General features: G+C 61.1%; 151 protein-coding genes, 5 tRNA genes, 1 rRNA gene, 1 other RNA gene and 1 pseudogene. 101 read left to right on the top strand and 58 right to left on the bottom strand.

All coding sequences use genetic code 11. The features are described 5' to 3' along the window. Positions 1-105: ribosomal RNA gene (gene rrf, locus HF682_RS12640) — 5S ribosomal RNA — on the top strand; the annotation flags it as partial. 84 nt (positions 106-189) lie between these two features. On the opposite strand, the gene HF682_RS12635 is transcribed toward rrf, so the two are convergent. Further along, the gene (locus HF682_RS12635; RefSeq protein WP_168877625.1) at positions 190-1,071 is read right to left on the bottom strand and encodes a LysR substrate-binding domain-containing protein; all 882 of its coding nucleotides are present in this window, start codon (positions 1,069-1,071) and stop codon (positions 190-192) included. Positions 1,072-1,172: 101 nt separating this feature from the next. On the opposite strand from HF682_RS12635, the gene HF682_RS12630 reads away from it, so the two are divergent. Continuing rightward, the gene (locus HF682_RS12630) at positions 1,173-2,105 is read left to right on the top strand and encodes an NAD-dependent epimerase/dehydratase family protein (protein WP_168877624.1); all 933 of its coding nucleotides are present in this window, start codon (positions 1,173-1,175) and stop codon (positions 2,103-2,105) included. After that, positions 2,098-2,733, top strand: a complete 636-nt coding sequence (locus HF682_RS12625) for a LysE family translocator (RefSeq protein ID WP_168877623.1) — start codon at positions 2,098-2,100, stop codon at positions 2,731-2,733. The genes HF682_RS12630 and HF682_RS12625 overlap by 8 nt, the downstream gene beginning before the upstream one ends. Here the strand turns inward: HF682_RS12625 and HF682_RS12620 are convergent. The 6 genes and pseudogenes from HF682_RS12620 to HF682_RS12595 all read right to left on the bottom strand — a co-directional run. Continuing rightward, a pseudogene (locus HF682_RS12620) lies at positions 2,730-3,610 on the bottom strand (IS481 family transposase); the annotation flags it as partial. The gene HF682_RS12625 and the pseudogene HF682_RS12620 sit on opposite strands and share 4 nt — an antisense overlap. A 159-nt stretch (positions 3,611-3,769) precedes the next feature. Then, positions 3,770-4,131, bottom strand: a transfer-messenger RNA (tmRNA) gene (ssrA, locus tag HF682_RS12615). Positions 4,132-4,195: 64 nt separating this feature from the next. Next, on the bottom strand, positions 4,196-4,525 hold the full coding sequence (locus HF682_RS12610; RefSeq protein ID WP_168877622.1) for a YegP family protein: 330 nt from the start codon (positions 4,523-4,525) through the stop codon (positions 4,196-4,198). A gap of 102 nt (positions 4,526-4,627) precedes the next feature. Further along, on the bottom strand, positions 4,628-5,287 hold the full coding sequence (locus HF682_RS12605; RefSeq protein WP_168877621.1) for an HAD family hydrolase: 660 nt from the start codon (positions 5,285-5,287) through the stop codon (positions 4,628-4,630). Between the two features lie 4 nt (positions 5,288-5,291). Further along, on the bottom strand, positions 5,292-5,999 hold the full coding sequence (gene ubiG, locus HF682_RS12600) for a bifunctional 2-polyprenyl-6-hydroxyphenol methylase/3-demethylubiquinol 3-O-methyltransferase UbiG (RefSeq protein ID WP_168877620.1): 708 nt from the start codon (positions 5,997-5,999) through the stop codon (positions 5,292-5,294). A gap of 14 nt (positions 6,000-6,013) precedes the next feature. Then, positions 6,014-7,336: a TRZ/ATZ family hydrolase gene (locus tag HF682_RS12595; RefSeq protein WP_168877619.1), complete on the bottom strand. Its 1,323-nt coding sequence runs from the start codon at positions 7,334-7,336 to the stop codon at positions 6,014-6,016. 180 nt (positions 7,337-7,516) lie between these two features. Here HF682_RS12595 and HF682_RS12590 point away from each other — a divergent pair, with 180 nt between their 5' ends. Continuing rightward, complete coding sequence (locus tag HF682_RS12590; protein WP_168877618.1) at positions 7,517-8,308, top strand: hypothetical protein; 792 nt, start codon at positions 7,517-7,519, stop codon at positions 8,306-8,308. 264 nt (positions 8,309-8,572) lie between these two features. After that, positions 8,573-10,579 (top strand): type IV pilus assembly protein FimV, encoded by a 2,007-nt coding sequence (locus HF682_RS12585; protein ID WP_168877617.1) that lies wholly within the window; start codon positions 8,573-8,575, stop codon positions 10,577-10,579. A gap of 57 nt (positions 10,580-10,636) precedes the next feature. Here the strand turns inward: HF682_RS12585 and plsY are convergent, their stop codons facing one another. Beyond that, positions 10,637-11,257 carry a glycerol-3-phosphate 1-O-acyltransferase PlsY gene (gene plsY / locus HF682_RS12580; RefSeq protein WP_168877681.1) on the bottom strand — a complete coding sequence of 207 codons (621 nt, stop codon included), beginning with the start codon at positions 11,255-11,257 and terminating at the stop codon, positions 10,637-10,639. A gap of 212 nt (positions 11,258-11,469) precedes the next feature. On the opposite strand from plsY, the gene HF682_RS12575 reads away from it, so the two are divergent. Next, entirely contained in the window at positions 11,470-12,132 is a 663-nt protein-coding gene (locus HF682_RS12575; protein WP_168877616.1) for a TetR/AcrR family transcriptional regulator, read from the top strand. On the opposite strand, the gene rraA is transcribed toward HF682_RS12575, so the two are convergent. Further along, complete coding sequence (gene rraA / locus HF682_RS12570) at positions 12,123-12,623, bottom strand: ribonuclease E activity regulator RraA (protein WP_168877615.1); 501 nt, start codon at positions 12,621-12,623, stop codon at positions 12,123-12,125. The genes HF682_RS12575 and rraA overlap by 10 nt on opposite strands. A gap of 2 nt (positions 12,624-12,625) precedes the next feature. Beyond that, positions 12,626-13,348 (bottom strand): type 1 glutamine amidotransferase, encoded by a 723-nt coding sequence (locus HF682_RS12565; protein WP_168877614.1) that lies wholly within the window; start codon positions 13,346-13,348, stop codon positions 12,626-12,628. 148 nt (positions 13,349-13,496) lie between these two features. Between HF682_RS12565 and HF682_RS12560 the strand changes: the two genes are divergently transcribed. The 3 genes from HF682_RS12560 to HF682_RS12550 are packed head-to-tail and all read left to right on the top strand — an operon-like array spanning position 13,497 to position 16,823. Further along, complete coding sequence (locus HF682_RS12560; protein ID WP_168877613.1) at positions 13,497-15,299, top strand: vWA domain-containing protein; 1,803 nt, start codon at positions 13,497-13,499, stop codon at positions 15,297-15,299. 53 nt (positions 15,300-15,352) lie between these two features. After that, complete coding sequence (locus HF682_RS12555; protein ID WP_168877612.1) at positions 15,353-15,946, top strand: RNA polymerase sigma factor; 594 nt, start codon at positions 15,353-15,355, stop codon at positions 15,944-15,946. After that, positions 15,939-16,823, top strand: coding sequence for a hypothetical protein (locus tag HF682_RS12550; RefSeq protein WP_168877611.1), 885 nt, complete (start codon positions 15,939-15,941; stop codon positions 16,821-16,823). The genes HF682_RS12555 and HF682_RS12550 overlap by 8 nt, the downstream gene beginning before the upstream one ends. Positions 16,824-16,825: 2 nt before the next feature. On the opposite strand, the gene HF682_RS12545 is transcribed toward HF682_RS12550, so the two are convergent. Together HF682_RS12545 and clpB are read right to left on the bottom strand one after the other, a co-directional pair. Further along, positions 16,826-17,731: an SAM hydrolase/SAM-dependent halogenase family protein gene (locus HF682_RS12545; protein ID WP_205882048.1), complete on the bottom strand. Its 906-nt coding sequence runs from the start codon at positions 17,729-17,731 to the stop codon at positions 16,826-16,828. A gap of 95 nt (positions 17,732-17,826) precedes the next feature. After that, positions 17,827-20,412, bottom strand: coding sequence for an ATP-dependent chaperone ClpB (clpB, locus tag HF682_RS12540; protein ID WP_168877610.1), 2,586 nt, complete (start codon positions 20,410-20,412; stop codon positions 17,827-17,829). A 123-nt stretch (positions 20,413-20,535) separates the two neighbouring features. On the opposite strand from clpB, the gene HF682_RS12535 reads away from it, so the two are divergent. Genes HF682_RS12535 through HF682_RS12525 form a run of 3 tightly spaced genes read left to right on the top strand, consistent with a single transcriptional unit; the run spans position 20,536 to position 22,215 of the window. Continuing rightward, positions 20,536-20,838: a (2Fe-2S) ferredoxin domain-containing protein gene (locus tag HF682_RS12535; RefSeq protein ID WP_168877609.1), complete on the top strand. Its 303-nt coding sequence runs from the start codon at positions 20,536-20,538 to the stop codon at positions 20,836-20,838. Continuing rightward, the gene (gene nadC / locus HF682_RS12530) at positions 20,831-21,682 is read left to right on the top strand and encodes a carboxylating nicotinate-nucleotide diphosphorylase (RefSeq protein ID WP_168877608.1); all 852 of its coding nucleotides are present in this window, start codon (positions 20,831-20,833) and stop codon (positions 21,680-21,682) included. Before HF682_RS12535 ends, nadC begins: the two co-directional genes overlap by 8 nt. Further along, positions 21,679-22,215 (top strand): GNAT family N-acetyltransferase, encoded by a 537-nt coding sequence (locus HF682_RS12525; RefSeq protein WP_168877607.1) that lies wholly within the window; start codon positions 21,679-21,681, stop codon positions 22,213-22,215. Before nadC ends, HF682_RS12525 begins: the two co-directional genes overlap by 4 nt. A 9-nt stretch (positions 22,216-22,224) precedes the next feature. On the opposite strand, the gene HF682_RS12520 is transcribed toward HF682_RS12525, so the two are convergent. Continuing rightward, entirely contained in the window at positions 22,225-22,710 is a 486-nt protein-coding gene (locus HF682_RS12520; RefSeq protein WP_168877606.1) for an FKBP-type peptidyl-prolyl cis-trans isomerase, read from the bottom strand. 188 nt (positions 22,711-22,898) lie between these two features. Between HF682_RS12520 and HF682_RS12515 the strand changes: the two genes are divergently transcribed. The 3 genes from HF682_RS12515 (at position 22,899) to HF682_RS12505 (ending at position 24,887) form a co-directional block, all read left to right on the top strand. Continuing rightward, entirely contained in the window at positions 22,899-24,050 is a 1,152-nt protein-coding gene (locus HF682_RS12515) for a JmjC domain-containing protein (protein ID WP_168877605.1), read from the top strand. After that, on the top strand, positions 24,025-24,528 hold the full coding sequence (locus HF682_RS12510; RefSeq protein WP_168877604.1) for a DUF7931 domain-containing protein: 504 nt from the start codon (positions 24,025-24,027) through the stop codon (positions 24,526-24,528). The genes HF682_RS12515 and HF682_RS12510 overlap by 26 nt, the downstream gene beginning before the upstream one ends. Before the next feature lie 152 nt (positions 24,529-24,680). Then, positions 24,681-24,887: a hypothetical protein gene (locus HF682_RS12505; protein WP_168877603.1), complete on the top strand. Its 207-nt coding sequence runs from the start codon at positions 24,681-24,683 to the stop codon at positions 24,885-24,887. 89 nt (positions 24,888-24,976) lie between these two features. On the opposite strand, the gene ubiD is transcribed toward HF682_RS12505, so the two are convergent. The 4 genes from ubiD to dapA all read right to left on the bottom strand — a co-directional run bounded on the left by ubiD (position 24,977) and on the right by dapA (position 29,366). Further along, a complete protein-coding gene (gene ubiD, locus HF682_RS12500) occupies positions 24,977-26,479 on the bottom strand; it encodes a 4-hydroxy-3-polyprenylbenzoate decarboxylase (RefSeq protein WP_168877679.1) in 1,503 nt (500 codons plus the stop codon). 16 nt (positions 26,480-26,495) lie between these two features. Continuing rightward, the gene (locus HF682_RS12495) at positions 26,496-27,269 is read right to left on the bottom strand and encodes an MBL fold metallo-hydrolase (RefSeq protein ID WP_168877602.1); all 774 of its coding nucleotides are present in this window, start codon (positions 27,267-27,269) and stop codon (positions 26,496-26,498) included. A 73-nt stretch (positions 27,270-27,342) separates the two neighbouring features. Next, positions 27,343-28,458 (bottom strand): NlpB/DapX family lipoprotein, encoded by a 1,116-nt coding sequence (gene bamC / locus HF682_RS12490; RefSeq protein WP_168877601.1) that lies wholly within the window; start codon positions 28,456-28,458, stop codon positions 27,343-27,345. 20 nt (positions 28,459-28,478) lie between these two features. Then, positions 28,479-29,366, bottom strand: coding sequence for a 4-hydroxy-tetrahydrodipicolinate synthase (gene dapA / locus HF682_RS12485; protein WP_168877600.1), 888 nt, complete (start codon positions 29,364-29,366; stop codon positions 28,479-28,481). A 202-nt stretch (positions 29,367-29,568) separates the two neighbouring features. Here dapA and HF682_RS12480 point away from each other — a divergent pair, with 202 nt between their 5' ends. The 3 genes from HF682_RS12480 to HF682_RS12470 all read left to right on the top strand — a co-directional run bounded on the left by HF682_RS12480 (position 29,569) and on the right by HF682_RS12470 (position 34,078). After that, entirely contained in the window at positions 29,569-31,173 is a 1,605-nt protein-coding gene (locus HF682_RS12480; RefSeq protein WP_168877599.1) for an ABC-F family ATPase, read from the top strand. 331 nt (positions 31,174-31,504) lie between these two features. Continuing rightward, positions 31,505-32,245: a 3-oxoacyl-ACP reductase FabG gene (gene fabG, locus HF682_RS12475; RefSeq protein ID WP_168877598.1), complete on the top strand. Its 741-nt coding sequence runs from the start codon at positions 31,505-31,507 to the stop codon at positions 32,243-32,245. 204 nt (positions 32,246-32,449) lie between these two features. After that, complete coding sequence (locus HF682_RS12470) at positions 32,450-34,078, top strand: methyl-accepting chemotaxis protein (protein ID WP_168877597.1); 1,629 nt, start codon at positions 32,450-32,452, stop codon at positions 34,076-34,078. 235 nt (positions 34,079-34,313) lie between these two features. On the opposite strand, the gene hrpA is transcribed toward HF682_RS12470, so the two are convergent. Next, positions 34,314-38,198, bottom strand: coding sequence for an ATP-dependent RNA helicase HrpA (gene hrpA / locus HF682_RS12465; protein ID WP_168877596.1), 3,885 nt, complete (start codon positions 38,196-38,198; stop codon positions 34,314-34,316). Between the two features lie 217 nt (positions 38,199-38,415). Between hrpA and HF682_RS12460 the strand changes: the two genes are divergently transcribed. The 3 genes from HF682_RS12460 (at position 38,416) to HF682_RS12450 (ending at position 41,137) form a co-directional block, all read left to right on the top strand. Next, positions 38,416-39,417 carry an ABC transporter substrate-binding protein gene (locus tag HF682_RS12460; RefSeq protein WP_168877595.1) on the top strand — a complete coding sequence of 334 codons (1,002 nt, stop codon included), beginning with the start codon at positions 38,416-38,418 and terminating at the stop codon, positions 39,415-39,417. A gap of 70 nt (positions 39,418-39,487) precedes the next feature. Further along, positions 39,488-40,537 carry a DNA polymerase IV gene (gene dinB, locus HF682_RS12455; RefSeq protein ID WP_308418732.1) on the top strand — a complete coding sequence of 350 codons (1,050 nt, stop codon included), beginning with the start codon at positions 39,488-39,490 and terminating at the stop codon, positions 40,535-40,537. Between the two features lie 27 nt (positions 40,538-40,564). Next, a complete protein-coding gene (locus HF682_RS12450) occupies positions 40,565-41,137 on the top strand; it encodes a hypothetical protein (RefSeq protein WP_168877594.1) in 573 nt (190 codons plus the stop codon). 1 nt (position 41,138) lies between these two features. Here HF682_RS12450 and HF682_RS12445 read toward each other — a convergent pair whose 3' ends face one another. Further along, positions 41,139-41,735 (bottom strand): adenylate/guanylate cyclase domain-containing protein, encoded by a 597-nt coding sequence (locus HF682_RS12445; RefSeq protein WP_168877593.1) that lies wholly within the window; start codon positions 41,733-41,735, stop codon positions 41,139-41,141. Positions 41,736-41,912: 177 nt separating this feature from the next. Between HF682_RS12445 and HF682_RS12440 the strand changes: the two genes are divergently transcribed. Continuing rightward, on the top strand, positions 41,913-42,239 hold the full coding sequence (locus HF682_RS12440; RefSeq protein ID WP_168877592.1) for a hypothetical protein: 327 nt from the start codon (positions 41,913-41,915) through the stop codon (positions 42,237-42,239). 4 nt (positions 42,240-42,243) lie between these two features. Here the strand turns inward: HF682_RS12440 and HF682_RS12435 are convergent, their stop codons facing one another. After that, the gene (locus HF682_RS12435; protein ID WP_168877591.1) at positions 42,244-42,807 is read right to left on the bottom strand and encodes a helix-turn-helix domain-containing protein; all 564 of its coding nucleotides are present in this window, start codon (positions 42,805-42,807) and stop codon (positions 42,244-42,246) included. A gap of 315 nt (positions 42,808-43,122) precedes the next feature. On the opposite strand from HF682_RS12435, the gene HF682_RS12430 reads away from it, so the two are divergent. The 21 genes from HF682_RS12430 to HF682_RS12330 all read left to right on the top strand — a co-directional run bounded on the left by HF682_RS12430 (position 43,123) and on the right by HF682_RS12330 (position 65,905). Then, on the top strand, positions 43,123-44,349 hold the full coding sequence (locus tag HF682_RS12430) for an aminotransferase class I/II-fold pyridoxal phosphate-dependent enzyme (protein ID WP_168877590.1): 1,227 nt from the start codon (positions 43,123-43,125) through the stop codon (positions 44,347-44,349). Positions 44,350-44,396: 47 nt separating this feature from the next. Then, positions 44,397-45,296 (top strand): hypothetical protein, encoded by a 900-nt coding sequence (locus tag HF682_RS12425; protein ID WP_168877589.1) that lies wholly within the window; start codon positions 44,397-44,399, stop codon positions 45,294-45,296. 79 nt (positions 45,297-45,375) lie between these two features. After that, positions 45,376-46,371, top strand: coding sequence for a fatty acid desaturase family protein (locus HF682_RS12420; protein ID WP_168877588.1), 996 nt, complete (start codon positions 45,376-45,378; stop codon positions 46,369-46,371). Beyond that, entirely contained in the window at positions 46,368-47,723 is a 1,356-nt protein-coding gene (locus tag HF682_RS12415; RefSeq protein WP_168877587.1) for an ATP-grasp domain-containing protein, read from the top strand. Before HF682_RS12420 ends, HF682_RS12415 begins: the two co-directional genes overlap by 4 nt. Further along, positions 47,720-49,096 (top strand): MATE family efflux transporter, encoded by a 1,377-nt coding sequence (locus HF682_RS12410; RefSeq protein WP_168877586.1) that lies wholly within the window; start codon positions 47,720-47,722, stop codon positions 49,094-49,096. The genes HF682_RS12415 and HF682_RS12410 overlap by 4 nt, the downstream gene beginning before the upstream one ends. A gap of 30 nt (positions 49,097-49,126) precedes the next feature. Next, a complete protein-coding gene (locus HF682_RS12405; RefSeq protein WP_168877585.1) occupies positions 49,127-49,633 on the top strand; it encodes a MaoC family dehydratase in 507 nt (168 codons plus the stop codon). A 36-nt stretch (positions 49,634-49,669) separates the two neighbouring features. Then, entirely contained in the window at positions 49,670-50,887 is a 1,218-nt protein-coding gene (locus HF682_RS12400; RefSeq protein ID WP_168877584.1) for a M24 family metallopeptidase, read from the top strand. 37 nt (positions 50,888-50,924) lie between these two features. Then, complete coding sequence (locus HF682_RS12395) at positions 50,925-51,830, top strand: isopenicillin N synthase family dioxygenase (RefSeq protein WP_168877583.1); 906 nt, start codon at positions 50,925-50,927, stop codon at positions 51,828-51,830. Positions 51,831-51,900: 70 nt separating this feature from the next. Then, the gene (locus HF682_RS12390) at positions 51,901-52,731 is read left to right on the top strand and encodes an HpcH/HpaI aldolase/citrate lyase family protein (protein WP_168877582.1); all 831 of its coding nucleotides are present in this window, start codon (positions 51,901-51,903) and stop codon (positions 52,729-52,731) included. A gap of 85 nt (positions 52,732-52,816) precedes the next feature. Then, complete coding sequence (locus HF682_RS12385) at positions 52,817-53,980, top strand: 2-isopropylmalate synthase (RefSeq protein ID WP_168877581.1); 1,164 nt, start codon at positions 52,817-52,819, stop codon at positions 53,978-53,980. Then, positions 53,977-54,960: an alpha/beta hydrolase gene (locus HF682_RS12380; RefSeq protein WP_168877580.1), complete on the top strand. Its 984-nt coding sequence runs from the start codon at positions 53,977-53,979 to the stop codon at positions 54,958-54,960. Before HF682_RS12385 ends, HF682_RS12380 begins: the two co-directional genes overlap by 4 nt. Next, positions 54,948-55,871, top strand: coding sequence for an ornithine cyclodeaminase family protein (locus HF682_RS12375; protein WP_168877579.1), 924 nt, complete (start codon positions 54,948-54,950; stop codon positions 55,869-55,871). The genes HF682_RS12380 and HF682_RS12375 overlap by 13 nt, the downstream gene beginning before the upstream one ends. 52 nt (positions 55,872-55,923) lie before the next feature. After that, positions 55,924-57,381, top strand: coding sequence for a DHA2 family efflux MFS transporter permease subunit (locus HF682_RS12370; protein WP_168877578.1), 1,458 nt, complete (start codon positions 55,924-55,926; stop codon positions 57,379-57,381). 4 nt (positions 57,382-57,385) lie between these two features. After that, positions 57,386-58,249, top strand: coding sequence for an HpcH/HpaI aldolase/citrate lyase family protein (locus tag HF682_RS12365; protein ID WP_168877577.1), 864 nt, complete (start codon positions 57,386-57,388; stop codon positions 58,247-58,249). 121 nt (positions 58,250-58,370) lie between these two features. Then, positions 58,371-60,209 carry a M24 family metallopeptidase gene (locus HF682_RS12360; protein WP_168877576.1) on the top strand — a complete coding sequence of 613 codons (1,839 nt, stop codon included), beginning with the start codon at positions 58,371-58,373 and terminating at the stop codon, positions 60,207-60,209. A 45-nt stretch (positions 60,210-60,254) separates the two neighbouring features. Next, positions 60,255-60,701, top strand: a complete 447-nt coding sequence (locus HF682_RS12355; protein WP_168877575.1) for a GAF domain-containing protein — start codon at positions 60,255-60,257, stop codon at positions 60,699-60,701. A gap of 74 nt (positions 60,702-60,775) precedes the next feature. Further along, positions 60,776-62,338 (top strand): ABC transporter substrate-binding protein, encoded by a 1,563-nt coding sequence (locus HF682_RS12350; RefSeq protein WP_205882047.1) that lies wholly within the window; start codon positions 60,776-60,778, stop codon positions 62,336-62,338. A gap of 22 nt (positions 62,339-62,360) precedes the next feature. Next, complete coding sequence (locus HF682_RS12345) at positions 62,361-63,395, top strand: ABC transporter permease (protein ID WP_205882046.1); 1,035 nt, start codon at positions 62,361-62,363, stop codon at positions 63,393-63,395. Then, positions 63,392-64,285, top strand: coding sequence for an ABC transporter permease (locus tag HF682_RS12340; RefSeq protein WP_168877573.1), 894 nt, complete (start codon positions 63,392-63,394; stop codon positions 64,283-64,285). Before HF682_RS12345 ends, HF682_RS12340 begins: the two co-directional genes overlap by 4 nt. Beyond that, positions 64,278-65,117, top strand: a complete 840-nt coding sequence (locus tag HF682_RS12335) for an ABC transporter ATP-binding protein (RefSeq protein WP_168877572.1) — start codon at positions 64,278-64,280, stop codon at positions 65,115-65,117. Before HF682_RS12340 ends, HF682_RS12335 begins: the two co-directional genes overlap by 8 nt. Next, positions 65,114-65,905, top strand: a complete 792-nt coding sequence (locus HF682_RS12330; protein ID WP_168877571.1) for an ABC transporter ATP-binding protein — start codon at positions 65,114-65,116, stop codon at positions 65,903-65,905. Before HF682_RS12335 ends, HF682_RS12330 begins: the two co-directional genes overlap by 4 nt. A 1-nt stretch (position 65,906) precedes the next feature. Here the strand turns inward: HF682_RS12330 and HF682_RS12325 are convergent, their stop codons facing one another. Next, complete coding sequence (locus tag HF682_RS12325; protein WP_168877570.1) at positions 65,907-66,755, bottom strand: SDR family NAD(P)-dependent oxidoreductase; 849 nt, start codon at positions 66,753-66,755, stop codon at positions 65,907-65,909. 61 nt (positions 66,756-66,816) lie between these two features. Here HF682_RS12325 and HF682_RS12320 point away from each other — a divergent pair, with 61 nt between their 5' ends. The 5 genes from HF682_RS12320 to HF682_RS12300 all read left to right on the top strand — a co-directional run bounded on the left by HF682_RS12320 (position 66,817) and on the right by HF682_RS12300 (position 69,707). Further along, a complete protein-coding gene (locus HF682_RS12320; RefSeq protein WP_168877569.1) occupies positions 66,817-67,791 on the top strand; it encodes a quinone oxidoreductase family protein in 975 nt (324 codons plus the stop codon). Between the two features lie 34 nt (positions 67,792-67,825). Next, positions 67,826-68,227 carry a hypothetical protein gene (locus HF682_RS12315; RefSeq protein WP_168877568.1) on the top strand — a complete coding sequence of 134 codons (402 nt, stop codon included), beginning with the start codon at positions 67,826-67,828 and terminating at the stop codon, positions 68,225-68,227. Between the two features lie 83 nt (positions 68,228-68,310). Further along, positions 68,311-68,688: a glycine zipper domain-containing protein gene (locus tag HF682_RS12310; protein WP_168877567.1), complete on the top strand. Its 378-nt coding sequence runs from the start codon at positions 68,311-68,313 to the stop codon at positions 68,686-68,688. 85 nt (positions 68,689-68,773) lie between these two features. Then, positions 68,774-69,202: a hypothetical protein gene (locus HF682_RS12305; RefSeq protein WP_168877566.1), complete on the top strand. Its 429-nt coding sequence runs from the start codon at positions 68,774-68,776 to the stop codon at positions 69,200-69,202. Between the two features lie 67 nt (positions 69,203-69,269). Further along, entirely contained in the window at positions 69,270-69,707 is a 438-nt protein-coding gene (locus HF682_RS12300; protein WP_168877565.1) for a hypothetical protein, read from the top strand. Between the two features lie 39 nt (positions 69,708-69,746). On the opposite strand, the gene HF682_RS12295 is transcribed toward HF682_RS12300, so the two are convergent. Together HF682_RS12295 and HF682_RS12290 are read right to left on the bottom strand one after the other, a co-directional pair. Continuing rightward, positions 69,747-70,703, bottom strand: coding sequence for a TerC family protein (locus HF682_RS12295; protein WP_168877564.1), 957 nt, complete (start codon positions 70,701-70,703; stop codon positions 69,747-69,749). 32 nt (positions 70,704-70,735) lie between these two features. Then, on the bottom strand, positions 70,736-71,305 hold the full coding sequence (locus HF682_RS12290; RefSeq protein WP_168877563.1) for a hypothetical protein: 570 nt from the start codon (positions 71,303-71,305) through the stop codon (positions 70,736-70,738). A gap of 108 nt (positions 71,306-71,413) precedes the next feature. Here HF682_RS12290 and nhaR point away from each other — a divergent pair, with 108 nt between their 5' ends. The 3 genes from nhaR to HF682_RS12275 are packed head-to-tail and all read left to right on the top strand — an operon-like array spanning position 71,414 to position 73,804. Continuing rightward, a complete protein-coding gene (nhaR, locus tag HF682_RS12285) occupies positions 71,414-72,310 on the top strand; it encodes a transcriptional activator NhaR (RefSeq protein WP_168877562.1) in 897 nt (298 codons plus the stop codon). After that, a complete protein-coding gene (locus tag HF682_RS12280) occupies positions 72,303-73,217 on the top strand; it encodes an RluA family pseudouridine synthase (RefSeq protein WP_168877561.1) in 915 nt (304 codons plus the stop codon). The genes nhaR and HF682_RS12280 overlap by 8 nt, the downstream gene beginning before the upstream one ends. 35 nt (positions 73,218-73,252) lie before the next feature. Further along, complete coding sequence (locus HF682_RS12275) at positions 73,253-73,804, top strand: RNA 2'-phosphotransferase (RefSeq protein ID WP_168877560.1); 552 nt, start codon at positions 73,253-73,255, stop codon at positions 73,802-73,804. A gap of 153 nt (positions 73,805-73,957) precedes the next feature. Here HF682_RS12275 and HF682_RS12270 read toward each other — a convergent pair whose 3' ends face one another. Then, positions 73,958-74,467, bottom strand: coding sequence for a C40 family peptidase (locus tag HF682_RS12270; RefSeq protein WP_168877559.1), 510 nt, complete (start codon positions 74,465-74,467; stop codon positions 73,958-73,960). Between the two features lie 126 nt (positions 74,468-74,593). Here HF682_RS12270 and HF682_RS12265 point away from each other — a divergent pair, with 126 nt between their 5' ends. Further along, positions 74,594-75,316, top strand: a complete 723-nt coding sequence (locus tag HF682_RS12265; protein WP_168877558.1) for a substrate-binding periplasmic protein — start codon at positions 74,594-74,596, stop codon at positions 75,314-75,316. A gap of 9 nt (positions 75,317-75,325) precedes the next feature. Here HF682_RS12265 and HF682_RS12260 read toward each other — a convergent pair whose 3' ends face one another. Next, on the bottom strand, positions 75,326-76,210 hold the full coding sequence (locus tag HF682_RS12260) for a helix-turn-helix transcriptional regulator (protein ID WP_168877557.1): 885 nt from the start codon (positions 76,208-76,210) through the stop codon (positions 75,326-75,328). Between the two features lie 303 nt (positions 76,211-76,513). Between HF682_RS12260 and HF682_RS12255 the strand changes: the two genes are divergently transcribed. From HF682_RS12255 to panD, 10 genes are all read left to right on the top strand, one after another. Beyond that, a complete protein-coding gene (locus HF682_RS12255) occupies positions 76,514-78,511 on the top strand; it encodes a TonB-dependent receptor (protein WP_205882045.1) in 1,998 nt (665 codons plus the stop codon). Positions 78,512-78,519: 8 nt separating this feature from the next. Continuing rightward, entirely contained in the window at positions 78,520-80,289 is a 1,770-nt protein-coding gene (locus HF682_RS12250) for an ABC transporter ATP-binding protein (RefSeq protein WP_168877556.1), read from the top strand. Continuing rightward, positions 80,286-82,022 carry an ABC transporter ATP-binding protein gene (locus tag HF682_RS12245; RefSeq protein WP_168877555.1) on the top strand — a complete coding sequence of 579 codons (1,737 nt, stop codon included), beginning with the start codon at positions 80,286-80,288 and terminating at the stop codon, positions 82,020-82,022. Before HF682_RS12250 ends, HF682_RS12245 begins: the two co-directional genes overlap by 4 nt. Then, complete coding sequence (locus tag HF682_RS12240) at positions 82,019-83,365, top strand: MATE family efflux transporter (RefSeq protein ID WP_168877554.1); 1,347 nt, start codon at positions 82,019-82,021, stop codon at positions 83,363-83,365. The genes HF682_RS12245 and HF682_RS12240 overlap by 4 nt, the downstream gene beginning before the upstream one ends. A gap of 42 nt (positions 83,366-83,407) precedes the next feature. Then, positions 83,408-85,429 (top strand): AMP-binding protein, encoded by a 2,022-nt coding sequence (locus HF682_RS12235; RefSeq protein WP_168877553.1) that lies wholly within the window; start codon positions 83,408-83,410, stop codon positions 85,427-85,429. An 18-nt stretch (positions 85,430-85,447) separates the two neighbouring features. After that, entirely contained in the window at positions 85,448-88,420 is a 2,973-nt protein-coding gene (locus HF682_RS12230) for a type I polyketide synthase (protein ID WP_168877552.1), read from the top strand. Continuing rightward, a complete protein-coding gene (locus tag HF682_RS12225) occupies positions 88,417-94,812 on the top strand; it encodes a non-ribosomal peptide synthetase (protein ID WP_168877551.1) in 6,396 nt (2,131 codons plus the stop codon). The genes HF682_RS12230 and HF682_RS12225 overlap by 4 nt, the downstream gene beginning before the upstream one ends. After that, positions 94,809-96,335, top strand: coding sequence for a pyridoxal phosphate-dependent decarboxylase family protein (locus HF682_RS12220; RefSeq protein WP_168877550.1), 1,527 nt, complete (start codon positions 94,809-94,811; stop codon positions 96,333-96,335). The genes HF682_RS12225 and HF682_RS12220 overlap by 4 nt, the downstream gene beginning before the upstream one ends. Further along, positions 96,316-97,083 carry a thioesterase II family protein gene (locus tag HF682_RS12215; protein ID WP_168877549.1) on the top strand — a complete coding sequence of 256 codons (768 nt, stop codon included), beginning with the start codon at positions 96,316-96,318 and terminating at the stop codon, positions 97,081-97,083. Before HF682_RS12220 ends, HF682_RS12215 begins: the two co-directional genes overlap by 20 nt. Positions 97,084-97,167: 84 nt before the next feature. Then, positions 97,168-97,713, top strand: coding sequence for an aspartate 1-decarboxylase (panD, locus tag HF682_RS12210; protein WP_168877548.1), 546 nt, complete (start codon positions 97,168-97,170; stop codon positions 97,711-97,713). Positions 97,714-97,784: 71 nt separating this feature from the next. Here panD and HF682_RS12205 read toward each other — a convergent pair whose 3' ends face one another. The 3 genes from HF682_RS12205 to HF682_RS12195 are packed head-to-tail and all read right to left on the bottom strand — an operon-like array spanning position 97,785 to position 111,587. Then, positions 97,785-102,137 carry a non-ribosomal peptide synthetase gene (locus tag HF682_RS12205; protein ID WP_168877547.1) on the bottom strand — a complete coding sequence of 1,451 codons (4,353 nt, stop codon included), beginning with the start codon at positions 102,135-102,137 and terminating at the stop codon, positions 97,785-97,787. A 1-nt stretch (position 102,138) separates the two neighbouring features. After that, positions 102,139-105,159 (bottom strand): type I polyketide synthase, encoded by a 3,021-nt coding sequence (locus HF682_RS12200; protein WP_168877546.1) that lies wholly within the window; start codon positions 105,157-105,159, stop codon positions 102,139-102,141. After that, a complete protein-coding gene (locus HF682_RS12195; RefSeq protein ID WP_168877545.1) occupies positions 105,156-111,587 on the bottom strand; it encodes a non-ribosomal peptide synthetase in 6,432 nt (2,143 codons plus the stop codon). The genes HF682_RS12200 and HF682_RS12195 overlap by 4 nt, the downstream gene beginning before the upstream one ends. Positions 111,588-111,880: 293 nt before the next feature. On the opposite strand from HF682_RS12195, the gene gabT reads away from it, so the two are divergent. Continuing rightward, a complete protein-coding gene (gene gabT, locus HF682_RS12190; RefSeq protein ID WP_168877544.1) occupies positions 111,881-113,155 on the top strand; it encodes a 4-aminobutyrate--2-oxoglutarate transaminase in 1,275 nt (424 codons plus the stop codon). A 51-nt stretch (positions 113,156-113,206) separates the two neighbouring features. Next, positions 113,207-114,667, top strand: a complete 1,461-nt coding sequence (gene gabD, locus HF682_RS12185) for an NADP-dependent succinate-semialdehyde dehydrogenase (protein ID WP_168877543.1) — start codon at positions 113,207-113,209, stop codon at positions 114,665-114,667. 57 nt (positions 114,668-114,724) lie between these two features. On the opposite strand, the gene HF682_RS12180 is transcribed toward gabD, so the two are convergent. From HF682_RS12180 to HF682_RS12160, 5 genes are all read right to left on the bottom strand, one after another. Continuing rightward, positions 114,725-115,483: a formyltransferase family protein gene (locus tag HF682_RS12180; RefSeq protein WP_168877542.1), complete on the bottom strand. Its 759-nt coding sequence runs from the start codon at positions 115,481-115,483 to the stop codon at positions 114,725-114,727. Continuing rightward, positions 115,480-116,271, bottom strand: a complete 792-nt coding sequence (locus tag HF682_RS12175) for a class I SAM-dependent methyltransferase (RefSeq protein WP_168877541.1) — start codon at positions 116,269-116,271, stop codon at positions 115,480-115,482. Before HF682_RS12175 ends, HF682_RS12180 begins: the two co-directional genes overlap by 4 nt. 161 nt (positions 116,272-116,432) lie before the next feature. Beyond that, positions 116,433-117,017, bottom strand: a complete 585-nt coding sequence (locus HF682_RS12170; protein WP_168877540.1) for a hypothetical protein — start codon at positions 117,015-117,017, stop codon at positions 116,433-116,435. A 77-nt stretch (positions 117,018-117,094) separates the two neighbouring features. Then, complete coding sequence (locus HF682_RS12165) at positions 117,095-119,074, bottom strand: autotransporter domain-containing protein (RefSeq protein WP_168877539.1); 1,980 nt, start codon at positions 119,072-119,074, stop codon at positions 117,095-117,097. A 200-nt stretch (positions 119,075-119,274) separates the two neighbouring features. Continuing rightward, positions 119,275-119,718, bottom strand: coding sequence for a hypothetical protein (locus HF682_RS12160; protein WP_168877538.1), 444 nt, complete (start codon positions 119,716-119,718; stop codon positions 119,275-119,277). Positions 119,719-120,185: 467 nt separating this feature from the next. Here HF682_RS12160 and HF682_RS12155 point away from each other — a divergent pair, with 467 nt between their 5' ends. After that, complete coding sequence (locus HF682_RS12155) at positions 120,186-120,986, top strand: class II glutamine amidotransferase (protein ID WP_168877537.1); 801 nt, start codon at positions 120,186-120,188, stop codon at positions 120,984-120,986. A gap of 57 nt (positions 120,987-121,043) precedes the next feature. Here HF682_RS12155 and HF682_RS12150 read toward each other — a convergent pair whose 3' ends face one another. The 4 genes from HF682_RS12150 to tyrS all read right to left on the bottom strand — a co-directional run bounded on the left by HF682_RS12150 (position 121,044) and on the right by tyrS (position 124,061). Beyond that, positions 121,044-121,727: a type 1 glutamine amidotransferase domain-containing protein gene (locus tag HF682_RS12150; RefSeq protein WP_168877536.1), complete on the bottom strand. Its 684-nt coding sequence runs from the start codon at positions 121,725-121,727 to the stop codon at positions 121,044-121,046. A gap of 51 nt (positions 121,728-121,778) precedes the next feature. Continuing rightward, positions 121,779-122,111, bottom strand: a complete 333-nt coding sequence (locus HF682_RS12145; protein ID WP_168877535.1) for a TfoX/Sxy family protein — start codon at positions 122,109-122,111, stop codon at positions 121,779-121,781. 3 nt (positions 122,112-122,114) lie between these two features. Then, positions 122,115-122,708: a TetR/AcrR family transcriptional regulator gene (locus HF682_RS12140; RefSeq protein WP_168877534.1), complete on the bottom strand. Its 594-nt coding sequence runs from the start codon at positions 122,706-122,708 to the stop codon at positions 122,115-122,117. A gap of 147 nt (positions 122,709-122,855) precedes the next feature. Further along, on the bottom strand, positions 122,856-124,061 hold the full coding sequence (tyrS, locus tag HF682_RS12135) for a tyrosine--tRNA ligase (RefSeq protein ID WP_240947241.1): 1,206 nt from the start codon (positions 124,059-124,061) through the stop codon (positions 122,856-122,858). 144 nt (positions 124,062-124,205) lie between these two features. Between tyrS and HF682_RS12130 the strand changes: the two genes are divergently transcribed. Both HF682_RS12130 and HF682_RS12125 read left to right on the top strand, forming a co-directional pair. After that, on the top strand, positions 124,206-125,516 hold the full coding sequence (locus HF682_RS12130; RefSeq protein WP_168877533.1) for a M23 family metallopeptidase: 1,311 nt from the start codon (positions 124,206-124,208) through the stop codon (positions 125,514-125,516). A gap of 70 nt (positions 125,517-125,586) precedes the next feature. Then, on the top strand, positions 125,587-126,678 hold the full coding sequence (locus HF682_RS12125) for an anhydro-N-acetylmuramic acid kinase (protein WP_168877532.1): 1,092 nt from the start codon (positions 125,587-125,589) through the stop codon (positions 126,676-126,678). Between the two features lie 47 nt (positions 126,679-126,725). On the opposite strand, the gene erpA is transcribed toward HF682_RS12125, so the two are convergent. The 6 genes from erpA to rplM form a co-directional block, all read right to left on the bottom strand. Then, positions 126,726-127,076, bottom strand: a complete 351-nt coding sequence (erpA, locus tag HF682_RS12120; protein WP_168877531.1) for an iron-sulfur cluster insertion protein ErpA — start codon at positions 127,074-127,076, stop codon at positions 126,726-126,728. A gap of 65 nt (positions 127,077-127,141) precedes the next feature. Further along, positions 127,142-127,561, bottom strand: coding sequence for a bactofilin family protein (locus tag HF682_RS12115; protein ID WP_168877530.1), 420 nt, complete (start codon positions 127,559-127,561; stop codon positions 127,142-127,144). Between the two features lie 13 nt (positions 127,562-127,574). Further along, positions 127,575-128,288, bottom strand: a complete 714-nt coding sequence (locus tag HF682_RS12110; RefSeq protein WP_168877529.1) for a DUF6776 family protein — start codon at positions 128,286-128,288, stop codon at positions 127,575-127,577. A 4-nt stretch (positions 128,289-128,292) separates the two neighbouring features. After that, positions 128,293-129,321: an N-acetyl-gamma-glutamyl-phosphate reductase gene (argC, locus tag HF682_RS12105; protein WP_168877674.1), complete on the bottom strand. Its 1,029-nt coding sequence runs from the start codon at positions 129,319-129,321 to the stop codon at positions 128,293-128,295. Between the two features lie 185 nt (positions 129,322-129,506). Further along, positions 129,507-129,899, bottom strand: a complete 393-nt coding sequence (gene rpsI, locus HF682_RS12100; protein WP_168877528.1) for a 30S ribosomal protein S9 — start codon at positions 129,897-129,899, stop codon at positions 129,507-129,509. Positions 129,900-129,914: 15 nt separating this feature from the next. Continuing rightward, complete coding sequence (rplM, locus tag HF682_RS12095; protein ID WP_168877527.1) at positions 129,915-130,343, bottom strand: 50S ribosomal protein L13; 429 nt, start codon at positions 130,341-130,343, stop codon at positions 129,915-129,917. Positions 130,344-130,663: 320 nt separating this feature from the next. On the opposite strand from rplM, the gene HF682_RS12090 reads away from it, so the two are divergent. Beyond that, complete coding sequence (locus HF682_RS12090; protein ID WP_168877526.1) at positions 130,664-131,083, top strand: OsmC family protein; 420 nt, start codon at positions 130,664-130,666, stop codon at positions 131,081-131,083. Between the two features lie 15 nt (positions 131,084-131,098). Here HF682_RS12090 and coq7 read toward each other — a convergent pair whose 3' ends face one another. From coq7 to HF682_RS12065, 5 genes are all read right to left on the bottom strand, one after another. Further along, entirely contained in the window at positions 131,099-131,728 is a 630-nt protein-coding gene (gene coq7 / locus HF682_RS12085; RefSeq protein ID WP_168877525.1) for a 2-polyprenyl-3-methyl-6-methoxy-1,4-benzoquinone monooxygenase, read from the bottom strand. Between the two features lie 75 nt (positions 131,729-131,803). Beyond that, positions 131,804-132,202 (bottom strand): fosfomycin resistance glutathione transferase, encoded by a 399-nt coding sequence (gene fos, locus HF682_RS12080; RefSeq protein ID WP_168877524.1) that lies wholly within the window; start codon positions 132,200-132,202, stop codon positions 131,804-131,806. Positions 132,203-132,213: 11 nt separating this feature from the next. Further along, a complete protein-coding gene (locus tag HF682_RS12075; RefSeq protein ID WP_205882044.1) occupies positions 132,214-132,534 on the bottom strand; it encodes a hypothetical protein in 321 nt (106 codons plus the stop codon). 63 nt (positions 132,535-132,597) lie between these two features. Beyond that, a complete protein-coding gene (locus HF682_RS12070; protein WP_168877523.1) occupies positions 132,598-133,977 on the bottom strand; it encodes a sensor histidine kinase in 1,380 nt (459 codons plus the stop codon). Next, positions 133,964-134,650: a response regulator gene (locus tag HF682_RS12065; protein WP_168877522.1), complete on the bottom strand. Its 687-nt coding sequence runs from the start codon at positions 134,648-134,650 to the stop codon at positions 133,964-133,966. The genes HF682_RS12070 and HF682_RS12065 overlap by 14 nt, the downstream gene beginning before the upstream one ends. 177 nt (positions 134,651-134,827) lie before the next feature. Between HF682_RS12065 and HF682_RS12060 the strand changes: the two genes are divergently transcribed. From HF682_RS12060 to HF682_RS12050, 3 genes are all read left to right on the top strand, one after another. Next, complete coding sequence (locus HF682_RS12060; protein WP_168877521.1) at positions 134,828-135,925, top strand: ABC transporter substrate-binding protein; 1,098 nt, start codon at positions 134,828-134,830, stop codon at positions 135,923-135,925. Between the two features lie 216 nt (positions 135,926-136,141). Continuing rightward, on the top strand, positions 136,142-137,824 hold the full coding sequence (locus tag HF682_RS12055; RefSeq protein ID WP_168877520.1) for an ABC transporter permease: 1,683 nt from the start codon (positions 136,142-136,144) through the stop codon (positions 137,822-137,824). A 50-nt stretch (positions 137,825-137,874) separates the two neighbouring features. Further along, complete coding sequence (locus HF682_RS12050; RefSeq protein WP_168877519.1) at positions 137,875-138,978, top strand: ABC transporter ATP-binding protein; 1,104 nt, start codon at positions 137,875-137,877, stop codon at positions 138,976-138,978. 117 nt (positions 138,979-139,095) lie between these two features. Here the strand turns inward: HF682_RS12050 and HF682_RS12045 are convergent, their stop codons facing one another. Beyond that, positions 139,096-141,573, bottom strand: coding sequence for a DNA translocase FtsK (locus HF682_RS12045; RefSeq protein ID WP_240947240.1), 2,478 nt, complete (start codon positions 141,571-141,573; stop codon positions 139,096-139,098). Between the two features lie 150 nt (positions 141,574-141,723). Here HF682_RS12045 and gltX point away from each other — a divergent pair, with 150 nt between their 5' ends. From gltX to HF682_RS11980, 13 genes are read left to right on the top strand one after another with little or no spacing between them, the layout of a single operon-like run. Further along, the gene (gene gltX / locus HF682_RS12040) at positions 141,724-143,118 is read left to right on the top strand and encodes a glutamate--tRNA ligase (RefSeq protein WP_168877517.1); all 1,395 of its coding nucleotides are present in this window, start codon (positions 141,724-141,726) and stop codon (positions 143,116-143,118) included. 6 nt (positions 143,119-143,124) lie between these two features. Further along, a complete protein-coding gene (locus tag HF682_RS12035) occupies positions 143,125-144,228 on the top strand; it encodes an acyltransferase family protein (RefSeq protein ID WP_168877516.1) in 1,104 nt (367 codons plus the stop codon). An 8-nt stretch (positions 144,229-144,236) separates the two neighbouring features. After that, positions 144,237-144,806 carry an acyltransferase gene (locus tag HF682_RS12030; RefSeq protein ID WP_168877515.1) on the top strand — a complete coding sequence of 190 codons (570 nt, stop codon included), beginning with the start codon at positions 144,237-144,239 and terminating at the stop codon, positions 144,804-144,806. A 39-nt stretch (positions 144,807-144,845) separates the two neighbouring features. Continuing rightward, positions 144,846-145,937: a DegT/DnrJ/EryC1/StrS family aminotransferase gene (locus tag HF682_RS12025; protein WP_168877514.1), complete on the top strand. Its 1,092-nt coding sequence runs from the start codon at positions 144,846-144,848 to the stop codon at positions 145,935-145,937. 16 nt (positions 145,938-145,953) lie between these two features. Further along, complete coding sequence (locus tag HF682_RS12020; RefSeq protein WP_168877513.1) at positions 145,954-147,228, top strand: lipopolysaccharide biosynthesis protein; 1,275 nt, start codon at positions 145,954-145,956, stop codon at positions 147,226-147,228. Continuing rightward, on the top strand, positions 147,225-147,779 hold the full coding sequence (locus HF682_RS12015; protein WP_205882043.1) for an acyltransferase: 555 nt from the start codon (positions 147,225-147,227) through the stop codon (positions 147,777-147,779). Before HF682_RS12020 ends, HF682_RS12015 begins: the two co-directional genes overlap by 4 nt. Position 147,780: 1 nt before the next feature. Then, positions 147,781-149,007, top strand: a complete 1,227-nt coding sequence (locus HF682_RS12010; protein ID WP_168877512.1) for a DegT/DnrJ/EryC1/StrS family aminotransferase — start codon at positions 147,781-147,783, stop codon at positions 149,005-149,007. Further along, entirely contained in the window at positions 149,004-150,098 is a 1,095-nt protein-coding gene (locus HF682_RS12005) for a glycosyltransferase (protein WP_168877511.1), read from the top strand. The genes HF682_RS12010 and HF682_RS12005 overlap by 4 nt, the downstream gene beginning before the upstream one ends. Then, complete coding sequence (locus HF682_RS12000; protein WP_168877510.1) at positions 150,095-151,204, top strand: glycosyltransferase family 4 protein; 1,110 nt, start codon at positions 150,095-150,097, stop codon at positions 151,202-151,204. Before HF682_RS12005 ends, HF682_RS12000 begins: the two co-directional genes overlap by 4 nt. Next, a complete protein-coding gene (locus HF682_RS11995; RefSeq protein ID WP_168877509.1) occupies positions 151,201-152,454 on the top strand; it encodes a glycosyltransferase family 4 protein in 1,254 nt (417 codons plus the stop codon). Before HF682_RS12000 ends, HF682_RS11995 begins: the two co-directional genes overlap by 4 nt. Beyond that, a complete protein-coding gene (locus tag HF682_RS11990; protein ID WP_168877508.1) occupies positions 152,454-153,641 on the top strand; it encodes a DegT/DnrJ/EryC1/StrS family aminotransferase in 1,188 nt (395 codons plus the stop codon). The genes HF682_RS11995 and HF682_RS11990 overlap by 1 nt, the downstream gene beginning before the upstream one ends. A 1-nt stretch (position 153,642) precedes the next feature. Beyond that, positions 153,643-154,236, top strand: a complete 594-nt coding sequence (locus HF682_RS11985) for a sugar transferase (RefSeq protein ID WP_168877507.1) — start codon at positions 153,643-153,645, stop codon at positions 154,234-154,236. A 26-nt stretch (positions 154,237-154,262) separates the two neighbouring features. Beyond that, entirely contained in the window at positions 154,263-156,101 is a 1,839-nt protein-coding gene (locus HF682_RS11980) for a polysaccharide biosynthesis protein (RefSeq protein WP_205882042.1), read from the top strand. Positions 156,102-156,179: 78 nt separating this feature from the next. Here HF682_RS11980 and HF682_RS11975 read toward each other — a convergent pair whose 3' ends face one another. From HF682_RS11975 to HF682_RS11960, 4 genes are all read right to left on the bottom strand, one after another. Continuing rightward, positions 156,180-158,456 (bottom strand): tetratricopeptide repeat protein, encoded by a 2,277-nt coding sequence (locus HF682_RS11975; RefSeq protein ID WP_168877506.1) that lies wholly within the window; start codon positions 158,454-158,456, stop codon positions 156,180-156,182. Positions 158,457-158,491: 35 nt separating this feature from the next. Next, positions 158,492-160,315, bottom strand: a complete 1,824-nt coding sequence (locus HF682_RS11970; RefSeq protein ID WP_205882041.1) for an ATP-binding protein — start codon at positions 160,313-160,315, stop codon at positions 158,492-158,494. A gap of 198 nt (positions 160,316-160,513) precedes the next feature. Continuing rightward, entirely contained in the window at positions 160,514-161,731 is a 1,218-nt protein-coding gene (locus tag HF682_RS11965) for an aspartate aminotransferase type Ic (RefSeq protein WP_168877505.1), read from the bottom strand. A 49-nt stretch (positions 161,732-161,780) separates the two neighbouring features. Further along, complete coding sequence (locus HF682_RS11960; protein ID WP_168877504.1) at positions 161,781-163,259, bottom strand: aminotransferase-like domain-containing protein; 1,479 nt, start codon at positions 163,257-163,259, stop codon at positions 161,781-161,783. Positions 163,260-163,437: 178 nt separating this feature from the next. Between HF682_RS11960 and HF682_RS11955 the strand changes: the two genes are divergently transcribed. After that, positions 163,438-163,746 (top strand): hypothetical protein, encoded by a 309-nt coding sequence (locus HF682_RS11955; protein ID WP_168877503.1) that lies wholly within the window; start codon positions 163,438-163,440, stop codon positions 163,744-163,746. 88 nt (positions 163,747-163,834) lie between these two features. Next, the gene (locus HF682_RS11950; protein WP_168877502.1) at positions 163,835-164,755 is read left to right on the top strand and encodes a tetratricopeptide repeat protein; all 921 of its coding nucleotides are present in this window, start codon (positions 163,835-163,837) and stop codon (positions 164,753-164,755) included. On the opposite strand, the gene HF682_RS11945 is transcribed toward HF682_RS11950, so the two are convergent. Together HF682_RS11945 and ylqF are read right to left on the bottom strand one after the other, a co-directional pair. Further along, positions 164,741-165,253, bottom strand: coding sequence for a DNA-deoxyinosine glycosylase (locus HF682_RS11945; RefSeq protein WP_240947239.1), 513 nt, complete (start codon positions 165,251-165,253; stop codon positions 164,741-164,743). The genes HF682_RS11950 and HF682_RS11945 overlap by 15 nt on opposite strands. Beyond that, positions 165,228-166,136, bottom strand: a complete 909-nt coding sequence (gene ylqF / locus HF682_RS11940; RefSeq protein WP_168877501.1) for a ribosome biogenesis GTPase YlqF — start codon at positions 166,134-166,136, stop codon at positions 165,228-165,230. Before ylqF ends, HF682_RS11945 begins: the two co-directional genes overlap by 26 nt. A 239-nt stretch (positions 166,137-166,375) precedes the next feature. On the opposite strand from ylqF, the gene HF682_RS11935 reads away from it, so the two are divergent. The 13 genes from HF682_RS11935 (at position 166,376) to HF682_RS11875 (ending at position 178,005) form a co-directional block, all read left to right on the top strand. Then, positions 166,376-167,665, top strand: a complete 1,290-nt coding sequence (locus tag HF682_RS11935) for a nucleotide sugar dehydrogenase (protein ID WP_240947238.1) — start codon at positions 166,376-166,378, stop codon at positions 167,663-167,665. 67 nt (positions 167,666-167,732) lie between these two features. Continuing rightward, complete coding sequence (locus tag HF682_RS11930) at positions 167,733-168,821, top strand: MraY family glycosyltransferase (RefSeq protein WP_168877500.1); 1,089 nt, start codon at positions 167,733-167,735, stop codon at positions 168,819-168,821. Between the two features lie 77 nt (positions 168,822-168,898). Beyond that, positions 168,899-168,983, top strand: a tRNA-Leu gene (locus HF682_RS11925). Positions 168,984-169,052: 69 nt separating this feature from the next. After that, on the top strand, positions 169,053-170,363 hold the full coding sequence (gene tig, locus HF682_RS11920; RefSeq protein WP_168877499.1) for a trigger factor: 1,311 nt from the start codon (positions 169,053-169,055) through the stop codon (positions 170,361-170,363). Next, positions 170,356-171,000: an ATP-dependent Clp endopeptidase proteolytic subunit ClpP gene (gene clpP / locus HF682_RS11915; protein WP_168877498.1), complete on the top strand. Its 645-nt coding sequence runs from the start codon at positions 170,356-170,358 to the stop codon at positions 170,998-171,000. Before tig ends, clpP begins: the two co-directional genes overlap by 8 nt. Positions 171,001-171,135: 135 nt before the next feature. Further along, on the top strand, positions 171,136-172,401 hold the full coding sequence (clpX, locus tag HF682_RS11910; protein WP_168877497.1) for an ATP-dependent Clp protease ATP-binding subunit ClpX: 1,266 nt from the start codon (positions 171,136-171,138) through the stop codon (positions 172,399-172,401). A gap of 172 nt (positions 172,402-172,573) precedes the next feature. Next, positions 172,574-174,994: an endopeptidase La gene (gene lon / locus HF682_RS11905; RefSeq protein ID WP_168877496.1), complete on the top strand. Its 2,421-nt coding sequence runs from the start codon at positions 172,574-172,576 to the stop codon at positions 174,992-174,994. Between the two features lie 231 nt (positions 174,995-175,225). Then, positions 175,226-175,498: an HU family DNA-binding protein gene (locus HF682_RS11900; protein ID WP_168877668.1), complete on the top strand. Its 273-nt coding sequence runs from the start codon at positions 175,226-175,228 to the stop codon at positions 175,496-175,498. 44 nt (positions 175,499-175,542) lie between these two features. Beyond that, positions 175,543-175,618 (top strand) — tRNA-Val (locus HF682_RS11895). Between the two features lie 114 nt (positions 175,619-175,732). Next, positions 175,733-175,809 (top strand) — tRNA-Asp (locus HF682_RS11890). 34 nt (positions 175,810-175,843) lie between these two features. Beyond that, positions 175,844-175,918, top strand: a tRNA-Val gene (locus tag HF682_RS11885). A gap of 57 nt (positions 175,919-175,975) precedes the next feature. Further along, positions 175,976-176,052 (top strand) — tRNA-Asp (locus HF682_RS11880). 120 nt (positions 176,053-176,172) lie between these two features. Beyond that, on the top strand, positions 176,173-178,005 hold the full coding sequence (locus HF682_RS11875) for a SurA N-terminal domain-containing protein (RefSeq protein ID WP_168877495.1): 1,833 nt from the start codon (positions 176,173-176,175) through the stop codon (positions 178,003-178,005). Between the two features lie 67 nt (positions 178,006-178,072). Here the strand turns inward: HF682_RS11875 and fabI are convergent, their stop codons facing one another. Next, positions 178,073-178,858 (bottom strand): enoyl-ACP reductase FabI, encoded by a 786-nt coding sequence (gene fabI / locus HF682_RS11870; protein WP_168877494.1) that lies wholly within the window; start codon positions 178,856-178,858, stop codon positions 178,073-178,075. A gap of 198 nt (positions 178,859-179,056) precedes the next feature. Here fabI and HF682_RS11865 point away from each other — a divergent pair, with 198 nt between their 5' ends. Then, a complete protein-coding gene (locus HF682_RS11865) occupies positions 179,057-181,849 on the top strand; it encodes a putative bifunctional diguanylate cyclase/phosphodiesterase (protein ID WP_168877493.1) in 2,793 nt (930 codons plus the stop codon). A 10-nt stretch (positions 181,850-181,859) separates the two neighbouring features. On the opposite strand, the gene metG is transcribed toward HF682_RS11865, so the two are convergent. Then, positions 181,860-183,944: a methionine--tRNA ligase gene (gene metG / locus HF682_RS11860; RefSeq protein ID WP_168877492.1), complete on the bottom strand. Its 2,085-nt coding sequence runs from the start codon at positions 183,942-183,944 to the stop codon at positions 181,860-181,862. 170 nt (positions 183,945-184,114) lie between these two features. Here metG and apbC point away from each other — a divergent pair, with 170 nt between their 5' ends. Next, a complete protein-coding gene (apbC, locus tag HF682_RS11855) occupies positions 184,115-185,206 on the top strand; it encodes an iron-sulfur cluster carrier protein ApbC (protein ID WP_168877491.1) in 1,092 nt (363 codons plus the stop codon). Positions 185,207-185,224: 18 nt separating this feature from the next. Here apbC and HF682_RS11850 read toward each other — a convergent pair whose 3' ends face one another. Then, the gene (locus HF682_RS11850; RefSeq protein WP_168877490.1) at positions 185,225-185,623 is read right to left on the bottom strand and encodes a hypothetical protein; all 399 of its coding nucleotides are present in this window, start codon (positions 185,621-185,623) and stop codon (positions 185,225-185,227) included. Between the last annotated feature and the right edge of the window lie 57 nt (positions 185,624-185,680).

Below are 185,680 nucleotides of genomic sequence, written 5' to 3'. Positions count from 1 at the left end.
CATAGCGCGTTGGACCCACTCCTTCCCATCCCGAACAGGACAGTGAAACGACGTTGCGCCGATGATAGTGAGCAGATCGCTTGTGAAAGTAGGTCACCGCCAGGCTCCCATTTGAAGCCCCTGCAGATCCCTGCAGGGGCTTCTCGCTTTGGGGCAATCTAATAGCACACCCTTGCATCTGTTTGTGTCTTATGTATCCAAAAGGTCTTGCAAGGCGGTCATTTCCTGATCAAACCATTGTACGAAGCGACTCACTTTAGGCTGCAGTGGCGTACTGGCGTGGATCTGGTAGCCATGGGTGTGTGCTCTTGCAGGGAGGGCAATACGTATCAGCTGTCCACTCTCGAGATCATGGCTGGCCAGGCTGTATGGCAGCAGGGCAATGCCGTGGCCGGCGACGGCTGCCTGAACCAGTAAGCCACTATGGCTAAAGCGATGCGCAAAGTCTGGCTTACTGGCGTTAAGTCCAAGCTCTGCGATGATTTGCTGCCACAAGTCGGTGGTACCTTCATATAGAAGAGGGAAACGTAGCAGCATGTCGATATCGATATGCGAGGCGAGCAACGGACTGTACGCCACAATAAGTTGCTCCGGATAGGTTGCCAAACCAGCCTGACCTGGCATTTGTACATAGCGTATTGCGACATCACAGGCGCCAGGGCCCACTGCAAGCGCAGTATCACTAGACTCTAATCGTAAATCACAGCCCGGAACCTGGTTGGTAAAACGGGCCAGCCTCGGTGCTAACCATTTCAACGAGAAGGAATGGGTACTGGTGATGCGCAATGTGGCCTCGGGATCCTCATCTTGCAGGTGGTCGATCTTGTCGTGCAGGGTTCGTAGTACTTCGCTGACGGTACTGGCGAGTAAACGCCCGCGTTCTGTGAGATGAACGCATTGTGCATGACGGCTAAACAAGGTGAATCCCAATGTTTGTTCGAGTTGGCGGATTTGCTGACTGACGGCGGCTGGAGTTTTGTGTAGTTCGGCGGCCGCTTGCTGAAAACCTCCGCAGCGGGCAGCCGTTTCAAAATCCACCAATCCAGCCAGATTGCGTAACCGTTTGCGCATGATCTAGACCTAGAAATAGTTATGCTAAGAGCTATTAATTGTGGCTTTTACGCATGCCTAAGGCAAGTAAAAATAGGGCTCATCTTACCAAGGAGCAAGGCATGAAAGTGCTGGTAATGGGGGGGACCCGTTTGTTTGGACGGTCATTGGTGTGGCGCTTGCTGCATGCAGGGCATGAAGTGACAGTGGCAACCAGAGGCCAGGCCAAGGATGATTTTGGTCATCTGGTTAGAAGAGTCATTATCGATCGTCGTAATGCACCGGCCATGCATGCAGCCTTCGAGCAGTCAGGTGATTTTGATGTGATTTATGACCAGCTATGTTACTCACCGCTGGATGCAGCGATTGCTTCAGAGGTTTTTGCGGAGCGCACTGGGCGTTATGTCATGACCTCGACCATTGAGGTTTATCAGCCACTACTGGGGCAGGATGACCACCCCTTCACTGAAGCTGAGGCTGATTTAGCTGCTGAGCAGGTGGAGTGGGATTATCCATGGCACAAGGCGGGTGTATCGGACACTAAGTATAGCGCGGGGAAGCGACAAGCTGAGGCCGCATTTTTACAAGATGGGCGATTGCCTGTAGTCATGGCGCGCATGGGGCACGTTCTCGCAGGCCAGGAGGACTTTACCTTACGGACTCAGCAGTATGTGGAACAGGCGGTATCCGGTGGTACCCCCAAGAGTAAGCAATGCCAAATGCCATCGTCGTTTATTCTGAGCGAGATAGCGTCCAGTGCGCTGCACTGGTTGGGGATGAATAGCATGCATCTTGGGGCGCTTAATGTGGCTCAGTTTCAGGCCACCTCTGTTGGCTTACTTAATGAAGCAGCCAAGGTGGCGGGCATCCAAGATAGGAGCCATGCCCTTGAGAGCATGATGTTGCCATTTGATTATGATGCGCCGTTCTGCATGGATCTGGGCTTACTCATACAGCTAGGCTGGGAGATCCCGCCATATGAGGACGATCTGGCGCGTGTGTTCCAGCAACATTTGGTGGCATATCGTCTGCCTGAGGGCGCCAAATATGCTTGAACTCAGTTCACTCCTGACATTTATCCCGGCTGCTGCACTGATCATTCTTTTGCCTGGGCCTGCAACCTTGTTGGTGGCCGGCCTGGCCGGGCGTAGCAGGCGGGCTGCTGTGTCTGCAACTTGGGGGATTGTGGCTGGTGATACACTACTGATCGTGGCTTCAGGTGCGGGGGTTACAACGCTTCTGACACAGTGGCCTGTATTGCTGATGGGTATCCGCATGGCAGGGGCGGTGTATCTGCTCTACCTTGGATGGGGCCTGCTGAGGCAGCAGCCCTCCGTTATGCCTGCAAGCAGCCAAGAATTGGGCGCGCGCTCTCATTTCTGGCAGGGACTATTGTTAACCCTGGGGAACCCCAAGCCCATTCTGTTTTTTGCTGCGTTCTTCCCACTGTTTTTGACCAGACAAAGGGGGAGTGTCTGGTGGAGCTATGCGCAGCTGGGAGCTGTTTTTGAACTGCTGAACGTGTTGTACTTCTTCACATTGATTTTAGCGTGTCATCGGCTGGCGGGATGGGGTGGGCCGAAGCCGCAAGTGACACGCTGGCTGCCAAGACTAAGCGGAGGCTGTTTGATCACGTGCGCGGTGATGGTATTGACGCAGGGGGTGGGAACAGCATCTGGCTAGATGTCAGGTCCCGCATGATTGCGCACCCCTTTCAAAAAGAGAGGCGGATGGGAATGTTGCCATCGCTTGAGCGCCTGCACAGGTGTTTCATGAACCAAGGCCTTCTGTGGCAAGTGCTGGTTATACAGCCATACATAGCGGTGCAGCGTTTGTGCCAGAGTCTCCGCACTGTTGAAGTGATGTGTGCGCAATACCTGCGCCAATCGGCCATTGAAACGCTCCACCATACCGTTGGTTTGCGGTGTTTTCGGCTTGGTCAGCCGGTGCTCAATCCCCAGCGCCAGGCACAATGCATCAAACTCATGTTCTCCGCTAGCCGCTCTGGCACGCTGGCCAAACAGACGGTCTGTGAATTCCTTGCCATTGTCGGTCAGCAGGGTCTGTATCCTGAACGGTGCAGCCTTGGCTACCGCGTTGAGAAACGAGCGGGCTGCGGCAGCCGTCTTGTGCCGTTTGATGGCAATGAAGACCCAGCGGGTGGCACGATCTATTGCCACAAAGACGTAGCGCCGGGTAGTTTCGTCCGCCATCTGCGGCAGGTACTTCACATCAAGGTGCAGATAGCCGGGCTCATAGGCCTTGAATGGCTTGCTGGTATCGCTGGGCTTGTCCGGCACCGGCAAGCGGGAATGGCCGCGTCGACGCAACAGGCGATCCAGCGCTGAGCGACTCATGCCGGGTTCGATGAACTCACGGATGACCGCCAGCAGGCCATTGAGCGGCAGCAACAGCTGTGTACGCAGGTAGATGACCAGCTCTTCCTGTGCAGCGTTAAGGGTGGTTTGCAGGCGGTGTGCGGTGTGACTACCATCCTGTACGTATTGCGCTTGCGCCACTTGCGGATGGTGTCACGGGAGACGTTGAGCTGGCGAGCGAGTTCGTAGTCACAAGGCTTCACGGATGGCGGGGGTGGTGAGGAGTTCACGCCCGATCAGTAGCAGTGACTTGTTTTTTAGCAGATATTCGCTCGAGACCCAACAGCTTGATAACAGCATAAAGTGAAAAAGGGCCCGGAGATGATCCGAGCCCTTCAATGTGGTGGAGGCGGCGGGAATTGAACCCGCGTCCGCAAGCCCTCTACAGCAAGTTCTACATGCTTAGTCTGATTAACTGGATTTAACCGTCAACACGCCAACCGACAGGCTTGTTACCAGCGAGCTGCCTTGGATTTAACCCGGGATCAAGCAGCCCGATCCTGGACGATCTGATGTAAATGACGCTGTTGCGGTTGCCCGCCCGGCCCATCAGAGAACCGGTACAGCGGCCGGCAGTTTTTTAGGCTGCGAGGGCGTAAGTTTCGTCGTTTGCGACTATAGCGTTTCAGTGTTTTACGGGGTGACTGAGATCCCGGCATGCCCTCGTCTGCTTTGCAACCCACGTCGAAACCAGGTCGCCCCCAGATTTGGTACAGCTTGGAGTATACCACGCCTGCCCAAGTTCCGGACAGCCGTGGTGGATACGCCTATGCTTCGACCGTGCTGGCATCCGGTGCGTTGTTCTGCACGGACTGGATGCCGTTCTCCATGGCAGCTGTGCTGGAGTACATTTCGCTGCGGCCGATTTCCTGGCCATTTCCGGCCTTCAGCACGAAGTAGGGCTCGCCGTTTTTGGCTTCCCGTCGCTCAAAGCGGCTGGCATCTGCCGCATTCTTTTTGACGGACTCGATACCGTTCTCTGCGGCGGCGCGGGTGGTGTAGACCTCGCTGGTCAGGATGAACTGGCCATTACCGGCTTTCAGATTAAACATGAAGCCGCCGTTGCTGGTGGATTTGAGTTCAAACTTGCCTGCCATGACATACCCTCCGGGTGTGATCGGGAAATGCTGCAGGCCTGACTATGGACAAACCGGCGTGCAGGCGCAAGCCGGTGTGCTGTCATGAAATGTGAATTAGGGTCAAGCGGTGGAGGTGGGGAGCAGGGGGAGCAGGTCTTGTGGCTGGGCGATGCGCCAGTCGGCTCCCCAGGCTTCGGGTTGGTCATCGTCGGCGATATAGCCGTAGTCGGCGAGGACGGTGGTCATTCCGGCAGCGCGGCCAGCTTCAATGTCGCGCTCGGCGTCGCCCACATACCAGCAGGCCGTGGGGTCAACACCCAGCAGGCTGGCGGCATGGTACATCGGCTTGGGGTCCGGTTTGGGTACGCCGACGGTGTCCCCACTGACAATGGCGCCTGGCGTGGTGGTAAAGCCGAGGGTAGGGACCAGCCGGTCGGTAAAGCGCATGGGTTTGTTGGTGACAATCCCCCAACGCAGGCCGCGAGCCGTCAAGGCTTGCAACATGTCGTTAATGCCGTCGAACAGGCGGGTCTGGTCGCAGAACAGTGCTTCATAGTGGTCGAGGAAGCGCTGTCGCAGGCTATCAAAGCCGGGGTCGGTTTTTTCGATGCCAAAGCCCAGCCGTAGCAGCCCGCGTGCGCCATGGGAGGCGATCGGGCGAATCTGTTGCATGGGCACGGTCGGGCGGCCTTCTTCCGTCAGCAGGCGGTTCAGCGCGCCGCCGAGGTCGAGTGCGGTATCGGCGAGGGTGCCGTCGAGGTCAAACAGGATGGCTTGCATGGGTTCAGGCTTTGCGGCAGGCGAGCAGGTAGTTGACGGAAACATCGTCAGTCAGCTGGTAGCGCTGACCGAAGGGCTGGTAGTCCATGCCTTGCAGCTGCACGATCTGCAGGCCAGCATCCCGTGCCATGCGGGAGAGCTCGGAGGGCTTGAGAAAACGCCCATAGTCATGGGTGCCTCGCGGCAGCAGGCCCAGCACATATTCGGCTGCGAGTACGGCTTTCAGGTAGGACACCGGATTGCGGTTCAGCGTAGAGAAGAACACGTAACCATCCGGCTTGGCCAGAGCAGCGCAGCTACGCACGACACTGGCCGGGTCGGGTACGTGCTCCAGCATTTCCATGCACACCACACTATCGAACTGGCCGGCGGCCTCTTCGGCCATCTGCTCCACGGCAATGCAGTGGTAATCCACTTTCTGCCCGCTCTCCAGCAGGTGCAGGCGGGCAACTTTGAGCGACTTCTCGGCGAGGTCGATGCCGGTGACCGTCGCGCCACGTCGCGCCATGCCTTCGCTGAGGATGCCACCGCCACACCCCACGTCGATCACGCACTGGTCTGCAAGACCAGCGATGCGGTCGATGAAATCCAGCCGCAGCGGGTTGATGTCGTGCAGCGGCTTGAATTCGCTGTTCGGGTCCCACCATTTGTGGGCCAGCTGGCTGAATTTGTCGATCTCTTGCGGGTCGACGTTGAGGGTGGCGGTGCTCATGGTGTGGTTCCTGATCAGCGGGCGGCGATGCGGTCGTGCCAGATGCGGGCTTTCTGTTTCAGCTCGGCTTCATCCAGCGTGGTGAGCTGGCGGTTGTCCAGCAGGCACTGGCCTTGCACCCAGACATGGGTGACGTTTTCACGGCCAGCCACATAGGCCAGTTGTGAGGTTGGATCGAAGCAGGGCTGGCAGACGATGTCGGACAGATCGACCGCAGTCAGGTCAGCCAGCTTGCCGACTTCAATCGAACCTAGGTCATCTTCACGGCCCAGCGCGCGGGCACCACAGATGGTGGCCATTTCCAGGGCACGATGGGCGGGGACCACTTCCGGGTTCTCGGTGGCGACCTTGGCCAGCAGGGCTGCGGCACGAATTTCGGTGAACATGTCCAGCCGGTTGTTGGAAGCGGCGCCATCGGTACCGAGGCCGACATTGATGTTGAAGTCGTGCAGGGTGCTGACCGGGCAGATGCCGGACGCCAGCTTCATGTTGGACGAGGGGTTGTGCGCAATGTGTACGCCATGCTCGGCCAGCTGTGCCATTTCGTCTTCCAGCAGATGCACCATGTGTACGGCAATCAGACGCGGTGACAGCATGCCCAAGCGAGCCAGCCGCTCCAGCGGGCGCACGCCGAATTCCTTGATGCTGCCTTCGATTTCAGCGCGGGTTTCATGGATATGGCAATGAATCTGCATGTCCAGCTGGTCAGCCAGCGTTACCATGCGCTCGAAGGTGCGGTCAGAAATGGTGTAGGGCGCATGCGGGGCCATGGTGAACTGCAGCAGGGCTTCGCCACCATAGCGGTTGTGCGCTTCCAGACCCTTGCTCAGGTAATCTTCAGCATCCGATGCGTACTGGGTGGGGAATTCGATCACGTTGACGCTGACTGCGCCACGCAGCCGGGCATCCAGCAGTGCACGAGCGGTGGGTTGCGGGAAGAAGTACATGTCGTTCAGACAGGTCACCCCGCTCTTGATCGCCTCGGCAGCGGCCAGCAAGGTGCCGTCGTACACAAATTGCTCACCCACATGTTGTTTTTCTGCAGGCCAGATGTGGTCCTGCAACCAGGTCATCAGCGGCAGGTCGTCTGCAAAGCCGCGCAGCAGGCTCATCGCCGAGTGGGTATGCAGGTTGATCAGGCCCGGCATCAGGGCATGGTCAGTCAGCGTAATATGTTCCTTGGCGACAAAGCGCTGCTCGGCTTCGCTACTGGGCAGGATGGCAACAATCTTGCCACCGGCAACAGCCACCGAGTGGTGTTCCAGTACGCGGCTGGCATGGTCGATGGTCACCACCCAGCGGGCAGAGATCAGGGTGTCAATTTGGTGCGGCAACATGGCGGGCATTCCTCAATACGGGTGTCTGGAGGTGGACCAAGTGTCCACTCGCCGGGGGATGCCTCTATTTTAACTGGTTTGCAGCAGACGTGCTGACGTGCGTCGCAGTAGAATGGCAGGCTGTGACTGAGCTTTTGGGTCAGTAATAGCCTGCATCAATATGAAGAGATTGGGGAAAAATTGAAACGAATTCATCTGGCCGCTTTGGGCCTGAGCTGCGTATTACTGGCGCAAGGTGCCTGGGCACTCTCCTTCAAAACACCGCGAGAGCTGGTGAAGGAATTTGATGCGCGCTATGTGTCTGGTGCCACTGTTACCGACAGCTTGCAATTTGGTGAGAAAAAGCTGCCGCTGCCTGCAGGCAAGTGGACGGTCAGCTACGCGCATGCAGAAGTGACTCACACCCAGATTGAGGGTGGTGGCGTGGACTATGACACGGGTGCTTACGGCGCCTTGTCCTTGGTCAAACTGGATGATGCCGGCCATCAGCTGCAGGCAAGGTTGATTGTCACCGGCCAGCTCAGTGCTGCCAAAAGCCGTGGCTGGTATAACTTGAGTGGTTTTTGTGAGCCATTGAACAATGACTATGTTTACCAGCAGGATGTGCGCAGCCGGAATGAACACCGGCAGGACTGTGCCGCCACCTATCTGAGCGTCGTACGTCCTCGCGCGGAAGATGGCAAGGACAAGCTGGAGGTGGCGGAGGCCGCTTTCCTGGCGCAAAAAGGGGTGGCGTTGCCTGCCGTCATTATTGAACGAGCGAGCTTCATGTCCCGCTATATGGATGCGATCAATCTGCACTATGGCGTGAATATGGACCTGGACACGGGCAAACCTGAAAAGCTGCAGTTCTGGAGTGAGGCGGACTGGAAGAAGAAGGCGCTGGACGCCGCGCAGCAAGATCTGGTCAAACGTGTCGCCCTGCAAGGTGATGCCCTGCGGGACAAGATCCGTGAGGCGCTCGACTATTGAGTCAGCAAACCGGCCTGCCCGGATGTACTGAATAATGTTCTGCATGGCGCGCTTAAGCGTGCTATGCAGAAAACATGTTTAACAGTTTGTTTCATGCCGCTGTGTTAGAAAGTAGGGGGTCGACAGCACTGCTGTGTGTTTGCTTGAACTTTGCTTCATAGGCTTGTGATTTTAAAAGGATATTGCTTTTTTATGCCGAAACGGCTAAAACAGAACCAAGGCTGTCATGTTGCGGCCCGTCTTGATTAACGGATAGTGATTCTTTTGCCTGAGATCCCTGTGTTGATCCGGCCCTCCCGGATACGCCAGCTGATACTGGCGGCCCTGAGCTGTCTGGTCGCAACCCCTGGCGTGGCCTTGGTGTTGGGGGAGGCGCGCGTCCGTTCCCATCTCGGTTTTCCTTTATCCATCACAGTGCCGTTTACCGCAGATGCGGGCGAAGAAATCCTGCCGGAATGCATTCAGCTGGGCGGCAGTGGTGAGGGTTATATCCGGGGTGCATCCATCCGGGTCGAGACGCAGCGCTCCGGCGGCAGTATCGTGATCCAGACCCGTGCTGCCATGCAAGAGCCGGTGGTTCGCCTTTATGTGCAAGTCAGTTGTTCACCCAAAGGGCAGCTGGCACGGGATTACAGCTTGCTGCTGGACCCCGCGCCCCATGGTGAGCCGCCCGCTGAGCAGCCTGCCGTTGCTTCCGCCTACCCCTTGCAGTGGGTGGCGCGTGAGGGCGACAGCCTGATCAAGTTGGCGCGGCAATGGTATCCGGGACAGAGCCGCAACCAGCAGCGTTTTGTACAGGCTGCGTTGCAAGCCAACCCACAAGTCAGCTCATCCTCACAAAACATCCCGGCGGGCGTGGTGCTGGCCTTGCCGAGCCCGGCACAGGTACGTGCTGTGCGGCTGGAGCCGGTGTCGCCACCTGCGACGGATGTAGCAACCGCGCCGCCAGCTGAAGTCAAACCCAAGCCGGTCGTCAGCAAACCGGCACCGCAGCCCAAACCGGCGGCCCCTAAACCGGCGGGTGGCTCGGTATCCGTAACCGTCGGCGGGGTATTGCCGGAGCCACCGCAGGCACCGGCGACCGGCACGTTTGGTCTGAAGCTGAGCTACGACCTGACTGAGCCCGCCACGCCCATGACGGAGGCGCAACGGGCTCAGCTACGGCAGAAAATGCAGTTGATCAATTCTGATGACCAACTGGCTTACCTGTTGAACCTGCAGACCCAGATGCAGCAAATGCAGGGCGAGTTGCAGCAGCTGAAGCAGCAACGTGGTTTGCCTGCTGCAGCCCCTGCCAGTGTATCGGCCACGGTGCCTGTCACAGCTGCACAGCCCGCTGCCACACCCGCTCGTGAAGAGGATGGTCATTGGCTGCGCTATGGATGGTGGTATGCCGCAGGGGGCCTGATCCTGCTGGTGATGGCGTGGGCGGCATGGCGCTACCGCCAGCGGCAGGAGTCGGATAACAGCTGGTACTTTGAAGATGGCCCCGCGCCTGCTCAGGCCGAGGTCGACGCCCCGACACAACTCACTATGGTTCACCCGCTGGATCAGCCTGCGCCTGCTGGCTTGCGCGAACCCGCTGCCAGCAACGAGCTGGACAGCGTACCGCTGCGCAACGAGCAAATTGTGGTGGAGGACGGTGATCGCTGGGCGGTGGAAGAGGCACAGGTCTTCCTGTCACACGGCTGGGTAGAACATGCGGTATCGCTGTTGACCGAGGAGGTCGACAAGAACCCGTACCACCTCGATTTGTGGCTGATGTTGTTTGAGATTCACAAACAACACGGCATGACGGACGCGTTTGATGCCTTGGCTGACCGCTTCCGGGATATCGCCTACGGCCTGCCGATCTGGGACAAGGTACAAGCCATGCGTGATGAAATGCATGGTGGCGATACCACGGCCGCGGAAGTGACTGGCGCAACGGAAGAAGGTGCTGACTCATTGCCGGCTGCTGATGCCGCGCCAGAAGCAGCCCCCGCTGAGATGATGACGCTAGATGTGCCGCCCTTGTCATTTGAACTGGATGAGGCTGCGGCGCCTGCGCCGGGTGCGAAGGTCAGCAAGGTGGCCGCGACGCCCCAGGCAAGCAGTGACACGCTGGATTTTGATCTGGAGCTGACCTTTGATCCGCCCAAGGAAGACGAGCTGCCGCCCGCGCTGACGCACTCGGCCGGACATGCCAAAGCCGAACCCTCGCCGGATTTTGACCTGCTGGATTTTGAGGTCGATACCCCACCACCTGCAGAAAAGCCAACTCGCCGCTAAGCACCTGTTTATGGTCTGCTGTACCAGCCGCCCAGTATGGGCGACTGGTGTCCGTACTCAGGACTGCTCCAGATCTCCCGCCTTCTGCCCGACATTGCTTTCCTTGCCACGCAGCAGGTCAGCAATGTTGCGTTTGTGGCGATAGATCAGCAAGGCAGACAGCACCACAATCGACCCGGTCAGCGGGCTGTTACCCAGCCACCACCAGGCGGCCAGTGGGGCAACCAGGGCGGCCGTCAGTGCAGAAAGCGATGAAATGCGAAAGGCCGCCAGCATCAGCAGCCAGGTGCCGAGTGCGGCAGCGCCCAGACGCCAGTCCAGCGCCAGCAGAATGCCCAAGGCTGTTGCGACGCCTTTGCCACCGTAAAAGCTGAAGAACACCGGCCACATATGCCCCAGTGTGACGGCGATCACTACCAGCGCCAGCCCGTAGACGTCCAGGCCGTGTGGCAAGCCAAAGTGAATGGCCAGGGCCACCGCGACCCAGCCCTTGATGCCATCGCCCAGCAGGGTCGTGAGAGCGGCCAGTTTGTTGCCGGTGCGCAGCATATTGGTGGCGCCGGGGTTTTTGGATCCGAAAGTGCGCGGGTCGGGCAGGCCAAACAGCTTGCTGCTGACGATTGCGAACGAGATCGAACCAATCAGATACGCCAGCAGGACAAAGCCTATCGTCAACATCATAAATCCCTTACAATCAGAAGCTTTTGATTGTAATGGATTTTTGCGTTCGGCCAAAGCCATGCGGTAAGAAGGACAAGAAATGGCGTTCGGGCCGACCCACTGAATGAGTGAATCAAGGTTTACAAGCATGTGCAGGCTGTGCCATGGTGAAGGGATAGCACCGTACAGCAGGCTCAGACGAAAACAGATCAGGTGGAGAGGGGAAAAGCATGGCAAGGCCACGCCGTAACATCGAGCTGGTGCGTCAAAAGATTCTGGAGGAGGCGAAAGCCACCATCCTGGAGCTGGGCTGGGAATCGCTGACCATGGTGACATTGGCCAAGCGACTCAATATGTCGGTGGGCAATCTGTACAAGTTTTTTGACAGCAAGGACGAGCTGTTTCTTGCCATCTTCACCGATTTCCATGCCGGTTTGAACCAGCAGTTGCAGGATCACCTGCATGAAGAATCGCTGGATGAACCCCACCTCGGCAAGCTGATCGACATCTACTTCCACTATGCCAACAGCCAGTTTCACCTCTACGAGCTGGTGATGCACCCCCCCATCCTGTACAAGGATTTTGTCGATACCCCGCTACAGCCCATGGCCGAAGACATGCGCAAGGAAACCCTGCGCACCATGGACCTTGGCAAACGAGCAGTAGCCGGTGCCTTGCGGCAAAAAGGAGTACAGGTGGACGAGCGAGAGCTGGTGGCGCGCTTCGTGTACTTTTTCAACAGCGTGCACGGCCTGCTGCTCACCATGCACTCGCGCATCATGCCCTACATCCTGTTTGAGCCGGACGCCATGATCCCGCTGCAACTGGCGATGATCCAGAAGATCGTGCTGTCTTCCGCACCATTTTCGCAGGAGCTGGCCGCTCAATCCTGAGGAGTGGTGGACAGGTGCAAGGCTTGGCGGGCCACCAGCAGGCCATCCGCGTCGACATACACCTGTTCACCGGGCGTAAAGCGCACGCCTGCAAATTGCACGGTCAGGCCGCTTTGTCCTTCGCCACGCTTGTGACTTTTCAACGGATGGCTTGCCAAGGCATAGACGCCTAGCGGCAAGCGGCCGAGGGCTACACTATCGCGTACACAGCCGTGGATCACCAGCCCGGCCCAGCCATTGCGCACGGCCAGCTCGCCCAGCTGGTCACCTAGCAGGGCGCAACGCAGCGAGCCGCCACCATCCACCACCAGCACCCGGCCCTCGCCCGGTGTTTCCAGCGTGCTGCGTACCAGACTGTTGTCCTCAAACAGCTTGAGGGTGGCAATCGGCCCCTGAAACTGTTGCATGCCGCCAAAATGACGCAAGCCGGGGCAGGCAATCTGCAGCTGTTCCGACCAGGCATCACACAGGTCTGCGGTTTGCCAGTTCATGTTCATGCTCCGTGTACCAAGCCTTTGATCCACTCACGATAGATACGGTCAGCCCACTGGTTGCTCTGCGGGATGGTGCGCTCCAACCCGGCCAGGATGTCATCCGCCGGGCTCACACTGGGGTGGTGCTGTACGGATTCAATCTCAGCACGCTCCTCGATGGTCCAGTGGCGAACCTTGGGTGCATTGACCTCACAATGAAACTGCATGGCCAGATGCTTGTGGCCCACCACAAAAGCCTGGTTGGCCCAATAGGGGCTGCTGGCAATCAGGCGCGCACCTTCAGGCACGGTGAAACCCTCACCGTGCCACTGGAATAGCGATACCGTTTGCTCACCACCCAGCCAGCGTTCGGCATCCTGTGACTCGGGCAGGTGGATCTGGCTCCAGCCAATTTCTGGCATGGGAACGGGCCCTACGGTACCGCCCATCGCTTTGGCGATCAACTGCCCGCCCAGGCAATGGCCAATCACCGGGATGTCTGCCGCCAACGCCTCCTGCACCAGCGACATCTCCTGTCGCAGCCAGGGCAGGGTGTCCTCATCATTCACGCTCATCGGCCCACCCAGCATGCAGTAACCGGAAAAAGCCCGAATGCTGGCGGGCAGCGGCTCGCCCAGATCCATGCGGAACAGTTGCCACGGAATGCCGGCAGCGGTGAGGAAGTCGGCAAAGTAATCCGGGGTGTCGTGTCCAATCTGCTGGACGATAGCAACGGGCTTCACGCGGTCGCTCCTGCGGCAAAAGCCCCATCATCCGCAAAGCCCGGGGCAAGTTCAAGCCAGCGGGCTGGAAAATTTTTTAAAAGTGGTTAACCCCATTTTCGGCGCGTGATCGTTTCAGTCTGCATGATCCCTCAACCTGGAGTCCATCATGCGCATCACCCCCGCCTTGCCCCTCTTGCCGCTGGTGCTGCTGCTCAGCGCTTGCCAGCAGCCACAACAGGCGACGTCCTCTGCCTCCAGTAGCACCGGGGGGCACAAACCGCTGCCGCCTCAGGTTTCCACGGTGCCGCCAGAGGCGCTGGATGATGTGCCACCCCAAGCCCCATTGCCTTCAGCGCAGCTGGAAGTGAAAAAACAGGAGCAGTCGGCTCCAGCTGGGGCGCTGAGGAACAAGGACATCCGTATCGCAGAAAGTGCTGCTCCGATGGTTGAGGAGCCTGCACCAGACTGGACACCTCCGCCCGCCAACACCGAGGTTTATGACCATTTGAAGCGCAACAGCGTGGTCAGCGTGGCGCAAGACCCGATCTCGACCTTTTCGATTGACGTGGATACCGGCTCCTACAGCAATGTGCGCCGCATGCTGAACCAGGGTACGTTGCCACCTGCGGATGCGGTGAGGGTGGAAGAGCTGGTCAATTACTTCCCCTACCAGTATCCACAGCCGGTAGTGGCCACCGGCGGCAAGGTGCAGCCGTTCACCTTCAGCACCGAAATGGCACCGGCACCGTGGAACGCTAACAGTCACCTGCTGAAGATCGGCATCAAGGCCACCGACGCGGCCACCACCAGCCTGCCGCCAGCCAATCTGGTGTTTCTGGTGGATGTGTCCGGCTCGATGGATGAGCCGAACAAGCTGCCCTTGCTGAAGAATGCCCTGCGCCTGCTGATCAACCAGCTGCGTCCACAGGACAAGGTGTCGCTGGTGACCTATGCCGGCGGCAGCCGTGTGGTGTTGGAGCCGACCACCGACCGCGAGAAGCTGCGCAATGCCATCGCGCGATTGCAACCCGGCGGCGGCACGGCAGGCGCAGCCGGTATTGAGCTCGCTTACCGCATGGCGCGCCAGGGTTATCTGGATCAGGGCATCAACCGTATCTTGCTGTGCACCGATGGTGATTTCAATGTGGGCATCAGTGATTTCAACCAGCTGAAGCAGATGGTGGAAGAACGTCGCAAGAGCGGCGTCTCCCTCTCCACGTTGGGCTTCGGTGAGGGCAACCTCAACGACCGGTTGATGGAGCAGCTGGCCGACGCCGGTGATGGTCAGTACGCCTATATCGACAACCTCAATGAAGCGCAGAAGGTCCTGGTCGACGAGTTTAGCGCCAGCATGGCCACCGTGGCCAAGGACGTGAAGCTGCAGCTGGAATTCAACCCGGCCCAGGTATCGGAATACCGCTTGATCGGCTTTGAGAACCGCGCTCTGAAAACCGAAGATTTCGACAATGACCGGGTCGATGCCGGTGAAATCGGGGCTGGCCATACCGTCACCGCGCTGTATGAAGTGACGCTGGTGGGGCAAGCAGGGCGGCTGCCCACGCCGCGCTACGCGCCGGCGGCAGGCAAACCCGCAGCAAGCCCGGCGACCAACAGCAATGAGCTGGCCTTTCTCAAGGTCCGCTACAAGGCACCAGGCAGCAACAGCAGTCAGCTACTGACCTCGCCGGTCTGGAAGCAGCAGATCAAGCCGTTGACGCAAACCAGTGATGACTTCCGCTTTGCCGCTGCGGTGGCCGCTTTCGGGCAGCAATTATCGGAAGATGGCAAATACCTGGGCCGCTTTGGCTGGGATGACATCATCCGGCTGGGAGAGGGGGCACGTGGGGCAGACCGTTTCGGCTACCGCGCCGAATGGCTCAAACTGGCACGCCTCGCCAAGAGCCTGAGCAGCAGCAAGCCGCAGGCACGTAGCCTGCCCCCGCTGTATCCGGTACCGCAGGAAGGCTGATCCACGCCACAGGGCTGGCGTCATGAGGGCGGCATCGCTACACTTGCCGCACCATGACCCAAGCCCTGACCGAGCTGCCTGACGAAAGCCTGATGCTGCGCTATGCCGGCGGTGATGCCGATGCTTTCGCCATTCTGTATGAGCGGCACAAGCGTGGGCTGTACCACTTTCTCGCCCGCCAGTGTGCCCATGCCCCCTGGCTGGACGATGTGTATCAGGATGTGTGGATGAATGTCACCCGGGCTCGCAGCAGCTACCAGCCGCAGGCGGCCTTCCGCACCTGGCTGTACCAGATCGGCCGTAACCGCCTGCTCGACTACCTGCGCCGCCATGAGCCGCTGTTGTTGCAGCAGCTGCAAGGTGACGAGGATGGGGACCCGTTGACGCAGCTGGTGGATAGCCGCGCACCACTGCCGGAGCAGGTGATGGACCGCAAGCAGCAGGCAGAGGCCATTCGGCAGGCACTGGCCGAGCTACCCGCCGCCCAGCGCGAAGCCTTCCTGCTGCGGGAGCATGGCGAGTTGTCGCTGGAGGAAATTGCCCGCTTGACCGGGGTCTTGCCGGAAACGGCGAAGAGTCGTTTGCGTTATGCCGTACAGCGTTTAAAGCAGTCGCTGGCGGGCTGGAAAGGAGGGGCGCATGGCTGAGCAACGCGCCGTGTCACCGACACAACTGGATGATCCGCAGGTCTCTGCCGCCTATCAGGCCCTGCCGGATGAAGGCCCCTCCGCCGAGCTGGACGCCCTGATTCTGGCTGCTGCGCGTGAAGCGGTAGCGCAGCCGACCGTGGTGCCACTGCGCCGCCCGCGCTGGCTGGTGCCGCTGTCGCTGGCCGCCAGCCTGATGCTGGCCATCGGCGTGGGCTGGCAGGTGCAGCGCCAGCAGGCCGCGCACCCTGCCTTGCAAGATGAAGGCACGCCGGATGTGGCGATGGCCTCAGCTGCAGCCCCCGAATTGTTGTCGGGTTCGTCCCCCGCAGAGGCCGAGCTGGCACCGGCCGCGCCGATGCCAGCGCCCTCCGCGCAAGCGGACGCCCAGGTCGCCGCACCCGTGGTGGCCGCACGTGCCCGCACCGTGCCTGCGGCCAAACCCGCAGCCAATGCCGAGTCACGCATGAAAGATAAGGTGGGAGCTGCCCAGCCGGAACCCTTGGCGGAGACGGTGACGGCAGACAGCGAGTCATTGAGCCAGACTGCACCGGAGATGGCGCCGCGTGCCAGCGCGGCCCCTGCTCCCAAGGTAGAGGCCAAGGGAGGGCTGGATGCCCGTGTCGCCGCGAACAAACCCGAGCCACCCAAGGCCGTTGAGCTGGAGAAAAAGCAAAAAGCAGCTGCGCCTTCGGGCTATGCCGCCCCGAAAGAAGAAAGCCTGCCACCTGCGGTCTGGCTGCAGCAAATCCGCCAGTTGCGCCAGCAGGGCAAGCTGACGGAAGCCGAGCAGGCGCTACAGCGTTTCCGCAAAGCCTACCCGGACTATGCCATCCCGCCCGACCTGCTGGCCGGGCGAGCAGCGTCTGCTCCCTGAGCTTAAGGCTTGCTGATCTCTACCGACCAGTCTGGGCCGGATTCCAGCTTGTAGGTGCTGGCGTAGTTGCCCATGTTGATGGCAATCGACAGGTTGAGCAGGCTGTTGATGTAGAACAGTGGTTGGCCTTCCGGCACATCACCGAAGGTGTTCTCATACGGCGCGGTCGCTTCGTGTACCAGCTTGCCCTGTTTGTAGACCCGAATGCGCAGTTTGTCGTGCTGCTTCACCCCCAGTTGTTCCACCATGGCCTTGGGGATGTTGGTCCAGACATTGCCGTACTGTACATCCAGTACCGGGATCATGCCCTTGAGGCTGGCACTGCTGCGCTCGGCTTTCTGGTAGGGGATGCGGACCACGCTGTCCAATGGCAGGGCAGGGCCCACTTCTTCAAAGCGGATCATGCCGGAAGCAAGGCGAGCGCCGGTATAGGCGTACACATCACGGCCGTGGAAAGTATAGGACTCACCGGAGCCGGACAGGCGGTTTGTCTTTTCGTCAATTTGCCGCAGCTCGGCCACACCATCACGTTCGGCAATCAGGGTCAGCAGGCCATTGTTCGGGTTAACGAAGTAGCGGCCATCCTTGGTCTTCATCACCACCGATTTGCGTTCGGTGCCCACGCCGGGGTCGACCACCGAAACAAACACCGTACCCTGCGGCCAGTAGTTAGCGGTCTGGTACAGGCGGTATGCGCCCACCCAGATGTCGTACTCCGGGACCTCATGAGTCAGGTCGGACACGTTCAGCTGCGGGTCCACCCCATAGGCCACACCGCGCATGGCGGAAACGGCGCCATCTTTCAGGCCGAAATCGGTCATCAGGACGAGTGGGGTGCGTGCGCTGGCTACCCCTGCCAGCAGCATGGCGGATGCGGTCAGCAGGGTTTTCAGTTTGTGCAGCAGCATAAGGGGCTCCTGTCAGGTTTGAGGAGCCCCCAGCATAGCGCAGCCATGCAGCCTTGCACACGTCTCCGGGCCTGAGAGGTCGGCCCGGAGCGTATTCAGGACGGTTTCCTGAACTGGATGCTGCCATCGTGGGCGAGGTCGACGATGATGGTATCCTTGGCGGCAAACTGCCCGCTGAGGATGAGCTTGGCCAGCGGGTTCTCGATATGCTGCTGGATCGCCCGCTTGAGCGGGCGTGCCCCATATACCGGGTCGAAGCCACCTTCGGCAATTTGCGCCAAGGCTTCCGGGGTCACCGCCAGCCCCATTTCCATGCTGGCCAGGCGCTTCTCCAGCCCCGCCAGCTGAATGCGGGCGATGTTCTGGATATGTTCAGCCCCCAGCGCATGGAATACCACTATCTCGTCGATCCGGTTGATGAACTCGGGGCGGAAGTGGTTTTTCACTTCATCCAGCACTGCCGCCTTGACCTCAGGATAGGGCTGTCCGGTCAGCGCCTGAATCTGCCCGGAGCCCAGGTTGGAGGTCATTACCACCACCGTGTTCTTGAAGTCCACCGTGCGGCCTTGCCCGTCGGTCAGCCGACCATCATCCAATACCTGCAGCAGGATGTTGAACACGTCCGGGTGCGCCTTCTCCACTTCATCGAGCAGGATCACGCTGTAGGGCTTGCGGCGCACGGCTTCCGTCAGGTAACCGCCTTCCTCGTAGCCCACATAGCCGGGGGGCGCACCCACCAGCCGTGATACGCTGTGCTTCTCCATGAATTCACTCATGTCGATGCGTACCAGCTGGTCTTGCGAATCAAACAGAAACTCGGCCAGCGCCTTGCACAGCTCGGTCTTGCCGACGCCGGTAGGGCCCAGAAACAGGAAGGAGCCATAAGGACGGTTCGGGTCAGACAGCCCGGAACGGGAACGACGGATCGCATCGGATACCAGCCGCACTGCTTCATCCTGACCCACCACGCGGTGGTGCAGGCGGTCTTCCATCGCCAGCAGCTTGTCACGTTCGCCCTGCATCATCTTGCTGACCGGGATGCCGGTGGCGCGGCTTACCACCTCGGCAATCTCCTCTGCGCCGACTTGCGTGCGCAACAACTTGGCCTGCCGCGGCTGGTCTTCCTGCGCTTCGGCCTGCTTCAGCTGGGCTTCCAGCTGTGGCAAGCGGCCATATTGCAGCTCGCTCATCTTCTGCCAGTCCCCCTTGCGGCGAGCCGCGTCCATCTCAGCGCGTACTTTTTCAATCTCTTCCTTCACCGCCTGGGAGCCAACCACCTGGGCTTTTTCGGCTTTCCATACCTCTTCCAGATCGTTGTACTCGCGCTGCAGGCGGGCGATTTCTTCTTCCAGCAGGCCCAGCCGTTTCTGCGAGGCCTCATCCTTCTCGCGGTTGACCGCTTCGCGCTCAATTTTCAACTGGATCAGGCGACGGTCCAGCTTGTCCATCGCTTCCGGCTTGGAGTCGATCTCCATCTTGATGCGGGCAGCGGCTTCGTCGATCAGGTCGATGGCCTTGTCCGGCAGGAAGCGGTTGGTGATGTAGCGGTGCGACAGTTCGGCGGCGGCCACAATCGCCGGGTCGGTGATTTCCACGCCATGGTGGATTTCATACTTCTCCTGCAGGCCGCGCAGGATGGCAATAGTGCTCTCCACCGAAGGCTCGTCGACCAGCACTTGCTGGAACCGGCGCGCCAGCGCGGCATCCTTTTCGATGTACTTGCGGTATTCGTCCAGCGTGGTGGCGCCAATGCAGTGCAGCTCGCCGCGTGCCAATGCCGGTTTCAGCATATTGCCCGCATCCATGGCACCTTCAGCCTTGCCTGCCCCAACCAGGGTGTGCAGCTCGTCGATAAAGACAATGCTGTTGCCTTCATCTTTGGCCAGGTCGTTGAGGACGGCCTTGAGGCGCTCTTCAAATTCGCCACGGTACTTGGCACCGGCCAGCAGGGCGGCCAGATCCAGCACCAGAACCCGCTTGGATTTCAGCGACTCGGGCACTTCTTCATTGACAATGCGTTGTGCCAGCCCTTCCACGATGGCGGTCTTGCCCACGCCGGGCTCACCAATCAGCACCGGGTTATTCTTGGTGCGGCGCTGCAGGACCTGAATAGCGCGGCGGATTTCATCATCACGGCCAATCACCGGGTCCAGCTTGCCCTGGCGGGCGCGTTCGGTCAGGTCCAACGTGTACTTGTCCAGCGCGCCGCGCTGGGCTTCTGCATCTTGGCTGTTGACGCCGGTGTCACCCCGGATCGCGTCAATCGCAGCTTCAATGGCGGCCTTGCTGCCGCCGCATTCTTTCAGCAGTTTGCCGGTGTCGCCTTTGTCTTCCAGCAGGGCGAGCAGGAACATCTCGCTGGCGATGAACTGGTCGCCCCGCTTGCTGGCGGCTTTGTCAGTCAGGTTCAGCAGGTTGCCCAGCTCACGCGAAACGGTCATCTCGCCGCCATTGCCTTCTACCTGTGGCAGGCGTTTGATGGCTTGCTGCAACCCTTGGCTGAGGCCGGACAGGTTGACGCCGGCCTTGGCCAGCACGCCGCTGATGCCGCCATCTTGCTGTTGCAGCAGGGCCAGCAGCAGGTGGGGGGCTTCGATGAAGCCGTTGTCGTTCGCCAGCGCCAGGCTTTGCGCATCGGCAAAGGCCTGCTGGAATTTGGTGGTCAATTTGTCGAAACGCATGCTGCGATCTCCAGGTTTATTCTCATGAACAGGAGGTCGGGGTGTGCGGGCGGATTTTCAAGCGGCCGGAATTTGCGCCAGGTCAAAGGTGCGCAAGCGGGCGGCGCCACGTACAATGGCGGCATGGACGATACCCCTCAGCCAACCACCCTGATTGTCTGCACCAAGAACCGCTTCCTCGGGCAGCAACCCAGTTGCGGAGGTCGTGGCAGCAAGGCCTTGCTGGATGCACTCAAGCCGCTGGCTGCGGCGGCGGACATCGAAGTCATCCCCTTTCCCTGTCTGGGAGAGTGTGAGCATGGGCCCAATATCAAGCTGGCGCCGGGGGGGCGTTTCTTTCATCAGGTCACCATGGCGCAGCTGCCCGATATTGTGGCAGCAGCCCAAGCCTGGAATGTTTCACAAGCAACGGAACACGATGAATAGTCTTTATCCGGTGGCGATACCACCGCTATACCAGATTGCCTCGGATGTCAGCCGTGCCTTGAGCGAGGATATTGGCCATTGCGACTGGACCGCCCGGCTGATCCCCGCCGAGCGGATGGGTACGGCACGGGTCATCGCACGCGAAGCAGCGGTGGTGTGCGGGCAGCCCTGGTTTGAGGCCTGCTTTGCGCAGCTGGATGCGCGCTGCCAGATCAGCTGGCAGGTGGCGGAGGGCGCGCAGATGGTGGCGGATCAGCTGCTGTGCGAGATCAGCGGGCCTGCACGGGCCTTGCTGACCGCCGAGCGTAGCGCGCTGAATTTCCTGCAGACCTTGTCTGGCGTGGCAACCGTGGTGCGCCAGTATGCCGAGGTGGTAGCGGACCTGCCGGTGGCGGTGATGGACACCCGCAAGACCGTGCCGGGCTTGCGGCTGGCGCAGAAGTACGCTGTGCGAGTCGGCGGAGGGCAGAATCAGCGGGTGGGACTGTACGATGGCATTCTGATCAAGGAAAACCACATCCTCGCTGCCGGGTCGATTGCTGCCGCGGTGGCGGCGGCGCGGCAATTGCAGTCCGGGGTGCCGATTCAGGTGGAAGTGGAAACACTGGATGAGCTGCGCCAGGCGTTGGAGGCCGGGGTGACGCTGGTGCTGCTGGACAATATGTCGCTGGCGCAGATGCGTGAGGCGGTGCAGCTGACGGCGGGGCGTGCCCAGCTGGAGGCATCCGGTAATGCAACGCTGGATAGCCTGCGGGCGTTGGCAGAAACCGGGGTCAACCGGATCTCGATTGGTGCGCTGACCAAGCATGTGCGTGCCATCGACCTGTCGATGCGTTTTCAATGAGCACGGGCTGGCACATTCGCCCGGCGACACTGGCGGATGCGCCGGTACTGGCCGCGCTGGGCATGCAAGTATGGCTGGAACGTTATGCGCAGGACGGTATTCGCCCGGTCATTGCAGAGTATGTGTTGCAAACGTTTACCGAGGCACAGCTACAGCATGCCTTGCGTGATCCGCAGCAGCGTTTCTGGTTGGCGGAGCAGCAAGGCCATGCCGCGGGTTTCATTCAATTAGGATTGGGGCGACCGGACCCGATCCGGCAATTGCCGCAGCAGGTGGAGGTGGATCGTCTGTATGTGCAGGCGTGTCAGACCCGGCAGGGACTGGGGCCTGCCTTGCTAGGCGCGGCGCGGGAGGTGTTGCAGGCAGAGGGCTGGCAGGGATACTGGTTGACCGTCTGGCAGGGCAATCCGGATGCCATCCGCTTTTATCAGCGGGAACAGTTTCAGGCGGTGGGTGTGACCTGGTTTGAACTGGAGCAGGAGCGCCATGAGAACCAGGTACTGGCGCAGGAGTGGTCAACCCCGCGCCAGTGACATCACCGCTCAGTGATGGTGGTGATGGCCTTCCGGGTCGTGCGCGTGGCCGTGCTCCAGCTCTTCCTGGCTGGCGTCACGTACGGCACCCACCGTGGCCGCAAAACGCAAGGTCTTGCCTGCCAGCGGGTGGTTGCCGTCCAGCGTGACCTTGCCATTGGCAATCTCTTTCACGGTGAACACCATGGATTCGCCGCTTTCGTCGTCGTCGGCCTCGAACATCATGCCTTCTTCGATGTCTTCCGGGAACAGATCGATGTCTTCGTGGCGAATCAGGCTGTCGTCGTATTCACCGAAAGCATATTCCGGCTCCATGGTGACATCCACCTTGTCGCCCACGGTCTTGCCATGCAGGGCTTCTTCCACTTGCGGGAAAATGCCGTCATAGCCACCGTGCAGGTAGACCATCGGCTCCTGGCTTTCGTCAATCAGCTCGCCGCTGTCGTCAAACATCTGATAATTCAGCGAAACCACGCTGTCTTTTTTGATTTGCATCGTCGTCCTTCCAGCCAGGCATCAAGCTGGCGCGGTGAAGTGTAAAAAGCCGGTGCCGCAAAGGCTGGCGGGTAGTATATCTGGCTACCACAAGCAGAGCAGGTGGGCCTGCCGTGCGGAACAGTCCAGTTGCTCATTCTACCGGAATTTGCAAGGCGGGTCTGTGCGGACGGCGTATAATGTCGGCCATGCACACACCGAATTTACCCATTGCAACCGATGCCCCGCTGACCTGGCTGGGGGGGCTGACCGCACGCGAATTCCTGCGGGATTACTGGCAGAAGCGGCCGTTGTATATTCCCAACGCCTTCCCGGGGTTCTCGGACCTGCTCACTCGCGAGCAATTGTTGACGTATGCCCGGCAGGAGGACGTGATCTCCCGGCTGGTGCAGCGTGGCGAAGGCGATGACTGGCAGCTGGAGCATGGCCCCTTCACTGCGAAGCAGCTGAACCGCCTGCCTGCCGAGGGCTGGGCATTACTGGTGCAGAACCTGAATCATTTGTTGCCGACCGCTGATGCGCTGCTGCAACACTTCTCCTTTGTGCCCTATGCCCGACTGGATGATCTGATGATCAGCTATGCGCCGGATGGGGGCGGGGTAGGGCCGCATTACGACTCTTATGATGTGTTCCTGTTGCAAGGCAGTGGCAGCAAGGAGTGGCAGATCAGCGTGGATGGTGACCGCAGCCTGATTCCGGATATTCCGCTGCGCATCCTGTCGAACTTTCAGGCCGAGCAGCGCTGGCTGTTGCAGCCGGGCGACATGTTGTACTTGCCCCCACACTGCGCCCATTACGGCATCCAGCGCGGGGCGGGAACCACCTACTCAATTGGTTTTCGCACCCCCAGCCATCAGGAGCTGGCCAGCCAGTTCCTGATGTTTCTGGCAGAAAAAGTGGATTTGCCTGGCATGTATGCCGACCCGGCTTTGGCCGCGCAGGCACAGCCTGGCCAGCTGGACCCGCTGATGTTGCAGCAATGCGCTTCGCTATTGCAGCAAGTGCGCTGGGGCGAGGCGGATGTGGCCGATTTTCTGTGCAGCTATTTGTCGGCACCCAAGCAGCATGTCTGGTTTGATGAGCCTGCCCGGCCCTTGTCAGAAGCCACATTCGCCAAGCGGGCGCAGGCGCAAGGGCTACAACTGGACCGGCGCAGCCTGTGCCTCTACCACAACGGGGCGGTGTGGCTGAATGGGGAGCCGGTGCCAGAGGCCTTGCAGCAGCACCCGCTGCTGCGTGTGCTGGCGGATCATCGCGCGCTCACGGCACAGCCGATGCCGGCCGCCGTGCTGGACTGGTTGTATGAGGGTTATTGTGTCGGATTTATTCACCTCGACTGAGCCTTTGCGGCAACTGATTGATTCGCGCCGGCAATTCGACGAAGCGCTGTTGCAATTTACTGCTGCAGCGCAGCAATCAATTCGCCTGTTTGATGCGGACTGGCAATACCCGTTTTATGAATCGCAGCAATGGCATGCCGCACTGGAAACGATGCTCAGGTCCGACCGGAAGCGACAGTTGCGTGTTGTACTGCGGGATGTGGACGCGGCCAGCCGCCGGGGTGAGCGTTTGAAGAGTTTGCAGCGGCAATACAGCAGCCAGGTGCAGATTCATCTGGCGATTGATGATGCGGCGCGTCAACAAGATACGCTTTTTTTGGCAGATCAGTTATACTGTGCGCGGCGCGCGGTAAGCGCGCAGCCCAGAGGCGTGGTGGTGGCGCAGGATCTGCCTGCCATTCGTCCTTGGCAGGACCGCTTTGAAGAGATATGGGCGCAATCTGTTGTGGCGATAACAGCAACAGTGTTGGGCCTGTAGCGAAGTTTTTGAAAAAACCTGTAGCGTTTTTTGGTCATCATGCTAGAATTCGCCGGTCGATCGGCACTGTTGCTGGTTTACCGCTATTGCTAACTAGGTGCGGTCGCTTCGTCCAATCCGTTTTGCTCGTAACTTAGACTAAGGGAACTCAAATGAAAGTATCCGCTCTGCTGGCCGCTCTGTTGGCACTGACCCTGGCTGCTTGCCCGAAGAAAGATGAAGCTTCTGCTTCCGCTGAAGCTTCCGCTCCGGTGGCCTCCGAAGCTGCTCCGATGGCTTCCGAAGCTCCGGCTTCCGCTCCGGCTGCTGCTTCCGAAGCTCCGGCTTCCGCTGCTCCGGCTTCCGGCGCTTCCAGCTAAGCTTCCAGCTGGCAAAAAAGCCGACCTGTACAGGTCGGCTTTTTTATTGCCGTTTTTCCTGACGCACCCGTCGGTGCGCCTGGATGAGGCTACAGACCCAGCTCGGTCCACAAGCTGTCGACGCGCGCTTTCACAGCAGCGTCCATCACAATGGTACGCCCCCACTCGCGGCTGGTTTCACCGGGCCACTTGTTGGTGGCATCCAGCCCCATCTTGCTGCCCAGGCCGGATACCGGGCTGGCAAAATCCAGATAATCAATCGGTGTTTGCTCCACCAGGGTGGTATCGCGGCTGGGATCCATGCGGGTGGTGATGGCCCAGATCACTTCTTTCCAGTCTCGTGTATCCACGTCTTCATCCACCACCACGATGAACTTGGTGTACATGAACTGGCGCAGAAAGCTCCAGATGCCAAACATCACCCGCTTGGCATGGCCGGGATACTGTTTGCGAATGGAGACGACGGCCATGCGGTAGGAGCAGCCTTCCGGTGGCAGGTAGAAGTCCACAATCTCCGGAAACTGCTTTTGCAGGATGGGCACAAACACTTCATTGAGTGCTACGCCCAGCACAGCCGGTTCATCCGGCGGTTTGCCGGTATAGGTGCTGTGGTAGATTGGGTCTGGCCGGCTGGTGATGCGGTCGATGGTGAAGACCGGGAAGCGATCTTGCTCATTATAGTAACCGGTATGGTCACCATACGGGCCTTCGATGGCGGTCTGATAGCCGCTGGGGTCATTGGCATCCGGGTAAATATGGCCTTCCAGCACGATTTCGGCGCGCGCGGGTACTTGCAGGGTGTTGCCCAAGCATGACGTCAACTCGGTTTTGCTGCCGCGTAGCAGCCCGGCAAACTGGTATTCCGACAGGCTGTCGGGTACCGGGGTGACTGCACCCAGGATGGTGGCCGGGTCGCAGCCCAGTACCACCGCGATCGGAAACGGCTGGCCGGGGTGGGCCAGTGCGTGCTCACGGAAATCCAGTGCACCGCCACGGTGCGCCAGCCAGCGCATGATCACCTGATTGCGGTTGAGTACCTGTTGCCGGTAAATGCCCAGGTTTTGCCGCTGTTTGTGTGGGCCACGGGTCACCACCAGCCCCCAGGTGATCAGCGGTGCAACATCACCAGGCCAGCAATGCTGAATGGGCAGCCGCGCCAGATCAACCTCGCCCCCCTCCCAAACTACCTCCTGACAAGGTGCCTTGCGTACCGTTTTCGGCTGCATATTGAGGATCTGCTTCAGGATGGGCCACTTGTCCCAGGCATCCTTCAAGCCTTTGGGCGGTTCCGGCTCCTTCAGATACGCCAGCAGCTTGCCAATATCGCGCAGTGCACTGACCTCATCTGCGCCCATGCCTAGTGCCACCCGGCGCGGCGTGCCAAACAGATTGGCCAGCACCGGCAGGCGAGGGCGGTTTGCCCCGGGCTGATAATCGGGCTGCTCAAACAGCAGCGCCGGGCCTTCTGCCCGCAGCACCCGGTCGGCAATCTCGGTCATTTCCAGATGCGGAGAGACCGGCGTCTGAATCCGACGCAGCTCGCCCATCTGCTCCAGTTGCTGCATGAAGTCACGTAAATCCTGATAACGCATCATGAATCCTTGAAGGTCAATGCAGTTCGCGCCAATCGCAGCCGGTTCGCTGCCGGGCCACGCCAATCCAGCCTGGTGTGCAGCCCAGCGCTGCGGCCAGTGCCTGCTGGGCCAGTTCGGGGCGGTTGTTTTCATTGCTGAGGTGCGCCGCCAGCAGGTGCTGCAGGCGGCTGCAGTCCAACTGTGTCAGCAACTCGGCGGCCTGCTGGTTGGCAAGGTGACCGAGCGGACCGCGGATGCGCTGCTGCAGCCGGGCCGGATAGCGGCCCCGCGCCAGCAGGTCTGGCTCGTAGTTGCACTCCAGTACCAGGGCATCCACGCCGGTCAGGCAGTGCACAACATGCGGGGTGAGGCTGCCGAGATCGGTCAGCACCCCTAGCCGGTGCTGGCCGTTATCAAAACGGTATTGCACCGGCTCCCGCGTGTCGTGTGGCACCCGTATCGGGCAGATTTCAAGATCACCGATCACCAGCGGGGTCGGGTCGTGACTGTCGAAGGGCATCAGCCGTGGCAGGCGGGCGAAAGGGGCTTGTGCCGAACTGAGGGTGCCGTGGCTGGTGAAAACCGGCAGGTTGAAGGCGCTCGCCAGCGCGGGCACACCGCCGATATGGTCACCATGCTCATGGGTGACCAGAATGGCGCTTAATTGCGCGGGCTCCAGCCCCAGGCGGTGCAGGCCGCGTTTGACCTCGCGCAGGGACAAGCCGCAATCCATCATCAGCAGGGTGCTACCGTGTTGGACCAGCAAGGCATTACCCTCGCTGCCACTGGCTAATGCGGCAAAGCGCATGAAAACTCCGGTTGCCAAACAACAACGGCGAACCCGCAGGTTCGCCGTTGCCGGTGTTGCGGAAAAGACAGGCTTATTTCAGCTGTTCATACAACAGGGTGGTGATCTTGGCGCCGATGGCGGTGCTTTCTGGCTGGCCATTCTTGTCCAGCACGCTCACCAGGGTGTTGTCACCACTGCCCTTGACCATCACGCGATACTGGATGATCTCGTTCTTCTTCTCCGGAGTATTGCTGCCAAACAGCCAGGAGAACCAGCCACCGCCACTGCTTTCCGGTTTGCGCTCGTCGCTGTAGCTGATGAAATAGGTACCTTCATTGCGGTTGCGGTCCACCACAGTAAAGCCGTTGCGGTCGAGCGCCAGCCCGACACGACGCCAGGCGCGGTCAAACGGTTCGTTCACCTGAACCAGGCCACCAGTATTGCCCTTGAGCAGCTTGGCGCGCTCCACCGTATTGGTCTTGTCCGCCAGTGCGCGCCGCGCCGTGTTCTCTTCAATGCCCAGGCGCAACATCATGCGCGTCAGCATTTCGGTTTCCAGCTCGGGCTCAACCGGACGGGGCTGCCAGACGGTCTTGTCCTTGGCCTCGTTGGCATAGGCTTCATACATGCCGCGATGGCTGATGTAGATCTCGGTCTTGCCGTCCGCGCGACGTTCCATCCGGGTGCGGAACTTGTCGCGCTCGTCAGTGGAGTACAGGCTGTCGAGCAGCTTGCCGAAGGTATTGCGGATGAAATCGTCCGGAATCAGTGCGCGGTTCTCGGCCCAGTCGGTTTCGATGATGCCGGTTTCCGGCTCGTCAATCTTGATGATGAAGCCCAGCTCTTGCCAGAAATCCTTCACCGGCAGCCACAATTGCTCCGGCGTAGCATCGACCACCAGCCAGCGGTCATTGCCAGCACGCTCCACCGTCACCTTGTTGACCTTGGGTAGCACGGTCGGTGAGGCGGTTTGCGGCTGTGCGGCAGCGCCTTCCGCGTAGGAGGAATAGGTGCTGCCCCGGTTGACGTTCGGCATGTTGTAACGATCGTCATAGGTCGGGCGGGTCAAGTCGGGCGGCACATCCAGGCCCGGTGCTTCACCGGCACTGCGGTAATCGAGTTTCTTGCCCTGGAACAGGTTGCTGCTGCAACCGGCCAGCAGCAGGCTGAGCAGGAGGCAGCTGGGGAGCAAACGGGTGGTGCGCATGCAGTTCTTTCCTGGTTGGGTCAAGGGCGACGGATCAGTTCACCGGCTTGTTGCAAGGCAGCCAGCAACACCGGACGGGCCGATTCGGACAGCGAAACCAGTGGCAGGCGGATACCGTCTGCCATCAGGCCCAATTGGGCCACCGCCCACTTGACCGGGATCGGATTGGCTTCAATAAACAGTTTGGTATGCAAACCAAACAGCGCATCGTTGATGCGGCGTGCGTCAGCAATACGACCTTCCGCTGCCGCCACACACAGCGCATGCATGGCACGCGGTGCCACGTTGGCAGTAACCGAGATCACGCCGTGGCCCCCCAGCAGCAGGAAGGCCAGCGAGGTGGCGTCGTCACCGGAGTACAGGGCAAAGCCTTGCGGCACCCGCATGATCAGGTCCACCGCACGGCCAATGTCACCGGTGGCGTCTTTCAGGCCAATGATATTCGGCAGCTGCGCCAGACGCACCACGGTATCGTTGTTGAGGTCGGCCACGGTACGGCCAGGCACGTTATACAGGATCAGCGGCAGCGGTACGGCTTCGACAATGGCCTTGAAGTGCTGGTACAGGCCTTCCTGCGTCGGCTTGTTGTAGTAGGGTACGACGGACAGGCAGGCGCTGGCTCCGGCTTCTTTGGCGCCACGGGTCAGGTTGATGGCTTCGTGGGTGGAGTTGGCCCCGGTGCCGGCGATGATGGGAATGCGGCCTGCCGCGTATTCCACCGCAAAGCGGATCAGCTCAAGGTGTTCATCGACCGTGATGGTGCAGGATTCGCCGGTGGTGCCAGCCACCACCAGGCCATCAGTACCTTCGGCCACATGGTAATCAATGAGGCGACGGAAGGCGGTGTAATCAATGGCACCGTCCGCGGTCATCGGGGTGACAATGGCAACTAGACTGCCGGTAAGCATGGCGCAGGTTCTTTCCACAAGGGTTCAGCTGGCAGCGAATCGCAGCCACAAAGCCCCTAGTGTAACCGATTCACTTTGTTCCGGAAAATAGGCTGTGCTGCCCGGCTGAAGGAGAAGGTCAAAGCTGTGCTAAAATCAGCCAATTTGACACGACCATTCAACCACTTGGCGAGTGCCGGGTGGTTTTGCGAGGATCACGAGATTGCTCAGTACCAATAACATCACCATGCAGTTCGGCGCCAAGCCCTTGTTCGAGAAAGTGACGGTCAAGTTTGGCGAGGGTAACCGCTATGGCCTGATCGGGGCCAATGGCTCCGGTAAATCCACCTTCATGAAGATTCTGGGTGGCGACCTGGAGCCCACTTCGGGCCATGTGATGCTGGATCCGGGTGAGCGCCTGGGCAAGCTGCGGCAGGACCAGTTTGCCTATGAAGACTGCCGGGTGCTGGACGTGGTGATGATGGGCAATGTCGAGCTGTGGGCGGTGCAGGAGGAAAAGAACGCCATCTACGCCAATCTGGATGCGACAGAAGACGACTACATGCGAGCCGCCGAGCTGGAAACCCGCTTTGGCGAGCTGGGTGGTTACGATGCGGAAGCCCGTGCCGGTGCGCTGCTGATCGGTGCAGGGATCGACGGTGGCCTGCATAACGGCCCGATGAGTGAAGTGGCCCCTGGCTTCAAGCTGCGGGTGTTGCTGGCACAGGCACTATTTTCGGACCCGGACGTGCTGCTGCTGGACGAGCCGACCAACAACCTGGACATCAACACCATTCGTTGGCTGGAGAGCGTGCTGAATGAGCGCGCCAGTACCATGGTGATCATCTCGCACGATCGCCACTTTCTGAATTCGGTCTGCACCCATATGGCTGACCTGGATTACGGCGAGATCCGTATTTATCCGGGCAACTACGACGATTACATGATCGCCAGCGCTGAAGCACGTGCACGCCTGGTGGCCGACAACGCCCGCAAGAAGGACCAGATTGCCGACCTGCAGGAATTTGTGGCCCGCTTCAAGGCCAACAAGTCCAAGGCCCGGCAAGCCACCTCGCGGCTGAAGCAAGTCGACAAGCTGAAGGAAACCATGGTGCAGGTGAAGCCTTCATCACGGGTCAGCCCCTATGTGCGCTTTGAGCTGGACGAGAAGAACAAGCTGCATCGTCAGGCTGTCGAGCTGGCCGGGGTGAGCAAGGCGTTTGACAAGCCCCTGTTCCGTTCGCTGGACCTGATCATCGAGGCGGGGCAGAAGATTGCGGTGATTGGCCCGAACGGTGCCGGTAAAACCACGCTGCTGCGTACCCTGGTGGGTGAAATGACGCCGGATGGCGGGCAGGTCAAATGGGCCGAAAAGGCGACGCTCGGCTATTTTGCCCAGGACCATGCCGCTGACTTTGATTCGGATGACAACCTGTTTGACTGGATGCAGCAATGGGGGCAGCAGGGTGATGATGATCAGGTGATCCGCGGCACGCTGGGGCGGCTGCTGTTCTCGGGCGAGGACATCAAAAAATCGGTGCGGGTACTGTCCGGGGGCGAGAAGTGCCGCATGCTGTTCGGCAAGCTGCTGCTGTTGCGCACCAATGTACTGATCATGGATGAGCCGACCAACCACCTCGACATGGAATCCATTGAAGCGCTGAACATGGCGCTGGAAATGTACAAGGGCACGCTGATTTTCGTTTCGCACGACCGTCAGTTCGTCAGCTCGCTGGCGACCCAGATTCTGGAACTGGATGGCAGCGGTGGCTTCCTGCACTATCTGGGTGGCTACGACGACTACCTGAGCAGTCGCGGGCTGGAGTAAGTCGCCATGCCCTGATTGTGGCAGTGCAATCAGAATCATCCTGCAGAGAGGGCCTAAGGCCCTCTTTTGCTTTTTGGGGTACGCACAGTGTGTACTGTGAATTTTTGAACATGTTGTTGATTTTAAAAGGTAATGATGAGTGGCGTTGCTGAAGGTGGCAGGAGTGGAGTAGCATGCAATTTACGTTTACGTAAACTGCAAAAATTTGTGCAACGCAAAATATTGAGCTACAGTTCGCGCAGCAACTGTACCAATGAACAGAGGTCAGCCAAGTACTGATCTCGTTGTTACACACCATCGACGCAATTTGAATATTGAGGAAGGGATCGTCATGAGACTGCAGGGCAAGGTATCCATCATTACGGGCGCAGCCAACGGCATTGGTCGGGCAACTGCCGTGAAGTTTGCTGCTGAAGGCGCCAAAGTGGTGGCTTGCGATCTGAATACGGCGGCACTGGCCACCCTGGTGGATGAAATCAAGGCTGCCGGTGGCGAGGCCATCAGTTTCCCGGTTGATGTGACCAACAAGGAGCAAATCGCTGCCATGGTGTCTGGCACGGTGTCCGCCTATGGCCGTATCGATACCCTGGTGAACAACGCCGGCATCGTGATGGATGCACGCCTGCAGAAGATGACCGAAGAGCAGTTTGACAAGGTGATCGACATCAACCTGAAAGGCGTCTACAACTGCACCAAGGCCGTGGTGGACCTGATGGTGGAGCAAGGTTCTGGCGTTATTCTGAATGCGTCTTCCATTGTCGGCCTGACGGGCAATTTCGGCCAGACCAACTATGCCGCAGCCAAGTTTGGCGTGATCGGCTTTACCAAAACCTGGATGCGTGAGCTGGGTCGCAAGGGAATCCGCGTGAATGCGGTCTGCCCGGGGTTCATCGATACCACCATCCTGAAAGACATGCCGGAGAAGGTGATTTCCGCCATGGAAGAGAAGGTGCCGATGGGGCGTTTGGGCAAGCCGGAAGAGATTGCCAATGTATACGCCTTCCTGGCCTCTGACGAAGCCAGTTATATGAATGGTGCAGTACTGGAAGTGACGGGTGGCGTGACGCTGTAATCACGCTTTGCTCACCCTGAAGTGCTCGTTCAGCATGCCCTTTGGGTATGCTGGACGAGCGAAATGAAAAACGCGTCAGGAATGACGCGTTTTTCATTTGCACTTACTTCATGCTGTGGTAACGTCAATAGAGCAGGGGGTCGGATGGACAACCCTGCCCACGCAGGCAGAAAACACAGAACATAGCTAAAAGTGAGGGGTCGCATGCTCAAGAATATGCGGATAGCCACCCGGCTGATGCTGGGCTTTGGTGTGGTATCTTTGATGTTGCTGATCGTGCTGGCAATGGGGGTGGGAAGCCTGTCCAACCTCAAGGGAGGGCTGGCGGAGGCCAGTCAGGCCAGCAAGCGTGCCAAACTGGCCAGTGATTTGAATTCGTCCTTGCTACGCGTGGCGGTGGCTACCCGGACTGCTGTAGGGGACATGAGTGAGACGGCGATTGTCGGGAATCTGGCTCGCCTGCAAGAGGCGCGTACCGAACTGGACAAGGCTGAGGCCGAGTACCTGAAGCTGGATGCCGCCCTGCAATCTGATGAAGAGAAAAAACTCTTTGCAGATATTCGCAAGGACAAGGCGGCGATGTCCCCCTTGATCCTCAAGGTAGGGGATCTGGTGAAGAGTTATCTTCACGGGGTGGCGGCAGAAACCTATGAGAAGGAAATCTCCCCCCTCTCCAAAAATGCACAGGCTTCCCTGGCCAAACTGACGGCTTTGCAGAACAAGCAGATTGCCACCGCAGATGAGCATGCTTCCAGCACCTACAACGCGGCCTTGACCGGCTTGCTACTGGTGAGCGTACTGGCGATTGCCGTGAGCGTAGGTCTCGGATTCTGGGTGACGCGCAGCGTGACCGGCCCGCTGCAACTGGCGGTTAATACCACCCGCCGAGTGGCTGATGGTGATCTGACGGTGCGCATCGGTCAGGTCGGTAATGATGAGACCGGCCAACTGCTGAAAGCCTTGCAGCATATGGTGGAACGCCTGTCTGGTGCGGTCGGTTCCGTACGGGGGGGGACCGAGCAGGTGAAATCGGCGGCGGAAGACTTGTCTCTGTCAGCACGGGACCTGCTGGGTAGTGTGCATCGTCAGTCGGAAGCGGCCACTGCAACGGCCAGTGCCATCGAACAAGTGACGGTCAGCATCTCCAGCGTGGCCGACGCCGCCAATGAGCTGCGTAATTTGTCGGGTCAGAGTCTGGAAGCGACCCACCGGGGGAGCGACAAGCTGGCGCACCTGGTGAACCAGATGAACAGCGTGCAGAATGCAGTGCGCGAAATTGCCTCGTCGGTGCAGGCGTTTGTAGGCAGCACCCAGAGCATTACCAGCATGACCAAGCAAGTGCGGGATATTGCTGATCAGACCAATCTGCTGGCACTGAATGCTGCCATTGAGGCTGCCCGTGCGGGGGAACAAGGGCGTGGTTTTGCCGTGGTGGCCGATGAGGTGCGCAAGCTGGCAGAAAAATCCTCCCAGTCCGCGGTCAAGATTGACGAGATCACGCAAAGCCTCTCCTCCCAGTCCGCCGCGGTGGTGCAGGTGATCGAACGCGGCAAGGTATCGCTGGCGGCCAGCGAGCAGGCCGTGACCAGTGTCTCCGAGGCCTTGGAAGAGTCCCGCTCTGCTGTGGAACAAGCCAACCGTGGGGTAGATGATATCGCCAACTCGGTACGCGAGCAGAAAGTAGCGTCCAGCGAAATTGCTCGCAATATGGAGCAGGTGACGCAGATGGCGGACCAAAGCTCTGCCACGGTGGATGCGGCAGCAGAGAAGGCCCAGCAAATGGAGCAAGCCGCCTTGCAGATGGCCGCTTCGGTGCAGACCTTCAAGCTCTAAGCGTTTATCGATGTCAAAAAAGGCAGCCATCAGGCTGCCTTTTTTCATGGGCTTGTCTGTCTGCCCTAGCCGTGGCGCAGTGTTACAGCCGTAACAGCGTATCCACCAGAATGGCAGCCGCCAGATCAGGTCGCTGCAGGCAACAAATCAGTGTGCTGGGTAAAATACCCCATAGCGAGCCATGGCCCCACTGTGGCCTCAGCGCTTTTCCTGCCAGCTCGACTATGACCCGCGGTCAAAAGCCTGCGTCCTGCCAGTATTTCTCCAATCGCTTGACCGAGACCGGGTAGGGGGTGCGTAGCTCCTGGGCAAACAGCGAAATGTGCAGCTCCTCCAGCATCCAGCGGAAGTCGTCCAGCTTGGGCTCGTGCCGCTTCAACTGCTGATTAAGGCTGGCGCGCGCCTGGTAGCGCTGCCACAGAACATGAAGCGCTTGCGCATGCCGCTGGTCACGGTCGCGTGCGGTCGGGTATTTCTCCAGCCGCAGCTGCATGCCCTTCAGATAGCGTGGCAGGTGTGCCAGCTGCGGCCACGGCGTCTGCTGCAGGAAGTCCGGGAAGACCAGCTGTTGCAACTGGGCCTTGAGCGTGGCTGCGAGTGGCCGGGTTTGTGCATCTGGCTTCTCCAGCTTGTGCAGCAGCGGTTGCCACAGTGCAGCGATTTCGCCCAGAGTCTTCAGCAGCCCCTGAGTCACGGCGGGCAAGCGGGTACGGGCGCGGGCGCGCTGCTCATCAAAGGCCTTGCTGCTGCGTGGCAGTGCATCCTCACCAATAAAGGCGCGGTCGGCTACCGCCGTCATGAAGTCCTCCAGCAGCACATCACTATTACCCAAGGTGCGCAGCTGCATGGCAAGTTGTGTCCAGTTGGGCAGGCTTTTCTGCCATTGCTTGAGATGGTCCTTCAGCACCAATCGCAGCAGGCGGCGTACCCCGGCACGGTGGGCCTCATGGGCCTCCTCGGTGGTGTCCAGCAGCATCACCGCGACCGAGTCATCCATGTCGACCAGCGCCGGGTAGCCAGTAAGGCTGGCGCCATTGCGGGTGAAGTGCAGCGACTCGGGCAGGTCGCCGCAGGTCCATTCGGTCAGTCCGCTCTGCTCCAGTGGCGCGGCGGCTGACTGGCGGAAGGTCAGCTGGGCGGCTCCGCCCAGCTCGCGTTGCAGCGCCAGCAGGTCCCGCCCACTGGCCAGTTCTTGCAAGGCTTCATCCACCACCCGGTAATTCATCTGCAAGTGCGGTGGCAGCTCTGCAAGCGGCCAGTCTTCAACCCGCAGCGGCTGCTGGGTTTTCAATTGCAGCAGGCGGACCAGCTCCGGCAGCAAGGGTTGGCCGGGACGCAGCTTCTCCAGCAGTTCCGTAACGGTGTCCGGCACCGGCACGCACAGGCGGCGCACCGGTTTGGGCAGCGCTTTGACCAGCCAGCCGACTTTCTCGCGCAACATGCCGGGGACCAGCGCATCAAAATCCAGCGGCTGCAGGGTATTGAGCAGCGCCAATGGCACCGTCACGCTGACCCCATCCAGCGGGTGCCCCGGCTCAAAGCGGTAGCTGAGCGGCAGGGTATGGCCTTTGACCGTCATCTGGTCCGGAAACAGGGCTTCGGTAACATGGGTGGCATCCCGTTGCATCAGCTGTTCCTTGCTAAGGAACAGCAGGCGAGGCTGCTTTTGCTCGGCTTCCTTGCGCCAGTGCTCAAAACTGGCACCACTGCAAATGTCGGGCGGCAGCAAGGCATCAAAGAACGCCACCATGCGGTCGGCGTTCACCAGCACGTCTTGCCGACGACTGCGGTGCTCCAGCTCCTCCACTTCCGCAATCAGCTGCTGATTGTGGCGGAAGAAGGGGGCTTTGCTGTCGTAATCAAAATGCACCAGCGCTTCGCGGATGAACAACTCGCGGGCTTCGCCGGGGTTGATCTGGCTGTAGCTCACCCGGCGGCGTGGCACCAGCGTCAACCCGAACAAGGTGACTTTCTCGAAGGCAATCACCTGCTTGCTGCTGCGATCCCAGCGGGGGTCGAAATAGTGGGACTTCACCAGATGGCGCGCTACCTGCTCCACCCATTCCGGCTCAATCCGCGCTACGCAGCGGGCATACAGTTTGCCGGTATCGGTCAGCTCCGCTGCCAGTAGCCATTTCGGGCGGCTTTTCTTCAGCCCGGAACCCGGCGACACCCAAAAGCGGCTACCGCGTGCGCCCAGATAGTCGCCCTGTTCGGTGAGGAAGCCGGTATTGCCCAGCAGGCCACACAGCAGTGCTTTATGGATTTGCTCAAAGGTGGCTGGCGTATCATTGCTGCGCAGGCCAATCTCGGCGGCAATCGAGGCGAGTTGTCCATGCAGCTCACGCCATTCGCGCAGACGCAAGTGGGAGAGGAAATGATCGTGGCAACGCTGCACCAGCTTGCGGTTGGATTCTTTGTGTTTCAGCGCATCGGCAAACCAGTCCCACAGCTTCAGGTAGCTGAGAAAATCGGATTTGTCATCGGCAAACACCGCATGCTTTTGCGTGGCTGCCTCGCGAGCCTCTACCGGGCGCTCGCGCGGGTCCTGCATCGACAGACCGGTGGCGATGATCAGCATTTCCTGCAGGCAATGCTGGGCCTCCCCGGCCAGCAGTAGTCGGCCAATCTTCGGGTCCAGTGGCAGTTTGGCCAGCCGTTCACCCAGCCGGGTCAGCTGGCGTTGCTCGTCCACCGCACCTAGCTCGTGCAGCAACTGGTAACCATCATGGATGGCGCGCGAGGTGGGGGCTTCCAGAAAGGGGAAGTCTTCCACCGCGCCCAGTCGCAAGGCGGTCATGCGCAGGATGACACTGGCGAGGCTGGAGCGCAGGATTTCCGGGTCGGTAAACGCGGGGCGCTGCTGAAAGTCGGTCTCACTGTACAGACGGATACACACCCCGGCACTGACCCGACCGCAGCGACCGGCCCGCTGCCGTGCTGCAGCCTGGCTGATCGGCTCGATCAGCAGCTGGGTGACCTTGGCGCGCGTGCTGTAGCGGTTGATGCGGGCCAGCCCGGTGTCCACCACATAGCGGATGCCCGGCACGGTGAGCGAGGTCTCCGCCACATTGGTGGCCAGCACGATGCGGCGCCCACCATGCGGAGCAAACACCTTTTGCTGGTCCTCGTGCGACAGGCGGGCAAACAGCGGCAGGATTTCCGTACCGGCACGATGATGCTTGCGCAGCGCTTCGGCGGTGTCGCGAATTTCCCGTTCACCAGGCAGGAACACCAGAATGTCGCCCGGTCCCAGGCGGGACAGTTCGTCACAGGCCTCGACGATGGATTGCTCCATATCGGTTTCACGGTCGTCCTCATCTTCGCTGAGTAGCGGACGGTAGCGCATCTCGACCGGGTAGGTGCGCCCGGAGACTTCGATCACCGGGGCGCCGCCAAAATGCCTGGAGAAGCGATCGGCGTCGATGGTGGCTGAGGTGATGATGACCTTGAGGTCGGGGCGGCGTGGCAACAGCTGCTTCAGGTAACCGAGCAGGAAGTCGATGTTCAGGCTGCGCTCGTGCGCCTCATCAATGATCAGCGTGTCGTAGCCCAGCAGCTGGCGATCGCCCTGAGTTTCCGCCAGCAAAATGCCATCGGTCATCAGTTTGATACGGCTATCAGGCGAGACGTGGTCGGCAAAGCGGACCTGATAGCCCACCAGCTGGCCGAGCGGGGATTTCAGCTCCTGCGCGATGCGCGAGGCCACCGAGCGGGCGGCCAGCCGACGTGGCTGGGTGTGGCCGATCAGGCCATCCACCCCCCGCCCCAGCGCCAGACACAATTTGGGGAGCTGGGTGGTTTTGCCGGAGCCGGTTTCCCCGCAGACGATCACCACCTGATGCTGTTGCAGCGCGGCGGCAATGTCGTCCAGCTTGTCATGAAAGGGGAGGTCGTTGGCGAAGTGAACCGTGGGTGTGCTGGCCAGACGGGCCTGACGCTGCCGGACAGAGCGTTCGATGGCCTGCTGCACGTCGCTGAGCAGCTTGTCATGCGGCTGGTTTTTGCGCTGGCGTTCAGTCAGCTGGTGCAGCTTTTTGCCCAGACTGTCGCGGTCCTTGGCCAGGCATTCGGCAAGTTGGGCGCGCAAGGCGCGCAGGTCGGTCTGGGCGGCGGTCATGGCAAAAGAGCGTGTGTCATCGGGAGCGGGGCATTTTAGCACGACCACTGCGTCTGAGGTGGCCTCGGGCGTTTCACAATCTGGCGTGCAGTGTTGCAGGAAGTGCAATGACGTATTGCTGGGTTTTAGCTGTAAAGCACTGATCATAAAGCGTATTCTCGCGGCCAGTCTTTGCCGTCTCTTCCCCGGTAAACCCGCTTGCTGCGAGGTATGTGTGATGCGCTGTCAACGTTTGCTGTGCCTGCTGCTGTTGCTACCGTATGCGCTGATGGTACAGGCGCGCCCATTGGTGATCGGGGTAACCTCATGGGTGGGGACTGCGCCGATCAATGTGGCAGATGCCAAAGGCTACTGGCGCGAGCAGGGGCTGGATGTCCGGATTGTGAAGTTTGAGGAGTACAAAGCGTTGTTTGCAGCCTATCAGGCGCGCAAGATCGATTTGATGTATGACATGACCGGCACCTGGGTAGACCTCTACCAGCAGGGCGTACCGCTGATCATCCTGGGTGAGATGGACTGGTCCAATGGTGGCGACAAGCTGATCGCCAAGAACAGCCTCACCGACATGCAGAAGCTGAAGGGTCAGGCCATCGGTGTATACCTTAATCGCACCCCGGTATTGCTGTTACTGGACCGCTATCTGCGGCAGTATCGGCTGCAGTTGGGCGACGTCAAGGTAGTGGAGCTGGAAGCTGAGCCCTTGACCCAGGCATTCATCCACAACAAGTTTCCGATGATCCTGCATTACGATCCTCCCGCGCTGGATGCCCGGCGTAAGGGGGATGGCCGGGTGGTGGCAGACAGCAGCCAGTTCCCCGGCATCATCCCGGAAGGGGTGGTGATCCATCCGGAGAGTTTGCGGGCCTTGCCGGAAGGTGAGCTGGTCAAATTCTTTGTCGGCTGGATACGCGCGGTGCAGTGGATCAAGGGCGGGTCCAGCTGGCAGGAGTTTCAGACCATCCTCAACCAGCGCACCTTCGCCGGTGAGAAGCCTTATGCCTCGTTTGATCTATTGGGCATGCTCAATGCAGTGCGGTTTCATAGCCGGAGCGAAATGCAGCGACGCAATGAAGAAGGTGGCGGCATGCAGGGCTATCTGGATGAGGTGCGGCAGTTCCTGCTGCAGAACAAGCGTCTGAAGCGTGATTTTGACAGCAGCACACTGGTTGATACCTCCGCCTTGTTGCAAGCCATCCGGCTGACGGCGGAAGGGGGCTAGCCCACAGCCCTTTGCATTCATGTAGAACAAACGTACAATAACGGCAAGTGCTACAACGCCGTGTATTGCCGTGACCCGCAAGATCATTCACATCGACTGCGACTGCTTTTACGCCTCCGTAGAGATGCGGGATAACCCGGCTTTGCGTGAGGTGCCACTGGCGATTGGTGGTGCGGCAGACCGACGTGGCGTGATCGCCACGTGCAACTACGTGGCGCGCAAGTATGGGGTGCGCTCGGCCATGTCCACCTTCCGGGCGCAGCAACTGTGCCCGACGCTGGTGTTGCTACCTGCAGATTTTGCCCGCTACCGCGAGGCTTCCCAGCACATTCGTCGCATTTTTGCCGACTTTACCAGCATGATTGAGCCCTTGTCGCTGGATGAGGCTTATCTGGATGTCACCGGTTTGCCGCACTGCCAGGGCAGTGCCACCCGCATGGCCGAAGCGATCCGGGCGCGGATTGAGGCCGAGGTCGGCATTACGGCATCGGCGGGTATTGCCCCGAACAAGCTGCTGGCCAAGATTGCCAGCGACTGGAACAAGCCCAATGGCCAATTCCTGATCCGCCCCGAGGATGTGGAGGCTTTCATGCTGGCCCTGCCTGCTGCCCGCCTGTGGGGAGTGGGCAAGGTGACGGCGGAGAAACTCAAGCGACTGGGGGTGGAAAGCTGTGCCGATCTGCAGCGCTGGCCGCTCTCGCGGCTGGTGCAGGAGTTTGGCCGCTTCGGTGAACAACTCTACGAGCAGTGCCGGGGGCTGGACCATCGGGTGGTGGCGCCGGATGAGCGGCGCAAGTCACTGTCGGTGGAAAACACCTATGCGCAGGATCTGCCAGATCTGGCGGCCTGTCTGGCGGAGTTGCCGGAGCTGTATGAGGACTGGCAGCGACGCATGTCGCGCGCAGAGGGCTATGTGCCACACAAGGCCTTCGTCAAGATCAAGTACGCCGATTTCAGCCAGACCACCATGGAGTGCCTCAGCTTTGCGCCCACGCTGGATACCTTTTCCCGCCTGTTGCACGAGGCCTTTCCGCGTGGGCAGCAGGCAGTGCGCCTGTTGGGTGTTGGCGTGCGCTTTCACGATGAGCCGGATGCGCCGCTGCAGATGAGCTTGTGGTAACGCTCTGGCCTTTGCTACCCTGTTGTCATGAAAAACACGCAACTTGTTTGTGGGCTGTTCGCCAGCCTGCTGCTGCACTCGGCACAGGCCGAGGTACGCGACTTCAGTGCCGAGATGCCAGGACAGGGGGTGACTCCCCCGCGCGTGGTCATGCTGGCTTTGTGGCGTGGCTTGGCAACAGATGACCGTCAAAGTGTGCAGCATTGCTTGCAGGATGACCGGCAACCCAGCCGGGCGCGAATGCGCTATTTCCGGTTCTTCCCGGTGCGCCTGAACGCGGATGCCGTGCCCGACTATATTGTGCTGCCAGCCACCAGCCCCTACTGCAGCGGGCTGTATGGCGCGCATATTGCGGGGGTGTGGGCGGTGCTGGGCGGCAAATCACCCCGGCTAGTGTATCAGGACCGGGTGGACAGTCTGCGACTGTTGCCGGCGGTAGGGGGATGGCGGGTACTGCAGCAGGAGAACTTCTCGGCCGCGGGGGCTGAGGTGTTTCGCACGGAGTGGCGATATCGACAATCTCGATATCAGCCGTGGCGCTGCCTGATCATTGACCACGCCCAGAGGCGACAACAGCAGGTGGCGTGCAGCACGCCCTAGCTTATTGCCAACTGAGGCGGTAGACCGATGGCCAGCCCGCTCGTTCGGGCAAGGGAGGGAGCGCGTCAGCAGGCATGCTGGCAAGCAGTGCGGTGCGCATCGCGGCCGTCAGCAAGATCTCTCCCGACCCTGCGACATCCTCGCCCAGCTTGCAGGCTGCGTTCACTTCCTCTCCAAAGACATCGTGCTGGCCGATGCGCAAGACCTGGCCATAGCCCAGCCCCAGGCACAGGTCGATGCGTTGCTCCGGTGGGCGACCCGCATTGTGGTGGCGACTGGCATGCTGCATGGCCTGTGCGCAGCAGGCTGCTTGGACAGGGTTGTCGAACAGCAGTAGCAGGCTGTCGCCCTCTTCCTTGAGAAAACGGCCTTGGTGGGCATGGACCAGTGGCAGGAATAGCTGGCGGGATTCGAGAATCAGCTGCAGGAAATGCACGATGCCAAAATCAGCCACGCCCCGTGAAAACCCAGCCAGATCGGTATACAGGATGGCCTGTGTGCAACCAAACTCCGCCCAGATCTGTTGCTCGATGGCAGGCTGCCGCTCAGGATGAGCCAGACGGTCGGCCAGCAGTTGGTGCAGTCGGGTATAGGGCATGGCAGGGGCCAGTTAGCGGATGTCAGGAATGGTGCTACAGGCGGTGGACACCTGCAAGCAGGACGCGGGTCGTATTCCTGCAACAGCCCATGTGGGGCAGGGGGCGAATCTGAAGCCCGCATCTTGCGGTGGGCCATTCTTTTGTCATAATCACCCCATCTGTAACGGGGGCATGACATGCGAACCTGGATGAGTGGGCTGCTGGCTTTATTGTTGGCACAGGGTGCGGTGACCGTGCTGTTGCTGGCTGGTCTGCCCGACCCTGGCGAAGCCTGGCTCATGGCGCGCAACATGGCGTTCGGACTATTTGTACTGGGCGGGGTACTGTGCGTGATGACCGAGTCAACACGCAGCGCTGATGCGCTCGCCGGCCGGGGCGACCTTCCAGTACGGCGTCTACTGCGGCATGTGCCACTGACCTTTGATGTTCAGACCGCTCTGCGCCTGATGGCTGCCGCGCTGCTCTGGCTGGTCATCCTCAATGCCTTGCGACTTGGTGAGTAAGGCTTTAATCCGCTTGTACATCGTCAAACAGGGCCAGGGTGCCGATGATGATGGCTTCAGCCTCAACGCTACCCACATTGGCGATGTCATGCGGCTTGTGGGCATCGAAATGCAGGGAATCCCCCGCCTGCAGCAAGTAGGTTTGACCGGCGACCGAATATTGCAGGCTGCCAGACAGCACATACACAAACTCATCCCCATCATGTGACACCGTTTCCGAGCGGTAGCCCGCCGGGTAGTGCAGCCGGGTGGCATTCAGCGCACTGCCGGGAAAGGTGGACGACAAGCGTTCATAGCGCTGGGCCGAATTGCCGACCGAGTAGACCTGGCGTTGACCCTCATGCGAGTCGGGCTCTGTCTGGGTGGGCTGGTCCAGCAGGCTGCGCAGCGGCATGCCCAGACTCTTTGCAACGTTGACCAGCGAGGACAGCGAGATGCCGGTCAGATTGCGCTCCACCTGCGACAGGAAGCCTACGGAGAGCCCCGACTCATCAGCGACGGTCTGCAGGGTTTTCTTGATCTCGCGCCGCCGGCGGCGAATGCGTAGACCTATTTGGGCAAGGTTCATGGGCGGGTCCTGGCGATGTTCAGTGTGGCTCGGGCAAGGTGTTCAAAAGGACAGGTTACACCGATTTTATTCTGGTGAAGCATATGCCCTGCAAACCTAGATATTGCCTGAATATTGTGTGCACATTTTAGCAGATTATGGCAAGTAGCCATTGATATTACTTAAGGTTTTCTTTAACTTTTAGTGTGGCAAAAATATCCGTTTGACTAAAATTTAAGTTTGCCGTAAATTGCTGCCAGTCCGTTGGAATGTAAGTGTCATTAATTCCACAGTGCGCGGTAACACAAACCCGTGTGCTGTCAGAGGAGTGGCAACATGGGTCAGCTGGAGCGTCCTGCCGGGTTACACCGGTTCCGTAACAACGACAAGGCGATTGCCATCGGCAATACCTTCTGGGAAGAAACCGCTCGCAACGGTCTGTCCGGCATCGTGGCCAATCTGGCCGAAGGGGGCTACCTGCAAACGCAGGAAGGCCACCGTTTTCTGAATTTCAGCTGCTGTTCCTATCTCGACTTTGATACCCACCCGGGCATCATTCAGGGCGCCATCCGTGCGCTGGAAAAGTACGGGGTGATGGATCACTGCATCTCACGCATCCGCATCCAGATCCCAGCGCTGCTGGAGCTGGAGAACCGGCTCTCCAGCCTGTTTCGCGCCAATGTCATTACCGCCATCTCGGCCAGTGCCGCGACCGCTGGGGTATTGCCGCTGCTGGCCTCCGGCCACTTCTCCGGCAACCGCAAGCCGGTGATGGTGTTCGACAAGAACGCCCACTTCTCGATGAACCTGTACAAGCCAGTGTGCGGTGACGAAACCGAGGTGCTGACCTCGCCGCATAACGACATGAACTATCTGGAAGATGTTTGCCGCAAGTATGAGCACGTGGCCTATGTCTGCGATGGTACCTACAGCATGGGTGGACATGCGCCGGTGGAAGACCTGCTGATGCTGCAGGACAAGTACGGCATGTTCATCTACTTCGATGATTCGCATTCGCTGTCCATCATGGGCGAAAAGGGCGAAGGCTATATCCGCTCCAGCATCCCGGGTGACCTCAATGAATTGACCATCATCGTGGCGACGCTGAACAAGGCCTATGGCAGCAGCGGTGGCTGCATCATGTTTGGCCCCAAAGGGCGGGATGTGGCTTTGCTGCTGGAGCGTTTTGGCGGGCCACTGGCTTGGTCGCAACCGATGAATGTGGCGGCCATTGGTGCCTCGCTGGCGGCGGCTGACATTCACGACAGCCCGGAGCTGAAACGCCGGCAAGACAAGCTGAAGCGGCACATTGATCTGTTTGACGCGCGCGTGGCGTCGGAGCAGCAGGGTAATGGCTTCCCGATCAAGCTGGTCAGCGCCAGCAACGACAAGGTGATGGCAGCGGGCCAGCACCTGTATGAGAACGGTTTCTACGTCTCCCCAGTGTTTTTCCCCATCGTGCCGCGTGACCAGGCGGGCCTGCGGGTGATGCTGCGGGCGGGGGTGGAAGAGTCGGAAATTTTGCGCTTGAGCCAGCTGCTGCTGGATTTTGGCTTGAACTGAGTGATTTTGCAGTGTCCTGAAAATCAATATCCTGGATTGGGGGCGTTATGAAATACCAGAATGACGAGCACGTACGCAAGGCCATTGTGGATGTCAGCAAGGAAGACATCGTTTTGGACAACGGCGCATTTTATCCGGCAGAAGCACTGACCCAGCGCCTGGCACAGCTGGTGGAAAAAGGTCGCGGCTTTGCGGTGGTATGCGGTGCACGCGCGCTGCTGGAGCGTCATGGCATGAGCCTGGAGGAGAACAAGGGTGCGGTGTTTGCCCTGTATGAGACCCTGTTCCGCAAGGCCATGTCCTGTATTGACCTCGACCGCTACAACATCACCCATCGTCCGATCGACCTGAACTATATGGATGTGGATGGTTATGGAGTGAACAAGCAGTTCTCGCACGATGGCAAGGTGGCGGGGCGTGAGTATGTCACCACCAAGTGCATCCACTTTGATACCGCGACCCCCTTTGTGGCCAACGTCTACGGGCCGAACCGCAATATTGCGGGTGGCTATCCGGTGGTCACCGAGATTCAGCAATACTGTGCAGACAAAGGCATTCCGGCCCGCGAGATCGTCACCAACATCCCGCAGAACTACAACATGGCCATCAAGCCGGAACACTACGCCGAGTTGCTCAATGACTATTCCTTCTGCCTGAAGATGGATTTCGAGCGGGACATGGTCATGGTCATGCTCTCCAACGAGATCGAGTTTGGTGTTGCGCATGGCGCGACCGACCCGATGCCCAAGGTGCCAGGTGTGGAGTCCTATCGTCCCATCCGTCACTACGAGTACCAGTATTCCGAAGAATCCCATTACGACGAGTGGCTGGCGTACTACAGCCTGCCTTTGTCCAATGTGACTGACTATGACGGCTCGGTACCGCTCGGCATTGACTACTACAAGACCGGTGGTCAGGTTCGCCACGTCGTTGAATACACCAACTAACTGATCCTGCTGTTGTCATCCAGCGCCTTGCCGGGAAAACCTCGGCAAGGACGGGAGCCTGCATTCCTCAGGAGGGTGTGTGACCTATCTGAAGCACGAGTTTTCACCCGAGCTCCGGGCGGCGGTGATGCCCTTGCAACAGTCCAGCAACTGGCGGGGGCTGCTGGGCGTGCTGACCGATTACAGCCTGGTCGTGGCAGCGGTGCTGCTGAGCCTGTGGTCGCCGTGGTGCTATCCCTTTTCGGTATTGCTGATTGGCTCCCGGCAGCGGGCACTGGGTGCGCTGCTGCACGACGCAGTGCACTACTCGCTTGCGCGAAACCGGCGATGGAATCGGTTCCTGGGGGCATGGCCGGCCGGTTTTGCGATTTTTATTGATTTTGACTACTACCGTGAGATTCATGTGCCGCAGCATCACGCCTTCCTGGGTGATCCGAAACGTGACCCGGATCGGCAGGAGTATGTCGATACCGGGCTGCTGCAGGTCAAAGACCGGCTGGATTTCCTGCTGCGCTTCGTACTCAAGCAAGGCTTGCTGCTGGGCGTGCCGGAGTATGTGAAATATCTGGTAACGGCGCGTATCTACACCATGCTGATGACGCCGCGCCTCTGTGTCGGTTTGCTGGTGACCCAGGGGTTACTGTTTGCCGGAATGTGGTGGTTGGCCGGACCTTGGGGCTATCTCCTGTTCTGGGTGCTGCCCTTCATCACGATTTCGCAATTACTGGGCTGGTTCAACCTGCTGTCCGAACACTACCGTCTGTTCGAGCGTGGCCAGACCGTGCTGGAGGTGACTCGCAACCGTTTTCCCAGCTGGTGGGAGCACCTGTTTTATGGCCTGCATGGTGAGAACTACCACCTGACGCATCATCTGTTTGCCGGTGTGCCGTACTGGAACCTGGGCAAGGTGCATCGCATCCTGCTGGCAGACCCGGCATACCGTGCGGCCAACCAGCATCGGGGCGGGATGTTCTCGGCTCCAGCCGGCAGGACGTCCGTACTCGCGGAATTGCTGGAGGACATCCGGCTTTATCCCTCCACTCACCCCCTGAGCGCCGAAGGGCACAGACCATGAATTTTTCCACTTTCAACCAGCCCTGGATCCAGACGCTGACAGCGAACAAGTCACAAGTGCTGGCTTCGGGTGGGGTTGCAAAGGCCCGCGCGTTTCTGGACCGCTATCAGGGCGATGCCTGGCAACTGCTGCCTTTGCAGCTTGTGATGCCGGAGTCGGACTATCAGGTGCTGAGCGAGGCCGCCAAAGCCTTGCTGTCTGCACAGACCCGTTTGCTGCGGCACATGATGGCGACCGAAGGTCGGAGCGGCATCATGCATCGTTTCCAGATCAGTGAAGAGATGGCCGCGCTGATGAATTGGGATGAGCTGGTGAAGGCCGAACATCTGGTGTCCCGCTTCGACATCCTGCCGCATGCGGATGGCTATGTGTTCTGTGAAATGAATGTGGACCCTTCGGTGGGCGGCGCTGAGTTGTTCGAGTGTGGGCAGATGGCGCTGGAAGCGCTGGGGCTGGATGCGATGAACAGTCAGGTCTCGCCTTGCCTGTCTCGCGCCAGGCTGGTGCAGCACTGGGTGCAGCAGCGGCAGCTGACACGGGTGGTGGTGTTCGGCCTGCAGATGTACGACGGTGATGACTTCCCGTCCTTTGATCTGGAGCAGGAACAGTTTTCAGCCCTGCTGCCGGGCGTGCAGGTAGATGTGGTCGATGAATACACGTTTCCGGACGAGCTGTTGCAGCCCGGCGCAGGCAAGCATGTGCTGATCTACCGCATTGGGGTGTATGAAGACATGACCCCATTTTGCCGCCAGCAGTTTGCACGCATGCTGGCCAGCGGTGCCACCATCATCAATGCGATGGAATCCGAAATCCGCATGGATAAATCGTGGTTTTCCCTGTTCCACCAACCCAGATGGCACACCTTGTTGAGCCCGGCAGAACAGTCCGCCATCCGCCGCTTTGTACCCTATACCTTCGCCCTGACGGAAAGCAAGCTGCACGCGGTGGTGGATGAACGTGCGCATTATGTGTTCAAGCTGAACCAGTCCTACGGTGGGGCTGGCGTGTTGATGGGCGATGAACATTCTGCAGAGGATTTACTAACCCGGCTGCAGGCTGTGCCGTTGGCGCAATGGACGGTGCAGCAGCGGGTGCAGGTGAGCAGCCTGACCATGCCGGCAGATGAGGCTTTCGAGTCCGTGCCGCACCAGTTGGTGCTGGGGCTGTTCATGATGGATACCCAGCCGGGTGGCTTGTGGGTTCGTGCCAGCCGCCACAGCCAGATTGTCAACGTCTCGCAGGGTTCGGCCAGGGTGGGCTGGGCGGTACCGATGACCGTCGAGGAGCGGGATCGCCAGCTGGCCACGCTGGCTGGTTTGCCCAGCGAGGCAGCGGCGGAGCCCTGCCAATGAGCTGGCGTGCTGAAGCCGGGCAGTTGTTCCGGCTTGCCATGCCGGTGTTCGTCACCCAAATTTTCATGGCATTGATGTTTGCCAGCGATACCGTGATGGCTGGGCGTGCCGGGGCCAATGATCTGGCCGGTGTAGCGATGGCACTGAGCATGTCGATGATTGCGCTGTCCATGCAGTCGGGCTTTTTCTCGGCGCTGACGCCCTTGCTGTCCCATGATCTTGGCAGTGGTCAGCTGGCACGCATCCCGCAGTGGCTCGGTCAGGCCATCTGGCTGGGCGCGGGCTGGCTGTTGCTGTCGGTCTCGTATCACCTGCTGCTGGCCCCCTGGATCATGCGGCAGCTGGGGATCAGTAACGAGGTGTACCGGGTAGCGCAGCAGTATCTGGTCTACTTTGTCTGGGCCATTCCGGCGCACATCGTGTTCCAGATCAGTCGCAATCTGGTGGAAGCCCTACACAGCACGTTTCCTTCTATCTGGTATGGCGCAACGGGGCTGCTGGTCAAGGTTCCGCTCAACTACCTGTGTGTATTTGGGTATGAGGCTATCCCCGCCATGGGCGGTGCAGGCTGCGGGCTGGCGGCGGTGTTTGTCTACTGGGCCATGGCTGCTGTGGCCTTGCTTTCTGCATGGCGGGTGGTGCGCCTGCAGCATGTCCAGCTGGGCCGTGAGAGCCTGCGACCGCAAGCCGCACTGCAAAAGCAGTTTGTGGTGAATGGCTTGCCCGTGGCGTTTGGCCTGCTGTCCGAAATGCTGGTGTTCACCGTGATTGCCGCCTTGATCGTCACCGAAGGTGCACGCGTGATGTCGGCGCATCAGGTGGCGTATTCCCTGGTCGGGGTGTTTTATCTGTTGCCCTTCAGCATTGGCTGCGCGGTGGCCATTCGTGCCAGCCGCAAGCTGGGGGAGGGCGATCAGGAAGCCGCGCGGCTGGTCTGCCGCATGGGGGCATGGTTTGGTCTGGGCATCGCCAGTGTGACGGCGGCTGCTACCTGGTCGTTCCGTGATCAGTTGGCCGGACTGTTTGTCACCGAGCCTGCCACGCTGGCCCTGGCCGCGCAGCTGCTGGCGCTGTGCGCGCTCTACCAGATTCCGGACTCCCTTCGCGATGTCATCGGCGGCAGCCTGCGCGCCTACAAGGCGACCGGTGTGCTGTTCAAGGCGGTGCTGGTAACCAACTGGTTGATTGGATTGCCACTGGGCTACGTGCTGGCGCGTGGGCTGGGGCAGGGTGGCAGTGATTGGGTGCCGCAGGGGTATTGGGTGGGGCTGATCGTGACCCTGGCCGCCAATGCGGCGCTGTTCCAGATGGGCTTGCTGCGTGCGCAGCGCCGGAACGAGTCTGTCGCACTTACAGCGACAGTAGCGCCCTGACATGTTCAACGACCCGGAGTGCAGACGCAGATGACTGACCGTTTTGGCTACATCAAGCTGGCCGATGGCCGCTACCGTGAGGACAAGGGCTTTTACTACGATGATTTCGAAGTGGGCATGGTGATCGAGCACCGTCCGGGGCGGACGCTGACCACCACCGACAACATCTGGCAATCGCTGATTGCCATGAACCAGCACCCGCTGCACATCGAGGCCGAGTTTGCCCGGCAGACCGAGTTCAAGGAACTGCTGATGTCGAGCCTGGTAACGTTCAATGTCATCAACGGCATGACCGTGCATAGCCTCAGCCAGAAAGCGATCGCCAACCTGGGCTGGGACGAAGTGCGACTGACCCATCCGGTCTTTGTCGGTGACACCCTGTTTGCCGAGTCCGAGATTCTGGAAAAGCGCCCCTCCAAATCCCGCCCGCAGCAAGGCATTGTCACGGCGCGCACCACGGGCAGCAATCAGGATGGCAAGACGGTGATCACCTACAAACGGACGTTTCTGGTGCCCATGCGCAGTGCCGCGGAGTAGCAAAGCATCTGGTTAATGACAACACGGGAACAAGACATGAGCAAAGGTATCGGTGGCAAAACGGCAGCAGAGGCGCTGGCAACCCTGCGGAACATGACGGAAGGGCTGAGCCCGGTACCGACGTCAGAATACCGGGAGCGGTTGAGCAAGGCGCAGGCACTGATGCAGCAGCAAGGCATTGCCGCCCTGTACATCGACGCTGGCAGCAACCTGAACTATTTCACCGGGGTGGTCTGGTATCCCAGCGAGCGTATGGTCGGTGCCATCCTGCCTGCGGCGGGCGACCTGCACTACATCGTGCCGGCCTTCGAGGAAGGAACTTTCCGCGGCATGATGCTGGTCGATGGTCCGGTGCATTGCTGGCACGAGCATGAAGACCCCTACCGGCTGCTGCATCACGTGCTGGAAGACATGGATGTGGTTCGCAGCCGACTGGCGGTGGATGAAGCCACGCCGTTCTTCCGCCTCGATGGCATGAGTCAGGCGCTGCATGGCATGCAACTGGTCAATGGCAAGTCGGTCAGCAACGCTTGCCGCAGCCGCAAATCTGCCGCGGAACTGGCGTTGATGCAGCGCGCCAACGACATGACGCTACACGTGCAGCGCGCAGCAGCCAGCATCCTGCGCGAAGGGATTTCCACCCAGGAGGTCAAGACCTTTATCGACCAAGCCCATCAGGCGGTCGGTGCCTCCGGTTCAGACTTCTGCATTGTGCTGTTTGGGCCCGATACCGCCTTCCCGCACGGCGTGAAATACCCGAAAACGCTGGCGGCGGGCGAGATGGTGCTGATCGACACCGGCTGCAACCTGTATGGCTACCGTTCGGACATCACCCGCACCTATGTGTTTGGCGAAGCGAGCGCCCGGCAACGTGAGGTCTGGGTGCATGAGCAGACGGCTCAGCGGGTGGCGTATGAGGCTGCACAGCTAGGCACGCCTTGTGGTGCGGTGGACGACGCCATGCGGGCCTGGGTCACCGCAGCAGGCTATGGCCCGGCGTATGCGCTGCCCGGCGTACCGCACCGCACCGGGCACGGCATTGGCCTCGACATCCATGAGTCCCCCAATCTGGTGGGTAATGACCCGACCCCGCTGGCGCCGGGCATGTGCTTCAGCGTCGAGCCGATGATCTGTGTACCGGGCGAGTTCGGCATTCGCCATGAAGATCACATTTACATGACAGAGCAGGGCCCGCGCTGGTTTACCCAGCCGGCGCTGTCAATTGATGACCCGTTTGGCAACATGGCAGCTTGAACCGGCTGACCTCTGATTGTTGTGACTGGAGAGACATATGACCACCATTCCGGTAATCGACCTGACCCCGGCCCGACTGGAGGGCGAAGCAGGCATGCAGCGTGTGGCGGCCGACATTGACCGGGCTTGCCGCGAGTCCGGCTTCTTTGTGGTCAAGGGGCACGGCTATGCGCGGGAGATCTTTGCTGAGGCGCATGCGGCCTCCAAGACCTTTTTCCAGCTGCCGCTGACCACCAAGAACCAGTGCAGGCTCTCCACCGGAGCGACCTTGCCGCAAGACCCGTACACCCCGTATGGCTATAGCGGCCTGCTGGAGGAAAACGCTTTTGCCTATATGGGGCAGCAGGGCAAGCCCAGCGACTATGTGGAAAAGATCAGTGCCGGTCGGTTGATCCTGAATGACAACGAGTCCTTGCCGTTCCCGGACTCCGATCTGGGCCGGGACCTGCGGCAAAAGCTCAAGCGCTATTACCAGGCTTGTGACGCCATTGCCTTGAACCTCACAGAGCTGTTCACCATTCCACTCGGCGTGCATCGCACCTATTTTTCCGAGCGGATGGACCGCGCCAATGACTCCATGCGCTCCCAGCTCTACCCCGGTTTGAGCGCGGAGTTGCTCAATGATCAGGGCATGGGCGCCCATACCGATGGCACGGTGCTGACCCTGCTGACGCAGACTGCTCCCGGCATCCAGGTCCGCATCAATGAAGGCGAATGGGTGGCGCCGGTGACGGCGGACGTAGACCACATCATCGTCAACATCGGTGACCTGATGGCGCACTGGTCCAATCATGAATACGTCTCGACCGAGCACCGGGTGGTGCTTGGTAGCCAGGAGCGCCAATCCATTGTGTTCTTCAAGCTGACCAATGAAGACGAGCTGGTGCAAAGCGGCAACAAACAGATGGATGCCCTGTTCGGGCGCGAGAACATGGCTGCCTGACCCCGGCGGCAGATGTGACTGGAGGCCGGTACCCCCGGCAATTTGGTGGTGTTGTTGAAGGAGGTTTCAGATGGATGTCAGCTACCTGTATACCCCAGCGCTGCGGGTGGATTCCGTTGTGGCGCACCTGGACAGTCTCTCGACCGACATGGTGGTGGTCGATCTCGAAGACTCCACCCATGTTCAAGCCAAGCAGGATGCTCGGCACAAGATCCAGAACTTTGATTTTTCACCGATCCGCTCCCGCGGCATCAAGCTGGGGCTGCGTATCAACACCATCGCCAGCCATGATGGTCTGGCCGATCTGCAGCTGCTGAAGGCCCTGTACGCGGCAGGCAAGCACGACCTGCAGACCATTTTTCTGCCAAAGGTGAACCACCCGAACGAGGTGAAGATTTACCGTGCCTTGCTCTCCGGCCTGTCTTGCACGCCTAGGCTGTGCACGTTCATCGAGACGGTGGAGGCGGTGGATAACGCTGATGGCATTGCCAGTGTCAGCGATGCACTGTGCTTTGGCCAGGCCGACTTGGTGTCGGAAATGTACAGCCCGAATGCCGCCTTTATTGACTACGCCCGTGCTCGCCTCTGCGTAGCCGCCGCCCGCCATAACCTGCAAGCCATTGATACCAATTCATTTGAGATCAAGGACATGGAGAAGTTCGAGGCCGAGTGTGTGACCGCCAAAGGCTATGGTTTTACCGGGAAAGCCGCCATTCATCCGGACCAGCTGGCCGGGATCAATCGGGTCTTTGCCGTCTCACCGGAGATGGTCAGCAAGTATCAGTCCTGCATCGAGGCCTACATGAGCTCTACCACTGGTTTTGTGATCAAGGACGGTGAAGTGATTGCACCGCCGTTTATTGCCAAGGCCAAGCGCATGCTGAGCCTCTATCAGCGTTGAGCCCGATCGGCCGGCGCGTTTGCAAACGGCATGCTCCTCCTTGCCGGGAGGAGGGTGGCCGGTGTTCCATCAAGAGGAGACACCCGTGAGCAGCAATCAAGTCATCATTCTGGATACCACCATGCGGGACGGCGAGCAAAGCCCCGGCGTCAGCATGAGTCTGAACGAAAAAGTCGAAATTGCCCTCATGCTGGAAAAGCTGGGGGTGGACGTGATCGAGGCCGGGTTTGCTGCAGCCAGTGAGGGCGATTTTGCCGCCATCCAGGCCGTGGGGCGCGCGGTGAAGGACAGCACCATCTGCAGCCTGAGCCGTGCGGTGGAACGGGATATCGACCTGACCGCCGAGGCGGTAGGGGGCGCCGCGATGAGTCGTATCCATATCGTTCTCTCCACTTCACCGATCCACATGCAGCACAAATTGCGCATGGCGCCAGAGCAGGTGCTCGAGCAAGGGGTGCTGGCGGTCAAGCGCGCCCGCCGTTACTCGGATAACGTGGAATTCTCCTGCGAAGATGCCAGTCGCTCAGACCTGGATTTCCTTTGCCGCTTTGTCGAAGCGGTGATTGCAGCAGGGGCCAGCACCGTCAGCCTGCCGGATACGGTCGGCTATGCGTTGCCACAGGAATACGGCAACCTGATCAGCCACCTGCTCAATCATGTGCCGGGTGCCGATAAGGTGGTGCTCTCCGCCCACTGCCACAACGACCTCGGCATGGCGGTGGCCAATTCACTGTCTGCCATCAAGGCCGGTGCGCGTCAGGTGGAATGCACCATCAATGGCATTGGTGAGCGGGCGGGCAATGCGGCGCTGGAAGAAATCGTCATGGCCTTGCGGACCCGGCAAAACCATTTCGGCTTGCAAACCCGTATCCAGCCGCAGTATCTGGTACCAGCTTCGCAGCTGGTGTCGGGTATTACCGGCTTCCAGGTGCAGCCGAACAAGGCCATCGTCGGACGTAACGCCTTCTCGCATCAGTCCGGCATTCATCAGGATGGCATGCTGAAGAACCCGAGTACCTACCAGATCATGACCGCAGCCGATGTGGGCTGGACCAATGCCCCGCACATGCTGGTGCTGAGCAAGCACTCGGGACGCAATGGTTATCGGGAGTATATGCGTCAGCTTGGTTTCGAGTTCAGCTCGGACCGGGAGCTGGATGAAGCATTTTTGCGCTTCAAGCGCATGGCAGACCAGAAATTCCCGCTGGACGAAGCGGATTTGCGCGCCACCGTCAGCAAGGCGGCATGATGCGCCCGCCTTTGGTGATGACCGACCCGGCTGCCTGGATGGACGCAGCGATGCCTGCTGCCCAGCGCGCGCGCGAACTGCAGGATGTGTTTGACGATCTGGATGCTCACCCCTGGCCGGATGACATTGCGCCCGCCCGCGTGCTGTATGACCAGATGGGGCCGCCGGTGCCAGATGATATCCGCGCTGAGGATGGCGTCCTGGCCGGGGTGCCTGCGCGCTGGCTGTACCCGCCTTCGCATGACCCGTCACGGATCATGCTGTTTCTGCACGGCGGGGGGTATGTCTACGGCTCGCTGGATAGCCATGCTGGTATGGCGGCTGAGCTGGCGCGTGCCGCAGATTGCATCGGTGTGCAGCTGCATTATCGCCTGGCACCGGAACACCCGCACCCGGCTGCGGTGGAGGATGCGCTGGCGGCTTACTGTGCCGTGCTGGACCAAGGTTATGCACCGTCTGCAGTCTCATTGGTGGGGGATTCTGCCGGGGGCGGCCTGGTGGTGGCCCTGCTGCTGGTGCTGAAGCAACGTCAGTTGCCGCTGCCGGGGGCGGTTGCTTGCCTGTCGCCGTGGGTGGATTTGCTGCTGCGGGGTGAGAGCTACCAGACCCGGGCCCATCTGGACCCGATGGTGGAGCGTAAGGTGGTGGAGCTGGTGCGGGAGCAGTATCTGGGCCTGCAAGACCCCACTCAGGTGACGGCCTCACCGATACTGGGTGATTTGACCGGGCTGCCGCCCATGCTGGTGCAGGTCGGCGAACTGGAAATCCTCTACAGTGATGCCGAGATGCTAGCGGAAAAGGCGCACCAGTGTGGTGTGGAGGTCACGTTCGAGGTCTGGCCCGCCATGGTACACGTCTGGCACCTGTACTATCCGATGCTGACGGCAGGCCGTGAGGCGATCTCCCGCGTGGGGGGCTTTCTGCAGCAGGCGTCTGCAAAGGCTGCGGCCAGCAAGGAGTCCAGTGCATGCATGGCATGAAATGGGTCGATGAGCAGACCGTGCTGCAGCGTGCTGATATCGTGCAGCTGGCTGCCGAGATGAAAGACTTTCTCCGCCAGGGCGGGCGCGAACGGGCGCTGCTGCCTCCGCGCGAAGTACTGTTCCAGCAGGATCCGGAAGCCATCTATGTATCCATGCCGGCAGCCAGCGTGGACTGCGGGCTGTATATCAACAAGGTCGGCAGTATTTTTCCGCGGGCTGCGGGCGACAGCTTGCCCACGGTGCATGCCTGCGTGGTGGCCATGTCGGCCCGTCATGGCCGTCCACTGGCCTTGCTGGATGGCGCTGCGCTTACCCGCATCAAATGTGCTGCAGTCGCTGCGATGGTGACCGACCAGTGTGCCATAGCGGATGCCCATACGCTGACGATCTGTGGTACCGGCGTGCAAGCCTGGCAGCAGTATCTGGCGGTCACGGCGGTGCGGCCCATCCAGACGATCCGGGTCTACGCCCGCCGCCCGGAGGCCGCGGCCGCGTTTGTGGCTGCCATCCGGCAGCACACGCCAAAGCCGCTGATCTTGCAGGTGGAAACCGATCTGGAACAGGCCATCGCCGGGGCAGATGTGGTGGCGACAGCCACCAGTGCGGAATCCCCGCTCGGCGAGTTTGCCCGCTTGCAGCCGCATGTTCACATCAACTGCATGGGCGGGCATAACGAGCAGAGCCGAGAGCTGCCGTGGTCTGTGCTGCAGTCAGCGCTGGTGTTGACTGAGGATGTACCGATGGCGATCGCCGAGGCGGGCGAGGTGCATCAACAGGCGCATCCGCTTGAGGCACTGCTGACGATTCCGGCGCAGACGCTGCAAGCGCAGCGCACGGTGTTCAGCTCCATTGGCCATGCCTGGCTGGATTTGCTGGCCACGGCGCACGTCTTGCAGCGGCTGGATTAAGCCGTCGCGGGTTTTATCGCCTCGAGCGGGAGGCTGATCAGGGGGTAAGGGTATGGCGTGGTTAAGTGTGATGGGCAGCTTCATTGCGGTACTGATGTCCATCATGGACATCCAGATCACCAACGCCGCGATTGAGCCCATCCAGCGCGCCTTGAATGCCCCGCTGTCTGCAGGTTCCTGGCTGTCTTCGGTCTACCTGATGGCCGAGAGCCTGACCCTGCCGCTCACGGCGTGGCTGACCAACCGGCTGGGCTATCCGCGCTATGCGCTCACCTTCATTGGTCTGTTTCTGCTCAGCTCCCTGTTATGCGCCCATGCCTGGGATTTGCCCAGCATGCTGCTGTTTCGCGCCCTGCAAGGCATTGCCAGCGGCGCACTCTCTCCGTTTGCCTATACCCTGATCATCCGCTGTTTGCCGGTACAGGATCACCCGCGTGCGATCGGGCTGTTCGGGGCGACGGTGGCGTTGGCCCCAACGGCAGGCCCGGCGCTGGGTGGCTGGCTGGTCGGTACGCTGGGCTGGCAGTCGCTGTTCTATATCAATCTGCCGATCGGGGTACTGGCCCTGTGCATGCTATGGCCCGGTTTGCGCCGCCTGCCCCGGCCACAGCAAGAGGAGCGGCCGCTGGATCTGCGAGGCGTGATGCTGGTCACCATTGGCATGGGGGCCTTGCAGTACATGCTGGGGCAAAGGGAGGCCGGGCAGGGTGGTGCCACCGCGATGCTCTGGCTGTCAGCGGCGCTGGTGCTGGTGAGTCTGGCCGGATTCTGGCATCACCAGCTGCGCACCCGCTATCCGCTGATCAAACTGTCGCTGCTCGAAGACCGCGCCCTGCGCATCGCCTGCATCGGCACGCTGGTGAGCTGTGGCAGTATCTTCGCCTTCTATTTTCTGGTGCCCTACTTTCTGGCCAGCGTGCATCATTACAGTCCGGCCCAGATCAGCGAAGTAGTGCTGGTGACCGGCCTCACGCAGATGGTGGTGCTGCTGTTTTCGGGCAAGATCATGCAGCGCTTCCCCCTGTATCTGGTGATTGTGGCGGGCGCCCTGCTGGTGGCGGTTCACAGTCTGATGTGGGCTTGGGCTACCTGGCAGTTTGTACCGGGCTGGCTGATGGTGGCCCAAGTCATTCGTGGTATCGGTCATTCCCTGTTGCTGGCTCCCCTGTGTGTGGCGGTCACCACCTCCATCCAGGACCCGACCGATGCGCCGATGGCCGGCATCCTGTTCAATGTGTCCCGCAGTCTGGGCGGGGCGATCGGGCTGGCCTTATTGTCAAGCTGGGTCCATTTCCGCCACGATGCGCATGCGGCGTCGCTACAAGTACAGCATCTCGTTGCCCATGCGCTGGCACAGCAAAGTCATGCATTGGCATTCCGGGATACCTTTTTATTGATTACCGGTGTTCTGCTGCTGATTGCTGCTGTGTTTGGCCGCCTCTACCTGCAACAGCGCAGGTCTGAGCAAACGCAGTGGCAAGCCCAGCCAGAAACCGGGCAGGTGGAGTAAGGGCATGAGCAGAGCGGTACGGTCCTGGCTGTTTGCACCCGGGCACCACGCCAGGCGCGTGGAAAAAGCACTGACACTGGACGCGGATGTGGTGGTGCTGGATCTGGAGGATGCCTGCACGCCGGAAGACAAGCCGGTGGCACGGTCGCGGATAGTTGAGAGCCTGCAGCTGCCTAGATCGGGGCGATTGTTTGCGCGCATCAACAGCATGGCAAGCCCCCATGCCTGGGCGGATTTGCAGGCGGTGATCAGGCCGGGGCTGGATGGGGTGATGCTGCCCAAGATCGAGAGTGGGCAGGAACTGAAAACGCTGGATTGGACCTTGCAGCAACTGGAGCGTGAGCGTGGGCTGCCGGTGGGGGGGCTGGAGGTGATGCCGCTGGTGGAAACGGCAACCGGCCTGATGGCACTGGAAGAGATCGCGCAAGCCAGCTGTCGTGTACGTCGCCTTGCCTTTGGCGCGGGAGATCTGACGCTGGATTTATCGCTGCAGTGGACCCCCGAAGAGCTGGAGTTGCTGCCTTATCGTTCACGCATGGCGCTGGTGTCACGTGCGGCGGGGCTGGAAGCACCGATCGACACCGTCTGGATGCAGGTGGGGGATGAGGCGGGCATGGAAGCATCCGCCCGGCGGGCACATGGGCTGGGCTTCCAGGGCAAACTGTGCATTCATCCAAATCAGGTGGCTTGCGTGCACCGTGCTTTTGCGCCTACTGAGGCCGAGGTGCAGCGTGCACGGCAGATTGTCGCAGCGTTTGCGGCGTCGGACGGTGCCTGTGTTCTGCTGGATGGCCAGTTGGTCGAGCTGCCGGTGGTGGAACGTGCCCAGCGCATTCTGGCAGGGGCTGAGGCTGTGGTAGACCGCTGAGTCAAACACCCGATACTGAAGTGTTTAGGCTATGGCGCGGCGATGATCGCCCTGATGCTTGCATAAATTTTAGTTTTATGAAAATCTGTGTGTAATTTTTACTTTTAATAAAGAGAAATGCATGCCAGATCGTCTGCCCTACCACTTTTCCAGTCTGCCCGCCTATAGCCCGGATGTGGCACAGAACCAGCTTGCACTTGAGCAGCTGATGCGCCAGCTGGACTTGCATGCGATGCTGGTCAATGCCCAGGATCGTTTCCTGACCGAATACACCCCCAAGCACAATAGTCCGCGCTATGCGGTTTCCGGGTTTGATGGCTCGACCGGGGAGGGCATCTTTGTGCGGCAGGATGTCGCCCAAGCCTTGGGCCTGAGTGGTCAGTATGTGCTGTTTGTGGATGGCCGCTACCATCTGCAAGCCGAGCAGCAAACGGTGCCACAGCAGGTACATCTGGAAAAACTACCGGTGGGTGTCAGCCTGTGGCACAGCATGGCGCTCTGGCTGGCAGCGCGTGGCGAGACAGTACGGCGGGTAGGATTTGACAGCTTCCGCGTCAGTGAGGCGCAGCGCCAGGGCATGCTGGCGGTACAAGGCGCCGAGCAACTGCAGTGGCTGCCTTTGCAGGAAGGTGAGATTGACCTCGCCGTCCAGCTGCCGGGATGGTCGGTAGACCGGCCGGTATTCCCGGTCAGCGAGGCGATTACGGGCCGCAGTGTAGTGGACAATCTGCAGGCCCTGCGGACACGCCTGCCTGCTGGCGCAGCATTCATGACGGGGGCCGCAGCAGACATCAGCTATGTACTGAACAGTCGCGGCTATCACATCCCGAATGCCTCATCACAACTGGGGTACTTGTTTGTGTTGCCTGGACGGGTGGTCCTGTTCATGCCGCAAGAGTGTGCCGATAGCCCGGTCAACCTCCCTGAGGTGCCGGATTTGCAAGTCATTCGCAACGATGTGCCAGCCCTGCGACGCACCCTGGCGCACGAAGTCATCTCGCAGGTGTGCTTCAGTGCTGACACGGTTAACAGTGCCCTGCCACAGTGGGCTAAACAGATCTGGCCAACAGTGACCCTGGTCGACACGTTCAACGTGGTTGAAAACCTGCGCGTGGCCAAAACCCCGGAAGAGCAAGAAACATTCCGTCGCGCTTACCTGCGCAGCTCGCGCGCCATTGCCCGCACCATGCGTTGGGCCAAGTGGGGTGTTGCGGGTGTGGCGCACAGTGAGTATGACCTGTCGCGCCAGATCAACGATGAGTATCGCGCAGAAGGTGCCGTGGCGCTGACCTTCACCACGATTGCTGCAAGTGATGCCATGAGCGCGCTGGCACACTACACCAAGGCCAGCAAGACCCGTCCTTTGCAGGAAGGCGCATTGGTACTGCTCGATAGCGGTGCGTATTACGAAGATGGGCTGGCGACGGACTGCACGCGGGTTGTGCTGCGAAAAACCGACCCGACCACCCAGGCCCAGCCGTGGCAACGTGAGATCTATACCGTTGCGCTCAAGGCCTGCATTCGGGGCTTGCTGGCAACCGTGCCAGCCAGCGCCACGGGACATGATGTCGATCAGATGGTGCGTGCCGTCTGCCAGCAATACGGGCATGACTATTCTCACGGGACCGGGCATGGCATCGGTATCCATGTGCATGAGAATGGCGTCCGCTTCATGCCGGGCTCTCGCTATGGTGTGGTACCGCATGCGGTCATTTCGATCGAGCCGGGGATTTACCTGGCGGGTCAAGGCGGGGTCCGCATCGAGAATATCGTAATCATCCAGCCGGATGAACAGTCTGGGCAGGTGCGGTTCGAGAACATGACCTTCGTGGGCTATGACTGGGAGCTGATTGATCTTGACCTGCTGACCGCGGAAGAGAAGGACTATCTGCGGGCTTACGAGCAGCGGTGCCTGGTGCTGGGTACCGCTGTCACGGATTGCCCGTTGCTGCAAGCGTAGTGCGAGCGCCCATACCAAACCATCGCACATTCAACAGGGAGGCCTATGAGCAAGGAGCTGGTTTTTAACGCATTGGGGCAACTGCTGCAGGATCAGGTGGGGTTCCGTTTGTTCACCATCACCCGGGTGGTGCCAGGCACGCAGGAGGTCGAGCGGATTTACACCACTGACCCGGCGACATACCCGGTCACCGGCCGCAAGCCGATTCTGCCGGATGCCTGGACCGAGCAGGTGCTGATTCAGCGCCAGCCTTTTCTGGCGCGGCAAGCCGCCGATTTCAAACCCTACTTCCCGGACCATGACAAGTTGGTGCAGATGGGGCTGGGTTGCGTGATCAACTACCCGGTCTCCAATGAGCAAGGTGAGCTGCTGGGTACCATCAACCTGCTGGATGCACCCGGTCAGTACCAGGACGATACTGTGGCGCGTTGTGCCGCTTTACAGTCTGAGGTCCGACAGGCGTTTGCCCATTTCAATACCGCCCACCCATAACAGGCTGCCTGGCTGAGGGCCACACGGTACTTTTCTGAACCACACCAAGGGGGAACATGATGCGTCAAACAACCATGGTAACACTTTTTACCCTGACCCTGCTGGGTGCTGCGCATGCGGCAACGCCCAAGGATACGCTGGTCGTCGCCAAGAATATTGAAGACATCGTCGGGCTGGACCCGGCGGAAGCCTTTGAGTTCAGCAGTGCCGAGGTGGTCAGCAATGTGTACCAGAACCTGATCCAGTATGACGTGAAGAACCCCAACAAGGTGGTGCCCGGGCTAGCGGATAGCTGGACGGTTGCAGCAGATGGCAAGTCCATCACCTTTCAGCTGAAGCCGTCTGCACACTTCGCCTCGGGCAATGATGTGCGGCCGGAAGATGTGCTGTTCTCGTTCATGCGGGTAGTGAAGCTGAACAAGGCTCCGGCATTCATTCTGGCCCAGCTGGGCTGGACGCCGGACAACATCGGCCAGATGGTGCGCAAGACCGGCAATGACAGCGTGACGATCAGCTGGAGCGGTGACTTCGGCGCCGCATTTGTGTTGAACCTGCTGGCGGCTCGCCCAGGCTCGATTCTGGATGAAAAACTGGTGACGCAGCACCAGAAAGGCGCCGATCTGGGTAACGCCTGGCTGAATCAGAATTCGGCAGGCAGCGGCCCCTACAAGCTCAAGCTGTACAAGCCCAAGGAAGTGGTGGTGCTGGAAGCCAATACCACCACCCCGGTGGGTGCACCGGCTACCCGTATGGTGCTGATCAAGAACGTGGTGGAGCCCGCCACCCAGCGCCTGCTGCTGGAATCCGGTGATGCAGACATCGCCCGCGATCTGGGACCGGACCAGCTGACGGCCATGAAAGCCCGCGCTGACATCCGTGTGGAAACCTATCCGCAGGCCGCCGTCCACTTCATCAGTTTCAACCAGAAGCAGGAGAAGTTGCGTAACCCGGCGGTATGGGAAGCCATGCGCTATCTGGTGGACTATGACGGCATTGCCAACCGCCTGCTGAAAGGTCAGATGAAAGTGCATCAGGCTTTCTTGCCGGAAGGTTTCCCCGGCGCGCTGAAAGAAACACCCTTCAAGTATGATCCGGAAAAAGCCAAGGCCATCCTGAGCAAAGCCGGTGTGAAGGACCTCAGTTTTGACATGGATGTGATCAACGCACCGCGCTTCATGGACATGGCGCAATCGCTGCAGGCCTCCATGGCCAAGGGTGGGGTGAAGCTCAATCTGCTGAGCGGTACCGGCAGCCAGGTCATTACCCGCTACCGGGCCCGCAAGCACGAGGCCATCATGCTGTACTGGGGGCCGGACTTCTTTGATCCGCACGCCAATGCCAAGGCCTTTGCCTACAATGTCGACAACAGTGATGGCAACTACCAGAGTACCACCACCTGGCGCAATGCCTGGGCGGTACCGCAGCTCTCCAGCAAGACCATGACGGCGCTGAAGGAAAAAGACCCGACAGCGCGCGCCACCGCCTACCAGGACTTGCAGCGGGATGTGCAGCAAAGCTCGCCGATTGTGGTGATGTTCCAGGAACAGAGCCAGGTGGCGCTGCGCAGCAACGTCAAAGGTTACATCAATGGGCTGACGCCGGACTTTGTGCTGTATGACAAAGTGGTGAAACAGTAAGCGTGCACAAGCAGGAGAGCCAATGATGCGCGAGCGCAGCAAGCTGGCACGCCTGATCATGCGGACAGGGCAGGGAGGGCTCAGCATCGGGCTGACCCTGCTGGGTCTGCTGCTGGTTACCTTCCTGATTGCCCGGGTGGCGCCCATTGATCCGGTACTGAAGGTGGTGGGCGACAAGGCCAGCAAGGAAACCTATGAGGCGGTGCGGCGCGAAATGGGGCTGGACCAGTCCTTGCCGGTGCAGTTTGCCCGCTATCTGAAGTCGGTGGTCAGCGGGGAGCTGGGGACGTCCACCAGTACCGGCCAGCCCGTGATGGATGATCTGCTGCGCTATTTCCCGGCCACGCTGGAGTTATCCACAATTGCCATCCTGCTGGGGGTGCTGCTGGGCATCCCGCTGGGTATCTGGGCGGCCTGTCGGCATAACCGCTGGCAGGATCAACTGATCCGGGCGGTTTCCCTGCTGGGGTATTCGGTGCCGGTTTTCTGGCTGGGGCTGGTGGCCTTACTGGTGTTTTACGCCAAGCTGGGCTGGGTATCCGGTCCGGGGCGGCTGGACGATGTCTATCAGTACACCATCGAAAGCTGGAGCCACTTTGCGCTGATTGACACCCTGCGCAGTGGTGACATGTCTGCCTTTGGCAATGCCTTGTCCCACCTGGTACTGCCTGCCAGCCTGCTGGCTTATTTTTCACTGGCCTATATCGCGCGCATGACCCGTGCCTACGTACTGGAAGAGCTCTCCAAGGAGTATGTCACGCTGGCGCGGGTGAAGGGGGCCAGTGAATGGCACATCCTGTGGCGGCATGTGCTGCCCAATCTGCGAGGACCATTGCTGACGGTGTCCGCGCTGTCCTATGCCGTGTTGCTGGAAGGGGCCGTGCTCACGGAGTCCGTGTTCTCCTGGCCTGGCATAGGCCTTTACATCACCAATGCCCTGTTTTCGGCAGACATGTCTGCCGTACTGGGTGGCACCTTGCTGATCGGCATCTGCTTTGTGCTGTTGAACAGCCTGACCGATACCCTGAGTCGCATGCTGGACCCGAGGACACGATGACGACACTGACCTGGCTAGAGACCGATACGCCCCAGTCCGCCATGCAGGCCCGGCTGGGCCGCTGGTGGCGCGCTGGCCGCCGCATGCTCCGTAATCCGGCCATGCTGTTTGGTGGCCTGATGCTGTTATTGATCCTGGTAGCTGCCGTGGCAGCGCCCTGGCTGGCGGGTTATGACCCTAACGTGCCGGACAGCCACGCCCGCCTGCTGGCACCCAGTGCCGAGCATTGGCTGGGAACGGACCAGCTGGGGCGCGACCTGTGGGCACGCTTGCTGTACGGTACGCGCCCCACCTTGTTGATCGTGCTGCTGGTGGCCGTGCTGTCGGCTCCGTTTGGCCTCGCCATCGGCATAGTTGCCGGGTATTTTGGCGGCTGGGTCAGTGCCGTGCTGATGCGGGTGACCGATATTTTCATGGCGTTTCCCCGGCTGGTGCTGGCACTCGCCTTTGTGGCCATTCTGGGGCCGGGCATTGTCAATGCCGTGCTGGCCATCGCCATCACCGCCTGGCCACCCTATGCCCGCATTGCCCGCACGGAAGCTCAGCTGATCCGCAAGGCAGAGTTTATCCAGGCCGCGAAGGTGGCGGGTATTCCATCCCGATCCATTCTGTTTGGTCATGTCTTGCCTTTGTGTATTCCCTCCACCGTGATCCGGGTGACACTGGACATGGCGGGCATCATCCTGACGGCGGCGGGCCTGGGCTTCCTCGGGCTGGGGGCACAACCGCCCATGTCCGAATGGGGGGCCATGGTCGCGGCGGGCCGTAATTACCTGTTTGACCAGTGGTGGGTGGCCGCCGTACCCGGCATGGCCATCCTGCTGGGCAGTCTGGCTTTCAACCTGCTCGGCGACGGGCTGCGTGACGTACTGGACCCGAAACATGCCTGAATTACTGGTTGAGAATCTGCATATCCGTTACCCCTCCCGCACTGGCTGGCAGTCGGTGGTAAATGGGGTGTCGTTCCAGCTGGGCACGGAACGGCTGGGGATCGTGGGCAAGTCCGGCTCGGGCAAGTCGATGACAGCCAAGGCGCTCATGGGCTTGGTCCCCTCGCCAGGACTGGTGAGCGCAAATCGCCTGACGCTGGACGGCACCGATCTGCTGAGCCTGAGCCCCAAGGCATGGCGGGCATGGCGTGGCCGCCAGATCAGCATGGTAATGCAAGACCCCAAGCATGCGCTGAACCCGGTGCAGAAAGTCGGTGTGCAGATTGCAGAAGCGGGCTTGCTCCACGGCGCCCTGACCCGCTCTCAAGCGCGCATGCAAGTCTTGTCGCTGCTGCAATCGGTGGGGGTGCAGGACCCGGAGCGGGTGGCGGATTGCTATCCACATCAGCTATCTGGTGGGCTGGGACAACGGGTGATGATTGCCGCCATGCTGATGGCGTCCCCCACCTTGCTGATCGCGGATGAACCTACCTCGGCGCTGGATGCCATGGTGCGATCCCAAGTGCTGGACGTGATGGATGCCGAGATTCGCCGTCGCGGCATGGGCTTGCTGCTGATCAGCCACGATCTGGGCATGGTGGCCCGGTATTGCGACCGGGTGCTGATCATGTATCGCGGGCAAATTGTGGAAGAGTGTGTGGCGAGCCAGCTGCATCAGGCCCGGCATCCCTACACCCGTGGCTTGCTGGCTTGCCAGCCCTCTGCGGCTCGGCGCGGGCAACTGTTGCCGGTGCTGGATCGTAGCCAACTGCCAGAGGCGATGAGCGCATGAGTGATAATGCATTGGTGTGTGATGCGCTGACGGTGCAATACCAGCGCGGTGGTCAGCCGTTTACCGCGGTCAATCAGGTGTCATTTGCCATTCCACGAGGGGGGGCATTCGGCCTGATCGGGGGCTCCGGTTGCGGCAAGTCTTCCATCCTGCGGGTACTGGCCGGACTGGATGCGCACTGGCAGGGGCGCCTGCAGGTGATGGCGGTGGAACGGCGCAATGGCAGCCGCCCGCCCGCTCATTATCCCAAGCTGTTGCAGATGGTGTTTCAAGACCCTTATGGCTCGCTGCACCCCCGCCATACCATCGACCGGGTGATTGGGGAGCCTTTGCGGGTGCAGGGCTTTGACCGTATCGAACAGCGGATTGTTGAGGCGTTGCAGCAGGTTGGGTTGGATGCCCGTTTCCGTTTCCGTTATCCACACCAACTGTCTGGCGGGCAACGGCAACGGGTGGCGATAGCCCGTGCCATTGCCCTGCAGCCTGCCGTTCTGCTGCTGGATGAGCCCACCTCTGCACTGGATGCCTCCGTTCAGGCCGAAATCCTCAACCTGCTGATGGAGCTGCGTGCAGCGCTGCAGACGACCTACCTGTTTGTCAGCCATGATCTGGCCGTTGTGGCGCATTTGTGTGACCAAGTTGCGGTGATGCAAGGCGGCATGATTGTCGAGACACTGTCCGCAACACAGCTGGCGGAGGGGGCGGCAACACACCCTTACACCCTCAGCCTGCTGCAGGAAAGTGGTCTGGCCTCGGCGTCACGACCACATGAGGCGTTGCCAGGCTGAGTCAGGTCCCGGCCTTGCGGGCGGCCCAGTCCAGCCAGCGGGTAGGCAGTATGCGTTTGAGTACGGCAAACAGCTTGGTCGGGAAGGTGACGCGGTAACGCGGGGCGGGCCGCCTGCTGTTCAGCGCCTTGAGCACTGCTGCCAATACCGCCTCCGGCCCCAAGGTGAAGCCGGTTACCGGCCCTTCCTGCCGCAAGCGAGCCTCCAGCCCGTTGTAGATGTTCTGATAGACGCTCGGTCGACCGGCAATGTGGCGCTGGTAGGCCAGATAGGCATTGGGGCGGAAGCGGCTGCTGATCGGGCCCGGCTCGATCAATACCGGATGGATGTTGCTGCCGTGCAGCTCCAGCCGCAGCGTATCCACCAGACCTTCCATGGCGAACTTGCTGGCATTGTAGGCGCCCCGCAGCGGCATGGCGGCGAAGCCGAGGATGGAGCTGTTGTAGAGGATGCGGCCATGCCCTTGCTGACGCATGATCGGCAGTACCCGGTTGGTCACCATCTGCGCGCCAAACACATTGGTATCGAATTGTTCCAGCAGGGCATCGCGGGTCAGGTCTTCGACCGCACCGGGTTGCCCATAGCCCGCGTTGTTGAAGAGGGCATCCAGCGTGCCACCGGTGCGCCCCAGCACCACCGCCAGCGCGGTGTCGATGCTTTCCTCGTCGGTGACATCCAGAAACAGTGCTTCCAGCCCGCGCTCCTGCAGGCTGATCACGTCTTCCGGCTTGCGTGCAGTGGCAAATACCCGCCAGCCACGCTGTTGCAAGCCCTGTGCCACACACAGCCCGATGCCGCTGGAGCAGCCGGTGATCAGGATGGAACGGGGACGAACAGGGGTGGAGGTCATAGGCAGCCGGGTCTTGAGGTGGCACAATCAGGATGAACAGCATTCTAAAGGAGTGGCAGAGATGAGCAAGGTGGTTCGCTTCCATCAGACCGGTGGGCCGGAGGTGATGGTGCTGGAGGATGTGGCGGTGGGCGAGCCGGGACCGGGGCAGGTGCGTTTGCGCCAGCACGCGGTCGGCCTCAATTTCATCGACCTGTACCACCGCAGTGGCTTGTATCCGATGGCCTTGCCTTCGGGGCTGGGGATGGAGGCGGCCGGGGTGGTCGAAGCGGTAGGCGAGGGTGTGAGCACCGCTCAGGTGGGAGACCGGGTGGCTTACGCCGGTGGACCGCTGGGAGCCTACGCCGAGCAGCGTATTTTGCCTGCCGACAAGCTGGTGCCGTTGCCAGATCACCTCAGCTTTGAACAAGGGGCCTCCATGCTGCTGCAAGGGCTGACGGCTTGGTACCTGCTGCATCAGACCTATCCATTGCAAGCCGGAGAAACCATTCTGTTTCATGCCGCCGCGGGCGGAGTGGGGCTGATCGCTTGCCAATGGGCCAAGGCGCTGGGGGCGACCGTGATCGGCACCGTGTCCAGCCCGGCCAAGGCCGAGCTGGCCCGCCAGCATGGTTGCGATCATGTGCTGGACTACAGCCAGCCCGGCTGGGTGGCGCAGGTGCGAGAGCTCACAGGCGGCAAGGGCGTGCCGGTAGTCTACGACGGTGTCGGCCAGGCCACCTTCATGGATTCACTGGATTGCTTGCGCCAGCGCGGGTTGATGGTCAGCTTTGGCAACGCCTCCGGCGCGGTGCCTGCCATCGAGCCGGGGGTGCTGTCCAGCAAGGGTTCGCTCTACCTGACGCGCCCGACACTGGGTCACTACACGGGGACTCGGGAAGCATTGCTGGCCGGCGCTGCGGCGTTGTTCTTCGCTGTGGAACAGGGGCAGATCAAGCTGGCCATTCATCAGCGCTACCCACTCGCCGAGGTGGCGAAGGCGCATGAGGACCTAGCCGCACGGCGTACCACGGGTTCCAGCGTTTTGCTGCCATGAGCGACGACAACAAGGTCAAGGAAAGGAGGCAAAGGTGAGGGGTGCAGGAGGAACGCAGGGCGGGACCGGGCAGTTTTTCCTCGGTCTGGCAATGTTGATCGGTGGTTTGTATCTGCTGCTGAGTGCCATCATGGTGACGTCCAGCTTTGGTCTGGGCATGCCCCTGTTTGGCTGGCAGATGTTTGGCAGCATGTATGCCATCACCAGTGGCATGGTGATGATCCCTTTCCTGTTCGGGGTGGGGATGATTTTCTACAACGCCCGCAACGTGCTGGGCTGGGTGCTGGCAGGCGGGTCTTTGCTGGCACTGATCTTCGGGGTGATTGCCTCGATTCATTTCTCCTTCCGTAACATGAGTGCGTTCGACCTGATCGTCATCCTGGTGCTGGTGGCTGGCGGGCTGGGGCTGTTTCTGCGCTCGCTGCGCGCGGGCTGAGGTGCATCGCTGACCGATTCATCCTTCATTCAGTTGCAGTTTGCGACACTGGTCTCGTTGCAACCGAATGAAGGAAGACGGCAATGAACAAGCACTGGATGATCGCAGGCCTCCTGCTGGCGGCCTTGAACTCACAAGCTGAACAAATCCGTACCGGTACCGTTCTGGGCAGCGCCATTGGCGGTGCGCTGGGGGCGGCTGTGGGGCACGACATGGGTGACCGGGATGGTGCCATTCTGGGCGCAGCCATCGGCGGCGGTGCGGGCGCCTACATTGGTCACCGGCTGGACCAGCCCAAGCGCGAGCCGGTACGCGAGCGTGTGGTCTATGTAGACCGTCCGGTACGTGAACGGGTGGTGTATGTCGAACGCCCCGAACGCCGCTACCAACCTGATCGTTTCCCTGGACGAGGCCGCCACTTGGGGCATTACAAGCACCATCGCCACGATGATGATGACTGACCTGCGTTGATGGACATATCGCATCATGACCTGCAGCAGGCCCGCAGAGGCCTGCGCAGGGGAGTCATTCAGGGAGCGCAACATCATGTGGAAGCCTGTTTCATTTCTGCTGCTACCGTTACTGTTGACCGGGTGCGTCAGTTATCACTGGGTGCATGATCACAAAGGTGAGGCCGAGATGAGCCAGGACCGGAGTGATTGTGCCAGCGAGGCACGCACGCGGTTCCCGGAGAAGCTGGTCGAGTATGAGGTCAGTCACGCTTACTACGCACCAGAAGTCAGCCGATGTACCACTACCCGCAGCAGCACGCTGACCACCACGCCCGCCGCGCCGGGAAAGCCCGGCACCAGTACCAGCACGGATCAGAAAGAAGAGCGGGTTTGCCAGACCACGCCTGGCAGATGGGTGCCTGCGGTCAAGGCAATGCGGGATGTCAACAGTGGCCGCCGCAGTTCACATGCGGATTCCTGTTTCCTGCAAAAGGGATGGCGCTGGGAAGAGGTGCAGCAATAATGCTGGCCCGTAAGGCCTGGGGGCAGGTTGCAGCGGGATAGGGACAATCAAGGGTGAGGGGGCCATCATGTGGAAATGCGTGGCAATCGGGCTGTTATCCGTCTTGCTGACAGCCTGCAGCGGTGTTCATGGGCTCAAAGGGCTCAAGCTCAAGGAAAATGTGAACAAGGGTAAGGATTATCAGGATTGTGTGGCGGAGATCTGGCGCAATAATCCGGAAGTCTTTGAGGAGTATGAGAGTGCCTCGGCCCACCACGCCCCTGCAGAGACCCGTTGTACCACCACGCGCAACACGACAGAGACACCATTGCCTTACCGGGGTACGGTTGCAGGCGGTAAAACCAGGGTGATCACCCAGACGGACGAGCAGGTGTGCAAGCGCACACCGGCACACTGGGCCCCGGCTGAATATACGTCGTATGATGTGAATCAGAACGATCGTGATGCTGCATACCGCATGTGCATGCAACGCAAGGGCCTGTGGCGGGAAGAGAGCAACAAGTAAGCCCCGCCGGGAACGCATGCCCCGGCAGGGCTGTTTGGGCTAATTCACCTGCTGTTTGCGGGTCTGCCACAGTGACAGGGCGATTGATCCGCCAATCAGAACCGCAATCACCACCAGTGACCAGGCAACTGGCATGTGCCAGTACTGCGCCAGCAGCATCTTGCAGCCGATGAAGGCCAGTACCAGCGCCAGGCCATACTTCAGCAGGTGGAAGCGGTCGGCCACATCTGCCAGCAGGAAGTACATAGCCCGCAAACCGAGGATGGCAAAGATGTTGCTGGTGATCACCACAAACGGATCGGTGGTGACGGCGAAGATGGCCGGGATACTGTCCACCGCAAAGATCACGTCCGAGATCTCGATCATCACCAGTACCAGCAGCAGCGGGGTGGCGTAGCGTACGCCTTGCTTGACCACAAAAAACTTCTCGCCGTGGTAGTCATCGGTGAACTTGATGTGCCCTTTCAGCCAGCGCAGCAATTTGTTGTTGCCCAGGTCCTGCTCGGAGTCGCTGGCAAACCACATCTTGACCCCGGTATACAGCAGGAAGGCGCCGAACACGTACAGGATCCAGCTGAAGCGCTCAATCAAGGCACCACCCACCAGAATCATGACTGCACGCAGCACGATGGCACTCAGCACACCGTATAGCAGTACCCGGCGCTGGTATTGTGCCGGTACCGAGAAGTAGCTGAAGATCATCAGGAACACAAAGATATTGTCGACTGCCAGTGCTTTCTCGATCAGGTAGCCGGTAAAGAAAGCCAGTGCCGTTTCATTGGCCGCCGCGCGACCCACCGTATCATCCAGATAGACCCACAGGCCCAGGTTGAACAACAGGGCAATCGACACCCATACCGCCGACCAGCCCAGCGCCTCACGCATGGAGGGGCGGTGATTGCCTTTCTGTTTTAACGTCAGCAGGTCGATGGCGAGCATCACCACCACCAGACCCAGGAAAACGGCCCACAAGCCGGGGCTGCCAATACTGTGCATAGGGGTACTCCTTGTCCAGACTGATTTACGGCTTACTTCAATGTGGTTTCGGATAGCGATACGCTGACCCGGCTATCCGCCAGTTGCTGGATATCCAGTTGCCACTGCTGCTGGCCACTGCGGAAGCTATGTTGTTCATTCCCTGGCGCTGCGCTCAAAACATGGTGCTCCATGCCGGGGCGATCAAAGCCGCGCAGGTAATGCTGCAAGGTGGCCTGATAGTCCACCTTGCCCTCGTATACGGTTTGTCGCTGCGCTTCTGTTTCGGTATAGCGGGTACGCACCAGACCTGCCATGCGGCTGGCGGGGCCCAAGTCACTGCCGCTGACATCCTGTGCCGCCGGCTGGGCCGGGTTGGTCGAGGGCAACCAGACCTGGACGCGCTCCTTGGCTTGGGGGGCCACTTCCTCAATCTTGTCACGCGCGGCCGTGAGCACCTGCTGGCCACTGGCAGCCACTTGAGGGGCTTTGTCGAGCAGCCAGCTGGCGCCGGCAATCACGCCCCAGATCGCCAGGCCCAGCAATACCGCCAGCGTGAGTGCGACGCCGATGATGACGCGGCGATAGCGGCGCAATTGTTGCAAAGGGAGTACATGTTGCATGGCAAGCTCCGTTGACGGGCAATATGGAATGTTTGCAGTGTAGAGGGCTGCCATTGTTCGCACAAATCGAATATTATTTGTCAAATATCAGTTTATTTGGATGTGTTGGTGAATCATCTCAACTACAAGCATTTGCGCTACTTCTGGGTCGTCGCCAAGGCGGGCAGCATTGCCCGCGCCAGTGAGCAGCTGCATGTCACGCCCCAGTCCATCAGCGGGCAGCTGGCCGAGCTGGAGGAGCAGCTTGGGGTCAAACTGCTGCGGCGGGCGGGACGTGGGCTGGAGCTGACCGAGACCGGGCAGCAGGTGTTGAGTTACGCCGATGAGATTTTCTCACTGGGCGAGGCGCTGACCGAAGCGCTACGCAGTGGCCCCTTGACCGCGTCCCTGCCATTGCGTGTCGGGGTGGCTGACTCGGTGGCCAAATTGCAGACCTACCGCCTGTTGCAAGCCGTGCTGCAACTGGATGAACCGGTGCGTTTGACGGTGCGAGAGGGGCGCTTGTCGGCGCTGCTGGGAGAGTTGGCGGTGCACCGGCTGGATCTGGTGATCGTCGACCGGCCGATGCCGAGCAACCTGAACGTGCGCGCCTATGTACACCCTTTGGGCGATAGTCCGCTTACCGTCTTTGCCACCCCGGCGCTGAAGGCGACCTTGCAGGGGACTTTTCCGCAGTGCCTGCACGGCGCGCCGTTCCTGCTGCCGGGGGAGGATGTGGCGGTACGCAGCCGCTTGCTGGATTGGCTGGAAGGGCAGCAGCTGCGGCCCCGCATTGTGGGCGAGTTTGACGATGGTGCATTGCTGAAAGCGTTTGGGCAGGCGGGGGCCGGGCTGTTTGTAGCCCCCAGCACCATTGCGGACGATGTGTGCCGCCAGCATGGGGTGGAGGTTGTGGGGCAGATCGAGGCGGTGAAGGAGCAGACCTACCTGATTACCGCGGAGCGGCGTACGGTGCACCCGGCGATCCGTGCCATTCTGCTGGCGCAGGGCTTGATCCATGAGTAAGGCACCCATTCCATGGCGAGAGGGTATTGCCCCCAGCTACCTGTGGCTGCCGGAAGGCGAGTGGCCCTCCCTGCTGGCGTATCTGCAGACCCGCTTTCGCCATCTGGACCCGCAAGCACTGCAGCAACGCATGGCTCAGGGCGAACTGTTTGACGATCACGGCCAGGCGCTGCCGGTGGCGGCCCCCTATCAGGTCGGCCAGCGCATCTGGTACTATCGAGAAGTCGCTGCGGAAACACCTATCCCGTTTGCAGAAACCATCCTGTATCAGGATGCGCACTTGCTGGTGGTGGACAAGCCGCACTTCCTGCCGATGACCCCCGGCGGGCGTTTCCTGCGGGAGACCCTGCTGCACCGCCTGCGTACGCGTCTCAACCAACCCCAACTGACCCCGGTGCACCGGCTGGACCGCGAAACCGCAGGGGTGGTGCTGTTCTGCCTGGACCCGGCCAGTCGGGGCGCCTATCAGACCCTGTTTGAACGCCGTGAAGTCCGCAAAGTCTATGAAGCGGTGGCCCCTTGGCGTGATTTGCCGTGGCCGCTGACCCACCGCAGCCGTATTGAGGCGGGGGATCACTTCATGACCATGCAGGAAGTGATCGGCGAACCCAACAGCGAGACCCGCATCGAGCTGATTCAGCGGCTGGGAAGCCACGCCTGGTACCGGCTGCAACCGCATACCGGACGCAAGCATCAGCTGCGCGTGCATCTGGCCGGTCTGGGCATCCCCATCGTGCATGACCCGTTTTATCCGCAGGTACTGGACGACAAGGGGGATGACATCAGTCAGCCGCTGCAATTGCTGGCGCGCAGCATTGCTTTTACCGATCCGCTGAGCGGGGAAGCGCGGCAGTTTACCAGCCAGCGACAGCTGGCCTGGCTGGCGGAGGATGTCCGCCCGTCATGACATAAACCATAAGAACAAGAAAGCGAACAAGAACAATGAATGAAGCACGCAAAACCCGTATCAGTAAAACCCTGTCCCGCATCCTGCGCCATGCGCCAGAATCCGTGGGCCTGACGCTGGATGCCCAGGGCTGGGTCGAGGTCCGCATCCTGCTGGCCGCACTGGCCCGGCATGGCATGCCTTGCGCACCGGAGGAACTGGCCGTTGTGGTGCGCGACAATAACAAGCAACGCTTTGCCTTCTCCGAGGATGGGCTGCGGATACGCGCCAACCAGGGGCACTCCGTGACGGGAGTGGACTTGCAACTGGCCGCGCAGCAACCGCCCGAGTTTCTGTACCATGGCACGGCGCACAGCCATCTGGACGCGATTCGCCGCGAAGGCTTGAAGCCGGGCAGCCGGCACCATGTTCACCTGTCCTTGCAGAAAGAGACGGCGATTCAGGTCGGCGGCCGGCATGGCCGTCCGGTGGTGCTGGTGGTGCGCAGTGGTGACCTGCACCGGGCCGGGCAGGTGTTCCATTGCTCGGAAAACGGGGTGTGGTTGACCGGGCCGGTACCGGTAGACTATCTGGCCTTCCCCGACTAAGAACCTGTTTATAGTCTGCTGCACGACGGCGATGCGGCGTTGAAAACAACATCGGAATGCTCATTTACACCCAGTAAACTGCGCTTCCTCAGTCGTTTTCGCCTTGTCTCACCCTCGCTCGCGAGAGCATGAACAGGCTCTAAGGGGCCTCGGCTACTGAAACAGGGTACGTCCGCCTTCAAAGCGGCTGGCGTAATAGCGGTTACTCAGCAGGTCGATGCGTACCAGCTTGCCACTGCTGGGGGCATGAATGAATTTGTCCTCGCCCAGATACACCCCCATATGCGAGAACGGCCGCCCCAGGGTGTTGAAAAACACCAGGTCCCCAGCCTGCAGGGCACTGCGTTCCAGCGGGCGCGCCAGTGATGCAATCGCCGCAGCATTGTGTGGCAGCAGCACGCCCGTAGCCTTGGCAAAGATATGGCTGACCAGCCCGCTGCAATCCAGCCCACCCTCGGGTGAGCTACCCCCGTAGCGATACTCGGTATTCAGCAGACCCAAGGCATAGAGGGTAACTTCTTCACGGTGGCTTGATGCCACTTCCACACGCTTGCCAACCGGCACGGGCTTGCTGCTGCTGGTGGCAGGCGGGGTACGACTCGGGCAGCCCGCCAGCAGCAGGGCTGCAAGGGCAATGCTTGCCATCTTGGAATAGCATTTCATGCTGGATAGCCTGTTACATACCATGCTGACTGCATGGTACGACGAACGGTTGCAACTGGCTAGCCGGATGCTGGAAACGTGGGCTTGCCCGGTTATACTGAAGGAATCAAGCAGGAGGCGTGCAGGATGTCCAGGTGGTGGCGAGGGTTGTATCTGCTGGGGGTGATGCTGGCGCTGCCTGCTTTGGCGGACGAGCGTCCCTTGCGGGTGACCATCAATGATGTTGAACCCTATACCATTCATCAAGCCGATGGCTCACGTGGTGGCATGCATATGGACATCCTCAATGCCTTGATCCGCACCAGTGGCATCAGCATGGAGTCAACCTCGGTGGTGTATGTCCGTATTGCCGCCGCCTTGAAGGATGGCAGTGCCGATCTGGTGGTGGGGGTGGAGGGGCCAGAGCTGGATGCGCTGGCGGATCGGGTGCTGCCTTTCCATACCTTTCGCTCCGTGGTGATTCCACGTGCTGGCTTGGGCATTGACCGTATCGAGTCTTTGCGCGGGCGCCACCTGGGCATGGCACGGGGTGCCTTCTACGATGAACGGATCAATAACGACGACAGCATCATCAAGGACGCGATTGCCGACCCATTCCAGGGGGTGCGCATGCTGTCCTTTGGGCGACTGGATGCGGTGATTTCGTCCGATTACCTGCTGCACTATGCACTGCGGCAGTCTGGACTGGATCGTAAGCAGTTTGATCCGATTTTTACAATCAATGAGCGTCGTTATGCCATGTACGCCCGCAAGGGGCTCGACCCGGTGCTCATCCGGCAATTGCAGCACGCCATGGCCTTGCTGCAGCGCAAGGGCGAACTGGAGCGTATTCTGGCGCGCTACCAGTAAGCCAGAGGCTTACTGCATGCTGATGATGCCCTGATCCTGCCTGCGCTGCTGACTTGGGGAGTTGCCATGCTGCCGCTTGAACGCGGTGGAAAAATTGGCCGGGGTATCGTAGCCGTACTTCAGTGCGGTGGCGGTTACCGATGCGCCATGGCGCAATTCCTCACGTGCTTCATCCAGTTGCCGCTTGCGGATATAGCTCATCACTGGCAAACCATAGCGTCGCTTGAAGTCCTTGCGCAGGGCCGAGATACTGATCCCCGCCTCGCGTGCCAGCTCCTCCAGGCTGGGCGGATTGTGTAGCCGGGTGTTGATGATCTCATGCGCCTTTTCCAGCCGTCGCTCACCGTGGCTTAGCGCGCTGGTCCGGCGTGTCCCGCTCAGGGTTTCAATCAGGTTGAACAGCAAATCGTGCGCCCTGGCTTCCAAGTATAGGTCGGCCAGCTTGCCATGATAGGGGTTGTGCAACAGCTGAGTAATGTGTTGCTCAACCTGGCACGGCGTATCCGCACAGCGCATGCGGCCTTCTTCCAGAATATGCAGAAGGATGGCGAGGCTGGGGTCTTGCTGGCCATGAAAGCGTAACCAGTCTGCAGGCAGGAAGAAGCCTGCGCCAGCGATACGGGTACCCGCCTGGTAGCGACTTTCCAGAACATTGCCCTGCTGCACCGGCAAGGCCCAGCAGAAGTTGGGTGGAATGGCATGTACTTGTTCAGTCTCGCCCAGCAGCACGGATTCTGCGGTTCCATACAGTGTTAGCCCGACCACCAGGCCAGGGGCAGGGCTCACCGACTGTAGTCGGCAAGGCGCATCAATGCGAAGCTCGCTGCTGACCAGATGTACCCCTTCAGCAGATTGCCACTGGAATTGACGTTCGACGTGCAGAGAAGCTTCCATGGTACATATCATTAATTAATAATGAATATCATTATATTTGCGATGTGATCACTTCACAAAACTTTTCTGTGCACCGCGCAAAAACAGAGCTCATCACCTCTCTATATAATGAGAATTGTTTCTATTTGTGAAAAAACAATAGCGCTTACTCCTGCCAATGGCGGCAAGACAGGGCGACAACTGAATCTGGGGGTAACGGTGCGGTACAAGCAGGGTTTGCGTTTGCGGGTTGGGGTGGTCGCCGTCTTGTCGGTGTACTCCGGGATGACATGGGCGGATGCGGCAACGCCAGCGCCGACGACCATGAAGCCGATTAAAGTGACGGCACAAAAGGTGGAGCAAGCGCTGCAGGATGTACCCGCCACAGTGGAAGTGGTGAGTGGCGAGCAGATTGAGCTGCGTCAGATCGACAGCCTGGAGCAACTGGGCAAGCAGCTCAACGGTGTCTCCATCGGCAGCTATACCGGTAGCCAGCCCCGCATCTTCATCCGCGGCATCGGCGACCTGACCGATCTGAAGAACAAGCGTGTCGCGGTTTATGTGGACGGTGTGCCTCAGCTCGACGCTGCCATGCAGGATGTGCTGCTGGGGGGCGGTGTGGGGCGGGTAGAGGTGCTGAAAGGGCCGCAAGGCACCCTGTATGGGCGCAATGCGTTAGCGGGGGTCATCAACATTGTCACCAAGCGGCCGGACGACCATGCCATCAGTGTCAGCGCAGGGTGGGGGCAGCGTCACGCCAAACGCCTGACCTTCAATGCACAGAGCGGCGTATTTGATGACCGTCTGCGCTTCGGTCTGGATGCCGGAGTGATGGAAGGCGATGGCGTACTGAAGAACGTGGCCAATGGCTCGCAAGGCAAGCTGGATGCTTATGAGCGCCGCAATATGGGGTTCAAGCTGGAGGCTGATGCCTCGGTTGATACCCAGTTGCGTCTGACCGCGCGCCACTTCAATGACCGGACGCCGGCTTATACGCAAACCGTAATTGACCCACAGTCATTGCGGCCTATCAAAGTACGGAGTTTTGCGCAGGCAGGTGATCTGAACTTTTATGAGGTAGAGCGGAATCTAGAGGGGGGAACTCGCACCCGTGGTCGTGCACTGACTTTCCAGATCAGCCATGACTTTGGTGGCGTCAAACTCAACGCCACCACCGCCTGGCAGCGCAGCAAGCAGGAGATGCGCACCGATGCGGACTACTCGGCAGACCCCGTTTTCTTCTATAACTTTGACCCGTACACCAACGATCATCGCCAGCTGAGCCAGGAAGTGCAGCTGGTGGGCAAACACGACAAGCTGGATTGGCAGGCCGGGCTGTATGCCTACCGCGATCAGACGCTCAACACCAACCGCTTTGGCAACAGCCTTGGCACGCAGTATCAGGATACCCGTTACCAGACCTCTGGCTGGGCCGGTTTCGGACAGCTGGATTACCGACTGGCTCCGCAATGGACGCTGGTAGCAGGTGTGCGCTACCAAAAGGATCGCCAGCGTTTCACCGATGTCTACAAAAACAAACCGGAGATCAGTCAGCAAGATACCTCGACCACCTACAAGCTGGCGGCCAACTATGAGTGGCGCCCGGATAATGTGGTGTTCCTCAATGTGGCAACCGGCTACACCCCGGGGGGGGTGAATACCAGCCCGCAGATGGTCAACAGTAGCCCGACCGGCCCTTACCTGACCTATGGTCATGAAACCAGTCGTAGTGTCGAACTCGGCATGAAAGGTGTGCTGCAAGACCCGGCGCTGAGCTATGCCGTGTCCCTGTACCAGACCCGGATTCATGATCAGCAATTGATGGTGTTGCCGGATACGCAAATCAAGAATGTGGGGCGTACCCGCTACCATGGTCTGGAACTGGAGCTGGGCTATCAGTTTGCCCGCAATTGGAGTTTGAGTGCCGGTTATGCGCTGAACCGGAGCAAGGTCCAAGAGAGTTATGAGTCAGCTGCGATCGGCAAATCCGTACCGCTGGCGCCGCTGTATACCGCAAAGCTGGGTTTGCAGTATCAGGGGCAGGTGGCCAAGGGCACCCGATTGACGGCACGACTGGACTGGAACCGTACCGGACGTTTCTATGCCAACTCAGCCAACAGTTATGGGCAGCGCAGTTACGATCTGGTGGATATGAGTGCTCGTCTGGACTTCAAGCAGTGGTGGCTGAAATTGAACGTCAATAATCTGTTCAACAAGCGCTACTACCAGATGGTTGCGCCCCATCCGTTTATTGCCAGCATGGGGCAGGCCATCTACGGCCAGCCGCGTAGCGTGATGCTGACGGCCGGGGCGTCGTTCTGAGGATGACCATGTCACCGAATGCGCCACTGGACTTTGCCAGCCTGCCCCGTCAAGGGGGATTGAAGCCCAGCCTTGCTGTGCTGCAACCCTGGCGGCGCACCCTCTGGGGGGTGTGCGCGGCGGTGGCGGTGGCCGGGATGTTGAGCCTCACCCCCTATCTGGCCGCCTGGTGGCAGGGGCAGGCGCTATTGGCAGGCGGACAGGGGGTGTCGATCACAGCCGTGCTGTCTGGCCTGCTGGTGGCGTGGCTGGGGCGGCACACGCTGCTGTACTGGGCGCGTGCGGCCTCGCACCGCATGGCGTTTGCCGTCATTGAGCAATTACGCCAGGCGCTGTTGCACAAGCTGCAGCGGGTGCCATTGGTCTGGTTTGATCGGCAGCATCCCGCGGAGCTGACGCATCTGCTCGGGCAACAGGTGGATGAGCTGGAGGACGGGCTGGCGCATCTGCTGCCCGATCTGGTCAGCGCGACCCTGATTCCCCTGCTGACGTTGGTGGTGCTGGTCGGGGTGGATTGGCGTCTGGCCTTGGCGTGCTTTCTGCCTTATGTACTGGCGGTCTTGGCTTCTGCCCGCTCGATGGTGACAGGGCAGGCAGCCATGCAAGCGATGATGACCGCTTGGGGTGGGGTGTTGCAGCAGTTGTCGGTATTCGTCAAAGGCCAGCCTTTGTTGCGGGCCTATGGACAAGGGCATCACCGCCACCATGCCATTGCACAGGCACTGCAACAGCATCAGTCACTGGCGGAAGCCAGTGTCCAGCGGACCTTGTGGCTGGCCGTGCTGTTCATGATTCTGGGTACCAGTTCGCTGTCCGCAGTGTTGCTGCTGGGGATGGGGGTGCTGCCCGCGCACAGTATCACGCCTTCCGCCTTGCTGTTTGCCATCGTGGTGTCCATTGGGCTGGGTTCGCTGTACGGCGATGTGTTCAGCCTGTTTCTGCGGCTGGGCAAGCTGGGAGGTGTGTGGCGGCGTATGTTTGCCGTGCTCGATGCACCGGAGCTGGCGGTGATGCCTGCCCAGCCGGTCGCAGCAGAGCGAGGCTATGTGCTGTCCGCTGTGAACTATGTCCGGTCGGGGCGGCAGGTGTTGCATGAGGTTTCGCTGACCCTTCCAGAAGGTCGTTCGCTGGCGCTGGTCGGCCCCAGTGGTGCGGGCAAATCGACACTGGCCAAATTGCTGATGCGGCAAGATGACCCTGCCAGCGGCAGCATCCGGCTGCACGGGCTGCCACTGACGGCTTGGTCTGAGGACCTGCTGCGGCAGCAGCTGGCCTACGTCAGCCAGCAGGTGGAGTTGTTTGCCATGAGTGTGGCGGACAACATCCGCCTTGGGCGACCGGATGCACGCGATGCGGAAGTAGAAGCCGTGGCACAAGCCATGCTGTGCCATGACTTCATCACCGCCTTGCCACACGGCTACCAGACCCGGCTGGAGCAGGGGGGGCGTAACCTGTCCGGGGGGCAACGTCAACGTCTGGCTTTGGCGCGCGCCATGCTGTGTGATGCGCCCATCGTGATTCTGGACGAGGCACTGGCGTTCAGCGATATCGAGAATGAAGCCCTGATCCAGCAGGCCATGTCCACGCTGGTACGGGGGCGAACCTTGGTGGTGATTGCACATCGCCTGCACACCATCCAGCACTGCGACCAGATTGTGGTGCTGGAGGCGGGGCGGGTGGTGGAAACCGGTCGCCATGCAGCGCTGATGGCTGCTCAGGGGCGCTATGCGGCGCTATGGCAGGCCTTGCATGACGTACCCGAGGAGGCCCTGGCATGAGTCGCTTGTTCTGGAGTCTGCTGCAGGCCCAAGGGCAACGGCCCGCGTTCTGGCGTTTGCAGGGCTTGTCGGTGCTGGATGTACTGCTGCAGGCGGTGCTCCCGCTGGCGGCGGTCAATGTGATGCTGTCGCTGCTGCCGGGGGCTTCGGCACAGGCGGTGCCGTACTGGCTGGTGGCGGCGGCGTTGAGCCCTTTGCTGAGGCTGCTGATCCAGCATCGGGCACGCATGCTGGGCACCCGCACCGTATTCTCAGCCTTTGGCTTGCTGCGCCAGCAACTGGTGGAGCGCGTGTTGCGTGCGCCGCTGTGGCAGGTACGTCGCTGGACGGATAGCGAACTGATCGAACGGGTGGGGAATGATGTTCGCCTGTTGCAGGAAGGCGTGTTCATCGTGCTGGTCCGGCTACAGTCACTGCTGATGCTGTCGCTGCTGCTGTTGCTGGCGATGCTGTATTACAACCCGCTGCCTGCGACGATGTTCCTGCTGCTGCTGGCGGGGTGTGGGGTATTGGCGAAGCGCCTGATGTACACCCTGCAGGGGCGCATTGCCACACTCGCTACCCTGCAGGACCGGATGATGACGGCTCTGTCGTCGGTGATCGACGGCATTCGTACCCTGCGACAGCACGGCGCATTCCATCATCCCCAGCTGCGGCTGCAAGACAGTCTGCAGACGCGGCAACGTGGCATGCTGCAATCGGTGAGGGTGTTCTCGCTGCGTGATCTGTTGCTCAATGGGGTGCTGGAGCTGGTCTTGCTTGTGTTACTGGCTCTGCTGGCGGTGAACCCCCTGAGCTGGTCGCCGGTGCAGCTGTTGCCTTTGCTGATCCTGTCGCCCTTGGTGTATTTCAACCTGAGTGCGGCCTGGCAGGAGTGGGGGCTGCTCAAGTGGAGCCTGATGGCTTGGGACCGTTTGCAAGGGCTGCACCAGTTACCCCCTCAAGTCGATATACCAATCCCCTTGCCCCCGCATGCCGAGGCAAATGTGCAGGCGGATGCGCTGCAATTCAGCTATGGGCGGCATGCGGTACTGGATGGTTTTTCGGCAGCCTTCCCGGCGGGGAGCCATACCGTGGTGGTGGGGCGCAACGGTGCCGGTAAATCCACCCTGCTGGCGCTGCTGGTTCGCTTCTATGACGCCGATGCTGGCCAGCTGAGTGTGGATGGTCACGCGATACAACCTCATTCACTGGCGAGCTGGCGGCAACAGGTCAGCGTGGTGCTGCAGCAGGATGTGCTGTTGCCGGGTACTGTGCGTGAGAACCTGCTGCTGGGTGCAGCGGATGCCGATGATGATCGACTTTGGGCGGCATTGCGGGTGGTGTGTTGCGATCAGGTGATCGCAGCATGGCCAGAGGGACTGGACACGCCAGTGGGGCAGGGTGGGGTTGCCCTGTCTGGCGGTGAGCAACAGCGGCTGGCAATCGCCCGTGCCTGGCTGAAAGACGCGCCCGTGGTCTTGCTGGATGAAATCACCTCGGGGCTGGACAGTGAAAACGCGTTGCAGGTGCAGAAGGCGATTCAGGCGTTGTCTCGCCAGCGTACCGTGATTCAGATTACCCATGCCTTGCAGCATGCTGTCGAGGCCGATCAGGTCATCGTGATGGATGCGGGCCGTGTGTGTGAACGGGGTACGCATCAAGCCCTGCTGCAGCAAGGGGGGCAGTATGCCCGCTGGTGGCGTCAATACCGGCAGGGATGTGAATGGCAGTTGCAGGAGGTTTCCGAATGAAACAGGCCGTTCACGACCTGAATCAGGGGCCGGTTGTCCGTCAATTGCTGCAGCAGATCCTGCCCTTGACCCTGGGACTGCTGTTGATGCTGCTGTTTGGTGTGGCTGATGCCTGGTTTGCCGGGCGGCTGGGCGCAGAAGCCCAGGCGGCACTGGCCACCGGCAGTACGGTGTTTTATCTGCTGGTGGCGCTGGCGTATGGTTACAGCCAGTCTACAGCGGTTTTTCTGGGGCAGGCACACGCCGCCGGTCAGGTGGCGCAACTCCGCCCGCAACTGGTTCAAGCCTTGCTGGGGGCACTGTCAGTTGGATGCGTGTTGGGCGCGCTGGCGGCCATAGGGCTGGAGGGCTTGCTGCAGTTGCTGGGAGGTGGCGGGGGGATGGCGCACCGCTACCTGAAGACCTTGTTGCCCGCGGTACCCTTGTTCTACCTGCTGATGGTGCTGTACGGTGCGTTTAACGGGCTGGGTCTGGCAGTGCTGTTCAGCCGGATCATGCTGGCCAGCTTTGGTCTGGGGCTGCTGTGCAATGCCTGGCTGTTTCTCTGGAGTGGCTGGGCACCCGGTCTGGTCGGGTTGGCGTGGACCACCTTGCTGGTACAGTCCGTAGCGTTGCTGTGGGGAGGCTATCTGCTTTGGCGACGCCTCCCTCCGTCAGGTGTGGGGATGTGGCAGTTACAGCCTGCGCTACTGGGCCCTTGGTTCAAGCTGGGCACACTGGCGGGCTTGACCTTTCTCTTTATTGCTGGCGGCACCTACGTCTTGTTTGTCTTCATCCAGCCATGGGGTGCTGTTGCACAAGCGAGCGCGCTGCTGGTATTGCGTCTGGAGCAGCTGTGGTCCATGCCGGTGATTGCCCTGGGGTATGCGGTGCTGGGCATGGTGGCCCAAGCGCAGGGGGCGGGCTTGCCGGAGCGGGTGCGCGAGGTCTGGCGCAGTGGTTTGTGGATCGGCATGCCGCTGTCTCTGCTGTTTGCAGCGGCACTCTATGGTTTGGCACCCGCCCTGTGTGCCGGGTTTACGACAGAGCCGGCGGTGTTGGCGCAGGCGATCCAGGGTGTGCGCATCATGTGCTGGTGTGCGCTCGGCTATGTGCTGATGCTGGTCAGTGGGCAAGCCCTGCAAGGTCTGCAGCGACCCCTTTGTAATTTTCTCGGCGGGTTGTCACGTCATCTGTTGCTGCAGCCGCTGCTGTTCTGGTGGGCCACGCAACACGTGGCGTCTTCGACATCACTCTGGTGGAGCATCTTGCTGGCCGCTTTACTGGTTGGGGCTTGCATGGTGCTGGTAGCTTGGCGGCAATTACCCGGTAGGGCATCTCGCCAACCTGTCATGGCAACCTGATCCGGAGCGTGGTATCGCTCATTTTTATGACTTTTAATGTAAATGAGTATCATTATGTTTAATGACCTGAATCAGGTTTTACAGCATTGGGCGACAGTACAGCCTGATGCAATAGCCTACCGGGAACTGGATAGTCGGGGCCGTGAGCGAGCGCACATCCGCTGGCATGAACTGCAGCAGCGGGTCCAGACGACGGCGCGCCAGCTGGCAGGGCTGCCTGCGACGCAACACAGCATCCTGCTGCTGTTCCCGGCCGGGATCGACTTTGTGGTGGCTTTTCTCGCCACCTTGCTGGCGGGACGGATCGCAGTACCCACCGCACGCCCCGCTGCCGTGGGTCTCAAGCGTGCGCTGCCCCGCCTGCAGCGGATTGCGGCGGATTGCCAGGCGACAGTGGTCTTGGCTGATCCAGCATTCCTGACCGATGCACGGGCACAGGGTGAACAGGTCTGGCTGGATCTGCAGGCCTACCAGTGGCCCAGCTGGCCTTTGTCCACCGGGGGGGGCACCCTGCCTGATGCCGATCCGGATGCCGTGGCGTACTTGCAGTACAGCTCGGGCTCTACCGGGCAGCCCAAGGGGGTGATGATCAGCCAGCGCAATCTGCTGAACAACCTCCAGCAGCTGGCCCAGCGTTCCGGCCTGCTGCAGCCCGCCGTGACCCTGGAGTGGATGCCACACTTCCATGACTATGGGCTGGTGCATGGACTGATGCTGGCGCTATATACCGGCAGTGAGCACATCATTCTGCCACCGATGGCCTTGTTGCGAGACCCCGGAGTCTGGTTGTCCAGTATCAGCCGCTATCGCGCGGTCAGCAGTGGTGGCCCCAACTTTGCCTACCAGCTTTGCCTCGATCGTATTCCGGAGGCCGAGCTGGCGGCGCTGGAGCTGTCTTGCTGGCGCTGGGCGCATTGCGGTGCTGAGCCGATCAAGGCCCGCACCTTGTCCCGCTTTGAAGCCCGTTTTGTGGCTTGCGGCTTGCAGCCGGGCGTACTGCACGGGGGCTACGGCATGGCCGAGGCCACCCTGTTTGTCAGCAGTGGCTTGCCTGGGCAGCCACGGCTGGACCAGCCAGTGCGGCCGGGGGACCGGGAGGCGGCCACGGTAGCGTGCGGCACGCCCTTCCAGGCAGAGGATGTCTGCATTGTCGACCCGGATACCCGGCTGCCCTCGGCGGCTGGGCAGGTGGGCGAAATCTGGATCTCCACCCGCAACCCATGCGTTGCCCAGGGGTACTGGCAGGACCCCGTGTTGACCCAGGCCATATTCCAGGCGCAGCGGCAGGATGAGGCCGGCTGCTACTTACGCACGGGTGACCTCGGCTACTGGGCGGGCACGCAGCTGGTGATCAGCGGGCGCCTGAAAGACCTGATCATTCATCAAGGGCGCAATCTGGTACCGACCGACATCGAATGGCTGGTACAGCAGGACCGACCTTTGCTGCGGGTGGATGGCGGTGCCGCGTTCAGTGTGGAAAGTGAGCACGGCGAGCGGCTGGTGATGGTGCAGGAGGTTGAAAAGGAGGCAACGGCGGCGACCTTGCTTGCATACGCGCTGGACATTCAGCAGGCGCTGGCCGAAGAGCACGGCATAACCCTGGATGAGCTGCTGTTCACCACCCCCGGCAGCGTGCCGAAAACCTCCAGCGGCAAGATTCAGCGTCGCGAAAGCCGCCTGTTATGGCAGCAGGATGCCTTCCCCGCCCGCTATCGCTTCCGCGCGGAGCAGCTGCAGCCCACCATGACGGACACGCCAGAAGACATCCTGCCCTGGCTGATGGGCCAGTTGGCTGAGCAGCTGCAGCAACCTGTTGCCGGACTGGACCCGGAGCGCAGCCTGTTCGAGCTGGGCATGAGTTCCAGCGGTGTCACGGCGCTGTACGAGCGCGTGTACCGACAGCATCCCGAATGGAAGCTGGACCTGATTGACCTGTTTCAGGCGCCATCGCTCGCGGCCCTGGCGGCACACATTCAGCAACGTTGCACGCAGGCCACTGAGCCTGCACACCCAGCCGGGCGTCAGGCGCATGCAGCACGACGCCGCGAACGGCTGGCTGATTGATCCACTGCGGAGTACACCATGTCCATGCTGACGGACGAGCAGCACCAATTGCTACAGGATCACCCGGATGCCATTGCCGTGATCGGCATGGCCGGACGCTTTCCCGGCGCCGGCCATCTGGCGGCCTTCTGGGACAACCTTAAATCCGGCCGCGAAGGTCGCACTGAGCTGGACCGCGCACAGCTGCAACAGCAGGGGATCGCGGCGGCACTGCAGCCGGACTGGGTAGCGGCCAGCATGTCGCTGGACGATATCGACTGCTTTGATGCCGCCTTCTTTGGCATCAGCGACAAGCAGGCCAGCTGGATGGACCCGCAGATTCGCCTGTTCCTGCAAACCTGCTGGCACGCCATGGAGGATGCCGGCTATGACGTCAGCCGACTGGGCAAGCAGCGGGTCGGGGTGTTTGCGGGTTCCAACCCCAGTGTCTACCTGTGGCAGAACCTGCTCGGCAAGCTGCAGGAACCGGATGTGGCGCAATGGCTGGAAGTCCTCACCTACAACGACAAGGACTACCTGACCACCTGGGTATCGTACAAGCTGGGTCTGCGCGGTCCCAGCATGAACATTCAGACGGCGTGCTCCACCTCATTGGTGGCGGTGGCCACCGCCTGCCAGAGTTTGCTGTCGTGGCAGTGTGACATGGCGCTGGCCGGTGCCTCCGGTCTGATGCTGCCGGATCGTCAGGGCTACCGCTACCAGCCGGGTACCATCCTCTCGCCGGACGGGCATTGCCGCCCCTTTGATGCCGAAGGCGAAGGCACCATCATGGGCAGTGGCGTCGCCTGCGTGGTGCTCAAGCGGCTGGAAGATGCGCTGCAGGAGGGCGATACGATTGATGCCCTGATCCTGTCTGCCGCCATCAATAATGATGCGCAGCGCAAGATGGACTTCATGGCTCCCGGAGTGGACGGTCAGGTGGAGGTGATCCGCATGGCGCACCGGCTGGCCGATGTCAGCCCGGACAGCATCGACTATGTGGAAACTCATGGTACCGGTACCCGGTTGGGTGATCCGATCGAGTTCCGGGCGCTGCAGCTGGCGTTTGGGCAAGGTGGCCAACGTGAGCAGCGTTGCGCGCTCGGTGCCGTGAAAAGCAATGTCGGGCACCTGAATACGGTGGCGGGCATGGCAGGCTTGATCAAGACCGTGCTGTCCCTCAAGCATGAATTGCTGCCACCTACCCTGCATTACCGCCTGCCCAATCCGCAGCTTAAACTGGAAGGCAGCCCCTTCTTCATCAATGACCGTGTACGCCCCTGGCTGAGGACTCGTCGGCCGCGACGGGCCGGGGTCAGCGCCTTTGGTTTCGGTGGCACCAATGCACACCTGGTGGTGCAGGAAGCGCCCTTGCCGGTGCCGGGTACGGTGCCCGGTCCGGCGTTGCTGGTGTTGAGTGCACGCGATAATGAGGCATTGCAGCGTCAACGCCAGCAGCTGGCAGACTGGCTGCAGCAGCCAGATGGGCAGGTGTCGCTGGCAGACCTGTGCCACACCGCGGCGATCGGACGCAAGGTGTGGCCTTATCGTCAGGCCTGGGTGGTGGATGCGCTGGCAGACCTGCCTCGCCTGCTGTCCGCTCAGTCCATGCCTGTTGAGGCGGCCCGCAGTGGCAAGACAGCCTGGGTGTTCAGTGGGCAAGGTGCCCATTACCCAGGTATGGCTTTGGGGCTATACCCGCAGCAGCCGGTATTTCGTGAGGCGGTGGCGCGTTGTGTTGCCGCGCTGCCGGTGGAAGTGACCTTGCCGCTGCAGGCATGGTTCGAAGGCAGCCAGCCGATGGCATTGGCCTTTGACGCGGCCGCACAGCTGCAGCCCGTGCTGTTCACCCTGCAATATGGTTTGGCACAGCTGTGGCTGGCGCAAGGTGCCAAGCCGGGTGTCCTGCTGGGGCATAGTCTGGGGGAGTACGTGGCGGCACATCTGGCTGGTGTGTTGTCACTGGAGGATGCCTTGCGGCTGGTGTGTGAGCGGGGACGGTTGATGGACCGCTTGCCCCGCACCGGCGGCATGCTGGTACTGCGGGCGTCGCTGGCACAGGTAGAAAACCTGCTACGTGATGGTTTCCCGCTGCAGATTGCAGCCCACAATGGACCGGAACAGGTGGTGGTATCCGGTGCGGCGACGGACATTGAGCGCTTGCAACAGGTGGTGCAGACGCTGGGGCTGGATGCGGTACGTCTACCTGTCAGCAGCGCCTTCCACTCCGCATGGCTGGACCCGATTCTGGATGAGTTTGAGACGGTGGCGGCCCGGCTGACCTTCCAGCCGTCCAGGCTGCCCTGGGTGCGCAATCTGGATGGTCGCCTGGCGACCCAGGCACCGGATGCCCGCTACTGGCGCGATCACCTGCGCCAGACCGTCCGCTTTGCCGAATCCCTGCAGCAGTTGCAGACATTAGGCGTGGTGCGCGCGCTCGAGATTGGGCCACGCAGCCAGTTGGCTGGCCTGCTGCGGCAGGCGCTGCCCGATGGTTGCCTGACCTCGCTGGATGAGGGCGAGGCCGCCCCGTATAGCTGGCTGCGGCATGTCGGTGAAGCATTCCGGCTTGACTACCTGACGCACTGGCAACCGGTGGAAGGCGGGCGACGTATCCATATGCCGGGCTATGCTTTTGCCAAAACACGCTACTGGCTCAAGCCGGAGTCGGTGGTCGCTGCCACGCCTGCATCGGTGAGCATGGTGCAGGTGCCCGCTTCCGCTGAGACAGCCCCTGCCGACATACCGCTGGATGAGGCGGACCCGCTGTTCAGCCTGATTGCCGGGTACTGGCAGCAAGCACTGGGCACCCGCAACCTGAGCCGGGACAGTGACTTCTTTTTGCTGGGCGGTAATTCGCTGGCCGCCGTGCAGATCCGCGCCGCACTACAACGTGACCTGGGTCTGGAACTGCCACTGGGGCAAATGATGAATCTGCGGACACTGGGCGACATGCTGCTGGCGGTGGAGCTGCTGCTGGAGCAAGCGGCAGAAGGGGAGGCGCTGGCGTGAGTACCTCGTTGAGCGACAAGGCACGGCGTCTGTTGCAGGGACGGTTACAGCAGCGCCAGCTGCCCGGGGCCGCCGACCACCTGCCCGTGGTTGTGCCTGACATGGCGGCACGTTATCAACCCTTCCCCCTGCTGGACATGCAGCAAGCCTACTGGATTGGTCGGCAAGGGGATGACCAGACCGGAATGCACTATTTCATGGAGCGCAGCGGTCAGGGCCTGGATTTGCCTACACTGCAGCGCGCTTGGGAAACCCTGTTGCAACGACATGACATGCTGCGGGTGGTGATTCGTGACGACCAGCAGCAGGTGTTGCCCTTCCAGACCGGGGTGGGTTTGCCACAATGCGAGGACTGGTCTGGGCAGACTGAAGCTGCGTGGCAGCCAGCGCTGGCGCAGCTGCGTGAGCGCTTGATGCATCGTAAGGCAGACCTTGCGCAGTGGCCGCAACACGAAGTCTGGCTCTGCTTGTTGCCCGAAGGGCGCTTCCACTTGTTGATGAGTCTGGACATCTGGTGCATGGATGGGCAAAGCATCCAGACCCTGCTGGGCGAGTTGGCGCTGGCTTGCCTGTCCCCGGAGGCCCTGCCGCCCGTTCCGGGGCTGGCTTTTCGTGACTATGTACTGGCCTGCAAAGCATTTGAGCGCAGCGCAAAGTATCAGGCTGATCTGGCCTGGTGGCAGGCCCGGCTGCAGGCGCTGCCTGCGGCACCTGCCTTGCCGCTGGTCACGCAGGGAGAGGGAGGGCGCATCCCGGCGCGCTTTGCCCGCTGCGAAACCCGCTTGAGTGAGGCCGACACTCGGCAGTTACGTCAGCTGGTCAGCGAGCAGGGGCTGACCCTGGCCGCCTTGCTGGCCACCTGCTACAGCGAAGTACTGGCCCGCTGGTCCGGTTGCTGGCATTTTGTGCTGAACATGCCCCGCTTCAACCGCATGCCGGTGCACCCGGATATTCATCGGGTACTTGGTGAGTTTGCCAGCTTCAATCTGCTGGAGGTCCGCTTGCAGGGGGAGCACAGCCTGGGCGAGCGCGTCCGGGCCTTGCAACAACAGTTGTGGCAAGACATGGAGCACGATGCCGTCTCCGGCGTGCGTGTGCTGCGGGAGTGGAACCAGCTGTCCGGTGGCTCACAGCCGGCCCCCGCCCCCATTGTGTTTACCTCGCTGCCAGAGCTGGCGATGGGCGCGGACAACATTGGCCGTGAAGTCGCCATTCTGGGCGACGTGGTGCAGAGCCTGTCGCAAACCCCCCAAGTCTGGCTGGATTGTCAGTACTATCAGGAAGCCGGCCAGTTGCGGTTGAACTGGGACTATCTGGCCGAGCGCTTTCCGCAGGGCATGGTGGATGCCATGTTTGACGGTTTTGTCGCACTGGTCCGTCAGCTGGCGGCCGGTGGTGACACGGCTGCCGCATTACTGAATACCTCACCCGTACTGGCTTTGCCGGAGGCGCAACAGGCCCGCCGTGTGGCGTTGAACCAGACCGATCAGGCGTTTCCCTGGCGGCCCTTGGCGCAACGCATGGTGACGAATTGCCAAGCCCAGGCGGCGCGGATGGCCGTCATCACGGAAAACCGTGCCTGGACCTTTGCCGAACTGCAAACCCGCGCGCTGGCGCTGGCGGAGCATTTGCAGCACGTAGACGGGCGCGTGGCGCTGGTGCTGGGCAAAGGGGGCGAGCAACTGGTGGCGGTGATGGCCTGCGTGCTGGCGGGCCGGTCTTATCTGCCGCTGGATGTAGAGCAGCCGCTGGCGCGTCTGAACCATATTCTGGATCGTGCCGGGGTGAGCCTGGTGTTGTGTGATGAGGTGCATGCAGACACCGCGTGGCCGGTGCCTTCACTGAACACCGTAGACTGGCCAATCGCAGGCGAGGTGGTCCCCGCTGCCCTGCCGGGCTGGCAGGCCAGCCCGGATGCGGAAACCTATGTGCTGTTTACCTCGGGATCGACGGGTGAACCCAAGGGGGTGCCGGTACTGCAGCGCGGGGTATGCAATGTGCTGGATGACCAGCAATCGTGGCTGGGGCTGGGGTCGGCGGATCGCATTTTTGCCATCAGTGCCTTGCACCATGATATGTCTGTGCCCGATGTCTACGGTTGCCTGACGCTAGGTGCCAGCCTGTTGATGCCCAGTCAGGCGGCTCGGCGTCACCCGGCTGTCTGGCTGCAGATGATGCAGCAATACCCGGTACAGTACTGGAATTCGGTCCCCGCCTTGCTGCAGATGCTGTTGACCCAGGCCGAGGCTGAGGGGGTACGTCTGGCCGGGCTGACCCGGGTGACCCTGGGCGGTGATTGGGTTGCGGCGGAGCTGGTGCAACAACTCTGGCAGCATTTGCCTGCGCTAACGGTCTACAGTGTGGGGGGGCCGACCGAGATTACGGTATGGAATATCCATCACCGTATTACGGCGCAGGATGTGGCGAGCGGACGCATACCTTATGGTCGCCCGATGGCCAATGCACGTTACCATGTGTTGAACGAACGCGATGAAGCCTGCCCGGACTGGGTGGTGGGGGAGCTGGTCTGCGCCGGTATCGGGTTAAGCCCCGGCTACCTGGACCCAGCCTTGCCTGGATTCGCGCCCATTCGGGGTCTGGAGGACCATGCTTATCGTACTGGCGATCTGGGCCGCGTCTTGCCCTCCGGTGAGATTGAATTCATCGGGCGGCGGGACCAGCAGTTCAAGCTGAATGGCTACCGCATTGAGCCGGGTGAGATCGAGGCGGTATTACAGCGGCACCCGCAAGTCGAGCGTGCCGTCGTGGTCAAGCCGGAAGGGCAAGCCTTCCTGCTGGCCTGGATTGAAGGCACGGTAGCGTTGCACGTGCTGCGTGATTTCGCCGCAAACTGGCTGCCTGCCCCCATGGTACCGCAGCGCTGGCAGTATCGTGAGGATTGGCCGCTGACAGGGAATGGTAAGCTGGACCGGCGTGCGCTGGCTGCCCCTGCGCTACTGCAGACCGAACGGACGAGCGAGGCCTTGCAGGGGGAAATGGAGCACTGGCTGGCGGCGCAATGGGCAGACCTGTTGCGGCGGCCGGTACTGGACCGGCAAACCAATTTCTTTCACGCCGGTGGCGACTCCCTGCTGGCCGTACAACTTGCCGCGCGTATCCGGCAGCGCTGGCAGGTGGTGTTGCCACTGCAGCGGCTGTTTGCCGCTGCGGTGCTGCATGATCTGGCCCACTGGCTGGCGGGTGAGCAGGCGAATGTCGAGCCCACCACTGACATCGCGGAGCGCTTCCCGCCACGTCCTGCACAGGCAGCCCCGCTCAGCTGGTCACAGCGCGGGCTGTGGTTTATCGAGCAACAGCAGCCGGGCACCACCCGCTATGCCTTGCCGCTGATCCTGCTGCTGGATGGCCCGCTGCAACGGGAGGTCTGGCGCGAGGCGGTGGATGCGGTGCTGGCACAGCATGAGCTATTCCGTTGCCGTTACCTGTTGCAGGGTGAGGGGCCGGTCATGCTGCCGGACGGCCCGTCGCCCCGTCTGCAGTTAATCACCCCGCCCGAGGGGGAAGCGGTCGAGGCGGTGTTGTCTCGCCTGCTCAGTCAGGGCTTTGATCTGGCGGCGGGGGAGAGCTTGCGGGTCAGGTTGCTGCAGGTTCACGCCGAGCAACATCTGCTGGTGCTGCACGCCCACCATATTGCGTTTGATGGCTGGTCCTTTGGCGAGGCTCTGCAGCAATTCAGTGCGGCTTATCATCAGCTGCTGAAGGGTGTACCCGTCGCCCCTCAGACCTACCATTACGGTGATTACGCCAGCTGGCAACAGTCCTTGCCGCTGGACGCGGTGGCCCGGACGTTCTGGCAACAGGCGCTGACCGAGCTGCCTGTACTGGAACTGACCACAGACCGGCCCCGCCCGGCGCACCTTCAGGGAACGGCGGGGTGCGCCAACCTGCGCCTGCCCGATGAACTGGTACAGCAGCTGGATCAGCTGGCGCGGCGTACCGACTGCACCCGCTTCATTCTGTTGTTGAGTGTGTTTCAGCTGCTGCTGGGGCGCTACTCCCAGCAAGAGGCGGTGGTGGTGGGCAGCTATGTGGCCGGCCGTGAGCACCCCGCCAGCCAGCATTTGCTCGGCTGCTGCGTCAACAACCTGCCGCTGTGCGCTCGCTGGCAACCGGCGCAGCGTTTTGTGGATTACCTGCAGCAGAACCGGCAGCACATCCTGCAGGCGTTCGAGCACCAGCATTTTCCATTCGAGCAGATGGTGGCGCTGCAAGGGCAGGCTCCAGACCCGGCCCGCCATCCCTTGTATCAGGTCGGGTTTGCCATGCAGCCTGCAGCGGCGTGGCCACAGCTGCAAGGTGGGGTGTCCCTGCAGCAGCTGCGGCCACCGGTGGCGTCTGCCCACATGGACATCGACCTTTATGTGCTGAGTGACGAAACGGGATTGCAGCTGGAGCTGAATTACCTGTCCGAGCTGTTCGACGCCGCCCGCATGCAAAATCTGTTGCAACATTATCAACAGCTGCTGGCATCCGTATGTGCACAGCCAGAGGCCGAACTGTCGCAGCTGGCATACTGGCCTGCCCCGATCTACCCGGCGCAACCTGCCGATCCGGCCATCGACTTGCCGCAGCGCTTGCTGGACAGTTTGCTGCAACATGCAGATCAGGTCTTGCTGCAAGCGGAAGGGCAGGACTGGACTGGGCGACAGCTGCTGGAGATCAGCCAGGCCTGGGCTCGGCAGCTGCAAGGCGAGGGGGTAGCGCCCGGGCAGCGGGTCGGTGTCTATCTGCACCGTTCGGTGCAGCATGTGTGCAGCATGCTGGCGCTGTGCTGGCTGGGCGCGGTGTATGTGCCACTGGACGCGGACTACCCGGACGCCCGCATTCACGACATGCTGGATCTGGCTGAGCCCGTTCGGGTACTGACGGTGCACGCATTGCAGGGGCGTTTGCCCGCACACTGGCAGGCACTGAGCCTGTGCCTGCCGCTGGCGACAACCGATGCGACGGAGCCGTGGCTGCTGCCAGTGGTGCAGCCCCGTGAGGTGATGTATGTCTTGTTCACCTCAGGTTCTACCGGACGCCCCAAAGGCGTGATGGGGACATGGCTGACGGCACAAAGCCGTACCGACTGGTCCAGGACAACTTACCCCATTGCAGGGGGGGCCGGTTGTGCCGTGCGGACCCCGATGAACTTTGTCGATGCCCTGTGGGAAGTACTGGACCCCTTGCTGGCGGGGGGGCGGCTGGTGCTGGTACCAAGCACCTTGCTGATGGACAGTGCGTCCTTGTTACCCTGGCTGGAGCAGCAGGCTGTGCGTCGCATGGTGATCGTGCCGGGGCTGCTGCGGGGCTGGCTGCAGCAGCCACACCATCTGGCAGGCTGGCACAGCCTGCAGCTGTTGCTGAGCAGCGGGGAAGCGCCGCAGCGTGCCGAACTGCAACAGCTGTACCAGCTGCTGCCGGAGGTGCGTTTCGTCAACCTCTATGGCAGCTCGGAAGTGGCTGACGTGACCGTCAGTGAGTGGCCGCGTGGGCCGTCACCTGCCCCGGTCACGCTGGGGAAACCGTTGCCCGGCTGCCAGATCCTGCTGCTGGATCGCTGGCTGCAGGCGGTACCGCCTGGGAACAGCGGCCAGATCCATGTGGCAGGATGGCATCTGCCTGCCGGATATCTGGGCCAGCCGACCCCTGAGCTGTGCTTGCCGGATACAGGCTGGCCCCTGTTCCCGATGGGGGACTGGGGACATCTGGATGGTGCGGGTGATTTGCGGCATGAAGGACGCCGTGACGAGCTGGTGAAGATTCGCGGCAATCGGGTCGAACTGGGGGAGGTGTTGCGCCAGCTGCAGCAGGTCAGCGGTTTGAGTGATGTCTCGGTACAGGCCGTGCCGGACCGGCAAGGTGGTTTGCAGCTGGTGACCTGGCTAGGCGGGATTGAACGGGAGGCCTTGGCTACCTTACGGCAGCAACTGTCGGCACGCTTGCCGGCCTATATGGTGCCGACCCGCTGGCATGCGCTCGCGCAGCTGCCGCGTTTACCCAATGGCAAGCTGGACCGTACACGTTTGCTGACGCTGGAAGCGGAAAGCCCACCGCAATCAAAGACCCCTGTCCATGATGAGGAGCGGGCACTGGCTACGATGCTCGCTGAGGTGATCGGTTTGTCGCCCGATCAACTGGACCTTACCCAAGGCTTCTATGAACTGGGTCTCAATTCGCTGTCGCTGGCGGTATGGCATGCCCGGCTGGAGGCACACTATCCGAAGGCAGGGTTAACGCTCACCGAACTGTTCCAATACAACAACTTGCGCCAGCTGGCGGCACGACTGAGTCCACCGTCCGTTACGGATGTGCGGGATGAGTGCGAGAGCGTGCCTTTGCGACAGCGCCGCGAGCGGCAAAAACGGATGGGGCAGGAGGAAACATGACACACACCTACTGGATGGACTGGTCCGCTGAGCAAGAAGCGGAGTGGGCCCAGGCGATGGATGCCTTGATTGCACGATATCGGTCCGCAACCCCTACGGCACCGCGTGTTGGAGGGCGCGCCCATGTTGGCCCCATGCCGCAGGAGGGTATCAGCCCCGCTGCGTGGCTGGAGCAGGTACAGGCGCATGGGCTGGACCATCTGGCCGCCATGTGGCGCCCGGATTGCTTGGGTCACATGACTTCTCCGCTGCCTGGTTTCATGCCGCAACTGGGGCGGCTGCTGGTGGCCTTGAACCAGAACATGATGAAGAGCGAATCATCTGCCGGCTTGACCCGGCTCGAACGCGAAACCGTGGCCATGCTGCATCAGCGGGTGTTCCAGCGTTCTGCCCGGCTCAGCGAGCCGCAGCACGATCAGGTCGAAGGTGTGATCACGGGGGGCGGAACGCTGGCCAATCTGATGGCCATGTGGTGCGCCCGCAAGCAGGCGTTTCCCGGTGAAGCACCCTGGTGGCAGCAGCTGCAGCAGCAAGGCTATCGCGATGCCGTGATCATCGGCTCGCGGCTGATGCATTACTCGTTTGACAAGGCGTCGGAACTGCTGGCACTGGGTAGCGCGCAGTTGCTCAAGCTGGAGGTGGATGCCCACGGCAGCGTGGATCTGGCACAGCTGGACCAGACGTTGGCAGCATGCCAGCGCGAGCGCCGCAAGGTGATGGCGCTGGTCGGGGTGGCGGGTAGTACCGATTTCTGCAGCTTTGACCCGCTGCATGCCTTGGCTGACCGTGCGCAGCGAGTCGGGGCGCACTTTCACGTCGATGCGGCCTGGGGTGGGCCTTTTCTGTTTGCGCCCACCATGGCGGATCGGCTGTCCGGGATCGAGCGGGCGGATACCGTCACGCTGGATGCCCATAAGCAATTGCTGACACCGCTCGGCTGCGGTGTCTTGCTGTACCGTGAGCCCCAGCGCTCGCGCGACATCATGACCACCGCACCCTATGCGGTGCGGCCAGACTCATGGGATGCGGGCCGTTTTACGCTGGAGGGGTCGCGCCCGGCAAATGTGCTGTACCTGCACGCGGCACTGCACCTGATGGGCGAGCAGGGCTATCGGAGCGTGCTGGAGAAGAGCGTGGCTGATGCTCGCCATCTTGCTGCGCTGATTCAGCAACACCCCCGGCTGGAACTGCTGCTGGAGCCAGTCGGCAATGTGGTGGTCTTCCGCTATCTGCCGTCTTCGCCAGACTGGAAGGACACGGCGGCTATTCATGCCTTCAATGTCCGGCTGCACAAGCGTTTGCGTAACCTGGGTCCTGCGTTTCTGTCCCGCTCCGAGCGCGTGTTGCCAGGGCAGTCTGGGGCGGCATGCACCTTCTTGCGTGCTGTGATCAACAATCCTTTGAGTCAGCCCCAGCATCTGGCACAGCTGCTGGACGATGTGGTGCGCTGCGGTCTGCTGCTGGAGGCGGAAGTGGGTGATGGGCAAACAGCGGGGAGGCGCGATGTCGTTCAGGCTGCATGACACGGTAGCCCGCAAGCCGCATGCAGCACTGACCCTGTATGCCCTGCCGTGCGCGGGCAACAGTGCCGAGATGTACCGCGGCTGGGATGCGATGCTGCCAGACTGGTTGTCCCTGCAAGCGGTAGAGTTGCCGGGGCGAGGCCATCGTTTCAGTGAGCCCTTGCAGGCGGATGCCCGCCAGCTGGCTGCAGACTTGCTGCGCAACATCCGGGCTGCCCAAACAGGGCCGTTTGCCCTGTTTGGGCATAGTATGGGGGCGCTGCTGGCGCTGGAAATGGCACGGCAACTGCCGGCCGCCGAATCGGAGCGCCTGCTGGCGGTGGTGCTGTCCGGACGAGAACCACCGGGCGTGGGTGTTCAGACCCCGCCACGCCGTGCGGCATTGCCGGAGGATGCCTTCCTGGGCGAGATTGCCCGCTATGGGGGCCTGAGCCCGCAATGGCAAACCCTGCCCGAACTCCGCGCGCTGTTCCTGCCAGTGCTGCGCAATGATTTTGCGCTGGTGGATGGCTATGCGTGGGCGCCATTTCAGCTGTCTTGCCCTTTGTTGGCGGTGGGTGGAGATCAGGAGCCAGACTTCCAGCCGGCCATGCTGGCGGGTTGGTCGGCTTACAGCGCGCAGTGGCAGGGCTACCGCTGTTTTCCGGGGCAGCATTTCTACTTTGAGGGCGCGGCAGTCCGGCAGCAGTTGCTGCATTATCTTCGCGAACAACTGGCGCTGCTACTGGCGCCGACATTGGCCTGGTGAGCACATGCAAGACCGGCCTTCATCCTGTATGCTGCGCGCCATAGAGGCCGCAGCCTGACGATTCACACGCAAGGAGTAAACCCTATGATCAAGGTGGTTCGTGCCAAGTTGCACGGTATTACCATCACCGGTGCAGAACTGCACTACCACGGTTCGATCACGCTCGACCCGGAAGTGTGCGAGCAAGCCGGCATTTTCCCGATGGAGTTTGTGGAAATCTGGAACAAGGACAGCGGTGCCCGGATTTCCACTTACGTGATTTATGGTGAGCCCGGCTCACGCTGCTGCATCCTCAATGGCGCAGCCGCGCGTACTTGCCAGAAAGGTGACCAGGTCATCATTTGTGCTTCGGACTACATTCAGCCGAAGGAGCTGTACCAGCTACGGCCCACCGTGCTGACCTTTACGCCGGATAATCAGGTGGATGAGGTCATGCATTATGAAGTGCGCGAAACGGCAGAGCGGCAGCATGATTTCCGCATCATCCGGGAAGGCAGCCAACAAGGCACGACCCGCAGCCTGCAGCAGGTGGATGTGGAGGCCTTGAGTACCGAACTGCGTAGCCGTGGCCTGGATGACCGTGCCATTGCGGATATCCTGTCCAAACACCTCAGCCAGTTTTCACACTGAGTCCGGATGTTGAAAAGCCCCCGCCCCAGGACAATGGGGCGGGGGCTTTTGCTTCAGGGTTTGCCCCCGGGTTAGACCGGCTGTTGGTCTGCTTTTGGCAAGAAGCCCTGCTGAATCAGCGTGTGGATGGAGGGCCAGAAGTGTGCCCAGTCCATGACCGTCAGCGGCTGCCCCAGTGCGGTGAGACGGTTGAGGCTCTTCTGGTTGTCCAGTTGCAGGAAACGGGCGTGATCACGCCAGCTGTCCCCGATCAGCGGCAGTATCGCTTGCCAGTCGGTCTGGCTGGCCAGCTCTGCCGCGCACTGCTGGACATGGCGTGACCAGTCTTTGCCGTGCATCAGCGGCAAGTGGTAGCCATGTCGGGCCAGCGCTTGGCCGACTTCGGCCCAGCGCCAGCGCCGTGGATTGGAGATGTGCCACGCCTGTCCGAGGGTCTGACCATCCTTGGCCAGGGCCACCACCGCATTCACCGCTTCGTCTACTGGCACCATGTCGAGCAGCCGCGCACTGTCGGGTACGGCTTTCACCGTCATGCCCAGACGCAGCAGTTGCCAGGCCATGTCATCCGGGTGGGGCTGATGGTGAGTCCGGTCGCCACACACCGTGGTCAAGCGGATCACCGAGCATGGCAGACCTCGCCGGATGGCACGGCGGATCAGGGTGTCGCTGACCCAGCGGGCCTGCAGATAGCCATTGGGCAAGCCTTGCCAGTGCTGCAGTGCATCGTCCTCATGTACTGGTGGGCTATCTGGGGTGGCCTGACTGTGGTCAAACACGCCCAGACTGCCAATAAAGTGCAGCGGTTTGCTGCGCTGTGTACTCGCCAGCTGTAGCATTTCGGCAGCAGCCAGTGCATTGCTGTGGCGTAGCTGAGTATAGGGGGCTACGAAATTGATGATGACCCCGGTATGGAACAGGACATCCATCTCCTGCGCCAGCTGCTGCCATAGTGCGGGTTCCAGTCCGAAGCGCGGTGCCTCCAGCTGACCGGCTACCGCAGTCAAACGAGCCGCACGCGTGGCGTTCCACAGGCCAAAGCGGCCCAGATGATCGGCCAGATGGTGATACGCCTCAACCTGGTTTGCCCCCGGTGCCAGACAATAGACCTGCAGGTCTGGCTCATCCAGCAAGCGGGCCAGCAGCCAGGCATTGATGAACCCTTGCGCGCCAGAGAGGAACACTTTGCCTTGCCCCGCAGGCCACACCGATTGCAGCGGTGCGCCCGGCAGAATGTCATCCGCAGCACGTGCCTCCTGCGCCAGATCGAAGCCTTGGCTGTCGCTGTGGCTGCGGTCCTCATGCGGCTGTTCGCCCTGGCGCAGTTTAAGCAAGAGGTCAGCCTGCTGACGAATGGTTGGCGCTTCAAAAATGGCACGGATTGGGAATGCCTGCGCAAACTGTTTGCGGATGGCAAAGGCCAGCTGAGTCATGTGGATGGAGTTGCCTCCTGCGGCAAAGAAATCCTGGTCAATACCAGCGGGGGCCTGACCGATTACCTTCTGCCACAAGCCATACAAGGCATGCTGGTCTTCGGTTTCAGGGAGCGCGGTCACATCCTCTTGAGTAAACCGGGCCTGCAGGGCGAGGCGGTCCAGCTTGCCGCTGGCCGTGCGGGGTAGACGGGTTTCATTCTGAAAGTGTGTCGGGATCAGGGCAGGTGGGAGCCTGCCTGACAGGGCGCTCCGCAGGCTGGCCGCGTTGTGCGGCGTGTGCCCCTCATGCCAGACCAGATGCGCACTCAGTCGTGCCTGCCCCTGCGGATCCTGGTGCAGGGTTACCACGGCGGCCTGCACCCCGGCCATCTGCAGAAGGGCATGTTCGATCTCGCCAGGTTCAATGCGTACCCCGTGCAGCTTGAGCTGCCGGTCGGCACGCCCGCTGATCAGCAGTCCCGCTTGCGCATGCTCACGGGCCAGGTCGCCGGTGGCATAGTGCCGCCCGGTCTGTCCCGGCAAGCTGCGGAAAACCTGTCGGGTGAGTGCCTCATCGTGGCGGTAGCCTTTGGCCAGCCCAAGGCCGGATATATGCAGTTGCCCCACGGCACCGGGCAGGCAGGGTTGGTCGTGTATGTCCAGCAAAGTCGCCTGCAGGTAAGGCAGGCAGACCCCGATGGGTACGCAGCTGACAGATTCGTCCGGGGCGTGCCAGTGCGTCGCATCAAACACCGTGGCATCAGCCATGACTTCGGAGGAGCCGTAAACATTGAGGATGCGGGCCTGAGGGAAGGCCATACGTGCCTGCTGCAACAGCGTAACCGGGAAGCGTTCGCCACTGACTTGCAGCAGCCGTAATCCCGGGTAGGGCTGGGGCAGATGCGCCAGCAGATGCTCCAGCACACTGGGGGTGATCACCAGCCGGGTAATGCGCGCGCGGGTCAAGGCTGATACCAGGGACTCCGGGTGAGCGAGCTGGCTGTCCGGCAGGCTGACGGCGGGGTAGCCGGACAGCAAGGGGCCCAGTACCTCACACACGGCATCCACAAAGACGGGTGAGGTTTTCCATAGCATGCGCTCGTCCAGCGCGGCCGGATGTGCATGGGCCATCCAGTCCAGTCGGGACTGCAAGGCCTGCATGGGTAGCTCCACGCATTTGGCCGCACCGGTCGACCCGGAAGTCAGCACCATCAGTGCGGCAGCATCAGCTGCAGGTGGCGTATGCGGGGGCAGCGCCTGGGCAGGCTGGGGCAACTCGGCATGGTATAGCGTGCGTGCCACATTCCATTGCCCGGTGGCCGGCCACAGATCCGGGGTAGTTAGCAAAGCGGTAGGGTGCAGCTGCTGCAACTGCGCCAGCAGCCCATCCTGCGGGCGACGCGGATCCAGAGACAACCAGGGGCGACCCAGATAGAGTGCGGCCAGCATGGCGGTGCATTGCTCGATGCCGGGCCAGAGTAACAAGGCCAGTGGAGCCGTGGGCTCCGTGTCTGCGATGGCGGTGCGCAATTGCTGCACCCATTGCCGGGTGTGCGCCATCAGGTCTTGCCGGGTGTAGCTGCGCGCAGCGTTCAGATCATGCAAGGCGAGAGCATCGGGTGCCAGATCGCACAGGGCTTGCCAGCGTGACCACAGTGAAGGCGTGCGGGGGGCGTCGGTCGGAGCGGTGGTCTCGATCCGCTGCCGCAACCCGGTGACTTGATGAAGGGGGGCTTCATGCTGTGTCAGCAATGCCAGCATCAGTGCCTGCTGTTGCGCCAGCAATTGCTGGGCGCCTTGCGCATCCAAGCTACCCTGCCGGACTGTCAGCCGCAGGCGGATGCGCTCGCCGGGATAACCGGCCAGCATCAGCGGATAGGGGTTGTGTTCGTAGCTTTCATCGTGGCGGACCTGCAGTGGCGCGCCTGCCGGGGTATCGGCCTGACTGCCGGGCTGGTTTTCCCAGACCAGCAGGGTCTCAAACAAGGCCTGACCGGGGCAACCGGCCTGCCGTTGCAACTCGCTCAAGGGCAGGTAGCCATGCTGCTGAGCGGTCAGCCAGCGGGCCTGCAATTGCTGCAGCCAGAGGCCACTGGCTTGTTCTCCATCGCAATCCACCCGGCAAGGCAGCACATTGAGTAGCAGGCCCAGCGTGCGGTCGATGCCGGGAATCTCGGGCGGGCGGGTGGCGATGGTACTGCCAAAGCTGACCTCCTGCTGATGATGATACCGCGCCAGCAGCAAGGCCCAGGCCGCGCTGAAAACGGTATTGCCGGTCAGCCCCTGCTGTTGGCACAGCTGGCGAAACCGGGCGCTGTCTGCGGCAGACCAGTCCAGGTCAAACGCCACGCTGCCTTCGCCTGGTGCGGTATCCAGCAGGGGGGCCGGGGTGGCGGCACCCAAGTCAGCCAGCTGCTGTTGCCACCAGGCGGCGGCAGATGACGGGTCTTGTTGCGCCAGCCAGGCGCGGTAGTGCTCGAAGGGCGCAGTCGGCGGCAGGCTTGCTGTCGGGTTCACATAACGCTGGGAGACTTCTTCCAGCAGCAGCGAGAGTGACCAGCCATCCAGCAGAATGTGGTGCAGCGTCAGCAGGACCTTCCAGCGTTGTGTGTCCAGCTGCAGGATGTCGAGCACAAACAGTGGGGCCTTCGATAGCACAAAGCCTTGTTCACGCCGCTGTTGCCGTTGTGCCTCGATGGCGGCGAGCTGGGCTTCGTGGCTCAAGCCACGCAGGTCGTGCTCGTGCCAGGGCAAGCTGACGGCTTGCTGCGTCACTTGATACGCTTTGCCCAGCCCCTCCCAGTGGAAAGAGGCACGTAGCATCGCTTGCTGCTGCAGGCTGGTTTCCCAGGCTTGCCGATAGCGGGAGAGGTCAAACGTGCCGGAGACAGTAAAACCGTACTGTTCCAGATACAGTCTCGGGTCGTCGTCCAGTAGCGCGTGATACAGCATGCCTTGCTGCAAAGGGGTGGCGGGTACGATCGCGTCCAGGCGGGAGGGCATCGCCGTCATGTCATGGGGTCTCTTCTGTCAGTTGATTCAGCAGCAAAGCCAGGTCGTCTTCATCCACTTCACTGAAGGTGAGGGAAGGCAACGAAGGCGAGGTCTGCACGGGGGGTGTCAGTACCGCAGCCAGTGCGGCAGGCGTGCGTAGCTGGAATACCTGCTGCGGGGTCAGCGACCAGCCCTGTTCGCGTGCCAGCTGGCACAGGCGCAGTGCCTGGATGGAATTTCCCCCCAGCGCAAAGAAATCATCGGTCAGCTGGATGGCGTCCAGATGCAGTACGGCGCGCCATAGCGCCAGCATGCGGTTTTCGTCGGTCAGCGCGGCCGTGGGCGCTACATCGCCTGAGGCTATGTCCCGTGGTTGAGCCGGGGGCGTGGCCGGGCTGGCTTGTACGCCCTCAGGCGGGGCGATAGGCAGCACGGCGGGCAGCCAATGGCGCTGACGGGCAAATGGGTAGCCAGGCAAGGCACACTTTTTGCGCGGCAGCCAGGCGTGCTGCCAGGCGGGCCAGTTGATGGCCACACCATGTTGCCACAGCAGGCCTATCGCCCACGGCCAGATGCGCTCCGCCGCATGCCCTGCCAACTGGCGCGGTGGGCACAGGCTGACACCGGGCCGGGGCGAGGACTGCGACTGACGGGCAAACTCCAGCAGGCCGCCCGGCGGGCCGATTTCCAGGTCCATGCCATCTGGCGAGGCATGGGCGAGCGCCAGGTCAAAGCGCACGGTGTGGCGTAGTTGCCGTACCCAGTAGTCTGCGGAGCACGCCTCTTCGGCGGACAGCAGCTGACCATGCGTACCGGAGCGCAAGGGCAAGGTTGGGGCTGACAGGTGTAGCTGACTGAGCAAATCCTGATAACGCGCCAGCATGGGGTCCAGCATCGGACTGTGGAAGGCATGAGACGTGCGCAAGCGCCGCGCCTGCCAGCGTTGGGCAGCTGATGAGGCCAGCAGGGCCTCCAGCGCGACATTCGGCCCTGCAGCCACGCAGCATTGCGGGCCATTGACCAGCGCGAGCGCCAATGAGCCATGGGCGGCCAGCTCGCGCTCGACGTCTGCCGCTGTCGCCAGCAGCAGCGCCATGCCGCCCGTGGGCAAGGCGGCCATCCACTGGCTGCGCGCGACCAGCAGGCGAGCAGCATCATCGGGCTGAAACACCCCGGCTACGGTTGCGGCGCTGAGTTCCCCCAGACTGTGCCCCAGCAACTCGTCGGGTTGCAGGCCCAGCGCCATCAGGGTTTCGGCCAGGCTGACTTCCAGTGCGAACAGCGCTGGCTGCACCAGCCCGGTATCTGCCTCCGCCTCCGAGGGGGTCAGCAGCACGGCACGGATAGCCGGGTCGGCTCCGGCTTGGACCAGGCGTGCCAGCCAGCGCTCGAGCCGTTCGCGAAACAAGGGCTCTTGCTGATAGAGCGGGGCGGCCATCCCCGCATAGTGTGCCCCTTGGCCGGGGAACAGCCAGCGCAGCTGCGTCACGCGCGTGACCGGGGTGGTCGGCAGCGTACTGAGTTGCTGAAGGGCGCTGGATGTGCTGTCTACCACGCAAACCCTGCGATGAGGCAGGGCTTTGCGCCCGGTTTGCAGCGTCCAGGCCACATCATCGAGTGAGGTTGCCGGGTGTTGCGACAGCCAGTGCGCCAGCGCGGTGGCGCGCTGTTGCAGCGCCTCTGGGGTGGCGGCGCTGAGGGGCAGGCAGTGCCAGCTACGAGTCGGGCCTGGCACCGGTGTGTCTGGTGGCGCAGACAGGATGGCGTGGGCATTGGTCCCGCCGAAGCCGAAGGAACTGACCCCGGCCACCCACGGACGATCCTTAGGCCAGACCGTAGACTCATGAATGACATGGAACGGGGTGTGTGCCAGCCGTAGCGCCGGATTGGGGCGCTGGTAATGCAGGGTGGCCGGGATCTGGCCGTGATGAAGGCTGAGTGCGGTCTTGATCAGGCCGCTTAGCCCGGCTGCCACATCCAGATGCCCGATATTGCTCTTGATGGAGCCAATGCCGCAGGAGGCGGTCGCCAGTGCGTGGTCCGCATTGTCTTGCAAGGCCTGATGCAAGGCCTCGATCTCGACCGGGTCGCCCATGTGGGTGCCGGTGCCGTGGCATTCGACATAGGCCAGCTCGTCCGCCTGTCGTCCGGCCACTTGCAGCGCCTCGCTGATGACGGCCACCTGCCCGTTCAGGCCGGGGGCGGTGAAGCCGACCCGTTGATGACCATCATTATTGATGGCACTCCCTTCGATCACGGCCAGAATGCGGTCCCCGTCCGTCAGGGCATCGTCCAGCCGTTTCAGCATGACCCCGGCCACACCGGATCCGAACACGGTGCCGCTGGTGGCTGCGTCGAAGGGGCGGCAATGGCCATCGTGCGAGCGGATGCCCCCCGTTTCGGGCAGGTAGCCCAGGTCTGCGGGCAGGCTGATCGAGGCAGCGAGAATCAGTGCGCGGTCGGCTTCAAACGCCAGCAGCTGTTGCACGCCCAAGTGAACGGCGACCAGCGACGAGGAGCAGGCAGTTTGCACCGTCAGTGCCGAGCCAGTCAGGTCCAGCTTGTAGGCTACACGGCTGGCGGCGTAGTCCTTGTCATTGCCCAGCGTGCACTCCAGCAGGTCGGCCTCGCCGCGCCAGACGGCGGGCAGGGCATGCAGCGGCAGGTAGGCGTTTGCCCCCACGCTGGCCAGGACACTGGTCCGGCGCCCATCCTGATCCCCCGGTGGAATGGCGGCATCTTCGAATACCTGCCAGGCACACTCCAGCAAGACGCGCTGCTGCGGGTCAATCAGGGCCGCCTCACGCGGGGCATAGCCGAAGAAGCGGGCATCAAAGCAGTCATGGTCAGCCAGTGGGCGCGCCAGTGCGACATAGCCTGCTTGCTGACTCAACTGATGATGGGCTGACTGGGCCAGTTGCGCCGGGTCCAGCAGCTGATAGGCTTCTGTTCCCGCCAGCAGCAACTGCCACAACTCAGCGACCGATTCGGCACCGGGAAAGCGCCCCGCGCAGCCTACAATGGCAATCCGTTGGTTCATACCGACCTCCGGCGCGCTGCCAGCCGGGCAGCAGCGCGGTCACGCGTGGCTTGCCGGTGGGGCTGGTTGTGCCCTTTATCCAGCAGGGAGGCCAACGCCCGGATGCTGGGCTGCTGGAACAGCTGGGTCAGCGGCAGTTCACATTGCCAGCGGCTGCAGACCTGTTGGTGCAGTTGCGCCAGCAGCAGGGAGTTGCCCCCCGCTTCAAAGAAATTGTCGTCGATGCCGATCGGGGCTGGGCCCAGCAAGGCTTGCCACAGCTGCAGCAAGGCCCGTTCACTGTCGGTACGGGGCGGGGTATGCTGGCGATCGTGATTGCTGGTCAGCAAGCCTTCCTGCGGCAGGCGCCGGCGATCCACCTTGCCGGTTGCCGTGAGCGGCCATTCCTCGGCCAGGCTCCAGTGGGTGGGCAACAGGCTGGCGCTCAGCTGGCGGGCCAGATGTTCACGCAGGTCTGCACAGCGTACTGTTTGCCCTTGTTGCAGCAGAATATGGGCGACCAGATTCTCCCCCTGTGGCGTGACCTGCAACTGGATAACCGCATCCTTGACGGCCGGGTGGCTGCGCAGTGCGACTTCCAGCTCGCCGGACTCCACCCGCATGCCACGCAGCTTGATCTGCTGGTCCTGCCGGCCCAGGACACTGAGTTGCTGCCCCCGCCGTCGACCGATATCACCAGTGGCATACAGCCTGATGACGTGACCGTCCGGGTGCGTCCAGTCATGAAAGGCCGCGGCAGTCAGCTCAGGCTCATTCAGGTAGCCTCCGGCCAGATTCACTCCGCTGACGTGGATGTGGCCGGGCTGGCCAGGGGCCACAGGCGCGCCATGCGCGTCGAGTAGCCATAGGGTGCAACCCGGCACGGGTTCACCCGCAGGCAGGATGGCCTCATCCGGCAGTGGGGTGGTGATGCGGGACCAGGCCGCGTCCGAACTGACCTCCGTGCAGCCATAATAGTTGAGGAGATGGCTGTCCTCCGGCAGGGCGGCAAGCAGTTGCTGCGCCAGATCACGCTGCACTTTCTCGCCACCGAGCACCAGCACCCGCACTGGCAAGCCTGCGGTTCCGGCTTGGGCCAGCAGGGCGGTGGCCAGGGTCGGGGTCAGTACCAGCCGATCAATCTGATGTCGTTGCAACAGGGTATGCAATTGATACGGGCTGCGCGCCGCGTCCGGGTCCGGGATCAGGATGGACATGCCCGCCAACAGACTATCCAGCAGCTCACCCATGGCATCTACGAATGCGGGGGAGGTTTTCAGGCAGGCGATCGCGCCTGCGCGCAGTGGGGCCGTGGTCTGTCCCCAAGCCAGACGGTGGCGCAGATTGTCGTAGCTGAGTGCCACCGCCTTGGGTTGACCGCTGGAGCCGGAAGTGTGCTGAACCCACGCCAGGCGATGCCCCGGCGCAGCCTGATAAGGGGGCAGCGCCTGTGAGGCGGGTGTGTGCTGATCCAGCAGCCAGCATGGCGTGGTGGCCTCTGTGGTTGGCCACAGGCTGTGGGTGCTGACCAGCAGGTCGACCTCGGCCCGTTGCAGCATGCCTTGTACTGCGGCGATGGGCCGTTGCGGGTCTATCGGTAGCCAGGTCAGCCCCAGTCGCAGGATGGCCAGAATGGTGCAGGCATAGTCAACGCCGGGGTGCAGGCGCACGGCAATGAGCTGCGCCTGCGGGTACTGTTGCAGCAGTTGCCCGGCGCGATGCTCGGCGCGGGTCATGAGCTGTTGCCAGCTCCAGCGTGCGCCGTGATCGTCAAACAGGGCAAGGGCTTCTGGCTGTTGTGCCGCATGCTCCGCCAGCTTCGGCCAAGGATCCAGACCTGGCAGCGCAGGGCCGCCATCGAAGCGCGACCACGCCAGACGATTGGCCAGCGGTGCCAGTGGCAGGCGGTCCAGTGCGGCATCGGGAGTATCCAGTGCAGCCTGCAATACATGGGTGAAGGCCTGCTGCCACTGCTCGATACGGGCAGGGCTGAACAAATCTGCGGCGTATTGCCAGACCACCAGCAGTCGCTCCTGGTCTGGCAAGGCCAGAATTTCCAGGTCCATATGGGTGGCGGTAGAGGCCACCGGATGACTGCGAATTTGCAAACCGTGCCAGTCTCCCTGCACCAGCCCGGCCGCCTGATAGGTAAAGGACACCTGGTATAAGGGATTCCGGCTCAGGTCCGGTGCCCGGTCCTGTTGTTGAACCAGTGCCTGCAGGGGAACATGCTGATGCGCTTCGGAGGCAAGGAAAGCCTCGCGCGTCTGCAGCAGCAATTGCCGGAAGGTGTGGTCAGGCTGCAGGCGGGCGCGCAGGGGAACCGGGTTGATGAACAAGCCAATCATGTTCTGGGTGGCGGCATGATCGCGGCCTGAGAGCACGCTGCCCATGATGAAATCATCTTGCCCGGCCAGACGACCCAGCGTCAGCTGCATGGCCGCGAGCAGGACCATGAACGGGGTGACGCCCTCAGTCTGGGCCAGTTGCTGCACAGCGGTAGTCTGCTCTGCGTCCAGCCAGTGGTGCAGGCTCGCGCCACGGAAGCTTTGCACGGGCGGTCTGGGATGATCGCTCGGCAGGCTCAGCGGGCTGGCCTCGCCCAGGATGGCTTGCCATTGCGCCAGGTTGTGCTGCAACGTCGTGCCGCTGTAGTGTTGCTGCTGCCACAAGGTGAAATCGGCATAGCGGGCCACCACAGGCATCTTGTCAGCACTGCCCGTACCGTACAGCTGGAACAGCTCCTTGACGAACAGCTCGCTGGACCAGCCATCGAAGGCAATGTGATGGAGGCTGTAAAGCAATTGCCAGCGTTGCGGCCCTAGCTGCAGCAAGTGGGCGCGCAGGATGGGGCCGTTCTCAAGGTCAAAGCCGGAGGTGAGCTCAGTATCCAGTGCTTGCTGGCAGGCCTCGGCTTGTGCTTCAGGTGCCAGCTGTTGCAAATCCGTGCAGGGCAGCGGAAACGCTGTTGCGGGCTGAATCTGGTAACGGCGGCCTTGCAGCCCGCGTGGGTAACGGGCACGCAGCGGCTCGTGATGGGCTACCAGCAGGCGGAAGGCCTCTGCCAGCCGCTCGGGGTTCAGATCGCCATCCAGCGTCAGCTGATGGCAGAGGTTGAAGAAGGCATGGCCCGGGGAGAGCTGGTTCATGAACCAGATACGGTCCTCCGCCCAGCCTCGCTCTGGCGTTTCAGGGTGCGCACTCGGCCATGGGGTGCGCTGCCGGGCGGGCTGGCGGCTGAGCCATTGACACATGTCTTGCAGTACCGGGTGCGAGAACACCATGCCCAGCGGGGGACGGAAGCCATAATGCTGCTCCAGACTCAGCAGCAGGCGTGTGGCCAGCAGGGAATCGCCCCCCATGGCAAAGAAGTGGGCATCCGGCCGGGTGATGCTGTGTGAGAGCAGGGTTTGCCAGATATCGGCTAGCGATTGCTCTTCCGGGCTCAGCGGGCGGCTGGCCTGTTGAACAACGGCCTGAGTCTGCATGAGACGGCTCAGGGTTTGGCGGTCCAGCTTGCCATTGGCGTTGACAGGCCACTCTGTCAGCACCACGAAACGGCGCGGAATGGCCGCAGCGGGCACCTGCTGGCGACAATGGGCAATCCAGTCCGCTTCGTCTGCTTTCTGCTCAGGCCGCAAGAGCACGGCAGCGACAATGTGCTGCCGTTGCTGCGCATCCGGCTGCTCCAGTACCACCGCCTGGGCGATGGCGGGGTGCTGCAGCAGTGCGGACTCGATCTCATGCGGGTTGATGCGCAGGCCCCCGGCATTGAGCATGAAGTCGGTGCGGCCCAGAATATGAATGATGCCGTGCTCATCGCAGTAGCCTTTGTCGCCGGTGCGGTACAGGCGGGTGCCTGTTAGCGGGTGGGGCAAGAAGCGTGCGGCGTTGTGCTCGGGGGCATTCAGGTAGCCTAGCGCCAGACTCAGGCCGCTGCAGTATAGCTCCCCGCTGACCCCATCCGGGCAGTCTTCCAGCCAGTCGTTCAGCACATGGTATTGGCAATGGTCAATGGCGCGACCATAGGGAATGCGGGTCCGGAGGCAGTCGTCCGGGCTCAGCGGGTGCACGATATTCCATAGTGTGGTCTCTGTTGGGCCGCCCACGCTGTAGACTGCACGCCCTTGTGCCAGCAGCGGTGCCAGCCTGGCGGGGGAGAGCCAGTCGCCCCCGAGCAGCAGGATACGCAATGAGTCCGGTAGTGCCGGGCTGTGTTGCAGCAGCCATTCCAGAAAGCGGGGCACGCTGTTCCAGACGGTAATGCCGTGCTCCTGCACCAATTGCAGCCAGTGCGCCGGGTCCAGCGCCTGTGCGGCCAGAGGCTGCACCAGACGGGCGCCCAGCTGGAAGGGCAGCAGCTGATCAAACAGCATCATGTCGTGGTGCAGGGCGGTAATGGCGATGAATCCGTCCTGCTCGTTCAGGCCGAAGCGCTGCGCGCTGTATTGCAAGGCATTGGCCAGTGCGGCGGCATGCAGTTGTACCCCCTTGGGGGTGCCGGTCGAGCCCGAGGTAAAGATGATGACGGCGTTGTGATCCGGGTCCCAGGCTGCCGCTTGTGGCTGCGTGGCTGGGGCTGACAAGGGTTCCGGCATCAGCAGGAGCGGGCAGGGTAGCGTCTCAGGGTGCTGCCCCGGCAGGCTCAGGATCAGGTCCGGTGCCAGCGTATCGAGCATGCCTTGTAGCCGGGTAGTCGGCTGGGTGTGATCCAGCGGTGCGGCGGTGCAGCCCAGCCATTGGCAGGCCAGCAGGGCAACGGTCTGCTGCCAGCCGCGCGGCAGCAGCAAGGCAACCCGTGAGCGGGTGCTCAGCCCGTGTGCCTGCAGTTGCCGCACCCAGGCGGCCACTTGCTGCTCAAGCTGTCGATAGTTCCAGTGTGGCCCGTCAGCGCAGATCAGTGCGGATGCTTCAGGTGTGCGTTGGCTCCAGCGTTGTAAACCCTGTGCGGCTGTCTCGGGACGGAAAGCGGGCAGCGTTGCTGTAGGCTGGCGACATCGGCGCTGATCGTCTGGCAGCGGCGTACGCAAAGGCTGATGCCATTGCTCAGGGGAAGCTGCGAGCTGCTGCAAGTGGTGTACGAATGTAGCAAACAGGGTGTCCAGCATGCCATCCGGGAACGCGCCCGGCATGGCATCCCAGTTGAGATGCAGGTTTCCGTCTTCGAGCAGGTACTGGCAATCGATCAACACCTGAGGCGTGCGGCTGACCATCTGCCGCACCTCACCAAACACGCTGCTGATGGCGCGGGGTGTGTAGTGTGCCCCTTGTCGCAAGTCGGGGGTGGTGGTGAACACGTACGGCATGCTGGCCAGCTCACCGCTGTGCCGGGCGCGGGCCAGTTCGCGCAGTTGTCGTACACCGGACACGGCTTGATGGTCCAGATCCTGCCATAGCTGCTGCTGGATGGCGCGGGCGTGGTGGATAAAGCTGCCCGGCTCGCGCAGGTTCACTTCCAGCAGGCTGAACGAGGCAAACTCCCCGACCACGTTGCCGATGTCCGGATGCCAGTCTGGCCGGTTGAAGCGGGGAATGTTCAAGGTGAAGTGGCGGCTGCTGCTCCAGTGAGCCAGAACATGGGCGTAGACCGACAGCAGTACGCCTGCCAGCGACAGGCCGTGTGACTGGGTGAGCTGCTGAAGTTGCCGGCTGGCGGCGTCCCCCAGTGCGTGCTCCAGACGGATGAATTGTTCGGAGCGATGCGCCGCATTCGGGTGGCGGGGCAAGTCAGGGGCCGACGGCAGGGTGGGCATGCGTTGCTGCCACCATTGCAGAGCGTGCTGCCAGCCGTCCTGTTGTTCATATTGCTGCAAGGCCATGATGTAGTCACGGAACTGCATCTGCAGCGGGGGGAGTGTGCAGTCCGGCTGCTGGTAGAGTTGGGCCAGCTCATCAAACACAATATGCAGGCTGCGGCCATCAATGCACCACAGGTCCAGTTTGATGTGCAGATAACCTTCAGCTGCGTTCAGCTGGTCATAGATCAGGCGGGCATGGGGCCAGCTGGCCAGCGAGGCACACTCCGCCTGCAGCTGGCTTTGTGTTGCCGCCAGATGATCGTGCAAGGCGGCTTCAGACAGGGAGGAGGCATCACGCGTTTCAATGTCTTGCCAAGGGGCATCCTGCAGCACCCGCTGCACCCCTTCCGCATTGACCACCGCCCGCAACATGTCGTGCCGCTGCAGCAGACGGTTCCAGGCGTGCGTCAGCCGGGGCAAGTCCAAGTCACGGGTATGCAGCTGTACATAGAACTGGATCGCCCCAGCGTGGGAGAAGGTGTCCTGTCGACCCACCCAGTAGGCATACTGCATATCGGCCAAGGGGAAAGGCGCGTGGCGCTGAGCAGGGTCGGTGGTGATGCGGAAGATGCGTTGTTGCTGGTGTTGCAGGCGTTGCTGCAGGGCTTGGGTCAGGCGTTGACTGCGTGATTCCGTCGTGCGGGTGTCCATGGGCATGAGCTTGCAAAGGTTCTGGATGACGGGTGATGGTCTTTTAAATGTAATTGATAGTCAATCTCATTTGAAATTTGTCATGCTGCCCGTTTCGCAAAGGTGAGCCGGCGCCCACCCTGTGATAGTTGTTCTTTAAATTAAACACGTCAAAGGCAGTTTTTACGCAGCCTTACTGGAATGTTAAACTTATCAAGGCAGAATACTGGTGAAATGTTTAAAATCCTGCTATCTTTCTGTCGTTAAATATTAAACACCCGCCCGTGGGGCGGTCTAACGGATGGAGACCCGACATGGCTGACAATCAATCCCTGCTCAAGCGCAAGGACGCGGCTACCCCACGCGGGGTAGGTGTGATGGCACCGTTCTTTGCCGAGCGTGCGCTGAACTCTGAATTGTGGGACGTGGAAGGTCGACGTTACATCGACTTCGCCGGTGGGATCGCCGTACTGAACACCGGCCATTGCCACCCCAAGGTGGTGGCTGCGGTGCAGGCCCAGCTGCAGAAGTTCACCCATACCTGCTATCAGGTGGTGCCGTACGCTTCCTATATTGAACTGGCTGAGCGCATCAACGCGCTGACCCCGGGTTCGCACGCCAAAAAGACCGCTTTCTTCTCTTCTGGCGCCGAGGCGGTGGAAAACGCCATCAAGATCGCCCGCTTTGCCACCGGCCGTAGCGGTGTGATCGCCTTCTCCGGGGCCTTCCATGGTCGTACCATGATGGGGATGGCGCTGACCGGCAAGGTGTTGCCGTACAAGGCCGGTTTCGGCCCGTTCCCGGCAGAAACCTACCATGCACCGTTCCCGAATGAACTGCATGGCGTCAGCAGCCAGGATTCGCTGGACGCCCTGCAGCAGCTGTTCAAGTCTTCCGTCGACCCGAAGCGGGTGGCTGCCATCATTCTGGAGCCGGTACAAGGCGAAGGCGGCTTCTATGTGGCGCCCAAGGATTTCATGCAGCAGCTGCGCGCACTGTGCGATCAGCACGGCATCCTGCTGATTGCCGATGAAGTGCAGACCTGCTTTGCCCGTACCGGCACCATGTTTGCCATGGAGCACTACGGCGTGGTGCCGGATCTGATGACCATGGCCAAGTCGATGGCCGGTGGCTTTACCCTGTCCGCCGTCTGCGGCAAGGCCGAGATCATGGATGCGCCGAACCCGGGCGGCCTGGGTGGCACCTATGCCGGTAACCCGCTGGCGGTGGCGGCTTCGCTCGCCGTGCTGGACGTGATCGAAGAGGAAAAGCTGCTGGAGCGCAGCAACCGCCTGGGCGACAAGCTGAAGGAAGCCTTGAATGGGCTCAAAGCCAGCATGCCGCACATCGCCGAAGTGCGTGGCCTGGGGGCCATGATCGCCATGGAGCTGAACAAGCCGGGTACCGATGAACCGGATGCCGATTACACCAAGCGCGTGCAGCAAAAAGCGCTGGAAAAAGGCCTGATCCTGCTGACCTGCGGTGTGTACGCCAACGTGATCCGCTTCCTGATGCCGCTGACCATTCAGGACGAAGTACTGGCTGAAGGCTTGGCCATCCTGCAAGCGGCCATGCAAGAAGCCCAGTAAACCAGACTTGAAAACGGGGCGCTGCGGCGCCCCGTGCAACAGGAGCTTTCCATGCTGAACCTGAAAGATGCTGGCCTGCTGCGCCAGCAGTGCTATATCAATGGCGAGTGGCTGGATGCCGATAATGGCGAAACCATTGCCGTGACCAATCCAGCCACCGGCGAAGTATTGGCGACCGTGCCAAAGATGGGCGTGGCAGAAACCCGCCGCGCGCTGCAGGCTGCCGAGCAAGCCTTCAAGCAATGGCGCAAGAAAACCGCCAAGGAACGTTCGGTCCTGCTGCGCAAGTGGTATGACCTGATGATGGCCCATCAGGATGATCTGGCCACGCTGCTCACTGCCGAGCAGGGCAAGCCGCTGGCTGAGGCCAAAGGCGAGATCGCCTACGGTGCCAGCTATATCGAGTGGTACGCCGAAGAAGCCAAGCGCCTGTATGGTGATGTGATCCCGCAACCGGCGAACGACAAGCGGGTGGTGGTGATCAAGCAGCCGATCGGGGTGTGCGCTGCGGTCACGCCGTGGAACTTCCCCAATGCCATGATCACCCGCAAGGCGGCGCCAGCACTGGCTGCAGGCTGCAGCATGGTGGTGAAGCCTGCCAGTCAGACCCCGCTTTCCGCTCTGGCGATTGCGGTACTGGCCGAGCGCGCCGGTATTCCGGCCGGGGTGTTCAACGTGGTCACCGGTTCGGCTGCGGCCATTGGTGGCGAGCTGACCGGCAGCGACATCGTCAAGAAATTCAGTTTTACCGGTTCGACCGAGATTGGTCGCCAGCTCGCTGCACAATGCGCGAACACCATCAAGAAGGTGTCGCTGGAGCTGGGGGGCAACGCCCCGTTCATCGTGTTCGACGATGCTGATCTGGATGCGGCGGTAGAAGGGGCGCTGATTTCCAAGTTCCGCAACGCCGGCCAGACCTGCGTCTGCGCCAACCGTATCTATGTGCAGGCTGGGGTGTACGACGCTTTTGCCGAGAAATTCGCTGCAGCGGTGAACCGGCTGCAAGTGGGCAATGGCATGGAAGCTGGCATTACCCAAGGGCCTCTGATCGACCAGAATGCGGTGCTGAAAGTGGAAGAGCACATTGCCGACGCCATTGCCAAGGGCGGCAAGGTGGTGGCCGGTGGCAAGCGCCACGCACTGGGCGGCTCCTTCTTTGAGCCGACGCTGGTGACCGGTGTGACCGCCGACATGAAAGTGGCCCGCGAGGAAACCTTTGGCCCGCTGGCACCGCTGTTCCGCTTCGAGACGGAAGAAGAAGTACTGGGCTACGCCAACGATACCGAGTTTGGCCTGGCGTCCTACTTCTACGCCCGCGACATTGGACGCATCTGGCGTGTGTCAGAAGGGCTGGAGTACGGTATGGTGGGTTTGAACACTGGCATCATCTCCAACGAAGCCGCGCCGTTCGGCGGGGTCAAGCAGTCCGGTTTGGGCCGTGAAGGTTCCAAATACGGCATTGAGGATTACGTGGAGATCAAGTACCTGTGCATGGGCGGCATTGATCGTTAAGCCCTGCTGGTATCCGGCAAAAAGCCCGCTGCATGCAGCGGGCTTTTTGTTGCGGCCTTATTCCGGCAGCTCCTGCAGGCTGCAATGCAGGCTGTAGCGCTTGCCCTCATGCTGGAGAATGGCCGCATAGTCGCCAAAATCGTGAGCCAATAGCCGTCGGACCAGATCCAGGGCTTCCGGCTGCGTCTGCGTATCCAGCACGCGGTCGCGCAGCAGGTCTTCGCGGCGAAAAGTCCGGTTATCCGGCAGCACCGGTTGATCAATGGCGGACCATGCGGTGGAGCGCAGGCGTGGCCACTGCTCACAGAATACCTGCCAGGCTCGGGCGGCGACCTGCTCATACAGCGCCGCGCCAGTGATGGGAAAGGTGTAGGGCACTTCTTCCCGATGAATGATCGGCCCTTCATCAACGCCCGCAGCGATCTGATGCAAGGTCACCCCGGCTGGCCAGCCGTAGCGGATGGCCCAGACGATCGGGTCCCGCCCCCGGCAGTAGGGCAGGTAAGCCGGGTGGATGTTCAGGCTATGCTGTGCCTTGGCTAGGGTGGTGGTCTTGAAAATATGCCCGCCCCACAGATTAAGCAGAAAGTCGAAGTGGCCATCGGCGTATTGCTGATGCAGGCTGTCCAGCGTTGCCTGGCTGAGCGGGAAGCAGGGTTGACCATGCTCGCCCAGATAGCGGGTGATCAGGTCCGCATCCGGCTCCATGACCACAAAGACATACTGATCCTGTGGAAACCGGGTCAGCAGGTGTTCTATGCATTTCAGGCCAATCCATTTGGCCGTAAATACCAATACCTTTTTACGTTCGCTCATGCTGTCTGCCCCTGTTTGCGCCAGTGCCATGCCTTGACGGGGCCAAAATCCCCTACTTGCTGCGGCAAGGCCGCTGCGATCTGGTTGATCCGTGCGTCATAGGCCAACGCCTCACCGGTCTGCGCGCACAGACTGGCATTGATAACCCGGCTCAGGAAGTAATACAGGCTGGTGACATGGGCAAAATGCTCAATGCGGAAGCCTGGCTGCTGCCAGGCTTCCACCTCGGCGACCCGGAAGAAGCGGCTGTGCCAGGCTTCCTCAATGCTGTCCAGACCCGCTGCCTGTCGCATCCGGTTGGTGGCCTCCAGGCCATCCAGAGTGTTTTCCAGCATCAGAAATAGCCCGCCGGGTTTCAGGAGCGAGGGGATGCCTTGAATGACTTGCTGTTGTTCCTCTGCACTGACCAGACTGTTGAGGCAGCGGTTAGAGATCACCACATCAAACGGGGATAAGTCCTCTGGCAGGGCGGGCAGGGTGTGTGCCATGATCCGGACCTGCCCGGACAAGCCGACGGCCTGCACCTGAGCCTGGGCCAGCTGCACCATACCGGGGATATAGTCGAGCCCTACGCATTCGCATTGGCGCTTCTGTGCCAGCCGGATCAGGGTGTGGCCGCTGCCACTGCCCAGCTCCAGCACCCGACTGCCTGCGGGGACGTGCTCCAGCAGGTATGCCTGCTCAACCTGTGTCAGCAGGAAGTCCGGTGTGCCGGACAACATACCCAAAGGAACACGCTCCTCCCAGAAAGTCCTGATGGTGTGGCGTCGTTGCGCAAGAGAATCCATATCACCCGTCCATGCTGCCTGCGGTCCATTGCTTGAGGCGTATCTGTTCTGCCAAGGGGCTTTGGCTTGTTCCTGACACTCTAGCAGCAGAACCGCAGGCTGGGGAGGCCGGATGGTGTCTTGCTCACTCCCCGCATGGCGGTGCCATCTGACAAGGTCCCTCAGCGGCAGGGCAGTTTCATGCTGGTCAGCAGCTTGTTGAGGTCGCTGGCCGGGATGTGCATGCGCAGGGTCGGGGTATCCACCTGAATCTGGACCGCCTGTCGCAGGGCTTGCAGTGTGGCGGCATCCAGCGGGGTGGCTTTCAGGCCAAAATCAGCCGGTTTGATGGGTATCCACTTGCTCTGACCTAGCGGACCTACCAGGATGACATTCCCGGCGGTACCGAACAGCTGCTTACGGGTTGCTTCAAAGGCGCGCAGGGCCTTGAGGTCTTTCTGCATCCAGGCACCGGGATCACTGAGCCCGACGTAGAACTGCCAGGCACTGCCTGCTGCTTGCTGGCTGCACCCCACAAACAGCTGTGGCTGGCTACCGGCCAGCCCTGCCGGCAGGGGCTGGGCTTTGCGGTTGATTTCAAACTCATAGCGCGCACCGCCCCCCCAGGTGTAAGCTTCCATCCAGCCCAGGTCTTCCTGACTGGGGCGGAGCTCTACCATGGCAGGGCTACTGGCGGCCATGGATTGAAGGGAAGCCAAGCCCAGCACGATCAGCAGGGTGGGGCGGAGCAAGGAGGGCAAGGTCATGTCAGAGGTCCGTGAAAAGGCATGTCCGCATTATGACATGACCATTGCCTGTGAGGTTCCATGATCGCCGGAGCTGATCAGAACGGGATGCGATAGCTGGCATTCAGCCACCAGCGGTTGCCACTGTTGCGGCTATTGGCATTGAGCATGACAGCCAGAATGCCCGGCCCTACTTTGGCATCCAGCCCCACGCCCAGGCGCACCCAGCTGCGGGGATAGGCCATGCCTTCGAGCTTGAAGCTGCTCAGACCAATAATGCGGCCCTGGGCACCCTCACCGTTCTGGCGTGAGCGGTGTGCCAGCTCCAGCAAACCGGTCAAGGTCACATTGTCACTCAACGCATAGCGCAGATCCGTCCCCAGCCGCAGGATGCTTTGCCTTTCCTGCTGGGCCTCCCAGCTCACCGGAAAGTTGCCGCCTTTCTCGGTGTAACCATCCACATGGCTGCGGTACCAGCTCATGCTGGCATAAGGTGTCAACGACAGGCGTTCTGACTTGTAGGCATCCATCCAGTCCAGACGCAGGCGGAGTGCCTTGCTGCTGACATCCGGCGTACCATCGGCATGTTCAGGCGTGCCGGCATTGAGATAACCGCGGCGGATGCGTGCCTTGCCACTGTTGTAATAAGCACTGGCGCTCAACAGGAACGGGCTGTCACCCAGCTGGGCCACCAGCTCTGGCAAGACAAAGGTACCGCTGGTTTCCACGTTGGAGCCGCCATCGCTGTCGATGTCGCTACCGGTACGGCCAACTGCAGCACGCAGCATGAGTGTGTCCGTCAGTCCATATGCCACACCCAGCTCGCCATTGCCCACGGTGCCCTTGCCGGGTACACGCTCGGCTCGCCCGAGGTCACCCCCTACCCACATGGTGCCTTGGCCCGTCTTGAGGGTGAACGCCGTCGGGCGGCTGTGCAGGCCGTTCATGACCAGATCAGACTCACCCAAAGACCGGTTCTGCTGATGCGCCACACTGTAGAGGGAGCCATTGAATTGCTGCACATCAATCAGGCCGGAACCCCCATTGCCGCAGCTTCTGACGCATGCAATGAAGGCATTGCCATTGTTCATGCTACCAACCACGATTGAACCGTCTTGATTGGTTGCATGCGCCTCCTGTGTGCCTTGGAATGAGTTCACCACGACACCATTATCGGCCAGCCACTGCTCGACGGACTGCATGCCCGTGGCCTGGGTCCAGCGAAAGGCACGCAGGGCTCCCAGGTTGATGGCCTCTGAGCGACCCACGATGGTACTGCCGCCTGCTGAAATGCCCAGGCCCAGCGAGTAAGCGCCTCCTGGTAAAGTGCCGAGATTCTGCATGCCATCGGTGGCGGTCCAGCGGAAAGCGCGCGCATCGGTAATGCCGGGCCCTGGATACGACGTTCCCGTAATGACCTGACCATCGGCTGAGATGGCGTTTGCCACCGAGTTCTGGTGTCCTGACAGCACCCCAAGACTCACAGGGCCACTGCCATTGCTCCAGCGCACTGCGCGATCGTTGCCACCGGCATGACCATCAGCCGCCCGGCCTACGATGACACTGCCATCGGCAGACAAGGCCAGCGCCGCACTGGAATGTCCGCCATTCAGCTCGCCGAGATCCTGCATGCCTTGTGCGGACGTCCACAGGAAACCTCGCTGATAGGTTGCAGCGTTATAGGCGACACCCACCACCATGCTGCCATCGGCGGATACGGCTGCCGCATGACTGTTGCCCCCCATGGGCAGCGTACCCAGATCTTGTGGCCCGGTTGCCCTTGTCCAGCGATAGGCACGGTAAGACAACGCGTTTTGTGCAAGCTGGCCGGTTCCGACCAGTACGCTGCCATCAGCGGAAAGCCCGGTAACCGATGTGGCGCTGCCGCCAAACATGGACCCCAGGTTTTCCATTCCTCCAGCAGAGGTCCAACGCACGGCAACGGTCCGGCTGCCGTCCCGGGCGTATCCAGCAACAGTACGACCATCCGGGGAGATCACCTGGAAATTGGCATAGGTCCCGCCATTAAAGGGGGCATACTCGGCCAGACCGCCACCTGCAGCCAAGGCGACGTTCATGGAGAGCACGGTACAACAGTAAATGACAATGGCATTATTTGAGCGCAGGCGCAGTGCCCGAGCATGTGAGTTCGGTTTCATGTGTGGTGATTCGGTTTTATGATTTGTAGCTGGCAGGCGCTCGCCCCGAGCGCTGCATTTGGCGAGTATCTATAAGTTCGAGTATGCCGGGGCAGGTGAGCCCCGGCATGGGGTGCGGCTTACAGCTTGCGTTCCAGTTCCTTGACGATGGCGGAGGCGCGGTCGTCGATGTAGTCGGCGTTGGTGAACGGCTTGAAGTTGATGGTCAACGTGCCATCGGCAAAGCTCACACCGTTTTCATAGGCCATGGAAGGTGCGGTGGCTTCATCATAGGTGAAGACGATACGTTGCAGGGCCCCTTGCAAGGCTTCCTTGCCCATGGCATCTGCACCCAGGTCGCTCAGGGCCTTTACGGTTGGCACAAAGAAGATATTGGTCCAGAAGTCTTCGCGGCTATAGCGCTCAGCCTGGTCCGGCAGGGCAAGGGCGGCCCATTCCACATCAATGGTGATGTCTTTGCCCACGGCTTCGATCATTTGCGCCTTGAGGCCGTTGAAGGTTTCTTCCTGATAAGCAGCAATGGCACGGCGTTCAGCCAGGTTCAGGGTACGTTGTTCGCTCACAAGTCCATCCTTCAGTTGTGTTGGGTTTAATGTCAGGCAGGAGCGGCTTGCAACACCGGTTTTCCGCTTGCGCGAAATACGCCTTTGGCATATGCAGGTTCCTGTCGCATGACAATGATATTTTGCGGCTTCTTAATGAATGCCAAAGATTGAGCTGAAAAATCAGGGAACTGCGCATTTCTGGCTTGACAGGAAGATTTACTCCGCCATAAGGCGTGTGTCTTCCGGAGGGTGTTGCATAACGGTCAAGCGTGGGGTTGCTCCCGGTAGGCGGGACTGGTCAGACCGGGACGCGATAGCTGGCGGTAAGCCATGCAGTGCCACGGTTGCGGCTATTGGCATCTAAAGCAATCCCGAATGGGCAGAGGAGGGCTGATGTCAGGAGGGACATACTTTCTGGAGTGGCTAGTCGTTGGTATCCCGCAGGAGGGGCTATACTGCGGGGAGGAAATGCGCGGGAGAATGGAATGTGCCGCTGGGTGGCTTATGCCGGGCCGGATATTTTTCTGGAAGACCTGCTGTTTGAGCAGCAGCATTCGCTGATCAGCCAAAGCTTGCGGGCGCGCCATGCCAGTCAGGTCACCAATGGAGACGGTTTTGGCATTGCCTGGTATGGGCAGCGCAATCGGCCTGGCCTGTTCCGTGACATTCTGCCCGCCTGGAATGATGAAAACCTGCGCTCGCTGGCGGCGCAGGTGCAGTCCCGGCTCTTCTTTGCCCATGTGCGGGCGTCTACCGGCACCTCCGTGTCACGCAGCAACTGCCACCCGTTCCAGTTTCAGAACTGGGTGTTCATGCACAATGGCAAGATTGGCCACTGGCAGGATTGTCGCCGTGAGGTGGAGTCGCTGATCAGCCCGGAATTCTATCGCTACCGGGCGGGTACGTCGGACAGCGAGGCATTGTTCATGGCAGCGCTGTCCGAGGGTTTGCAGGATGATCCGGTAGGCGCGATGTCACGTGCCATTGGCAAGGTGTTGCAGATCATGGCGGCGCACGGTGATAGTGAGCCTTTTCGCATGTCTGCTGCGTTGACCGATGGCACCGTCATCTGGGCATTCCGATTCTCGTCGGATCAGGCCTCGCCCAGTCTCTACTATGGCAACCCGGATACCCATGCCAAGGACCGTGCGGCGGATGGGCAAGTCAATACCATTGCGTCTGAACCCTCGGACGACGACGAATCCAACTGGCACAGCGTACCCGAGGGGCATGGTCTGCGCTGGTCGGGTGGTCGGGTGTCGGTGTTTCCATTTGTGCCAGCGTAAGCAAAGGCATCACGCCATCCCGACGCTTGTAAAAGGATGGCGTGATGATGGCTGGCGTCAGGCGGTGCGGGTGGACAGTGCCTTGAGCAGGGCCTCACCCAGTGCGGCTGAGGATTGCGGGTTCTGCCCGGTGATCAGCAAACCATCCTGCATCACGTTGCTGTGGAAGGCCGGAGCACCCTGATAATGGGCACCCGCTTCCCGCAGCACGGATTCCAGCATGAAGGGTACCACTGCGCTGGCCCCTGCCATCTGTTCTTCCTCATTACTGAAGCCGCAGAGTATGCGGCCCTTCAGGTCCGCACCCAGGTTCAGCAGACCGGCAACACCGTGGCAGACCGCTGCAATCAAACCATCGTGGGCAAGCTGGTGTTGCAACAGGGCCTGCAAAGATGGGTTGGCGGGAAAATCCCACATAGCCCCATGCCCGCCCACCAGATAGACCGCCGCATAGTCTGCCGGAGGGAGGTCACTCAGGACCGGGGCTTCTGCCAGGGCTTGAGTTGAGGCTGTATCCGCCAGGAAGCGATTGACGGCGGCAGTACGGAAATCATCCGTCAGGCTCGCCGGATCGGCTACTGCGGGCTTGGGGCCGATTCGGACCAGATCGACCTGAAAACCGGCATCACGCAGGGCCCACCATGGGGCGGACAGCTCTTCATGCCAGAAGCCGGTTGGGTGAGCCAGGTCTCCCAGGGTGTGCTGCGAGGTCAGGACAAACAGAATGCGTGGCGTGCTCATGGTTCTTGGCCTTGATTGAAAGTGGACAGGGGTACGACGGGGAAAATGGATTCAGGGTGTGGCTGCCAGCGCGGTTCGGGCCCAATCCTGTAGCGCATGGTCTTGCTCCAGCACACTGGGTGGCACCTCGTAATAGCGTGCGACGATCACTTGCCGCTGCGCCGTGGCATAGCTGAAGGGCGGCATGCCGTGTTGCAGGTAGACGCCCAGGCTGTGGCGGTCCACCCGGAAGTACAGGCTGCCCTTCATGACAAAGCCAAACTGGACATCGGCCAGCGTCAGGCTGTAGCCACCAAAGAAGCGCTTGATGCGGACCGGCCCCAGCGGCAGCAGCCGTGCCGCCAGCTCTTGCGCATAAGCCTGGTTGGGAGAGGGGGTGCGCATGGTCTATGTCTCTCGTGTCAGGGCTTGCATGCTGGCAAATTCCTGCAAGATGGCCTGCTGCAGAGCCAATGTGTCATAGCCGGTGCGCAGCATGACCAGAATGCCCTGGTAGAGCGCCAGCAGCTTGATGGCTGCCGCTGATGGCATCACCCCTGCGGCCAGCGTCCCCTTGGTCTGCGCGGCTTCCAGCCGTTGCTGAAAAGTATGCCGCAGGATGTCAAACCCGCGCTGAACGGCATCATTGCCGGGTAGCGGGTGATCCGCAAATTCAACAGCAGCATTGGTAATCAGGCAGCCATGATGGGTCCCGCCTGGCTCCTCCAGCAGCGTCAGGAATAGCTGACGTACGCCATCCAGCCCCTTTTCCGGGGGGGCATGGCGATGGATTCGCTGATGCAGTACATGTTGCAGGTAATGTTCAAACGCGGCGGCATACAGCTCATGCTTGTCACCAAAGCCATGATAAAGGCTACCGGCACTGATGCCGGTGGCTTCACTCAGGTCGCGGATCGACAAGGCGGCATAACCGTGCTGCCGGAAGGCATGCATGGCACCGGTCAGGACGTCGTGTTCATTGAAATTCCGGTTGCGGCCCATGATCTCAATTTCTAATTCGATTGTTTTAGTATATATGAACTAAAATAAACGTCAAGCCCTGCGAAGTCTTCTGTCCAAGGGGGATGGTGCGGCAGAAAGCAAACAGGGCACCTAAGGGTGCCCTGTCTCATGGGAAGCGCGGTCTGATCAGGCGAGGGTCACCCGCGCAAACTTGCGCTTGCCGACCTGCAGTACCAGGGTCTCGCCGCTACTGAGCTGCAGTGCCTTGTCGCTGACCTTTTCACCATTGATGCGTACGCCGCCGCCGTCGATTTGACGCAGGGCTTCCGAGGTGCTGGCCACCAGTCCGGCGGCTTTCAGGGCGTGACCGATGCCCAGCTTGCCGTCAGTGGTGGGCAGGGTTAGCTCCGGCATATCCTCTGGCATGGCGCCGTCGCGGAAACGGTTGAGGAAGCCTTCCAGCGCGGCCTGGGCTGCATCTGCACCGTGGAAGCGGCCCACAATTTCCTGTCCCAGCTCGAACTTCACATCACGCGGATTACGGCCTTCTGCCACTTGCTGCTTGAGCAGGGCAATGTCCCCCAGTGAGCGGAAGGACAGCAGCTCGAAGTAACGCCACATCAGCTCATCGGAAATGGACATCAGCTTGCCGAACATATCGCCCGGCGCATCGGTGATGCCGATGTAGTTACCCAGTGACTTGGACATCTTGTTGACGCCATCCAGTCCCTCCAGCAGCGGCATGGTCACCAGACATTGCGGCTTCTGCCCATATTCCTGCTGCAGCTGGCGACCCACCAGCAAATTGAATTTCTGATCGGTACCCCCCAGCTCCACGTCGGCCTGCAGGGCGACCGAGTCGTAGCCTTGCATCAGTGGGTAAAGGAACTCGTGGATCGCAATCGGCTGGTTGCTGGCGTAGCGCTTCTTGAAATCATCACGCTCCAGCATGCGTGCCACAGTGTGGCGCGAGGCCAGCTTGATCATGCCTGCTGCACCCAAGGCCTCACACCATTCCGAATTGAAACGAATCTCGGTGCGTGCCGGGTCCAGAATCTTGAAGACCTGCTCGGCATAGGTCTTGGCGTTGGCTTCAATCTGCTCGCGTGACAGCGGCGGCCGGGTGGCGTTTTTGCCGGTTGGGTCGCCAATCATGCCGGTGAAGTCGCCAATCAGAAAAATGGCCTGATGCCCCAGATCCTGGAACTGGCGCATCTTGTTGATGACCAAGGTATGGCCCAGGTGCAGATCGGGGGCGGTGGGGTCAAACCCTGCCTTGATGCGCAGCGGGCGATTTTCCTTCAGCTTGTCGATCATCTCGGCTTCAAGCAGGAGCTCATCTGCGCCCCGCTTGATCTGGGCCAAGGCTTGTTGCAGGTCTGCTGTCATCATGTTCCCTTGCTGGTGGCTGACAGTGAATGGTCAGGCCGCCGGTTGTATTCAGCCCGAAAGAGAAGGGCGCCAACCGGAAAAATGTTTGCTGAATCAGGCTTTTCTGTTACCCTCCGCCACTTGCGGAAAGAATCTTTACGCCTTATGTCGAACACAAAAAACGATATTCTAACCGAAAACTCCGTACCGGCTGCACGTAAATCCGGCATCAACTGGCTGCTGTGGCTGTCCAGCGTACCGCTGCTGGGCATTGCCGGTGCGTTTGCCGTGGTGGGGCAACAGCAGCGCACGCCGGTGGATACCGTCGCGGTGGTGGATGAGCTCACGGTGCCGAACCTGCAAAGTGCAGCGCCGGATGTGTACTGGCGTGAAGAGCGCATCCAGCAAGGTGATAGCCTGGGCAGCCTGCTGTCCCGCATGGGGGTGTCCGACCCCGCGGCGCTGCAATACCTGCGCAAGCAAACCGAATTGTCTGGCCTGAAGCAGCTGAAGCTGGGGCGTACCGTCCAGGCGCAGACCGATGCCGAGGGTGAATTGCTGGGCCTGCAGTACATGGATGCCGATGGCGTGCTGGTTAAGGTGACGGCTGCGGGCGATTCCTTCAGTGTCAGCAAGGACAAGGTGCAGATGACGGTGGGTACGGCCATGAAGGCCGGCACCATCAAGAGCACCCTGTTTGCGGCAACCGATGCGGCTGATCTGCCAGATGACATCGCGACTAGCTTGTCCGACATGTTTGGCTCGCAGATCAACTTCCACAAGGGCCTGCACAAGGGCGACCGTTTCAAGGTGGTCTATGAAACGATGTCCTACAACGGCCAGGTGGTGCAGACAGGACGCCTGCTGGCAGCAGAATTCATCAATGGTGGCAAGGTGTACCGTGCGGTGTCGTTTACCGACGCCAGCGGGCATACCGCTTACTACACCCCGGAAGGCAAGAGCCTGCGCAAGGCCTTCCTGCAGTCGCCGATGGAGTTCACCCGGGTGACCTCCGGCTTCGCCATGCGCATGCATCCGATCCTGGGCGAGTGGAAGCAGCATAAAGGCGTGGATTACGGCGCGCCGATCGGCTCCAAGGTCAAAGTGACTGCCGATGGCGTGGTGACGTTTGCCGGAGTCAAGAACGGCTACGGCAACCTGATTGAAGTGAAGCACTTTGGCGATTTCACCACGGCCTATGCTCACCTGTCCGGCTTTGCGCCGAACCTGAAGGTGGGCAGCAAGGTGTCGCAAGGCGATCTGATCGGCTTTGTCGGTCAAACCGGATGGGCAACAGGCCCGCACCTGCACTATGAGTTCCGGGTGGCGGGCGAGGCGCGCGACCCGCTGTCGGATGTGGTGCCGATTGCCAAACCGATGGACGACAAAGTGCTGCCACAGTTTACCGCGCACGCATCGACCCTGACGGCACGCTTTGATCTGATGCAGACCCTGCAGGAGCGTAACCTCGATTGAGGATGCGCTGACGCTATCCATTTACGGGCCAGTGTGCATGCACTGGCCCGTTTTATTTCGGAGCGGATGAATGAGTGATACAGATGCACCGCTGTTGATTGGTTTGATGTCTGGCACCAGTCTGGATGGGGTAGACGCCGTGCTGGCCCGGTTTGAGCCACAGCCCGCCATGCTGGCCAGTGCATTCGTGCCCATGCCGGAAGATTTGAAGCAGGCCTTGCTGGTGCTTAATCAGGCGCAACCTGATGAGCTGCATGCCTGCCAGCTCGCGGCTAACCAGCTGGCGCAGTTGTACGCGCAAGCTGTGCGGCAGGTGTTGCATCAAGCCGGTCTGCCAGTGTCGCAGGTGAGGGCGATAGCCAATCATGGCCAGACCATTCGCCACCGGCCTGATCGCGGCTATACGGTACAGATCGGCAACCATGCCCTGCTGGCCGAGCTGACCGGCCTGCCGGTGATCGGCGATTTCCGCAGCCGGGATGTGGCAGCGGGCGGGCAGGGCGCACCCTTGGTGCCCGCTTTTCATAAAGGCCTGTTTCAGCCGGGTGATGGGGTGGTCAATATCGGCGGCATCAGCAACCTGAGCTGGTTGGCGCATGATGGGAGTGTGCTGGGCTTTGACTGCGGGCCCGGCAATGTATTGCTGGATCACTGGTGCCAGCGCCACCTGGGTCAGCCCTTTGATGCGGGCGGTGCGTGGGCGGCGCAGGGACAGGTACAGCCTGCCTTGCTGCAAGCGATGTTGAGCAGCCCCATTTTCCAGCTGGCGCCGCCGAAAAGTACCGGACGCGATGATTTCAATCCGGACTGGCTGTCGCGCTGGCCGCTGGCTGACCATGCACCGGTGGACGTGCAGGCTACCCTGTGCGCGCTGACCGCACAGGCCATCGTACAGGATGTGCAGCGTCATTGCCCCAACATCAAGCGGGTGCTGGTGTGTGGTGGCGGAGCGCGTAATGCCTGCCTGATGGCGGCACTGCAACGCGGTATGGGGGCGGTGCCGGTGATGAGGACGGATCAGGTTGGGGTGCCGGGGGACTGGCTGGAGGCGTTTGCCTTCGCCTGGTTGGGCTGGCGTTATCTGCAGGACCTGCCGGGCAATCTGCCTTCGGTCACCGGCGCGCGCGGCGAGCGCATTTTGGGCTGTTATTACCCGGCGTAGCAATAAAAACAGGGCCTTGCGGCCCTGTGTGTACCGATGGGCGGGGCTCAGGCCGAGAACGACGAGCCGCAGCCACAGGTCGAGGTGGCGTTCGGATTCTTGATCACGAACTGCGAGCCTTCCAGACCTTCGGTGTAGTCGATCTCCGCGCCGACCAGATACTGGTAGCTCATCGGGTCGATCAACAGGGTGACCCCGTTCTTTTCCACCTGCGTATCATCGTCATTGGTGATTTCATCAAAGGTGAAACCGTACTGGAAGCCGGAGCAGCCCCCGCCGCTGACGAATACGCGCAGCTTCAGATCCGGGTTGCCTTCTTCCTCAATCAGTTCACGCACCTTGTTCGAGGCGCTGTCGGTAAAGACCAGCGGGCTCGGCAGTTCAGTGGCGGCGTTCATGCAAACTCCTTAAACCCTAGTGTTTCAGTCGGATATTATCATTATCCATCGCTGCCGGGTAAAGGTCAATCCGGCTTGCTCTCGCTGCTGGCGGTCAGGTGCAGAGTTGGATTGTCCTTCAGCAGCTCGTGCTCATGCACCAGCCGGCCGTCGATGATGGCACCCGGATGCATCTCCAGCGTGCGGTAATGGACATCGCCAACGATTTGCGACTTGGGTTGCAGTTCAATGAAATGGGTGGCATGCACCGGGCCATGAATGCGGCCATTCACAATCAAGTGAGCTACGCGGATGGCGCCCTCGATCACGGCCTTTTCGGAGACCACCAGGGTGGCGGGCTTGTCGCCCACGGCAGTGACGTTACCCCGGATGCAGCCATCCACCCGCAGACCGCCTACGAACTGGACATCGCCATCAATGCTGGTCTCTTCACCAATCAGGCTGTCAATGCGGTTCTGCGGCTTGTGATTCTTGCTGCCGAACATGGCGACTCCTCGTCTATTTCAATGTGGTGGACCACTCCGCAGCCGGCGTGGTGTTGCCTTGTGCAAACAAGGTCAGGGTCAGCTTGTCCAGCGGCTGGATGCCGGCGGGCAGGTCACCCTCGATCCGGGTCAGGTGGCGAAACTGCAAGCGGCTGCGGGCATCCTGCGGATCACTGGGCCAGCTGCCACTGCTGTTACCGCCCCATTTTAGCTGGTAGTAACCGTCAAACGGATTACTGCTGCTGCCTTGTGCCAGCAGGGCCTGAAAGTGCCAGCGTCCGTCTGCCAACGGGTAAGCGCTGAAATGGCTGACACGCAATGGCTCATGATTATCCGGGCGCTTCAGCATTTCCTCGAACAGACCGAGCTGTTGCCGCAGGGATAGGTTCTCGGTTTCCAGCCGACCCACCTGCTGCTGCAGACGTACGCTGGCATCGCTGTCGATGCGTTGATCCTGTTCCAACTGGGTGGCGCGCTTGAGCAGCAGCCGGTTGTCCCGACTAAGGCTGCCGACATCCTGACGCAGTTTGAACACATCCTGTACCGTGATGCCACGGAACTCATTATTGCCCAGACGCCCCGCCAGATAAGCCACGCCGCAGCACGCCAGCAAAATGGCCAGCAGAATGGCGTAATGCAGCAAACGCATCGGCCAGCTGGTATGCGCCTGCACCGAAAGGCGCGGCGCGGTGAGCAGCTTGCGGTGACGCTGGGAGCGGCGACGCATCACATCAAGGCAGCAGCGGGACCAGCTCGAGGCCGGTGGTTTCGGGCAAGCCGAACATCAGGTTCATGTTTTGCACGGCCTGACCGGCGGCACCCTTGACCAGATTATCTTCGACCGCCAGCACCACCACGGTATCGCCACCCTGCGGGCGGTGTACGGCCAGGCGGCAGACATTGGCGCCGCGCACCGAGCGGGTTTCCGGGTGACTGCCAGCAGGCAGCACATCCACAAACGGTTCATCCGCATAACGCTGCTCGAACAGCTGCTGCAGGTCGACATCACGGGTGAGGCGTCCATACAGCGTCGCATGGATGCCACGAATCATCGGCAACAGGTGAGGGGTGAAGGTCAGACCAACGTCTTGTCCGGACATGCGGGCCAAACCCTGGCGGATTTCCGGCAGATGGCGGTGGCCAGGCACCCCGTAGGCCTTGAAGTTGTCACCGGCTTCCGCCAGCAAGGCGTGCACTTCCGCCTTGCGCCCCGCGCCGGATACCCCGGACTTGCAATCGGCAATCAGGTGTCGGGTGTCAATCACCCCGGCTTCCAGCAGCGGCAGGAAGCCCAGCTGCACGGCCGTCGGATAGCAGCCCGGGTTGGCAATCAGCCGGGCGTTGCGAATCTGTACGCGATTGACTTCCGGCAGGCCATAGACAGCCTCCTCCAGTAATTGCGGAGCCGCATGCTCCATGCCATACCATTGCTCCCAGGTGGCACGATCGCGGATACGGAAGTCTGCAGCCAGATCAATGATGCGGATGCCGGCATCCAGCATGGCCTGCGCCTGCTGCATGGCGATGCCGTTCGGCGTGGCGAAGAACACCACATCGCAATCCTGCAAGGGCTGGTCTGCCGGGTCGCTGAAACAGAGGTCGACAAAACCACGCAGGCTGCTGTACATGTCGGCGACCGGCATGCCAGCTTCCTTGCGCGAGGTTACCGCGCGCAGGCTCACCTGCGGGTGGCGTGACAGCAAACGCAGCAATTCAACCCCGGTATACCCGGTGCCACCGACAATACCCACCTTGATCATAGTGTGTTCTTTCACGTACAGGTTCAGCCAGCCTGAAGCGGCGCGTAGCCGACGATGATAAAACGCGGAGGAGAGCAGGACAACCCATACGGCATGATTTCTGCATGAAACCCGTATAAATTGACCCGATAGCCAGTAAAACAAAAAGCCACCCGAAGGTGGCTTTTGTGTGCCGTGGCAGCAGATTAACGCTTGGAGAACTGCTTGCGACGACGGGCCTTGTGCAGACCGACCTTCTTGCGTTCCACTTCACGTGCATCGCGGGTCACGAAGCCTGCGGCCGACAGGGCCGGCTTCAGCGACGGATCGTATTCGATCAGTGCGCGGGTGATGCCGTGGCGAACTGCGCCAGCCTGGCCGGTTTCACCGCCGCCTTGCACGTTGACACTGATGTCGAACGTGGACAGGTGGTTGGTCAGTTCCAGCGGTTGACGCACGACCATGCGGCCGGTTTCGCGGGAGAAGAACAGGTCAACCGGCTTGCCGTTGACTTCGATCTTGCCGGTGCCAGACGCCAGGAACACGCGTGCTACCGCGCTCTTGCGACGACCCGTGCCGTAGTTGTATTTACCGATCATGATGTGATCCCTGACTTACAGTTCCAGAACTTTCGGCTGCTGAGCGGCGTGCGGGTGATTCTCACCAGCATACACCTTCAGCTTCTTCAGCATGGCGTAGCCCAGCGGGCCTTTCGGCAGCATGCCTTTAACGGCCTTCTCGATCAGACGTTCCGGGAACTGGTTCTTCATCTCGGTGAAGGTACGGGCATAAATGCCGCCCGGGTAGCCGCTGTGACGGTAGTACACTTTGTCTTCCGCTTTGTTGCCGGTCACGCGGATCTTGTCTGCGTTCACAACGACGATGAAGTCGCCGGTGTCCATGTGCGGGGTGTAGATGGCTTTGTGTTTGCCGCGCAGGCGATGTGCGATTGCGGCGGCAAGCCGGCCCAGCACCAGATCGGAGGCGTCCACCACAAACCAATCGCGCTGAATGTCCTGCGGCTTGGCAGAGTAGGTTTTCATCTGAATTCGTTCCAAGTAAACAAGTCGGTTCGAGAAAGTGCGAGATTTTCGCAGATAAATCAATGCCTGTCAAACCGGATTCTTTACGTCCCGGCTGGGTGGCAAAAAAAACGCGATCCTGACACAGGATCGCGTGGCAAGTCCACCTGATCAATTAAGGAGGATGGAGGAGACAACATTAACGCATCACCTTGATGACGTTTAACGTTAAATGAACTATAGCTCACTTTTGGTTGCGTTGCAACATCCCGCCAGGATGGCGTGGCCTCGTTTACAATGGCCTCGAGGAATCCCTATCTATAGATATGAAGGACTGTACGATGAAGGCTCGGGTTAAATGGGTAGAAGGTAAAAGCTTCCTGGCAGAGAGCGGCAGCGGGCATGCCGTGCTGATGGATGGCGCGCCTGAAGCGGGTGGTCGTAATCTGGGGCCGCGCCCGATGGAAATGCTGCTGATGGGGGCGGGCGGCTGCACCGCGTTCGATGTGGTGCTGATCCTGGAGCGCGGCCGCCACGATGTGCGTGACTGCGTGGTGCAACTGGAAGCCGAGCGCGCCGAGACCGACCCGAAAGTATTCACCCGCATCCACATGCACTTTGTGGTGACTGGCAAAGGGCTGAAGCAGGACGTGGTCAAGCGGGCCATTGACCTGTCCGCCGAAAAATATTGCTCCGCCACGCTGATGCTGGCCAAGACGGCGGAGGTCACTCACGACTTTGAGGTGGTGGAAGTCGAATGATGTGTTGCAGACCTGCTACAGCCAGTAGCTGCTGCGGGTCATCACCTTGGACGACAGCTTCATCAGCGCCTTGACCGGTGCGGGCAGTGGCGCGGCGCCATGTTCGTCAGCCTGCTCGGCGTGGTGCAGCTCGTCGGTTTTCATCTGGGCCAGGATGGCCTGGCTTTTTTGATCGTGCTCGGGCAGTTTTTGCAGGTGCTCTTCCAGGTGACGGGCGACTTGCTGTTCGGTTTCGGACAGGAAACCGAGGTTCCATTTGTCGCCCAGCAGCCCGGCGGTAATGCCGATGGCGAGTGAGCCGGTGTACCACAGTGGATTGAGTAGGCTGGTACGCCCCCCCAGCTCGTGAATACGGCGCTCGGTCCAGGCCAGATGCTCGATTTCTTCAAACGCGGCCTCGGTGAAAGCATGCTGATTGGCCGGGTCGCGCGCGGTGAGGGCCTGACCCTGATAGAGGGCCTGGGCGCACACTTCGCCGCAGTGATTGATCCGCATCAGGCGAGCGGCATGCTTGCGCTCAGCGTCACTCAGCTCGCAATCGGGAATGTCCTGGTCCGGGTGGGGGCGACGGCTATGGGCAGGGGCGAGCAGCGTGCGTACGCCTTTGTCGAATTCAACAATCAACTGATCCAGCTTGGGCAACATGCCATCTTCCCGGTGAACGTGAGCGCTCCTATTATAAACCGGGCTGTGCCCTGGCAGTGCAGAGCAGAGTGGTGTTCAGTCAAAAAACACCATATCGGCATAGGGCTGCTGCCGGCAAGTGGCCAGTCTGCTGTGCAGGTCCCCGCTGTGGATTTCCAGGCGATGCCCGTCCGGGTCGAGAAAGTACAGGGAGTCACCCTCGCTGTGATTGTCTTTCCAGACGGTGACACCGGCCTCCAGCAGGCACTGTTGGGCCCGGTCAAAGTCGGTGACCGAAAAGGCGTAATGGGTGTAGTCCACGCCTGATCGGGTGTCTGGGTCCAGTGACAGGCATAGCCACAGGCCGGGCAGGCTCAGATAAGCGCCGCGTGCCCAGCGGGCATGTGGTCGGCAGCCTAGCAAGGTCACGTAGAAACGGAAACTGCGATCCAGATCTGCGGTCGCCAGGGTCAGGTGGTTCAGTCCGGCAAGCATGGGCGGTGTACTCAGCGGGATTGCTGCACGTAGGCCAGCGCTGCGTCCGCCAGTGCGGGGAAGTGGGCACTGTGCTGCGCGGAGAGGGCAATCCACTCCTTCATCGGCCGGTCTTTACCGGAAGGGTCCCACAATACGGCATCCGCCAGCGCCAGGGTACTCGCATGCGTGGGGCCATTGAGTTTGAACACCACGGTGTCCTTATACAGTGCGATGAACGCCTTGCCATTGATCTTCAGGCACGCTTTGCCAAACATCTGCCCAGCGCTGACACCCGCTTGTGCCGTCAGGCGCGTGGTCAGCTGTTGATACGCTTGTTCCACCGTGTTCATGTGGTTTCCCTGCTGTAGAAGAAGTGCGGTAAAAGTCTATATCGCGACTCGCGTCGGCCATGCTCAAGCGGCAGCTAACGGGAAGCGTACCGTGACCAGCAGCCCTCCCGTAGTGGCATCGTCGAGCCGGATCTGGGCGTGATGGGCATCGGCGCATTCACGGACAATGGTCAGGCCGAGCCCGCAGCCCTCCGCCTGGGCATCCGGCAAGCGATAGAAGCGCTCAAATACCCGCTGCCGTTCGGCCAGTGGAATGCCGGGGCCGCTGTCACATACGGTCAAAACAACCGCGGCCTTCTCGGTCTGCACGGATACGGTAATCTGACCTTGCTCCGGGGTGTAACGAATGGCGTTGTCGATCAGATTACTCAACAGTTCGTGCAGCAACAAGGTATTGCCGTGTATCAGGCAAGGGCCATCGCCTTCAAAACCGAGGTCCTGCTGTTTGCGACGAGCGGCAGGCACCATGTCGGCCGTCCATTCGCGCAGCAGGGGCAGCAGGTCGACTGTCTCGAACTGCAGCTGTGCCACATAGCCGGGCTCGGCACGGGACAGGGAGAGTAGCTGGTTGGCCAGGTGTATGGCTTGCCGGGTGGCACGATGCACGCGAGCTACCCCAGCGCGCATGCCCTCGGTGTCGGATTGGCGCAGGGTCAGCTCGATTTCGGTCTGGATCAGTGCCAGCGGGGTGCGCAACTGGTGCGAGGCATCCGCCACAAAGCGCTTGCGCGCATCGCGCTGACGGGTCAGGCGGGCCATGGTCTGATTCAGTGCATCTACCAGTGGCCGCAGCTCGCCGGGTAATCTGTCGAGTGGCAGCGGGCTGAGTTCATTTTCGTTGCGGTTCAGCAAGGTATCACGCAGCCGCATCATGGGCTTCAGGCCGAAATGCACGCCTGTCAGCACCAACAGTACGGTGCCGCCAATCAGCCAGAGCTGACTGCTGATCGCATCCTGAGTGATCTGGTCTGCCAGGGCTTCGCGGCTACTCATGGTTTCGCCGACGATGACCTCCACGCTGGCGTCCGGCCCCAGGTCAAACAGGGCACGCCGCAGCGTGCTGAAACGGGTGCGCTCGCCCCGGTACAGGGCTTCATAGAAGACCAGACCATACATCTTGCCGGCGCGCGGCGGGCGCGGTAGATCGCCGTAGCCTGCCAGCAACTGCTGGTCCGGGCCACGCACGGCATAGTAAACGTGATCCTGAAATTGATAGTCGAACATCTCCAGTGCGGCAGAGGGGATGTGGATGGTGGTTTGGCCGTCTTCAACCCGCACCCCTTCAGCAATCGACAGGGCGGAGGCCTGCAAGGTACGGTCGTACGCGACATTGGCCATGTGTTGTGCCGTCTGGCGCGTCATATGGCTATTGCCCGCCAGGATCAGGGCCAGAGGGATCAAGAGCCACAGCAGCAGTTTGCTGCGCAGGCTAAGGCTGGGCACGCTCTGGCTCCTGGGTTTCCAGCAGGTAGCCCAAGCCGCGCAAGGTCAGGATACTGACGCCTGAACCTTCCAGCTTTTTCCGCAGGCGGTGAATGTAGATGTCAATCGCTTCCAGCGACAGGCTGTCGTCAAAATTACAGATTTGCTCCAGCAAAGCATCTTTACTCACGGTTTTCCCCGCCTTGAGCGTCAGCACCTCCAACACAGCGAATTCTCGTGGTGTCAGTGCCAGTGGCGCATCATGCAGGCGAAAGGCACGGCGTTTGCTATCCAGTACCAAGCCACCCAGAACATGATCGGTGCTGGATACACCTTGTGAACGGCGTAACAAGGCACGCAGGCGTGCCTCCAGCTCATTGAGATCAAAAGGCTTGGCCAGATAGTCGTCGGCACCCGCGTCGAGGCCGCGAATCCGGTCTTCAACATTGCCCTGGGCGGTCAGGATCAGCACGGGTACCGCATTACCGCGCTGCCGCAGTCGCTGCAAGACCTCCAGCCCTGGCATGCGGGGCAAGCCCAGGTCCAGTACCACCAGGGCGTGATCCGGCTTGTGCAGCACCTGATCGGCCAGTCGGCCATCGTGCACCACATCCACCGCAAAGCGGGCCGCGGTGAGTGCCTCCTGAATGGAGGCCGCCAGTGGCAGGTTGTCTTCAACCAGCAAGATTCGCATGATGAAACCGGGGGGAAGCCAGAATGGTTTTCATGCTAGCACAACCGAAAGGGAAGGCTGTCACCCCTGAAAGGTATTGAAAGGTGGTTGAAAGGATGAGCTTCGTAACATGGCTGTCATCGACCCTCAGAGGTCGGATCAAACCCATTTGGGACAGCCCATAACAGGAGACTTATCATGCTGAACCGCCGTCGCTTGCTGACAACCGCCCTGACCCTGGCCTTTGCCGCCGCGCCGCTGCAGCTGCTGCAGGCCGCCGTTCCTGCCGGTTACCCGGCCAGCTACCAGTCGGTGATTGATGCTGCCACCAAGGAAGGCAAAGTGGTGGTCTATGCCACCACCGATGCGGCGCTGGCTCAACCGCTGATCCAGAGCTTTCAGCAGCTCTACCCCGGCATCAAGGTCGAATACAACGATCTGAATTCCACCGAACTGTATAACCGTTTCATCTCGGAAACCGCCGCTGGAGCGGGCTCGGCTGACGTGCTGTGGTCTTCTGCCATGGACCTGCAGGTCAAGCTGGCCAACGATGGTTATGCGCTGCGCTATACCTCCCCGGATGCCAAGAAACTGCCGGATTGGGCCCATTGGCGCGATGAAGTGTACGGCACCACCTATGAGCCGATTGCGTTTGTGTATAACCGCAAGCTGGTGTCCGCAGGCGAAGTACCGAAAACCCATGCGGATTTTGCCGCCCTGATGAACAACCCGAAGTTCAAGGGCAAGGTCACCAGCTATGACCCGGAAAAGTCCGGGGTGGGTTTCCTGCTGGCCAGTCAGGACAGCAAGGCCAACCCGTCCTTCTGGAATCTGGCCAAAGCGCTGGGTGGCGCAGACGTCAAGCTGCAGACCAGCGTAGGCGCCATGATGGAGCGCATCTCCTCCGGTGAAAACCTGATTGGCTACAACCTGCTGGGCTCCTACGCGATGACGCGTGCCAAGAAGGACGCCAACATTGGCTATGTACTGCCGACCGACTATACCTTGGTGATCTCTCGCCTGGCGCTGATTGGCAAGGCCTCCAAAAATCCGAACGCCGCCAAGCTGTGGCTGGACTTCCTGATCTCGACCCGTGGTCAGAGCCTGCTGGCAGCCAGCGACCTGTATGCCGTGCGGACGGACATGGAAGGCAATTCCACCGGTACCTATCTGGGCCGGGTGCTGGGCGGCGCGATGAAGCCGATCCCGGTGGGCGCAGGGCTGCTGACCTATCTGGACCAGTCCATGCGTCTGCAATACCTCAAGCAGTGGAAAGCCGCGCTGGCCCGCAACTAAGCGGATGGATTGACGCAGCGGTGCATCGCCTGCCTGGCGGTGCACCGGTCTGAGAATCTGTTCACCGTCTGCGGTGTGGTGGCGATACGGCGTTGCGTCGGTTTCGGGGGGCTTGTCTCTCCCGGGTAAACCCTGCTTGTTCAGTCGTATTCGCCTTGCTTCACCCTTACCCACAGGCGGTTGGCCGGTTCTGAGCCCTTGCTTGAGGATGTAATCATGAATGCCCTTGCTCGCTTGGGCGGGACCCGTATTGCCGTCGTTTTGCTGGCGGCACTGGCGGTGTTCCTGCCTATCGGTCTGGTTTTCTGGCAGAGTGCCTTGTCCGGACCGTTCTTCTTTCCCAACCATGAGTATGGCTGGGCCGCATACCAGTTCATCTTCGATGACCCAGACTTCTGGATGGCGGCCAAAAATTCGCTGATGATTGCGGTCGGCATGATCGTTATCGCCTTGCCACTGGGCGCTGCCCTGGCTTTCCTGCTTAGCCGTACAGACCTGCCGGGCCGCCGCTGGATCGAGGTGCTGGTGCTGATACCGGTGTTCGTGTCCCCCTTCGTGCTGGGGTTTGGCTATGTGGTGGCAACCGGACCCGTGGGTTTCTATTCGCTGATGTGGCAGTCCTGGTTTGGTTCTGTCCCCTGGAACATCTACTCGCTGCCCAGTATTGCCATCATCGCGGGTCTGACCCACGTTCCTCACGTCTACCTCTATTCCAGTGCGGCCCTCAAGAATCTGGGCTCCGATGTGGAAGAGGCCGCGCGGGTGACCGGCGCCGGGCCGCTGCGGGTGGCGCGCAGCATCAGCTTGCCGATGGTGGCGCCCAGCCTGCTGTACAGTGGTGTGCTGGTGTTCTTCCTCGGTTTCGAGATTTTCGGGCTGCCCCTGATTCTGGGTGACCCCGAAGGGCATCTGGTACTGGCCACCTACCTGTACAAGCTGACCAACAAGCTGGGCTTGCCGTCTTACCATCTGATGGCCGCGGTTGCAGTCTGCATCATTGCCGTGACCTTCCCGCTGGTGTTGTTGCAGCGCCATTTGCTGAAAACGGCCAATCGCTACATTGCGGTGAAGGGCAAAGCCACCCGGCAACGCCTGATGCCGCTGGGGCGCTGGCGCTGGATGGCGCTGGCCCTGGTCGGTGGCTGGCTGTTCGTGACGGTGGTGGTGCCGCTGTCCGGTATTACCCTGCGTGCCTTTGTGACCAACTGGGGTCTGGGGGTGCAATGGTCGGAAGCGTTCACCCTGCAGCATTTCCGCGATCTGGCCGAGCAACCGGGGGTGATCCGCGCCATTTTCAATACCATCCTGATCGGCGTCATTGGGGGGGGCTTGGCGGTCGCCTGCTATACCGCGCTGGGGCTGGTGGCGCATCGCCGCAGTGACATCCTGACCCGTTGTATTGACTACATGGTGCTGATCCCGCGCGCGGTACCGGGTTTGCTGGCCGGGCTGGCGTTCCTGTGGGTCTTCCTGTTCATCCCTGGGTTGAAAGAACTGCGCTCCTCCTTGTTCAGTGTCTGGCTGGCGTATGCCGTGGTGTGGCTGGCCTATGGCATGCGGCTGGTATCCAGCGCCTTGCTGCAGGTGGCGCCTGAGCTGGAAGAGAGTGCTCGTACGCTGGGGGCGTCGCGCACCCGGGTAAACCTCGAGATCACCCTGCCACTGATCCGCTTTGGCTTGCTGGCCAGCTGGCTGCTGGTGTTCATGATCTTTGAGCGGGAGTACTCCACCGGGGTGTATCTGCTGACACCGGGTACGGAAGTGATCGGCTCCATGCTGGTATCGCAGTGGGCGGCTGGCGCAGTGGATCTGGTGGCGGTGTTGTCGCTGACCAATGTGCTGCTGGTGGGAACCGGCATCGCCATTGCCCTCAAGTTGGGTGTGAAGCTGCATGACTAGTCGGGCCAGGGTCGGTTGCGGCCCTGACAGGAAGGATGAGGAGACAGAACATGAATCAACGTGATGCGGCAGCCCGGCAATCGGCTGCCAAGCTGGAAGTGCGGGACCTGCGTTTGGCCTATGGCGATAACCCGATCCTGAAAGGCGTGTCTTTCGGGCTGGCTGCAGGTGAAGTGGTGGCGCTGCTGGGAGCCTCCGGCTCGGGCAAAACCACCTTGCTGCGTGCTGTGGCGGGGCTGGAGCAGCCCAACCATGGGCAGATCCTGCTGGATGGCAACAAGGCGCTGTTTGATGCGGCCAAAGGCATCGAGCTGCCTGCCGAGAAACGGGATCTGGGTTTGGTGTTTCAGAGCTACGCGCTGTGGCCACACCGTACCGTGCAGGAAAATGTGGCCTATGGCCTGAAGCTGCGCGGTATCGACAAGGGGGAATCCGCAGAGCGGGTGCAGCAGGCGCTGGACAATCTGAACCTGGGGCATCTGGGGCAGCGTTACCCGCATCAATTGTCCGGTGGGCAGCAGCAACGGGTAGCGATTGCCCGCGCGCTGGTGTACAACCCGCCAGTGATCCTGCTGGATGAACCGCTATCCAATCTGGATGCCGCCCTGCGGCTGGAAGCGCGAGCCTGGCTGCGGGAGCTGATCATCCGGCTCAAGCTCTCTGCCCTGGTGGTGACGCATGACCAGAGCGAGGCCATGGCCATGGCTGATCGCATCCTGCTGTTGAAGGACGGCAAGATCGAGCAGGCGGGCACACCTCAGGAACTGTATGGTCAACCACGCTCCCTGTATGCCGCCGATTTCATGGGCAGCAACAACCGGTTGGTCGGGCAGGTGGTGCAGATGGAAGGGGGGCTGGTACGGGTAGAGGGGGAGGGCTGGTCACTGTGGGGGGATCCGCGTACGCCCGTCAAAGTGGGAGACCCGGTCACGGCGTTGATCCGGCTGGAGCGGGTGCGCCCGGTGAGTGGCGCGGGTGACAACCGGCTGGCCGTCAAACCGGTGACCGGCATGTATCTGGGCGATCGCTGGGAGCTGCTGTGTGAGTCTGGCGCGCTGCGTCTGCGTGCGTTTGGCGAGGAAAACTGGCAAGTCGGGCATGATCATCTGGAGCTGCCATCCCGCCATGTCTGGGTGTTTGCCGGACAGGGCTGATGGACGGGTGCTGAGATGGCCATGAAAAAAGCGGGGACTTCCCCGCTTTTTTCATGGCCATCATGCGCTCAGGTCGCCAGGTGGTAGCCACCTTGCCCAGCTCCCGCGGTGGACGGCTTACTCCTCACGTGCCGGGACCAGCACGGTGCGGTTGCCATTGCTTTCCATCGGGCTCACCACCCCGGACATTTCCATTTGCTCGATCAGACGAGCAGCACGGTTGTAGCCGATGCGCAGTTGCCGTTGCACGGCCGAAATGGAGGCGCGGCGAGACTTCAGCACAAAGGTAACCGCTTCGTCGTATAGCGGGTCGCTTTCGCTGTCGCCTTCCAGAATGCTGCCCTTCAGGTTGTCACTGCCGCCGTCGCCGACACTGCCTTCCAGAATGCCTTCAATATAATTGGCGGCACCGTGCTGCTTGAGGTAGTCCACCACATGGTGCACTTCCTCATCGGCCACAAACGCACCGTGCAGGCGCTGCGGGTAGCCGGTGCCGGGTGGCAGGTAGAGCATGTCGCCCATGCCGAGCAGGGTTTCCGCCCCCATCTGGTCCAGAATGGTGCGTGAGTCGATCTTGCTGGAGACCTGGAACGCCACGCGGGTCGGAATATTGGCCTTGATCAGACCGGTAATCACGTCCACCGACGGCCGCTGGGTGGCCAGGATCAGGTGAATGCCTGCCGCACGGGCTTTTTGCGCCAGCCGGGCAATCAACTCTTCGATCTTCTTGCCCGCCACCATCATCAGGTCGGCCAGTTCGTCGATCACCACCACGATCATCGGCAGCGCTTCCAGCGGCTCCGGATTGTCCGGCGTCAGGGTAAACGGGTTGGTCGGGCGTTCGCCACGCTTTTCCATGTCGGCCAGCTTCTGGTTGAAGCCCGCCAGATTGCGCACCCCCATGTGCGACATCAGCTTGTAGCGCTTTTCCATCTCCGCCACGCACCAGTTCAGCGCATTGGCAGCCTGTTTCATGTCGGTCACCACCGGGGCCAGCAGATGCGGGATGCCTTCATAGACCGACATTTCCAGCATCTTCGGGTCGACCAGAATCAGCCGCACCTGCTGCGGGGTGGCCTTGTACAGCAGGCTGAGCAGCATGGCGTTGATGGCCACGGATTTACCGGAGCCGGTGGTCCCCGCCACCAGTACGTGCGGCATCTTGGCCAGATCGGTCACCACTGGCGTACCGGAAATGTCTTTGCCCATCGCCAGGGTCAACGGTGAGGTCGAGTTGCCATACACGCTGGCACACAGGATCTCCGACAGCCTGACCGTCTGCCGTTTTGGATTGGGCAGCTCCAGCGCCATATAAGTCTTGCCGGGGATGGTTTCCACCACCCGAATGGCGGCAAGCCCCAGCGCCCGCGCCAGGTCGCGGGCCAGATTGACCACCTGCGAACCTTTGACGCCGCTGGCCGGGTCGATTTCATAACGGGTAATCACCGGGCCGGGGTAGGCGGCGACCACCTGCACTTGCACGCCAAAGTCGGCCAGCTTGCGCTCGATCAGGCGCGAGGTGTATTCCAGCGTACTGGCGGCGACGGTCTCGGATTCCAAGGGTGGCATGGCCAGCAGCGAGAGCGGTGGCAGGGGGGAGTCCGGCAGGTCGCTGAACAGCGGTGCCTGCTTCTCCTTGATGGCCTGCCGTGACGGCTCGATCTTGACCGCAGGGATGGCGTCGCGGCGCGGCTGTGGTGCAGCTTCCACTACCGGCTCCGGGCGGACTGGGCGTGGGGGTGGCGCGGGTTCCGCTTCCTCTTCCTGCCAAGGCGGCAGCTCGTCAACCACATCGTCCTCGGTTTCCGGCACGGAGGTGTCGTCATCCGTGGTCAAGGGCTCCAGCTCGGCAGGGGCCGTGGGGTGGTTGAGGATCAAGGGCTCAACCCGTTCACCCGGCACCACCACTTCCACCGGCGCACGGTCTTGCTGTCGGCGTTTTTCTTCGGCCACCATCGCATCGCGTTCGGCTGCAGCGGCCTCGCCCGCCTTGCGGTCCTGATGGGTCTGCCAGATGCCGGTGATGCGCTGCAGGCTGCCTTCCAGTACATGACCCAGGCCCTCCACAAACTGCAGCCAGCTGACCCCTGCAAACAGCGACAGGCCAATGGCGATGCTGGCCAGCAGGACGAGTGTGGCACCGGTAAAGCCAAAGGTATGGGCCAGCGGCGTACTGACCGCGGCGCCGAGCATGCCGCCTGGCTCATCCGGTAGCGCGATTTTCAGGCTGTACAGGCGCAGTGATTCCAGCCCGCAACTGCCCGTCAGTGTTACGAAGAAGCCTGCCAGCGACAGCCATAAGGGGTAGCGGGGTGTGTCATCATCGCGATCCAGCCGCCGGTAGCCCCACAGGATGCCGGAGAGGCACAGCAAGACCCACCACCAGGCCGATCCGCCAAACAGGTAGAGCAGCAGGTCTGACAGCCAGGCCCCAAAGCTGCCGCCCGTGTTGTGAATCGGAGCGGGTGGTGCGCTGTGCGACCAGCCGGGGTCTGCCTGATCGTAGCTGATCAGGATCAGTACCAGATAAATGGCGGCGGCCACCAGCAGCAGCCACCACGATTCACGCAGCAGGCTGCCAAGTTGGGGCGTCATGGCTGGTTGGGCGGTGTTGCGCGTGTTGCGTTTGTTCGACGACATGCCGGATGGATATTGCTTGGACAATCTGGCGATTATAGCCGGAAGGGGAGGGCTTCACGTAAAATATCCGGTCTGAACCCTATTCATCATGATGATTGAGCTGACATGACCCCAGTCCGTACCCGTTTTGCGCCCAGCCCGACCGGCGAGCTGCACATCGGTGGTGCCCGCACCGCCTTGTTTTCCTACGCTTATGCCCGCCACCATCAGGGCGTGTTCATCCTGCGGGTGGAAGATACCGATGTCGAACGCTCCACGCCGGAATCGGTCAAGGCCATCTTCGACGGCATGCACTGGCTGGACCTCGAGTATGACGAAGGCCCGTTCTATCAGATGCAACGGATGGACCGCTACAAGGAGGTAGTGGCCGAGATGCTGAAGGCCGGAACGGCCTATTACTGCTATTGCAGCAAGGAAGAGCTGGATGCGCTGCGTGCGGAGCAGGAAGCGCGTGGCGAGAAACCACGCTACGACCGTCGCTGGCGTCCGGAGGCCGGCAAGACGTTGCCGGAGCCGCCTGCGGGCGTGCAGCCGGTGGTGCGTTTCCGCAATCCGCTGGACGGTGTGGTGGCATGGGAGGATGAGGTCAAGGGCCGTATCGAAATCAGCAATACCGAGCTGGATGACCTGATCATTGCCCGACCTGATGGCACGCCCACTTACAACTTCTGCGTGGTGGTGGACGACTGGGACATGGCGATAACCCATGTGATCCGCGGCGACGATCACGTCAACAACACCCCTCGCCAGATCAACATCCTGCAGGCACTGGGGGCGCCGCTGCCGAAATATGGCCACGTGCCAATGATCCTCGACGAAGACGGCAAGAAGCTGAGCAAGCGTACCGGTGCCGCCTCGGTGATGCAGTATTACGAGATGGGCATCTTGCCGGAAGCCTTGCTCAACTATCTGGCGCGTCTGGGGTGGGGCCATGGTGATGATGAGCTGTTCAGCCGGGCGCAACTGGTGGAGTGGTTTGATACCCGCCAGATCAGTGGTTCGCCGTCACGGCTGGACCGCAAGAAGCTGATGTGGGTGAATGCGCACTATCTGAAGCAGGCTGACGCCGGGCGCATCGCCGCGCTGGTGCGTCCCTTCCTTGAGAAAATTGGCGTGACGGTTGATGAGGCGATTGACCTGCCCGCATTGGTTGGCCTGTACAAGGAGCGGGTGGAGAACCTGTGCCAGCTGGCAGAAGCGCTGGCGTTCTGCTTCCGCACGCCAGAAGCCGACCCGGCACTGCGAGCCCAGCATTTGACCGATGCCGTGCTGCCACACCTGCCGACGCTGGTGTCCCGCCTGCAGGCGCTGGTGGACTGGAGCAAGGACAGTATTGCCGCTGAGCTCAAAGCCGTAGTGGCAGAGGCCGGTTTGAAATTCCCGCAGCTGGCCATGCCGGTACGGGTGCTGCTGTGTGGTACCACGCAAACGCCAAGCCTGGATGCCGTGCTGGCCGCCTTGCCGCGCGAGCTGGTGCTGTCACGCCTGGCGGCAGGTTAAGTGTCCATGCGCCCGCCGCAGGCCGCACCCGGACCTGATCAGGTCGAGTTTGCCCACCTGCTGCGGGGCTTGTCGGCACTGGCGGTGCTGCTGTTCCATTACGGCATTCTGTTCTGGCAACGTCCGGCGCGGGTGGCGGAACTGACCGGCATGCCGGTGCTGCCTGCCGGTATGGCGCTGTGGCCGGGGCATGCTGCCTTCCTGCAGGCGTTTTCGCTCAATCTGGGGGCGATTGCGGTAGGGGCACTATTCCTGATCAGCGGTTTTGTGCTGCCTTTCTCCTTCCGCAAGCAGGTGGATGGCGGCGGCTTCATGATCGGGCGGGCGTTTCGCATTCTGCCGACGTACTGGGCCGGGTTCGCGGTGACGCTGCTGGTGTTGTGGGCCGTGGCCGCGTGGCAGGGCCACGCTTTCCCGCATCGCCTGAAAGACGTGCTGTTACATCTGTTGCCCGGTCTGCGCGATATGCTGGGTGGTGCCAATATCGACGGTATCGTCTGGACGCTGGACATCGAGATGAAGTTCTACCTGCTGGCGCTGCTGATCATCGGGCCGCTACAGCGGGGCAGCCGCGGGCTGTTGCTGCTGCCCGCCGGTTTGCTGCTGCTGGCCACAGGCTGGCAGATGAGCGGGCATGCGGTGCCGGGAACCTTGCTGTACCTGGTGTTCGCCTGCATCGGCATCGTGTTTCACCAAGCCTACCAGCGCAACTGGCCGTGGTGGGAGTGTGTGCTGTGGATCGGGCTGGGCTTTGCCCTGTGGTTCCTGCTGGCGGCACGCTGGCTGCATTTTCCACCCAACTTGCTGCTCAGCTACGCTATTGCAGCCGGGCTGTTTGGCGGGCTGTATCTGTTGCGCGCCCATATCCGTCTGCAACGCCCCACCCGCTGGCTGGCCGATGTCAGCTACCCGCTGTACTGTGTCCATGCCGTACTGGGCTACAGCGGCCTGCGCCTCATGCTAGAATGGCAGGTTTCACCGCTGGTGGCCCTACCCTTGATGGCTGGATTGGCTCTGGGGTTGGCTGCGTTGATCCATCATCATGTTGAACTGCCTTCACATCACTGGGGCAAGCGTGTGATCCAGCGCTGGCGTGAACGCACTGCTTAGGAAGCAAAATGACCGCATATACCGTACATCCAACCGCCATTGTGGATGAAGGGGCCGAGATTGGCACCGGTAGCCGCATCTGGCATTGGGTGCATATCTGTGCCAGTGCGCGGATTGGTGAGCGGTGCTCCTTCGGGCAGAACGTGTTTGTCGGTAACGATGTGCAGATCGGCAACAACGTCAAGGTACAGAACAATGTGTCGATCTACGATGCGGTGACGCTGGAAGACGATGTGTTTTGCGGTCCGTCGATGGTGTTTACCAATGTACACAACCCGCGCAGCCATGTCACCCGCAAGCACGAATACCGCCGCACCGTGGTGCGCAAAGGTGCCAGCATTGGCGCCAATGCCACCGTGGTCTGCGGCAACGAGATCGGCGAATACGCCTTCATCGGTGCCGGTGCCGTAGTGACGCGTGATGTGCCTGCGTACGCCCTGATGGTAGGCACCCCGGCACGGCGCATGGGCTGGATGTGCCAGTGCGGTGAGAAATTGCCCAAGGGCAGCGGTGAGCTGAGCTGTGCCACCTGCGCTGCCCGCTACATGGTCGACAGCGAACGCTGCTCGCCGCTTTAACCGGATTGCAACCCTGGACCGCTCCTGGAGCCTTATTGCATGGAATTCATTGACCTGAAAAGCCAGTATCGCCACCTGAAACCGGCGATTGACCAACGTATCCAGCAGGTGCTGGACCACGGGCAGTTCATCATGGGGCCGGAGGTGGCCGAGCTGGAGGCGGTGCTGGCCGACTATGTGGGTGTCAAGCACTGTGTGGGGGTGGCCGATGGCACCACCGCATTGATGATCGCGCTGATGGCGCTGGATATCCAGCCGGGGGATGAGGTGATCACCACCCCGTTTACCTTTATCGCCACCGGTGAAATGATTGCCCTGATGGGCGCAAAGCCGGTGTTTGTGGAAATCGACCCGGTGAGCTGGAATCTGGATCCGGCCCTGCTGGAGGCGGCGATTACGCCGCGTACCCGTGCCATCATGCCGGTCAGCCTGTATGGTCAGTGTGCTGATTTTGACGCCATCAACGCGGTGGCGGCCAAACACGGCCTGCCGGTGATTGAGGACGGCGCACAGAGTTTCGGCGCACGTTACCATGGCCGCCGCTCCTGCGGTCTGAGCACCCTGGCCACCACCAGCTTCTTCCCGTCCAAGCCACTGGGTTGCTACGGTGATGGCGGTGCCTGCTTTACCAATGACGACGCGCTGGCGCAGCGCATGCGGCAGATTCGTGTGCATGGGCAGAACCGGCGCTACCACCACCCGGTGCTCGGCTTGAACGGTCGGCTGGATACCCTGCAAGCCGCCATTTTGCTCGGCAAATGGCCGACCTTTGCCGACGAAGTGGCTGCACGCGAGCGTATCGGCGCCCGTTACAGCGACAAGCTGGCCGGCATCGTCACCACACCGCAACTTGCTCCCGGCTACAGCAGCGTGTACGCACAATACACCATCGAAGTGGACAACCGTGATGCGGTGCAAGCCAGCCTGAAAGCGGCTGGCATCCCCACGGCGGTGCATTACCCGATTCCACTGCACCTGCAGCCGGTGTTTGCCGGTCTGGGGCTGGGCGCGGGCAGTTTCCCGCGTGCCGAAGCCGCTGGTCGCCGGGTGATGAGCCTGCCGATGCACCCCTTCCTCGACGAAGCCAGCCAAGACCGCGTTGTGGATGCGGTGCGGGCGGCGGTCGCCTGAGGCAGTCCTGCCCGGCATGACCGCGCAACGCGGGTTCCTCCGCAGCATCCTCACTCTGCTGACCGGTGCCACACTGGCGCAGGCGCTACCTTTGCTGGCAGCGCCTGCCTTGACACGCCTGTACAGCCCGGCAGACTTCGGTCTGTTTGCCCTGTTCAGCGGCCTGATGAGCAATATTGCGGTGATGGCGGGTGGTCGCTATGAGATGGCGATTGTGCTGCCGGAGGACGACGACGAGGCGCTGCATCTGCTGGCCCTGTCGCTGCTGATCGCCTTTGGCTGGATGCTGCTGTTGCTGCCGCTCAGTCTGGTGGAAGAAACCACCATTGCCAGGGTGCTGGGCCACCCCGAAGTGGCACACTGGCTGCCCGTGCTGGCGGTGACCGTGTTTGCGGTGGGGTGCAGCCAGTCCTTGGGGTGCTGGGCCAACCGGCGGCGCCGTGACGGGGTGATGGCCAGTTCCCGTTTCCTGCAAAGCGGTGGCACGGTGGGAACGCAGTGGTTGGCAGGCTGGACAAAGTTTGGCGCCGGTGGGCTGATCCTCGGGCAATTGCTGGGTACCCTGCTGGCGGCTGTCTGGTTGGCGGTGGATGCCTTGCGGCAAGGCGGGCACTGGCTGGCACGTTTGCGCTGGCAGCAGATCAAGGCGGTGGCCTGGCGCTATCGCGAATTTCCAACCATTAACGCCATGCACGCCTTTGTCACTGCGTTTCAGGAGACGGGGGCCTTGTGGGTGCTGTCACATGCCGGTGGTGCCAGTGCCTTGGGCTATTATGGATTGACCATCCGGGTGTTGAAAGCGCCGATCGGACTGGTGGGCGGGGTCGTTGCTCAGGTGCTGTACCAGCGCATCGCGACTGAGCGCCACGCCGGGCAGGCCATTGCCCCGCTGGTGCGGCAGATGGTGCTGATGCTGGGTGGGCTGGCGGTGGTGCCGGTGGTGATCCTGCTGCTGTGGGGCGAGCCGCTGTTTGCCCTGCTGTTTGGCGCGCAGTGGGATGCAGCGGGTCGTTACGCACAGTGGCTGGCTCCGTACATGCTGCTTTACTTCGTGGCTTCGCCACTGTCGACCCTGCCGCTGGTGCTGGGGCGGCAACGGACGGCCTTTGCCTTCGCCGTGGTCGGCATCCTGGCTTACCTGCTGGGTTTGCTGATCGGTAGTACGGTGTGGCACAACGTGGAATGGGGGCTGGGTCTGACCTCGGCACTCATGACCACCTATTTTGCCGTGTTCCTGCTCTGGCTGTGGCATATCGCCCGCCATGATGACCGGCAACGGGGGGTAGCATGAGTCTGGATCGCGTGCTGCAACGCTGGGGTTATGCCAAACGCCGACTGCGGGTGACGCTGGCACGCTGGCGGGGTGCCCGCATCGCGACAGGGGCGGGGCTCGACCAGGGCGTGCGCTTGCTGACACCATCGGCTTGCACATTGGGGGCAGGTAGCATGCTCTACCAGCAGGTGCAGGTGATGGTGACCCCGGGCGGGCAGTTCCAGCTGGGCGCACGTTCGCACCTGGCACCCTGGGGCTATCTGTTGATCGAGGATCAGTGCCTGCAGATTGGTGAGCAGGTGGCGATTGGGCCCTTTTGCAGCGTATTTTGTGTCAGCAATGTCCCCACCCTGACGCAGGCGATGGCGACGGTCAAACACAAGGCTGGCGTGACCATCGGCAATAATGTGTTCATCGGTTCGCAGTGCGTGATCCTGCCGGGCACCCTCATCGAGGATGATGTGTGCGTGGCCGCCAATTCGGTGGTGCAGGGGCGGCTGGAGCGAGGGTGGCTCTACGCGGGTAGCCCGGCGGTGAAAAAGAAACCCCTGGCAGGAGGCCCGGCCTGACATGTCGCTGGTGTGTACAGCCCTGACCTGGCCGATGTGGTGGCGCGCGCAGCTGGACCGGCTGTGGACGCCTGCCGCGCCGGCATTGCAACGCTTTCAGCAAGCGCTGGCCGACGAGCTGGGTTGCCCGACGGACGAGCTGTTGCTGTACGGTGCGGGCCGCATGGGGCTGTATGCCTGGCTGGATCAGCTGGCCCTGCAGCCCGGTGACGAAGTGATCCTGCCTGCCTATACCTGCGTGGTGGTGCCCAATGCTGCTCATTTTGCCGGGGCCACCGTGCGCTATGTGGACATCGACCCGCACACGCTGACGTATGACCTGCCACGATTGCTGGAAGCGGTGAATGCGCGGACCCGGGTACTGGTGTTGCCCGCCAATTATGGTTTGCCGCTACTGGGGCTGGACACCCTGCGTGCGCGATTCCCGCAGCTGCTGCTGGTGGCGGACCTGGCGCATGCCCTGGGCAGCATGCCCGAGCCGGTGCTGGCGACACGGTCGCTGGATGCCGCCTTTTTCAGCTTTGAATTCTCCAAGTGCCTGACCACCGGCATGGGCGGTGCGCTGTGGGTACGTGATCCGGAACTGCGTAAAACGTTGGCCAGCCAGCGCCTGCAACTGCCGGTATTCAGCTTGCGCCAGCGTCTGCAGCTAGGCATGACGGTGTTCAGCCATCTGCTGGCCGCCAGCGGCGCGGTGACACTCGGACGCTGGACACAAGGCGTGCTGCGTCGCCTCGGTCTGCTGTACGCGACCTCGGAAGAGCTATCAGGGCTACGCCCGGCACACTATCCTTTGCAGCTGCACACTGGTGCGGCCCATCTGGGCTGGCAGCAGCTGCGTGCCTATGCCGGAACCAAGCAGTTGCGACGTGAGCAGGCGATTGCCTATCAGCAGGCGCTGGCCGGGCTGGCAGGGGTCCGCTGCATGCCGGTGCCAGACGGGGCTGCCTTGCTGCGTTTCCCCCTGCTGCTGGAAGGCGCGCTCGCCGCGCGACGCAAGGCCATCATGCAGGCGCTGCAGGAAGCGACGGGTTTGCCGGTCGGGATGTGGTTCAACCACGTGGTACATCCGGTGGGCAGCAGCGGGCATGGTTATGTGGATGGGCAATGCCCACAGGGGGAGCAGGTGGCGGCGACCATGCTGAACTTGCCGCTAGGTCGCCATGTCCGCCTCAGTGCGGCACGGCTGGCACGCTTGCGGCAATGCCTGCAGGAGGCGCAGGCATGAGCCCGGTACTGGATACCCTGCTGCTGATTGGCACGCACTCCATCCATACCCATCGCTTTCTGGCCGGGATTGCGCCGCATTGCCGCCAGGTGGTGCTGATCAGCAATGGTGAGCCTGGGCCAGAGTGGTGCCCGCCCAATCTGTGTGAAGTGGTACAGGTCGATTTTGGCCTGCGTGCCTGGCGCACAGCCCGGCGTATCCGGCAGGTGATTGCGCGGTACCAGCCACAACTGGTGCATGTCCATCAAGCCAATAGCGTGGCCTGGCATGCCAGGCGAGCCCTCAAAGGCAGTGTGCTGCCGATGGTGCTGTCCTGCTGGGGCTCGGATGTGCTGCTGTTGCCAAAGCGCAGCCTGTTACACCACTGGATGGTGAGGGGCAATCTGCGGGCGGCGCGCTTGCTGACGGCGGATTCCCAGGTGCTGCTGCAGCAGGCGCAAAAGGTGGCGGGGCTAGCTGTTGCAGGACAGTGGTTGCTGTTTGGTCTGCCCGAGTTGCCGTCACCACCGCTTGATCTGGCCAGCCGCCCCAAACGCATGCTGTCCTGCCGCTTGCACAAGCCCTTGTACCGGGTGGACGCCATCTTGCGAGCGGTGGCGGTGCTGCAGCAGCGTGGGCAGTGGCAGGACTGGCAACTGGAGGTCGCCGCCAGTGGCCCGGACACCCCGGCGCTACAGGCGCTGGCCCGTGAGTTGGGATTGGGTGAGAGTGTGCAGTTTACCGGTTTCATGCCGCACGCCAAGCTGTTGCAAGCCTATGCGCGGTCCCGGCTGTTTGTCAGCGTGCCGGAGAGTGACAGCACCCCGGTCAGCCTGCTCGAAGCCATGGCCTACGGTTGCCTGCCGGTACTCTCCGATTTGCCTGCCAACCGCGAATGGGTGGAAGACGGTCAGCAAGGCTTCATTTGCCGCGACGTCAAGCAACTGACTGACGACCTGTGGCGGGCCATGCAATGGTGTGAGCAACAGCCGGAACGCTGGCAGCAGCAGATGCTGGCTAACCACCAACGCATTCGGGAAACCGCCTGGTTCCCGCAGAACATGGCGCAATGCGCCGCCTTGTACCAACGAATTCTGGAAGGGCGGGCATGAAGATCGCCGTATTGACCAGCGCTCACCCGCGCGGTGACATCCGCATTTTCGTCAAGCAGTGCCGCAGCCTGGCTGCTGGCGGACATCAGGTCACGCTGGTGGTGGCCGATGGGCTGGGCGATGCCGTGGTGGATGGTATTACGGTCAAGGATGTCGGCAAGCCGACAGGGCGCCTGCGGCGGATGACGCAGGGAATCTGGCGGGTCGGTCGCGCGGCCTGGCAGCTGCAGGCCGATGTCTACCATTTCCACGACCCGGAGCTGATCCCGGTCGGCTTGCTGCTGCGGCTGGATGATCGTCAGGTGGTGTATGACGTGCATGAGGATGTGCCCCGGCAGATTCTGGCCAAGCCCTGGATCCGCCCGGCGCTGCGGCGGGGCATTGCCCGGGTGTTCGAATGGCTGGAGGACTGGGCGGCAGGGTGCTTCTCCGCCGTGGTGGCGGCGACGCCGACCATTCGTGACCGCTTTCTGCCGCATCAGCCGCGCACGGTGGACGTCAACAACTTTCCCATCCTGTCCGAGCTGACCCCGGCGGGGGATTGGCAGGGCAAGCAGCATGCGGTGTGCTATCTGGGGGGGATTACCCGGGTGCGTGGCATCATGGAGGCGCTGGAGGCGCTGGTGCAGACCGACAGTCGCTTGCTGCTGGCGGGTGCCTTTAATGAAGCGGCACTGGAGCACGAGGCCCGCGCGCATCCCGGCTGGCAGCAAACCGACTACCTGGGGGTGGTGGATCGTGCCGGTGTGCAGCAGGTGCTGGGCCAGGCACGGGTAGGACTGGTGACGCTTCACCCAATCATTAATTACCTCGATGCCTTGCCGATCAAGCTGTTTGAATACATGGCCGCAGGCATTCCGGTGGTCGCGTCGGATTTTCCCTTGTGGCGACAGATTGTGCAGGATGCCGATTGCGGCCTGTGTGTAGACCCGCTGGACCCGGCCGCCATCTCCCAGGCCATACGCGCGCTGCTGGCAGATGAAGCACGTGCCCAGGTGTTGGGCATGAATGGACGTCGTGCGGTGGAGCAACACTATCAATGGTCGGTCGAGGCAGCGAAGCTCTTGACCTTGTACCGCCAACTGGCGCAGGCTGCTGCCGCATGAATATCCTGTATATCAACCACTACGCGGGCACGCCGCAACTGGGCATGGAATACCGGCCCTATTACATGGCGCGGGAATGGGTGCGCATGGGGCATCAGGTCACCATGGTGGCGGCTTCGTTTGCCCACACCCGCAGCCGTCAGCCGGATTGCGCCGGCAAGGTCACCGAGCAGTGGCTGGACGGTATCCGTTACCTGTGGCTGGACACGCCTCGCTATCAGGGCAATGGTGTTGGGCGGGTGCTGAACATTTTTCGTTTTGTGGGCCGCCTGTTTGGCTTGCGCCGTCACCTTGGATCGTTCAAGCCGGATGTGGTGATTGCGTCTTCCACTTACCCGCTGGATGGCTACCCGGCACGCTGGCTGGCACGGAAATACGGCGCCCGACTGGTGTTTGAGCTGCACGACCTGTGGCCGCTGTCGCCGATGGAGCTGGGCGGCATGTCGGCACGCCACCCCTTCATCATGCTGTTGCAGGCCGGGGAAAATCATATCTGCCGGCATGCCGACACGGTGGTGAGCATGCTGCCGAGAGCGTCGGACCATCTGCAGCAGCACGGCATGCCTGCCGATCGCTTCCACTATGTGCCCAATGGCATTGTGGTGGCAGACTGGCAGGAAGACTTGGGCGACTCTTTGCCAGAGCACATGGCCAGCCTGCTGCCGGAGCTGCGACGGCAAGGCCGTTTCGTCATCGGCTACGCCGGTGCCATGGGGGTGGCCAATGCGATGGAGGTGTTGCTGCATGCCGCTGCGCAGGTGAAAGACCTGCCAGTGAGCTTTGTGTTGATCGGGCATGGCCCGGAAAAACCGGCACTGCAGCGGCTGGCGCACGCGCTGGAGCTGGCCCATGTACATTTTCTGGACGCCATTCCCAAAACACAGGTGCCGAGTGCGCTGGCGTGGATGGACGGCTTGTATATTGGCTGGCAGCGTCAGCCGATCTATCGCTTCGGCATCAACCCGAACAAGCTGATGGACTACATGATGGCAGGCAAGCCGGTGCTGCACGCAGTAGAAGCGGGCAACGATGCGGTGCAGGATGCCGCCTGCGGCTTGTCCGTGCCGCCTGAAGACCCCGCTGCGCTGGCGGACGGTATCCGCCGCATGCTGGCATTGCCGGAATCCGAGCGGGACGCCATGGGCGCGCGCGGGCGTGAATTTGTCATGCAAAACCATGATTATCCTGTCCTGGCGCGCCGCTTTCTGCGCGCCATGGGCCATACTGATGATGAACAGCGGGAACCCTGATGTCTGAACACGCTACTCCATTCTTACCGTTTGCCCTGCCGGATATTGGCGAGGAAGAAATTGCCGAAGTGGTCGATGCCCTGCGTTCAGGCTGGGTGACCACCGGCCCCAAGACCCGCCAGTTCGAGGCTGACTTTGCCCAGTATCTGGGCAGTAGTGAGGCGGACCCATTGCAAGCCATCTCGGTCAACTCGGCCACCGCTGGTTTGCATCTGGCGCTGGAGGCCATCGGCATTCAGCCCGGCGATGAAGTGATCACCACCCCCTACACCTTTACGGCCAGTGCCGAGGTGATTCGCTATCTGGGCGCACACCCGGTGTTCGTGGACATTGACCCGGCCACCTTCAATATCGACCCGGAGAAGATTGAGGCCGCCATCACCCCGCGCACCCGCGCCATCATCCCGGTGCATTTTGCCGGTCTGGCCTGCGACATGACCCGCATCCTGCAGCTGGCACGCCAGCATGGGCTGAAGGTGGTGGAAGACGCGGCGCATACCTTGCCCTCGCGCCATCGCGGTGCCTTGATTGGTACCTTGCAAAGCGATGCCACGGTGTTCAGTTTCTACGCCACCAAGACCATTACCACCGGTGAAGGTGGCATGGTGGTGATGCGGGACAAGGCGCTGGCGCAACGCTGCCGCACCATGCGTCTGCATGGCATCAACCGCGATGCCTTCGACCGCTATGTGTCCAAGACCCCGGCCTGGTACTACGAAGTCGTCGCGCCGGGCTTTAAGTACAACCTGACCGATATTGCCTCGGCACTGGGGATCCAGCAGCTGAAAAAAGCCGACCGCTTCCAGCAGCGGCGTCAGCAGATGGCCGAGCGCTATAACGCAGCATTGGCTGACCTGCCGCTGATCCTGCCGCCCAAGGCGACGATAGCCGGTGACAGCCATTCCTGGCACCTGTATGTGCTGCAAGTTCGGCCCGAGGCGGGTATCAACCGGGATCAGCTGATCCAGGCGATGGCGGATCGTGGCATCGGCTGCAGCGTACATTTCATCCCGCTGCACCTGCAGCCGTACTGGCGTGATACTTATGCGCTGAAGCCGGAAGATTTCCCGCACGCGCTGCAGGTGTATCAGGGCGCGTTCAGCCTGCCGCTGTATACCCGCATGAGCGATGCAGACGTCGAGCGGGTGATTGCCGCGCTGCGGGACATTCTGCGTTCGGCTGCCTGACATGCCAAAGCGTGTATTTGACCTGCTGGCGGCAGGCTGTGGAGTGTTACTGCTGCTGCCCGTGTTGCTGCTGATCATGTTGTGGATCAAGCTGGATTCGCCGGGACCGGTGTTTTTCCGTCAGGAGCGGGTAGGGCGCTTTGGCAAGCCCTTCCGTATTCACAAGTTCCGTACCATGTATGTGGATGCGGAAGCGCGTGGCTTGCAGTTGACCGTCGGCGCGGATCCCAGGGTGACCCGCAGCGGCCAGTTTCTGCGCCACTACAAGCTGGACGAACTGCCGCAGTTGCTGGACGTGCTGCTGGGGCAGATGAGCCTGGTGGGTCCGCGTCCGGAAGTGCCGCGCTATGTGGCCCATTACCCGGCAGACGTGCGCGACAAGGTGTTGTCGGTCCGCCCGGGCCTCACCGACCTCGCCAGCATCGAATACCGCCATGAAAACCGGCTGCTGGGGGAATCCAGTGATCCGGAGCACACCTATCTGCACGAGGTGATGCCAAACAAGTTGCGCATCAACCTGCAGTACGTGGACAATCACGGATTATTCAGTGACATCGGCATCTTGTGGCGTACGCTGCAGGTGCTGTTCCGGTAACCACCATGCATCCCATGCTTGACCGAATGAGCCGATCGCAGCGCCTGTGGGCGCTGGTGGCGCTGGACGCGCTCCTGCTGCCCATGGCCTTGCTCACTGCCATCGTGCTGCGCTTTGGCGGCTGGCCCCATGATCTGGGCAAGTACTGGCCACTGTTGCCGATTGCCCCCTTGGTCGCCATCCCGGTGTTCATCAAGATGGGCTTGTACCGTGCTGTCGTCCGCTATATGGACGAGAAGATCATGGTCACTGTTTTCAGCGGGGTGTCGCTGTCGGTATTGCTGCTGGCGACGGTGGTGACCATGGGCCGCTTCGTCAACATGCCGCGCAGCGCCATCGTGATCTACTGGATTCTGGCGATGGCCTATATCGGTGCCACCCGCTATCTGGCGCGGGGCCTGCTGCGCACGCTGGAAAACCAGCAGCTGGAGCGTACCGCCGTCGCCATCTACGGTGCCGGGCGAGCAGGCTCGCAGCTGGCGCTGGCGCTGGCGGCGGATCGTCACTATGAGGTGGTGGCCTTTTTTGATGACGACAAAGGTCTGCACGGGCGGGTGATTGCCGGGGTGCATGTCTATCCGCCTGCGGATGCCGCCAGCCTGATTCAGGCCCTGCAGATCCGCCAGGTACTGTTGGCGGTGCCCTCCTTGCCCAAGTCGCGCCGCCGCGACATCCTCAATACTTTCGAGCCGCTGCATGTGCAGCTGAAAACCGTACCGGACATGAAAGACCTGGTCGAAGGCAGCATCGAACTGGCCGATGTACGAGAAGTCACCATCGAGGAATTGCTCGGACGCGAAGTGGTGGAACCCATTCCAGCATTGATGCAGGCCAATATCACCGGCAAGGTGGTGATGGTGACCGGGGCGGGGGGCTCCATCGGCGCGGAGCTGTGCCGCCAGATTATCCGGCAGCAGCCGAAGGCGCTGGTGCTGTTTGAGGTCTCCGAATTTGCCTTGTACCAGATTGAGCGCGAACTGCGCTTGCAGTTGCCGGGCGGGGTCGGGCTGGTGGCCTTGCTGGGGTCGGTGGTGGATCAGGCCCGGCTGGAGTCGGTGTGCCGCACACACGGGGTGCAGACCATCTACCATGCCGCCGCCTACAAGCATGTGCCCATTGTGGAAGACAACCCGCTGGAAGGTGCGCGCAACAACATCCTCGGCACCTTCCACGCTGCGCAGGCCGCAATTGCCTGCGGGGTGGAAACCTTTGTGCTGATTTCGACTGATAAAGCCGTGCGCCCGCCCAATGTGATGGGGGCGACCAAACGCATGGCCGAGCTGGTGCTGCAGAGCCTGGCCACCCGCCACAGTCAACCGGTATTCAGCATGGTACGGTTCGGTAATGTGCTGGGATCGAGCGGTTCAGTGGTGCCGCTGTTTCGCGAGCAGATTCGCCAGGGGGGGCCGCTGACGCTGACCCACCGCGACATTACCCGTTACTTCATGACCATACCGGAGGCGGCGCAATTGGTGATTCAGGCGGGTGCCATGGCCAAGGGCGGGGAAGTATTCCTGCTGGACATGGGCGAGCCGGTGCGTATCTACGATCTGGCGGTGAAGATGATTCACTTGTCCGGTCTGGAGGTGCGTGATGAACGCCACCCGGAAGGCGATATCGCCATTCGGCTCACCGGCCTGCGCCCCGGCGAGAAGCTGTATGAAGAGCTGCTGGTGGATGACAACGCCGTGCAGACCTCGCACCCCCGCGTGATGATGGCGAACGAAGCCTGCTGGACCGAGGCCGATTTGCAGGCGGCACTCACCGTGTTGCATGAGAGCATCGCCAGTGCGCAGCCCACGCAATTGCTGGCCCTGTTGAGCCAGCATGTGGCGGGCTTTTCGCGTCCCGGCATTCCGGGCTGAACCTGCCCCGAAAACCACAACGCCACAGCATGCTGTGGCGTTGTGGTTTTAACGAGACGACTGCACTAACTCATAGACTCATAGTGCGTAGCGGGCGACAATATCCTCGTGTTGCGCCATCGGCAGACCGTGGCGGTCTGCATAGCGCGGCCAGCAGACCGGGTGGGCCCAGTCGCGAGTCAGCTCACGCAGGGTGTGATCGACCTGTTTGGGCGTCACAGCCCGTGGTGCGGCCACCTGGAAGTAGCGACCCGGCAGCGGCGCCTCACTGGCCGGATCGGTGACGGTATAGTCATCGGGACTATTGACCCACCATTCCCAGCCCATGCCATCCAGCGCCTCGACAAAGGCCTGGAACTGCTCGTCTGGTGCGGCGGCACCGTCCACGAAGCAGCTCTCGCCAAAACCACCGGCTTCGATGGTGTAGATTGGGCGGAAGGTAGGGATGAATTCCTTGCGCTCTTCCTCATCCTCGGGCGGGGCCTCCAGCAAAGCGGCATCAAAGGCTACCCAGTCACGCACCCGCTGCTGCCACGGCGCAATCGACAAGGTGGCAATGCGGGCGGTCACCGGGCCGGTGCGGTAGGCGTAGTATTGCTTGCTTTCACCGTTCTCCTCGAAGCGGATGAAGCAGCGCCCCCAGTTTTCCTCAATGGCCCCTTCGCCTTCGTCGATGTTCAGCTGAAGCCGGGCAGCCGTTTCACGGGCGGTGGCCCAGTCCTGTGCAGCACAGGCCGTACTGAGCAGGTCCCAGTCCTCGTTTTTGCCGGGCTCGGCGCGACTGGCGAGGATACGGCGCTGTTCGACCGCCACCTGTGGTTGCCCCAGTGCCAGCGCTGCGTCGGCCCACAGGCTGCGCGGGCCAATGGCTTCCGGATCATGCTGCAGATAGTGCTGCATCTGCTCAATGGCCTGTTCCCATTGCTGGCGACGGAAGGCCAGACGGCCACGACACCAGTGTGCAGCAGCAGGGTTCTCCGCTTCCAGCAGGTCTGCCAGGCTTTGCACGTCGTCCTGCAGGTCGTGCTCCATCAGCTGGTTCAGCAATTGATAATTCGGGCCATTGACGGTCGGGTTGCGACGCACGAATTGCCACAGGTGGTCTCGGGCAGCTTGCTGGTCGCCGCAGGCATGCAGTGCATTGGCGGCAAATTCAGCCAGCTCCGGGTCGGCCGGGCGCTCGGCGCAGGCGGTCAGTAGCCAGTCCACCTCCGCTTCCGGGCTGCGGTTTTCCTGGGTGGGCAGGTAAGCTGCCAGCTCGTCTGCCGGTACCGGTAGCGCCGCGTGGGCCGGCAGCGTGGCAATCTGTGCCGCCAGTGCCTCGACATCGGCACGCAAATCTTCCGGTTTGCGCATCCGGGCCAGGTGGGTTTGGGCAACCTGCAAGGCTTGGCGTGCGCTGCGGTGTGCGCCCCGCAGCAAGGCCAGCTCGGCATGCCATAGCGCCAGGGTGACCGCCTTCCGATGTGCGCCGACCGTGCTGGCATGTGCCATAGCCTTTTGCATGGCATTACCCAACCCCCAATGATTGCTGTCGGGTGCCAGCTTCACCATCAGGCGGGCGGCCATGGCCCAGTCCATGTGCGACGAGGGGACCAGATCACCAAAGGAGGGCAGCGCCACTTTGGCGGCATCGAGGTCACCACGCTCGGCATAAATGATGGCGCGCAGCAAGGCACGGCTCTGCCAGCGATCGTCGCTGCCATCCTTTTCGTCTTCATCAATGGCATCGAGCATGGCCAGTGCCTCATCGACCTGACCGTTCAGCCACAGTGCGCGCGCCTGGCCGCCGCGATAGGTGGAGGTCAGCGTGTCACCGCTGTCCAGAATGGCCTTGGCCTGGCGGTCCAGAAACACGATGGCCTCTGCCGGACGCTTGTCGTCCAGCAGGGCGTCGGCGTATTCACGGCTGATACAGGTAAAACAGGGCCATTCCGGGTTGATGCGGGCCAGGGTTTCCTCGCACACCTGCAAGCGCTCCCGCGCCCAGCCCGGACCATCGACATTGCCATAACAGATGGCGATGTCCTGGGTGACGCAGACCGACTGCGGGCAGCTCTGGGTTTCTTCCCGGTGGGCAAAATCCAGCAGGTCTGCGGCTTCACCGAGGGCAACCTCGCCTTCGGACAGGTTGTTCATGCGGTTACCCAGCCCCCAGTGGCGGAAGTAGACTTCCAGCCACGGGTTCTTCAAGGCACGGGCGGCAGCAATCGCTTCCGGCAGGGCGGCCACCACCCGTTCCGGGCGGTCTTCGGTGGCATCCGACGGGATGCTGTCCATCAGGTCGGCAACACGGTCATAACCCGCTGCGCGCAAATCACGTTGCAGGTCAAAGACCCAGGCCCAGATATCCATGCGAATTCCTTTAGTGTCAGTAGCGACTGGCCGCGTCAAGCAGACAGCAGCAAGGAGAAGATCCGGTTGACCCGGCCCAGCGCGGCATTCAGGTCTAGCTGGCCGCCTTGCTCGGCGCCGGATGCCAGGATCACTTTCAGCGCCTGCAGCAGACCAGCTGCTTCCTCCGCCTGGGGGTGACCCTGGCGGTAAGCCTGCAGCAGTTGTGTGACCGCTGGATTATCCAGATTCAGATACAGGCGGCGGGTCACGCTGTCATCCAGTTGTGCGGTGAAGGCGCGCACCAGCTGCAGGGCCGCGACCGAGATGCGCTTGTCCGCTTCATCGGCCTCAAGGCGGCGTTTCAACTCCGCCTCGCGGTCATGCACCACCACCAGCGGCAAGGCCGTGGGTTCAAAGCGGGCTGGCACCAGCTTTTCGCCATTGCCCAGTACCTGGTTCAGCCAATCCAGCTCGTTGGCGGGCAAGCTGTCCTCACTGAACAGCTTGCGGTTGCCGTGCTCGGTCCCCAGCTCAATCAGCACGCCGCCATGGCGGCTGACCCATTCGCGCAAGAAGGGCACCACCGCATAGCGGTCGCCACGGGCCACCGGCATGTGCAGCGCGCGGAACAGCATGTCCTCAAAGCCACCGGGACTGCCCATATTGATATGGATGCGTCCCTTGTCGAGCAGGCTGCGTACCGAGAGGTCCCCTTGTGAGGTCGGGATGCGTACTGACTCGGCCAGCAGATCGAACAGGCGCGGGTCGCACAGGGCTGCGCCCAGCAGCGCCTCATTGTGGCGGCTGAGGACCCGCCTCCAGGCTTCGGGTTGCTGGCGGGCCACTTGCGCCAGACCATCAATCAACGCTTCGGTCAGGGCAGACTGGGCGGCATGGTAGGCATCGTCGCGTTGCAGATCCTCCCGGCTGGCGGTGGGCGTCAGGCGGTTGGATTCGATTACGCCACCGATAAACCCGGCCCAGGCGGGCAGCAGGTCACGGGCGTCATCGTCCAGCAGCATGCCACGCACAAACACCGAGAGATTGCGGTTGTCACTGGTGCCGTAGGTGGCACCATCCTGCACCCACAGCAAGCCGCGGACATCACTGTCCGGGCCTGCGCTGATCGGCAGGGTGCACAGCGGCTCGAAGCGCTCTTCAAAGCGGGTGGCAAACGCCAGCGCCTTGCGGCGCGCCTGCACCGTATGTTCGACAACCGCACCCTGTGCCTGACGCCAGGGTGGGGCCTCACCGTTGAGTGCTTCGTCATCCTGGCCGATATACACCGGCACGTGCAGCAGGGCACAGTAGCGGCGCAGGATCTTGGCCAGCATGCCGTTGCCGCCCAGATTGCGGTAGCTGTCGCGCAGGACCAGCTCCACCACGGTTCCCACCGGGCGGGGTTCCGCCGGGGTCAACGTGTATTGCTCGCCGTTGCTCGACTGATAGCACCAGCCCAGCCCCGGCGTTTGCCAGGAGGTGGTGGTAACGGTGACCTTGCTGGCCAGCACGAAAGCCGACAGAAAGCCAAGCCCGAACATGCCGATCAGCTCGTCGCTCTGGGTTTCTTCGCGCAGCTTGCGGGTGTATCCCACGCCCACCGTGGCCAGATAGCGGTGAATTTCCTGATCGGTCAGCCCTGCACCGCTGTCGACCACCCGCACAATACCGGCGGCCAGATCACCTTCGACCCGGATCAGATGCTGCTCCGGCACGGCAGGGTCTTCCATGCGACGTCGAACGATGGAATCGTGGGCGTTTTGCACCAGCTCACGCAGGGCGACGACCGGGGTGGAGTACAGGTGCTGACCCAGCACCGTCATCAAGCCACCCAGGTCCACATCGGCCGTACAGACCTGGCTGAGGGTATCGTTCATATGTGGTATCTAAATAGTGAAGGCAAAAAAAGGGCGGGGCGGATGCAGGCCATCAAATCCCGGCTGCGATTATGACAAGAGCACGGCAGGACGCCAAGCAGACGGAAGAAACTTTCCGCCTGAGGGGGCAACCCCACCCGGAAGGGTGGGGCGCAGGGTATGCCGGACCTGGTTTCAGGCCCGTGGTATGAAGCGCGCTTAGCTGGCCAGCGCCAGCTTCAGGCACAGGGCAATACCCTTGGCCGCCTCGGTAATGTCACCCAGCGACGGGAAGCTCGGGGCAATCCGGATATGGCGGTCTTGCGGGTCCTTGCCATACGGGAACGCTGCGCCAGCCGGGGTCAGCGTAATACCGGCAGCCTTGGCCAGCTCGACGGTCTTCTTGGCAAAGCCCGGCGGGGTTTGCAGGTCGATGAAGTAGCCACCGTTCGGGTGGGTCCAGCTCACTTCGGCGATGCCGGACAGGTGGGCTTCAAACTGGGCCAGTACCGCATCAAATTTGGGGCGCAGGATGGCCTGATGGCGCATCATCAGCGCTTCCACGTTGGCGCGGTCTTTCAGGAAGCGGACATGGCGCAGCTGGTTGACCTTGTCCGGACCGATGCTGCGGATGTTGGCATGCTTTTGCCACCATTGCAGATTGCTGGCGGAGGCGGCCATCGCGGCCATCCCGGCACCGGCCAGCGTGATCTTGGAGGTGGAGGCGAAGATGAAGGCGCGGTCGGCATGACCAGCGGCTTCGCAGGCGCTCAGGATGTTGGCCACGTCGCACGGGCTGGTGGTCAGGTGGTGCAGACGGTAGGCGTCATCCCACATCAGGCGGAAGTCCGCAGCGGCGGTTTTCATGTTCGCCAGCCGGGTGACCGCCGCGTCGCTGTACACGGCACCACTCGGGTTGGCGTACTTCGGTACGCACCACATGCCCTTGATGGCTGGGTCATTGGCGACCAGGGCTTCGACCTGATCCATATCCGGACCATCGTCGTTCAGTCGTACATTGATCATCTCGATGCCGAGCGACAGGCAAATGGAGAAGTGACGGTCATACCCCGGTACCGGGCACAGGAATTTGACCGGCTTCTGCGACAGCCAGGACGGTTGGTCGGGTGCACCATGCAGCAGGTGGTAGACGATGACATCGTGCATCAGCGACAGGCTGGCATTGCTGTCCACAATCACATTGGCCACCGGCTGGTCCAGCAGGCTGGCAAACAGCGCGCGCGCCTCCGGCAGGCCAATGCCGCCGCCATAGTTGCGGGTGTCGGTGCCATCTGTAGCCAGATGGTCGCCCAGCGGGCCGAGCAGGTCGTTGGAGAGGTCCAGCTGTTCCGGCGCGGGTTTGCCGCGCGACATGTCCAGCTTCAGACCTTGCGCACGGAAGGCATCATAATCGGCTTGGGCAGTGGTGAGCGTCATGTGGGAATTACCTGTGAGGGGTTGGAATGCAAAGGGATGATTTTAAACCTTATCCCGCCAGCGGGACAGCCGGAGAATTACGGGTGCGCCGTGATTGCTGCAGCAGGGTGTGTACGATCTGCCCCAGCTGGATCAGGCCCGCTTCGACTTTGGCGCCGAAGCGCACCCCGCAGTTGATGCGCAGATAGTGTTCCCAGCGGTTGCTGTTGGAGAACAGCACACCCGGCGCGATCAGGATGCCTTCATTCAGGGCGGCTTCGAACACCGCTTCAGACGGAATGCGGTCTGGTAGCTCCACCCACAGGCTGAAACCGCCTGCCGGATTGGTCAGACGGGTGCCGGGCGGAAAATGGCGGGCAATCACTTCGGCCGTGCGCTGGCGTTGCTGCCGCAGCAGGGCTTTCAGCCGGTGCATATGGCGATCGTAGGCGCTGCTGCCCAGGTATTCGGCGGCAGCCAGTTGTGACCAGCCTTCATTCTGCCGGGTCTGGGTGTGCTTGAGCATGTCTACCCGCGCCTGCCAGCGTCCGGCACTGATCCAACCCAGGCGCATGCCGGGTGCTAGTGTCTTGTGCAGTGAGGTGCAGTAGATGATGTTGCCGTTGCGGTCCCAGGCTTTCAGCGTATGGGCGGGGGTTGGACTGTCCGCCAGCTCGCCGTAGGTATCGTCCTCGATCAGCGGGATATTGGCTTTGGCACACATGTCGGCCAAGCGGGCCTTGTGGCTGTCCGGCATCAGGCTGCCCAGTGGATTTTGCAGGATGGGGATGACCACCACGGCACGGATGTTGTCATAGGTCTGCATCGCCAGCTCCAGTGCATCGAGCGAGATGCCGTGCTGTGGGCTGGTGGGAATCTCCAGCGCCCGCATGCCGAGACTTTCCAGAATCTGCAACAGGCCATAAAAGGTGGGGGATTCCACCGCGATGGTGTCGCCGGGTTTGGCGACAGCGCGGAGCGCCAGGTTGAGCGCTTCGGTGCAGCCGTGGGTGATGACGATATCGTCCGGCGACAAGGTCATACCACGGGCCAGTGAGCGACGGGCCAGGATGTGGCGCAGCTTGCTGTGCCCGCTGTTGGCAACCGGTGACACCAGTACCTCCGGATACAGGCGCAGGCAGTGCTGGGCGACTTTGTGCAAGGCCTTGACCGGATAGAAGTCCGGCTCGCCACGCGAGCCACACAGGTTGAGCGCAATCGGGTGCTGGCGGCGGCTGAGGATGAAGCGGGACACCCGGTCGTGAATGCCGACAAACTGTGCCGGATCGACCCGGGTGCTGCTGGGCTCATCCAGCGGCACCGTGGTGCGCTTGGGCAGCTGCACGAAGTAGCCGGAGCGGGGCCGGGCTTCCAGCCAGCCATCTTCTTCCAGCACACGGCAGACTTGCAGCGCGGTGGAGAGGCTGATGCCGTGGGTCTGCATCAATTTGCGCACCGAGGGCATGCGCTCGCCCGGTGATAGCGCACCACTCTGGATGGCATGCAGGTAATGATTGGCCCAGCGGCGATATAGGGGAGGTGTGCTCATATCCATGCCCGCATGATGCCCGGTTTGCTGTCTCTGTAACAGATATAGTTTTCTGCAGCATTGATGGTAACAGATGGGGAATTTGTGCGCTGTATGGGTTGCCGGGTTTCGGGCTGTACCTGCAGATCAACGGCTTGCCGCACTAGCATGGCAGACATCCCTTATCTGGAGCCTGATCATGAAGAAAACCCGCCACACTTTCTCCCTGCAAGCCGGGGAAATCGCCCTCTGGCGCCTGCCGCGAGGCAGCCAGCTGTATCTGCTGCAAGGCCAGGCGTATCTGCACTTGCCAGTACAGTGGCAGGCAGAGACCGTATTGTTCCCCAGCCTTGCGGTACCGGGTGAGACCCTGCTGCCGGTAGAGGGCATGGTTCAGCTGCAGGCGACTGATGCCGTACGCGTTGTGCTGCTGATGCCAGACCGAGATTCTGTTTTGAACCGGTTGCTGAAGGGGATTCGTTGCTTGGGCCGGTTGACTGCTGCCTGACGCTTTGGGCTGCCTGTGCTAGAGTGGCGCGCGAGGTCCTTAGCCGGGGCTGAAAAACAATGACCACTTAGCGGATTGGGGGCCGGGTATGTCAACCATCTGTGAGGGCTGTGGCGCACCCGCGCCAGCCAATGCCCGCAGCAGCGGATTTGTGTGCAATTACTGTGGCGGCAAGAACCTGCCGGATGCCAGCAGCCATGCAGCCGTGTCGCTGGGTAAGGCCGAAGAGCGCTACCAGATGGGCTTGCTGGTGATGCAGTCTGGCGAGTACGCCAAGGCGGTGGAGGCCTTCCAGAAAGTGCTGGCAGTGCAGCCGGATCATATTGATGCGCAGCTGTGTCTGGCCTGGTGCTATCTGAAGAGCATGACGCCCAAGACCGTCGAGGCTCGTTTTGCTGCCGTGTGCGACATGCTGTCCAAACTGGATCGGGAGACGCAGCACAGCAGCCTGGAGGAGATCAGCTGGCGTGAGGTGGTGTGCCAGCTGCTGGAGTTGGCGCAGCAACTGGCACAGGGCTGCTATTCGGTATCGGCGCGTTTCCGCATGGCGAAAAACATGCAGCCCGCCATGCAGCAGTTGCAGATGGGGCTGGACGTGGTGCTGTCGGTGCTGGTGCTGGGGGTGCCCGATGCCCATGGTGCCACCCATGCCGCGCTGAATGGCTGGATTCAATGTCAGATCATGGCGGATGCCGGTGGCGACCGCCATCAGCTGGCGGACCGGCAGACCCAGTTTCTGCAGCACCTGCTGCTGGTGGCTGAGGCGCAGCCTGCGCTGTTGAATGAAGCGCTGGCCGTCAATGTTCGCTACAAGAATGCGGTGATTCGTGCGCTGGTGGCGATCAAGCCGGCGCTGTCGCGTGATCTGGCTGCAGACGGCCTGCTGACTCTGCTGTGGCGCGGGTATCGTTCCTGGCCTGGCCTGTTGCAGCTGGCTGGACTGCTGTTTGCGTTGTACTGGCTGTCCAGCCTGCTGGCGCGTTGCACCCTGTCTTCAACCGGGATGTAGTAGCGGCAGGAGCTGATCCTGCCAGCACTGCTGTTTTTTGGCCAAGGGCAGGGTCAGCGCCGGACTGCTGGAAGGCAGGATGGTAAAGGGTAGATCCATTGGAAGCTGCCGGGCGGCGCGTCCGGCGGTTTGCCCATTGAAGGCAACGGCACGAATCGTGGGCCATTGCTGCAGCAGGCTGCGCAAGTCATTGTGCTCGGCATCGCGGATGTCACTGTCCAGGCTGCTGTGACGCCGGGCCTGCGCCACCACATCCCACAGGCCCACCCCGTAGGTCAGCAGGGTTTGCAAGCGCGCAGCATAGTCGAGAGCAAGCAAGGGTTGCTGCAACACGCTCTGCAACAGCAGCCAGAACTGGTTGCGCGGGTGCGCGTAGTAGCGCCCGGCGGCCAGCGAGGCTTTGCCGGGCAGGCTGCCGAGGATCAGCAGCCGCGTGTGCGGACTGATGACCGGCGGGAAGCAGCGCGCGGTATCAGGCGTCGCTACCGTCGCCATCATCCAGATCAACCGGCTCGGCTTCCGGTGGCACCGCCAGCATGGCGTCTACCTGCTCCGGAGTTTCCAGGCTGATGCGCCCCAGTGTGCCGCTGCGGTACTCGGTGAGCAGGGTGAGTGCGGCTTTTTCCAGGTCCAGCACATTACCCTTGAGACGGAAACCCCGACGTTTGGCGATGGCCTCGACCAGCGCCACCCCATCGGCGATACCGTCCAGCTTGCCATAGCGCGCCAGCAGCAGGGCCGGGTAATTACCCAGCAGGTAGTCTCCCAGAAAGGCGGCCACTTCTTCTTCAATATAGGCATTGCGCCCGACGCTGTGACTGGCGGCCAGCTTGAGCCCGTCCTGCGGATAGGCAATCTTCGGCCACAGCATGCCTGGCGTATCAGTCAGCATCATGCGTTCGTTGATGTCCAGCCGCTGCTGGGTTTTGGTCACAGCGGGCTCATCCCCCACATTGGCCACCCGTCGCTTGAGCAATGCGTTCATCAGGGTGGACTTGCCGACATTGGGAATGCCCATGATCATCATGCGCAGGGGCTTTTGCACCGTGCCGCGATGGGGGGCCAAGGTCAGGCACAAGTCTGGGATGCGTGCCACGTCGCCTGGCTTCTTGCAGCTGATGGCAATCGCCTTGACGCCGGGCTGGGTCTGGTAGCGCTGCAACCACAAACGGGTGCACTCTGGATCTGCCGCATCGGCTTTGTTGAGGATCAGCAGGGCAGGGCGCTGGCGGAACAGTCGCAGCTCATTGATCATCGGGTTGCGGCTGGCATGCGCGACTCGCGCGTCCAGTACCTCTATCACCAGATCGGTCTTCTCCATGCTCTCCGCCGCCTTCTTGCGGGCAGCGTTCATGTGACCGGGGAACCATTGGATAGACATGGGGTGATCGACCGTGTGTGACAAACATGCCATTTTACCGCGCTTTTGACGTGTTGCAGCGATGACATCCGTTATGCTGCGTGAAAGCGGGGAACTTGCGTTAGAATGCAGGCCTAGATATGGCCTTTGAGGCGAGCCAGCGGAAGCGGCTTGCTGGATCCGCCATGGATTGGTGCTGACTCCCCACCATGGCGAGTGGGCACGATATGTGTGCTTTATGTGAATGCTGGGCAGAATAAATGATGCAGAAACAACGCAAGGTATCGGTAATCGGCCTCGGTTACGTGGGTCTGCCCGTGGCGGTGGCGTTTGGCCGTACGGCGCCGACCATCGGTTTCGACATCAACCGTGAACGCCTGGAGGAGTTGCGTCGCGGTCATGACCGCACCGGAGAGGTGGCCGCGGAGGATCTGCAGGGCTTGCAGTTGCATTATACTGATCAGACCGAAGAGCTGGCGCAGGCTGACTTTCATATTGTGGCCGTGCCGACGCCGGTGGATGATGCGCACCAACCGGATTTGACGCCGATGCTGAAGGCGTCGGAAACCGTTGGCAAGGCCTTGAAGCCGGGTGATATCGTGGTGTATGAGTCCACGGTCTACCCCGGTGTCACCGAAGATGAGTGTGTGCCGGTGCTGGAGCGGGTGTCTGGCCTCAAGTGCGGGGTGGATTTTACCGTAGGTTACAGCCCGGAGCGGATCAATCCCGGTGACAAGGAACATACCTTTACCAAAATTTGCAAGGTGGTCTCCGGGCAGGATGCGGCGACGCTGGACATTGTGGCCGATGTGTATGGCTCGGTGGTGACGGCTGGCGTGTATCGTGCTGCCTCCATCAAGGTGGCCGAAGCCGCCAAAGTGATCGAGAACACCCAGCGTGACCTGAATATCGCGCTGATGAACGAACTGGCGATGATCTTCCAGCAAATGGGTATCGACACCCAGGACGTGCTGGATGCGGCCTCGACCAAGTGGAATTTCCTGCGCTTCAAGCCGGGTCTGGTTGGCGGGCATTGCATTGGTGTTGATCCGTATTACCTGACCCACAAAGCCGAGCGCATGGGCTACATCCCGCAGGTGATCCTGTCGGGTCGTCGCATCAACGATGGCATGGGCCGCTTTGTGGCGCAGCAGACTATCAAGCAGATGATCCACGCTGGCCACGCCATCAAGGGTAGCAAGGTGACCGTGCTGGGGCTGACCTTCAAGGAAAATTGCCCTGATCTGCGCAATTCACGGGTGATTGATGTGATCCGTGAGCTGGAAGAGTTTGGTGTGGCGGTGCAAGTACATGACCCGCTGGCGGATGCCGAGGAAGCCTTGCACGAGTACGGTGTTCATCTGTGTGCGCTGGACGCACTGCAGCCTGCTGCTGCAGTGGTGCTGGCAGTGTCGCATCAGGACTATCTGGCATGGTCGCCGGCACAGCTGAAGCAGCTGACAACAGGTCAACCTGTGGTGGTGGATGTCAAGTCGGTGCTGGATCGGGCGGCCTTGCAGGTTGCCGGGTTTGTGGTCTGGCGCCTGTAAGGTATATGCGAGACATGGCAAGAGCACTGGTCGAGCGAGGGTGCGGCGGCATGGATAAAGTATTGGCATGCAAATCCTGATTCTGGCTTTTTTGGTTTCCCTGCTGTGTACCTTGGGCATCATTCGTTACGCGCATCTGCATGAGCATTTGACGGCGGATCATGACCTGGACGGGGTACAGAAATTCCATGATGCGCCGGTGCCACGGGTCGGGGGGCTCTCTCTGGCCTTGGGCTTGCTGGCCGCGGGTGCCTTGGTCTGGCTGCAGAAGCGCAGCGGCAGCTTTGTCCTGGTGCTATTGGTGGCAGCTCCCGCTTTTGCGGGTGGCCTGGTGGAAGACCTGACCAAGCGGGTGGGCCCGCTGGCGCGTTTGCTGCTGACCATGCTGGCCGCTGGGTGTGGTTTCTATGCGCTGGGGGCGGGGCTCGCACGGCTCGATATTGGCTGGCTGGATGCAGTGCTGCGCTGGTGGCCGTTGTCGCTCGTGGTAACGCTGGTGGCGGTCGCCGGGGTGGCCAACGCGGTGAACATCATCGATGGTTACAACGGGCTGGCCGGAGTCGTTACACTGGTCATGTTCTGTGCGCTGGCCTATGTGGCACGGCAGGTGGGCGACGACCAAATCTGGAATATCTGTCTGGCGCTGGTGGGAGCATTGCTCGGCTTTCTGGTGTGGAACTACCCGCGTGGGCATATCTTTCTGGGGGACGGTGGTGCCTACCTGCTGGGCTTCTTATTGGCTGAGCTCTCTGTCTTGCTGGTGGTGCGTCACCCGCAAGTATCCGCCTGGTTTCCGCTGCTGCTGGTCATCTACCCGATTGTGGAAACCCTGTTCTCGATCTATCGTCGGGTGGTGTTGCGTGGTCGTTCGCCGGGCATGCCGGACGCTGCGCATTTGCATCAGCTGGTGTACAAAAGACTGGTGCGCTGGGTGTTGAACCGTTCGCATCCAGATTTTCGCCTGACCCGCAATGCCATGACGTCGCCCTACTTGTGGATGCTGTCCAGTCTGGGGGTGATCCCGGCGGTCTTGTTCTGGCAGCACACGCGGGTGCTGCAGGCCTTTGCGGTGCTGTTTATCGTCAGCTATGTCTGGCTGTATCGCAGCATTGTCCGCTTCCGCTCGCCACGCTGGCTGCGTCGGCGTTCTTCGTAAAACACGACTGGCGAGGTTGTGACCTTGCCAAGGCTTGTGTAATAATCCCCAACTTCCCGAAATCGGGCATGCCCTGAGCGAAAGTGGCGGAATTGGTAGACGCACTGGATTTAGGTTCCAGCGCCGCAAGGTGTGCGAGTTCGAGTCTCGCCTTTCGCACCAGCCTGGACAAGGCCTGAAAAACTGCACGGCTGTGTGCATAACCCTGGATTAATCAAGGATTTGGTAAAAATGCAAGTCAACGTGGAAACCCTGAGCAACCTGGAGCGCCGCATCAAGATCGCGGTGCCGTTCGCCAAGATCGACGTTGAGGTGGAAAACCGCCTGAAGAAAGTGGCCCGTACCGCCAAGGTACAGGGCTTCCGTCCGGGCAAGGCCCCGATGAAGGTGGTGGCACAGAATTACGGCCTGCAAGTGCGTGAAGACGTGATGAACGACACCGTTAACGCCAGCTTTACTGACGCTGTACGTGAAAACCAGCTGAAAGTGGCGGGTTATCCGCGCTTTGAAGCGGTTGAAGGCGAAAACGGTGAAGCATTCGAGTTCGCTGCCGTGTTTGAAGTGTACCCGGACGTGAAGGTTGGCGAACTGGCTGACAAAACGGTGGAAAAGCCGGTAACTGAAGTGACCGACGAAGCCGTGCAAAAGACCATCGACGTGCTGCGCAAGCAACGCGTGACCTACAGCGCCGTGGATCGCGCTGCCAAGGAGGGCGATCGCCTGGTGGTGGACTTTGTTGGCAAGATTGACGGCGTAGCTTTTGCCGGTGGTTCGTCGGAAGACTTCCCGTTCACCCTCGGCCAAGGCCAAATGCTGCCGGAGTTTGAAGCCGCAGCCCAAGGTCTGAAGGCGGGCGAAGCCAAGGAATTCGATCTGGCCTTCCCGGCGGACTATCACGGCAAAGATGTGGCTGGCAAGACTGCACAGTTCACCATCACCGTGAAGTCGGTTTCTGAGGCCGTGCTGCCGGAAGTGGACGAGGCCTTTGCCAAGCTGCTGGGTGTGGCCGATGGTAACGTCGAGCAGATGAAGAAGGAAATCCGCGAGAACGTCGAGCGTGAAGTGGCACGTCGCCTGAAGGCCAAGACCAAGGATGTGGTGCTGGCTGCCCTGCTGGACGTTACCCCGCTGGAATTGCCGAAAGCACTGGTCGCACTGGAAGTGCAGCGCCTGGCTGAACAAACCAAGAAGGACTTCCAGTCCCGTGGGATGGACGTCAGCAAGATGCCGTTCCCGACTGACCTGTTCACCAAGGAAGCCGAGCGTCGTGTGGCACTGGGCCTGATCCTGTCCGAGCTGGTAGACAGCCAGGATCTGCGTGCCAAGCCGGAACAAGTGCGTGCGGTGATCGACGATTTTGCCGCCAGCTACGAGCAGCCGGAAGATGTGGTACGTTGGTACTATGCCGACGCCAGCCGTCTGGAAGGGCCGGAGTCGCTGGCCACGGAAGACAACGTGGTGGCTTGGGTGCTGTCCCGTGCTAAAGTGGAAGAGAAGTCCTTCTCTTTTGATGAACTGATGGGTGCAAACCAGAATGCATAAACACGGCATGATCGGCAGTACCGGAGTTGAGCCGCAGGGCCTCGGCTATGTGCCGATGGTCATCGAGCAAAGCGGGCGCGGTGAGCGCGCCTACGACATCTACTCGCGCTTGCTGCGTGAGCGGGTGATTTTTCTGGTCGGACCGATCGACGACGCCACCGCCAATGTGGTGGTGGCGCAGCTGTTGTTTCTGGAGTCGGAAAACCCGGACAAGGACATCTCCCTGTACATCAATTCGCCAGGGGGCTCCATCTCGGCCGGGATGTCGATCTACGACACCATGCAGTTCATCAAGCCGCATGTGTCTACGCTGTGCATCGGCATGGCCGCCAGCATGGGTGCTTTCCTGCTGGCGTCCGGTGCGCCAGGCAAGCGGTTTTCGCTGCCGAACTCGCGCATTCTGATTCATCAACCGCTGCTGGCGGGTGGTGGCTTGAGCGGGCAGGTGTCGGACATCGAAATTCATGCCCGCGCCTTGTTGAAAACCAAGGCACGCATGAATGAACTGTTGGCCAAGCACACGGGTCAGACTGTCGAGACCATCGAGCGTGATACCGACCGTGACAACTACATGGACGCGGATCAGGCTCAAACCTATGGTTTGATTGATCAGGTGCTGACTTCCCGTCAGGCTTGAGTGGCGGACGAAACGGCTTGGCAAAACTGGCTGCTCAGCGCACAATCGGAAATGTAACGTGATCATGCCGTCGTCTTGGCGCAGTCCCGGGCGACGGCATCTGTCTTTGCAACACGCGGTTTCTAGAGGTTTTCCATGAGCAAAAACGGCGACGAGAAGTTGCTCTATTGTTCCTTCTGCGGCAAGAGCCAGCACGAAGTCACCAAGTTGATCGCCGGCCCACAGGTCTTTATCTGCAACGAGTGTATCGACCTGTGCAATGACATCATCCGGGAAGAGTTGCAGGGCCAATCGGCTGGTGTGAGCGGCGAGGCCCGCCTGCCGACCCCGGCCGAGCTGCGTTCCGAGCTGGACCAGTATGTGATCGGCCAGGAGTACGCCAAGAAAGCGTTGGCGGTGGCGGTGTACAACCATTACAAGCGCCTGGCCAATCCGCCGAAGAAAGATGATGTCGAGCTGGCCAAGAGCAACATCCTGCTGGTGGGGCCGACTGGCTCCGGCAAGACCTTGCTGGCACAGACGCTGGCACGTTTGCTCAACGTACCGTTCGTGATGGCCGATGCCACCACCCTGACCGAGGCTGGTTATGTCGGCGAGGACGTTGAGAACATCATCCAGAAGCTGCTGCAGAAGTGCGACTACGATGTGGACAAGGCGCAGCGTGGCATTGTTTACATCGACGAAATCGACAAGATCTCCCGCAAGTCGGATAACCCGTCGATTACGCGGGATGTGTCCGGTGAGGGCGTACAGCAAGCCCTGCTGAAGTTGATCGAAGGCACGATTGCGTCCGTTCCGCCGCAAGGTGGCCGCAAGCACCCGAGCCAGGAATTCATCCAGGTTGATACCACCAACATCCTGTTCATTTGTGGTGGTGCGTTTGATGGCCTGGAAAAGGTGATCCGCGATCGAACCGAAAAGGGCGGGATCGGCTTTGGTGCGCAGGTACGCAGCAAGGACGACAGTCGCAGCGCCTCCTCCCTGTTCAAGGAAGTGGAACCAGAAGACCTGATCAAGTTCGGTCTGATTCCGGAACTGGTGGGCCGTTTGCCGGTCGTGGCCACCCTGGCAGAGCTGGACGAGCACGCACTGATCACCATTCTGACACAGCCGAAGAATGCCCTGGTCAAACAGTACCAGCGGCTGTTCTCGCTGGAAGGCGTGGAGCTGGAGCTGCGCGAGCAAGCGCTGCACGCGATTGCGCTGCGCGCCATCAAGCGTAAGACGGGGGCCCGCGGCCTGCGTTCCATCGTAGAAGGCGCCCTGCTGGATACCATGTATGAGCTGCCGTCGATGAAAAACGTCGCCAAAGTGGTGGTGGACGAGTCGGTGATCGAAGGCGACAGCCAGCCCTTGCTGGTCTATGCCGAAGAAGCCGCGCGTTTGCCAGAAGCCGGCTGAACTTCGCGCTGCGCCGTTTGTCCAGACAGCCAGTGTGGTGACACACTGGCTGTTTTGTTTTGTGGGTGGAGAGGGTAGCATGGGCGAGGGGGTGAATTCCCTGCATTTTGCCCCTTGAATTCCGGCGTTTCGCTGCCATCTGCTTGAGTAATGTCCCTGAAGCGAGTCTGCAATGACCGAAGCTACACTCCAGCAGGATAAAACCCTGCACCTGCCTTTGCTCCCGCTGCGCGATGTGGTGGTCTTCCCCCACATGGTGATCCCCTTGTTCGTGGGGCGGGCCAAATCCATCAAGGCACTGGAAGCCGCGATGGAGGGCGATAAAACCATTCTGCTGCTGGCTCAAAAGTCAGCTGCCAAAGATGAGCCGTCTGCCGAGGACCTGTACGATATTGGTACTGTGGCCACCATCCTGCAAATGCTGAAACTGCCGGATGGCACCGTCAAGGTACTGGTGGAAGGCAGCGAGCGCGCGCAAGTGGCGGCGGTTTCCGATCAGGAAGGCTACTTCTCAGCGCAGGCTGTTCCGGTGGAGACACCATCGGGTGATGCGCCTGAGCTGGAAGCCATGCGCCGTGCCATGCTGGCCCAGTGTGATCAGTATGTGAAGCTGAACAAGAAAATCCCGCCGGAAGTGTTGACCTCGCTGGCGGGTATTGAAAGTGCAGGCCGCCTGGCGGATACCGTGGCCGCGCACTTGCCGCTCAAGCTGGAACAGAAGCAGGACATTCTGGAGATGTTCGAGGTGGGGCGTCGGCTGGAGCATTTGCTCAGCCTGATGGAGTCGGAAATCGACATCCTGCAGGTCGAGAAGCGCATCCGTGGCCGTGTGAAGCGGCAGATGGAGAAAAGCCAGCGCGAGTATTACCTGAACGAACAGGTCAAGGCCATCCAGAAAGAGCTGGGTGAGGGTGATGAGGACGGCGATCTGGATGAGCTGGAGCGCCGCATCAAGGCCGCTCACATGCCGAAGGATGCCCGCGAAAAGGCAGAAAGCGAGCTGAAGAAGCTCAAGCTGATGTCACCGATGTCGGCAGAGGCTTCGGTGGTGCGCAACTATATCGAGACGCTGACCAATCTGCCGTGGAAGAAGAAGACCAAGATCAGCAAGGATCTGGCGGCAGCAGAAAATGTGCTGGATGCCGACCACTACGGTCTGGACCGGGTCAAAGAACGCATCATTGAATATCTCGCCGTGCAGCAGCGGGTGGACCGGGTCAAGGCGCCGATCCTGTGCCTGGTCGGGCCGCCGGGGGTGGGCAAGACTTCGCTGGGGCAAAGTATTGCCAAGGCCACTGGCCGCAAGTTTGTACGCATGAGTCTGGGTGGGGTGCGCGATGAGGCCGAGATTCGTGGTCACCGCCGTACCTACATTGGCTCAATGCCCGGCAAGATCCTGCAGAACATGACCAAGGTGGCGGTGAAGAATCCCTTGTTCCTGCTCGATGAAGTCGACAAGCTGGGTCAGGATTTCCGGGGAGACCCGTCGAGTGCCTTGCTCGAAGTGCTGGACCCGGAGCAGAACAGCACGTTTGTGGACCATTACGCTGAAGTGGAATACGACCTGTCGGATGTGATGTTTGTGGCCACCGCCAACTCGCTGAACATCCCTGGTCCTTTGCTGGACCGGATGGAAATCATCCGTCTGGCCGGTTACACCGAGGACGAGAAGGTCAATATTGCGCTGAACTATCTGGTTCCGAAGCAGCTGGAAGCCAATGGTCTCAAGGCCGAGGAGTGCAGCATTGCCGAGAGCGCAGTACGCGATATCGTGCGCTACTACACCCGGGAAGCCGGGGTACGTGGACTGGAGCGCGAGATCGGCAAGGTGGCGCGCAAGGTGGTCAAGGCACGTGTGATGAAGCCGAAGGATGGCAAGGCCAGTGTTACTGCGCGCAACCTGGACAAATACCTCGGGGTGCGCCGCTACAGCTACGGCATTGCCGAGCAGACCAATCAGGTGGGGCAAGTGACCGGTCTGGCCTGGACCGAGGTCGGTGGGGAACTGCTGACGGTGGAAAGTGCGGTGATGGCTGGTAAGGGCAACATGATCCAGACCGGGCAGCTGGGTGACGTGATGCAGGAGTCGATCCAGGCGGCACGTACGGTGGTGCGCAGCCGCGCCCAGCGACTGGGGATCGATCCAGAGTTTTACCAGAAGCAGGATGTGCACATTCACTTGCCGGAAGGGGCGACGCCGAAGGACGGTCCTTCGGCTGGTATCGCCATCACCACCGCCATGGTCAGCTCGCTGACCGGCATTCCGGTGCGCTGCGACGTGGCGATGACCGGTGAAATCACGCTGCGTGGCGAGGTGCTGGCCATTGGTGGCCTGAAAGAGAAGCTGCTGGCAGCCCATCGCGGCGGCATCAAGAATGTGTTGATCCCGCAGGAAAACGTGAAGGACCTGGTCGACATTCCGGACAACATCAAGCACAAGCTGACCATTCACCCGGTGAAATGGATCGATCAAGTGCTGGAGTTGGCGCTGGAACGGCAGCCAGAGCCTTTGCCGGAGGCAGATAAACCTGTGGCTGAGGCCTTGCCGGGTAGTGCGGCGGACAGTACCGCTGCGGCGCCACTCAAGCATTAAAGCGTCGCACACCCAAACAAAAGACCGACACAACGATGTGTCGGTCTTTTGTTTTATGACGTCTGATTTCGGCTGAGAATGTGGTATTTCAGCCCGTTTGGGCCGTTTCGACACACAAATTTGCCGCCAAGCCGCATGTTTGCTGGGTTCTATGCTTGACATGCCAATTTGGGGCTTGCTATAAAGCTTGTGCTGGTAACGTCTTTAAACCCAAACTGGAAGGGGATGGAAGTGAACAAATCCGAACTGATCGATGAAATCGCAGCGACGGCAGAAATTTCCAAGGCGGCTGCTGGCCGTGCTCTGGATGCCGCTCTGGTTGCCGTGAAGAACTCGCTGGCACGTGGCGACATGGTGACCCTGGTGGGCTTTGGTACCTTCTACGTGGGCGAACGTGCTGCGCGCAGCGGCCGTAATCCGCGTACCGGCAAGCCGATCAACATCAAGGCTGCAAAATCTCCTAAATTCAGGGCTGGTAAATCTCTGAAAGATGCTGTAAACTGATTGTCTTTCGTGATTGCAGCGCTGCGGTGCAGCAATCACGAGTCGGGTGCTTAGCTCAGTTGGTAGAGCATCTCCCTTACAAGGAGGCGGTCGGCGGTTCGACCCCGTCAGCACCCACCATCAAGAAAGCGCAGTGAGGCGGATTTTTGATGTAAAAATGTGTTTGAAAAAGTGGTAGACAAACACAAAATGCCTCGCTAAAATGCGCGCTCTTTTCGATTCAAGCCTGACTGCGGAGCGGTAGTTCAGTTGGTCAGAATACCGGCCTGTCACGCCGGGGGTCGCGGGTTCGAGCCCCGTCCGCTCCGCCAAACAAGCTTGAAATCGGAATCGCCACCCAGGTTCGGGCGGTTAGCTCAGGGGTAGAGCACTGCCTTCACACGGCAGGGGTCACTGGTTCGATCCCAGTATCGCCCACCACGAATTTGGTGTCGCAAGACGCCGGATGTGCAGGAAAACCTGCAGGTCCAACAGTTTGGAGCGGTAGTTCAGTTGGTCAGAATACCGGCCTGTCACGCCGGGGGTCGCGGGTTCGAGCCCCGTCCGCTCCGCCAGCAGTAATGAAAAAGGGCAAGCGCAAGCTTGCCCTTTTTCATTGTCCTGATTTCTGTTAAGCTCAGCCGCTTTGCAAACCCTTGCCTGCTGCAGTGGCAGGCCTGTCGCAGGATTCGCCGATGTTTGATTTCGTAGAGAACAATCGCACCGCCATCAAGATCGTACTGGGTGCGGTCACTGTCGCCATGGTGATTGGCTTGGGGGCTGGCTATGTGAATAGCCCTGGCAGTACCACGGTGGCCGAGGTGGACGGACATGGCATTGATATCCGTGACTTGGCGCGACGGCTGCAAGGTAACGCCGATGCTGCGCAACGGCAGGCCGTTTTGCAGCAAATGATCCAGGAAAAGATGCTGGCGCGCCAGGCTAGCCGCCTGCAGCTGGCGGTGACAGACTCGGTGGTGCAGCAGACGATCCAGGCGATGCCGGAGTTCCAGGTCAAGGGCAAGTTTGATTTTGCACGCTACCAGCAAATGCTGAATGGCTCCGGGCGCTACACGGAAGCGTCTTTTGAAGCGGAGCAGCGCGAGAAGTTGGCGATCCGTAACGTATTGGGGCCGCTGGCCGAATCCTCTCTGGTCAGCAATGCCCAAGTGGATGCCTATTGGCAAATGCGTGGGCAACAACGCGAGATAGCCCTGCTGCCCATCCCGGCAACGGACTACACTGCGGCAGTCAAGCTCGATGATAAAGCCATCAAGCAGTATTACGATACGCATCTGGCCCAGTATGCGGTGGCAGAGCGGGTCAAGCTGGAGTACGTGATTCTGGATGCCGACTCCCAGCTGCCCAAGGTCCAGCTGGCAGCGGGTGCCGTTGAAGCGGAGTACAAGGCGAATCCCAAACTGTACGATCTGGCGCAACGCCGCATCAGCCATATCATGCTGACTGCGCCTGCGGATGCCAAGCCGGAAGACAAAGCCAAGGTCAAGGCGCATGCGGAAGCGCTGCTGGCAGAACTGAAGAAGGCGCCACAGGATTTTGCTGCAGTGGCCAAGGTGCAGTCACAGGACAGCAGTTCTGCTGAGAATGGCGGCGATCTGGGTGTGCTCAATCAAGGGGAGCTGGGTGAAGCTGCGCTCGACAAGGCCGCGTTCAGTTTGCCGCTCAACGGTATCAGTGAAGTGGTGGAGTCCCGCTTTGGCTACCACATCCTGCAGGTGACGGAGATCAAGCCGACGGGGCTGGAGGCCGCACGACCACAGATTGAGCTGAAGTTGAAACAACAGGAAGGTGCCAAGCTGGTAGCGCGTGACACCACCGCGTTTGACAATATGCTGACGGAACAGGGCAAGAGCCTGAAACCGGTGGCGGACAAGTTTGGTCTGCAAGTACGGCAAAGTGACTGGATGGACCGCAAGCTGGCGCTGAATGCGGAGCTGAACACGGCTGAAGTGCGGGATGCCGTGTTCCAGCAGGATGTGCTCAAAGGCTATAACACCGCCATGGTGCCGCTGGGGACCAATCGTTACTTCGCCGCCCGCATAGTGGCGCGTGAGGCAGCCCGTACCAAGACGCTGGCAGAAGTGACGCCGGTGATCCGCAGCCTGCTGACGCAACAGCAAGCGACCAAGCTGGCGCGTGCAGAGGCTGAATCACGGTTGAAAGCCGCCCAAGCCGGGCAGGAGCCTGCTGGCAACTGGTCGACGGTCGAGAAAGTCAGTCGTGCTAACCCAGGCCCGCTGAATGAAGCCAGCCTCAAGGCGGTATTTGCTGCTGGGGTCCAGAAGCTGCCGGCCTATGTGGTGCTTGATCTGCCCAAGGGGGGCTCAGGGCTGGTGCGCATCAGCAAGGTGGAAGCCCCGGCGGCGCTGACGCCTGAGCTGCGCAAGCTGATCCGCTTGCAGATGGCGCAGGCGATGGGCATGCAGGAAATGCTGGGATACCAGAAGTGGCTGCAAGGCGAGATGAAGGTGGAAGTGCACAGCAAGCTGCTGCAGCAAGCACAGTAAGCCCAAGCGTCACTCCCATGAAAAAAGGCACCCGAAGGTGCCTTTTTTCATGGGGCAAGTAACGCGTTCAAGCTTCGTCCAGCACCCCGGCGGTAACGTTGAAGCCCGCATCCACATAGGTGACTTCACCGGTAATGCCGCTGGCCAGATCACTCATCATGAAAGCGACCACATTGCCCACCTCTTCAATGGTCACATTCCGCTTGAGCGGGGAGCGGGTTTCGGCAATCTTCAGCAGCGAGCGGAAGTTGGAAATGCCGCTGGCGGCCAGTGTCCGGATCGGACCGGCAGAAACCGCATTCACCCGGTGACCTTCCGCACCCAGGCTGGTAGCCATGTAGCGGACATTGGCTTCCAGACTTGCCTTGGCCAGGCCCATCACATTGTAGTTCGGCATCACCCGTTCTGCCCCCAGATAGGTGAGGGTGAGCAGGGCCGAATTCGGGGCCAGCATCGGGCGGGCGGCTTTGGCCATGGCGGCAAAGCTGTAGGAACTGATATCGTGGGCAATGCGGAAGGCTTCGCGATTGACCGAATCCAGGTAGTCACCGGACAGGGCTTCACGTGGCGCAAAGCCGATGGAGTGGACAAAGCCATCTAGTGTGTCCCAGTGCTGCTTCAGGCCAGCGAACAGGGCATCAATTTCCTCATCACTGCTCACATCGCAGCGGAGCAGGATGTTGCTGCCAAACTCGGCGGCCATTTCGGCTACACGGTCTTTCAGATCATCGTTCACATACGTAAACGCGAGTTCTGCGCCTTCTCGGTGCATGGCTTGTGCAATCCCGTAGGCGATCGACCGGTTGGACAGCAGGCCGGTAATCAGGATGCGCTTGTTGGCCAGAAATCCCATAGACTCCTCACATTTGTCTGGTGGTTGCTACCTGCGCATTATACCGCAGGCGCAGCTTGCATTGATGACTGTCTCTTGTTGGACTAAGGTGTAATAAAGCGCATGCACTGAACAGCAAGGGGGCGCAAACTGGATAGCCAATGGAACAGCCCGGCATGGCTGGAGAAACTCTGGCGGCTGACCCGGGCAGAGCAAGTATTGCACCTGCTGCAAACCGTGCTACCAGAGCAAGGTTGGGCTTGGTATGTCTGCGGCGATTTCTGGTTGCAGCGTCAGGCTGCGGCGGAGCCGGCGCAGTGGCCAGAAAGCTTGTCCCTGCGCGAGCTGGCCGAGGTGTGTGGGCAGCGGCATGCCGGGCGTTGGACCACCGGCTGGGCGGAGCAGCCGCTTGGCTATCTGGTGGTGCCGGGTGTGGAAAGCGGCGATGGTGTCATGCAGATGGTGGCCCTGCGCCTGGGCGACCTGCTGCAGCGTGAGCAGTTGCGGCGCACGCGACGTACCCAGCGTGCCTTGTTTCAGATCGCGCACCTCTCCAGCAGTGAGCGTGAACCTGGCCGCTTTCTGCAGCAGACACACCAGATCATTCGTGAGCTGATGTATGTGGAGAACTTCTTCGTCAGCCTGTGTGACAACGATCACAAGCGCATTCGCTTTCCCTACTATGCTGATCTGGTTGATGTGGACCACATTCCGGCACCCGATGAATGGGAGTCCATAGACGGCGAGGTGGTGTCACTGACCGGGGCGGTACTGTCACGCGGGCAGGTGCTGTCCTTGACGCGCGCGGAGCTGAACCGTGCTTTGCAAGCCGGTGAGCTGCGCTGTATTGGCCAGCCCCCGGAGTACTGGCTGGGTGTGCCGGTGCATGATGGTGAAGGCACTGTATTTGGTGCCGTGGTGACCCAGTCCTATTTGCCCGAACAGGTGCTCAGCTCGGAAGACCGGGCGCTCTTTTTGGCGGTGGCTCAGCATATCGGGCTCGGTCTGGATCGCATTCTGCACCGCGCCAATCTGGAGGAGCAGGTGGCGGCGCGGACGGTGGAGTTGTCATCATTGAACCAGCAATTGCAGCTGGAAGTGGAAGAGCGTCAGCGCGCCGAGCATTTGCAGTCCGTGCTGCTGACCATCGCCGAGATCTCCAGCCGTCGTGGCAGACTGGATGACTTCTATGCGGAGCTGCACAAGGCGCTGCAACAGTTGCTGCATGCTGACAACTGCTATGTGGCCTTGTATGACCGCGAAACCGATCTGATCAGTTTTCCCTACTATGTGGACGGGGACAACCCGGTGCCCGCAGATCGGCATCCCGCTAATGGGCTGACTGAGTGCGTGATTGAGCGAGGATCGCCCATCCTGCTGTCGCAGGCAGATGTTATGACCCTGCGGGAGCAAGGTGCCGTGAAGTCGCGGCGCCTCGATGAGCAGGAACCCCAGTCCTGGCTGGGAGCACCGTTGCTGGATGGTGACCAGGTATGTGGGGTGCTTGCCGTGCAAAGCTACGACGCGCGGCACTGCTATGTACCGCGCGATATGGAGCTGCTCAGTTTCGTCTCGGCCCATATCGCCAATGCGGTGACAAGACGTCAGGCTGCAGCGGCACTGGACTCGGCCTATCAGGAACTGGAGAACCGGGTGCAGCAGCGTACGCAGGAGCTGGACGAGGTCAATGCCCGGCTGCGCTATGACAATCTGCACGACACTCTGACCGGCCTGCCCAATCGCAGTCACCTGTTGAGCCGGATTGAGCAGTCGCTGGCCAGCAAGGCCCGCTTTGCCGTGATGTTCATTGATCTGGATCGTTTCAAGGTCATCAACGACAGCATGGGGCATCTGGCGGGCGACCAGCTCCTCATCGCCGCCGCGCAGCGGCTGCGTGAGTGTTTGCGCACAGAGGATTTGCTGGCCCGGCTCGGAGGGGATGAATTCGCCGTACTGGCTCCGGATGCGCCGGCCAAGGCGGCAGAAAAACTGGCTCAGCGTATTGTAGAGATGTTTGACCGCCCGTTTACCTTGATGGGGCAATCGGTCTTCACCAGCTGTAGTATCGGCATTGTGACCACAGATGTGCAGCATCGACAGACGGCCAGTGACTTGCTGCGTGATGCCGATATTGCCATGTATCAGGCCAAGGCCAATGGCCGCGATGGCTATGTGCTGTTCAGCCGCATGCTGCGGCGCAAGGTCAGCGGACAGGTGGAAACCGAGACCGCCTTGCGGCGGGCGCTGAAGGAAACCAGCCAGCTGATCCCGTACTATCAGCCGATCGCTGATCTGGACAATGGTCAGGTAGTGGCGCTGGAGGCGTTGATCCGCTGGCGCAGGGGGCCTGACAACATTTTGTCGCCCGCTGCCTTCTTGCTGGAGGCCGAAGGGTCTCGCCTGATTGGGCGTATCGACTTGTACATGCTGGAGCAGGTATGCCGCTGGTTAGCCAGTCACGAGGCCCGCGACTGTCCGCCGGTGCATGTTAATTGCTCCAGCTATAGCATGTCCCGCAGTGAGCTGGTGGATGAGGTGATGGCCTTGTTGCACCGTTATCACGTACCTCCTGAACGGATCCAGCTGGAGCTGACCGAGAGTGCCTTGCTGGCCGATCCTGATCTGGCAGCACGTACCCTGGATCGCTTGCGGGCCAATGGCATCAAGGTGGTGCTCGATGATTTTGGCACCGGCTTCTCCTCGCTCAGCTATTTGCACCGTTTTCACTTTGATGCGCTGAAGATCGACCGCTCGTTTGTGCTGGATGTGCTGAACAAACCCCAGAGTGAGGCCATCATCCGCACCATTGTACGTTTGGCGGAGACCTTGGGCCTGGATCTGGTGGCGGAGGGAGTGGAGGATGTGGCGGTCCTGCAGCGGCTGAAGGACATCGGGGTGTCCAAAATACAGGGCTATGTACTGGATCGACCGGTACCCGCGCAGGACATTCAGCTGACGATCTGGCTGGAGCGCCTGCGTGGCTTTTTGCAGAAAGCCACGCCAAAACTCTGATCGAGCAGGATTAGCGGATACGCATGCCAGGTAAGGCGCCCTCATGCGGCTCCAGCAGGAACACGCCGCTGTCATCGCTGCTACCGCTGGCGGCCAGGACCATGCCTTCCGACAGCCCAAATTTCATCTTGCGTGGTGCCAGATTGGCGATCATCACCGTGTGCTTGCCGATCAGGCTGACCGGGTCGTAATGGGCCTTGATGCCGGAGAACACGGTACGGGTTTCGCTGCCAATGTCCAGCGTCAGCTTGAGCAGCTTGGCCGCGCCTTCCACGTGTTCGGCGTTCACGATACGGGCAATGCGCAGGTCCACCTTGCTGAAATCGTCAATGCCGACAGTGTCGGCAATCGGCTCAACCGCGCTGGCAGCCGGTTCAGCCGCTGCTGGCTCGGCGGCCGCCGCCAGCGCCTGCTTGTTGTCTTCAATCATGGCGTCTACCTGTTTCTTGTCGATACGGGTCATCAGGTGCTGGTATGGCTGAATGGTGTGGCCCAGCAGCAAGCTGCCTGCATCCTGCCAGGTCAGCGGGCTGATGCAGAGGAAGCCCTCCACCTTTTCGGTCAGCGCGGGCAGCACCGGCTTCAGGTACAAGGTGAGCAGGCGGAACAGGTTGAGCGCCACGCTGCAGACCTGTTGCAGCTGGTGATCCGCGCCTTCCAGTTTGGCCAGCTCCCACGGTTTCATCTCGTCCACGTACTGGTTGGCCAAGTCGGTCAGCGCCATGATGTCGCGCAGGGCTTTGGCGTAATCGCGCGCTTCGTAGTGGGCTGCGATTTCTTCGCTGGCGGCCTGCAGTTTTTCCAGTAGGCGGGTGTCATCCAGCTGGGCTGCCAGCTTGCCGGCAAAGCGCTTGCTGATGAAACCGGCGCTGCGGCTGGCAATGTTGACGAACTTGCCAACCAGATCGCTGTTCACCCGCGCCACGAAGTCTTCCAGATTCAGGTCGATGTCTTCGATACGGTTGTTCAGTTTGGCGGCAAAGTAATAGCGCAGGTATTCCGGACTCAGGTGCTTGAGGTAAGCCCCTGCGTTGATGAAGGTACCGCGCGACTTGGACATCTTGGCGCCATCGACCGTGACAAACCCGTGTGCGAACACCCCGGTAGGCTTGCGGAAGCCACTGAAGTGCAGCATGGCGGGCCAGAACAGGGCGTGGAAGTAGAGAATGTCCTTGCCGATAAAGTGATACAGCTCCGCTTTGCTGTCTTTGCCGAAGAAGGTATTGAAATCCAGCCCGATGCGGTCGCACAGGTTGCGAAACGAAGCCATGTAGCCAATTGGTGCATCCAGCCAGACGTAGAAGAACTTCTTGCCGTCGGTGCCTGGAATCGGAAAACCGAAGTAGGGCGCATCACGGCTGATGTCCCAGTCGGACAGGCCCCCCTCGATCCACTCATTCATCTTGTTCAGCGATTCCGGCTGCAGGTGTGGCTGCACACGACCATCCGCCAGCGTGGTTTCGCCACGGGTCCAGTCACGAAGCATGTCGCTGCACTCGGTCAGCCGGAAGAAGTAATGCTCGGATTCACGCAGTACCGGTGTGGCACCCGATACCGCCGAGTAGGGGTTCTTCAGTTCGGTGGCGGCGTAGGTGGTGCCGCAGACTTCGCAGGCGTCCCCATACTGGTCCTTGGCGCCACACTTCGGGCATTCACCTTTGACGTAGCGGTCCGGCAGGAACATTTCCTTTTCCGGGTCGAACAGCTGGTTGATGGTGCGTACGGCAATCTTGTCATTGGCTTTCAGCGCCGCGTAGATGATTTCGGCGTAGCTGCGGTTTTCATCCGAGTGCGTGCTGTAGTAGTTGTCGTGCTGGATCAGGAAGCCTGCCGAATCTTGCCGGTGCTCTACCAGTGAGCGTGCCACCAGCGCTTCGGGCGTGATGCCTTCCTTTTCGGCGCGCAGCATGATGGGCGCACCGTGGGTGTCGTCCGCACAGATGTAATAGCACTCATGCCCGCGCATTTTCTGGAAGCGCACCCAGATGTCGGTCTGGATCTGCTCCAGCATGTGGCCGAGGTGGATCGGGCCGTTGGCATAGGGCAGGGCGCTGGTGACCAGAATCTGGCGTTTGGCAAAAGGAGGCGTGGTCATGTTAGGGCTTCGGCTGGTAATTGGAACAATAACCCCGCATTCTAAACCATCACCGCGCTGCTGTCGGCAATTCCCGGCTGCCGCAGACGGTTGGCTTTGGTACAATCGGCAGATCAAGCATGGACCCGGCACTGTTCTGCCGGGCGCACACTTCGGCACGAAAGCGCATCATGGCATTCAGCGAACAGGCAGTACGCGAGGTACTGCAACAGCAGATCGACCCCAATACCGGCAAGGACCTGATCAGCAGCAAAGCCGTCAAACGCCTGCACCTGGACGGCAATACCGTGCAGCTGGAGCTGGCCATGCCCTATCCCGGGCAGCGTTTTTTCCCGCAATTTGCTGAGCAGATCCGTCAGGCGGTGCAGGCCGCGACCGGCACCGGGGCCGTGCAGGTGCAGATCCGCAGCGAGATTGTGGCGCATGCCGCGCAGCGGGGCGTGCCGCATATTCCGGGCGTGAAGAATGTGATTGCAGTGGCCAGCGGCAAGGGTGGCGTCGGCAAATCGACAACCGCTGTCAATCTGGCACTGGCGCTGGCTGCGGAGGGTGCGCGCGTGGGGATGCTGGATGCGGATATCTATGGCCCCAGCCAGCCGACCATGCTGGGGGTGGAGAGTGTTCGTCCCGAGTCACCTGACGGCAAACACATGACGCCGGTGCAAGGCCACGGCCTGCAGATCATGTCCATCGGTTTTCTGATTGATCCGGAGCAGCCGATGGTCTGGCGTGGTCCGATGGTCACCCAGGCGCTGCTGCAATTGATCAACGAAACGCAGTGGGACAATCTGGACTATCTGGTGGTGGACCTGCCACCCGGCACCGGCGACATTCAGCTGACGCTGGCGCAGAAGGTGCCGCTGACCGGTGCCGTGATCGTGACCACGCCGCAGGACATTGCACTGATTGATGCCCGCAAGGGCTTGAAGATGTTCGAGAAAGTGAATGTGCCTATTCTCGGCATCGTGGAAAACATGAGCATGCACATTTGCTCCAACTGCGGACACGCTGAGCCGATCTTTGGCGAAGGGGGCGGTGCGCGCATGGGGCAGGACTACAAGGTTGAACTGCTGGGCCAGCTGCCGCTGGACTTGGGCATCCGCCGCAGCACGGATGCGGGCTCGCCGACGGTGGTGGCCGAGCCTGATGGGCAAATCGCGGATATCTACCGGCAGATTGCGCGCCGGGTGGCGGTACGGGTGGGCGACATGCAGCAGGATTTCAGCGCCAAATTCCCGAAGATTGTCATCCAGCAGAACTGAGCGTATTGGGCCTCTTGCTCACTGATAAACGTGCAGGACCTGCACGAGTAGCTGCAGCAACATGCCACTGGCGGTGAGCAAGGCAATCAGCGCGGCAAGCAACAGCACATAGCCACACAGCCCCAGCCAGCGGATGCTGGGGCGCAAGGCCGGAAGGGGCCAGCTGGCGAGCAGGGGCAGCAACAGCAGGCTGCCGCCCAGGATGCCTGCACGAATGGCATCGTCCACCGTGGTGTAGTCATCCAGCAGCCACCAGTAGCACAGTGCGCAGCCCACCAGCACCGCATTGAGGAAGGCCAGCACCCAGCCCGCCGGCCCGCCCAGCATCTCCCAGAAACGTTGCCAACGTTTGAGCTTGACCGGCGCTGTGGATGAGGACGGCTCAGTCGGCGCAGGATCGGGTGCGGCGGGGTCCATGATGCTCAGTCCTGTTGTCATTGTCATTTCAGGGTCCGGTGTGGGGCATTGGCGCAG

The organism is Leeia aquatica (assembly GCF_012641365.1).
In the GTDB taxonomy this organism is placed as follows: Bacteria; Pseudomonadota; Gammaproteobacteria; order Burkholderiales; family Leeiaceae; genus Leeia; species Leeia aquatica.
Note: the sequence above shows the minus strand (reverse complement) of the source record. Positions and strands in the feature narration are given on the sequence as shown.

Coding starts and splice junctions, on each gene's coding strand:
- HF682_RS12325 (WP_168877570.1), bottom strand. CDS start 66,755: ATGACCTCCACCCCTGTTCGTCCCCGTTCCATCCTGATCACCGGCTGC.
- HF682_RS12175 (WP_168877541.1), bottom strand. CDS start 116,271: ATGGATTCTCTTGCGCAACGACGCCACACCATCAGGACTTTCTGGGAG.
- HF682_RS12435 (WP_168877591.1), bottom strand. CDS start 42,807: ATGAACCTTGCCCAAATAGGTCTACGCATTCGCCGCCGGCGGCGCGAG.
- HF682_RS12125 (WP_168877532.1), top strand. CDS start 125,587: ATGAGTGATACAGATGCACCGCTGTTGATTGGTTTGATGTCTGGCACC.
- HF682_RS12635 (WP_168877625.1), bottom strand. CDS start 1,071: ATGCGCAAACGGTTACGCAATCTGGCTGGATTGGTGGATTTTGAAACG.
- tig (WP_168877499.1), top strand. CDS start 169,053: ATGCAAGTCAACGTGGAAACCCTGAGCAACCTGGAGCGCCGCATCAAG.
- HF682_RS12360 (WP_168877576.1), top strand. CDS start 58,371: ATGCCAGATCGTCTGCCCTACCACTTTTCCAGTCTGCCCGCCTATAGC.
- HF682_RS12330 (WP_168877571.1), top strand. CDS start 65,114: ATGAGTGATAATGCATTGGTGTGTGATGCGCTGACGGTGCAATACCAG.
- coq7 (WP_168877525.1), bottom strand. CDS start 131,728: ATGTTGCCCAAGCTGGATCAGTTGATTGTTGAATTCGACAAAGGCGTA.
- HF682_RS12170 (WP_168877540.1), bottom strand. CDS start 117,017: ATGACCTTGCCCTCCTTGCTCCGCCCCACCCTGCTGATCGTGCTGGGC.
- HF682_RS12290 (WP_168877563.1), bottom strand. CDS start 71,305: ATGCAACATGTACTCCCTTTGCAACAATTGCGCCGCTATCGCCGCGTC.
- HF682_RS12375 (WP_168877579.1), top strand. CDS start 54,948: ATGCATGGCATGAAATGGGTCGATGAGCAGACCGTGCTGCAGCGTGCT.
- HF682_RS12025 (WP_168877514.1), top strand. CDS start 144,846: ATGGAATTCATTGACCTGAAAAGCCAGTATCGCCACCTGAAACCGGCG.
- HF682_RS12370 (WP_168877578.1), top strand. CDS start 55,924: ATGGCGTGGTTAAGTGTGATGGGCAGCTTCATTGCGGTACTGATGTCC.
- HF682_RS12090 (WP_168877526.1), top strand. CDS start 130,664: ATGAAGGCTCGGGTTAAATGGGTAGAAGGTAAAAGCTTCCTGGCAGAG.
- erpA (WP_168877531.1), bottom strand. CDS start 127,076: ATGAACGCCGCCACTGAACTGCCGAGCCCGCTGGTCTTTACCGACAGC.
- HF682_RS11985 (WP_168877507.1), top strand. CDS start 153,643: ATGCCAAAGCGTGTATTTGACCTGCTGGCGGCAGGCTGTGGAGTGTTA.
- HF682_RS11930 (WP_168877500.1), top strand. CDS start 167,733: ATGCAAATCCTGATTCTGGCTTTTTTGGTTTCCCTGCTGTGTACCTTG.
- clpX (WP_168877497.1), top strand. CDS start 171,136: ATGAGCAAAAACGGCGACGAGAAGTTGCTCTATTGTTCCTTCTGCGGC.
- HF682_RS12260 (WP_168877557.1), bottom strand. CDS start 76,210: ATGGAAGCTTCTCTGCACGTCGAACGTCAATTCCAGTGGCAATCTGCT.
- HF682_RS11935 (WP_240947238.1), top strand. CDS start 166,376: ATGATGCAGAAACAACGCAAGGTATCGGTAATCGGCCTCGGTTACGTG.
- HF682_RS12015 (WP_205882043.1), top strand. CDS start 147,225: ATGAGTCTGGATCGCGTGCTGCAACGCTGGGGTTATGCCAAACGCCGA.
- rplM (WP_168877527.1), bottom strand. CDS start 130,343: ATGAAAACCTACTCTGCCAAGCCGCAGGACATTCAGCGCGATTGGTTT.
- HF682_RS12515 (WP_168877605.1), top strand. CDS start 22,899: ATGCACACACCGAATTTACCCATTGCAACCGATGCCCCGCTGACCTGG.
- HF682_RS11965 (WP_168877505.1), bottom strand. CDS start 161,731: ATGACGCTCACCACTGCCCAAGCCGATTATGATGCCTTCCGTGCGCAA.
- HF682_RS11950 (WP_168877502.1), top strand. CDS start 163,835: ATGTCAACCATCTGTGAGGGCTGTGGCGCACCCGCGCCAGCCAATGCC.
- HF682_RS12390 (WP_168877582.1), top strand. CDS start 51,901: ATGGATGTCAGCTACCTGTATACCCCAGCGCTGCGGGTGGATTCCGTT.
- HF682_RS12215 (WP_168877549.1), top strand. CDS start 96,316: ATGTCGTTCAGGCTGCATGACACGGTAGCCCGCAAGCCGCATGCAGCA.
- HF682_RS12605 (WP_168877621.1), bottom strand. CDS start 5,287: ATGCAAGCCATCCTGTTTGACCTCGACGGCACCCTCGCCGATACCGCA.
- HF682_RS12240 (WP_168877554.1), top strand. CDS start 82,019: ATGAAACAGGCCGTTCACGACCTGAATCAGGGGCCGGTTGTCCGTCAA.
- HF682_RS12155 (WP_168877537.1), top strand. CDS start 120,186: ATGTGCCGCTGGGTGGCTTATGCCGGGCCGGATATTTTTCTGGAAGAC.
- HF682_RS12140 (WP_168877534.1), bottom strand. CDS start 122,708: ATGGGCCGCAACCGGAATTTCAATGAACACGACGTCCTGACCGGTGCC.
- dapA (WP_168877600.1), bottom strand. CDS start 29,366: ATGCTTACCGGCAGTCTAGTTGCCATTGTCACCCCGATGACCGCGGAC.
- HF682_RS12275 (WP_168877560.1), top strand. CDS start 73,253: ATGAATGAAGCACGCAAAACCCGTATCAGTAAAACCCTGTCCCGCATC.
- clpB (WP_168877610.1), bottom strand. CDS start 20,412: ATGCGTTTCGACAAATTGACCACCAAATTCCAGCAGGCCTTTGCCGAT.
- HF682_RS12310 (WP_168877567.1), top strand. CDS start 68,311: ATGAACAAGCACTGGATGATCGCAGGCCTCCTGCTGGCGGCCTTGAAC.
- HF682_RS12150 (WP_168877536.1), bottom strand. CDS start 121,727: ATGAGCACGCCACGCATTCTGTTTGTCCTGACCTCGCAGCACACCCTG.
- HF682_RS12250 (WP_168877556.1), top strand. CDS start 78,520: ATGTCACCGAATGCGCCACTGGACTTTGCCAGCCTGCCCCGTCAAGGG.
- HF682_RS12020 (WP_168877513.1), top strand. CDS start 145,954: ATGACCGCGCAACGCGGGTTCCTCCGCAGCATCCTCACTCTGCTGACC.
- HF682_RS12005 (WP_168877511.1), top strand. CDS start 149,004: ATGAGCCCGGTACTGGATACCCTGCTGCTGATTGGCACGCACTCCATC.
- HF682_RS12035 (WP_168877516.1), top strand. CDS start 143,125: ATGCGCCCGCCGCAGGCCGCACCCGGACCTGATCAGGTCGAGTTTGCC.
- HF682_RS11850 (WP_168877490.1), bottom strand. CDS start 185,623: ATGGACCCCGCCGCACCCGATCCTGCGCCGACTGAGCCGTCCTCATCC.
- HF682_RS12165 (WP_168877539.1), bottom strand. CDS start 119,074: ATGAACGTCGCCTTGGCTGCAGGTGGCGGTCTGGCCGAGTATGCCCCC.
- HF682_RS12270 (WP_168877559.1), bottom strand. CDS start 74,467: ATGAAATGCTATTCCAAGATGGCAAGCATTGCCCTTGCAGCCCTGCTG.
- HF682_RS12205 (WP_168877547.1), bottom strand. CDS start 102,137: ATGACGGCGATGCCCTCCCGCCTGGACGCGATCGTACCCGCCACCCCT.
- HF682_RS12230 (WP_168877552.1), top strand. CDS start 85,448: ATGTCCATGCTGACGGACGAGCAGCACCAATTGCTACAGGATCACCCG.
- HF682_RS12610 (WP_168877622.1), bottom strand. CDS start 4,525: ATGGCAGGCAAGTTTGAACTCAAATCCACCAGCAACGGCGGCTTCATG.
- HF682_RS11955 (WP_168877503.1), top strand. CDS start 163,438: ATGAAGAAAACCCGCCACACTTTCTCCCTGCAAGCCGGGGAAATCGCC.
- HF682_RS12410 (WP_168877586.1), top strand. CDS start 47,720: ATGAGCTGGCGTGCTGAAGCCGGGCAGTTGTTCCGGCTTGCCATGCCG.
- gabD (WP_168877543.1), top strand. CDS start 113,207: ATGCTGAACCTGAAAGATGCTGGCCTGCTGCGCCAGCAGTGCTATATC.
- gltX (WP_168877517.1), top strand. CDS start 141,724: ATGACCCCAGTCCGTACCCGTTTTGCGCCCAGCCCGACCGGCGAGCTG.
- HF682_RS12595 (WP_168877619.1), bottom strand. CDS start 7,336: ATGTTGCCGCACCAAATTGACACCCTGATCTCTGCCCGCTGGGTGGTG.
- HF682_RS12630 (WP_168877624.1), top strand. CDS start 1,173: ATGAAAGTGCTGGTAATGGGGGGGACCCGTTTGTTTGGACGGTCATTG.
- panD (WP_168877548.1), top strand. CDS start 97,168: ATGATCAAGGTGGTTCGTGCCAAGTTGCACGGTATTACCATCACCGGT.
- apbC (WP_168877491.1), top strand. CDS start 184,115: ATGGCATTCAGCGAACAGGCAGTACGCGAGGTACTGCAACAGCAGATC.
- HF682_RS12320 (WP_168877569.1), top strand. CDS start 66,817: ATGAGCAAGGTGGTTCGCTTCCATCAGACCGGTGGGCCGGAGGTGATG.
- HF682_RS12495 (WP_168877602.1), bottom strand. CDS start 27,269: ATGCGCTTTGCCGCATTAGCCAGTGGCAGCGAGGGTAATGCCTTGCTG.
- HF682_RS12405 (WP_168877585.1), top strand. CDS start 49,127: ATGACTGACCGTTTTGGCTACATCAAGCTGGCCGATGGCCGCTACCGT.
- HF682_RS11970 (WP_205882041.1), bottom strand. CDS start 160,315: ATGAACGATACCCTCAGCCAGGTCTGTACGGCCGATGTGGACCTGGGT.
- HF682_RS12050 (WP_168877519.1), top strand. CDS start 137,875: ATGAATCAACGTGATGCGGCAGCCCGGCAATCGGCTGCCAAGCTGGAA.
- HF682_RS12265 (WP_168877558.1), top strand. CDS start 74,594: ATGTCCAGGTGGTGGCGAGGGTTGTATCTGCTGGGGGTGATGCTGGCG.
- lon (WP_168877496.1), top strand. CDS start 172,574: ATGACCGAAGCTACACTCCAGCAGGATAAAACCCTGCACCTGCCTTTG.
- HF682_RS12525 (WP_168877607.1), top strand. CDS start 21,679: ATGAGCACGGGCTGGCACATTCGCCCGGCGACACTGGCGGATGCGCCG.
- HF682_RS12535 (WP_168877609.1), top strand. CDS start 20,536: ATGGACGATACCCCTCAGCCAACCACCCTGATTGTCTGCACCAAGAAC.
- HF682_RS12450 (WP_168877594.1), top strand. CDS start 40,565: ATGAAAAACACGCAACTTGTTTGTGGGCTGTTCGCCAGCCTGCTGCTG.
- rpsI (WP_168877528.1), bottom strand. CDS start 129,899: ATGATCGGTAAATACAACTACGGCACGGGTCGTCGCAAGAGCGCGGTA.
- HF682_RS12195 (WP_168877545.1), bottom strand. CDS start 111,587: ATGGACACCCGCACGACGGAATCACGCAGTCAACGCCTGACCCAAGCC.
- HF682_RS12445 (WP_168877593.1), bottom strand. CDS start 41,735: ATGCCCTATACCCGACTGCACCAACTGCTGGCCGACCGTCTGGCTCAT.
- HF682_RS12115 (WP_168877530.1), bottom strand. CDS start 127,561: ATGTTCGGCAGCAAGAATCACAAGCCGCAGAACCGCATTGACAGCCTG.
- HF682_RS11975 (WP_168877506.1), bottom strand. CDS start 158,456: ATGGATATCTGGGCCTGGGTCTTTGACCTGCAACGTGATTTGCGCGCA.
- fabI (WP_168877494.1), bottom strand. CDS start 178,858: ATGGGATTTCTGGCCAACAAGCGCATCCTGATTACCGGCCTGCTGTCC.
- HF682_RS12625 (WP_168877623.1), top strand. CDS start 2,098: ATGCTTGAACTCAGTTCACTCCTGACATTTATCCCGGCTGCTGCACTG.
- HF682_RS11995 (WP_168877509.1), top strand. CDS start 151,201: ATGAATATCCTGTATATCAACCACTACGCGGGCACGCCGCAACTGGGC.
- HF682_RS12280 (WP_168877561.1), top strand. CDS start 72,303: ATGAGTAAGGCACCCATTCCATGGCGAGAGGGTATTGCCCCCAGCTAC.
- plsY (WP_168877681.1), bottom strand. CDS start 11,257: ATGTTGACGATAGGCTTTGTCCTGCTGGCGTATCTGATTGGTTCGATC.
- HF682_RS11960 (WP_168877504.1), bottom strand. CDS start 163,259: ATGAGCACACCTCCCCTATATCGCCGCTGGGCCAATCATTACCTGCAT.
- HF682_RS11875 (WP_168877495.1), top strand. CDS start 176,173: ATGTTTGATTTCGTAGAGAACAATCGCACCGCCATCAAGATCGTACTG.
- HF682_RS12560 (WP_168877613.1), top strand. CDS start 13,497: ATGCGCATCACCCCCGCCTTGCCCCTCTTGCCGCTGGTGCTGCTGCTC.
- HF682_RS12255 (WP_205882045.1), top strand. CDS start 76,514: ATGAAGCCGATTAAAGTGACGGCACAAAAGGTGGAGCAAGCGCTGCAG.
- gabT (WP_168877544.1), top strand. CDS start 111,881: ATGGCTGACAATCAATCCCTGCTCAAGCGCAAGGACGCGGCTACCCCA.
- HF682_RS12060 (WP_168877521.1), top strand. CDS start 134,828: ATGCTGAACCGCCGTCGCTTGCTGACAACCGCCCTGACCCTGGCCTTT.
- HF682_RS12145 (WP_168877535.1), bottom strand. CDS start 122,111: ATGCGCACCCCCTCTCCCAACCAGGCTTATGCGCAAGAGCTGGCGGCA.
- nadC (WP_168877608.1), top strand. CDS start 20,831: ATGAATAGTCTTTATCCGGTGGCGATACCACCGCTATACCAGATTGCC.
- ubiG (WP_168877620.1), bottom strand. CDS start 5,999: ATGAGCACCGCCACCCTCAACGTCGACCCGCAAGAGATCGACAAATTC.
- HF682_RS12395 (WP_168877583.1), top strand. CDS start 50,925: ATGACCACCATTCCGGTAATCGACCTGACCCCGGCCCGACTGGAGGGC.
- HF682_RS12365 (WP_168877577.1), top strand. CDS start 57,386: ATGAGCAGAGCGGTACGGTCCTGGCTGTTTGCACCCGGGCACCACGCC.
- HF682_RS12415 (WP_168877587.1), top strand. CDS start 46,368: ATGAATTTTTCCACTTTCAACCAGCCCTGGATCCAGACGCTGACAGCG.
- HF682_RS12000 (WP_168877510.1), top strand. CDS start 150,095: ATGAAGATCGCCGTATTGACCAGCGCTCACCCGCGCGGTGACATCCGC.
- HF682_RS12340 (WP_168877573.1), top strand. CDS start 63,392: ATGACGACACTGACCTGGCTAGAGACCGATACGCCCCAGTCCGCCATG.
- HF682_RS12345 (WP_205882046.1), top strand. CDS start 62,361: ATGATGCGCGAGCGCAGCAAGCTGGCACGCCTGATCATGCGGACAGGG.
- ylqF (WP_168877501.1), bottom strand. CDS start 166,136: ATGTCTATCCAATGGTTCCCCGGTCACATGAACGCTGCCCGCAAGAAG.
- HF682_RS12400 (WP_168877584.1), top strand. CDS start 49,670: ATGAGCAAAGGTATCGGTGGCAAAACGGCAGCAGAGGCGCTGGCAACC.
- HF682_RS12305 (WP_168877566.1), top strand. CDS start 68,774: ATGTGGAAGCCTGTTTCATTTCTGCTGCTACCGTTACTGTTGACCGGG.
- HF682_RS12045 (WP_240947240.1), bottom strand. CDS start 141,573: ATGACGCCCCAACTTGGCAGCCTGCTGCGTGAATCGTGGTGGCTGCTG.
- HF682_RS12350 (WP_205882047.1), top strand. CDS start 60,776: ATGGTAACACTTTTTACCCTGACCCTGCTGGGTGCTGCGCATGCGGCA.
- hrpA (WP_168877596.1), bottom strand. CDS start 38,198: ATGACCGCCGCCCAGACCGACCTGCGCGCCTTGCGCGCCCAACTTGCC.
- HF682_RS12425 (WP_168877589.1), top strand. CDS start 44,397: ATGAAATACCAGAATGACGAGCACGTACGCAAGGCCATTGTGGATGTC.
- ubiD (WP_168877679.1), bottom strand. CDS start 26,479: ATGCGTTATCAGGATTTACGTGACTTCATGCAGCAACTGGAGCAGATG.
- HF682_RS12470 (WP_168877597.1), top strand. CDS start 32,450: ATGCTCAAGAATATGCGGATAGCCACCCGGCTGATGCTGGGCTTTGGT.
- HF682_RS12245 (WP_168877555.1), top strand. CDS start 80,286: ATGAGTCGCTTGTTCTGGAGTCTGCTGCAGGCCCAAGGGCAACGGCCC.
- HF682_RS12440 (WP_168877592.1), top strand. CDS start 41,913: ATGCGAACCTGGATGAGTGGGCTGCTGGCTTTATTGTTGGCACAGGGT.
- HF682_RS12550 (WP_168877611.1), top strand. CDS start 15,939: ATGGCTGAGCAACGCGCCGTGTCACCGACACAACTGGATGATCCGCAG.
- HF682_RS12505 (WP_168877603.1), top strand. CDS start 24,681: ATGAAAGTATCCGCTCTGCTGGCCGCTCTGTTGGCACTGACCCTGGCT.
- HF682_RS12180 (WP_168877542.1), bottom strand. CDS start 115,483: ATGAGCGAACGTAAAAAGGTATTGGTATTTACGGCCAAATGGATTGGC.
- HF682_RS12520 (WP_168877606.1), bottom strand. CDS start 22,710: ATGCAAATCAAAAAAGACAGCGTGGTTTCGCTGAATTATCAGATGTTT.
- HF682_RS12335 (WP_168877572.1), top strand. CDS start 64,278: ATGCCTGAATTACTGGTTGAGAATCTGCATATCCGTTACCCCTCCCGC.
- HF682_RS12235 (WP_168877553.1), top strand. CDS start 83,408: ATGAGTATCATTATGTTTAATGACCTGAATCAGGTTTTACAGCATTGG.
- HF682_RS12575 (WP_168877616.1), top strand. CDS start 11,470: ATGGCAAGGCCACGCCGTAACATCGAGCTGGTGCGTCAAAAGATTCTG.
- HF682_RS11990 (WP_168877508.1), top strand. CDS start 152,454: ATGTCTGAACACGCTACTCCATTCTTACCGTTTGCCCTGCCGGATATT.
- bamC (WP_168877601.1), bottom strand. CDS start 28,458: ATGCGCACCACCCGTTTGCTCCCCAGCTGCCTCCTGCTCAGCCTGCTG.
- rraA (WP_168877615.1), bottom strand. CDS start 12,623: ATGAACTGGCAAACCGCAGACCTGTGTGATGCCTGGTCGGAACAGCTG.
- tyrS (WP_240947241.1), bottom strand. CDS start 124,061: ATGATGACAGCAGACCTGCAACAAGCCTTGGCCCAGATCAAGCGGGGC.
- HF682_RS12130 (WP_168877533.1), top strand. CDS start 124,206: ATGTCGAACACAAAAAACGATATTCTAACCGAAAACTCCGTACCGGCT.
- HF682_RS12300 (WP_168877565.1), top strand. CDS start 69,270: ATGTGGAAATGCGTGGCAATCGGGCTGTTATCCGTCTTGCTGACAGCC.
- HF682_RS12380 (WP_168877580.1), top strand. CDS start 53,977: ATGATGCGCCCGCCTTTGGTGATGACCGACCCGGCTGCCTGGATGGAC.
- metG (WP_168877492.1), bottom strand. CDS start 183,944: ATGACCACGCCTCCTTTTGCCAAACGCCAGATTCTGGTCACCAGCGCC.
- HF682_RS12200 (WP_168877546.1), bottom strand. CDS start 105,159: ATGAACCAACGGATTGCCATTGTAGGCTGCGCGGGGCGCTTTCCCGGT.
- HF682_RS12545 (WP_205882048.1), bottom strand. CDS start 17,731: ATGCTGCTGCACAAACTGAAAACCCTGCTGACCGCATCCGCCATGCTG.
- HF682_RS12555 (WP_168877612.1), top strand. CDS start 15,353: ATGACCCAAGCCCTGACCGAGCTGCCTGACGAAAGCCTGATGCTGCGC.
- HF682_RS11945 (WP_240947239.1), bottom strand. CDS start 165,253: ATGATGGCGACGGTAGCGACGCCTGATACCGCGCGCTGCTTCCCGCCG.
- HF682_RS12030 (WP_168877515.1), top strand. CDS start 144,237: ATGACCGCATATACCGTACATCCAACCGCCATTGTGGATGAAGGGGCC.
- HF682_RS12110 (WP_168877529.1), bottom strand. CDS start 128,288: ATGCGTCGCCGCTCCCAGCGTCACCGCAAGCTGCTCACCGCGCCGCGC.
- HF682_RS12430 (WP_168877590.1), top strand. CDS start 43,123: ATGGGTCAGCTGGAGCGTCCTGCCGGGTTACACCGGTTCCGTAACAAC.
- HF682_RS12065 (WP_168877522.1), bottom strand. CDS start 134,650: ATGCGAATCTTGCTGGTTGAAGACAACCTGCCACTGGCGGCCTCCATT.
- HF682_RS11980 (WP_205882042.1), top strand. CDS start 154,263: ATGAGCCGATCGCAGCGCCTGTGGGCGCTGGTGGCGCTGGACGCGCTC.
- HF682_RS12355 (WP_168877575.1), top strand. CDS start 60,255: ATGAGCAAGGAGCTGGTTTTTAACGCATTGGGGCAACTGCTGCAGGAT.
- HF682_RS12460 (WP_168877595.1), top strand. CDS start 38,416: ATGCGCTGTCAACGTTTGCTGTGCCTGCTGCTGTTGCTACCGTATGCG.
- fos (WP_168877524.1), bottom strand. CDS start 132,202: ATGCTTGCCGGACTGAACCACCTGACCCTGGCGACCGCAGATCTGGAT.
- HF682_RS12010 (WP_168877512.1), top strand. CDS start 147,781: ATGTCGCTGGTGTGTACAGCCCTGACCTGGCCGATGTGGTGGCGCGCG.
- HF682_RS12295 (WP_168877564.1), bottom strand. CDS start 70,703: ATGCACAGTATTGGCAGCCCCGGCTTGTGGGCCGTTTTCCTGGGTCTG.
- fabG (WP_168877598.1), top strand. CDS start 31,505: ATGAGACTGCAGGGCAAGGTATCCATCATTACGGGCGCAGCCAACGGC.
- HF682_RS12075 (WP_205882044.1), bottom strand. CDS start 132,534: ATGAACACGGTGGAACAAGCGTATCAACAGCTGACCACGCGCCTGACG.
- clpP (WP_168877498.1), top strand. CDS start 170,356: ATGCATAAACACGGCATGATCGGCAGTACCGGAGTTGAGCCGCAGGGC.
- HF682_RS12220 (WP_168877550.1), top strand. CDS start 94,809: ATGACACACACCTACTGGATGGACTGGTCCGCTGAGCAAGAAGCGGAG.
- argC (WP_168877674.1), bottom strand. CDS start 129,321: ATGATCAAGGTGGGTATTGTCGGTGGCACCGGGTATACCGGGGTTGAA.
- HF682_RS12055 (WP_168877520.1), top strand. CDS start 136,142: ATGAATGCCCTTGCTCGCTTGGGCGGGACCCGTATTGCCGTCGTTTTG.